At 66.8% G+C, this 227,320-nt stretch carries 213 protein-coding genes, 3 tRNA genes and 1 other RNA gene (2 of these 217 cut by a window edge); 124 read left to right on the top strand and 93 right to left on the bottom strand.

Annotated features, from left to right (window positions below):
- From ABE454_RS07630 to ABE454_RS07565, 14 genes are all read left to right on the top strand, one after another.
- Positions 1 to 1,263, top strand: the 3' portion of a protein-coding gene (locus tag ABE454_RS07630; RefSeq protein WP_346530640.1) for a glycosyltransferase family 4 protein. The gene continues 60 nt to the left of window position 1, outside the view; only the last 1,263 of its 1,323 coding nucleotides appear in the window; the start codon falls outside the window, past its left edge; its stop codon occupies positions 1,261 to 1,263.
- 3 nt (positions 1,264 to 1,266) lie between these two features.
- A complete protein-coding gene (cysD, locus tag ABE454_RS07625) occupies positions 1,267 to 2,187 on the top strand; it encodes a sulfate adenylyltransferase subunit CysD (RefSeq protein WP_346530639.1) in 921 nt (306 codons plus the stop codon).
- On the top strand, positions 2,184 to 4,004 hold the full coding sequence (gene cysC, locus ABE454_RS07620) for an adenylyl-sulfate kinase (protein WP_346530638.1): 1,821 nt from the start codon (positions 2,184 to 2,186) through the stop codon (positions 4,002 to 4,004). The genes cysD and cysC overlap by 4 nt, the downstream gene beginning before the upstream one ends.
- 46 nt (positions 4,005 to 4,050) lie before the next feature.
- On the top strand, positions 4,051 to 4,929 hold the full coding sequence (locus tag ABE454_RS07615) for an ABC transporter permease (RefSeq protein WP_346530637.1): 879 nt from the start codon (positions 4,051 to 4,053) through the stop codon (positions 4,927 to 4,929).
- 33 nt (positions 4,930 to 4,962) lie between these two features.
- Positions 4,963 to 6,126 (top strand): chain-length determining protein, encoded by a 1,164-nt coding sequence (locus tag ABE454_RS07610; RefSeq protein WP_346530636.1) that lies wholly within the window; start codon positions 4,963 to 4,965, stop codon positions 6,124 to 6,126.
- Positions 6,126 to 6,803, top strand: a complete 678-nt coding sequence (locus ABE454_RS07605) for an ABC transporter ATP-binding protein (protein ID WP_346530635.1) — start codon at positions 6,126 to 6,128, stop codon at positions 6,801 to 6,803. The genes ABE454_RS07610 and ABE454_RS07605 overlap by 1 nt, the downstream gene beginning before the upstream one ends.
- Positions 6,800 to 7,654 (top strand): hypothetical protein, encoded by an 855-nt coding sequence (locus ABE454_RS07600; protein ID WP_346530634.1) that lies wholly within the window; start codon positions 6,800 to 6,802, stop codon positions 7,652 to 7,654. The genes ABE454_RS07605 and ABE454_RS07600 overlap by 4 nt, the downstream gene beginning before the upstream one ends.
- Before the next feature lie 79 nt (positions 7,655 to 7,733).
- On the top strand, positions 7,734 to 8,096 hold the full coding sequence (gene copC, locus ABE454_RS07595) for a copper homeostasis periplasmic binding protein CopC (RefSeq protein ID WP_346530633.1): 363 nt from the start codon (positions 7,734 to 7,736) through the stop codon (positions 8,094 to 8,096).
- Between the two features lies 1 nt (position 8,097).
- Entirely contained in the window at positions 8,098 to 9,003 is a 906-nt protein-coding gene (gene copD, locus ABE454_RS07590; protein WP_346530632.1) for a copper homeostasis membrane protein CopD, read from the top strand.
- Between the two features lie 132 nt (positions 9,004 to 9,135).
- A complete protein-coding gene (locus tag ABE454_RS07585; protein WP_346530631.1) occupies positions 9,136 to 9,417 on the top strand; it encodes a hypothetical protein in 282 nt (93 codons plus the stop codon).
- Positions 9,414 to 9,854 carry a Spy/CpxP family protein refolding chaperone gene (locus ABE454_RS07580; RefSeq protein WP_346530630.1) on the top strand — a complete coding sequence of 147 codons (441 nt, stop codon included), beginning with the start codon at positions 9,414 to 9,416 and terminating at the stop codon, positions 9,852 to 9,854. Before ABE454_RS07585 ends, ABE454_RS07580 begins: the two co-directional genes overlap by 4 nt.
- 9 nt (positions 9,855 to 9,863) lie before the next feature.
- Positions 9,864 to 10,427, top strand: coding sequence for an RNA polymerase sigma factor (locus tag ABE454_RS07575; protein ID WP_346530629.1), 564 nt, complete (start codon positions 9,864 to 9,866; stop codon positions 10,425 to 10,427).
- 139 nt (positions 10,428 to 10,566) lie between these two features.
- Positions 10,567 to 12,378, top strand: coding sequence for a copper resistance system multicopper oxidase (locus ABE454_RS07570; protein WP_346530628.1), 1,812 nt, complete (start codon positions 10,567 to 10,569; stop codon positions 12,376 to 12,378).
- Complete coding sequence (locus ABE454_RS07565; RefSeq protein WP_346530626.1) at positions 12,375 to 13,634, top strand: copper resistance protein B; 1,260 nt, start codon at positions 12,375 to 12,377, stop codon at positions 13,632 to 13,634. Before ABE454_RS07570 ends, ABE454_RS07565 begins: the two co-directional genes overlap by 4 nt.
- 15 nt (positions 13,635 to 13,649) lie before the next feature.
- Here the strand turns inward: ABE454_RS07565 and ABE454_RS07560 are convergent, their stop codons facing one another.
- From ABE454_RS07560 to prmC, 6 genes are all read right to left on the bottom strand, one after another.
- Complete coding sequence (locus ABE454_RS07560) at positions 13,650 to 14,054, bottom strand: hypothetical protein (RefSeq protein ID WP_346530625.1); 405 nt, start codon at positions 14,052 to 14,054, stop codon at positions 13,650 to 13,652.
- Positions 14,055 to 14,125: 71 nt separating this feature from the next.
- Positions 14,126 to 14,878, bottom strand: coding sequence for a DUF4893 domain-containing protein (locus ABE454_RS07555; protein WP_346530624.1), 753 nt, complete (start codon positions 14,876 to 14,878; stop codon positions 14,126 to 14,128).
- Positions 14,879 to 14,932: 54 nt separating this feature from the next.
- On the bottom strand, positions 14,933 to 15,676 hold the full coding sequence (locus ABE454_RS07550; protein WP_346530623.1) for a DUF4893 domain-containing protein: 744 nt from the start codon (positions 15,674 to 15,676) through the stop codon (positions 14,933 to 14,935).
- A 101-nt stretch (positions 15,677 to 15,777) separates the two neighbouring features.
- Positions 15,778 to 17,157, bottom strand: coding sequence for a hybrid sensor histidine kinase/response regulator (locus ABE454_RS07545; protein ID WP_346530622.1), 1,380 nt, complete (start codon positions 17,155 to 17,157; stop codon positions 15,778 to 15,780).
- A gap of 79 nt (positions 17,158 to 17,236) precedes the next feature.
- Complete coding sequence (locus ABE454_RS07540; RefSeq protein ID WP_346530620.1) at positions 17,237 to 18,169, bottom strand: DUF4167 domain-containing protein; 933 nt, start codon at positions 18,167 to 18,169, stop codon at positions 17,237 to 17,239.
- Between the two features lie 290 nt (positions 18,170 to 18,459).
- A complete protein-coding gene (prmC, locus tag ABE454_RS07535; protein ID WP_346530618.1) occupies positions 18,460 to 19,368 on the bottom strand; it encodes a peptide chain release factor N(5)-glutamine methyltransferase in 909 nt (302 codons plus the stop codon).
- A 72-nt stretch (positions 19,369 to 19,440) separates the two neighbouring features.
- Between prmC and ABE454_RS07530 the strand changes: the two genes are divergently transcribed.
- A complete protein-coding gene (locus ABE454_RS07530; protein ID WP_346530617.1) occupies positions 19,441 to 20,712 on the top strand; it encodes a YihY/virulence factor BrkB family protein in 1,272 nt (423 codons plus the stop codon).
- Between the two features lie 12 nt (positions 20,713 to 20,724).
- On the opposite strand, the gene recR is transcribed toward ABE454_RS07530, so the two are convergent.
- Both recR and ABE454_RS07520 read right to left on the bottom strand, forming a co-directional pair.
- Complete coding sequence (gene recR, locus ABE454_RS07525) at positions 20,725 to 21,327, bottom strand: recombination mediator RecR (protein ID WP_289648097.1); 603 nt, start codon at positions 21,325 to 21,327, stop codon at positions 20,725 to 20,727.
- Positions 21,327 to 21,656 (bottom strand): YbaB/EbfC family nucleoid-associated protein, encoded by a 330-nt coding sequence (locus tag ABE454_RS07520; RefSeq protein WP_087138856.1) that lies wholly within the window; start codon positions 21,654 to 21,656, stop codon positions 21,327 to 21,329. Before ABE454_RS07520 ends, recR begins: the two co-directional genes overlap by 1 nt.
- 175 nt (positions 21,657 to 21,831) lie before the next feature.
- On the opposite strand from ABE454_RS07520, the gene ABE454_RS07515 reads away from it, so the two are divergent.
- Entirely contained in the window at positions 21,832 to 22,446 is a 615-nt protein-coding gene (locus ABE454_RS07515) for a malonic semialdehyde reductase (protein ID WP_346530615.1), read from the top strand.
- A gap of 52 nt (positions 22,447 to 22,498) precedes the next feature.
- On the opposite strand, the gene ABE454_RS07510 is transcribed toward ABE454_RS07515, so the two are convergent.
- The 4 genes from ABE454_RS07510 to ffs form a co-directional block, all read right to left on the bottom strand.
- Positions 22,499 to 22,888, bottom strand: coding sequence for a hypothetical protein (locus ABE454_RS07510; RefSeq protein WP_346530613.1), 390 nt, complete (start codon positions 22,886 to 22,888; stop codon positions 22,499 to 22,501).
- Positions 22,875 to 24,725, bottom strand: a complete 1,851-nt coding sequence (locus ABE454_RS07505; protein WP_346530612.1) for a DNA polymerase III subunit gamma/tau — start codon at positions 24,723 to 24,725, stop codon at positions 22,875 to 22,877. Before ABE454_RS07505 ends, ABE454_RS07510 begins: the two co-directional genes overlap by 14 nt.
- 57 nt (positions 24,726 to 24,782) lie before the next feature.
- Positions 24,783 to 25,181, bottom strand: coding sequence for a DUF3597 domain-containing protein (locus ABE454_RS07500; RefSeq protein ID WP_346530611.1), 399 nt, complete (start codon positions 25,179 to 25,181; stop codon positions 24,783 to 24,785).
- 357 nt (positions 25,182 to 25,538) lie between these two features.
- An RNA gene (ffs, locus tag ABE454_RS07495) (signal recognition particle sRNA small type) lies at positions 25,539 to 25,634 on the bottom strand.
- A 70-nt stretch (positions 25,635 to 25,704) separates the two neighbouring features.
- On the opposite strand from ffs, the gene nudC reads away from it, so the two are divergent.
- A complete protein-coding gene (nudC, locus tag ABE454_RS07490) occupies positions 25,705 to 26,622 on the top strand; it encodes an NAD(+) diphosphatase (protein ID WP_346530609.1) in 918 nt (305 codons plus the stop codon).
- A 33-nt stretch (positions 26,623 to 26,655) separates the two neighbouring features.
- Here nudC and ABE454_RS07485 read toward each other — a convergent pair whose 3' ends face one another.
- Entirely contained in the window at positions 26,656 to 27,378 is a 723-nt protein-coding gene (locus ABE454_RS07485; RefSeq protein ID WP_346530608.1) for a 3-deoxy-manno-octulosonate cytidylyltransferase, read from the bottom strand.
- A gap of 148 nt (positions 27,379 to 27,526) precedes the next feature.
- On the opposite strand from ABE454_RS07485, the gene ABE454_RS07480 reads away from it, so the two are divergent.
- Positions 27,527 to 28,180 carry a c-type cytochrome gene (locus tag ABE454_RS07480; RefSeq protein WP_346530607.1) on the top strand — a complete coding sequence of 218 codons (654 nt, stop codon included), beginning with the start codon at positions 27,527 to 27,529 and terminating at the stop codon, positions 28,178 to 28,180.
- A gap of 165 nt (positions 28,181 to 28,345) precedes the next feature.
- Here ABE454_RS07480 and ABE454_RS07475 read toward each other — a convergent pair whose 3' ends face one another.
- Positions 28,346 to 29,143, bottom strand: coding sequence for a C40 family peptidase (locus ABE454_RS07475; protein WP_346530605.1), 798 nt, complete (start codon positions 29,141 to 29,143; stop codon positions 28,346 to 28,348).
- Positions 29,144 to 29,223: 80 nt separating this feature from the next.
- The gene (locus ABE454_RS07470) at positions 29,224 to 30,606 is read right to left on the bottom strand and encodes a leucyl aminopeptidase family protein (RefSeq protein WP_346530603.1); all 1,383 of its coding nucleotides are present in this window, start codon (positions 30,604 to 30,606) and stop codon (positions 29,224 to 29,226) included.
- A gap of 90 nt (positions 30,607 to 30,696) precedes the next feature.
- Here ABE454_RS07470 and ABE454_RS07465 point away from each other — a divergent pair, with 90 nt between their 5' ends.
- From ABE454_RS07465 to arfB, 6 genes are all read left to right on the top strand, one after another.
- A complete protein-coding gene (locus ABE454_RS07465; protein WP_346530602.1) occupies positions 30,697 to 31,518 on the top strand; it encodes a tetratricopeptide repeat protein in 822 nt (273 codons plus the stop codon).
- 354 nt (positions 31,519 to 31,872) lie between these two features.
- A complete protein-coding gene (locus ABE454_RS07460; RefSeq protein WP_346530647.1) occupies positions 31,873 to 32,343 on the top strand; it encodes an iron-sulfur cluster assembly scaffold protein in 471 nt (156 codons plus the stop codon).
- Positions 32,344 to 32,423: 80 nt separating this feature from the next.
- Positions 32,424 to 32,672, top strand: coding sequence for a membrane protein insertion efficiency factor YidD (gene yidD / locus ABE454_RS07455; protein ID WP_346530600.1), 249 nt, complete (start codon positions 32,424 to 32,426; stop codon positions 32,670 to 32,672).
- Positions 32,669 to 34,609 carry a threonine--tRNA ligase gene (gene thrS / locus ABE454_RS07450; protein ID WP_346530599.1) on the top strand — a complete coding sequence of 647 codons (1,941 nt, stop codon included), beginning with the start codon at positions 32,669 to 32,671 and terminating at the stop codon, positions 34,607 to 34,609. The genes yidD and thrS overlap by 4 nt, the downstream gene beginning before the upstream one ends.
- A gap of 238 nt (positions 34,610 to 34,847) precedes the next feature.
- Positions 34,848 to 35,306 carry a YaiI/YqxD family protein gene (locus tag ABE454_RS07445; protein ID WP_346530598.1) on the top strand — a complete coding sequence of 153 codons (459 nt, stop codon included), beginning with the start codon at positions 34,848 to 34,850 and terminating at the stop codon, positions 35,304 to 35,306.
- A complete protein-coding gene (gene arfB / locus ABE454_RS07440) occupies positions 35,303 to 35,704 on the top strand; it encodes an alternative ribosome rescue aminoacyl-tRNA hydrolase ArfB (protein ID WP_346530596.1) in 402 nt (133 codons plus the stop codon). Before ABE454_RS07445 ends, arfB begins: the two co-directional genes overlap by 4 nt.
- Positions 35,705 to 35,850: 146 nt before the next feature.
- On the opposite strand, the gene ABE454_RS07435 is transcribed toward arfB, so the two are convergent.
- From ABE454_RS07435 to ABE454_RS07425, 3 genes are read right to left on the bottom strand one after another with little or no spacing between them, the layout of a single operon-like run.
- Positions 35,851 to 36,339, bottom strand: coding sequence for a hypothetical protein (locus ABE454_RS07435; RefSeq protein WP_346530595.1), 489 nt, complete (start codon positions 36,337 to 36,339; stop codon positions 35,851 to 35,853).
- A gap of 20 nt (positions 36,340 to 36,359) precedes the next feature.
- Positions 36,360 to 37,943: a 2-polyprenylphenol 6-hydroxylase gene (ubiB, locus tag ABE454_RS07430; RefSeq protein WP_346530594.1), complete on the bottom strand. Its 1,584-nt coding sequence runs from the start codon at positions 37,941 to 37,943 to the stop codon at positions 36,360 to 36,362.
- Entirely contained in the window at positions 37,931 to 38,716 is a 786-nt protein-coding gene (locus ABE454_RS07425; protein ID WP_346530593.1) for a class I SAM-dependent methyltransferase, read from the bottom strand. The genes ubiB and ABE454_RS07425 overlap by 13 nt, the downstream gene beginning before the upstream one ends.
- Before the next feature lie 124 nt (positions 38,717 to 38,840).
- Between ABE454_RS07425 and ABE454_RS07420 the strand changes: the two genes are divergently transcribed.
- Complete coding sequence (locus ABE454_RS07420; protein ID WP_346530592.1) at positions 38,841 to 39,137, top strand: 4a-hydroxytetrahydrobiopterin dehydratase; 297 nt, start codon at positions 38,841 to 38,843, stop codon at positions 39,135 to 39,137.
- The gene (locus tag ABE454_RS07415) at positions 39,134 to 39,922 is read left to right on the top strand and encodes an SDR family oxidoreductase (protein ID WP_346530591.1); all 789 of its coding nucleotides are present in this window, start codon (positions 39,134 to 39,136) and stop codon (positions 39,920 to 39,922) included. Before ABE454_RS07420 ends, ABE454_RS07415 begins: the two co-directional genes overlap by 4 nt.
- A gap of 198 nt (positions 39,923 to 40,120) precedes the next feature.
- Here ABE454_RS07415 and ABE454_RS07410 read toward each other — a convergent pair whose 3' ends face one another.
- The 5 genes from ABE454_RS07410 to ABE454_RS07390 all read right to left on the bottom strand — a co-directional run bounded on the left by ABE454_RS07410 (position 40,121) and on the right by ABE454_RS07390 (position 45,302).
- Positions 40,121 to 41,464 carry an amidohydrolase family protein gene (locus ABE454_RS07410; protein WP_346530589.1) on the bottom strand — a complete coding sequence of 448 codons (1,344 nt, stop codon included), beginning with the start codon at positions 41,462 to 41,464 and terminating at the stop codon, positions 40,121 to 40,123.
- Positions 41,465 to 41,467: 3 nt separating this feature from the next.
- Positions 41,468 to 42,964, bottom strand: coding sequence for an amidohydrolase (locus tag ABE454_RS07405; RefSeq protein ID WP_346530588.1), 1,497 nt, complete (start codon positions 42,962 to 42,964; stop codon positions 41,468 to 41,470).
- Positions 42,965 to 43,080: 116 nt separating this feature from the next.
- Positions 43,081 to 43,362, bottom strand: coding sequence for a DUF167 domain-containing protein (locus ABE454_RS07400; protein WP_346530587.1), 282 nt, complete (start codon positions 43,360 to 43,362; stop codon positions 43,081 to 43,083).
- 246 nt (positions 43,363 to 43,608) lie between these two features.
- Entirely contained in the window at positions 43,609 to 44,538 is a 930-nt protein-coding gene (locus ABE454_RS07395; protein ID WP_346530585.1) for an electron transfer flavoprotein subunit alpha/FixB family protein, read from the bottom strand.
- Positions 44,538 to 45,302, bottom strand: coding sequence for an electron transfer flavoprotein subunit beta/FixA family protein (locus ABE454_RS07390; RefSeq protein ID WP_346530584.1), 765 nt, complete (start codon positions 45,300 to 45,302; stop codon positions 44,538 to 44,540). The genes ABE454_RS07395 and ABE454_RS07390 overlap by 1 nt, the downstream gene beginning before the upstream one ends.
- A 126-nt stretch (positions 45,303 to 45,428) precedes the next feature.
- Here ABE454_RS07390 and ABE454_RS07385 point away from each other — a divergent pair, with 126 nt between their 5' ends.
- Entirely contained in the window at positions 45,429 to 45,770 is a 342-nt protein-coding gene (locus tag ABE454_RS07385) for a hypothetical protein (protein ID WP_346530583.1), read from the top strand.
- Positions 45,771 to 45,780: 10 nt separating this feature from the next.
- Here ABE454_RS07385 and ABE454_RS07380 read toward each other — a convergent pair whose 3' ends face one another.
- Both ABE454_RS07380 and ABE454_RS07375 read right to left on the bottom strand, forming a co-directional pair.
- The gene (locus ABE454_RS07380) at positions 45,781 to 46,353 is read right to left on the bottom strand and encodes a cob(I)yrinic acid a,c-diamide adenosyltransferase (RefSeq protein WP_346530582.1); all 573 of its coding nucleotides are present in this window, start codon (positions 46,351 to 46,353) and stop codon (positions 45,781 to 45,783) included.
- 35 nt (positions 46,354 to 46,388) lie between these two features.
- Positions 46,389 to 46,592 carry a twin transmembrane helix small protein gene (locus tag ABE454_RS07375; RefSeq protein WP_346530581.1) on the bottom strand — a complete coding sequence of 68 codons (204 nt, stop codon included), beginning with the start codon at positions 46,590 to 46,592 and terminating at the stop codon, positions 46,389 to 46,391.
- Positions 46,593 to 46,739: 147 nt separating this feature from the next.
- On the opposite strand from ABE454_RS07375, the gene ABE454_RS07370 reads away from it, so the two are divergent.
- Both ABE454_RS07370 and ABE454_RS07365 read left to right on the top strand, forming a co-directional pair.
- A complete protein-coding gene (locus tag ABE454_RS07370; RefSeq protein ID WP_346530580.1) occupies positions 46,740 to 49,118 on the top strand; it encodes a TonB-dependent receptor domain-containing protein in 2,379 nt (792 codons plus the stop codon).
- A gap of 112 nt (positions 49,119 to 49,230) precedes the next feature.
- The gene (locus tag ABE454_RS07365; protein WP_346530579.1) at positions 49,231 to 50,355 is read left to right on the top strand and encodes a hypothetical protein; all 1,125 of its coding nucleotides are present in this window, start codon (positions 49,231 to 49,233) and stop codon (positions 50,353 to 50,355) included.
- A gap of 90 nt (positions 50,356 to 50,445) precedes the next feature.
- On the opposite strand, the gene ahcY is transcribed toward ABE454_RS07365, so the two are convergent.
- A complete protein-coding gene (gene ahcY / locus ABE454_RS07360; protein ID WP_346530578.1) occupies positions 50,446 to 51,837 on the bottom strand; it encodes an adenosylhomocysteinase in 1,392 nt (463 codons plus the stop codon).
- A gap of 217 nt (positions 51,838 to 52,054) precedes the next feature.
- Between ahcY and ABE454_RS07355 the strand changes: the two genes are divergently transcribed.
- From ABE454_RS07355 to ABE454_RS07345, 3 genes are all read left to right on the top strand, one after another.
- A complete protein-coding gene (locus ABE454_RS07355; protein WP_346530577.1) occupies positions 52,055 to 53,557 on the top strand; it encodes a globin-coupled sensor protein in 1,503 nt (500 codons plus the stop codon).
- A gap of 72 nt (positions 53,558 to 53,629) precedes the next feature.
- A complete protein-coding gene (bioB, locus tag ABE454_RS07350; protein WP_346530576.1) occupies positions 53,630 to 54,646 on the top strand; it encodes a biotin synthase BioB in 1,017 nt (338 codons plus the stop codon).
- Entirely contained in the window at positions 54,643 to 55,152 is a 510-nt protein-coding gene (locus ABE454_RS07345; RefSeq protein WP_346530574.1) for a GNAT family N-acetyltransferase, read from the top strand. Before bioB ends, ABE454_RS07345 begins: the two co-directional genes overlap by 4 nt.
- 3 nt (positions 55,153 to 55,155) lie before the next feature.
- Here the strand turns inward: ABE454_RS07345 and ABE454_RS07340 are convergent, their stop codons facing one another.
- The 11 genes from ABE454_RS07340 to ABE454_RS07290 all read right to left on the bottom strand — a co-directional run bounded on the left by ABE454_RS07340 (position 55,156) and on the right by ABE454_RS07290 (position 63,277).
- Positions 55,156 to 55,353 carry a hypothetical protein gene (locus ABE454_RS07340; RefSeq protein ID WP_346530573.1) on the bottom strand — a complete coding sequence of 66 codons (198 nt, stop codon included), beginning with the start codon at positions 55,351 to 55,353 and terminating at the stop codon, positions 55,156 to 55,158.
- A gap of 48 nt (positions 55,354 to 55,401) precedes the next feature.
- Entirely contained in the window at positions 55,402 to 56,607 is a 1,206-nt protein-coding gene (locus ABE454_RS07335) for a divergent polysaccharide deacetylase family protein (RefSeq protein ID WP_430825893.1), read from the bottom strand.
- Between the two features lie 127 nt (positions 56,608 to 56,734).
- The gene (locus ABE454_RS07330) at positions 56,735 to 58,156 is read right to left on the bottom strand and encodes a S41 family peptidase (RefSeq protein ID WP_346530570.1); all 1,422 of its coding nucleotides are present in this window, start codon (positions 58,154 to 58,156) and stop codon (positions 56,735 to 56,737) included.
- A 446-nt stretch (positions 58,157 to 58,602) separates the two neighbouring features.
- Entirely contained in the window at positions 58,603 to 59,697 is a 1,095-nt protein-coding gene (locus tag ABE454_RS07325) for a murein hydrolase activator EnvC family protein (RefSeq protein WP_346530567.1), read from the bottom strand.
- Complete coding sequence (rlmH, locus tag ABE454_RS07320; RefSeq protein ID WP_125900384.1) at positions 59,697 to 60,161, bottom strand: 23S rRNA (pseudouridine(1915)-N(3))-methyltransferase RlmH; 465 nt, start codon at positions 60,159 to 60,161, stop codon at positions 59,697 to 59,699. The genes ABE454_RS07325 and rlmH overlap by 1 nt, the downstream gene beginning before the upstream one ends.
- 33 nt (positions 60,162 to 60,194) lie before the next feature.
- Positions 60,195 to 60,629: a ribosome silencing factor gene (rsfS, locus tag ABE454_RS07315; protein WP_346530564.1), complete on the bottom strand. Its 435-nt coding sequence runs from the start codon at positions 60,627 to 60,629 to the stop codon at positions 60,195 to 60,197.
- A gap of 114 nt (positions 60,630 to 60,743) precedes the next feature.
- A complete protein-coding gene (locus tag ABE454_RS07310; RefSeq protein WP_346530561.1) occupies positions 60,744 to 61,430 on the bottom strand; it encodes a nicotinate-nucleotide adenylyltransferase in 687 nt (228 codons plus the stop codon).
- 161 nt (positions 61,431 to 61,591) lie between these two features.
- Positions 61,592 to 62,218, bottom strand: a complete 627-nt coding sequence (locus tag ABE454_RS07305) for a DUF6655 family protein (RefSeq protein ID WP_346530559.1) — start codon at positions 62,216 to 62,218, stop codon at positions 61,592 to 61,594.
- A complete protein-coding gene (locus ABE454_RS07300; protein WP_346530556.1) occupies positions 62,212 to 62,652 on the bottom strand; it encodes a VOC family protein in 441 nt (146 codons plus the stop codon). The genes ABE454_RS07305 and ABE454_RS07300 overlap by 7 nt, the downstream gene beginning before the upstream one ends.
- Before the next feature lie 8 nt (positions 62,653 to 62,660).
- Complete coding sequence (locus ABE454_RS07295; protein ID WP_346530553.1) at positions 62,661 to 62,900, bottom strand: zinc-finger domain-containing protein; 240 nt, start codon at positions 62,898 to 62,900, stop codon at positions 62,661 to 62,663.
- Between the two features lie 56 nt (positions 62,901 to 62,956).
- Positions 62,957 to 63,277 carry a hypothetical protein gene (locus tag ABE454_RS07290; RefSeq protein ID WP_346530550.1) on the bottom strand — a complete coding sequence of 107 codons (321 nt, stop codon included), beginning with the start codon at positions 63,275 to 63,277 and terminating at the stop codon, positions 62,957 to 62,959.
- Positions 63,278 to 63,465: 188 nt separating this feature from the next.
- Between ABE454_RS07290 and ABE454_RS07285 the strand changes: the two genes are divergently transcribed.
- Positions 63,466 to 64,440 (top strand): ABC transporter ATP-binding protein, encoded by a 975-nt coding sequence (locus ABE454_RS07285; protein ID WP_346530548.1) that lies wholly within the window; start codon positions 63,466 to 63,468, stop codon positions 64,438 to 64,440.
- Between the two features lie 227 nt (positions 64,441 to 64,667).
- Here the strand turns inward: ABE454_RS07285 and ABE454_RS07280 are convergent, their stop codons facing one another.
- Entirely contained in the window at positions 64,668 to 65,078 is a 411-nt protein-coding gene (locus tag ABE454_RS07280) for a Tat pathway signal protein (RefSeq protein ID WP_346530545.1), read from the bottom strand.
- A 78-nt stretch (positions 65,079 to 65,156) separates the two neighbouring features.
- Between ABE454_RS07280 and ABE454_RS07275 the strand changes: the two genes are divergently transcribed.
- Positions 65,157 to 65,630: an RNA pyrophosphohydrolase gene (locus ABE454_RS07275; protein WP_346530542.1), complete on the top strand. Its 474-nt coding sequence runs from the start codon at positions 65,157 to 65,159 to the stop codon at positions 65,628 to 65,630.
- A 36-nt stretch (positions 65,631 to 65,666) separates the two neighbouring features.
- Here ABE454_RS07275 and ABE454_RS07270 read toward each other — a convergent pair whose 3' ends face one another.
- Positions 65,667 to 65,852: a hypothetical protein gene (locus ABE454_RS07270; RefSeq protein ID WP_346530539.1), complete on the bottom strand. Its 186-nt coding sequence runs from the start codon at positions 65,850 to 65,852 to the stop codon at positions 65,667 to 65,669.
- Positions 65,853 to 66,938 (bottom strand): 4-hydroxyphenylpyruvate dioxygenase, encoded by a 1,086-nt coding sequence (gene hppD, locus ABE454_RS07265; RefSeq protein WP_346530537.1) that lies wholly within the window; start codon positions 66,936 to 66,938, stop codon positions 65,853 to 65,855.
- Positions 66,939 to 67,160: 222 nt separating this feature from the next.
- Here hppD and ABE454_RS07260 point away from each other — a divergent pair, with 222 nt between their 5' ends.
- Genes ABE454_RS07260 through ABE454_RS07250 form a run of 3 tightly spaced genes read left to right on the top strand, consistent with a single transcriptional unit; the run spans position 67,161 to position 68,941 of the window.
- Positions 67,161 to 67,742: a YqaA family protein gene (locus ABE454_RS07260; RefSeq protein WP_346530534.1), complete on the top strand. Its 582-nt coding sequence runs from the start codon at positions 67,161 to 67,163 to the stop codon at positions 67,740 to 67,742.
- Positions 67,743 to 67,797: 55 nt separating this feature from the next.
- Positions 67,798 to 68,337 carry a disulfide bond formation protein B gene (locus ABE454_RS07255; protein ID WP_346530531.1) on the top strand — a complete coding sequence of 180 codons (540 nt, stop codon included), beginning with the start codon at positions 67,798 to 67,800 and terminating at the stop codon, positions 68,335 to 68,337.
- Positions 68,338 to 68,350: 13 nt separating this feature from the next.
- On the top strand, positions 68,351 to 68,941 hold the full coding sequence (locus ABE454_RS07250) for a demethoxyubiquinone hydroxylase family protein (RefSeq protein ID WP_346530528.1): 591 nt from the start codon (positions 68,351 to 68,353) through the stop codon (positions 68,939 to 68,941).
- Between the two features lie 160 nt (positions 68,942 to 69,101).
- On the opposite strand, the gene ABE454_RS07245 is transcribed toward ABE454_RS07250, so the two are convergent.
- From ABE454_RS07245 to ABE454_RS07225, 5 genes are all read right to left on the bottom strand, one after another.
- Complete coding sequence (locus ABE454_RS07245) at positions 69,102 to 70,070, bottom strand: esterase-like activity of phytase family protein (protein WP_346530525.1); 969 nt, start codon at positions 70,068 to 70,070, stop codon at positions 69,102 to 69,104.
- The gene (gene cobT / locus ABE454_RS07240; protein ID WP_346530523.1) at positions 70,067 to 71,950 is read right to left on the bottom strand and encodes a cobaltochelatase subunit CobT; all 1,884 of its coding nucleotides are present in this window, start codon (positions 71,948 to 71,950) and stop codon (positions 70,067 to 70,069) included. Before cobT ends, ABE454_RS07245 begins: the two co-directional genes overlap by 4 nt.
- 134 nt (positions 71,951 to 72,084) lie before the next feature.
- Positions 72,085 to 72,240 (bottom strand): hypothetical protein, encoded by a 156-nt coding sequence (locus ABE454_RS07235; RefSeq protein WP_346530520.1) that lies wholly within the window; start codon positions 72,238 to 72,240, stop codon positions 72,085 to 72,087.
- A gap of 277 nt (positions 72,241 to 72,517) precedes the next feature.
- The gene (locus ABE454_RS07230; protein ID WP_346530518.1) at positions 72,518 to 73,252 is read right to left on the bottom strand and encodes an NYN domain-containing protein; all 735 of its coding nucleotides are present in this window, start codon (positions 73,250 to 73,252) and stop codon (positions 72,518 to 72,520) included.
- A 391-nt stretch (positions 73,253 to 73,643) separates the two neighbouring features.
- Positions 73,644 to 74,729, bottom strand: a complete 1,086-nt coding sequence (locus ABE454_RS07225; RefSeq protein ID WP_346530516.1) for a hypothetical protein — start codon at positions 74,727 to 74,729, stop codon at positions 73,644 to 73,646.
- 833 nt (positions 74,730 to 75,562) lie between these two features.
- Between ABE454_RS07225 and ABE454_RS07220 the strand changes: the two genes are divergently transcribed.
- The gene (locus tag ABE454_RS07220; RefSeq protein WP_346530514.1) at positions 75,563 to 76,477 is read left to right on the top strand and encodes a hypothetical protein; all 915 of its coding nucleotides are present in this window, start codon (positions 75,563 to 75,565) and stop codon (positions 76,475 to 76,477) included.
- Positions 76,478 to 76,540: 63 nt separating this feature from the next.
- On the opposite strand, the gene ABE454_RS07215 is transcribed toward ABE454_RS07220, so the two are convergent.
- Positions 76,541 to 78,988, bottom strand: coding sequence for an AAA family ATPase (locus tag ABE454_RS07215; protein ID WP_346530512.1), 2,448 nt, complete (start codon positions 78,986 to 78,988; stop codon positions 76,541 to 76,543).
- A 536-nt stretch (positions 78,989 to 79,524) separates the two neighbouring features.
- Here ABE454_RS07215 and ABE454_RS07210 point away from each other — a divergent pair.
- The 3 genes from ABE454_RS07210 (at position 79,525) to ABE454_RS07200 (ending at position 86,402) form a co-directional block, all read left to right on the top strand.
- Positions 79,525 to 82,419: an Eco57I restriction-modification methylase domain-containing protein gene (locus tag ABE454_RS07210; RefSeq protein WP_346530510.1), complete on the top strand. Its 2,895-nt coding sequence runs from the start codon at positions 79,525 to 79,527 to the stop codon at positions 82,417 to 82,419.
- A 312-nt stretch (positions 82,420 to 82,731) separates the two neighbouring features.
- Positions 82,732 to 84,732, top strand: a complete 2,001-nt coding sequence (locus ABE454_RS07205) for an ATP-dependent nuclease (RefSeq protein ID WP_346530507.1) — start codon at positions 82,732 to 82,734, stop codon at positions 84,730 to 84,732.
- Entirely contained in the window at positions 84,729 to 86,402 is a 1,674-nt protein-coding gene (locus tag ABE454_RS07200) for a UvrD-helicase domain-containing protein (RefSeq protein WP_346530505.1), read from the top strand. The genes ABE454_RS07205 and ABE454_RS07200 overlap by 4 nt, the downstream gene beginning before the upstream one ends.
- 145 nt (positions 86,403 to 86,547) lie before the next feature.
- On the opposite strand, the gene ABE454_RS07195 is transcribed toward ABE454_RS07200, so the two are convergent.
- The 3 genes from ABE454_RS07195 to ABE454_RS07185 form a co-directional block, all read right to left on the bottom strand.
- On the bottom strand, positions 86,548 to 86,868 hold the full coding sequence (locus ABE454_RS07195; RefSeq protein ID WP_346530502.1) for a HigA family addiction module antitoxin: 321 nt from the start codon (positions 86,866 to 86,868) through the stop codon (positions 86,548 to 86,550).
- Positions 86,869 to 86,922: 54 nt separating this feature from the next.
- Positions 86,923 to 87,237 (bottom strand): type II toxin-antitoxin system RelE/ParE family toxin, encoded by a 315-nt coding sequence (locus tag ABE454_RS07190; protein ID WP_346530500.1) that lies wholly within the window; start codon positions 87,235 to 87,237, stop codon positions 86,923 to 86,925.
- 85 nt (positions 87,238 to 87,322) lie between these two features.
- Positions 87,323 to 87,553, bottom strand: a complete 231-nt coding sequence (locus ABE454_RS07185; protein WP_346530498.1) for a helix-turn-helix domain-containing protein — start codon at positions 87,551 to 87,553, stop codon at positions 87,323 to 87,325.
- Positions 87,554 to 87,771: 218 nt separating this feature from the next.
- Here ABE454_RS07185 and ABE454_RS07180 point away from each other — a divergent pair, with 218 nt between their 5' ends.
- The 4 genes from ABE454_RS07180 to ABE454_RS07165 all read left to right on the top strand — a co-directional run bounded on the left by ABE454_RS07180 (position 87,772) and on the right by ABE454_RS07165 (position 90,645).
- Positions 87,772 to 88,212: a hypothetical protein gene (locus tag ABE454_RS07180; protein WP_278069931.1), complete on the top strand. Its 441-nt coding sequence runs from the start codon at positions 87,772 to 87,774 to the stop codon at positions 88,210 to 88,212.
- Complete coding sequence (locus ABE454_RS16170) at positions 88,209 to 88,481, top strand: RNA polymerase sigma factor (RefSeq protein WP_376787720.1); 273 nt, start codon at positions 88,209 to 88,211, stop codon at positions 88,479 to 88,481. The genes ABE454_RS07180 and ABE454_RS16170 overlap by 4 nt, the downstream gene beginning before the upstream one ends.
- A 274-nt stretch (positions 88,482 to 88,755) precedes the next feature.
- On the top strand, positions 88,756 to 88,959 hold the full coding sequence (locus ABE454_RS07170) for a hypothetical protein (RefSeq protein WP_346530494.1): 204 nt from the start codon (positions 88,756 to 88,758) through the stop codon (positions 88,957 to 88,959).
- 12 nt (positions 88,960 to 88,971) lie between these two features.
- Positions 88,972 to 90,645, top strand: coding sequence for a recombinase family protein (locus ABE454_RS07165; RefSeq protein ID WP_346530491.1), 1,674 nt, complete (start codon positions 88,972 to 88,974; stop codon positions 90,643 to 90,645).
- Here ABE454_RS07165 and ABE454_RS07160 read toward each other — a convergent pair.
- A tRNA-Arg gene (locus tag ABE454_RS07160) sits at positions 90,616 to 90,692 on the bottom strand. The two genes, ABE454_RS07165 and ABE454_RS07160, sit on opposite strands and share 30 nt — an antisense overlap.
- 193 nt (positions 90,693 to 90,885) lie before the next feature.
- Here ABE454_RS07160 and ABE454_RS07155 point away from each other — a divergent pair.
- From ABE454_RS07155 to ABE454_RS07120, 8 genes are all read left to right on the top strand, one after another.
- Positions 90,886 to 92,613 (top strand): gamma-glutamyltransferase family protein, encoded by a 1,728-nt coding sequence (locus ABE454_RS07155; RefSeq protein ID WP_346530488.1) that lies wholly within the window; start codon positions 90,886 to 90,888, stop codon positions 92,611 to 92,613.
- A 375-nt stretch (positions 92,614 to 92,988) separates the two neighbouring features.
- Positions 92,989 to 93,564, top strand: a complete 576-nt coding sequence (locus tag ABE454_RS07150; protein WP_346530486.1) for a TetR/AcrR family transcriptional regulator — start codon at positions 92,989 to 92,991, stop codon at positions 93,562 to 93,564.
- A complete protein-coding gene (locus ABE454_RS07145; RefSeq protein ID WP_346530484.1) occupies positions 93,561 to 95,261 on the top strand; it encodes an MFS transporter in 1,701 nt (566 codons plus the stop codon). The genes ABE454_RS07150 and ABE454_RS07145 overlap by 4 nt, the downstream gene beginning before the upstream one ends.
- Positions 95,262 to 95,385: 124 nt before the next feature.
- Positions 95,386 to 96,399 carry an HlyD family secretion protein gene (locus tag ABE454_RS07140; protein ID WP_346530482.1) on the top strand — a complete coding sequence of 338 codons (1,014 nt, stop codon included), beginning with the start codon at positions 95,386 to 95,388 and terminating at the stop codon, positions 96,397 to 96,399.
- 91 nt (positions 96,400 to 96,490) lie between these two features.
- A complete protein-coding gene (locus ABE454_RS07135) occupies positions 96,491 to 97,762 on the top strand; it encodes a multidrug effflux MFS transporter (RefSeq protein WP_346530480.1) in 1,272 nt (423 codons plus the stop codon).
- A gap of 59 nt (positions 97,763 to 97,821) precedes the next feature.
- Positions 97,822 to 99,789, top strand: coding sequence for a M1 family metallopeptidase (locus ABE454_RS07130; RefSeq protein ID WP_346530478.1), 1,968 nt, complete (start codon positions 97,822 to 97,824; stop codon positions 99,787 to 99,789).
- Positions 99,790 to 100,024: 235 nt separating this feature from the next.
- Positions 100,025 to 101,692, top strand: coding sequence for an amidohydrolase (locus tag ABE454_RS07125; RefSeq protein ID WP_346530476.1), 1,668 nt, complete (start codon positions 100,025 to 100,027; stop codon positions 101,690 to 101,692).
- A gap of 120 nt (positions 101,693 to 101,812) precedes the next feature.
- Positions 101,813 to 102,784 (top strand): complex I NDUFA9 subunit family protein, encoded by a 972-nt coding sequence (locus ABE454_RS07120; RefSeq protein WP_346530474.1) that lies wholly within the window; start codon positions 101,813 to 101,815, stop codon positions 102,782 to 102,784.
- Between the two features lie 60 nt (positions 102,785 to 102,844).
- Here the strand turns inward: ABE454_RS07120 and ABE454_RS07115 are convergent, their stop codons facing one another.
- Positions 102,845 to 103,651: an undecaprenyl-diphosphate phosphatase gene (locus ABE454_RS07115; RefSeq protein ID WP_346530471.1), complete on the bottom strand. Its 807-nt coding sequence runs from the start codon at positions 103,649 to 103,651 to the stop codon at positions 102,845 to 102,847.
- Between the two features lie 134 nt (positions 103,652 to 103,785).
- Between ABE454_RS07115 and ABE454_RS07110 the strand changes: the two genes are divergently transcribed.
- From ABE454_RS07110 to queG, 3 genes are all read left to right on the top strand, one after another.
- Positions 103,786 to 104,790 (top strand): cation diffusion facilitator family transporter, encoded by a 1,005-nt coding sequence (locus ABE454_RS07110; protein WP_346530468.1) that lies wholly within the window; start codon positions 103,786 to 103,788, stop codon positions 104,788 to 104,790.
- Positions 104,791 to 104,854: 64 nt separating this feature from the next.
- Positions 104,855 to 105,541 carry a glutathione S-transferase family protein gene (locus ABE454_RS07105; protein ID WP_346530466.1) on the top strand — a complete coding sequence of 229 codons (687 nt, stop codon included), beginning with the start codon at positions 104,855 to 104,857 and terminating at the stop codon, positions 105,539 to 105,541.
- Between the two features lie 26 nt (positions 105,542 to 105,567).
- Complete coding sequence (queG, locus tag ABE454_RS07100; RefSeq protein WP_346530463.1) at positions 105,568 to 106,683, top strand: tRNA epoxyqueuosine(34) reductase QueG; 1,116 nt, start codon at positions 105,568 to 105,570, stop codon at positions 106,681 to 106,683.
- Positions 106,684 to 106,874: 191 nt separating this feature from the next.
- On the opposite strand, the gene ABE454_RS07095 is transcribed toward queG, so the two are convergent.
- Entirely contained in the window at positions 106,875 to 107,417 is a 543-nt protein-coding gene (locus tag ABE454_RS07095) for an FKBP-type peptidyl-prolyl cis-trans isomerase (RefSeq protein ID WP_346530462.1), read from the bottom strand.
- On the bottom strand, positions 107,398 to 108,600 hold the full coding sequence (locus ABE454_RS07090) for a threonine ammonia-lyase (RefSeq protein WP_346530460.1): 1,203 nt from the start codon (positions 108,598 to 108,600) through the stop codon (positions 107,398 to 107,400). Before ABE454_RS07090 ends, ABE454_RS07095 begins: the two co-directional genes overlap by 20 nt.
- A 152-nt stretch (positions 108,601 to 108,752) precedes the next feature.
- Here ABE454_RS07090 and ABE454_RS07085 point away from each other — a divergent pair, with 152 nt between their 5' ends.
- Together ABE454_RS07085 and ABE454_RS07080 are read left to right on the top strand one after the other, a co-directional pair.
- Positions 108,753 to 109,283 (top strand): hypothetical protein, encoded by a 531-nt coding sequence (locus ABE454_RS07085; protein ID WP_346530459.1) that lies wholly within the window; start codon positions 108,753 to 108,755, stop codon positions 109,281 to 109,283.
- A 137-nt stretch (positions 109,284 to 109,420) separates the two neighbouring features.
- Positions 109,421 to 109,696, top strand: a complete 276-nt coding sequence (locus ABE454_RS07080; RefSeq protein ID WP_346530457.1) for a hypothetical protein — start codon at positions 109,421 to 109,423, stop codon at positions 109,694 to 109,696.
- Between the two features lie 90 nt (positions 109,697 to 109,786).
- Here ABE454_RS07080 and ABE454_RS07075 read toward each other — a convergent pair whose 3' ends face one another.
- Complete coding sequence (locus ABE454_RS07075) at positions 109,787 to 111,058, bottom strand: dicarboxylate/amino acid:cation symporter (protein ID WP_346530456.1); 1,272 nt, start codon at positions 111,056 to 111,058, stop codon at positions 109,787 to 109,789.
- A gap of 401 nt (positions 111,059 to 111,459) precedes the next feature.
- On the opposite strand from ABE454_RS07075, the gene ABE454_RS07070 reads away from it, so the two are divergent.
- On the top strand, positions 111,460 to 114,258 hold the full coding sequence (locus ABE454_RS07070; RefSeq protein WP_346530454.1) for a M14 family metallopeptidase: 2,799 nt from the start codon (positions 111,460 to 111,462) through the stop codon (positions 114,256 to 114,258).
- Between the two features lie 90 nt (positions 114,259 to 114,348).
- Here ABE454_RS07070 and lepA read toward each other — a convergent pair whose 3' ends face one another.
- The 3 genes from lepA to ABE454_RS07055 are packed head-to-tail and all read right to left on the bottom strand — an operon-like array spanning position 114,349 to position 117,860.
- A complete protein-coding gene (lepA, locus tag ABE454_RS07065; protein ID WP_346530451.1) occupies positions 114,349 to 116,157 on the bottom strand; it encodes a translation elongation factor 4 in 1,809 nt (602 codons plus the stop codon).
- Positions 116,158 to 116,217: 60 nt separating this feature from the next.
- Entirely contained in the window at positions 116,218 to 117,006 is a 789-nt protein-coding gene (locus ABE454_RS07060) for a glutaminyl-peptide cyclotransferase (protein WP_430825891.1), read from the bottom strand.
- A 26-nt stretch (positions 117,007 to 117,032) separates the two neighbouring features.
- Positions 117,033 to 117,860, bottom strand: a complete 828-nt coding sequence (locus ABE454_RS07055) for a TerC family protein (RefSeq protein ID WP_346530447.1) — start codon at positions 117,858 to 117,860, stop codon at positions 117,033 to 117,035.
- Between the two features lie 332 nt (positions 117,861 to 118,192).
- On the opposite strand from ABE454_RS07055, the gene ABE454_RS07050 reads away from it, so the two are divergent.
- The 11 genes from ABE454_RS07050 to ABE454_RS07000 all read left to right on the top strand — a co-directional run bounded on the left by ABE454_RS07050 (position 118,193) and on the right by ABE454_RS07000 (position 127,352).
- Entirely contained in the window at positions 118,193 to 118,747 is a 555-nt protein-coding gene (locus tag ABE454_RS07050; protein WP_346530445.1) for a F0F1 ATP synthase subunit delta, read from the top strand.
- Positions 118,748 to 118,814: 67 nt separating this feature from the next.
- Positions 118,815 to 120,347: a F0F1 ATP synthase subunit alpha gene (gene atpA, locus ABE454_RS07045; RefSeq protein ID WP_346530443.1), complete on the top strand. Its 1,533-nt coding sequence runs from the start codon at positions 118,815 to 118,817 to the stop codon at positions 120,345 to 120,347.
- Between the two features lie 37 nt (positions 120,348 to 120,384).
- Complete coding sequence (locus ABE454_RS07040; RefSeq protein WP_346530440.1) at positions 120,385 to 121,254, top strand: F0F1 ATP synthase subunit gamma; 870 nt, start codon at positions 120,385 to 120,387, stop codon at positions 121,252 to 121,254.
- Between the two features lie 37 nt (positions 121,255 to 121,291).
- The gene (gene atpD / locus ABE454_RS07035; protein WP_346530439.1) at positions 121,292 to 122,800 is read left to right on the top strand and encodes a F0F1 ATP synthase subunit beta; all 1,509 of its coding nucleotides are present in this window, start codon (positions 121,292 to 121,294) and stop codon (positions 122,798 to 122,800) included.
- Between the two features lie 3 nt (positions 122,801 to 122,803).
- Positions 122,804 to 123,073: an ATP synthase F1 subunit epsilon gene (locus ABE454_RS07030; protein WP_346530436.1), complete on the top strand. Its 270-nt coding sequence runs from the start codon at positions 122,804 to 122,806 to the stop codon at positions 123,071 to 123,073.
- A 279-nt stretch (positions 123,074 to 123,352) separates the two neighbouring features.
- Positions 123,353 to 124,438, top strand: coding sequence for an isoaspartyl peptidase/L-asparaginase family protein (locus ABE454_RS07025; protein WP_346530434.1), 1,086 nt, complete (start codon positions 123,353 to 123,355; stop codon positions 124,436 to 124,438).
- Positions 124,435 to 124,908: a methyltransferase family protein gene (locus ABE454_RS07020; RefSeq protein WP_346530432.1), complete on the top strand. Its 474-nt coding sequence runs from the start codon at positions 124,435 to 124,437 to the stop codon at positions 124,906 to 124,908. The genes ABE454_RS07025 and ABE454_RS07020 overlap by 4 nt, the downstream gene beginning before the upstream one ends.
- Positions 124,899 to 125,189 carry a hypothetical protein gene (locus ABE454_RS07015; RefSeq protein WP_346530430.1) on the top strand — a complete coding sequence of 97 codons (291 nt, stop codon included), beginning with the start codon at positions 124,899 to 124,901 and terminating at the stop codon, positions 125,187 to 125,189. Before ABE454_RS07020 ends, ABE454_RS07015 begins: the two co-directional genes overlap by 10 nt.
- A 67-nt stretch (positions 125,190 to 125,256) precedes the next feature.
- A complete protein-coding gene (locus ABE454_RS07010; protein WP_346530429.1) occupies positions 125,257 to 126,264 on the top strand; it encodes a fumarylacetoacetate hydrolase family protein in 1,008 nt (335 codons plus the stop codon).
- A 76-nt stretch (positions 126,265 to 126,340) separates the two neighbouring features.
- A complete protein-coding gene (locus ABE454_RS07005; protein WP_346530427.1) occupies positions 126,341 to 127,195 on the top strand; it encodes a hypothetical protein in 855 nt (284 codons plus the stop codon).
- Between the two features lie 72 nt (positions 127,196 to 127,267).
- Positions 127,268 to 127,352, top strand: a tRNA-Leu gene (locus ABE454_RS07000).
- Between the two features lie 40 nt (positions 127,353 to 127,392).
- On the opposite strand, the gene ABE454_RS06995 is transcribed toward ABE454_RS07000, so the two are convergent.
- A complete protein-coding gene (locus ABE454_RS06995) occupies positions 127,393 to 129,555 on the bottom strand; it encodes a primosomal protein N' (RefSeq protein WP_346530425.1) in 2,163 nt (720 codons plus the stop codon).
- Between the two features lie 186 nt (positions 129,556 to 129,741).
- On the opposite strand from ABE454_RS06995, the gene fsa reads away from it, so the two are divergent.
- Genes fsa through ABE454_RS06980 form a run of 3 tightly spaced genes read left to right on the top strand, consistent with a single transcriptional unit; the run spans position 129,742 to position 132,048 of the window.
- The gene (gene fsa / locus ABE454_RS06990; protein ID WP_346530422.1) at positions 129,742 to 130,395 is read left to right on the top strand and encodes a fructose-6-phosphate aldolase; all 654 of its coding nucleotides are present in this window, start codon (positions 129,742 to 129,744) and stop codon (positions 130,393 to 130,395) included.
- A gap of 25 nt (positions 130,396 to 130,420) precedes the next feature.
- Complete coding sequence (locus tag ABE454_RS06985) at positions 130,421 to 131,122, top strand: DUF484 family protein (protein ID WP_346530421.1); 702 nt, start codon at positions 130,421 to 130,423, stop codon at positions 131,120 to 131,122.
- 11 nt (positions 131,123 to 131,133) lie between these two features.
- Complete coding sequence (locus tag ABE454_RS06980) at positions 131,134 to 132,048, top strand: tyrosine recombinase XerC (protein ID WP_346530420.1); 915 nt, start codon at positions 131,134 to 131,136, stop codon at positions 132,046 to 132,048.
- Between the two features lie 10 nt (positions 132,049 to 132,058).
- On the opposite strand, the gene ABE454_RS06975 is transcribed toward ABE454_RS06980, so the two are convergent.
- On the bottom strand, positions 132,059 to 132,850 hold the full coding sequence (locus ABE454_RS06975) for an SDR family oxidoreductase (protein ID WP_346530419.1): 792 nt from the start codon (positions 132,848 to 132,850) through the stop codon (positions 132,059 to 132,061).
- Positions 132,851 to 132,920: 70 nt separating this feature from the next.
- Between ABE454_RS06975 and ABE454_RS06970 the strand changes: the two genes are divergently transcribed.
- Positions 132,921 to 133,475, top strand: a complete 555-nt coding sequence (locus ABE454_RS06970) for a GNAT family N-acetyltransferase (RefSeq protein ID WP_346530418.1) — start codon at positions 132,921 to 132,923, stop codon at positions 133,473 to 133,475.
- Here ABE454_RS06970 and ABE454_RS06965 read toward each other — a convergent pair.
- The 5 genes from ABE454_RS06965 to ABE454_RS06945 all read right to left on the bottom strand — a co-directional run bounded on the left by ABE454_RS06965 (position 133,472) and on the right by ABE454_RS06945 (position 140,509).
- Positions 133,472 to 134,557 carry a DUF5694 domain-containing protein gene (locus ABE454_RS06965; RefSeq protein ID WP_346530416.1) on the bottom strand — a complete coding sequence of 362 codons (1,086 nt, stop codon included), beginning with the start codon at positions 134,555 to 134,557 and terminating at the stop codon, positions 133,472 to 133,474. The genes ABE454_RS06970 and ABE454_RS06965 overlap by 4 nt on opposite strands.
- Positions 134,558 to 134,706: 149 nt before the next feature.
- Positions 134,707 to 136,119 carry a dihydrolipoyl dehydrogenase gene (lpdA, locus tag ABE454_RS06960; protein WP_346530415.1) on the bottom strand — a complete coding sequence of 471 codons (1,413 nt, stop codon included), beginning with the start codon at positions 136,117 to 136,119 and terminating at the stop codon, positions 134,707 to 134,709.
- 201 nt (positions 136,120 to 136,320) lie between these two features.
- The gene (locus tag ABE454_RS06955; protein WP_346530413.1) at positions 136,321 to 139,158 is read right to left on the bottom strand and encodes a TonB-dependent receptor; all 2,838 of its coding nucleotides are present in this window, start codon (positions 139,156 to 139,158) and stop codon (positions 136,321 to 136,323) included.
- 222 nt (positions 139,159 to 139,380) lie between these two features.
- A tRNA-Gly gene (locus ABE454_RS06950) sits at positions 139,381 to 139,455 on the bottom strand.
- Between the two features lie 271 nt (positions 139,456 to 139,726).
- A complete protein-coding gene (locus tag ABE454_RS06945; RefSeq protein WP_346530412.1) occupies positions 139,727 to 140,509 on the bottom strand; it encodes an SDR family NAD(P)-dependent oxidoreductase in 783 nt (260 codons plus the stop codon).
- 55 nt (positions 140,510 to 140,564) lie between these two features.
- Here ABE454_RS06945 and ABE454_RS06940 point away from each other — a divergent pair, with 55 nt between their 5' ends.
- Positions 140,565 to 140,969, top strand: a complete 405-nt coding sequence (locus tag ABE454_RS06940) for a YkvA family protein (RefSeq protein ID WP_346530411.1) — start codon at positions 140,565 to 140,567, stop codon at positions 140,967 to 140,969.
- 34 nt (positions 140,970 to 141,003) lie between these two features.
- Here ABE454_RS06940 and ABE454_RS06935 read toward each other — a convergent pair whose 3' ends face one another.
- Positions 141,004 to 142,005 carry an NADPH:quinone oxidoreductase family protein gene (locus ABE454_RS06935; RefSeq protein WP_346530410.1) on the bottom strand — a complete coding sequence of 334 codons (1,002 nt, stop codon included), beginning with the start codon at positions 142,003 to 142,005 and terminating at the stop codon, positions 141,004 to 141,006.
- Positions 142,006 to 142,112: 107 nt separating this feature from the next.
- Between ABE454_RS06935 and ABE454_RS06930 the strand changes: the two genes are divergently transcribed.
- Positions 142,113 to 142,988 (top strand): isoaspartyl peptidase/L-asparaginase family protein, encoded by an 876-nt coding sequence (locus ABE454_RS06930; RefSeq protein ID WP_346530408.1) that lies wholly within the window; start codon positions 142,113 to 142,115, stop codon positions 142,986 to 142,988.
- 93 nt (positions 142,989 to 143,081) lie between these two features.
- Complete coding sequence (locus ABE454_RS06925) at positions 143,082 to 144,248, top strand: class V aminotransferase (protein WP_346530407.1); 1,167 nt, start codon at positions 143,082 to 143,084, stop codon at positions 144,246 to 144,248.
- 4 nt (positions 144,249 to 144,252) lie between these two features.
- Here ABE454_RS06925 and ABE454_RS06920 read toward each other — a convergent pair whose 3' ends face one another.
- The 3 genes from ABE454_RS06920 to ABE454_RS06910 are packed head-to-tail and all read right to left on the bottom strand — an operon-like array spanning position 144,253 to position 146,496.
- Positions 144,253 to 145,056 carry a hypothetical protein gene (locus ABE454_RS06920; protein ID WP_346530406.1) on the bottom strand — a complete coding sequence of 268 codons (804 nt, stop codon included), beginning with the start codon at positions 145,054 to 145,056 and terminating at the stop codon, positions 144,253 to 144,255.
- A 49-nt stretch (positions 145,057 to 145,105) separates the two neighbouring features.
- The gene (locus tag ABE454_RS06915; protein ID WP_346530403.1) at positions 145,106 to 145,993 is read right to left on the bottom strand and encodes an alpha/beta hydrolase; all 888 of its coding nucleotides are present in this window, start codon (positions 145,991 to 145,993) and stop codon (positions 145,106 to 145,108) included.
- 5 nt (positions 145,994 to 145,998) lie between these two features.
- Entirely contained in the window at positions 145,999 to 146,496 is a 498-nt protein-coding gene (locus ABE454_RS06910; protein WP_346530402.1) for a Fur family transcriptional regulator, read from the bottom strand.
- 165 nt (positions 146,497 to 146,661) lie between these two features.
- On the opposite strand from ABE454_RS06910, the gene ABE454_RS06905 reads away from it, so the two are divergent.
- From ABE454_RS06905 to ABE454_RS06895, 3 genes are all read left to right on the top strand, one after another.
- The gene (locus ABE454_RS06905; protein WP_346530401.1) at positions 146,662 to 147,453 is read left to right on the top strand and encodes a SapC family protein; all 792 of its coding nucleotides are present in this window, start codon (positions 146,662 to 146,664) and stop codon (positions 147,451 to 147,453) included.
- Positions 147,454 to 147,822: 369 nt separating this feature from the next.
- Positions 147,823 to 149,019, top strand: a complete 1,197-nt coding sequence (locus ABE454_RS06900; protein ID WP_346530400.1) for a tyrosine-type recombinase/integrase — start codon at positions 147,823 to 147,825, stop codon at positions 149,017 to 149,019.
- Between the two features lie 146 nt (positions 149,020 to 149,165).
- Positions 149,166 to 150,071: an FRG domain-containing protein gene (locus ABE454_RS06895; RefSeq protein WP_346530398.1), complete on the top strand. Its 906-nt coding sequence runs from the start codon at positions 149,166 to 149,168 to the stop codon at positions 150,069 to 150,071.
- Between the two features lie 401 nt (positions 150,072 to 150,472).
- Here ABE454_RS06895 and ABE454_RS06890 read toward each other — a convergent pair whose 3' ends face one another.
- The 10 genes from ABE454_RS06890 to ABE454_RS06845 form a co-directional block, all read right to left on the bottom strand.
- A complete protein-coding gene (locus ABE454_RS06890; RefSeq protein WP_346530395.1) occupies positions 150,473 to 152,356 on the bottom strand; it encodes a hypothetical protein in 1,884 nt (627 codons plus the stop codon).
- Positions 152,357 to 152,375: 19 nt separating this feature from the next.
- A complete protein-coding gene (locus ABE454_RS06885; RefSeq protein ID WP_346530392.1) occupies positions 152,376 to 153,206 on the bottom strand; it encodes a hypothetical protein in 831 nt (276 codons plus the stop codon).
- Positions 153,155 to 154,339: an AAA family ATPase gene (locus ABE454_RS06880; RefSeq protein ID WP_346530390.1), complete on the bottom strand. Its 1,185-nt coding sequence runs from the start codon at positions 154,337 to 154,339 to the stop codon at positions 153,155 to 153,157. The genes ABE454_RS06885 and ABE454_RS06880 overlap by 52 nt, the downstream gene beginning before the upstream one ends.
- Entirely contained in the window at positions 154,336 to 154,980 is a 645-nt protein-coding gene (locus ABE454_RS06875; protein WP_346530388.1) for a hypothetical protein, read from the bottom strand. Before ABE454_RS06875 ends, ABE454_RS06880 begins: the two co-directional genes overlap by 4 nt.
- 154 nt (positions 154,981 to 155,134) lie before the next feature.
- Positions 155,135 to 156,976, bottom strand: coding sequence for a hypothetical protein (locus tag ABE454_RS06870; RefSeq protein ID WP_346530386.1), 1,842 nt, complete (start codon positions 156,974 to 156,976; stop codon positions 155,135 to 155,137).
- Positions 156,977 to 156,982: 6 nt separating this feature from the next.
- Positions 156,983 to 157,201 carry a hypothetical protein gene (locus tag ABE454_RS06865; RefSeq protein WP_346530384.1) on the bottom strand — a complete coding sequence of 73 codons (219 nt, stop codon included), beginning with the start codon at positions 157,199 to 157,201 and terminating at the stop codon, positions 156,983 to 156,985.
- A gap of 647 nt (positions 157,202 to 157,848) precedes the next feature.
- Complete coding sequence (locus ABE454_RS06860) at positions 157,849 to 158,766, bottom strand: HEPN domain-containing protein (protein WP_346530381.1); 918 nt, start codon at positions 158,764 to 158,766, stop codon at positions 157,849 to 157,851.
- Between the two features lie 77 nt (positions 158,767 to 158,843).
- Complete coding sequence (locus ABE454_RS06855) at positions 158,844 to 159,116, bottom strand: conjugal transfer protein TraD (protein ID WP_346530378.1); 273 nt, start codon at positions 159,114 to 159,116, stop codon at positions 158,844 to 158,846.
- A 4-nt stretch (positions 159,117 to 159,120) separates the two neighbouring features.
- On the bottom strand, positions 159,121 to 159,429 hold the full coding sequence (locus ABE454_RS06850) for a conjugal transfer protein TraD (RefSeq protein WP_346530375.1): 309 nt from the start codon (positions 159,427 to 159,429) through the stop codon (positions 159,121 to 159,123).
- 99 nt (positions 159,430 to 159,528) lie between these two features.
- Entirely contained in the window at positions 159,529 to 159,969 is a 441-nt protein-coding gene (locus tag ABE454_RS06845) for a MucR family transcriptional regulator (protein WP_430825825.1), read from the bottom strand.
- 202 nt (positions 159,970 to 160,171) lie between these two features.
- On the opposite strand from ABE454_RS06845, the gene traA reads away from it, so the two are divergent.
- From traA to ABE454_RS06830, 3 genes are all read left to right on the top strand, one after another.
- The gene (gene traA / locus ABE454_RS06840) at positions 160,172 to 162,361 is read left to right on the top strand and encodes a Ti-type conjugative transfer relaxase TraA (protein WP_346530373.1); all 2,190 of its coding nucleotides are present in this window, start codon (positions 160,172 to 160,174) and stop codon (positions 162,359 to 162,361) included.
- A 178-nt stretch (positions 162,362 to 162,539) separates the two neighbouring features.
- Positions 162,540 to 164,156: a DUF262 domain-containing protein gene (locus tag ABE454_RS06835; RefSeq protein WP_346530372.1), complete on the top strand. Its 1,617-nt coding sequence runs from the start codon at positions 162,540 to 162,542 to the stop codon at positions 164,154 to 164,156.
- Positions 164,156 to 164,962 carry a PIN-like domain-containing protein gene (locus tag ABE454_RS06830; RefSeq protein WP_346530370.1) on the top strand — a complete coding sequence of 269 codons (807 nt, stop codon included), beginning with the start codon at positions 164,156 to 164,158 and terminating at the stop codon, positions 164,960 to 164,962. The genes ABE454_RS06835 and ABE454_RS06830 overlap by 1 nt, the downstream gene beginning before the upstream one ends.
- 108 nt (positions 164,963 to 165,070) lie before the next feature.
- Here the strand turns inward: ABE454_RS06830 and ABE454_RS06825 are convergent, their stop codons facing one another.
- Positions 165,071 to 165,478, bottom strand: coding sequence for a MaoC family dehydratase (locus tag ABE454_RS06825; RefSeq protein WP_346530368.1), 408 nt, complete (start codon positions 165,476 to 165,478; stop codon positions 165,071 to 165,073).
- Between the two features lie 17 nt (positions 165,479 to 165,495).
- The gene (locus ABE454_RS06820) at positions 165,496 to 166,518 is read right to left on the bottom strand and encodes an NADP-dependent oxidoreductase (protein ID WP_346530365.1); all 1,023 of its coding nucleotides are present in this window, start codon (positions 166,516 to 166,518) and stop codon (positions 165,496 to 165,498) included.
- 347 nt (positions 166,519 to 166,865) lie between these two features.
- Between ABE454_RS06820 and ABE454_RS06815 the strand changes: the two genes are divergently transcribed.
- Positions 166,866 to 167,156, top strand: coding sequence for a hypothetical protein (locus ABE454_RS06815; RefSeq protein ID WP_346530363.1), 291 nt, complete (start codon positions 166,866 to 166,868; stop codon positions 167,154 to 167,156).
- A 70-nt stretch (positions 167,157 to 167,226) separates the two neighbouring features.
- Here the strand turns inward: ABE454_RS06815 and ABE454_RS06810 are convergent, their stop codons facing one another.
- A complete protein-coding gene (locus tag ABE454_RS06810; RefSeq protein ID WP_346530360.1) occupies positions 167,227 to 168,018 on the bottom strand; it encodes a response regulator in 792 nt (263 codons plus the stop codon).
- 197 nt (positions 168,019 to 168,215) lie between these two features.
- Here ABE454_RS06810 and ABE454_RS06805 point away from each other — a divergent pair, with 197 nt between their 5' ends.
- The 9 genes from ABE454_RS06805 (at position 168,216) to ABE454_RS06765 (ending at position 178,101) form a co-directional block, all read left to right on the top strand.
- The gene (locus ABE454_RS06805; RefSeq protein WP_346530358.1) at positions 168,216 to 168,419 is read left to right on the top strand and encodes a NepR family anti-sigma factor; all 204 of its coding nucleotides are present in this window, start codon (positions 168,216 to 168,218) and stop codon (positions 168,417 to 168,419) included.
- Positions 168,416 to 169,024, top strand: coding sequence for a sigma-70 family RNA polymerase sigma factor (locus tag ABE454_RS06800; protein WP_346530355.1), 609 nt, complete (start codon positions 168,416 to 168,418; stop codon positions 169,022 to 169,024). Before ABE454_RS06805 ends, ABE454_RS06800 begins: the two co-directional genes overlap by 4 nt.
- 119 nt (positions 169,025 to 169,143) lie before the next feature.
- Positions 169,144 to 170,823: a sensor histidine kinase gene (locus ABE454_RS06795; protein ID WP_346530352.1), complete on the top strand. Its 1,680-nt coding sequence runs from the start codon at positions 169,144 to 169,146 to the stop codon at positions 170,821 to 170,823.
- A 61-nt stretch (positions 170,824 to 170,884) separates the two neighbouring features.
- Positions 170,885 to 171,022 carry an entericidin A/B family lipoprotein gene (locus ABE454_RS06790; protein WP_346530349.1) on the top strand — a complete coding sequence of 46 codons (138 nt, stop codon included), beginning with the start codon at positions 170,885 to 170,887 and terminating at the stop codon, positions 171,020 to 171,022.
- Positions 171,023 to 171,164: 142 nt separating this feature from the next.
- Entirely contained in the window at positions 171,165 to 172,283 is a 1,119-nt protein-coding gene (gene ald, locus ABE454_RS06785) for an alanine dehydrogenase (RefSeq protein ID WP_346530346.1), read from the top strand.
- A gap of 58 nt (positions 172,284 to 172,341) precedes the next feature.
- On the top strand, positions 172,342 to 173,397 hold the full coding sequence (obgE, locus tag ABE454_RS06780; protein WP_346530344.1) for a GTPase ObgE: 1,056 nt from the start codon (positions 172,342 to 172,344) through the stop codon (positions 173,395 to 173,397).
- A gap of 211 nt (positions 173,398 to 173,608) precedes the next feature.
- Positions 173,609 to 176,509, top strand: coding sequence for a DNA polymerase I (polA, locus tag ABE454_RS06775; RefSeq protein ID WP_346530342.1), 2,901 nt, complete (start codon positions 173,609 to 173,611; stop codon positions 176,507 to 176,509).
- 20 nt (positions 176,510 to 176,529) lie between these two features.
- Complete coding sequence (locus ABE454_RS06770; RefSeq protein WP_346530339.1) at positions 176,530 to 176,838, top strand: GNAT family N-acetyltransferase; 309 nt, start codon at positions 176,530 to 176,532, stop codon at positions 176,836 to 176,838.
- A 39-nt stretch (positions 176,839 to 176,877) separates the two neighbouring features.
- Complete coding sequence (locus ABE454_RS06765; RefSeq protein ID WP_346530338.1) at positions 176,878 to 178,101, top strand: NAD(P)/FAD-dependent oxidoreductase; 1,224 nt, start codon at positions 176,878 to 176,880, stop codon at positions 178,099 to 178,101.
- 13 nt (positions 178,102 to 178,114) lie between these two features.
- Here the strand turns inward: ABE454_RS06765 and ABE454_RS06760 are convergent, their stop codons facing one another.
- Entirely contained in the window at positions 178,115 to 179,860 is a 1,746-nt protein-coding gene (locus ABE454_RS06760; RefSeq protein WP_346530336.1) for a hypothetical protein, read from the bottom strand.
- Between the two features lie 199 nt (positions 179,861 to 180,059).
- Between ABE454_RS06760 and ABE454_RS06755 the strand changes: the two genes are divergently transcribed.
- The 5 genes from ABE454_RS06755 to ABE454_RS06735 all read left to right on the top strand — a co-directional run bounded on the left by ABE454_RS06755 (position 180,060) and on the right by ABE454_RS06735 (position 183,576).
- Positions 180,060 to 180,767, top strand: a complete 708-nt coding sequence (locus ABE454_RS06755) for a response regulator transcription factor (RefSeq protein WP_346530333.1) — start codon at positions 180,060 to 180,062, stop codon at positions 180,765 to 180,767.
- Positions 180,736 to 182,346, top strand: a complete 1,611-nt coding sequence (locus ABE454_RS06750; RefSeq protein ID WP_346530331.1) for an ATP-binding protein — start codon at positions 180,736 to 180,738, stop codon at positions 182,344 to 182,346. The genes ABE454_RS06755 and ABE454_RS06750 overlap by 32 nt, the downstream gene beginning before the upstream one ends.
- Positions 182,343 to 182,810, top strand: a complete 468-nt coding sequence (locus tag ABE454_RS06745) for an HPr kinase/phosphorylase (RefSeq protein WP_346530329.1) — start codon at positions 182,343 to 182,345, stop codon at positions 182,808 to 182,810. Before ABE454_RS06750 ends, ABE454_RS06745 begins: the two co-directional genes overlap by 4 nt.
- Before the next feature lie 77 nt (positions 182,811 to 182,887).
- Positions 182,888 to 183,292, top strand: coding sequence for a PTS sugar transporter subunit IIA (locus ABE454_RS06740; RefSeq protein WP_346530326.1), 405 nt, complete (start codon positions 182,888 to 182,890; stop codon positions 183,290 to 183,292).
- Positions 183,289 to 183,576: an HPr family phosphocarrier protein gene (locus ABE454_RS06735; protein ID WP_346530324.1), complete on the top strand. Its 288-nt coding sequence runs from the start codon at positions 183,289 to 183,291 to the stop codon at positions 183,574 to 183,576. The genes ABE454_RS06740 and ABE454_RS06735 overlap by 4 nt, the downstream gene beginning before the upstream one ends.
- A 6-nt stretch (positions 183,577 to 183,582) precedes the next feature.
- Here the strand turns inward: ABE454_RS06735 and mnhG are convergent, their stop codons facing one another.
- The 6 genes from mnhG to ABE454_RS06705 are packed head-to-tail and all read right to left on the bottom strand — an operon-like array spanning position 183,583 to position 189,619.
- Positions 183,583 to 183,960, bottom strand: a complete 378-nt coding sequence (mnhG, locus tag ABE454_RS06730; protein WP_346530322.1) for a monovalent cation/H(+) antiporter subunit G — start codon at positions 183,958 to 183,960, stop codon at positions 183,583 to 183,585.
- A complete protein-coding gene (locus tag ABE454_RS06725; RefSeq protein ID WP_346530319.1) occupies positions 183,957 to 184,238 on the bottom strand; it encodes a K+/H+ antiporter subunit F in 282 nt (93 codons plus the stop codon). The genes mnhG and ABE454_RS06725 overlap by 4 nt, the downstream gene beginning before the upstream one ends.
- Positions 184,235 to 184,735 carry a Na+/H+ antiporter subunit E gene (locus tag ABE454_RS06720; RefSeq protein ID WP_346530317.1) on the bottom strand — a complete coding sequence of 167 codons (501 nt, stop codon included), beginning with the start codon at positions 184,733 to 184,735 and terminating at the stop codon, positions 184,235 to 184,237. The genes ABE454_RS06725 and ABE454_RS06720 overlap by 4 nt, the downstream gene beginning before the upstream one ends.
- Positions 184,732 to 186,324, bottom strand: a complete 1,593-nt coding sequence (locus tag ABE454_RS06715; protein WP_346530315.1) for a monovalent cation/H+ antiporter subunit D — start codon at positions 186,322 to 186,324, stop codon at positions 184,732 to 184,734. Before ABE454_RS06715 ends, ABE454_RS06720 begins: the two co-directional genes overlap by 4 nt.
- A complete protein-coding gene (locus ABE454_RS06710; RefSeq protein WP_430825812.1) occupies positions 186,321 to 186,665 on the bottom strand; it encodes a Na+/H+ antiporter subunit C in 345 nt (114 codons plus the stop codon). The genes ABE454_RS06715 and ABE454_RS06710 overlap by 4 nt, the downstream gene beginning before the upstream one ends.
- On the bottom strand, positions 186,662 to 189,619 hold the full coding sequence (locus tag ABE454_RS06705; protein WP_346530313.1) for a monovalent cation/H+ antiporter subunit A: 2,958 nt from the start codon (positions 189,617 to 189,619) through the stop codon (positions 186,662 to 186,664). The genes ABE454_RS06710 and ABE454_RS06705 overlap by 4 nt, the downstream gene beginning before the upstream one ends.
- Positions 189,620 to 189,848: 229 nt before the next feature.
- On the opposite strand from ABE454_RS06705, the gene ABE454_RS06700 reads away from it, so the two are divergent.
- On the top strand, positions 189,849 to 192,140 hold the full coding sequence (locus ABE454_RS06700) for a TonB-dependent hemoglobin/transferrin/lactoferrin family receptor (RefSeq protein ID WP_346530310.1): 2,292 nt from the start codon (positions 189,849 to 189,851) through the stop codon (positions 192,138 to 192,140).
- 35 nt (positions 192,141 to 192,175) lie between these two features.
- Positions 192,176 to 193,153 (top strand): DUF6607 family protein, encoded by a 978-nt coding sequence (locus ABE454_RS06695; protein ID WP_346530308.1) that lies wholly within the window; start codon positions 192,176 to 192,178, stop codon positions 193,151 to 193,153.
- A 69-nt stretch (positions 193,154 to 193,222) separates the two neighbouring features.
- Here the strand turns inward: ABE454_RS06695 and ABE454_RS06690 are convergent, their stop codons facing one another.
- The 3 genes from ABE454_RS06690 to ABE454_RS06680 all read right to left on the bottom strand — a co-directional run bounded on the left by ABE454_RS06690 (position 193,223) and on the right by ABE454_RS06680 (position 197,167).
- Positions 193,223 to 194,722: a catalase gene (locus tag ABE454_RS06690; RefSeq protein ID WP_346530305.1), complete on the bottom strand. Its 1,500-nt coding sequence runs from the start codon at positions 194,720 to 194,722 to the stop codon at positions 193,223 to 193,225.
- 472 nt (positions 194,723 to 195,194) lie between these two features.
- On the bottom strand, positions 195,195 to 196,505 hold the full coding sequence (locus ABE454_RS06685) for an ATP-binding protein (protein WP_346530302.1): 1,311 nt from the start codon (positions 196,503 to 196,505) through the stop codon (positions 195,195 to 195,197).
- A gap of 8 nt (positions 196,506 to 196,513) precedes the next feature.
- Positions 196,514 to 197,167, bottom strand: a complete 654-nt coding sequence (locus ABE454_RS06680; protein ID WP_346530299.1) for a response regulator transcription factor — start codon at positions 197,165 to 197,167, stop codon at positions 196,514 to 196,516.
- A gap of 110 nt (positions 197,168 to 197,277) precedes the next feature.
- Between ABE454_RS06680 and ABE454_RS06675 the strand changes: the two genes are divergently transcribed.
- The 17 genes from ABE454_RS06675 to pcaD all read left to right on the top strand — a co-directional run bounded on the left by ABE454_RS06675 (position 197,278) and on the right by pcaD (position 219,476).
- Positions 197,278 to 198,339 (top strand): efflux RND transporter periplasmic adaptor subunit, encoded by a 1,062-nt coding sequence (locus ABE454_RS06675; RefSeq protein ID WP_346530297.1) that lies wholly within the window; start codon positions 197,278 to 197,280, stop codon positions 198,337 to 198,339.
- Between the two features lies 1 nt (position 198,340).
- Positions 198,341 to 201,412, top strand: coding sequence for an efflux RND transporter permease subunit (locus tag ABE454_RS06670; protein ID WP_346530295.1), 3,072 nt, complete (start codon positions 198,341 to 198,343; stop codon positions 201,410 to 201,412).
- Positions 201,409 to 201,708 (top strand): DUF3240 family protein, encoded by a 300-nt coding sequence (locus tag ABE454_RS06665; RefSeq protein WP_346530292.1) that lies wholly within the window; start codon positions 201,409 to 201,411, stop codon positions 201,706 to 201,708. Before ABE454_RS06670 ends, ABE454_RS06665 begins: the two co-directional genes overlap by 4 nt.
- Positions 201,705 to 202,982 carry a TolC family protein gene (locus tag ABE454_RS06660; RefSeq protein ID WP_346530289.1) on the top strand — a complete coding sequence of 426 codons (1,278 nt, stop codon included), beginning with the start codon at positions 201,705 to 201,707 and terminating at the stop codon, positions 202,980 to 202,982. The genes ABE454_RS06665 and ABE454_RS06660 overlap by 4 nt, the downstream gene beginning before the upstream one ends.
- A 267-nt stretch (positions 202,983 to 203,249) precedes the next feature.
- Entirely contained in the window at positions 203,250 to 205,775 is a 2,526-nt protein-coding gene (locus ABE454_RS06655) for a TonB-dependent receptor (protein ID WP_346530287.1), read from the top strand.
- 26 nt (positions 205,776 to 205,801) lie between these two features.
- Positions 205,802 to 208,414 (top strand): M14 family zinc carboxypeptidase, encoded by a 2,613-nt coding sequence (locus ABE454_RS06650; RefSeq protein WP_346530284.1) that lies wholly within the window; start codon positions 205,802 to 205,804, stop codon positions 208,412 to 208,414.
- A gap of 147 nt (positions 208,415 to 208,561) precedes the next feature.
- Complete coding sequence (gene ubiM, locus ABE454_RS06645; RefSeq protein WP_346530282.1) at positions 208,562 to 209,797, top strand: 5-demethoxyubiquinol-8 5-hydroxylase UbiM; 1,236 nt, start codon at positions 208,562 to 208,564, stop codon at positions 209,795 to 209,797.
- A 104-nt stretch (positions 209,798 to 209,901) separates the two neighbouring features.
- Positions 209,902 to 210,960: a YncE family protein gene (locus tag ABE454_RS06640; RefSeq protein ID WP_346530279.1), complete on the top strand. Its 1,059-nt coding sequence runs from the start codon at positions 209,902 to 209,904 to the stop codon at positions 210,958 to 210,960.
- Between the two features lie 102 nt (positions 210,961 to 211,062).
- Positions 211,063 to 211,803, top strand: coding sequence for a LemA family protein (locus ABE454_RS06635; protein ID WP_346530276.1), 741 nt, complete (start codon positions 211,063 to 211,065; stop codon positions 211,801 to 211,803).
- Entirely contained in the window at positions 211,698 to 213,554 is a 1,857-nt protein-coding gene (locus ABE454_RS06630) for an MAG1210 family protein (RefSeq protein ID WP_430825889.1), read from the top strand. The genes ABE454_RS06635 and ABE454_RS06630 overlap by 106 nt, the downstream gene beginning before the upstream one ends.
- Before the next feature lie 114 nt (positions 213,555 to 213,668).
- Positions 213,669 to 214,835 carry a muconate/chloromuconate family cycloisomerase gene (locus ABE454_RS06625; protein WP_346530272.1) on the top strand — a complete coding sequence of 389 codons (1,167 nt, stop codon included), beginning with the start codon at positions 213,669 to 213,671 and terminating at the stop codon, positions 214,833 to 214,835.
- Positions 214,836 to 214,839: 4 nt separating this feature from the next.
- On the top strand, positions 214,840 to 215,130 hold the full coding sequence (catC, locus tag ABE454_RS06620; RefSeq protein ID WP_346530270.1) for a muconolactone Delta-isomerase: 291 nt from the start codon (positions 214,840 to 214,842) through the stop codon (positions 215,128 to 215,130).
- A 36-nt stretch (positions 215,131 to 215,166) separates the two neighbouring features.
- A complete protein-coding gene (locus ABE454_RS06615; protein WP_346530268.1) occupies positions 215,167 to 216,060 on the top strand; it encodes a dioxygenase in 894 nt (297 codons plus the stop codon).
- Positions 216,061 to 216,069: 9 nt separating this feature from the next.
- Complete coding sequence (locus ABE454_RS06610) at positions 216,070 to 216,792, top strand: CoA transferase subunit A (protein ID WP_346530644.1); 723 nt, start codon at positions 216,070 to 216,072, stop codon at positions 216,790 to 216,792.
- Entirely contained in the window at positions 216,789 to 217,439 is a 651-nt protein-coding gene (locus ABE454_RS06605; protein ID WP_312294609.1) for a 3-oxoacid CoA-transferase subunit B, read from the top strand. The genes ABE454_RS06610 and ABE454_RS06605 overlap by 4 nt, the downstream gene beginning before the upstream one ends.
- A 49-nt stretch (positions 217,440 to 217,488) precedes the next feature.
- On the top strand, positions 217,489 to 218,691 hold the full coding sequence (gene pcaF / locus ABE454_RS06600) for a 3-oxoadipyl-CoA thiolase (protein WP_346530265.1): 1,203 nt from the start codon (positions 217,489 to 217,491) through the stop codon (positions 218,689 to 218,691).
- Positions 218,688 to 219,476 (top strand): 3-oxoadipate enol-lactonase, encoded by a 789-nt coding sequence (gene pcaD / locus ABE454_RS06595; RefSeq protein ID WP_346530262.1) that lies wholly within the window; start codon positions 218,688 to 218,690, stop codon positions 219,474 to 219,476. The genes pcaF and pcaD overlap by 4 nt, the downstream gene beginning before the upstream one ends.
- Here pcaD and ABE454_RS06590 read toward each other — a convergent pair.
- Positions 219,457 to 220,413: a LysR family transcriptional regulator gene (locus ABE454_RS06590; RefSeq protein ID WP_346530259.1), complete on the bottom strand. Its 957-nt coding sequence runs from the start codon at positions 220,411 to 220,413 to the stop codon at positions 219,457 to 219,459. The genes pcaD and ABE454_RS06590 overlap by 20 nt on opposite strands.
- A 157-nt stretch (positions 220,414 to 220,570) precedes the next feature.
- Between ABE454_RS06590 and ABE454_RS06585 the strand changes: the two genes are divergently transcribed.
- The 7 genes from ABE454_RS06585 to ABE454_RS06555 all read left to right on the top strand — a co-directional run bounded on the left by ABE454_RS06585 (position 220,571) and on the right by ABE454_RS06555 (position 226,119).
- The gene (locus tag ABE454_RS06585; protein WP_346530257.1) at positions 220,571 to 220,864 is read left to right on the top strand and encodes a phenol hydroxylase subunit; all 294 of its coding nucleotides are present in this window, start codon (positions 220,571 to 220,573) and stop codon (positions 220,862 to 220,864) included.
- A complete protein-coding gene (locus ABE454_RS06580) occupies positions 220,861 to 221,877 on the top strand; it encodes a phenol hydroxylase (RefSeq protein ID WP_346530255.1) in 1,017 nt (338 codons plus the stop codon). The genes ABE454_RS06585 and ABE454_RS06580 overlap by 4 nt, the downstream gene beginning before the upstream one ends.
- Complete coding sequence (locus ABE454_RS06575; protein ID WP_346530253.1) at positions 221,874 to 222,143, top strand: MmoB/DmpM family protein; 270 nt, start codon at positions 221,874 to 221,876, stop codon at positions 222,141 to 222,143. The genes ABE454_RS06580 and ABE454_RS06575 overlap by 4 nt, the downstream gene beginning before the upstream one ends.
- 2 nt (positions 222,144 to 222,145) lie before the next feature.
- Positions 222,146 to 223,675: an aromatic/alkene/methane monooxygenase hydroxylase/oxygenase subunit alpha gene (locus ABE454_RS06570; RefSeq protein ID WP_346530250.1), complete on the top strand. Its 1,530-nt coding sequence runs from the start codon at positions 222,146 to 222,148 to the stop codon at positions 223,673 to 223,675.
- Positions 223,676 to 223,688: 13 nt separating this feature from the next.
- On the top strand, positions 223,689 to 224,036 hold the full coding sequence (locus ABE454_RS06565; RefSeq protein WP_346530248.1) for a phenol hydroxylase subunit P4: 348 nt from the start codon (positions 223,689 to 223,691) through the stop codon (positions 224,034 to 224,036).
- Positions 224,037 to 224,046: 10 nt separating this feature from the next.
- Positions 224,047 to 225,105: an NADH:ubiquinone reductase (Na(+)-transporting) subunit F gene (locus ABE454_RS06560; protein ID WP_346530245.1), complete on the top strand. Its 1,059-nt coding sequence runs from the start codon at positions 224,047 to 224,049 to the stop codon at positions 225,103 to 225,105.
- 114 nt (positions 225,106 to 225,219) lie between these two features.
- The gene (locus tag ABE454_RS06555) at positions 225,220 to 226,119 is read left to right on the top strand and encodes a SphA family protein (protein ID WP_346530244.1); all 900 of its coding nucleotides are present in this window, start codon (positions 225,220 to 225,222) and stop codon (positions 226,117 to 226,119) included.
- Positions 226,120 to 226,202: 83 nt separating this feature from the next.
- Here the strand turns inward: ABE454_RS06555 and gyrB are convergent, their stop codons facing one another.
- Positions 226,203 to 227,320, bottom strand: the 3' end of a protein-coding gene (gene gyrB / locus ABE454_RS06550; protein WP_346530243.1) for a DNA topoisomerase (ATP-hydrolyzing) subunit B. It continues 1,312 nt past the right edge of the window; only the last 1,118 of its 2,430 coding nucleotides appear in the window; the start codon falls outside the window, past its right edge; the stop codon is at positions 226,203 to 226,205.

Here is a 227,320-nt window from a genome sequence, read left to right as displayed (position 1 = left end):
ACCTATGGCCGAAACCTGTTGCTGAACGCTCGTGAAATCGGCCTTGGAACCCAGGCGCTCTATGGGCCGCCGACACCACGGCGCGCCAGCAATGTCGTCAACGAAACGGCCCTGACCGACGCCGAGCGCCCGCCCGAAAAGCTGAACCGGAAAAAGAAGATGCAGCGCTTCCGCGACACCTATGTGTCGCGCTTCGGTCGCGAGGCTCACGCTATTCTGCCGTCTGGCGAAGTAATCTGGCCCAGCCGCGGCGGAGGACGCCCCGCCGTAGACCGCTTCTGGGCGGCGCAGAACCTGTTCCAGACAGCCAACCGCTGTTTCGCCGCCTATGGCAAAGAAACGCCGGTGCGGTTTGACGCCACAACCGAGGCCCCTTCTCCCGATGTAATGCACTGGACGGCGACCCTGCCTCTGTATGCCCAGGGCGTCCCGAACATCTACACCATCCATGACCTGATCCCGCTGCGTCTTCCGCACACGACGATGGACGACAAGGCCGTCTATATGAAGCTGTGCGAGGCCGTCGCCGCACGCGCCGACCATATCGCCGTGGTGTCCGAGACCACGCGTCAGGATGTCATCCGCCTGCTGGGCGTGTCCGAGGACCGCGTCACCAACACCTATCAGGCCGTCGACCTGCCGCCATCACTGACCGGACGCAGCCAGGCCGAGGTGGAACTGGAGCTGGAAGGCGTCTTCAACCTGGGCTGGAAGGGGTATTTCCTGCACTTCGGCGCGATCGAGCCGAAGAAGAACCTGGGCCGCATCGTCGAGGCCTATCTGGCGTCGGGCAGCAGGACGCCGCTGGTGATCATCGGCGGCCGCGCGTGGCTGGATGAAGGCGAGACCGCCCTGCTGAACCAGGTCAAGCGCGACGGCGGCCCCAGCGCCGACCGCATTCGACAGTACGAATATATGCCTTTCTCCATGCTGATCAGCCTGATCAGAGGCGCCAGGGCCACGCTGTTCCCGTCTCTTTATGAAGGCTTCGGCCTGCCAGTGCTGGAATCCATGGCGCTATCGACGGCGGTGCTGACCTCCACCGGGGGCTCCCTGCCGGAAGTGGCCGGGGATGCGGCCGTCGTCGTGGATCCCTATGATGTCCAAGCCATCACGCGCGGCATTCAAGCTCTGGACGCCGATGACGCCATGCGCGCCGACCTGGAAACGCGCGGTCTGGGCCAGGCCGGAAAATTCACCCCCGCCGCCTATCAGACGCGCCTGAGAGACCTGTACGCCAAGGTCGGCCTGGCGACGTCCTGAGCCATGACCGCCGCCCTGACGCCGCAACGCCTGAGCCATCTTGAGCGGCTGGAGGCGGAAAGCATCCACATCCTGCGCGAGGTGGCGGCCGAATGCGCCCGCCCGGTGCTGCTCTACTCCATCGGCAAGGACTCCGCCGCCCTGCTGCATCTGGCGCGTAAGGCCTTCGACCCGGCGCCGCCGCCCTTTCCCCTGCTGCACGTCGACACGACATGGAAATTCCGGGCCATGTACGCTCTGCGCGACCGCATGGCGGCCGAAAGCGGGGCGCGCCTGATCGTCTATCGCAACCCCGAGGCGGAAACCCTGGGGATCAATCCCTTTGAACATGGTTCCGCCGTCCACACGGACATGTGGAAGACGCAAGGGCTGAAGCAGGCGCTGGACCTGCACGGCTTCGATGCCGCCATCGGCGGGGCGCGACGTGACGAAGAGGCCAGCCGCGCCAAGGAGCGGATCTTCTCGTTCCGCGGCCCCGGCCACCGCTGGGATCCTCGTCGCCAGCGCCCCGAGTTGTGGAACCTCTACAACGCCCGCGTTTCGCCGGGTGAAAGCATGCGCGTCTTTCCCCTGTCGAACTGGACCGAGTTCGACATCTGGGACTACATCGCCGCCGAAAACATCCCCGTCGTGGATCTCTATTTCGCCGCCCCGCGCCCCGTGGTCCGGCGCGAAGGCGCGCTGATCGTGGTTGATGACGAGCGGATGCAACTGCTGCCGGGCGAGACGCCGGAAATCCGCACCGTGCGTTTCCGCACCCTGGGCTGCTACCCCCTGTCCGGCGCCATCGAGAGCCAGGCCTCCAGCCTGGAGGCGATCATCGCCGAGATGCGCGCCTCGCGCACCTCCGAGCGTCAGGGCCGGCTGATCGACCGCGACCAGGCCGGATCGATGGAACGCAAAAAGCAGGAGGGTTATTTTTGAGCGCCCCCTCCCCTCAGCGCGACCTGCTGCGCTTCATCACCTGCGGCTCGGTCGATGACGGCAAGTCGACCCTGATCGGCCGCCTGCTGCATGATCTGGGCGCCGTGCCCGAAGACCAGCTGGCAAGCATCCTGAACGCCGACGGCCAGCCCGACTTCTCGCGTCTGGTCGACGGCCTGCTGGCCGAGCGGGAACAGGGCATCACCATTGATGTCGCCTATCGCTACTTCTCGACGGAGACGCGCAGCTTCATCGTCGCCGACACGCCGGGGCATGAACAGTACACGCGCAATATGGCGACCGGAGCCTCGACCGCCGACGCGGCCGTCATCCTCGTGGATGCGCGCAAAGGGGTGCTGACCCAGACGCGGCGGCACGCCCACATCTTGGCCCTGATGGGGGTCCGACGCGTGATCCTGGCGGTGACCAAAATGGACCTGACGGACTGGTCCGCTGAAATCTTCGATCGGATCGCGACAGAGTTCGACGCCTACGCCGGCCAGATCGGCCTTGAGGCGCGCGCCATCCCCCTGTCGGGGGCGACCGGCGAGAATGTCGTCGCACGCAGCGACTGCGACTGGTTTGACGGTCCGACCCTGATAGAGGCGCTGGAGGCGCTGCCTGTCGCCACAACGGACCCGGATCAGGCTTTCCGCCTGCCAGTGCAGGGCGCCGTGCGCCCCGATCAGGACCTGCGCGCCTATACCGGTCTGATCTCCTCAGGAACCGTGCGCCCGGGCGACACCGTCCGGGCCGTACCGTCCGGCGTCGTCTCGCAGGTGGCCCGCATCCTGGCGCCTGCAGGCGACCGCGACGCCGCCATCGCCGGTCAATCGGTCATGCTGACCCTGACCGACGAGATCGACCTGTCACGCGGCGATATACTATGCGCCGCCGCCGATCCCCTCGAGGCCGCCGATCAGTTCGAAGCCACGGTGATCTGGATGGATGAGGCGGCCCTGCTGCCCGGCCGCCAGTACGACCTGAAGCTGGGCGCCCGCACGGTCGCGGCCTCCGTCACCGACATCCGACACAAGGTGAACGTCAACAGCCTGGAGGCGCTGGCCGCGCGGACGCTGGAGCTGAACGACATCGGCGTCTGCCACCTGTCGCTGGGCGCCGACATCGCCTTCGCCCCTTATGAAACAAACCGTCAGTTGGGCGGCTTCATACTGATCGACCGGATGACCCGGGCCACGGTCGGAGCAGGCATGATCCGCTTCGCTCTGCGCCGCGCGCACAACATCCATCGCCAGCCGGTCAGGGTCGACCGGGCGCGGCGCGCCGCGCTCAAGGACCAGGAGCCCGCCGTCCTGTGGTTCACCGGCCTGTCCGGCGCCGGCAAATCGACCATCGCCAATGCGGTCGAGGAACAACTGGCCGCCGAAGGACGCCATACTTATCTGATCGATGGCGACAACCTGCGCCATGGACTGAGCCGCGACCTGGGCTTTACCGACGCCGACCGGGTGGAGAACATCCGCCGCGCCGCAGAAGCCGCCCGGATGATGGCCGACGCCGGCCTGATCGTCCTTGTCTGCCTGATCTCTCCATTCCGCGCCGAGCGGGACATGGCGCGCGCGATGATGGGCGACATTCGCTTCCTGGAAGTCTTTATCGACGCGCCTCTGGCGGTCGCCGAGGCGCGTGACGCCAAGGGTCTTTACGCCAAGGCCCGACGCGGCGAGCTGACGAACTTCACAGGCATCGACAGCCCCTATGAGGCGCCTCTGCACGCTGATGCGCACATTCACACGGAAAAGTTGTCCATCGAGGACGCCGCCCGGTCGGTCCTGCAACGGTTGAGGCAGCCGTAAACGTCGAAGCAGCCTCAACTTTCCCGCAACGCGGGTGAGGAAACAGTTGCGCCGCGACGGGGGTGGGCTATGTTCGCCTCCTATCGGTCCAGAGGCGACCCTCAACGCCGACCCAAGCTCCTTGCAGCATCGCTGCGTCAACACTCGTTCGATGTTCGCAAAAGCCGCCCGCCACCTGAGAATCATCGGCGCATTGACGATGCGCGAAATGGTCACGCGGTTCGGTCGCGAAGGTCTGGGCTTCGCCTGGATGGTCGCCGAGCCTCTGTTTTTCTGTTTCGGCGTGATGATCCTGTGGAGCTTCACCAAGCCCGCCTATGAGCATGGCATCCGCCTCGCCCCGTTCGTGATGACGGGCTATATGTCGCTGATCCTGATCCGGCACCTGATCGCGATCCTGTCTTCAGCTCTGAGATCGAACATCGGGATCCTGTATCATCGCGACGTCAAGCCGATGCATATCTTCACCGCCCGGATACTCCTGGAGATCGGCGGCACGACGATCGCCTTCATCATCGTCTATCTGGTGCTGTTCGCCATCGGCGAAACCAACGCCCCCACCAACTATCTGAACCTGTACGGCGGCTGGCTGCTGCTGTGCTGGGTCGCCGTCGGTTTCGCCCTTGTGCTGACAGGACTGGCCATGCGGTTCGAGGTCTTCGAAAGACTGCTCAGTCTGATCAGCTATCTGATGATCCCGCTTTCAGGCGCATTCGCCATGGTGGCGTGGCTGCCGCCCAAGTATCAGGAAATCATCCTTCTCATCCCCTTCGTTCATGGGGTCGAGATGATACGTTCAGGCGTATTCAGCGAATTCACCCCAACGCATTTCGATCCCCCCTATGCCCTGCTATGTGGCGCCATGCTCAATCTGCTAGGCTTGGCGATGATCGCAGGCGCCCGTGACCGGCTTGCAGACGAATGACAGAGCCCACGTTTTCCAAGGCGAAACCTCTCCATGGCTGAACACAAGATCAGTTACGTCGGCCCTCTGAAAGCTATTGAAGGCCCGCGCAAGAAACCCATCGACATCTGGAAGCGGATACCGCTGGGTTTTCTGCTTGTCGTAGCGCTGCCGACCTTTATTGCGGCGGTCTACTTCCTGGTGATCGCCTCTCCTCGATATGTTTCCGAGGCGCGCTTTGTGGTGCGCTCGCCCAATGTGGGCCAGCCTTCCGCCGTCGGCCTGGCGCTTCAAGGGGTCGGATTTTCAACCGGCATGAACGACGCCTTCGCCGTGCATGAGTATATTTCGTCGCGCGACGGCCTGAAGGATTTGCAGCGGACGTTCGATCTCAACAAGGTCCTGGATCGCCCCGGCGCAGACTTCCTGTCCCGCTATCCCCGCATCGGGGAGTCGCGCAGCGAGGAAGGCCTGTACAAGGCGTTCCAACGCTTCATGGTTGTCGGCTATGACGCGGGGACCGGCATCAGCACGCTGCGTGTGGAAGCCTTCACCGCCAAAGAGGCCCAGGACGTCAACAAGGCCCTGCTGGCCAGCGGCGAAGCGCTGATCAACCGCCTGAACGAGCGCGCTGCAGGCAACGCCGTGCGCGACGCCAAGGCCGCCCTGGAACGCGCCCACACCGAAGTCGCCGAGTCGCAACAGGCGCTGACAGCCCTGCGCAACAATGCTCGCTTCATTGACCCGCGACTGGCCGCCGCCGAAAGCACGGGCGTCATCAACGGTCTGCTGGTGACCATCGCCCAGCTGCGGGCCGAACGCGCCCAGATCGCCGCCGAAGCCCCGTCCAGCCCGCAACTGCCCATACTGGACAATCGTATCGCCGCCTATCAGCGCCAGGTGGAAGAGGCCCGGGTCAAAATGGCGGGCGACGCCACCTCTCTGGCCGCCAAGATCGGTCCGTTCGAGGAACTGACGCTTCGCCGAGAGATCGCCGACAAACAATTGGCCCAGGCGACCGCAGCCCTGCTCTCTGCCGAGCAGGAAGCCCGACGCCAAAAGCTTTATCTGGAGCGCATCGTCGAGCCGAGTCTGGCGGACAAGCCGACCGAGCCGCGTCGTTGGCGCGCCATCCTCACCGTGTTGGCTTCCGCCCTGCTCTTCTACGGCGTTGGCTGGCTGATCTGGGCCGGCGTGCGTGAGCACAGGCAGGACTGATGACGCCCGACGCCGAAACGGATCCCGGCCTTCGCGTCCGCAACGTCTCGAAGACCTATCACGGCAAGAACAAGCCCCTCTTTACGGACTTGAGCTTCGACCTGGGCCGTTCGGGGCGCCTGGCCATTCTCGGCCGCAACGGTCAGGGCAAGTCGACCCTGATCAAGATGCTGGGCGGCGTCATGCCGGCCACCGAAGGATCGATTTCCTGGCGAATGAGTTCGTCCTGGCCCATCGGTTTCGGCGGCGGTTTTCAGGGCAGTCTGTCAGGTCTGGACAATGTTCGCTTCCTGGCCCGCCTTTATGAGAAGGACTACAAGGAGACGCTACGGCGCGTCGATGACTTCGCCGAACTGGGCAAGGCGCTGAGCGAACCGGTCAAACACTACTCCTCGGGCATGAGGGCGCGCCTGGCCTTCGGTCTGTCGCTGGCCATTGAGTTCGACTGCTATCTGATCGACGAATTGGTCGCCGTCGGCGACGCTCGTTTCCAGCGAAAGTGCCAGGAAGGCCTGTTCGAGAAACAGGCCCACCGCGCCTTCCTCATGGCGTCTCACAACGTCCAGCTGATCGCAGAGTACTGCGACCGCGCACTCATTATCGAAAGCGGGCGCGCCAAGATGTTTAACGACATCCAGGAAGCGGTCGAGGTCTATACCTGGCTGCGGGCCGCATGACCTCTATCCTCGAAAACCAAGACTGGATCGTCCTGCCCCAACTGTCCAACAGACAGGAATGGATCAGCGCCCTGAAAGCGGCTGCGACCAAGGCCGGTCGCGTACTGCTAGATGTGGACCAGGATCAGTCTGCAAGCGCCCCTCCCCATGCGCTGCTGCTGACCGCCTCTGCCGACAATGCGCGTAAACATCAGCCCGACGCCAACCGCATCGCTGCCATCCTGGACACGCCAAACATCGATACGCCTGACGGCGTAGAGCAGTCCGAGCGCCACAGAATTGTTCACGTCGCCACGCATGGCTTTGCGCAGATCACGCTTCTGCCGAAAGATCGCATATTCGAAGCAGGCTCAGCAGGCGGCCTCTCCATCCACCCCTTCCCTGACCTGGAAGTCTTGCGGCCGCCTCTGCCTTCTGCGGCGCAAGGCCCGTTGGCCACAGCTTTGCAGATCTACACGCAAGACAAGGCGATCTGGTCTGGCGAGGTTCTGTCCTGGCTCAAACCTCCGGTCCATGTCGCCGGTTCTACAAGCCTGGACCTGACAGGCCGCCCCCGCACCATCGTTCACGGCCCTTATTTCGAAATGCCGGCGGGACGCTGGAAGGCGACATTCACACTGTCCGTCGACCACTACTCGGCTCGCTATCTTTTCCGTATCGACTGGGGCGGACTGGAATCTTACAGCAGCCAGGAATTCCGCCCCCAGCGCCCCGGCATCTATGAAATCGACATGGTCTATGAATGGATGAGTCAGGGCGCCTGCGAATTCCGCCTTCTGGTGATGGAAGGCGTCTTCCACGGTGATATCAGCGTGTCCGACATCAAGGTTTCGCGGATCGAAAACGCATAACCTGCCGTGAACGAGGGCGCCGACAGTCCCTCGCGTAACGATCTCCAAGCGCTTTTTTGCCGCGGATCAGGAGATCACCATGGCTCTATCCATCCCCAAGTCCTTCCTCGCCGCTTCCGCCATCATTATGATGTCGGCGGCGCCGGCGGCGGCGCACGCGCGTCTGGTCAGCGCTACGCCTGCCGAAAAGTCGACGGTCGTCGCGCCGCGCGTCGTGACTCTGACCTTCAGCGACCGGGTCGCGCCTGCCTTTTCCGGTTTTGATGTCGTGAACGCAGCCAGTGCGAAGGCGGCGATCCGCACTCAGGTCAGTCAGGATGGCAGGACCATCACCGGCGTCCTGGCCCGGCCGCTGACTGCGGGCCGTTATGTCATCAACTGGCGCATCGCCTCGACCGACGGCCACCGCATGACCGGCAGCTACGACTTCTTCGTGCGCTGAGATGGTCGAGGTCTGGATCGTCGCCCTGCGCGGCGTGCAGTATGTCGCCGCCGCGATCCTGTTCGGCCTGCCAGCCTTCATGCTCTACAGCGCGCGGGCGGTCGGGCCGCTGAGCCTGCAGTGGCCCCGGCCGGTTCTGGTTGGAGCGGCGGCGGTGGTGATGCTGGCTGCGCCTGTCGCTCTGTTGGCTCAGGCGGTCATGATGGCGGGCTCGGTGAGCGGGGCGATCCGGCCCGAGGCGCTGGCCTTCATGATGACGGACATGGGGCTGGGCAGGGCGCTGGCGGTGCGGATGCTGGCGGCGGCGCTGGCGCTGGGCGTGGTGCTGCGGCTGCAACCGGGCGCACGGCTGTGGCGATGGCTGGCCCTGTGGGGCGCGGTCGTTTCGGCCAGCTTCGCCTGGACCGGCCACGGCGCCGCGACGCAAGGGGCGGGTCATCTGATCCATCTGGCCTCGGACATCGCCCATGCGCTGGCGGCCTCGATCTGGATCGGCGCCCTGACGGCCTTCATCGTCCTGATCGCGAGGCGCCCCTCGGCAAGCCCTGAGCATGAAGCGGCGCTTGCCCGCAGCCTGACCGGCTTCGCAGGGATCGGCGCCGCAACGGTCGGCGTTCTTGTCGTGTCAGGACTGATCAACAGCGTCTGGCTGGTCGGCCTGTCGAAAATCCCTGACCTGTGGGCCAGCCTCTATGGCGTGCTGCTGACGCTCAAGCTGGGGCTGTTCGGCCTGATGCTGGTGCTGGCAGCGGACAACCGCTTCCGTCTGGCGCCGCTGATAGAACGCGATGCACGGCGCGCTCTGCCGCTTCTAAAGCGCAGTCTGTGGTGCGAGTTCGCACTGGGCGTGGCCATTCTGGTTCTGGTCGCCGTCATGGGCGTGCAGCCGCCGCCGAACGCGCTCTAGGAGAGGCAGGTCGTTCCACCGGCTTGCCTGCGTTGTCGGGCCGATTGAGACTGCGGTTGTCGAAACCTACCTTCCCGCAAGGGGAAACCTGTCGGCCCGCGTATAGATCGGCAGAGCCGCGAAAGGTGTGAAATGACCGACGACATCGAACGCATGCTGGCGACGCCCTTTCCTGACGCCGAAGCCGCGCCTCTGGCCGGTCTGGAAGAACAGGTCTGGCGCCGGATCGACGCGCGGATGGAACAGCGCCGCGCCCGTCAGGTGCGGCTGGCCGTCATGGCGGTCGCCCTGTTGGTCGGCGTGACTAACGGCGGCCTGTGGGGGCAGGCGTTCAAGCCGGAGCGATCCGATATCCAGGTCTTCAGCGTGTCCGCCGGCCTGTCGCCCATGACGCGTTTCGAGGTCGGCGGATGAGCGCCGGCTGGAAGTCCATCGCCCTGACTGTCGTGCTGGCGGCCTTGGCCAGCGGCGGCGGCGCCTGGCTGGCGGCGGGCTGGGTGATGAAGCAGCATGAGACGCCCAGCGTCCACGACATCGTGCATCGCAGGTTGAAGCTGACGGCGGAGCAGGACGCCCGGCTGGACGTGATCGAGGCCCGCTTCGCCGTGCGGCGCGAGGCGCTGGAGGCCGAGCTGCGCGGCGCCAACCGCGAACTGGCCGCCGCCATCGCCGCCAGTCAGGGCGACAGCCCCGAGGTTCGCGCCGCCGTCGATCACTTCCACGACGCCATGGGCGCACTGCAGAAGGCGACCATCGCCCATGTGTTCGAGATGCGGGCCGTGCTGACGCCGGATCAGGCGCGCGTCTTCGACCGCGAAATTGCGGGCGCCCTGATGCAAGAGCCGCGGTAAAGGCCGCGGGTGACGGCCGGAGGCGACACTGACGAAGCGCGCGCGGCGCGCGGCGACCGGGCGGCCTTCGGCGCCCTGATGGCGGCCACCGGCGCCGACCTGCATCGTTTCATCCGCCGTTACGTCGGCGATACGGATGAAGCGCGCGATCTGTTGCAGGAGACCTATGTCGCGGCATGGCTGGCCATTCGTCGCTATGACCCGGCGCGGCCGTTCGACGTGTGGCTGCGCGCCATCGCCCTCAACAAATGCCGGGACTGGGGTCGCAAGCGCGCCGTGCGGCGCATCGTGCGCGGCGTCATGGGGCTGGATGCGCCCGAAGCCATGGCCGTGGGCGATGAAGCGCCCGGGGCGGAGGTCCTGCTGGACGATCGCCGCCGCATGGCCGCGCTGGGCCGTGCGCTGGCCGACCTGCCTGACACGCTGAAGGCGCCGCTGCTGCTGGCGACGCTGGAGGGCCGTTCCCACGCCGAGATCGCCCTGCTTCTGGGCGTCACGCCCAAGGCGGTCGAGACCCGTATCGCGCGCGCCCGCCAGACGCTGGACCAGAAACTGGGCCGCACGCGGACATAGAGGCCGACGCCATCCTGAACCTGCGGCGCCCTGACGCAGACCGGTTTTGCGAGGGACAGCGGCTGCGCCTGCGTATTCCGCCCAGAGCTTCTTTTACCCCGCGCCCGTGGCGAGCGCGGCCTGCCCGAGACTGGACGTCATGGCGACAATATCACTGGACCGGCGAGCCCTGTTGCGAGGCGCGGCTCTGGGTGGCGGCATTCTGGGTCTTCAGGGCCTGCTGCCTGCCTGGGCGCAGACCGGATCGCCGGGCCTGCGCGCCGATCTGCCGACCCTGACCGGCCCGAATATCGACCTGAGCGTCGGCGACGCCCGCTTCACCGTCGGCGGCCGCAGCGGCCACGCCTTCATGGTCAACGGCGTGCTGCCTGCGCCCCTGCTGCGGATGCGCGAGGGCCAGAATGTGCGCTTGTCGGTGACCAACCATCTGGAGGAAGACACCTCCATCCACTGGCACGGCCTGCTGCTGCCGTTCCAGATGGACGGCGTGCCGGGCATCAGCTTCCCCGGCATCAAGCCGCACGAAACCTTCGTCTATGAGTTCCCGATCAAGCAGTCGGGCACCTATTGGTATCACAGCCATTCGGGGCTTCAGGAGGCTATGGGCCACTACGGCCCCATCGTCATCGATCCAGCGGGCGCCGACCCGGTCGCCTATGACCGCGAGCATGTTCTGGTCCTGTCGGACTGGAGCTTCCTGCATCCGCACGAAATCCTCGACAAGCTGAAGAAGAGCCCCGGCTACTTCAACATGCAGAAGACGACCGTGGCCGGCCTGCTGGACGGCTCGGACCGCATGAGCCTGTCCGAGCGCCGGATGTGGGGCGCCATGCGGATGGACCCGCGCGACATCCTGGACGTCAACGGCACGACCTACACCTATCTGGTCAACGGCCACGGCCCGGAAGAGAACTGGACCGGCCTGTTCCGGCCGGGCGAGCGGGTGCGCCTGCGCATCATCAACGCCTCGGCCATGTCGATCTTCAACGTCCGCATCCCCGGCCTGCCCATGACCGTGGTTCAGGCTGACGGCGAACATGTCCAGCCGGTCGAGGTCGACGAGTTCCAGATCTCGGTCGCCGAGACCTATGACGTCATCGTCCACCCGTTTGAGGACCGCGCCTACACCATCGTGTCAGAAGCCATCGACCGCTCCGGCATGGGCCGCGCCACCCTGGCCCCCCGTCTGGGCATGAAGGCCGAGGTTCCGCCGCTTCGCCAGGTTCCCAACCTGACCATGAAGGACATGGGCATGGGCGGGGGCATGGGCGGCATGGATCACGGCAGCATGGACCACAGCGCGCACGGCGCCGCCAGCGTCGACCATGCGGCCATGGGCCATGGCGCAACGACAACCGCCGCAGCGCCGATGGATCACAGCGGCATGAGCCACAATATGCGCGATCCGAACAACGCCCCGGCCGATATGGCCGTCGGCGTCGGCGTGGACATGATCTCGCCCAGCCCCTCCAACCGTCTGGCCGACCGGCCGCAGGGGCTGGAAGACGTCGACCACCGCGTGCTGGTCTATGCCGACCTGCGCGCCCTGACGCCGAACAGGGACACCCGCGCGCCCTCCCGCACCATGGAGATCCACCTGACCGGCAATATGGAGCGGTTCATGTGGGGCTTCGACGGCCGCAAATTCTCGGAGGTGGTCGAACCGATCCGTTTCGAGCTGAACGAGCGGGTGCGCGTGACCCTGGTCAACGACACCATGATGGCCCACCCCATCCACCTGCACGGCCACTTCTTCGAACTGGTCAACGGCCACGACGGCCACCAGCCGCTGAAGCACACCGTCAACGTCGCCCCCGGCGGCAAGGTCACCTTCGATCTGACCGCCGACGCGCCCGGCGACTGGGCCTTCCACTGCCACCTTCTGATGCACATGCACGCGGGCATGTTCAACGTCGTCACCGTTCGCCCGCTGGATGGAGCCGCCTCGTGAAGTCCCTGATCCTCAGCCTGTCCGCCGCACCGCTGATGCTGGCCGCAGGCGGCCCCGCCCTGGCCCAGAGTCATGCCGGTCACACGGGACACGCTCCTGCCGCGTCAGCTCAGGCGACGCCTGCGGCCGCCAAGCCCGCGCACGACTGCCTTATGATGCGCGACGGCAAGACTTGCCCCATGCATAGGGCCCTCCCCTCCGGCGCTCAGACGGACCCGCACGCTGGTCATCACATGGCCCCCGCTCAGGCGACCCCGGCTGAGCCGCACGCTGACCACGACATGAGGGGCCATGCCGGACACGGCGCTCCTGCGGCGGATCCCCATGCGGGTCACGCCATGGCTCCGGCGCAGGCGGCGCTGGCCGACCCGCACGCCGGTCACGACATGAGCAGCCATATTGGGCACGGTGCAACTCCGGCCGACCCGCACGCAGGCCATGACATGAGCGCGGCGCGCGGCGGACCGAACATCCCGACCAGCGTGGACGCCATCGGCGGTCGCATGGTCGAGGCCCCGTCCCCCGCCGCCGCGCACGCTGCCCCGGCGCACGCCGCCGATCTGCTGTTCGGCCCGACCGTCATGGCGGCGGCGCGCAAACAGCTGCTGGCCGAGAACGGCGACATCCGCTCGACCGCCGTGCTGATCGACTCGATCGAGGCCGGTTTCGGCGACGGCCCCAACAGCTACAGCTGGAGCGCCCAGGGCTGGACCGGCGGCGACATCCACCGCTTCTGGTGGAAAACCGAGGGCGAAGGCGAGATCAACGGCAAGCTGCACGAGGTCGAGGTTCAGGCCCTCTACAGCCGCGCCATCGCGCCCTTTTGGGACGTTCAGGCCGGGGTGCGCCAGGACTTCCGTCCCGATGGCGAAGACACAACTCATCTGACGGTGGGCGTTCAGGGCGTGGCGCCCTACTGGTTCGAAATGGGCGCCGCCGCCTTCCTGTCGACCGAAGGCGACCTGACGGCCCGCATTGAGGCCGAATACGACCTGCGCATCACCAACCGCTGGATCCTGCAGCCTGCAGTCGAAATCGCCCTGTCGGCCAGCGATATCCCGGAACGGGAGCTCGGCTCAGGCCTGACCTCCATCACGACCGGACTGCGCCTGCGCTATGAAATCCGCAAGGAATTCGCCCCCTACCTCGGCGTCGAATGGACCCGTTCGCTGGGCGACACCGCCGACTACGCCAAAGCGCGCGGACAGGCCCCGGAAGACACCCGCTTCGTCGTCGGCGTCAAAGCGTGGTTCTGACGCAACCTGCCGTCATCAACGCGTGGGCGGCCGCTGACCGGCTTCCAAAATCGGCATTCCGGCTTCGGTGGGGATGTAGATGGTCTGGCGGCCGTCCTTGCCGGCCGTTTCCTGCAGCATGTTGATGTAGGACCAGCGCAGATAGGCTTCGGGGCCGCCCAGGGCCTCGGCCATGATGCGGTTGGCCTCGTTGGCGCCCTTGGCGCGCTCGATCTCGGCGGCGGCGGTCAGCTTGGCCGAGTCAAGCGCGGCCTGGGCCTCCAGCACGCGGATGCGGCGGTTCTGCACCGCCTCCTCATAGGCGGCCCGGCCCGCCATCTGCTTGGAATAGACGTTGTAGGTCGGAAAGCCGATCAGCACGGCCGCCAGAACGACGGCGATGGCGACGATGGATCCGAGGGTGAGGCCGACGCCGCGCATGGGCAGTCTCCGGAAACGGACGAGAACGGCGTACAGGGTGACGGGCGCCACCCTGCCCGGTCAAGCCGCGATCAGCGTGTCAGCTCCAGAATCTCCAGCTTCGATTCCTGCTTGGGGAAGGGAATGACCAGCCGCCAGCGTTGGGGGCCGATGCGCTCAAACACGCCCAGCTGGTCGCGCTCGGTGCGGGCGCCATAGACCGGGAAGCCGCTCTCGTCGCCCCAGGCCTGGGCGCCGACATAGACCAGACGCCGGTCGCTGTCGGGGTAGAGCAGGCCGCGGGTGCGCTGGCTGCCGGTGGTCTTCTGCAGGATCAGATCGCCGCCGGGCGTCAGTTCGACGCGGCAGCGGAAGGCCGGATAGGCGGAATAGGCCAGCCCGCCCGCGCCCTGATCGCGGGCGCCCAGCCTGATGCTGCGGCACCGATAGTCGCCGGGCGGCGGCTGAAGGCGGCCGACCTGTCCGGCGGCGGGGTCCGCCAGGGTGCCGAGCGATTGGACTTCATCGGCGAATCCGCTCGCCTCGGCCTCGGCGCGGGCCTGGGTCCAGGCCTGATCGAGGCGATCCAGAAGGCGGACGTCGGCGGGCGTGGCGACCGCCCGCCAGTCGTCGCCGCCGCCCTGAAGGGGCGCGTCAGACGAAGGCGCGGACGACGCTTCAGGGCCGGGCGCGGCGTTATCCGGCACCGGTGCGGACGGCGCAGTCGACGCGGGCGGAGCCTCGGCGGAGGCGGGCGCCTCGGGCGCGGCGGCGCGGTCGCATCCGGACAGGGCGGCGGCGCCCGCGATCACGGCGGCGCAGAAGAAGACAGAGCCTTGAGGCAAGACAGGGCGTAGGGGCGTGTTCATCCTGACCTAACGGTCAGGCGCCGTCAGGGTTCAGCGCGCCGTCGCCGGAACCAGCTCCAGCAGGTCGAGATTGGATTCCGTCGTCGGCCAGGGCGTGACCAGACGCCAGCGCCGGTCGCCGATCCGCTCCAGCACGCCGACCATGTCGCGCTCGGGCCGCTGACCATAGCTGCGCGCCGACGGCTCGGACGCCAGGGCCATCGAGCCGAGGAAGACCATCTCGCGGTCGTTTTCAGGGAAGAGCAGGCCCGCCGGGCGCTGCGAGCCGGTCTGCTTGACCAGCTTCAGCCCGCCCGCTGTCTGTTCAATGCGGCAGGCGAACCAGCCGTAGACCACATAGCCCAGACCGCCTTCATCGCCCTGAGATCCCAGTTTGATGGTGCGGCAGCGATAGGCGCCGGGCGCAGGCGACACGCCGGGGCGGGCCGCGTCCGGATCGATCAGGGCGCCCAGCCCCGCCAGATCGCCCGAGCCCTGCTGGCGTCGGGCCTGTTCCAACGCCAGGGTCCAGGCGGCGGCGCGCCGTTGATAGCGGTCGCGGTCGGCGGCGGTGATGACGCCGCGCCAGTCGTCCAGCACGGCGCCGACCGGCGCGTCAGGGGCGGCCGGAACCGCCATCGGCGGCGGGGGCGGCGGCGGAGGGGGCGGCGGCGTCGTGGCGCAGGCGGCCAGAGAGGCCGACGCCAAGGCCAGGCCGACAAGGGCGGCGGACTTGGCCTTGAGGAAACAGGGCTGGAAGGCGGGCCGGAAGGATCGGTTCGGCATACGCGGCATATCGGTCTTCTCACGCGACGGGGGTCGACGGCCCCGTTTCCCCTAGGAAGCCGCCATCAGACCGCGCGTCAACCCCGCGTGTCGCTACGATGACCGCCGCGTCAGGCGCGGGCCGCCAATTCCTGCGTCTGCATCGCCGCCGAAGCCACGGGAGCCGCCCGAAGGGCGAGCAGGCGCGACAGCCCCGCCGCCAGATCGGACAGCCGCACCGGCTTGGTCAGATATTCAGCGAACCCCGCCGTGCGGGCGTCGGCCAGTTCGCCCGGCTCGATCACCGCGGACAGGGCCATGACGGGCAGGTCCCGCGCGGCGCCGGCGGCCTGAAGCATGGTCCTGACCTCAAGGCCGCGCCCGCCCTGCAGGTCGAGGTCGAGGATGACGGCGTCCGGCTGAAGGTCGCGCGCCATGTCCACGCCCTGCTGTCCGCCGGCGGCGACATGCACGCTGACCAGACCCAGACTGTGCAGCAGATGACGCATCAGCGCCACGGCTGCGGGATCGTCCGCAATATACAGCAGGACCGCATCGGGCAGGCGCGGCAGAGGCAGGGCTGCGCCAGGCGCCGGTGGCGCCGCCGTCCGCACCGGCGCGGGCAGGCGCAGGGTGAAGACGGCGCCTTCGCCCTCGCGGCTTTCGACCGAAAGATCGCCCTCCATGGCGGCCGCCAGGCGTCGCGCGGCGGCCAGACCGACGCCTGCGCCGTCGGCGGGCGACACGGCGCGGTCACGGCGGGCGAAGGGGTCGAACAGGGTCTGCATCCGCTCGGCGGACAGGCCCGGCCCCATGTCGCGCACGGTAATCCAGACCTCATGCTCGACCCGGCGGCCCTCAATCCGGACGGCGTCGCCGTGACGGCTGTGCCGCACAGCATTGTCGATCAGGGCCGCCAGCACCTGATCCAGCGCATGGGCGTCGGCATGGACGGTCAGGCCCGGCTGGTGCGGCGACGGACACAGGGCCACCCCCGCCGTCGCAGCCTGATCGGCGCGCGACTGGCAGATGCGGCGGGCGATCAGCAGAGGGTCCAGCCGCTCACGCGTCAGGGCGGCGGGGCCGGACGCCCCGGCGAAGGTCGTCATCCCCTCGATCAGGGTCTGCAGACGCGCGGCGCCCTGTCCGATCTGTTCAGCGGCCTGCGCCTGACGATGGCTGAGCGGCTCATGGACCGCATTGATCCGCAGCAGGTCGGCGAAACCCATGACCGTTTCCAGCGGGCCGCGCATCTCGCGGCTGACGGCGCTGAGCAGGGCGGCGTGGGTGCGCCGTCCGGCCGCCTCGACCGCCTGACTGCGCAGCAGGCGGGCCTCAAGATCGGCGAGCGCCCCTTCCAGATCGGCGATGCGGCGCCGGGCGGCCTGTGTCTGGCCGTCATGCAGCCGCTGCATCGCGCGGATGCGGCCGTGGACCCCGATCGTCAGCCTGAGGCCTGCGATCCCGGTCGCCAGCCCCAGGGCGATCGCCAGTAGAACGAATTGCATCATGCGTCCTCCCGTTGATCCGAGAGTGACGCATGAAAGGTTGTATTAAAGTGAACAAACCCGCGAGGGTTGTGTTCGGCGCTTATTCGTCGTCGGCCGCAGCCTCAACCTTGCGACGCGGACGGCGCGTGCGCGGCGTGGCGGGCTCTTCGTCCGATGCGGTCTCTTCGATCGCGGTCGGGCGGGTCAGGAAGCCCGGCAGGGCCGCCGCTTCATCATCGCCAGACTTGTCGACGGCGGCGGCGCGGGGACGACGCGGCGCGCGCGGCGCCTTGACGACTGGGGCGTCGGCCTCAACCGGCTCTGCGGCTTCGACCGTCTCGTGCGGACGGTCCTCGACCGGGGCGGAAGCGGCGTCGGCGGGGTGATCCGCGACAGAGCCGTCGTCGTGAGAGGGCGCATCCTCGTCGGACGGGCCGTCCGTCTCGCCGTTTTCAAAGCGGCGGTTGCGCTCCTCGCGGCGGCGCTCCCAGCGCTCGCGGCGGGATTCGCGGCGGCCGCCCTCGCGACCTTCGCCGTCGCCGTTTTCGCGCGGCTCACGGGGTTCACGGGGTTCACGGGGTTCACGCGGCTCGCGCGGTTCACGGTCGCGGTTGGCTTCGCGCTCGGCGCGTTCGGCCTGACGGCGGGCCTCATCCTCGACGCGGCGCTCTTCGGCCTGCTGGGCGGCGATGATGGCGGCGGCCTGTGCGCCCGACTCGTCTTCAAAGTCGATGTCGAAGCCCTGACCGGCCAGTTCGCGCTGGGCGATCTCGCTGACCGGGCGCTGCGGCTGCAGCGCGCGCAGGACGCGGAAATAATGCTCGGCGTGCTGGGTGTAGTTCTCGGCCAGAACGCGGTCGCCGGCGGCCGCGGCGTCGCGCGCCAGCTGCATATAGCGTTCATAGACGGTCTGGGCGTTGCCCCGGACCTTGATGTTCTCGGGCCCTTGCGAGTCCCACGAACGGTTCGGATTGGTCGCGTTGGCGTTATTGCCGCCGCCGGGCTTACGGTTGCGTCCGCGTTGACGCTTCATGCCCTTGAAATCTCTCATCGGAGCTTACCGTGCTGGTGCGGGCCGCCGTCGAAGAAGACGGGCGGGACCCTGTTCGTCGTTCCGTTCGGTCGGGGCCTATCCCCGGTGCGAGCTGTTCGGAAAAACCGTGTGTCCCCCGTGGTCCGCCGCGTCCGTCTGAGGGGCGCGACCGTCACTGAACCCAAACGCGCTTAAGCGAGCAAACCGGCCCGAAAAGGATGCGTTTGGATGGGAACAACACGGACTTAGCGCGCGCAGAGATGCTTTCCAAGGGTTTTTATCGTCGCGCCCTACTGAACCGGGCCTTCGGCTTCAGGGATGGGGCCGACGCGCGGGTCCGGGCCGTTGGTGACGACGCGGTCGCGGTCCGCCAGATCCTTGACCACCTTGACGTCGGCGAAGCCCGCCGCCTCGAACAGGGCCTTGACCGCCGCGCCCTGATCCCAGCCGATCTCGACGGCGAAGACGCCTTCAGGGCGCAGGATGCGGGCGATCTCGGGCGCCAGGTCGCGATAGGGCTGAAGGCCGTCCGGGCCGCCGTCCAGCGCCAGATGCGGATCATGCTCGCGCACCTCGGGGTCCAAGGCGGCGATGTCCGCCGTCGGGATATAGGGCGGGTTGGACACCACCAGATCGAAGCTGTCGTCGGCGAAGCCCGCCGCCCAGTCGGTGCGCATGAAGGTGCAGCGGTTGTTCAGGTCCAGATTGGCCGCGTTCTCGCGCGCCACGGCGATGGCCTCGGTCGAGATGTCGGTGCCGACGCCGCGCGCGCCGCGCCGCTCGGCCAGCGCCGCCAGCAGGATGGCGCCCGACCCCGTGCCCAGATCCGCCATCTCGAAGGTCGAATGCGCCGGGAAGGCGCGCACGATGACGTCCACCACCGTCTCGGTGTCCGGGCGCGGGCTCAGCACGTCAGGGGTGACGTTCAGCATGATCTTCCAGAAGCCCTTGCGGCCCAGGATGCGCGACACCGGCTCGCGGCGCAGGCGGCGATCGACCATGGCGTCCAGCGCCCGGGCCTGCTCGGTGTTGAGCGCGCGATAGGGATCGGTCAGGATGTCGACGCGCCCCGCGCCGGTCGCCGCCTCCAGCAGCAGGCGGGCGTCGATGGAGGGGCTGTCGATCCCGGCGGCCTTCAGGCGCGCCTGGGCGCCTTTCCAGGCGGTCAGCAGGGTCGGTTGGGTGTTCTGATCAGACATTCCCGGTGATTGGGGTCTGTAAAGCATGATTTCAAGACGGAACGGCCCATCAGCGGAGCCGTTGAGGGGCGAATGGGGATATTGACGCCAAAACAGCGCCGGACCGGCGAACGCCGCCGCACCCGTCGCAAGACGCCTTCGTCCGCCGCGCCGCACGGCGCGCGGCGCGGCGTGTTCAGCTATCTGGCCGCCGCCGCGGGCGGACTGGCGACCGGCGCCACCGCCGCGCACCTGCTCTATACGCAAGGGCACAGGTTCGGCCTCGACCTGCGCCGCAAGGTTCCCGCCCCGGCCGACCCGACGCCCGAGGACTATGACGCCCGCGATCCCGACCGGGGCCGTCTGGCCCGCCGTCCGCTGGAGATTCCGCACAAGGGCTGGGTCGACATCCTGTGGCGCACCGTCATGGGCTATTTCAGCGACCGGGTCGGCTTCGTCGCCGGCGGGGTGACGTTTTTCCTTCTGCTGGCCCTGTTCCCGACGCTCGGCGCCTTCGTCACCATCTATGGCCTGTTCGCCGATCCGGCCGACGCCTGGGGTCAGCTGAGCTTCCTCTATGAGGTGCTGCCGTCGAACGTGGCCCAGTTCCTGGGAACCGAGATGACGCGGCTGGCGGGCAACTCCACCGGCCAGTTGACCTTCACCCTGGTGTGGACCCTGCTGCTGTCGCTGTGGGCGGCCAATGGGGGGATCAAGACGCTCTTTTACGGTCTGAACCTCGCCTATCATGAGGTCGAGCGGCGCAATATCGTCATCTACAACCTGCTCTGCATGGGCTTCACCATCTCCGCGATGGCGGCGGTTCTGCTCAGTTCGGCGCTGGTGGTCGGCGTGCCTGTGGTGCTGGCCGTGTTCGGCCTGCAGGACGAATGGTCGCATCTGGCGCCGCTGCGCTGGCCGCTGCTGTTCTTCGGCTATGTCGGGGCGCTGGCCCTGATCTACCGGCTGGGGCCGAGCCGTGCGCGGGCACGCTGGCGCTGGCTGACGCCGGGGGCCGTGTTCGCGGCCACCGTCAGCCTGCTGGTGTCCTTCCTGTTCAGCTGGTTCCTGACCACCTTCGTGCGCACAGATTCCTATGGGCCGCTGGCGGCGGCCATGGGCTTCCTGCTGTGGACGTGGATGTCGCTGCAGGTGATCCTGATGGGCGCGCGGCTGAACGCCGAGATCGAGCATCAGACCGCGCTGGACACCACCATCGGCGCGCCCCTGCCGATCGGCGAGCGCGGCGCCGTCATGGCCGATTCGGTCGGCGCCCGGCGCGGCAATCCCGCCGCCCTGGCCGTGACCATGAAATACGCCGGAGCGCTGGGCGAACGGGTTATGGGCCGCGGTTCGGGCCGTTAGAAGCCCGGCCGCTCAGGCCGGACGGCGCGCCCGCAAGGCCTGAATGATGGTGCCGTCGTCCAGCCAGTCCAGTTCGCCGCCGACGGGCACGCCGCGCGCCAGCGACGTGACCTGCACCCCCGCCGCCGACAGGCGCTCGGCCAGATAGTGGGCGGTGGTCTGACCGTCGACAGTGGCGGGCAGGGCCAGAACGACCTCTCGCGCCTCGCCGCCTTTCGCGCGGCCGATCAGTTCGGCGATGCGAAGTTGTTCGGGGCCGACGCCGTCCAGCGCCGACAGCAGTCCGCCCAGCACATGATACTTGCCGCGAAAGGCGCCGGAGCGCTCCATGGCCCACAAGGCGCCCGCCTCCTCGACCACGCAGATCAGGGTGTTGTCGCGCGCCTGATCCGAACAGACCGAGCAGGGATCGCGCGTGTCGGGCGAACCGCAGACCGAGCAGTTGACGACCTTGTCCGCCGTCTCGGCCAGAGAAGCCGCCAGCGGGACCAGCAACTGCTCGCGCCGCTTCAACAGGGCCAGCGCGGCGCGCCGGGCCGAGCGCGGGCCCATGCCCGGCAGCTTGGCCAGCAGGCTGATGAGCCGTTCGATTTCCGGCCCGGCGGAAGCGGCCATCAGAAGAGTTTCGGCATTCCGGGGATGTTCATCCCGGCCATCGGCCCGGCCGCGTCGCGCATCAGGGCGTTGTTGATCTCATCCAGCTTGCGCTTGGCGTCGGCGTGGGCCGCGACGATCAGGTCGGCCAGGATCTCGCCCTCGCCGGGGGCCATCAGGCTGTCGTCGATCTTCACCGAGGTGATCTCGCCGGGGCCTTTCAGGGCGATGGAGACAAGACCGCCGCCCGAGGTGCCCTCGGCGGTGGATTCGGCCATTTTCGCCTGGGCGTCCTGCAGCTTCTGCTGCATCGCCTGGGCCTGTTGCATCAGGGCGTTGAGGTCTTTCATATCCCCTAGATAGGGCCAAGCGACGTCCGGCTCCAGACCCCGACGCAGAAAGCCTGCTCCACAGGGCGCCGCAACATTCGCCACAATTCTTGTAGCAGATCCCCTTGACGCCCCCCCCCTCACAAAACTAATTAGACACACTTGAAGTTACCAATCAGTTTCTGGAGAAGCCCTGATGGCTTTCGACACCCTTCCTTCCCGTGACACGCCGGTCTCCGATCCGGTGCTGGCCCAGCTGTTCACCGAGGCGCGCACGCGCAACGGCTGGAGCGACCGGCCCGTGTCCGAGGACCTGATCCGCAAGCTGTATGACCTGACCAAATTCGGCCCGACGGCGGTCAATATGACCCCGGCGCGATTCGTCTTCCTGACCTCGCCGGAAGCCAAGGCGCGTCTGGCCCCGCACATGTCCGAAGGCAATCGCGCCAAGACCCTGGCCGCGCCTGTCAACCTGATCATTGGTCAGGACATCGACTTCCACGATACCCTGCCCCGTCTGTTCCCGCACGCGCCGCAGATCCGCGACGCCTTCATGGACCCGGCCGGCCGCCGCGAAGCCGCCTTCCGCAACGCCTCGCTACAGGGCGGCTATCTGATCATCGCCGCGCGGGCGCTGGGCCTCGACGTAGGGCCGATGTCGGGCTTTGATGCCGCTGGCGTGAAGGCCGAGTTCTTCCCTGACAGCAATGTCGAGCCGAACTTCATCATGAACCTGGGCTACGGCACGGACGAGAACCTGTTCCCCCGCTCGCCCCGCCTCGACTTCGAGGACGCCGCGCAGATTCTGTAATCCAGAAGGTCGTCGTCTCGGACGGCGCGAAAGCGCCGATCCGGGATGACGTTCAGGAGCCCTCGTCGTCTTCGCCGATGATGGTCATTGCGTCGAGGTTCAGATTAAGCCGATCAGCCTCGGCACGAACCTTGGCCATGCCCTTCTCGAAATCGCTAAACGACAATGAGGAGGCTCCACAAGGTAAGGGCAAGACCACGACCGCAGAGCCAGATTTCAGCGCAACCTCGATCAAGCGAGAAGCCTCTGGACGCAACATCGCGCCCGCGCAGTAGGGCGCCGAGGTAATCGTAACTGGGCGACGCCCCGGGATCGTCGGCAAATACACGGTCACAGCGGCTTCGGTATCACCTAGCGTAAGGATTTCCGTCTGGCGTTCCGCTGGAGCGTTTGTCACGCATCCGCCCAGCGTCAGCAGCGCTAAAAGCCTAGTCTTCCGCATACTCGCCGTCGTCGGGGATGGCGGGCATCTCCACGGCCGGGGCCAGGGTGACGATCTCCTTGATCTCGGCGCCGGGGAAGGCCTGCATGATCGACACCACGAAGGGGTCCGCCTCGACCGCCGCGCGGCGGGCGGCGCGGGCCTTCTTCTCGACCTCGATCAGGGTCTCGCCGCCGCCCTGCCCATTGGCGGCGATCAGCCAGGTGCGGCCGGTCCATTCCTTCAAGCGACCGGCCAGACGCCGCGCCAGATCGTGGGGCGAGCCCTCGGCCGGTTCATAGGTGATGGCGCCGGGGCGGAAGCTGACGACGCGGACGTAGCGTTCCACGTCCATCTGCAGGGTGATCTCGCGCTTTTCGCCGATCAGGGCGACCACGGCCTCGAAGCTCTGCGGGTCCGGCAGGGCGGGCGTCGCCATCGGCCGCGCCGCCAGCATGGCCGAGGCGCCGCCGCCTCCGCCGCCTGAGCCGCCGCCGCGTGGGCCGCCCGCGCCGCCGCCGGGGACGCCGCCCGACTGGATCGCCTTCAGCGCCTCTTCCGGGCCGGGCAGGTCGGCGGCGTAGGCCAGACGCACGATGGCCATCTCCACCGCATCGGCCGGATTGGGCGCGCGCCGCACCTCGTCCAGCGCCTTCAGCAGCATCTGCCAGGTCCGCGACAGCGTCCCGGCCGAGATGGCCGCGCCCAGCGCCGCCAGCTTCTGCGCCTGATCGCCGGGCAGGCGGGTGGCGTTCGGCCCCAGCATCTTGGCGACCGAGGCCGCGTGGCAATGCTCCAGCAGGTCGTTGGCCACCTGCACCGGATCGGCACCGTAGCCGTACAGGGTGCGGAAGGTCGTCAGCGCCTCGGCCGTCTTGCCCGCCATCGTCTGCTCGAACAGGGCGATGGTCTGGGTGCGGTCGGCCAGACCCAGCATGTCGCGCACCGTGGCCGTCTCGACCACCGCGCCGCGCTCGGCCTGAACCAGCGCCTGATCCAGCAGCGACAGGCCGTCGCGCACCGACCCTTCGGCCGCGCGCGAAATCAGCGCCAGCGCCTCCTGCTCGATCTTCATGCCTTCGCGCTCGGCGACGCGGCCCAGATGGCCGACCAGAATCTCCGGCTCGACCCGGCGCAGGTCGAAGCGCTGGCAGCGGCTCAGGATTGTCACCGGCACCTTGCGGATTTCGGTGGTGGCGAAGATGAATTTGGCGTGGGGCGGCGGCTCCTCCAGCGTCTTCAGCAGGGCGTTGAACGCCTGCGTCGACAGCATGTGGACCTCGTCCAGCACATAGACCTTGTAGCGGGCTTCGACAGGCGCGTAGCGGACGCTTTCCAGGATGTCGCGGATGTCGTTGACGCCGGTATGCGACGCCGCGTCCATCTCCATCACGTCCATGTGCTGGCCCGCCATGATGGCGGCGTCGTGCCGCCCAGTAGGACTCAGGGCCAGCGACGGCTTGTCGATCGTCTCGGTTTCATTGTTCAGCGCGCGGGCCAGCAAGCGCGCGGTCGTCGTCTTGCCGACGCCCCGCACCCCGGTCAGCATGAAGGCGTGGGCGATCCGTCCGGTGGCGAAGGCGTTGGTCAGGGTCCGGACCATCGCCTCCTGGCCGATCAGGTCCTCGAACGCGCGCGGCCGATATTTGCGGGCCAGGACGGTGTAGGCCTCGCCCTCGGCGGGCGGCGCTTCGAACGCCTTGGGAGCGGGCGCAGGCGCGGGCTCGGCCGCCGGTTCAGGCGGGGCAGGCGGCGGCGGGGCGCCGAACATGTCGTCGGTGTTGGGGTCGCGCTCCTCGACTTCGGGCGCGTCTTCCTCCCACGGAGGACCATCGAGACTGTGATCGGCGTCGCTCATGGTCCTGTCTTAGCGCGAAGGGGCGCCGTCGGGCACCCCCTCGCGCCGCTGAGAGGCTCAGAGATCGGTGGGCAGTTGGCCGCCGTTGTCGCGGATCTTCTGGATCACCTGCTTGTGCAGCCAGATATTCATGCTGGCGCTGTCCGACTTGTCGCCGGTGTAGCCCAGTTCGTCGGCCAGTTCCTTGCGCTCGGCCAGCGAGGATTCCATGCCGACCAGCTTCATCAGGTCGACGATGGAGGTGCGCCAGTTCAGCTTCTGCGCGCGCTGCTCGTTCATGAAGTCGAGGATGCCGGCGACATCGACATCGGCCGCGGGCTGGGGCGCGACGGCCGCTGCGGTGGGGGACGGCGCCGGGGTCGGGGCCGCGGCTTCGGGCGCGGGGGCGGCGGGCGTCGCCGCCGGGGCGTCCTTCTTCCTGAAGACGCCGCCGAGAATCTTGCCGAGAATGCTCATTCGCCTGCTCCTGATGAGGGGATCGAAGCCCTTTCAGCGAATGAGGCGCGGGCCGGTTCCGTGAAGCTTGCGCGACGGGCCTTCCGCGCCGCCGTTCGCCCCTCCCTCGCCGTCATCCTCGGGCTTGACCCGAGGATCGGGCCATTTGTCGCGGGGCATCGGCAAGACAGAACACGCCGTTTAACTCGATCCTCGGGTCAAGCCCGAGGATGACGGCGGAGATGCGGGGGCGGTGGAGATGTAGGGGCCGCCGCGCTCAAGCAGCGAGTGACCGCGTCACGAGCGATAGCGCACTAAAATATCGCATAAAAAAGCGCTCAAGTCGTGAGCACCCGCGGCGCGAACATAGCGCCCAAAATAAAGTAGAGACCGCGACCCGAAGGTGAATTCGTTGTGGCTGCTGCCTTCCGGCCCTGACCAGGTTGGCGAAGCCTTCGCCCGCGATCTCCGAGAGGGGATATGAAGGGGGACGGCGCGGGAATCAAGCCCTCCCCTGCACGCGCTGTCGGGGCTATGAAGCGTCATGCCCTATCGCAACGTCTTTTCCGGCAATCCGCTCGACCGTTCCGGCGACCTTCGCAACGACGCCGCATGGCTGGCCGAGCAGGAGGCCAACCCCGAAGCCCTGGCCATGATCCTGTGGGAGGGCCGTCCGCTGATCGAAACCCATGAGGGGGCCGAGCGGCTGGTCTGGCTGTCGCTGGGTCATGCGCGCGATCTGGCGCGCGACCGCGACGTCTTTCTGGGGCTGTGGAAGGGGGCGCCGGTCTTCGCCGCCGAGTTCGAGGGCTCCATCGACCCGACCAGCGGCCCGGCCGGGGGCCTTGGTCGTTTCGTCGAAATGCGCGAGGCGGCGGTCGTCCTGCCCGAGGCCGACGCCGGGATCGCCGCCACGGCCAAGAGCCTGTTCGACTGGCGGCGCCGTCACGGCTTCTGCGCCGCCTGCGGCAAGGCGTCGGATCAGGCGTCGGGCGGCTGGAAGCGCGTCTGTCCGGCCTGCGGGACCGAGCATTTCCCGCGCGTCGACCCGGTCGTCATCATGCTGCCGGTCTATAAGGGCGGCGCCGAACCCGTCTGCCTGCTGGGCCGTCAGGCGGCGTGGCCCGAAGGCCGGATGTCGGCGCTGGCCGGTTTCATGGAGCCGGGCGAGGCGATCGAAGAGGCCTGCGCCCGCGAGGTGATGGAGGAGGCGGGCCTGACCGTGTCGGACGTGGCCTATCACTCCAGCCAGCCCTGGCCCTTCCCGGCCCAGCTGATGATCGGCCTGATCGCCGAGGTCACGACCGACGAGGCCGCCCCCGACCAGACCGAGCTGGAGGCCGTCGCCTGGCTGACCCGCAGCGAAGCTCGCGCCGTTCTGGACGAGACGCACCCGACCATCCACGCCCCGCCGCCCTACGCCATCGCCCGGCGGCTGCTGGAGACATGGGCGGCGGAATAAACCCTTCTCCCACAAGGGGAAGAAAGAAGGCGCTCAAACCAGCGCCCTCGCGGCCTCCAGGTCGGCCGGGTTGTCCACCGACAGGGGCGCCTCGTCGATCACCGAGGCCCAGATCTGCAGGCCCATCTCAAGAGCGCGCAGCTGCTCCAGCTTTTCGCGTTTTTCCAGCGGCGATTGCGGGGCGGCGCAGAACCGCTCCAGCGCCGCGCGGCGATAGCCGTAGATGCCGACGTGACGCCACACAGGGCCGTCGCCATAAAGGGTCGAGCGGGTGAAATAGAGGGCGCGGCCGCTCGTCTCGCCTTCCGGCAGAGCCAGCACCGCCTTGACCACATCGGGATTGGCCCGGTCGGACACATCGGCCTCGGTCGCGACCAGGGTGGCGATGTCACAGGCTGATTCGCGCGCCAGCAGTCCGGCGCAGGCCCTGGCCAGATCAGGAGAGGCGAAGGGCATGTCGCCCTGGATGTTGATGACCAGTTCATGGGCGCCGTCCGGATCGACCGCACGGGCCGCCGCCAGGATGCGGTCCGACCCGCTGGGCAGGTCAGGATCGGTCAGCACCGCCTCCCCGCCCGCCGCCTGAATCGCCTCGACAATTTCAGCGTCTCCGGCCGCCACGGCGACGCGGAAACCGGACAGGGAAGCCTGCTCCCAGGCGCGCACGATCATCGGCTTTCCGCCGATGTCGGCCAGCGGTTTTCCGGGCAAACGGGTCGCCGCCATGCGAGCGGGTATCATTATCAGAGGTTTCATACTCGCCATCCGCCTTGAAATCGCCCGGAAACGTTCGGGCCGGTTGCGAAGGTCGCGCTAGCGTGTAAGAGACGCCCACGCAAGAATACGCCTGAGCGCCGCTTTGCGGACGGGGGGCTCATCTAGAGACGGGATGCGACGACGCGGTATGAGCGGCGATCTGAAGTGGAACAAGATTATGGGCGCGTGCCTGGGCACCGCCTTTGCGATCCTGGTGGTCCAGCAGGTTTCGGGCTTTGTCTATCAGACCAAGCAACCCGAGAAGATGGGCTACTTCGTCGACGCGCCTGACGAATCGGCCGCCGCGGCTGAAGAAGTCCTGCCGATCGACTGGGGCACCGTTCTGCCGGCCGCTGATCTGGCCGCCGGTGAATCCGCCTTTGCACGCTGCCAGGCCTGCCACACGATCAACTCGGGCGGCGCCGACGGCATCGGTCCGAACCTGTTCGCCGTGGTCGGCGGCCCGGCCATGCACCGCGCGGGCTTCGCCTATTCGGACGCCATGGGCAAACACAAGGCCGAAGCGCCGAACTGGACCTATGACGAGCTGGATCACTTCATCAACGCGCCGGGCCGCTATGTGCCGGGCACCAAGATGTCCTTCGCCGGCATCCGCGATGAAAAGACCCGCATCAACCTGATCGCCTGGCTGCGTTCGCAAGGCTCGGGCGGCTACGCCATCCCGGCGCCGGACCCCGCCCGCCAGCCGGGCGCCGCCGCTCCGGCTGAAGGCGAAGCTGAAGCTCCGGCCGCTGAAGCTCCCGCCGCCGAGGCGCCTGCCGAGGCCGCAGCCGCCGCCTGACGACGGCGACCCGCGAAAAGACAGATGACGGAAAGGCGGCCTTCGGGTCGCCTTTCTTCGTTCTGAAGCCTCGCATCTGGAAGCGCGTCACGACGTGGCGGAGAGGGTGCGGCGAGGGAATCCGGACGCCCTTGCGTCTCGTCGGCCGCCGCCGTCGCGGAAAGGTCAGACGCGGCGGAAAATAGCGGAGGCGAAGCCGTCTGCGGTCAGCCGGGCCTCGACCTCGGCCAGAGTCTCGATGACGACGCCGCCGCGCGCGCCCGTCGAATGGATCACCTGATCGGCGTCGACCATCATGGCCGAATGGCCGGTCCAGTCGCCCTGCGCCTGTGACAGCCACAGAACCAGATCGCCGCGACGGGCCTCATCACGCGACACGGCGCGGCCCAGCCGGGCCTGATCATCGGCGCGGCGCGGGCCGGGCAGGCCGCAGGCCAGAAGCGCCTGCTGCACCAGACCTGAGCAGTCCGTTTCCCGCGAAGAACGGGCGCCCAGCGCGTGCGGACGGCCCAGCAGCCGCTCGGCCACGGCGACAGGATCGCGCTCGAAATCACCGACGGACTGCAGATCCGCTTCGACCAACCCGTCCACATCGGCCAACAAAGCGTTCAGCGGCAGATCGGCGTCCACGGAGGCGACACGGTGCGTCGCCAGCGGCGCGCCGGGCGCCAGAGCCTCAAGCGACACCCAGCCGACCACGCCGTCGCGCCGCGCCCGGCCCCAGGCGCGGTCCTGTCGGCGCTCCAGAACATCGAAGACCTCGCCGAACAACAGCTGGTCGATGCGCAGCCCGTCGTCTGACACGATGTCGGCGACCGGCAGGCGGCAATGGGCGGGATCGGTGCGTCGATAGGCGTCGGCCCGCATCAGACCCTCCAGCGCCTGCTCGGCCAGCACCACGCGATCCCCGTCCCGAAGGATCAGGGGCGCGCCGGGCGGCAGCAGGGCCAGAACATCAGTCAAACGGCGGTCTCTGGACGGCTTCGACAATTCGAACAGCCGACCCTAGGCGCCGATCCCGAAGGGGGCGTTAACAGCCCCCGCTATTTTGCGAATTTGTCGCTGAGATAGCGGAAGCAGGCGCGGATAGCCTGCGCCTCGCCGCCCTCGGGCCAACCGGGGCGGGCGCGCGGGTTCCAGGCGAAGACGTCCATGTGCGCCCAGCTGCCGGTCGTCGGGGCGAACTTCTGCAGGAACAGGGCCGCCGTCACCGATCCGGCCTGGGCCCAGGCGGCGGAATCATTGCGCACATCGGCGATCTCGCTGTCCAGAGAGGCGCGATAACCCGCCCACAAGGGCATCCGCCACAGGGGGTCGCCCACGGCGCGACCGGCGCTCAACACGCCCTCTGCCAGGGCGTCGTCGTCGGTGTAGAGCGGCGGCAGTTCCGGCCCCAGCGCAATGCGAGCCGCCCCGGTCAGGGTGGCGAAATCCAGCGTCAGGTCCGGCTGATGCTCGCCCGCCCGCGTCAGGATGTCGGCCAGAATCAGACGCCCTTCGGCGTCGGTGTTGCCGATCTCTATGGTCAGGCCCTTGCGGCTGTTCAGGATGTCGCCCGGCCGGAAGGCGTCGGCCGACACGGCGTTCTCAACCGCCGCGACCAGCACCACCAGCCGCACCGGCAGACCGGCCTGCATGATCAGCCGACCCAGCGACAGGGCGTGGGCGGCGCCGCCCATGTCCTTCTTCATATTACGCATCCCGGCGGCGCCCTTGAGGTCCAGACCGCCGGTGTCGAACACCACCCCCTTGCCGACCAGAGCCACCAACGGCAGGTCCGCTTGGTCCAGATTCCAGCCGATCTCCAGAACGCGCGGCGCGCGGTGTGGGGCGGCGGCACGGCCGACGGCGTGAACGGCCGGATAGTTCTCCTCCAGCAGGGCGTCGCCGGTGGTGACGGTCAGGCTCGCGCCCGCGCCCTCGGCGATTTCGCGCGCGATGGTTTCCAGTTGCAGCGGCCCCATGTCGGCGGCGGGGGTGTCGACCATCTCGCGCGTCAGGGCGCAGGCGGCGGCGATGTTCAGCGTCGCCGTCAGGTCGAGGCCGTCCGGCGCCACGAGACGCGCGCGGCCGCGTTCCGGCCCGGCCTTGTAGCGGTCGAACAGATAGCCCCCCAGCGCAAAGGCCAGAGCCGCCTGATGCGCCGCCTCGCCCTCGACGCCCTCCAGCCGCCAGTCGCCCGCAGGCAGCCGCGTCGGCAGGCCGCGCGCCGTCATGGGGTCGAAGGCCTCGCCCACTCCGAACAGGGCCAGCTCCGGCGCGCCGTCCTCGCCGGGGACGACCAGCAGCTGGCCCGCCTTTCCGGTGAAGCCGTTGGCCTCGGCCCAGACGGCGATGCGTCCCTCCAGCGCCGCGCCCGCCTTGACGATGCGGACCGGGCGCGCGGCCCCGGCGGCGGCGATCAACAGTTCGGACTGAGGGGACATGGAGGCGACCTTTCCGACGCTTAACGCCGATTAACCAAACCTTGACGCGTCGGCGCGACCATAAGGCCAGAACCGCCACGGACCTCTTCCATGTCGCGCAACGCCGCCCTCGCCGCAACCGTCAGCCTGACGCTTCTGGCCCTCGCCGCCCCGGCCCTGAGCCAGACCGCGCCCGCGCCGCGCCCGTCCGCCGACGCCGCGACGCGCGCCGGCTATGACCGCGCCGACGCCCTCAGCCGCTCGGTCTTCTGGACGCAGGAGCAGCAGATCAATCCGATGGACCCGGTCGCCGGGGTCAAGCTGGCCCAAGCCCTGCGCGAACTGGGCCAGTTCGATCAGGCGGCTGAGACGGCGCAGGGCGTGCTGGTCGTCCAGCCCGCCAATGTCGAGGCCATGCTGGAGGTCGGGCGCGCCCATATCGCGCGCGGTCAGGCCTTCTACGGCATCGCCGCGCTGGAACAGGCGAAGGCGGCCGCGCCGCGCGACTGGCGCCCGCTGTCGCTGCTGGGCGTGGCCTATCAGCAGGTGCGCCGCCCCGATGACGCCCGCGCCGCGTGGAACGAGGCCCTGCACCTGTCGCCTGACAACGCCGACGTCCTGACCAACGCCGCCATCGCCCGCATCGGCGAGGGGGATGCGCCATCCGCCGAAATCCTGTTGCGTCGCGCGGCGGCCCAGCCGGGCGCCAGTCTGCAGGTGCGTCAGAACCTGGCCCTTGCGCTGGGCCTGCAGGGCAAGACCGCCGAGGCCGAGGCCATCCTGCGCCGCGACCTGCCGCCCGAGGCCGCCGACCAGAACCTGCGCTGGCTGGCCGCGCGGATGCAGCCGGGGCAGAGCGCGGCGGCAGTCGCCCCCGCCCTCACTGAGGCGTCGCCGACGGCGCGGACTTGGTCGTCGCTGCAGGGCGGGTAGAGGCTCACCCCGTTCAAATATTACTGCCGTCATCCTCGGGCTTGACCCGAGGATCGGACCATATGCCCGCGCCTCATTGGATAGGTCACGCGCGCCGCTACGCTCGATCCTCGGGTCAAGCCCGAGGATGACGGCGGGATAGGCGGAAGGCGCGACTTTCTCCCTCCCCTTTATGGGGAGGGTGGCTGAGCCCGTATGGGCGAGGTCGGGTGGGGGCGGCGAGGCTATTCAAGCGCAGAGCCCAGATCACCAAGCCCTCTCCACCCGGTCGCTGCGCGACCACCCTCCCCATGAAGGGGAGGGAGAGCCGCGACGTCTCTTCACCTTCCGCCCTTGAACGCCTATCTTCATCCCGTGATCGACGACCTCTACAGCGCGCGCATTCTGTCGCTGGCGGCCAACCTGCCGCACAGCGGGCGCCTGCCTGCGCCCGAAGGCTCGGCCGAGCGGGTCGCCAAGCTGTGCGGGTCGAAGGCGATCATCGACGTGATGCTGGACGCCGACGGCCGCGTCAGCAACTTCGCCCAGACGGTCAAGGCCTGCGCCCTGGGTCAGGCGGCGGCGGGCGTGGTCGGGGAAAACATCCTCGGCGCATCGGTTCAGGAGATCGAGGCCGCGCGCGACGCCATGTCGGCCATGCTGAAATCCGGCGGCGAAGGCCCCGAGGGCCGCTTCGAAGCCCTGCGCGTCCTGAAGCAGGTCGCTGACTACCCGGCCCGCCACGCCTCCACCATGGTGGCGCTGGAGGCGACGCTGGACGCCGTGAAGCAGGCGTTGGCCAAACACCACAGCGATACGCGAACTCGCCTCGCCGGCGCGGCCTGAACGGCGCGTCGGTTGATCCCCCTGCTGTGAAGAGGGATAAGCGCGACGAACCCGAAACAGAGCCCCCGGCGAAGGGACCGATGTCTCTCTACGAACGCAGCGTCCACGCGGCCCATCGGGGCTATAAGCTGACGCTGTCCCCCCTGATCGGCCAGCAGTGCCGGTTCATGCCGACCTGTTCGGATTACGGGCGCGACGCCCTGATCCGGCACGGTCCGGTGCGGGGGGGATGGCTCACCGTGCGGCGCCTCTGTAAATGCCATCCCTTCGGCGGTTCGGGCTATGATCCCGTTCCGCCCGCCAAGTCTGAAAAAGAACGACCGTCATGATCGAACTGAAATTCCCCGACGGCGCCGTGCGTCAGTATCCGGCCGGCTCGACGGGCCGCGATGTGGCCGCCGCCATCTCGCCCTCGCTGGCCAAGAAGGCGGCCCTGGTCGTCTGGAACGGCGAGCAGCGCGACCTGGACCGCGTCATCGACGGGAACGGCGACTTCCGCCTGCTGATGCGCGACGACGCCGAGGCGCTGGAGACCATCCGCCACGACGCCGCCCACGTGCTGGCGCAGGCCGTGCAGGAGCTGTTCCCCGGCACCCAGGTGACGATCGGCCCAGCGATCGAGGACGGCTTCTATTACGACTTCGCCCGCGACGAGCCCTTCTCGACCGACGACTTCCCGAAGATCGAGAAGAAGATGGCCGAGATCATCGACCGGGGCGCGCCGCTGGAGCGTCAGGTCTGGAACCGCGACGAGGCCATCGCCCACTTCGAGACGCTCGGCGAAACCTATAAGGCCGAACTGATCCGCGACCTGCCCGAGACGGAAACGATCACCGTCTACAAGCAGGGCGAATGGGCAGACCTGTGCCGGGGGCCGCACTTCCCGACGACCAAGTTCGTGGGCAAGGCCTTCAAGCTGACCAAGCTGGCGGGCGCCTATTGGCGCGGCGATTCCAGCCGCGCCCAGCTTCAGCGCATCTACGGCACGGCCTGGGCGACCAAGGAGGATCTGGACGCCTATCTGCTGCGCATCGAAGAGGCCGAGAAGCGCGACCACCGCAAGCTGGGCCGCGCCATGGAGCTCTTCCACATGCAGGAAGAGGGCCGAGGCATGGTCTTCTGGCACCCCAAGGGCTGGGTGCTGTGGCGCGTGCTGGAGGCCTATATGCGCCGCCGTCTGGACGCCGCCGGATACGTCGAGGTCAAGACGCCGCAGGTGCTGGACCGGAAGTTCTGGGAGGCCTCGGGCCACTGGGACAAGTACCGCGCCAATATGTTCGTCTGCGAGACGGTCGAGGGCGAGACGCTCAGCCTCAAGCCGATGAACTGCCCCGGTCACGTGCAGATCTTCGATCAGGGCCAGCGGTCCTATCGCGAACTGCCGCTGCGCATGGCCGAGTTCGGCGCCTGCCACCGCTATGAGCCGTCGGGCTCGCTGCACGGCCTGATGCGGGTGCGGGGCTTTACGCAGGACGACGCCCACATCTTCTGCCGCGAGGACCAGATCGTCGAGGAGACGGCCGAGTTCATCAAGCTGGCCTATTCGGTCCACGCCGACCTGGGCATGGAGACCAAATACATCAGCCTCGGCACCCGCCCCGAGCTGCGCGCCGGCACCGAGGAATTCTGGGACAAGGCCGAGGCCCAGATGCTGGAAGCCGCCCGCGCCGCCGGAACCGAGCCGGTCGTCACCGAGGGCGACGGCGCCTTCTACGCGCCCAAGCTGGACTTCATCGTCAAGGACGCCATCGGCCGCGAATGGACCTGCGGCACGATCCAGCTGGACTATGTCCTGCCAGAACGTCTGGATGCGACCTACATCGCCGAAGACGGCCAGAAGCACCGCCCGGTCATGCTGCACCGCGCGATCCTGGGCTCTTTCGAGCGCTTCGTCGGCATCATGATCGAGAACTACGCCGGGGCCTTCCCGCTGTGGCTGGCGCCGACGCAGGCCGTGGTGGCGACCATCACCTCGGACGCCGACGGCTATGCGCAGGAGGTTCTGGCCAGGTTCCGCGCGGCGGGCCTGCGCACCGAGATCGACCTGCGCAACGAGAAGATCAACTACAAGATCCGCGAACACTCGGTCGCCAAGGTGCCCGCCATCGCCGTGGTCGGCCGCAAGGAGGCCGAAGAAGGCAAGGTCGCCATCCGCCGCTTCGGCTCGCAGGCCCAGACCATCGTTACGGTGGATGAGGCCATCGCCATGCTGACCGACGAGGCTCTGGCGCCGGACCTGAAGCGCATCCGCGACGGCGTGGCGTAAGACTGAGCGCGCGTCTCCTCCCCACGGCGTGGGGAGGGGGACCACGAAGTGGTGGAGGGGGCGACGCCGACATTGACCGTCGAGACGCCCCCTCCGTCACGTCGCCTTCGGCGCCGCGCCACCTCCCCATTGCATGGGGAGGAGAAAGTCGCGTCGGGTCGAGAAGGCGGAGCCTTCTGCCCGCGACCCGGCATCAAGCGGCCTTCTCGTCGCGTGCGCGACGGGCCATAAGCCTGTCATGGCCGCCACCCTCTACATCGACGCCGACGCCTGCCCCGTGAAGGAGGAAGTCTACCGCGTGGCGCGACGCTGCGGCCTGAAGGTCTTCGTGGTGTCCAACGCCTGGATCAACACCCCGCGCGAGCCGCTGATCGAACAGGTGGTCGTCGACGCCGGGCCGGATGTCGCCGACGACTGGATCGCCGAGCGCGCCAAACGCGGCGACATCGTCATCACCGCCGATATTCCACTGGCCGACCGGGTGCTGAAATCGGGCGCACAGGCGCTGAAGTCCAACGGCCAGCCGTTCACGTCCGACTCCATCGGCTCGGCCCTGGCCGGGCGGATGATCGGCGAGCACCTGCGCTCCATGGGGGTGCCGACCAGCGGACCGCCGCCCTTCTCCGCCGCCGACCGCTCGCGCTTCCTGCAGGCGCTGGACGCGGCCGTGGTGCGGGCGCGCAGAGAGGCGTCATGAGCCGCATTCCCGAGGACGAGCTGGAGTTCCGCTTCTTCCGCGCCGGCGGGCCGGGCGGCCAGAACGTCAACAAGGTCTCGACCGCCGTTCAGATGCGGTTCGACGTGAAGAACTCGCCCAGCCTGACCGAGCCGGTGAAGACGCGGCTGATGAAGCTGGCGGGCAGCCGCCTGACGCTGGACGGCGTGATCGTCATCAGCGCCGTGCGCTTCCGCACGCAGGAACGCAACAAGGCGGACGCCGTCGAGCGGCTGGAGACAATGGTCGCCGAGGCTTCGATCAGACAGGTCTATCGCGTGCCGACCCGGCCGACGCGGGCGTCAAAGGAACGGCGGCTGCAGGCCAAGTCCAGCCGTTCCGCAATCAAGAGCGGGCGCGGGAAACCGTCGCTGGATTAGGGACTGGCCCAGCCACTCCCCACCGCCGTCATCCTCGGGCTTGACCCGAGGATCCAGCCATCCGCGCGCCCGACCCCGGACAACAGGAGCGCGCCCTTACCCTCGATCCTCGGGTCAAGCCCGAGGATGACGGCGAAAGGACGCCCTCAGTCCTGCGCCGGGCGGAACAGCAGGGCGGCGATCTGGTCCTCGGCGTCGAAGCCGATCACCCAGTCGGTGGCCTGTTTGTCGAACACCACGCGAAAGATGTCGGCGCCGTTCTGCTGGCCGCGATGCTCGACAGTCTTTATCGCGCCGAACTGCTGGATCAGCGGGATCATCTCGCCCGACTTGGCGCGCACCTGTTCAGCCAGCCCAGTCGTGAAGTCCGTATAGTCGATGTTTCCGCTCTGGAAGGCGGCGATGACCACGCGCAGCGCCTCTTCCGAACGGGCGATGTCCGGCGCCGTCGCAGCAGGGCCGGATATGGCGGGCGGACCCGCCTTTTGGCGAGGAGCCGCGTCGCCCTCAAAGCTGTCCGGCAGGGTGGCTGCGGCGCCCGGCTGCGCAGGCGCCTGCGCCAGAACGGGCGTCGCGATCTGAGCAGCCAGCAGGGTCGCGCCCATCAGGGCGGCGGTCAGCGAAAGGGTCTTCATGCGCAGGCTCCGAAGAAACGTCAGGCGACGATCATCGGCCAAAGCGTCAGCACCAAGGCGGCTGTCGACACACATACGGCGACGGTGACGGCGGCGACCACCCAGGGCCGCGTTCCGGCCTTGTCGATCACCAACGTCTGAGACTGCGGCGGGTTCTGCACCAGACGCGACAGGGCCTTCAGCGTCGCCAGCGCCTCCTCCACCGTTTCCTTCACCTGAGCGGTCGGGCCCAGTTCGCGCTTGATCCAGCGCTCTACCACGGGCTTGGCCGCATCCCACAGGTCGTGATCGGGGTTGAGACGCCGCGCCACCCCCTCGACCGAGACCATGGTCTTCTGCAGCAGCACCAGTTCGGGGCGCAGGTGCATGTCGAACAGGGCGGTGATCTCGAACAACTGGCCCAGCAGACGCCCCATCGACACCTGACTGGCCTGACGCCCCACGACCGGCTCGCCCACCGCGCGCAGGGCCTGCGCAAAGGTGTCGACCGAATGATGCGGCGGCACGTAACCGGCCTCGAAGTGAACCCGGCTGATGCGGTCGTAATCGCGGCTGATGAAGCCCCACAGGATCTCGGCCAGATAGCGTCGCTCGGACGGACCCAGCCGCCCGACGATGCCGAAGTCGATGGCCGTCAGCTGGGCCGGAGCATCGGCGAACAGATTGCCCTCGTGCAGGTCGGCGTGGAAGACGCCGTGATCCAGCGCCTGCACCAGAAAGGCCCGCACCACCTTGTCGGCCAGGGCGTCCTTGTCGAGGCCGGGCAGGTCGATCAGGGCCGGGTCCGTCATCGGCACGCCCTGCGCCCATTCCAGCGTCAGCACCCGCTTGCCCACCCCGTCCCAGACGACGGCCGGGGCGGTCATATAGCCATCCTTGGCCATGACCTCGGCCAGTTCTGAGGCGGCGGCCGCCTCCAGCCGCATGTCCAGTTCAAGCTGCAGCGACTGGGCGATGATCTCGACGAAGGCACGCGGCTCAAGCCGACGGGCGGGTTCGACGAAGCGGTCGACCAGCTTGGCCCCCAGACGCATGGCGTCCAGCCCCTGGGCCACGCGGCGCTCGACGCCGGGACGCAGCACCTTGACCGCCACCTTGCGCCCGTCCGCCAGCCAGGCCGGGTGCGCCTGGGCCAGCGACGCCGCGCCCATCGGCTCGGCCAGATCGATGAACAGGCTCTCGGCCGGGCGGCCCAGCGAGCGTTCGATCTCGCGCTTGGCCTCTTCCAGCGGGAAGGGCGGCAGCTTGTCTTTCAGGCGCCCCAGATCCTGCGCGAACTGCAGGCCGAAGATGTCGGCGCGCGTGGCCAGAACCTGTCCCAGTTTGATGGCGACCGGGCCCAGATGCTCGAACGCCTGACCGACGCGCTGTCCCGGTCGCCCGGCGCGGTGCCTGCGGCTGGCGAACATCTGGACGAAGCGGGCGAACGGACGCCCCCACGCAGGCAGCAGGGGGGTGGCTTCGCGCGGGATCAGGGCGTCATGGCGCGCCAGCACCCAGCCCCAGCGCACCATGCGCAAAGCCGCCCCGACCGGATGGCGGACCGGCTGGGCCTGAGGCGTCGGCGGCGGCGCGTTGAAGGTCAACCGGCTCAGATCGCCCACCCGTGGTGGATGGCGGCGATCCCGCCCGACAGATTGGTGACGCTGACGCGGCTGAAGCCCGCCTCCTCGATCATCCGCTTGAAGGTCTGCTGATCGGGGAAACGGCGGATGCTCTCAACCAGATACTGATAGGAATCCCGATCCTTGGCGACCAACTGGCCGATGCGCGGAATGGCGTGGAAGGACCAGGCGTCATAGGCCTTCCTCAGCGCGCCGGTCGTGGGCCGCGAGAACTCCAGACAGATGAAGCGGCCGCCCGGCTTCAGCGCGCGGCGCGCCTCGCGCAGGGCCTGCGGAATGTCGGCCACATTGCGGATGCCGAAGCTGATCGAATAGGCGTCCAGGCAGGCGTCCGGCAGCGGCAGATGCATGGCGTCGCCGACGCCCCAGGCCATCTCGGGCTCGCCGCCCTTGGCCACGCCGTTCAGGATCATCTCGGCGTTGTAGTCCATGACGATGACCGTGGCGTCCTCGCCCCCGCGCCGATCCTGCGCCGCGCGGGCCATCTTGGAATAGCGGCGCGCCATGTCGCCGGTGCCCCCGGCCATGTCCAGCACCACCTCGCCCGGCCGGACGTTCAGCTTGGCCGCCGTCGCGTCCTTCCAGATGCGGTGAACGCCCGCGCTCATCAGATCGTTCATCAGGTCATAGTTGGACGCGACGGAATCGAACACGCCGCGAACCATCTGCACCTTTTCCTTCGCGTCCACATCGCGGAAACCGAAGGAGGAAGTCTTGCCGGAAGCGTTGGGAGAGGGATCGGCCTGGGTCATGGCTGAGGGTTTAACGCCTCCCGCCGTCGCCGTCATCCGGGGAAGCGTCGCATCGGACGTTGCGTCACGGCTTGTCGCGTCACGAGGCGCGCGATACGCCTGATGAAAATCCAAGGAGACGCCCATGACCGCCGCCCTCGATGTGACCGAAGTTCTGGCGAGCCTGCCCGAATGGCGCCGCGCCGACGATCCGCGTCCGGCCATCGCGCGGTCGTTGCGTTTCGCCGATTTCAACGCCGCCTTCGGCTTCATGACCCGCGTCGCCCTGCTGGCGGACAAGGTCGATCACCATCCGGAGTGGTCCAATGTCTACAATCGTGTCGAGGTGCTGCTGACCACCCATGATGCGGGCGGCGTGACCGAGCGGGACGTGGCGATGGCGCGCTTCATCGACGAAGCGGTCAAAGGGCTGGCGGAATGAGCGCCCCCGGCCGCGTCGCGGGCAAGGCGGCCCTGATCACCGGCGCCGCCGGTGGTCTGGGTCAGGCGATGGCGCGGATGCTGGTCCGCGAAGGCGCCAGGGTCGCGCTCAGCGATCTGGATCTGGACCGCGCGCAGGCTCTGGCCAAGGCGATCAACGCCGAGCATCCCGGCATGGCCTTCGCCTATGAGCACGACGTCACGCGTGAGGACGACTGGGTGCGCGTGGTCGCGGCGGCGGTTCAGGACATGGGCGGGCTCAACATACTGGTGAACAACGCCGGCATCGGCGGCGAGCTTCTGTGGGCCGAACAGGACACGCTGGAGAACTGGCGTCGGGTTCAGGCGATCAATCTGGAATCCGTCATGCTGGGCTGCAAGCACGCCATGGCGCCGCTGCGGGCGTCGGGCGCGGGGTCCATCGTCAACATTTCCTCGATCGCGGGGCTGGCGGCGGCGCCGGGCATGGGCGCCTATAACGCCACCAAGGCGGCGGTCTGGCTCTATACCAAGACGGTGGCGCTGGAGGCGGCCAAGGCGGGCTGGAACGTGCGCGCCAACTCGGTGCATCCGGTCTTCATCAAGACGCCGATCCTTGATCCCTTCATCGCCATGGCAGGCGGAGACGAGGCGAACGCCCACGAAAAGCTGGCGCGCGGCATTCCGTTGAAGCGGATCGGCGAGCCGGACGATGTAGCGTACTGCGTGCTGTATCTGGCCTCGGACGAGTCCAAGTTCGTGACCGGCGCTGAGTTCAAGATCGATGGCGGGCTGACGGCGCAGTAGGGGGCAGGGATGGGGGTGGACGTGCGACCTGGCCGGACAAGCGCGCGAGGCGCTGCGGCGTCTCATCCGCCACACTGGAAACCTCCTGCCGCCGCCCCCACCCAACCCTCCCCCATCGAGGGGGAGGGCTTTAAGCACAAACGAAAAAGGGCGCCGCGGTTTCCCGCAGCGCCCTTTCTGTCTTCTGACCTTGAAGCCTTAGCGGCCGTAGGCAGGCGGCATGGCCCCTTCGCCGCCCGTGCGATAGCGGTCGCGCAGCAGCAGGTTGCGGCCCTGCAGCGGCTGCTCCACCCCGTCGATCAGCACGGCCGAGGGCTGGCTGAAGGGCTCCAGCGGATCGCCCGACCAGACCACGACGTCGCCCGCAGCCCCAGCCTTCAGCTCGCCGAACTGGCCGTCGAAGCCGAAGATGCGGGCGGGGTTGACCGTGATCGCCTGAATGGCCGCCGCGAAGGGCAGGCCGTGCGAAACGGCGTTGCCCGCATTGTAGCGGATGTCGCGGGCGCGGTGGGCCGAGCCCTCATTGCCCTTGATGGCGATGACCACGCCGGCCGCATTCAGGGCCGCCGCATTCTGCATCCGCGCCGCCCGCATCTCGAAGTTCGAGGGCAGGTTGGTGATCGGGTGCAGCAGGACCGGGACGTTGGCCGCCGCGATCTCATTGGCCACCAGCCAGCCTTCGGCGGCGCCGTCCAGGATGACCTTGACGCCTTCCTCGCGCGACAGGCGCAGCACCTGCTGGATGTCCGAGGCGCGGTTGACCGTGACGATCAGCGGCATCCGACCCTCAGCCACCGGGATCAGGGCCTCCAGATCGGCGCGCGACAGCGACAGGGCGCGCATGTCGGCGCGGTCATAGGCCGCCTTGTTGCGGGCGAAGGCGCGCACCTCGGCCAGGGTTTCCTTGAACAGGACGAACTCGGCGCCGCGCGCGCCGCCTGCGACTGCTGCGCCCGCCTCGCCGAAGGGGGCGGTCATGGCGACCTTGGACTTCACCAGGATGTCGGTTCCGCCCAGCTTGATGACGGCCGCCTGACCCGCGAACAGGCCCGGCGTCTGATAGCCGCCGTCGCCCGCGCCCGCGAAGTCGGAGTCGTCATGGCTGTGGCCCGCGCGCGACCCGGCGTGACGCGGGGTGACGACGGCGCGGGTGACGCCGCCCAGACGCGCCACCGGCAGGGTGAAGGACCACGGGTCCAGCCCATAGGACAGGTCGAAGGCCGCCGTCAGGGTGTTGGCGCTGTTCGACAGGTCGTTGGAGCCGCGCACCGAGCCGACCTCGGTGCCGCCCAGACCGGAATCCACGGCGACGAAGCCGGGGGTGACGACCTTGCCGCGCGCATCGATGACGCGCATTCCGGCCGGAGCCGCGCCGGTTCCGACCGAGACGACCTTGCCGTTACGGATGACGACGGTGCCGTTCTCGACCACCGAGGTTCCGGTCAGCACCTGGCCGCCGGTGATGGCGACGTCCTGCGCCAGAGCGGGGCCGGTCAGGGCGAAGGCTGCGACAGCGCCCGCGAGGAGAGTTTTGATACGCATGGTTCAGCGGGCTCCCTGAGCGACGCCGGCGGCGGACAGGCCATAGCCGGGCTGGCCCAGTTCGAAGTCGGACACGGGCTGGAAGGCGGGGTTCAGGCGGTCGAACGCCAGTCCGCCGTCGATGAAGACCTGATCGGCGCGGGCGTAGATCGAGAAGGGATCATGGCTCCAGATCACCACATCGGCGCGTTTGCCGTTCTCCAGAGAGCCGGTTTCCTTGTCGATGCCGATGGCTTTGGCCGCGTTCAGCGTGATCCAGCCGATAGCGTGCTCTTCGGAAATGGTCAGGCCCGCCCGGCGACCGGCCGAGACGGCGGCGGCGGCTTCCTGATTCAGGCGCTGGATCAGCATGTCGTCGTCCGAGTGGATGACGGCGCATGAGCCTTCGGCCGCGTCGGTCAGGGCGGCGTTTTCCTCAATGCCGTCCAGAGCTTCCATCTTGAAGCCCCACCAGCCGGTCCACATCGCCGCGCAGACGCCTTCACGCGCCAGCATGGGGGCGATCTTATAGGCCTCGACCGCGTGGTGGAAGGTGGTGACCTTATAGCCGAACTCCTTGGCCACATCGAGCATCACGGCCATTTCGTCGGCGCGATAGCAGTGGTTCTGCACCAGGATCGAACCGTCCAGCACGCCCGCCAGAGTCTCAAGCTGCAGGTTGCGGGTCGGGGGCGTCCCCTGACCGTCCTCACGCCACTTGTCCCACTTGGCCTTGTAGTCGCGCGCGGCGATGAAGCCCGCGCGATAGCCGGCGACATTGCCCATGCCGGTGGCCGGCGACTGATTGCGCGAACCATAGACTCGCGACGGGTTCTCGCCGCAGGCCATCTTCAGGCCGTAGGGGGCGCCCGGGAACTTCATTCCCTGCATCGTCACCGAGGGGACGTTGCGCAGGGTCACGCCGCGGCCGCCGAACAGATTGGCCGAGCCGGGCAGGATCTGGATGGTCGTCACCCCGCCCGCGCGGGCGGTGTTGAAGCCGGGATCCTGCGGCCAGATCGAATGTTCAGACCAGACCTGGGCGGTGTTGGGGTTGGTGGCTTCGTTGCCGTCGCTCATCCCCTGCACGGCCGGCGAGGGATAGACGCCCAGGTGGCTGTGAATATCGATGACGCCCGGCGTGACGAAGCGGCCGCGTGCGTCGACCACCTGGTGCCCGGCCGGAACCGGGGTGTCCGCCCCGCCGACAGCGGCGATGCGGCCATCGGTGACGACGACGACGCCGCCCTCGATCTTCTGGCCCGCGCCGGTCAGCACCGTGGCGCCGACAATGGCCATGTTCTGGCGCGGCAGGCCGCGATAGGTCGACGGATAGGGATCCTGATTGGCCCAGCCGTCCAGACCCGGCGCCATCGTCCGGTCCTTCGAGGACGACGAATCAGACGCGGTCTGCGTCTTGGGCGACGCCTCGCCGGTCGTGGCGCAGGCCGAAAGGCTGAGCGCAGCGAGCGCGCAGGTGAGAACAGCGAGGCTTGGACCCCGCAGGCGACTGAACAACATGGGCGAGCCCCCTCGCGCCCGCCGAACCGCGGGCAGACAATATTGGCTATACAATCGCCAGTTTCCGTCAGGGTAAAGCTCTAAATCCCCGGCTCGCGGCAAAGTCAGCGAAGATATCAGGCGCCGGACAGCCGCGCGTGGACCTCGGCGTTGTCCAGACCATCGACCTCGATCATCTTCAGCCGCGACTGGCCGCCGCGCGCCAGGGTCACATCGCGCTTGGGCACGCCCAGCGCCTTAGCCAGGAAGGCGGTCAGGGCGGCGTTGGCCTCTCCCTCAACCGGCTGGGCGCGAACGCGGACCTTCAGCACCGGGCGGCCGTCGGGGTCGACATCCCAGCCGTCGATGCGATCGGCCGAGGCGCGCGGGGTCAGTTTGATGGCGAGGCGGGCGGTCATGGGGAGCCTGTTTGGCTCATTCGCCAACTTTGGCCAACTCCTCTCCGCTCATCCCGGCGGACGCCGGGACCCAGTAAGAGCTACGCGCTCAACCCTAAAGATTTTCGCAGGCATTCTGCTCTGCGCCTGAAGCCAAAGCACTGGATCCCGGCGTCCGCCGGGATGAGCGGATAGAGAAGGCGCAAAAAGAAAACGCGCCGGACGATCCCTCGCCCGGCGCGCTTCCAACTCAGCGTGTGAAACCGATCAGCCCAGGGCGGCCATCAGTTCCGGCACGGCGGTCTTGTAGTCGGCGACCCAACCGTAGTCGGCGACCTGGAAGATCGGGGCGTCGGCGTCCTTGTTGATGGCGACGATCACCTTGGAGTCCTTCATCCCGGCCAGGTGCTGGATGGCGCCCGAGATGCCGATGGCGATGTACAGGCCCGGCGCCACGACCTTGCCGGTCTGGCCGACCTGATAGTCGTTGGGGGCATAGCCCGCATCGACAGCCGCGCGCGAAGCGCCGACGGCGGCGCCCAGCTTGTCGGCCAGCGGGTCGATGACCGCCGTGAACTCTTCGGCCGAGCCCAGGGCGCGGCCGCCCGAGACGACGATCTTGGCGGCGCCCAGTTCGGGGCGGTCCGACTTGACCATTTCTTCCGAGACGAAGGCTGTCTGGGGCGCTTCACCGGCGGCGACGCTCTCGACCGAGGCCGAGCCGCCTTCAGCGGCGGCGGCGAAGGCCGTCGGGCGCACGGTGATGACCTTCTTGGCGTCGGCCGACTGGACCGTCTCCAGCGCATTGCCCGCATAGATCGGGCGCACGAAGGTGTCGGCCGAGACGACCTCGACGATGTCCGAGATCGGCGCCGTGTCCAGCTTGGCGGCGATGCGCGGGGCGAAGTTCTTACCGTCGGTGTTGGCCGGGGTCAGGATGGCGTCGTAGTTTCCGGCCAGCGGCAGGACCGTGGCCTCGACGGCCTCGGCCAGACCGTGGGCGACGGCGTCGCCTTCGGCCAGCAGAACCTTGCGCACGCCCGAGATCTTGGCGGCGGCGTCAGCCACGCCCTTGGCGTCCTTGCCCAGAACCAGGACGTCGACGTCCGACGACAGGGCCAGAGCCGCAGTCACGGTCTTGTGGGTGGTGTCGCGAACGGCCGAGCCGTCGTGGTCGGCGATGACGAGAACGGCCATTACAGAACCCCTGCGTCTTTGAGCTTGGAAACCAGTTCGGCCGCATCGGCGACCTTGACGCCCGCCGAACGCTTCGGCGGCTCCGTCACCTTCAGCACCTTGAGGCGATCCGCCGTATCGACGCCGTAGTCGGCGACCGACTTCATGGCGATCTCCTTCTTCTTGGCCTTCATGATGTTGGGCAGCGACGCATAGCGCGGCGTGTTCAGGCGCAGGTCGACCGACACCACGGCGGGCAGTTCGGCCGAGACGGTCTGCAGGCCGCCGTCGACTTCACGGGTGACGACAGCCTTGCCGCCTTCGATCGCCAGCTTGCCGGCGAAGGTGGCCTGGGGCCAGTCCAGCAGGGCGGCCAGCATCTGGCCCACGGCGTTGTTGTCGCCGTCGATCGACTGCTTGCCCAGCAGCACCAGGTCGGGCTTCTCTTCGTCCACCACGGCCTTCAGCACCTTGGCGACGGCCAGCGGCTCAAGGTCCGTGTCCGACTGGACCAGAACGCCGCGGTCGGCGCCCATGGCCAGGGCCGTGCGCAGGGTTTCCTGGGCCTGGGTCACGCCGATGGAGACGACGACGATCTCGGTCGCCGTGCCTGCGGCATGGTGTTCTTTGCCTTCCTTCAGGCGCACGGCCTCTTCGACGGCGATTTCGTCGAAGGGGTTCATGCTCATTTTGACGTTGGCCAGGTCGACGCCGGTCTGATCCGCCTTGACGCGCGCCTTGACGTTGGAGTCGATCACCCGTTTCACCGGGACGAGTACCTTCATGAGCCTATCCACTTGGTCATCGGAAAAGTCGGTGCAGGGATTGGACCGATGAGGCCGACCTGTCAACGTAACGCTACGTGAACTGCACCCGTGTCGCGGGCGCTTTTTTCATCTATGAGGATGCGCATGAACCGCTTCCTGACCATCCGCCGCCTCAGCTTCATCTTCTTCGGACTGTTCGCCGTGGTGCTGGCGGGCGTGTTCGCCTTCCAGCGTTTCTGGGTCGATCCCGGCGATCGCTGCACGGCCAAGGGCTATTGGTACGACATGGAGACGCGCATCTGCGCCCAGCCCATCTACATCCCCGACATCACCGGCCGCCCCGAGGGCGTCAGCCGCGCTGACGCCTCGGCCGAAGCCAACCGCGACCTTGTGAAGCTGGAAGATCAGGTCGCCGCCGACAAGCGCGCCCGCGCCGCCGCCACCGAGGCAGAACGCGCCCGGGTCAAGGCGCTGCAGGGGCGCTAGGCCTTCAGGCTCAGCGCGTCGCGCCGGGACGCCACAGGACGTCGCCCGCGCCATTGGCGTTGGCGCGGCGGGCGGCGCAGAACAGCAGGTCCGACAGGCGGTTCAGATAGCGGACCGCATCCGGGTTCACCTGCTCGCCCGATTCCACCAGCCGCACCGCGTCGCGCTCGGCCCGGCGGCAGACGGTGCGCGCCAGATGCAGGTGCGCCGACAAGGGCGAGCCGCCCGACAGGATGAAGCTGTCCAGCGGCTTCAGGCTCTCATTCATCCAGTCGATTTCGTTTTCCAGCCGCTCGACCTGAGAGGCGATGATGCGCAGCGCCTCCCATTTCGGGGCCGGGTCCAGCGGCGTGGCCAGATCGGCGCCGAGGTCGAAAAGCTCGTTCTGGATACGGCCCAGCATGGCGTCGATGCGATCGTTCTGGCCGCTGTTCAGGCGGGCCACGCCGATGACGGCGTTCAGTTCGTCCACCGTGCCGTAGGCCTCGACCCGATGGTCCGTCTTGGACACCGGCGCGCCCGAGGCCAGACGGGTTTTCCCGGCGTCGCCGGTACGGGTGTAGATCTTGTTCAGCGTCACCATGACGCGCCCTCCCCTTTAATGAATCCTGCGGCCGATCAGCCCGCGTGCGTGCGCTTCAGCCACATGCCGACCATCAGCAGCAGCACCGCCACCGCCTGAAGGATGATGCGCAGCCGCATCAGCTTGTTCGAGCGGACGCGCGCCTCCGGCCCTTCGCGGTTCAGGTTGTAGAGGCCGAAGCCCAGGGTCACGGCCACGGCCGCCACGGCGATGAGGATCAGGATGTCGATGATGTCCATGGCCTGTGTCTTAGGCCCGTCGCCCCGGCCGCGCCAGACGTGACCGAACCATGGCGCAATTGCGACCTATTCGCACACCCCCATTGTCCATCCCGGCCAAATGCTGTTGAGAAGCGCTCGCAAAATAACCGCAGGATCATAATCCTTATGCCTTCATCGCATTTTCGTCGCACCCTGCTGCTCGCCGGGGTCAGCCTGACCGCCGCCATGATGGCGGGCGCCGCAGCCTCGGCCGAGACGGCGACCGACCAGCAGACCGATCCCAGCCGCGTCGCCGACGTCGTCGTCACCGCTTCGGGGTTCGAACAGAAGATCGTGGAGGCGCCCGCCAGCATCAGCGTCATCAGCGCCGAGGAACTGCAGCAGCGGCCCTATATGACCCTGATCGACGCCGTGCGTGATCTGGAAGGCGTCGACGTGGGCGAGACCTCGGACAAGACCGGCCAGCGCACCATCAGCATCCGCGGCATGGGCCCCGAATACACGCTGATCCTGATCAACGGACGGCGCCAGAACAACCACGGCGACATCTATCCGAACGCCTTCGGCGGCAACCAATTCAACCACATCCCGCCGCTGGATTCGATCAAGCGGATCGAGGTCATCCGCGGCCCGGCCTCGACCCTGTACGGCGCGGACGCCCTGGGCGGCGTCATCAACATCATCACCCATCCGGTGACGGACGCCTGGCGCGGATCGGCCACGGCGGGCCGCAGCTTCCAGTCGGACGACAGCTTCGGCGACGACATCACCTTCGACTTCGCCGCCAGCGGCCCGCTGATCCGCGACGTGCTGGGCCTGTCGGTGCGCGGCGCCGTCTATGAGCGTCTGGCCTCGACCCCGGAATACGACAGCGTCGTCGACCCGGCGGGCGTGCCCCATGTTCGGGCGCTGGGCTTCGGCGGCGGCGGCAAGACCGTCGACAACACCAACTATTCCGCCGGCCTGACGCTGGACTGGAAGATCAATGAGCAGCAGTCGCTGAGCTTCGACTACGACATCTCGCGCCAGACCTACGACAACCGCCCGACCTATGACGTGGAGACCGGCGCGGTCGGCTATCCGCTGGGCACGGTCGACAGCATCGACACCATCTGGCGCGCCTCGCGCGGCGTGGTGCAGCCCCGCGTCGGCTATACCGACGAGCAGGAGTTCAACCGCAACCAGTTCGCCCTGACCCATAACGGCGACTGGGGCTGGGGCCGCAGCTTCGTCTCGCTGGCCTATGTCGAGACCAGCAATGACGGCCGCACCCTGCCCTTCTCGGTGGCCGAGCGGCTGTTGCTGCAGAGCATGTTCAGCGGCACGGGCGCCTATGCCGGGATGAGCGAACAGGCCCGTCGCGACGCCGCCGCCAAGGCCTTCCTGCCCCGTCCCAAGCGCGATCTGGAAAGCAACCAGTTCACCCTCGACGTCAAGTTCGACATCCCGGTCGAGGATCTGGCCGGACGCCACCACTTCGTCATCGGCGGCCAGGTGATCGACGGCGAACTGAAGGACGGCGTCTTCGGTCTGGAAGCCAGCGCCGAGGGCCGCTCCGCCGTCTCCAAACAGCAGCAGTATTCGATCTTCGCCGAGGACAACTGGACGCCGATCGACCGGCTGACCGTCACGGCGGGCATACGCTATGACGACCACAAGACCTTTGGCGGACACGTCAGCCCGCGCATCTACGCCGTCTATGACGTGGCCCCGGCCTGGGTGATCAAGGGCGGCGTCAGCACCGGCTACAAGACGCCCAAGACCACGGACCTGTATGACGGCATCACCGGCTTCGGCGGTCAGGGCACCAGCCCCTGGACCGGCAACCCGGATCTGAAGCCCGAAACCAGCACCAACTATGAAATCGCGACCTACTGGACGTCGGACGCGGGCCACAGCTTCAACGTCACCTATTTCCAGAACGACTTCAAAGACAAGATCTCGTCGGCGCCCGTCACCGCGACCTGCGCCGAGACGGGCGGAGTGCGCCCCTGCGCCAATCTGGGCGCCTATTGGGAGATTCTGGGCGTCGGCGGCCTGAGCCAGCCGATCAACGTCGACAAGGCCCGCATCAAGGGCTGGGAAGTCGCGGGCCGCTATCAGATCCTGGAGGCCCTATCGCTGCGGGCCAACTACACCCATACCGACAGCGAACAGCTGACCGGCGCCAACAAGGGCCTGCCCCTGACCAATCTGGCCAAGCACATGGCCAACGCCACGCTGGACTGGCGCATCACCGACCGCCTGAACACCCAGCTGACGATGGAGGCCCGCTCGGACCGCTATCGCGGCGTCAACACGGTCACGCGCGAACACCTCTATTACAAGAGCTATGAGGTGCTGCACCTGGGCGCCCAGTACCGGGTGAACGACCACATCACGATCAACGCCCGGATCAACAACCTGCTGGATCAGGACTTCACCAGCTATCAGACCAGCTTCGCCGACAACGGCGACGGCACATGGACCCCGTCGTTCCAGGACGACTACAACAACAAGGACAAGGCCCGCAGCTACTGGATCAGCATCAACGCGCGCTTCTGACCCCTTCCCCCTTCCTCCCCGACTGACCGGGCCGCCTCCTTCGGGATGCGGCCCGTTTTTTTGATTGCCCGGCGAAAGCGGTTGGTCATCTTTGGCTGGCAGGGTGGGCGCCATGACTGATCGCGCCATCCGCAACCTCGAACACCTGCGTCGCTCCGCCTCGACCGCGCGCGTGCTGAACCTGCTTAAGGTCTATGACGAACATCGGGACAACGAGGACTGGGCCGAGCGCCCCATGTTCCGCAATCCGGCGCTGAACCGCGCCCTCATCATCAAGCACCGCCTGCGCCGCAATGAGACGGACGCCTTTCCGGGGCGCCGTCAGGTGGCGACCAAGATCGTGGTGCCGATCGACAGCACCGATCTGAAGACCGGCGGCCGCTTCATCTTCGTCAACCAGATCGGCTTCGAGCGCGCCATGCAGGAGGCGTTCGGCGTCGACGGCGAGCACCCCGACCTGAAGACCCTGCGGCTGATGGACCAGTTGCCGTCGCTGGACCCCTTCCTGCTGCGCGAGCAGCTGCGGCGCGGCGGCGTCGATCCTGCGCCCTGCTATTTCGCGCTCAGCGAGGCCGATCTGGAGCGGATGCTGGCCTTCGTCCAGAGCGAGATCGAGCCGCTGGTCACCCTCAGCGTCGGCGACAGCGTCGTGGCGGCGGGCTCCACCGCGCGCATGGCGGCCAAGATCCTGTCCAACGCGCCCGGCGACCGGCTGGAGGCCCTGCGCCTGACGCTGAAGCTGGAGCCGGAGCAGTATCAGGAGGGCGTCTTCTGCTGGAAGGGCTTCCTCTATTACAAATGGGCGCTGAACAGTCTGATGGCCGACATCGTCCATGTCGCCGACGAAGTGGGATCCATCCGCCCCGCCGGTCCCAGCGATCAGGCGGCCAAGGACTATATCGCCCGCGGGCGCGGCGTCTTGCGCGGCCGCATCATGAAGACATGCGAAGAAGTCAGCCGCACCCTGCGCTATTACGACGACGCCTATGCGGGGCTGACGCGCGAGGGCAATCCGGTGGCCTTCCGCGACTTCCTGCTGGAGGCGCCGGCCATGTTCACCCGACTGGGCGACCAGCTGGGCGCGGTGCAGCACATCGTCAGCTTCTGGCGCTTCCGCTTCAGCCCCAAGGCGCCGCCCGTGGGCGTGGACGAGCTGATCGACATCTTCATGGATTTCGAGACCGGCCTGATGGGCCGCGCCGCGGACGAGTTCGACCCGCGCGACATCGCGGCCTAAGGCGCCCGCCTCTGCCTCTCATGGCGAGGAAAAGAAAACCCCGCGCCGTCGCCGGCGCGGGGTTCTGTGTTTTCGGACCGGAAGGCGGCCTTAGTAGCGGTAGTGTTCCGGCTTGAACGGACCTTCGACCGGCACATTGATGTAGTCGGCCTGATCCTGCTTCAGCGTGGTCAGCTTGGCGCCCAGCTTGGCCAGGTGCAGGAAGGCGACCTTCTCGTCCAGGTGCTTGGGCAGGGTGTAGACCTTGTTGTCGTAGGCCTTGGCGTTGGTCCACAGCTCGATCTGAGCCAGCGTCTGGTTGGTGAAGGACGCCGACATCACGAAGGACGGGTGGCCCGTGGCGTTGCCCAGGTTCACCAGACGGCCTTCCGACAGCAGGATAATCTTCTTGCCGTCCGGGAATTCGATGTGGTGGACCTGATCCTTGATCTTGTCCCACTTGAAGTTCTTCAGGCCCGCGACCTGAATCTCAGAGTCGAAGTGGCCGATGTTGCAGACGATGGCGTTGTTGCGCATGGCGCGCATGTGCTCGACGCGGATGACGTCCTTGTTGCCCGTCGTGGTGACGAAGATGTCGGCCTTGTCGGCGACGTCTTCCAAGGTCTGGACCTCATAGCCTTCCATCGCCGCCTGCAGGGCGCAGATCGGGTCGATCTCGGTGACGATGACCCGGGCGCCGCCGTTGCGAAGCGAAGCCGCCGAGCCCTTGCCCACGTCGCCATAGCCGCAGACCACCGCCACCTTGCCCGACAGCATGACGTCGGTGCCGCGACGGATGGCGTCGACCAGGGATTCACGGCAGCCGTACAGGTTGTCGAACTTCGACTTGGTGACGCTGTCGTTGACGTTGATGGCGGGGAACGGCAGTTCGCCGCGCTCGGCCATCTGATACAGGCGATGGACGCCCGTGGTCGTCTCTTCCGACACGCCGCCGATGGCGTCGCGGATGGCCGAATAGAAGCCCGGCTTTTCCTTCAGATAGCGCTTCATGACCGAGAAGAGAGCTTCCTCTTCCTCGTTCTGCGGGTTGTCGAGGACGCTGGCGTCCTTCTCGGCCTTCGGACCCAGCACGCACAGCAGGGTGGCGTCGCCCCCGTCGTCCAGAATCAGGTTGGGATAACCGCCATCAGCCCATTCGAAAATCTTGTGGGCGTATTCCCAGTATTCGACCAGATTCTCGCCCTTGAAGGCGAAGACCGGCGTGCCCGACGCGGCGATGGCGGCGGCGGCGTGGTCCTGGGTCGAGAAGATGTTGCACGAGGCCCAGCGTACTTCGGCGCCCAGGGCTTCCAGCGTCTGGATCAGCACGGCCGTCTGGATGGTCATGTGCAGGGAGCCGGCGATGCGGGCGCCCTTCAGCGGCTGGGCGGCGCCGTATTCGTCGCGCAGCGCCATCAGGCCCGGCATCTCGGTTTCGGCGATGGCGATTTCCTTGTTGCCGAAGTCGGCCAGGGAGATGTCGCGGACGATGTAGTCGGTCATGCTGAAATGTCTTTCGGCCACTATCGGGGGATCGCCGCCGCTATAGCGCGCCCCGGCCGCCGGAGCAATCAAGACATAAGGATGTCTTTATATGACATCGCCCGCCCCCGCGCCGTTAAGGGAATCTACGCAATCGAAGCGTAACGGGAAGAATACCCACTTTCGTACAAGGGTTATAGGGCTCTCCCCCGCCCTGCGTTCAAACGAGTACTGCGCCATGGCTTCCCACGAAATCGACCGTCGCATGAACTTCATGGGCCTGGGTCGGCCGTCTGCCGGATACAGCGCCATATCCCCCGTGCTGCGACAGGCCCTGCCCCAGGCCCTGTCCGCCTTCTACGACAAGGTGCGCGCCGAGCCGGAGACCCATCGCTTCTTCCAGAACGAGGGTCACATCACCGCCGCCAGCAACGCCCAGCAGCGCCACTGGGACGCCATCATCGACGGCCGGGCGGATGAAAGCTATGCCGCCTCGGTGCGGACCATCGGCCACGTCCACGCCCGCATCGGCCTTGAGCCGCGCTGGTACATCGGCGGCTACAGCGTCATTCTGGCGCACCTGACCCGCGCCGTGGTCGAGCGGCCCCGGAAGCTGTTCGCCAACCGCCGCGCCCACGACCGCGTCACCGCCGAGGCCCTGGCCGAGCTGAACCAGCGGGTCATGCTGGACATGGATCTGGCCATTTCGATCTATCTGGACGCCCTGCAGGAAGAACGCGACCGCGTTCAGGCCGAACAAGCCGCCGCCGAAGCTCGTCAGGCCCAGGTCGTGCGCGCCCTCGGCGACGCCCTGCACAGCCTGGCTGACAACGACCTGTCGGTGACGCTGCCGGACGTCTTCCCCGAGGAATACCGCTCGCTGCAGAACGACTTCCACGCCGCGACGCGCGCCCTGCGCACCGCCGTCCGCGCCGTGGCCGACAGCGTCGAGAGCCTGAGCGCCGGGTCCAGCCAGCTGGCCATCGCCTCCGAAGACCTGGCCACCCGCACCGAGCGTCAGGCCGCCAACCTTGAACGCACCGTCAACGAAGCCGACGCCATCGCCCGTCAGGTCGCCTCGACCGCCGACGGCGCGCGCCAGACCGCCGAGGCTCTGGCCGCCGCCCGCGCCGAGGTCGAAAACACGGCTCAGGTGGTCGGGGACGCCGTCTCGGCCATCCACGCCATCGCCGAATCCTCGACCGGCATCGCCAGCTTCACCAGCCTGATCGACGAGATCGCCTTCCAGACCAACCTGCTGGCCCTGAACGCCGGGGTCGAGGCCGCCCGCGCGGGCGACGCCGGACGCGGCTTCGCCGTGGTGGCCCAGGAAGTGCGCGCCCTGGCCCAGCGCTCGTCCGAGGCCTCGGGCGAGATCCGCGCCCTGATCTCCACCTCCTCGGCCCAGGTGGCGCGCGGCGTCGATCTGGTCGAGCGCACCGGCGCGGCGCTGGAGCGCATCGGCGCCAAGGTCACGGCCGTCGACGGTCTGGCGGGCGGCATCGCCGGCTCGGCTCAGGAACAGTCCGACGGCCTGGCCCGCGTCCGCCGCGCCATGGGCGAGATGGACGAGATCACCCAGCAGAACGCCGCCATGACCGAGGAAGCCACCGCCGCCGCCCGCCAGTTGGCCAATGAGGCTGTCAGCCTGAACCAGCAGGTCGGTCGCTTCCATCTGGACCGCCCCGTCGGCGGCCGACCGGACGACACGTCTGCGAACGGCCCGCGTCTGGTCGCCTAACCCGGTTCGCCTCTTCGCCCTTGGAGCCACGTCGTCAGGTTGTTACAGCAGCGCCTCGCCCTGGAGGACCCAATGGCTGACGACGCTTCGATCCGACCCGCCCGCGATTATTCGATCCCCCGCCACGACTGGACCGTGGAGGAGGTCGAAGCCCTGTTCGCCCGCCCCTTCATGGAGCTGGTGTTCGAGGCGGCGACCGTGCACCGGCGCACCTTCGACCCGAATGAGGTGCAGAAGTCGCAACTGCTGTCGATCAAGACCGGCGGCTGCGCCGAGAACTGCGGCTACTGCTCGCAGTCGGCCAGCTTCAAGACCGGGCTGAAGGCCGAGAAGCTGATGGAGCCGACCGCCGTCATCGCCGAGGCCATAGCGGCCAAGGCGGGCGGGGCGAGCCGCTTCTGCATGGGCGCCGCCTGGCGCGAGCTGAAGGATCGCGACACGCCCAAGCTGGCGGCCATGATCTCGGGCGTGAAGGCGCTGGGGCTGGAAACCTGCGCCACTCTGGGGATGCTGAACGCCGATCAGGCGAAACAGCTGAAGGAGGCGGGCCTCGACTACTACAACCACAACCTCGACACCGGGCCTGAGTATTACGCCGAGGTGGTGACGACCCGCTCCTATCAGGACCGTCTGGAGACGCTGCAGCACGTGCGCGATGCAGGCATGTCGACCTGCTGCGGCGGCATCGTCGGCATGGGCGAGAAGCGCCGCGACCGCGCCGGCCTGCTGCATGCGCTGGCCACCCTGCCCGTCCACCCCGACAGCCTGCCGGTCAACGCCCTGGTCCCCGTCGGCGGCACGCCGCTGGGCGAGCGGGTGCTGAAGGAAGGCGAGATCGATCCGATCGAGTTCGTCCGCACCGTCGCCGTCGCCCGTCTGGTGTGCCCGCAGTCGATGGTCCGCCTGTCGGCCGGTCGCGAAGGCATGACGCCGGAGATGCAGGCCCTGTGCTTCCTGGCGGGCGCCAACTCCATCTTCGTCGGCGGCAAACTGCTGACCACGCCGAACCCGGAAGAGGACGACGACGCCAAACTGTTCGCCCTGCTGGATCTCAAGCCCATGCCCGCCAAGGGCTGCGACGCCCATTGATCCGGGTCCGCCCGACGCGCGAGGCGGACATCGGCCGTCTCGACGCCATAGAGCGGTCGTCATCGACGCTGTTCCGCACCATCCCCGATCTGGCCTGGCTGGCCGACGACCGCACCGCCGGGCCAGAAGCCCATGCGCTCGCTGTCGCACAGGGCCTGTCATGGGTCGCCGTCGACGAAGAGGATCAGCCGGTCGGCTTCCTGATCGCCGCCGTCGAGGACGACGCGGATCTGCACATTCTTGAACTGGCGGTCGGCGCCGACCATCAAGGGTGCGGCGCCGGGCGGGCGCTGATGCAGACGGCCCGTCGCGAGGCCGAGGCCCGCGCCCTGAAGGCCCTGACCCTGACGACGTTCAGAAGCGTCGCGTGGAACGCCCCCTTCTACGCCCGCCTCGGCTATGAGGCGCTGAATGCGGAAGCCATGCCCGCCTATCTGCTTGAGGCGCTGGCTGCGCAAGCAGAACATGGCCTGACCGACCGCGTCGCCATGCGACTTAGTCTCTGACGCCTATTTGGTCGTCCAGGGTCGCGAAGCCCCGCTCTTGATGCGAGCCGCCTGTTCGCGCTGGAAACGTCCGCCGCGCGGCGGCTTGGGCCGAGCGTCGATCGCCGCCTTCTTGAGCCGCAAAGCCCTCTGAACGGGCGTCTCGCCGGGAACGGCGTCCGCAGGTTCGGCGGCGGGGGCGTGATTGTCGTCAGTGCTCATGCGATGCTTCTAGCACGCTGCGGCGATATCCCCGCACGCTATGAAAGCTTAGCGCCCCGGTCGCCGGGTCATCGCCGAGGCGGGGGCCAGTTGCAGGCCGCGCGCCTCCAGACCGGCAGTCCAGCGGGCGGCGGCTTCGACGGTGACGGGATACGAGAAGCCGGTCCCCAGCGCCGCGCCATTGGTCTTGGCGGCGGCCTCAAGCGCGTTGAACTGGCGCAGGATGGCGGCGGGGGTCTGTTCCTCATCGATGACGCGGTCGGCGCTGGCGCGGGCGAAGGCGCCGGGGCGGCGGCGCATCGAACCGTCGTCGAGGAAGGCCAGGCCGCGCTGGCGCAGATTGGTCATCAGGGCCGTCACGCCCTCGTCTGAGGTCGCGAAACGGTCGCCCAGATAGTTGGTCACGCCGAAATAGCCGGTGGCGCGCGCCAGCAGCCAGTCCAGCTTGACCGCCACATCGTCGGCGCCGCCGCTCGACAGCAGGGTGTAGGGGCCGGGGTCGTTGTCCGGATAGCCGGTCGGCTCCATCGGCAGTTCAATCATCACCTCATGGCCGTGGGCGCGGGCCATGTCGATCCACGTCTGCAGGCCTTCGGCGTAGGGCACGAAGGACAGGGTCACCTCGGCCGGCAGACGCTCGATCGCCGCACGGGTCGTGGCGCTGTTCAGACCCAGACCGCCGACCACCAGGGCCACCATCGGCTTGCCGTTCGAGCGGAAGGGCCGGGCGTAGGCCTGAGCCGGAACGCGGCCGTCGGCGGCGATGCGCGGCAGGGGGCCGTTCGGGCCGGGTTGGAACAGGCCCGCGATCGGCGCCTTGGGCAGGGGGTTGGACGGGGCGCGCACCGGGGCGCTGAAGCCCTGCCCCGAGGCCACGCTGGCGCCGTCGGGCAAGGTGATGAGGGCCTCGCCCGCCATGCCTGCGCCCTCCTCGCCCATCAGGGCCGGGTCGATGGGGCCGAGGTCCTGATAGATGTCCAGACCGCTGAAGCCGAAAGCCTCGGCCCCGGTCGGGGCCGTGTCCGCGGCGGCGGCGCGCTCCAGCACGGCGCTGGCTGTCGGCGCGCCCGCGCGCGGGTCGCCCAGCACGGCGACGAACAGGGCGGCGGCGGCGATGACGAAGGCCCCGGCCGCGCCCGCCGCGACGGGGGGCTTCTTCAGGGCGTTCAGGACCGGCTCCATGGCGAGGCGCGACCGGGGCTCCGGCGGCGCGCCTGCGGCGGCGGCGAGGGCGGACTGGCGCTTGGCGAACATGGTCAGGGCGGCGGCTCTGGCTTGCAGGCGCCGCACAGGCGCGGCGCCCCTCAGCCTCAGTTAACCCCTGCGCCGGTTAAGAAAGCCTAACGGTGCGTTCACCATGTTTGCGGGCCGCGCCGCTGAATCAGTTCTTCTTCGGCTCGTCCGGCTTGATCGTGACGGTCGGCGTGTCGCTCTTGTCCGACTTGTCCGCCTTGTCGTCCGCCGCTTCGGCCTTTTCCTGACCCGGCTCGGTGATGACGATGCCCTCGGGCGCAGCAGCCAGCTTGGTCAGGTCGCCGCCGGCGCGCAGCACGTCCAGCGCCCGCTCCAGCTGATAGTCCTTGTCCTTGGCGTAGTCGGCGCCCGGCGCTTCACGCGGGGTGTGCGGTCCCTTGCGCTCGGCGCCGATGGAGGAGTCCAGCGCCGTCGAATAGGCCGCCTCGGAATAGATGAAGCTTGAGCGCGAGACGATGCGCGCCTCGGCCTCGGACCGGGCGACCTCCAGGTCCGGCTCGATGCCGATCTTCTGGATCGAGCGGCCCGACGGCGTGTAGTAGCGCGCCGTGGTGATCGACAGGGCGCCGTCGCGACCGCCGCGCAGCGGGATCACCGTCTGCACCGACCCCTTGCCGAAGCTGGTCAGGCCGACGACCGTCGCCCGCTCCTGATCCTTCAGGGCGCCCGCCACGATCTCGGACGCCGAGGCCGAGCCGTAGTTGATCAGCACCACCACCGGCAGGCCGCCGGTCAGGTCGCCCGGCTTGGCGGCGTAGCGTTCGATGTCCTCGGGCTTGCGGCCGCGCTGGCTGACGATCTCGCCGCGCTCCAGGAAGGCGTCGGACACGTCGATGGCCGCCGTCAGCAGGCCGCCGCCGTTGTTGCGCAGGTCCAGCACATAACCCTTCAGGCCCGGCTTCTCGCGCTTCAGCCGCTCGATCGTCTCGGTCAGTTCGCGGCCGGTGTTCTCGTTGAAGGTCGAGATACGTAAGTAGCCGAAGTCGCCTTCCAGACGGCCGGTGACGGATTCGATCTTGATGACCTCGCGGGTCAGCACGACCTCGCGGGGCTCCTCGCCGTCGCGCAGGAAGGTGATGGTGACGCTGGTGCCCGTGGCGCCGCGCAGCTTGTCCGACACCTCGGACACGGTCAGACCGGCCGCGTTCTGGCCGTTAACGGCGCTGATGACGTCGCCCGCCTGAACCCCCGCGCGCCCCGCCGGGCTTTCGTCCATCGGCGAGATGACCTTCACCAGCCCGCCTTCGGAGGTGATGGTCAGGCCGACGCCGGAATATTCGCCCGAGGTCCGCTCGCGCAGGTCGTCAAACCCCTTGGCCGGCAGATAGTTGGAGTGCGGGTCCAGCGCCGTCATCATGCCCTGCAGAGCGGCCTCGATCAGCTTCTTGTTGTCGACGGGAACCACATAGGCCTGCTCGACGATGCCCAGCACGTCGCCGAACATTTCGAGCATGCGGAAGGTCTCGTTACGCGGGGTCTGGCTGGCCACAGCCGCCGCCGATCCGCCCAGCGCCAGGGCGGCGGCGCCCACGAGAAGCAGTTTACGCATTCGGTCTCTTTCCATCGGATCCGCTTTCGGCTCCGGTCGTCCAGGGCGGCGCGGGCACCCCAAACGGCGCGCGCGACAGTTGGGCCGATACAAACAGCGTCCGCGCCGATTTGAAAGGGATTTCGCGCGGTTGGGACGAAAGCGTCGGGTCGGCCTCCCCCGTCATTCTCCCTTCGCGCCTCCCGCCGTCATTCTCGAGCTTGCCACGGGAATCCGGCCAATACGACCGAGGCCGCTTCGACCCTCACGACAATTCAGGCGTCGAGAGACGGGATTCTCGGGTCAAGCCCGAGAATGACGGCGGCTGGGACGCCCCGCGCGTCATCCCGGAAGCGGCGCAGCCGCTATCCGGGACCGCAGCAAACTCTGGCGGCGGCGTCCTGAGCGGTCCCGGCTCAAGGCCGGGATGACGGGATGAAATAAGGGCCGGATGACGGGCGAAGCGTCTAGCGCAACCAGGGCGCCGGATCGATGGGCCGTTCCTGACGGCGCAGTTCGAAATAGGCCTCGCCGTCCTCGCCGGTGCGGCCAAGGGTCTGGCCGTCGGCCACGCGCTGCCCCGTCTCGACCTCCAGGCGGTCGAGACCCGCGATCACCGCGCGCCAGCCGGGGCCAAGGTCGAGGATCACCACCTCGCCCCACTCCTTCAGCGGCCCGGCATAGGCGACGCGGCCCGCGGCGGGGGCGCCGACCGCCTCATGACTGGAGCGCCAGCTCCAACCCGCCGAGCGGCCGCCGAAACGCTGGGACGGCGTGCCCGCGATGGGCGGCGTCAGGCGGCTGCGGCCCGCAGGCAGACGGGCGGCGGGGGCCTCCTCGGGCGCTTCAGCGATCTGCGGCGTCTGGCCGCCCAGTTCGCGGATACGGGCCTCCAGCGCCTTGGTCGCCCGCTCGGCCCGCGCCGCCTCGGCCCGCAGGACGGAGCGCAAGGCGGTCTTGCGCGCCGTCAGCCCCTCGATCTCGGCGCGGCGGTCGTTCTGGGCGCTTTCGACGGTGAACAGCCGCTCACTGGACAGGGCGGCCAGACGACGGATGCGGGCGATCTCGGCCTGACGCTCGACCAGAGTCTTCGCCCGCTCCTGCAGATCCGGCGTGATGGCGCGGATCAGGATGGAGGCGCGCACCGTATCCACAGCCTGATCGGCCGGGATCAGCAGGGGCGGCGGCGGCTTGCGGCTCATCATCTGCAGGGCGGACAGCAGCCGTCCCTGCGCCGCGCGCTCGCGCGACAGTGCGGCCAGCAGGGCGGCCTCGCGGTCGGCCAGTTCCTTCAGACGGGCGCGCTGGGCTTCCAGTTGCACATCGTCTTCGGCCTCGGCGCGGCGCAGTTCACGTAGCTGGCGGTCAAGATCGACGATCTCCTCGGCGGCGGCGGCGGCCTCGGCCCTCAGGCGGCGCGCGCGGGCCGTCTCGTCGCGATACTCGGCCTGAAGCCGGGTCAGCTCGGCGTTCGACGGGGCCGCGCGCTGGCTGGCCGCAGGCCCGGCAAGGGCCAGCAGCAGGCAGGAGGAGCTCAGAAGAAGAAGGGGTCCGCGCCGCATCAGTCGCGATGATAGGGCGAACCGGCCAGAATGGTCACGGCCCGATACAGCTGTTCGGCCAGCATGGCGCGCGCCAGGGCGTGAGGCCAGGTCTGTGGTCCAAACGCCAGCGTCGAACGGGCGGCGCGGCGCACGCTCTCGTCCAGACCGTCGGCGCCGCCGATGACGAAGACCAGCCGCCGCTCGCCCTGATCGCGCAGGGCCGCCACATGATCGGCGAAGGCGCGCGACGAATAGGTCCGCCCCCGCTCGTCGCAGGCGATCAGATGCGCCCCCTCGGCGGCGGCCAGCAGCAGTTCGGCCTCCGGCGCCTTGCCAGGCTTCTTCGGCTCAAGATCGATGAGTTCGAGGGGGCCGAGGCCCAGCGGCCGTCCCGACAGGGTGGCGCGCCGGGCGTAGTCGTCGGCCAGGGCCGCCTCTGGACCGCGGCCCGGCTTGCCGATGGCCGCGATCGCCAGCTTCATGAGGTCAGCCCGCCGTCAGACAAGAGGGATCAGTCAGCCGCGGACGGGGCCGCCGCGGTGGGCGCTGTCGACGGCCCAGATCTTCTCGATGTTGTAGAAGGTGCGCACTTCCGGGCGGAACAGGTGGACGATGACGTCGCCCGCATCCAGCAGCACCCAGTCGCAGTGCGGCAGACCCTCGACCTTCACCTTGCCCAGCCCCTGCTCCTTGAACAGGCGCAGCAGGTGGTCGGCGATGGCGCCGACGTGGCGGTGCGAGCGGCCCGAAGCCACGATCATGGCGTCGGACATCGGGCTCTTGCCGCGCAGGTCGATCAGGACGATGTCCTGCGCCTTGTCTTCATCAAGTTTAGCGAGGATGGCCTGCTCCAGCGCGGTCGCGCCGACCGGCAGGGGCTGGCGCTCGTCGCTACTGGGGCCGTCCTCGGCCTGACCATCTTCGGAATGGACGGAATCCATCAGGTCCATTTCGTGCGCCGCGTTCGAAACGGCGTCTTGCGCATCGTGCGCGGTCGAGGGGGTCAGCGGAGGGCTCCAAGGCGATTTACTAAAACTCCAGTCTAGCACGCCCGGCGCAAAACGTCACCCGGCAGGCGACGACTCTTCGCCCCGTGTCGCGCGGGACGCCCGGATGGCGGTCGATGAGCGGTGATTCAGCGGCGCCGACAGATAGGTCCACGCCGGCGCTTCAAGACTGGGCAGCAGTCCGGCCTGAGCCATAGGCACGCGATAGCGGGCGAAGCGCGCGGCGGCCGGGGCCGTGCGGCTGTCCAGCAGGCTGCCTGGCCGGGCGATCACCGCCACCGGCATCAGCCGCATGATGTCGGTCCAGCCGCGCCAGCGGTGAAAGCCCGCCAGATTGTCCGACCCCATCAGCCAGACGAACTGCACGCCCGGATGGCGCGCGACGATGGCGCGCAGGGTGTCGACGGTCCAGCGCGTGCCCGCCCGCGTCTCGAAGTCGGAAACGATCATGGCCGGGCCGACGCCGGCGGCCACGGCGCGCGCCGAGGCCATACGCTCGGACAGGGGCGCCATGTCACGACTGGATTTCAGCGGGTTCTGCGGCGAGACCAGCCAGACCACCCGGTCCAGCCCCAGCCGCTGCATGGCGGTGGCGGCCACATGGGCGTGTCCGTCATGGGCCGGATTGAAAGAGCCGCCGAACAGGCCGACCTTCATCCTCGGTGCCAGATCCAGGCCGTCGCGCAGGGCGCCTCGGCGAAGACCGGAGCCTTTCGGCGCGGGACCGGCGTGGAAGAAGGGCAAGGGCGTCTCTTGCGGCGGCGGCGAACAGATGAGCGCGGCCAACGCCTTATGCTCACCTGCGCCCTAACACGGTCAGACGCGGCTGTCTCGCTCCGCGAACGGACTGAGCGCTGACGCAAAGACCTGAGTTCATCGAGACCGCGCCCGAAGCGGCGCGCCGCCTAGAATTCCTTCCAGCTGGACCCCGGATCGCGCGTGCCCGGCTGGGCCAGCTGCTGGCCCCAGGTCAGCATCATGAAGGCCTTGTGGCTGCGGATCTTGTACTGGCCGATCATCGGCGTGACGGCGCCCAGCGGCATCCCGGTGCGCGCGTCGTAGAGGAAGCCCGAAAACTCGGCCACGCCCATGCGGTCGCGGTTCGAATAGACCGACAGTTCCGGCAGGGAGACGACGTTCAGGCTTTCATTGATCGGCACCCGCATGTCGGGAATGCCTACCACCCGGCGCAGCTGGTCCAGCGACAGGGCCCCGGCGCGCACCTCGAAGATGGCGTCGGCCTCGCCGCGCTCGCGCACGATGGCGTAACCCGCTTCGGACAGGGCCGCGCGGATGGCGCTGAGGGCGTAGCGGGCGTTTTCAGCCTGAAAATAGGTCTCGTCGACGAAGACCCGCGCGCCCTGCGGAATCGGCAGGGTCAGCCCTTCGACCGCCCGATCGGCGGCGCGGTTGACCAGCAGCATGTCGGTGGCCGTCCGCGCCGGGTTCGTCTCTGTGACCATGGCGCAGCCGCCCAGAACCGTCAGCACGGCCAGCGGCGCGATCAGACGCGCGGCGCGGTCGCCTACCATGCGCCCACGTTCGGCATGGAGGCCCACGGCTCGGCCGGCGCCAGGCGCTCGCCCGCCTGCAGCAGCTCGATCGAGATGCCGTCCGGCGAGCGAACGAAGGCCATGTGGCCGTCACGCGGCGGGCGGTTGATGACGACGCCGCCGTCCATCAGCCGCTGGCAGACGGCGTAGATGTCGTCGACCTGAAACGCCAGATGGCCGAAGTTGCGGCCGCCGTCATAATCCTGATCGTCCCAGTTGAAGGTCAGCTCGACCTCGGGCGATTTCTCGGCCTCGGCGCGGGCCTTGTCGGCGGGCGCGGCCAGATAGATCAGGGTGAAGCGTCCGGCCTCGTAATCCGCGCGCCGCGTCTCCTCCAGACCCAGCAGGTCGCAGTAGAAACGCATCGAGGCGTCCAGATCCTTCACCCGGACCATGGCGTGCAGATAGCGCATGGTCAGGCTCAGTGCGCCTCGGGCGGGCGGGCCGCCGGGTCGAGGTATTCGCTCTCCGGGTGCGGATGGTCCGACAGCACGAAGCGGCGGTCGCAATAGCCGCACTCGATGAAGTCGTCCTCGCCCATGTCCATATAGACAAGCGGGTGGCCCAGGGCGCCGCCGCCGCCGTCACAGGCGACGCGCTTGGTCGAGACCACGACTTCTTCGGGCGGAGGAATGACGGCTTCGAGATGGCGGGGAGGCATGATCCGGTCCGGTCTGGAAAGGCTTTCGCCGTTCCTAGGCGGACCGGACCGTCAGGTCAAACGTCAGAGGAAACGGTCTTGCGGCCCATCACCTTGTCGAACAGGGCCTTGCGCTTCTTGAACAGGGTCAGGCCCAGGCAGCCCGCCCCGACCCACAGGCCGATCTCGCCGATCACGGCGGCGACCGCGGCGATGACCGCCGCCTGCGTCATGGGCAGATAGTCCAGCTTGCCCGCCAGCAGGGCCAGGGTGAAGCTGGCGTATCCGACAGCGCAGAACCCCATGGCGATGAAGCCGATCAGGCGTGTGCGGGTCATGGGTTTGCGGGCCTGAGGCTTGCGGGTCTGAGACTTGCGGGGGGCGATTGCGGTGGTCATGGCGCTTCCTCGTCCAAGAAGATTGTCTTTATGACAAGCACGCTAGACATCGCATTCAGACACGTCAAGCACCATTTACATATCGTCTCGCGACCTTGTCCCCTTCATGAACAGCGACGCCTTGGCGAACGGCGTCGCGGCCCCTACCTATGCCGTCCGCACGTCCCTGCCCGAGTTGAAGTCCCGTCATGACCCACGCCCCCGCCCTGCCCGTCAACGCCATCGAGGTCAGGGGGCTGAAGAAGACCTACAAGGGCTCGCGCAAGTCACCGCCGAAGACGGCCCTGCGCGGCGTCGACCTGACCGTGCCGCGCGGCTCGATGTTCGGCCTGCTGGGGCCCAACGGCGCGGGCAAGTCTACCCTGATCAACATCATCGCCGGAGTAGTGAACAAGTCCGAAGGAACCGTCCGCATCTGGGACCGCGACATCGACCATGAGGCGCGCGACGCCCGCTCTGCACTGGGCGTGGTGCCGCAGGAAATCGTCGCCGACGTCTTCTTCACCCCGCGCGAGGCGCTGGAGGTGCAGGCCGGTTTCTATGGCGTGCCCGCCAACGAGCGCCGCTCTGACGAGCTGCTGGCGGCGCTGGGCCTGTCGGACAAGGCCAACGCCTATGTCCGCGCCCTTTCCGGCGGGATGAAGCGGCGCCTGATGGTGGCCAAAGCCCTGGTCCACAATCCGCCGGTTCTGATCCTGGACGAGCCGACGGCGGGCGTGGACGTCGAGCTGCGCCGCCAACTGTGGGAATACGTCCGCAAGATCAATGAGGAAGGTGTGACGGTGATCCTGACCACCCACTACCTCGAAGAGGCGCAGGAGCTGTGCGACACTATCGCCATCATCAACCGCGGCGAAGTCGTCGCCTGCGAGCCGACTGAGCAGCTTCTGAAGCGGCTGGATACCCGCAACGTTGTGGTGACGCCCGAGACGACGCCCGAAACCCTGCCCGCCCTGAACGGTTTCGCGGTCGCCCCGCGCGCCAACGGCGCCTTCGTCGTCACCTACCGGACGGGCGAATCCAGCGTCGAACAGGTGCTGGCCGCCGTCCGCGCCGCGGGCGTGACCATCAAGGACATCGCCACCGAAGACCCCGATCTGGAGGATGTCTTCCTCGCCATGACCTACGGCGACACGAGCCGCCCCGACCCGACGCAGGATTGAGGGAGGAGGCGACGCGACGCCCCTTCGCTTCGCACCTCACCCCCTTCCCCACGCCGTCATCCTCGGGCTTGATCCGAGGATCCAGCGCAGGGCGCGCTCGACCTGGCTTATGTCGCGTGGGCGGATGACTGGATCCTCGGGTCAAGCCCGAGGATGACGGCAAATGTGGCGGATAAGGCTTGTGCAAAAGCTCACAGCGCGTGACGCGGCCATGAGCGGTCGCCGCCTCACGCCACCATCACCGTTCCCAGCAACAGCTTCGCCCCCGGCTTGCCCAGAATGGCGTCCGTCGCGTGCTGCAACGCCACCACCAGCCATTCCACATTGGGCGGCGCGTCCGGCAGCAGCCGCTCCGCAGCAATCCGGACGATCTCATTATAGGCCGCGCTGAGACGCGGCTGTGACAGGCGCGCCCGCTCCATCAGGGCGCCGTCGGCGATGTCGAGGCCCGTCTCGACCGTCATCACACCGCGCCGTCCGTCGCGACGCAGCACGGTGGCCGTCGCGGTCGGCAGGGACAGATAGCCGCCCTTTCCGCCGCCGCTCTTCTCGGGCGAAGCATGCGCGCCGCCCGCCAGCGCCATGCCGCCCAGCGCCACACCGCTCAGAGTCAGGCCGATCAGATAACGTCTGTCCATGAAACGACCCTAGCGGCGCGCGCCTTTCCCGGACGTTGACGCCTAGCCCGCATCGACACGGCGGCGTATGCGAAGGACATGAGCATCGACCTGTCCCTCTATCGCCCCAACGTCGGCGTTGTCCTGTTCAACCCGGCCGGCCAGGTCTGGTTCGGCCGCCGCGCCGACACGCCCGAGCCGTGGAACTGGCAGTTCCCGCAAGGCGGCGTCGACGACGGCGAAGACCTGGAAGCCGCCGCCCGCCGCGAACTGCACGAGGAGACGGGCGTGCGCTCCATCGCCCTGCTGGGCCGCACGACGGAATGGATTCCCTATGACTTCCCCGAAGGCCTGCCGAGTCCGAAAAGCTGGAAGGGTCTGAAAGGCCAGCGCCAGCAGTGGTTCGCCTTCCGCCTGACCGGCGCCGAGGACGAGATCGACCTGAACGCCCACGGCGAGCCCGAATTCGACGCCTGGCGCTGGGGACGGCTGGAGGAGGCCCCCAGCCTGATCGTGCCGTTCAAGCGGCCGGTCTATGAGCAGGTGGTGCGGGCCTTCTCCCCCTTGGCCTGATACGCCGTCCTCGACCTGAGGATTGTCAGCAGCAGGCTATGATCTGTGGTGCAGGCGTCGCCACAGGCGGTGGGCCAGGATGGGGGCGAAGCCGCAGACGAGGGCGGCGATCAGGACCATCCAGAACCCGCCCCCCAGCCAGTATTCGCCTGCCAAAGCCCCGGCCCCGGCCGCCAGAAGCGGGCCGAGCCAGGGCAGCCAGTGTGGTGGCCGAAATCGCATTCAGGCGTCGACCTTGATGACGCCGCGACGGATCTGGTCCAGCTCGATCGAATCGAACAGGGCCTGGAAGTTGCCGTTGCCGAAGCCTTCATTGCCCTTGCGCTGGATGATCTCGAAGAAGATCGGGCCGAAGGTGTCCTGGGTGAAGATCTGCAGCAGCAGGCCTTCCTCGTCCGAACCGTCGATCAGGATGCGGTTCTTGCGCATCCGCTCCACGTCCTCGCCGTGGCCCGGCAGGCGTTTGTCGATCAGTTCGAAATAGGTCTCGATGGTGTCCTGGAAGTCGACGCCGCGTTCGCGCATGGCCTCGACCGTCTCGAAGATGTTCTCGGTCGTCAGGGCGATGTGCTGGATGCCTTCGCCGTTGTAGCGGCGGATGAATTCCTCGATCTGGGAGTTCTCGTCCTGGCTTTCGTTCAGCGGAATGCGGATGGCGCGGTCGGGCGCGATCATGGCCTGGGAGAACAGGCCCGTCGCCTTGCCCTTGATGTCGAAATACTTCTGCTCCTCGAAGTTGAACACCGAGTTGTAGAAGCCCGACCAGGTGCGCATCTCGCCGCGGCGCACGTTGTGGGTCAGGTGGTCCAGGATCTCCAGACCGACGCTGTTCTTGCGCTCGGCCTCTTCCCAGCCCTCGATCTCGTCCCAGGCGTCATAGAGGGAGCCGTTCTCGCCATAACGGTCGATGACGTAGAGCAGGCTTCCGCCAATGCCCTGCAGCACATAGGGGTAGTCGCCGCCCAGGGCGCCGCCGTCCATGCCTTCGGCCTTGCGGGCGCCGCGCTCCAGCGCGCCCTCATAGGCGGCCTTGGCGTCGGCGACGCGGAAGGCCATGCCGTTGGCCGAGGGGCCGTGATCCTTGGCGAAATCCCCCGCCTGACCCGCCGGCGTGCGGTGGACCAGCATGGTGATGTCGCCCTGCTTCAGGCGCACCACGCCGTTGGCCGGGTTCACATGGGTCGGGGTGAAGCCCATCATTTCCAGACGCGAGATCATCGCCTCCGGTTCGGGGCCGGTGAATTCGACGAACTCGAAGCCGTCGACGCCGAGGGGGTTTTCCTGGTCGAGTTTGGCGGCATCCTGCATGGTGCGTCTCCTCTCTCTTATGGTTTGGCGCGGCACGGGCCGTCCTGGCGCGGCCGCTGATTGGGGCGGAACCTACTGGCGGTGCGGTATCGGGCGCAAGGCGGGCGTGCGCTGAAACGGCACACGTTCCGGTGTCGCAGGCCCGGTTCGCCTCTCGCCCCCGTGCGTCCGGCCTGCTATCGGCGGAGAATGAGAGGCGGGGGCCTCGATCAGGACGCCTGAATGCTTCGCAAGCTCTATGACTGGGTCTTCTCCCTGGCCCGCCACCGTCACGCGACCCGGTCGCTGGCGGTCGTTTCCTTCGCCGAGAGCTCCTTCTTCCCGATCCCACCCGACGTCATGCTGGCGCCCATGGTGCTGGCCAAGCCGGAGCGCGCCTATTTCTACGCCCTGGTCTGCACCGTGGCCTCGGTGCTGGGCGGCCTGCTGGGCTATGCGATCGGTTACTTCCTTGAGCCGCTGGGCCTGCAGATGCTGGCCTGGCTGGGCAAGGCGGACACCTTTGAAACCTCCAAGGCCCTGTTCCAGCAGCACGGCGCCTGGGTGATCCTGATCAAGGGGCTGACGCCCATCCCCTTCAAGCTGATCACCATTTCTTCGGGCATCTTCCAGTTCAATCTGGCCCTGTTCACCGCCTTGTGCGTCATCACGCGCGGCGCCCGTTTCTTCCTGGTGGCCTTTGTGCTGAAGCGCTGGGGGCCGCCGATGCTGGCCATCGTCGAGAAGCGGCTGGCCCTGTTCACGGTACTGTTCCTGATTGTGCTGGTGGGCGCCTTCTTTATGGTCAAGCTGATCGGTCACTGATCGACGCCGGTTCGCGCCCGGTTTATGAGAGGCGCCTGGTTCCTGTGAGACGCAGATGAGCGCGATCTACAAATTGCTGACCCGCTGGTGGACGGCTTTCGCCCTGGGGGCGTCGCTGGCCATGCTGGGCGCGGCCCATGCGTTCGAAAGCTTCGGCGGACTGCCGCCGTGCAACCTGTGCCTCAAGCAGCGCGAGGTCTATTGGGCCGCCGTCGCCATCGCCGCGGCCGCTACCTTCTGGGCCCTGTTCAGCCGCGCCAGCCGGGGTACGCCGCGCATCGCCGCCTTCCTGCTGGCCGCCGTCTTCACGACCGGAGCGGTCGCGGCGGGCTATCATGCCGGGGGCGAACTGCACTGGTGGGATCTGCCCGCCACCTGTCTGGCGGCGCCGACGACCAGCATCGACCTGTCGGCGCTGACGGCCCTGCTGGACGGAACGGGCGAGACTGAAGGCTTCGCCTCGTGCGGCGACATTCCGTGGAGCTTCGCGGGCCTGTCGATGGCGGGCTGGAACTTTGTGATCTCTGCGGCGCTCGCTATCTTCAGCCTGCTGGCGGCGAAACGTCCCAAGGACGCCCGCGCGCCGAGAAGCTAGGATCAAAGGCGTCATGACCGAAGCAGCCGAAGCCGTCTCCGAAGCCCGCCGCATTCCCCTGCCTCGCCCCGGCGTGGGGCAGGACAAGGCGCGCATGGCCGAAATGCTGCGCGTCGACCACGCGGGCGAGTTCGCCGCCGTCCACATCTACCGCGCCCAGCGCGCCGTGCTGGAAGGTCGCAAGGGCAAGGACGCCATCGCCGCTGACCTGACCGAGATGGAGGGGCATGAGGCCGTCCACCTGGCCCGGTTCGAGGCCCTGCTGAACGAGAACCGGGTGCGTCCCACGGCGATGATCCCGCTGTGGAAGCTGGCGGCGACGGCGCTGGGCGCGGGCACGGCCCTGATCTCGGAAAAAGCCGCCCATGCCTGCACCGAGGCGGTCGAGAGCGTCATCGAGAAACACTACGCCGACCAGATCGAGGAAATCCGTGACCGCGACCCCGAACTGGCCGCCGAACTGACCCGGTTCCGCGAAGAGGAACTGGCCCACCACGACCACGCCATCGAGCACGGCAGCCGCGAGGCCCCCGCCTACCGCCTGCTCAGCAGCGTCATCAAGGTCGGCTGCAAGGCCGCGATCAAGATCAGCGAACGCATTTGATACTACGCCTCTCCCTCCCCTTTATGGGGAGGGTGGCTGAGCCTGAAAGGCGAGGCCGGGTGGGGGCGGCTTAGCAAGTCAAACGCCGAGCTCGTATCACCTCGCCCTCCCCACCCGGTCGCTGCGCGACCACCCTCCCCGGGACGGGGAGGGAGAAGGATCACTGGATGTCAAACGCCAGCATCAACGTCTTCTGCATCGGATTGGCGTTGTCGTCGGACAGGATGTAAAGGCGCACGCTGTCGCCTTTCGCCTCGGCGGCGATCCCCTCGAAATTATCCGTCAGGCCCGGCAGTTTCAGTTCCACCAGCACCGGCCCCAGCGTCCCCTCTGCATCCATCCGGCGCACCCGTGCGCGCAGGTCGAAGGGCGGGCGCCACGACCGCTGCACGGCGAACCAGCCGTCGCCGCCCGGATCGCGATCCAGCCCGGTCAGTCGCCAGCTGTCGGCGGGCGCCGTCGGTTCGACCACCGTGCGGCAGCCCTTGGTTGAACAGTCCCACACGCCGCCCCCTTCGCCGCCCACGCGCCAGCCGCCCGGCGCAGGCGCCAGCGCCTCCATGCCCTCGTTCAGCGGGAAATCCGTTGTTGGATGCGGGCGCGTCTGCGGCCGGACGCTCAGGGCGTTCAGCGGGCCATAGCTCCAGATGCGATGCTCGCGCTCAAAGCTGACCAGCACCTCTGCGTCGCCGATCAGGGCCAGCCCCTCGGCGTCGCCCATACGCTTGTCGGCGATCGGTTCGCCGTCAGTCAGCGTCAGCCGCCGCACCCTCAGATCATGCAGTCCTGTCAGCTTGTCGTCGGCATCCAGTTCAAGCTGTCCGCGCACCAGATCGCCATAATCCGACACCGCGACGAAGCCGCCGTGGCCCGTCAGCTTGAGATCGGAAAGCCCGTGCAGGGCGGACATCGGGGCTGCGATCAACTGCACGCCGCCAGCATAACGCACGCCCTTGGCCAGTCGTGCGCCGCCCGGCAGTCCCAGCCCGACCTGCCGGGTCGAACCGCCCGCAGGCGTCCAGCCGTCGGCGGTCGCCTCCGGCGTCCAGGGATGAGACGACACCGCCGCCCCGGCGCAGGCGGCCAGGGCGAGGGAGATCAGAGCGGCGACATAGAGGCGGCGATTCACGCCGCGCGCTTGTGCGGAGCCCGTCCGCCCTTGCTGCTGACGGACTTCGGTTCGGCCTCGAACAGTTCGGCCAGCTTTTCGGTCATGGCGCCCGCCAGTTGTTCGACGTCGACGATGGTCAGGGCGCGGCGATACCAGCGGGTCACGTCATGGCCGATGCCGATGGCCAGCAGTTCGACCGGGCTGCGCGTCTCAATCTTCTCGATCACCTGCCGCAGGTGCTTGTCCAGATAGAGGGCCGCGTTGGCCGACTGGGTGGAATCATCGACCGGCGAGCCGTCCGAGATGACCATCATGATCTGCCGCGCTTCGGGCCGGGCCAGCAGGCGGTCGTGCGCCCATTCCAGCGCCTCGCCGTCGATGTTTTCCTTCAGCAGGCCCTCGCGCATCATCAGGCCCAGGTTCTTCTTGGCCCGGCGCCACGGCGCGTCGGCGCCCTTGTAGATGATGTGGCGCAGGTCGTTCAGGCGGCCGGGGTTGGCGGGCTTGCCGGCGCTGATCCAGGCCTCGCGCGACTGCCCGCCCTTCCAGGCGCGGGTGGTGAAGCCCAGAATCTCGACCTTGACCCCGCACCGCTCCAGCGTCCGCGCCAGAATGTCGGCGCAGACCGCCGCCACCATGATCGGCCGCCCGCGCATCGAGCCCGAGTTGTCGATCAGCAGGGTCACGACCGTGTCGCGGAAGGGGCTTTCGCTCTCCATCTTGAACGACAGGGGGCTGGTCGGGTCGGTGATGACGCGGGTCAGGCGCGCCGTATCCAGCATCCCTTCCTCAAGGTCGAACATCCACGAGCGGTTCTGTTGAGCCAGCAGTCGCCGTTGCAGCTTGTTGGCCAGCCGCGAGACGACGCTGCCCAGCGTCGACAGCTGGGCGTCCAGCAGGGCGCGCAGCCGGTCCAGCTCCATCGGGTCGCACAGCTCGGCCGCGTCGATGACCTCGTCATAGGCGGTGGTGAAGGCGCGGTAGAACTCAACCACCCGGCCGTCATCCTGGGTCTGCTGATGGTTGGGGCGGTCGCCTTCGCTCAGTTCAGGGGCGTCTTCGCTGCCTTCGCCGTCGGTCTCGCCCGGCGTGCCGTCGGGACGGGCGTCGCGGTCCTGATCGGCGGACTGATCGTCAGCCGAGCCGTCGAGGGAATCGCCGCCTTCGCCGCCGTCCTGCTCTTCCTGTTCTTCGGGCTCGGCCTGATCCTGATCGGGCTTGTCGGCGTCGTCCTCGCCCTCTTCTTCGGGAGAATCGCCGCCATCAGCGTCGCCGGGATCGAGATCCAGCGCGCGCAGCAGATCCTTCAACCGCGCGCCGAAGGCCGCCTGATCGTCGCCTGACACCGCCAACGCATCCAGCGCCTCGCCCGCCCTGGCCTCAAGGTCCGCGCGAACGCGGTCCAGCATGGTCTTGGCGCCGTCCGGAGCAGGCTCGCCCGTCATCCGCTCGCGCAGCAGCAGGGCCGCGGCCTCGGCCACCGGCACCTGCGCCGCCTCGGCGCGCAGGGCGCCCAGCTTCTCCAGCCGGGTGATGAGGGCGGATTCGAGATTGCGCCGCACGCCCGCCAGCTCGCGCGCGCCGACAGCCTCGACGCGGGCCTGTTCGACGGCGTCAAACACCTCTGCGGCGTTCAGGTCGGTCGGGCGCAGCCGCGCATCCAGCGCCGGATCATGATTGGCCAGACGCAGCGCCAGCCGGTCGGCCTGACCGCGCAGAGTGGCGCTTTCCGGCGCCGCCGGATCGCGCGGCGGATGCGGCAGGGACAGCACCCCGTTCGTCAGGCGCGGCCCGTCCGAACCAAAGCGCACCTCCAGCTCGGCCTGCTCGGCCAGCGCCCGCGCGGCGTGCGACAGGGCGCGTTTGAATGTCTCTACGGGTGTCTCTGCAGCGGCCATGCGCCACACATAGACCATGCTGCGCGGGGGGAAAGAGGGCGAAGCGCCCTAGGTTCGCGAATCCACACGGGCGCCGGCTAATCTGACGTCACGCCTCCATACGAAAACGGGCATGCCGCTCCAGGGAGGCCGCTCTAGAAGACCGGCCGCCCTCCAGGCGCGCGCGGGACGGGCAGTTCACCCCAGCGAGAGCCCTGCATTTCGCGCATCATGTCGCTCGACATCCGTTCACGCTGACTGCTGTTGACGACCACCTGACGGCAGACCTTCTGCTGGATGGTGCTGCCCATGGCGCGCTCCCAGCCACATACGGTCCGCGTGGGAGCATTCGTCAGGCTCGGGGGTCGGGCTGAAATGGTGCGGGACGGCGAACTGGAAGAAACAGGCGGACGGGCCTGACGGGGATTGTCCGCTTCTCCGTTCTGGGCCGGAGCGCCGCCCAGCGCCAACATGGCAAACGTCAGAACTAACATTTCCAAAGGCTCCCTTGCTCAAAGGAAAGGACAAGCAACATGAACCCTGGACGCCAGACTTACAACAACGTTCGCTGAATCGGCCCCGCCGCTTTCAACCTTTCAGCCGCACCCGCATGGCGCCGCCGGGACCAACCTCGACATCGAAACGGCCTGTAGCACGCACCAGTTCGGACAGTTTGGCATGCCCATAGGTGCGCTGGTCGAAATCGGGATAGGTGTTGCGCAGACGGTTGGCCAGGCCGCCGATATTCACCCAGCCGTCTCCATCTTCATCCATGTCAGTGATCGCCCGCGCGATCAGCGGAGCCGCCTCCACCGCCTTGCGTTCCGCCGAGGGCGGCGCATCGTCGCCCGCCTCGACCGCAGCGCGCCCGCTCAGGTTCTCTGTATAGATGAAACGGCTGCAGGCCTGACGGAAACTCTCTGGCGTCTTGCGCTCCCCGAACCCGTAAACTGGCGCCCCCTGCTCACGGATACGCGCCGCCAACCGGGTGAAATCACTGTCCGACGAAACCAGACAGAAGCCGTCGAACCGGCCTGAATGCAGCAGGTCCATCGCATCGATGACCAGGGCGATATCGCCTGAATTCTTGCCCTTGGTGTTCTGGAAATTCTGCTGCCACTGGATCGCCCACCGCGGCAGGACATCGATCCACCCCCGCAGCGCCGGACTGGCCGCATCGCCATAGATGCGCCGCGCCGAAGCCTCGCCCAGTGTCGCGATTTCAGTGAACAGGGCCTCGGCGATCCGCGCCGAGGCGTTCTCGCCGTCGATCAGCACGGCCAGACGAGGCGCGCGGGCGACCGGGAGCGGTTCAATGGACATAGAGGCAGACCTTCAAGACAACGCTTCAGCAGGATCAGCGACCTGCCGTTCAATCCTGATGCCTCAGAATTACAACGGCTCCAGCCAGCCAGAGGCTTGCCTGTTTCCGCCCCGGGTTCAACCGTTCCCCGAGACGGCGGTTACAAAGCGCCAATCCGGTCAAACCAGATGGCTAAATGTTTGAAGCTTCAAGTGCAGCCGACATGCGGCTTACCAACTAGACAGCAGTGCACGACAGCATATGCCGCCACAACTCAAACGCTGATCATTTCAGAGGAAGAGAATGGCGCGCCGCCGTGGATGATTCTGAGAACTATTCGGCCTTGGTCGACTTGGCCTCGGGAGGACTGCGCGCAAACCAGAACAACTTCACCGGCTGCCATCCCTATATTCAAAGTGAATCGTAGAAGTCCGCCCGCTTGAACACCTTGACGTCTGTCTCAGGTTGGACGCGACCAGCATCCCATGCCACGCTCCCTTGCTGCAGCCGACGCTTAAAAGCACTGAAGTCGCAGGGTTCGACCTTCGCCCCATCTGATGACACCGCGGCCGCGGGTTTGGGAGGGAGCCAGATAATAAGCGTATCCCCCGCAGCGAATACAAGACATGCCGTTCGGGATCGATCGTCCGTCGATCTCGCCGCCGGAAAGACGACAGGTACGCCCCCACCGAGATTCGCTGTTCGCAAAGCGTAGCCGACCAGGGCGCGATCACCCACCGAGCCGACAAGGAGCAGCCCCACCAATAGCGCGACGGGCGCGGCAGCCTTCCAACGGAATACGATCATCAGAAAATACAGGGTGATGAGTATTCCACCTGCGGCTGCGGCGATCAAATCTGTCGACATTGCCCGCCCCCAAATACCGTGGAGGAAGTTCGTAACCGGTTGAGTGAGGGCAATGACCCACATGAACAACATCAGGCTAGCGCTGAAGGCGACCAAAGCGCTTCGCATGAAGTGAGAACGCCGACGCCCTTTAGCTTCCGAGATCGGTGCCTCGCGCCACGCCCATGCAAGGCTGACCAGGCCACCGATCGCGACCACCGCACCAAGGCCGATCATCTCCCACCGGTCAGGAATGAGGCTAGCAAGCACTACCCATAGGCAACCTGCCAGGCTGGCCGCGTGAGCCATGACGAACTGGATGCACGAAGGTTGAAAACCCTCACGCGCGTCGCCGACAAAGGCGTGCCCATCGCGCGTATCGAACATCGGGCGCACCAAGATCGGCACACCGACGAGGAGCACAAATACCATGACCAGAGAGATCATGAGCAGGAGCACGAGAGGCAGATAATCGACGATCTGGCCGAATGACGTTGGTCCGGGCTGACCAAAAGCACCTAGATATCGGCCGACAGAGAGCGCGCCGAACACGAATGCGACCGGCGCGATCGCCGCGAGCAGTTTTACGAAGGCTTCGCTGACCTTCGACGTGAACTCGATGGCCGATGAGACTGGCAGTCCTTTCTCCACCTTTTCACTTGCTGACCGAGGGCAGACACAGGAAACGATAGTGGGGCTTGGTCGAATGAAACGACGAGGGGGGCGAACGATAGACATCCCGCCAGCTACAAGCTTCACCGTAAATATTCGGTGCTGATTGGAGGCTAGTGAGACATCGACACGGTCCAAGCGCGGTGGCCTGGTGAGTTGAGTCCCGAAATCGGCTGCAAACACTCGTGGCCGGATACGTTGCTTACAGTGCGCAGTAAGCATTTCCCGCGTGATCAGTTGCATGCCGAAGAGTCCCGTTCCACCGCGTCGAGGACGCAGGGCGTGATTTCGGCACCAGCAATCGGCCGGGCGCGCACTATGGCGTACAAACGGCGGTTGAGCGCTGCGGTGGAAAAACGATGAGAACTACTGCGCGATGGTGGCCTGGCCTGGCTAAGCCTTCTCCACACATCAGTTCATCTGAAACGAAGCCTTCAGGGCTCTCAAACGTCTCTCCATCCCCGCCGCCTTGAGCGGTCGCTGATGGAGCCACTATTTCTGACTTTGCCTTCGATATCGTCCCTTTCCCAACGAAGAGTGGGATGCGTTTGAAGTCGCCCACGCTCACGGACATCGACTTTCAGCGTTCCGGAATCTGACGCTGATCTTGCCTTGACGAAAAGTGATCGCCTCGGGTGCCACGCACTTGCGAGCCGAGAAGCAAGCGCTATTCTGACAGCTGGCTGATCCGGCCATGCCGTCCACAATGGCGAAGCTCACGGGCGGGAAATACAGAACCATCCCGCTTAAACCTTTCAGGTGCGCGGGCTTAGTGGACACGCCGCTCTCAGCACCGCCGGAATGGTTTAGAAATGCGTATTCAATTCAGCGACACCTCGCGGCCGAAACAGGCCGCCAAGAACCTCGCGCGCCTCCCAGGCGCACCCGCCCTTTCAACCGTCCAGGCCGTCGTCGCACGGTCTCTCGGATACCGGGACTGGCATGACCTCGACCAGAACCCGGGTACCGACTCCGCTGTCTCCTCGACAGGCCCGGACGCGCCGAGGATCATTTCGAATCTAGCCGCGTTGATCGGACTTCCCGACGCAGATGTCCAGTATGCTGTCTCGAAGGCCCGGCTCTTCGGCTCGACACCTTGGACCCTCGACGAGCAGCTCGACATCCGTGCGGGGCTCTGGCGCAGCCGCTTGTTCGGACCACCCGGACGCGGCAAGCCTGGAACCGTCGTGCGGGACATGGCCTATAACGCCCGCACCCCCGCCTACCTGCTTGTTCCCGGAAAGCCGACGACCATACTGTCAGACACCCAGCGGCTCACGCGAGCCGATTTTGAGGTCACGACGCCCCGCACGCCGGCGGCTGATTTCGTCCCGTCGCGGCTCTGGCTTCCCTATGGTGCCTGGACACTGAACGACGGGTCGGAGGTCCTCTTCTCCCGCGACTATTACCCGCTCTGGCGGATCGATGGTGAGCGGGTCGAACGCATCGACCCATGGCTCTGGATCGACGGCAAGGTGGATGAGATGCACTTCGCGCCGCCGCGAAGCAGCGTCTGGGCTTCCGGCCCGGCGCGCGACGCTGCGCTCGAGAAGCTGGCCCGGCACCGGATCGCCGACGTGCCGCGTCTCGCGGACATCATGGCCCATCTGATCGATCCAGACATCGACACCTTCGGACCCGCCGTCGCCAGGCTGCGGGTTCGATCCTATCCCGACGCCGTCACGCCGGTCTTCGCCCGTATCAACGAGATGCTGCGTTACGACTGACGAAAGGCAGCTCGCCCCATCCGAAGCCGACCGTTCCCGCCCGATCGAGCGGGGACGGTCCGGTTAGGCTGTCTCAGTGGGCGCGTCAGGCTCCGGGACCGCCTCCTCCTCCACGCGAGGGCCGTTCGCGGCCTGGGCCTGCGCCTCGGCGGCCAGCCGTTCCACCTCGAACGACACCCGAAGACCGGACAGCCGGTCACGGAAGTCTTCATAGGGCTCGATCCGCGCCAGGAAATCATCCTCCAGACGGAAGTCCCTTCGAATGGCCGTCAGGCCTCGCCGAATCGCCTCGGCCTCGATCGAGGTATCGAGCAGGCGGGCGATGTCCTCGAGCAGTTCGAACCCCTCTTCCCGCGTCGCCGAGTCCGGATGATCCCTGACGAACGTCCGCTGCTGCCGGTCGATCAGCGACGACAGCTTCTCGACGCTCGCCGCGTGCTCCGCGCCGCGCCGCGCTCTGTTGAGGGCCGCGAACAACTTGCGCATGCGGCCGAGATAGGTGGTCACGGCCTCGGCAAGCTCACCCTCTTGGGGCTCCACGCAGCGCTCGACAATCATGCGGGCGAAGGCCAGCTTCTCGATGTGGCCGCCCTTCGCCCGTGCGACGGCGTTGACCGCATCCCACTGGGTGCCCCCGCCGCGCGCCGCGGTGATCTCCTCGGCGGTGATCGTCGGTCCCTCGCCGGTCCGGAACCGCGTCACCTCCTCGACGCAGTCGTTGACGGCGGCAGTCACGAGGGCAAGCGGGATCACATCCTCGATCTCCCGCACCGCGCCGGTATCGCATTCCAGCTTGAGGTCGCCCAGCTGGAGCACCTGCTCCTTGGGCAGGAGGCCCTTAAAGCGCTTGTCCTTGCGCATAAGCTCGGCGGCCGTGTCGCCGGACGTGTCTGAATCAAGGAGCGCGACCACCGGCGGCTTCTCGGTGTCCCGCCCCCTCACGATGTAAACCATGTAGGGCACTTGGCTGGCCGAGCCGCAGGGCACGACGACCAGCCGGTTCAGGTCGAGGGTCTCGCGGTCCGGCACCCCGCCCAAATTCCGCAGAGCCGTCGCGGCGCCCGCGAGCAGGACCTGGTCGGTCACGCCCTCGACCAGGAGGTTGACGGACCCGATAAAGGCCGTCTCGCCAACGAAGGCGCCGAACGCCGAGCGGAGGGGCTCGTAGTGGTTGCGGGAGACCGAGCTGATCACCCGGGTACCGTCCTGATTCTTCCCCTTCTCCAACACCCGAATCCGCTCGCCGTGGTTCTTGTCGAGCAGGAATGGCGAGTGAGTCACATAGACGACCTGGACGGCCGGCCGGTCGGGTTGCGGCACGACCAGATCAGCGAATATCCGCATCAGGTCCTGCTGGGCTTCCGCCGACAGATAGGTGTCGGGCTCGTCCATCAGCATGATGGTCTCGCGGTTGGCGACCGGTCGGTGCGCCTGGCTCTGGATCAGATAGGAGAGGAAGTATCGCAGTCCGTTGGAGCGCTCCCCGAAGGTGTATTCGGTCCCGGTGCGATCCCGGATCGTGAAGACCAGTTCATGCTCGCGCGGGGTCACACGCAGGGAGAAGTCGCGGTCCTGCACCCACCACTTCTTGAAGTTCAGGTGCTTCTCAAGCTGGGCGTTGATCCGTTCCGTGATCCCGTTGGCGAACCCCTCGTCCCCATCCGCGATGGCCTCGGCCAAGTCTCCGAAGCGGGTGGGTTCGACGCGCGACAGATCGACCAGCAGGCTTCGGGCCAGCTTGAGAGCCCGCGCCTCATCATTGTTCGACTTCGCCTTTCCGGGCCTCACGAACGGGTCGAAAGCCTGCAGGATCGGGGCGGCGTGGCTCTGGATCACCGACGCGTCGCCGGTCCAGAAGGGCCGGACCGCCAGGGCACCCGCCATCAGGTGCGCGCGTTCGCGACGGGTCGTCGCCGGTGCCTCTGCCCCGTCCCCATGCTGGAGCCAAGACAGCGGCACGGAGTCCGGCAAGGCGATGTTCGAGTGGATGCGGTAGGGACGGGGCAGCCAAGCCCTCGTGAACGCCTCCGCCTCTTCGAGGCTGAGAGCCTTGCTCGACCAGAGCCCCCCCTCGCGCGGAAGCCACAAGGTCAGGTTCTTCGGGCCTTCCCGGAACATCATGAACCGGTCGAGCCCCTCCGGTTCGGCGCCGACGGCCTCGGCCACTCCCGCAGCCTCCTCGGGCGTCAGGTCGGTCCAAGCGACGCCCAGATGCGGCCAAGCCACCTTGTCACGCTCAACCCCGAAGAAGTCGCAGTAGCGGCACAGATCCCGTTGGGAGAAATCCTCGCCCGTGACGGCCTTCTCGATCGCCGAGAGCAGTTGGCTCTTACCGGACTCGTTCGCGCCTACGATCGTGGTGACCCGTCCGTCGATCGTCACCTCGACGTAGGGGTACCATTTCCCCTCGTGCATCTCCCAGTCGCCCTTCGGCGCGCCGCCGCTCGCCTTGCGAACGTGGTCCACGTTGAAGGATTTGTAGAAGCGGGCGTAGACGGTGCTGAGTTTCATGGTGCGATCTCCGATCGACCGATGACTGTGCGCCGATTCCCGGACCGGTGGATCAGTGTTTGCGCAACTACTTTTCTACCTTAGCGATCTCCGACATTCACATCGGAGATCGCCCGCATGACCCTAGCCCGCCGTGAATCCATAGGTTGGCAAGTCATACAGGCTCACCACCAATTGGAAGGATGCCGTCAGAGAATATCGGCTATTCGGGAACGAGCCGATTTCCGTTCTGCGAACCGAGCAGGCATCGTTAGCAATGAGATATCGTAAGATATCGAACGTCCTCGTAGGCGTCGCCTCGACGGATGACGTCGAAAACTACTGTGCGAGCGTCTTGCTGGTGGGGTGACATCTCGAGGGCGTCAGAGGCGGCCAGGCGGACCCGTGCAGAATAAGACATTCCAAACTTTTGTCGCGAGCTGACCGACCACATCGAAGGCAATGTTGACCGTTCCCATGGCCGTGCGCCTCCAAGTTGGGACCGGGCAACATCGCTACCGTCCGTGTGGGCATTAACGCCAAGTAAGAGGAGCGCCTTGCTTGGCGAGAACCGCGAAGCTAGACTCGCCAGTCGGGGGAGAATTATGGCAGCACCACAGGCGATTTCGAAGCTTGTTAGACGTTTCAACGAGCAACGTGATGTATACCTCTCCGGATCGTACAACGAGACGCAGGTTCGTCGTGACTTTATAGACCCATTCTTCAAGGCGCTTGGATGGGACATCGATAATGAGAGCGACTACGCCGAAGCGTACCGTGACGTGATTCATGAGGACATGGTTCTCGTCGGCGTGTCGAAGAAGGCTCCAGACTATTCTTTTCGAATTGGCGGGACTCGGAAATTCTTTGTTGAAGCAAAGAAGCCGTCAGTATCGATAAGCTCTGACCCTAAATCAGCCTTTCAGCTAAGGCGCTACGGCTGGAGCGCAAAACTACCTATTAGCATTCTAACCGATTTTGAAGAGTTTGCAGTTTACGACTGCACCTACGCGCCTGAAGAAAAGCATAATGCCGCCATTGGTAGGCTATATTATTATAAATACAGCGATTACGAAGAAAAATGGGACGAGATTTCAGCTCTGTTCTCTAAAGAGGCAGTGATGAAGGGGTCGTTCGACCGGTTCGTAAACTCCAAGAAGAAGGGCACAGCTACTGTCGATGATGCTTTTCTGGCGGAGATCGAGGAATGGCGGGAGGTCCTTGCCAGAAACATTCTGGCCAACAACGAGATCAGCGAACGTGATCTTAACCTGGCCGTTCAGCTTACGATCGATCGAATTATCTTTCTTCGCATTTGCGAGGACCGCGGGATCGAACCGCCAGAAAGATTGCTGAGGGTCTGCAGGTCGAAGGGCGCGTACCAGCAGCTCTCCAAGCTCTTCAAGGACGCGGACGATCGGTACAACTCCGGCCTATTCCACTTTAATCCAAAGGAGGTTCATGCGACGGCGGTTGACACCGTGACCCTTAAGTTGGTGGTCGACGATGAACCGCTTCACCGCATTCTCCGGAGCCTTTATCTCCCAAACCCCTACGAATTCTCGGTCATCCCAGCTGACATTCTTGGTCAGGTGTACGAGCGATTTCTGGGAAAGGTCATCCAGGTCGACGGGAAGACCGCAGTCATTGAGGATAAGCCAGAGGTAAAGAAGGCTGGCGGAGTCTTTTATACCCCCAGTTATATCGTCGAGTTCATCGCAAAAGAGACGATCGACACCCTGCTGCAGGGCAAGACCCCAAAGCAAGTCGAGAAAATTAGAATCCTCGACCCAGCATGCGGCTCGGGTTCGTTTCTAATCGTCGCTTATCAGCATCTGCTCGACTGGCACCTTTCTTACTATATGGCGAACGGTGGCGCCTCGAAGTTTAAGAAAGAACTTCATCAAACCGACAAAGGGTCGTGGAGACTGACAACACAAATCCGCAAGTCCATCCTACTAAACAATGTCTTCGGCGTCGATATCGATCCGCAAGCCGTAGAAGTGACTAAGCTGGCCCTGTTGCTCAAGGTTCTGGAAGGCGAGAGCGGTGAGGCTATCGGCAAAAACCTGTCACTGTTTCATGAGCGCGCGCTACCCGACCTCGGCAGCAATATTAAATGCGGCAACAGTCTCGTAGACTCCGACTTCTATGACCAAGGCGAATTGACCGACCTCGACGATGACGATCATTTCCGAATCAACGCCTTCGACTGGGTGGAGGAGTTTCCGCTCATATTTAAAGCGGGCGGCTTCGATGCTGTGATCGGAAATCCGCCATACGGGGCGACTTTGTATCCCTTAGAAAAAAACTATCTCAAGTCAAAGTTTCGGCACCAATCCTATCAGTTAGATAGCTACTTACTGTTCATTGAGCTGTCGATCAAAAGGCTTCTGAAAAAGGGGGCGCTTTGGGGGATGATCATCCCTAACCCGTGGCTAAGCAATCTGAGACAAGGAAAGCTTCGAAGGCTTGTGATGGGATCGACGCAGGTGCGAAAGATCGTCCACTTCCAGTATTCGGTGTTCAAGAAGGTAGTGGTCGATACCGAAGTTGTTTTGTTCCAAAACGGTTTCGCCAAAAAGATGACCCCTGAAGTGTGCATCGTGCCCGGTGAGCCTACGGCGGCCTTGCTCGAAGACGCAAGGATTATAATCGGTAGTCAAGATGAGTGGCTTCAATCATCGGATAGGCCGATCAACATCTTCCTTTCGCCCGAGGAACGGGCGCTAAGAAAGAAGCTCTTCTCTCAGCCGCTCGCGATCTCTGATCTTCTCAAGGTCAATGTTGGCGTAAAGCCCTATCAGGTCGGGAAGGGCAAGCCAGCACAGACCAAGCAGGTCGTGACCGATCGCGTATATGACGCGACTTCGCGGTTGACCAGTGAGTACCGCCAGTACCTTCGAGGGAAGGATATCGGACGCTTCGAAATCAAACCCTTAGAGAAGCGGTTTCTCCGGTATGGTCCATGGTTGGCTGAGCCTCGCCCAGCGGCCAACTTCGACTCGGCTGCAAAAATCCTTGTCAGACAGACAGGTGATGCGATCATTGCTGCGCTGGACGTTGATAAACACCTCTGCCTGAACAACCTACATGTGCTCGAGCCGCGTGACCCGACGCTCGATCTTCCCGCCATCGTGGCGCTCCTCAACTCCAAACTTCTGACCTGGTGCCTGCGGGCCATGAACCCGGAGGCAGGCGAGGCCTTGGCCGAGGTAAAGAAGGAGTTTGTGGAAATGCTACCGGTTCCTTCTCGGGAGTGCTTCGGCCGCCTTTCCAAACTTTCTGACTCTATGATGGCTCTGAAAATAACTGCGCCCTCAGTGATGAGAGATCGCCAAATCCGAGTAGTCGCCAAGCAGATCGATGCTGCAGTTAATGAGGCGTTCGAGCTCACTGCTGAGGAAGCTGCTCTTATCGATGGCGTCGAGGCGTTAGTCGGCGTCGATTGACGTCGTTTGGCTTACAAGATGATTGTGGATATGATTTATATTCGAGCGCAGGCCTCAAAGCGCCCCTAACTAAAATCAGCCGAGATTAAATAAAGGCCATTAGGCTAATTTAGGAACGTAAAGGCTGCATCTGAACCTTTGCGGCGGTGAGAAGATTCCACTTTGAAGTCCGTCACACGCGAGCAAATTGTTCAGCGCCATGCGATGATAACTAGCATCCGAAGCTTTATAGAATAATTATAACATTAACTCCAACACGAATCGCTGATGCGGTCGTCAGCGGGTGATCCAGACCGGTCCAGGGGGGCAAACATGCGTCTTGAGACAATCGCCGTTCGAAACTTCCGGCTGCTCCGTCGACTGACTATCGACTTGGCTCAGGACAGAACGACCACCATTTTGGTTGGCCCGAACAACAGCGGAAAAACATCCGTCATGGATGCGCTTCGAGTTTTCGGCACCTCAGGTTCGAAGGCACCAGAGGTGTCATTCCACGACCTTTCACAGCTACGCCATAAAGACTTTCGTCGCATCGAGACACTGATTGCCACCGCTGTCGATGGAACGGCTAAGGCAGAGATTGTTCGCCGACTGGCTCCTCGAATGCGGATCGATCTGATTTTCTCATATACAGACGACCCTTCCGACTTGGTCGCGGCTACAGACTTGCTGATGGACCTGAATGCCGGGGCAAATCGCATTCGGATCAGGATCGATTACAGCCTCAAAAACGCGAAGCAGTTGGTGGATGAGTTCGAGGCCCGCCCGGTTCTGGAGCAGACGCTATGCGACTTCCTGAAAGACCGCTTCGCTCGACACTACGAGCGCACCTACGCAAAAGTCTCCGAAGACGGGACTGAAGTGGTACCGCTGGAAGATGGAGCACCTCTGAAGCGCCTGCTGAAGATCGACCTAGTTCCCGCCCAACGCCACGTCGATGACGACGAAACGAGCCGTTCGGCGAAGCTCTCCAAGCTCCTCCATGATCATTACACCCGCTTCTACAAAGTCGATGACGCCGAGGGCTACCAAGCTATCGAAAACGCGCTCACCGACAGCGCCTCTGATCTTACGGAGAAATACGGGACGGCGTTCGGTCGTCTGACGACGCGACTTCAAAGTTTCGGATATCCCCAAGGCCAGTCCGCACCCGACCTCCGCGTGCGAGCACAACTGAGCGCTGAGACGATCTATCGAGATAACGCGAGAATCTTCTACGCCAGTCAGCATACGGGGCGAGAAGGCGTCATCGAGGAGTTTGAGCTACCTGAGAAGTACAACGGTCTCGGCTATAAAAATCTTATCTACATCGTGCTCCAGTTAGAGTCGTTCAGGGCCGCACTCGAAGCATCACCCGACGAGAGGCCTCGGGTCCACATAATCGCGATTGAGGAGCCCGAAGCGCACCTGCACCCTCAAATGCAGACAGTTTTCATCAGTGAGATTTCTAGGGCTTTAGAAGCCGATGGCGGAACGACGCCGCAAGTTCTTCTGTCCACCCATTCGTCCCACATGATCGCCCATTCGGAGTTTGGGCCGGTGCGATATTTTCGGCGCGCGGGCCGTGAGGTTATAATCAAAGACCTGTCCAAACTTCCGATGCCTGCCGGCGATCCCAATGCGCTCAGTTTCTTGCGGCGCTACATTCGGCTGACGCACTGCGATCTCTTCTTCGCAGACAAAGCCATTTTCATCGAGGGTCAGGTCGAGCGGCTTCTCATGCCGATGATGATCGAAGCCTGCGCCCAGCTAGAGGGCTGCGAGACGTTCACGAGCCAATATATCAGCGTGTCGGAAATCGGCGGAGCTTATGCACATAAGTTCAAACCGCTGATCGATTTCCTCGGTATTCCCACGCTCATCGTGACCGACCTCGACTCTGTGAATGCGGCGTCTGAAAAGTGTCCGGTTGCAACCGGTGTTGGGACCAGCAATGTCGCGCTTCGTGAGTGGCTTCCCGGAAAAGCTGATCTGGCAGAGCTACGCGCCTGCGATGCCGAGGCCAAAACGCAACGGGCGATCCAAGTGGCATACCAAGTCGATGAGGGTGGCCAATGTGGTCGGTCTTTCGAGGAAGCTTTTATTTACGCCAACATCGCCTGGCTGACTGCTAATCATGCCAATTTGGAAGCGACAGGTGGCTCTATCGGAAGGTCCGTGGCACGGGGGCTGCCCGCTGATGGATGGAGCTTGAGCGGAAAGCTGGGCAAGGTTGATTTCGCCTTGGATCTGTTGGCGAACCCCGGCTGGAACACTCCCAAGTATATTCAGGACGGTTTGGTTTGGCTTGCCGGAAAGCGGGCCAACACATGACCGAGGCTGACGAACGAATCTTGGCCTGCCTGAAAGAGCGCCGGAGCTTCTTGATCGATGCAGGAGCGGGTTCCGGTAAAACTTCTTCATTGATCCGGGCCTTGGATTATATCCGGGGGCCTAACCGGAAATCTTGCGTGCAGGAGGGGCAGCGGGTTGCCTGCATCACCTTCACCAATGTCGCCAAGAACGAGATCATCGAACGGACGGATCACGACGACCTGTTCAAGGTCACCACAATCCACGACTTCCTCTGGGATGCGATCAAGGCCTTTCAAAAGGAGTTGAAGCCTGCGCTTTTGACCTTCAACGCGGAGCTTCCGGGTAACAGCCGCCGAAAGAAGGATCATGCCGAGCTTGAGGCAGCGCTGAATGACGCGTCCGGCGTGAGCTATTCAGACAGAGGGGGAAATTTTCTAGAAGGTCGCATCTACCACGATGACCTGTTGGGCGTAGCGCACGTCATGTTCCGCTCCCATCCGATGCTCGCCCGTTTGGTCGCGGCGCGTTACCCATTCATCTTCGTCGATGAGTATCAGGACACTGACCCTGCTGTGATCGAGATTCTTATCGATCATCTCCATCAAGCGGACCCTCAGCCCGTCATAGGATTCTTTGGCGACAAGGTTCAGAGCATTTATCCGGGCGGTGTTGGCGAACTTGCAGTCGATCAGCAAGCCCGGCTCGAAATTATCCAAAAGCAAGAAAATTATCGCTGCTCGAAAGCCGTGATTGATGTGCTGAACAAGGTGCGGACTGACATCAAACAAGAGGCAGCCGGGGATAACCGGGACGGACGTGCTGTCTATGTGAATCTTGCCGGTTTGGACCCTACAGCTGACATCACAGACGCTGCCCTGGCAAAAGCGCGGAGCGCTTTTGGTATCGACCTGTCTGGGAAGGAGCTGAAAGTTCTGTTCCTCACCCACCGCTTGATTGCCCGAAAGGCCGGTTACGAGGGACTTTGGTCTGCCTACAACGCGCGCAGCAGCTTCGCCAAAGACGACTTCCAGTCTGGCGATGATCCCATTGCCAAGTTTTTGAGCGAGACAGTTGCAGCCGCCGTGGAGCAATGGCGAGTCGGGAAGACAGGCGCGACCATAGGCATTCTCAAGCGATCGGGGACCACACTCGCCGCCGCCGACGAAAAGGCCAAAGCAAAAGCAGCATTGGACGCTTTGGTCCATCTGGCAGAGACAGGCACAATTGGTGATGTGCTGCGCCATATTCAGGCATCGGGCCTGTTGGTCATCCTCGATGATCTCACCGATGCCTTGGCAGGAGCCTTGCCCGACGCTGAGCCTGGTAGCTCTGAGGAGCGACATCAAACCTTCATGGCAACGCTTCTGGCGTTGCCATTCCGAGAAGTCAGCACCTACCGGGCGGTCTCTGAGAGCCATCTGCCATACACCACGAAGCATGGGGTGAAGGGCGAAGAATTCGACAATGTCCTTGTCGTCCTCGACGACGCTGGCGCTAACTGGAACCAGTACTCTTTCGGAAATCTCTTGGCCGATCAGGAGGGAAACGCAAACAGGCTCACTCGAACGCGAAACCTCTTTTATGTGTGCTGTTCCCGCGCCAAGGACATTCTAATTGTGGCTCATGTGGGCGACGCCAACCGTGCCAGAATGGAAGAGCTTTTCGGCGAAGAAAGCTTGGCTCTCTAGCTTCATCCAGACTCGCCGACAAATCCCTCGGGCAGGCGAATTCCAGCCTGTTAAGCTGGCGAAATCGTTCGCACATGCTGAATGTCCGATCGTGGCGACGACCTAATGTCCGCGTCTGTCGCAAGGCAGAGGGGAGCCCGGCACCTTAGGCTCGCGCATGCAACTGCTCGATCCGCTCTAGTTCGCCCCGTCCCTCGATCGCGGCCTTTGACAGGTCGTGCGTGGTCTGGAGGTTGATCCAGTACTGGGGCGACGTGCCGAACACCTTGGCCAGACGCAGAGCCGTGTCGGCCGTGACCGACTGCTTCTCACGCACCAGACGCTCGATACGGGCTCGGTCCTTCAGGCCCATGGCCTTGGCAAGGGCGCCGGCGCTGAGACCGTAGGCGGGCAGATAGTCTTCCCGCAGGTGTTCGCCAGGGTGCGGCGCGGGCGCCGCGAAGTTGGCGAAGTCATGCATCTCCATCGGCGAACTTCTCTCTTCCTGGTCCGATCCCGGACCGCTCCACCAAGCCCCCGCTCAGTGGTAATCTACGAACTCAACATCCTCCGGGCCCTGATCGGTCCATCGGAAGCAGATGCGGAACTGGTCGTTCACACTGATCGACCACTGCCCCGCCCGGTCTTCGTGCAGGCGGTGCAGGCGGTTCCCCGGGGGATGTTTGAGATCATCGAGCCGCGTCGCCGCATCCAACTGGAAGAGGCTCCGCCGCACCCGCTTGAAGAGGTCGGCCGGAAAACCTTTGGGGCAGTTGCCCTCAAAGACCTCCCTGGCTTGTTTACCCTTCCAGCTGAGGATCACGGCGGCAGTCTTCCAGATAGCATGTAGCGCCATGTGCTACGCGAGTCAATAAAACGTAGCGCGATTCGCTACAAGGTGAGCGATTGACAGGCAGATTGGGAGGTGGGTTCCGAGAGAGTCAGCTCTTCAGTCGGACACCCGGTCCGCCCGTGGCATCGGCTGACACGAAGATAGCGCCGTCCGCTTCGAGGGCGGACTGAAGGCGCTCGAGTGTATTGGTCTGCATCCCACCCCGGCCAGCCTCAAAGCGGTGAATGGTTGATTCAGCCACGTTGGACCGTTCAGCCAGTGCTCGAACGCTGATGCCAAGGCCTGCGCGAGCCATGCGGATTTGGGCGGGATTGATCATTTTTAGCGAAAACCTCCGACTAGTTGCAGAATTCTGTTGACTCAGTCGGCGAATTCCGCTGAACTCTAACCGAAATACTCCGAAACTCCACCGTTCAGCATGATCTGAGCGACCGGGCGGCTGCGCGGGAGGTCACGCATGCCTGACCACCAGGATACCCAAAGACGTGCGATTTCTCCTCGCGGGGAAGCGACACAGGGCTCAGCGAGCGCGGTGTCATGAGGACCCGCCGGCGCGACCCCAACCCCCACCTTGCACGGGCGTTCGCCCATAACGCGCGCGCCTTCCACGCGATGGCCTGGACCGACGATGACCGCGTCGGCGTCCGATCGGCCTACCACTCGGCCATCGCCATCGAACTCGGCCTCAAAGCCTACCTGCTCCATCGCGGGCTCTCCGACGACTGGAATCGCACCCACCTGCGTCACGACCTGACCAAGGCGCTTCGGTGCGTCCGGATGCTGGGGTTTCGAGGCATCCCAGACGGCATCGCCGAACTCGCTGCTGTGCTCGGCCCTCTCTACGTCTCCGGCGCCTTGCGCTCAGGTATGTGCGATCCGGAACTACCGCTACCGTCCGACGCGATCGATCAGGCCATCTGCGACCTCCTCTGCGCAGTGGAGGCCGCCATCGGGGTGGAATGTGAGGCGACCCCATGAGGCGCTGGCCCTCGCCGCTCCGACGGCGTCCTCGTCGATCAGCCGAAGAACACCAACGCCGGGTTCTCGTCCGGGCGATCCGCCGACTGCCACGCGAATCTCGCGACGCTTTCGTTCTCCATCGCTTCGCCGGAATGTCCCTAGATCAGATCGCCGAGCATCTGGGTATCGACCAGCAGGCGGTCGAAGCGCGTCTGGCGCAGGCGCTCGTTCGCTTGGGCCGAGCCGTCGATGAGGCGGGCGGTTGCGAGCCTTCTGAACGGCAATGAGGGTCTAGGGCAGGATAGGCTTTGCGCCGGCATTGTCTGACAGGCTTGGCTGTATTGACCCTCATTTTGGGGTGGGGAGCAGCGCCGTCCGCCCGCTTCAACCCCGCTTCGCGCCCTGCGGGCTGCGGCGGGCGCCGCAGGCGTTGACCCGGTCGGCCGCTGCCGCTGGGGGCCTGGCATGGATCGAGGGATCGATCCGCTTTGCGAGAAAGCGGCCTCCGGAGATTTGCGAGGGAGAGGTTACGAATATGCGCGCGCTTATGGAGCGGACAGCTTGCTGGCTATGTATGTCCAGCCGTCATCAGAGCCCGTGGCGTGCCGGCGCCGGACTCCGCCCGCCCGGCGAGTTGGCGTACAGTCGGCCGTCCGCGTCACCGACACCTGGCCCGATGATCTCCCGATCACCCCGGCCGAGCTTCTGGCGGTGGAGGCGTGGCTTGGCGAGGTGCTCGACGAGATTCTGGGTCCGCGCCTCTGAGAGGAGCAGGGCATGAGCCGCAAATTTATTGCCACGACAGCAGGCCTCCAGAGCCGCGCCGCCCTCTATCTTCGGGTCTCGACCGGACGACAGGCCGTCAACGATTTGTCGATCCCCGATCAGCGCCGTCAGCTTGAAGCCTACTGCGAGAGCAAGGGATGGGAGACGACGGCGGAGTATGTCGAGCCGGGCAACACCGCCACCGACGATCGGCGGCCATCCTTCCAGTCCATGATCGAGGCCGCGCTGATCAAGCCGCCCGCCTTCGACATCATCGTGGTGCACAGCTTCTCGCGGTTCTTCCGCGATCAGTTCCAGTTCGAGTTCTACGTCCGGAAGCTGGCGAAGAACGGCGTGCGTCTGGTCTCCATCACCCAAGAGCTGGGCGATGATCCCATGAGCGTGATGATGCGCCAGATCATGACGCTCTTCGACGAGTATCAATCCCGCGAGAACGCCAAACACACCCTCAGGGCCATGAAGGAAAACGCCCGTCAGGGTTTCTGGAACGGCGCCCGGCCGCCCATCGGTTACCGCATCGTCGCGGCGGAGCAGCGTGGGGCCAAGATCAAGAAGGCGCTGGAGATCGATCCGCTCCAGGCTGAGATGGTGCGGACAATCTATCGCTGGGCGCTGACCGGCGACGGCTCGCAGGGACCGATGGGGCTGAAGACCATCGCCACGCGGCTCAACGATCAGAACATCCGCACGCGGGACGGGGGGCGCTGGGGCATCAGCGCCGTTCATCAGATCCTGACCCGCTCGACCTATATGGGCGAGCACCGGTTCAACACCCGCGACCACAAGACCCGAACGCCAAAGCCAGAATCCGAGCATGCCGTGATGGCGGTGCCGCCTATCGTATCGAAGGCGGATCATGAAGCTGTCCGTGCGCGCCTGGCGTCGCGGAACCCCAAGTGGACGCCGCCGCGCGTTTCGACCGGCCCGAACCTGCTGACGGGCATCTGCTTCTGCGGGTTCTGCGGCGGCGCGATGACCTTGAGGACAGGGAAGGGCCAGGCGGGCGGCCAGTATCGCTACTACGCCTGTTCGACCAAGGCGCGGATGGGTGAGACGGGATGCACTGGGTTGGCCGTCCCCATGCACAAGCTGGATGACGCGATTATCGACCACCTCGAGACACGGCTGCTCGATTCAGAGCGTCTCGCGGGGCTGATGGAGCAGCTTCTGGATCGCCGCGAGGAATGGGCCGACCAGAGGCGCGGCCACATCGCGGAGATGCGCAAGCGCGCGACAGAGGCCGAGGCCAAGCTCAATCGGCTCTATGAAGCCATCGAGAACGGCCTGCTCGCGCCGGACGACACATCGCTGAAGGATCGCGTGGCTGAACTTTCCGGCATCCGCGACCAGGCCAGAGCGGACGCCGAGCGGATCAGCGCTTCAGTGGAGCGGCTGGCGCCGACAATCACTCCAGATGTCTTGAGCCGGTTCGCCACCGCCGCGCGACGTAAGTTACAGGACCGCACAAGCGGCTATCGTCGGGATCACCTGCGGGCTCTGACCCAACGGGTGGAGGTCATCAGCAAGACCGAGGCGCGCATCATCGGCTCGCGAACCGAGCTTCTGCGGGCCTTGGCGTCTAACGATGGTGAGAGTTACGCCGCCGCTGGCGGAGTTCTCGGTTTTAAACCGAAGTGGCGCACCCGAAGAGATTCGAACTCCTGACCCCCAGATTCGTAGTCTGGTGCTCTATCCAGCTGAGCTACGGGTGCGCACCGCCTTGCGGGCAGGGCCGGGTATCTAGCGGGTCGCTTTCGGACTGGCAAGCGGCTTTTCTCAGAAAATCTTGAGAAAATGCAGGGTTGGCCTGAAGGGGCTGCGGGCCTAGGCATAAAGGCCCCTGCAACGTGCCGGAGAGATTGCGTGCGCGCCTTGTCATTTTCCCCTGTCCGCCCTGCGCGCAGAATGTCCATGCTCGTCGCTGGAGCCGCCGCTGCGGCCCTGCTGCTGAGCGGATGCGCGACCTCCGCCATTGATGCGGGGGCGGGTGATGCGGCCGTCAACCGGGCCGGGGCGGCGCAGAACCTCGCGCGCGGGCCGTTCGTGTCGGCGGCCAATCCTCTGGCGGTCGATGCGGGGATGAAGGTGCTGGCGCGCGGCGGGTCGGCCGTGGATGCGGCCGTGGCCGTGCAGGCGGTGCTGGGGCTGGCCGAGCCGCAATCGTCGGGTCTGGGCGGCGGCGCCTTCATGATGTTCTATGACGCCGACAGCGGCGCCATCACCGTCTATGACGGGCGCGAGACGGCTCCTGCCGCCGCCACGTCCGAACTGTTTTATGAGAACGGCAAGCCGCTGGCCTTTGTCGATGCGGTGTTGAGCGGGCGCTCGACCGGGGCGCCGGGCGTGGTGCCCATGCTGGCCCTGGCCCAGAAGCAGCACGGCGCACTGGCCTGGTCCGAGCTGTTCGGCGACGCGGAAAAACTGGCGCAGGACGGCTTTGTCGTCAGCGAGCGTCTGGCGGGCATGATCAACGGCGACGCGCCTCAGTCCAAGACGCGCTGGGCGACCGAGTATTTCACCAAGGCCGACGGCACGCGCTATCAGGCGGGCGAGACGTTGCGAAACCCGGCCTATGCCGAGACGGTGCGCCGCATCGCCCGTGAAGGCGCGGCGGCCCTGCAACAGGGCCCGCTGGCCGAGGCCATCGTCGCCGCCGTGCATGAAGGTCCGCGCCCCGGCGCCCTGACCACCGCCGATGTCGCCGGTTACCGCCCCGTCGTGCGCGAGGCGGTGTGCGGTCCCTATAAGATCTACACCATCTGCGTGCCGCCGCCGCCGTCCAGCGGGGCGTCGATCCTGGAACTTCTGGCCATGGCCGAGCAGACGCCGGACATTGAAAAGGGCTCCGCCAGCCCCGAGGCCTGGGCCGCCTTCGGCCAGCTTCAGCGGCTGATGTATGCGGACCGTGATCGCTATTTCGGCGATCCTGATTTTGTCAGCGTGCCGGTCGCGGGCCTGCTGGACCCGGCCTATGTCGCAGAGCGCGCGGCGCTGGCGCCGGGTCTTCGCGGCGCGGCGCCCTATGGCGTGCCTGCGGGGGCGCCGAACGTCGGCGCGGACGCCACGCGCGAACCGGCGGGGACGTCGCACCTGGTCATCGTCGACGCCAAGGGCAACGCCGTCAGCATGACCACCACGGTCGAGAGCCTGTTCGGCTCGGGCCGGATGGCGGGCGGCTTCTTCCTGAACAATCAGCTGACCGATTTCTCGATGGTTCCGACGGCGTCGGACGGCACGCCTGCGGCCAACGCCGTGGCGGCGGGCAAGCGGCCGCGCTCGTCCATGTCGCCCGCCCTGATCCTGGATCGCGAAGGGCGGCTGGTGGGCCTGCTGGGCTCGCCGGGCGGGTCGTCCATCCTGGCCTATAACGCCAAGGCCCTGATCGGCGCCCTGGCCTGGGGCCTGCCGCTGCAACAGGCCTTTGACCTGCCGAACCTGGTGGCCAAGGGCGACGGCTTCGGCGCCGACACCGAGGGCTTCCCGGCGCCGGTGCGCGAAGGCATGGCGGCGCGCGGCGTCGTGCTTCAGCCGAACACGACCGAAACCTCAGGCCTGCATGGCGGTCTGTGGCGCAACGGCCGCTGGGACGGCGCGGCCGACAGCCGTCGCGAAGGCGTGGCCCGCACGCACTGAAGGATGGCGCGCTGACGATGATCTGGAGCAGGCCAGTTGCTGGCCTGCTCCAGACCCGACGCCATGACCCGCCAGCGCCCGGTCTTCCGTACAGAACGGGTTCATTTGCCGCTCCCATCCGCCGTTGAGCGAGCAGGAATAGCAGCCGGACAGCATGACGCAGACGCCGGTCACAGCCAGAAGCTTCCAGATACGATCAGTCGTCATCTTTCCTCGGTCGCCTCTCATTAAAGCGTCGCGCCGTCATCATCCCGCGTGACGACCCGTGCGTACCGGACACGTCCGGTGCAGCTTGCGCGCGACTTGTGCATTTCAGGAAAACACCTCTTGAACAAGCGGACACAAGTGTCCACTTAGCGCGCCATGAACCGTCCCTTGCGACAAGACGCCGCGGAACGCCGTGAAAGGCTGCTGAAGGCGGCCGAGGAAGCCTTTGCGCGCGAGGGGCTGGATGCGCCGCTGCATTTGATCGCTGAACAGGCCGGGGTCGGGCGGGCGACGCTGTATCGGAATTTCGCGGACCGGTCTGAGCTCGCGCTGGCGGTCTTCGTCCAGCAGATCGAGGATCTGGGGCGCCGCACGCGCACGCGGCTGGACGACCCGGACGCCTTCATCTGGTTTCTGGAGCAGGTGACGCGGCTGATGCTGGACAATGCGGGCCTGTCCAGCGCCATCCGCGACCTGAAGGACGAGGCGCTTGCCCCCATCCGGCGCGGCATGAAGCAGGCAGGCGCCGAGGCGCTGGCCGCATCGCAGGCGGCCGGGCGGGTGCGCGGCGACCTGACGACCGAGGACATCCGCGTCATCACCCTGATGCTGGGGGCGCCGTCGCGCACCGTGGCGCCGCAGGACCGCGAGGCGCTGAGCCGCCGCTCGCTGGAGTTGGTGCTGGACGCCATTCGGCCGCGCCCAGCAGATCACAAGGGCGATCAGACGGGCGAGGCCGCATGAGCCGCCGTCACTGGGACCTGCCGTGGGAGGATTACCTCGCCACGCTGAAGCCGCATGAACGCCCGGTCCTGCCCGGCTCGCCCGCGACGCCGGACCATACGACGCCGTGGCGTCTGGCCTATGGGGTGGTCGGCATTCTGGTGGCCCTGACCGGCCAGTTGGGCAATGCGGCGGTGACGGCCAGCGTGCCGCAACTGGCAGGCGCCCTTGGCGTGACCACGACCGAGGCGGCATGGCTGCCCGTGGTCTTCATCATGACCAACGCCTGCATGAACCTGCTGCTGGTCAAGTTCAGGATGCAATACGGCCTGCGCCTGTTCGCCGAGATCATCATGATGGTCTTTCTGGCGACGACGGCGGCCCACCTGTTTCTGGAGGATTTCGGCTCGACCCTGGTGGTGCGGGGTGTGGCGGGCATGGCCGCGGCGGGGATGTCGACGCTGGGCATCCTCTACATCATTCAGGCCTTTCCCGCGCAGCACAGGCTGAAGGGGATCATCATCGCCGTCGGCCTGTCCAGCCTGGCCATTCCGCTGGCGCGGCTGGGGGTCATGCATCTGCTGGATCTGGACCAGTGGCGGGCCTTCTACATGTTCGAGCTGGGGCTGGTGCTGCTCGCCCTGCCCGCCGTCTTCGCCCTGCGCATGCCGCCGTCCCAGCGGGTGCGAGCTTTCGAGAAGCTGGACTTCCTGACCTTCGCCCTGTTCGCGCCAGGGGTGGCCCTGCTGACGGCGGTGCTGGGGCTGGGGCGTATCGTCTGGTGGACCGAGGCGGCGTGGATCGGCTGGGCGCTGGTCGGGGCGATCGTGCTGCTGACCGCCGCCGTGCTGATCGAGTACAACCGCGCCAATCCCCTGATTGATCTGAAATGGCTGGCCGGGCGCGATCTGGTGCGGCTGATGCTGGCCATCCTGCTGGTGCGGATCGTGCTGTCCGAGCAGACCACCGGGGCCGTCGGCTTCCTGCAGCAGATGGGTCTGGTGCCGCAGCAGATGCAGGGCCTGTTCCTGATCATGCTGATCGCCACGGCGGCGGGCACGCTGGTCAGCGCGATGACCCTGAACCCGATGAAGCTGTGGCGGCCCATCTCCATCGCCCTGGTGATGATTGCGGTCGGCGCCTTCATGGACAGCCATGCGACGGTGCTGACGCGCCCGACCCAGCTCTATTTCAGTCAGGCGCTGCTGGCCTTCGCCGCCGCCTTCTTTATCGGGCCGACGATGATCCTGGGCTTCGGCAAGGTGCTGCAGGGCGGGGGCAAGAACATGGTCAGCTTCATCGTCCTGTTCTCCATCGGACAGAACGTGGGCGGCCTGCTGGGCTCGGCGATGGTCGGCACGGTGCAGACCCTGCGTGAGAAGTTCCACTCCAACCAGCTGGCCGAGAGCATCGGCATGGGCGACCCGGAAACGGTGCTGCGCCTGCAACAGCTGGGCGGCGCCTACGCCCATGTCATCGGCGATGCAGCCCAGCGCCAGACCGAAGCCCTGCGTCTGTTGCAGCAGCAGATCAGCCAGCAGGCGCAGGTGCTGGCCTATAACGACGTCTTCCTACTGATCTCGGGGGCCGCCGCCATCGGCGCCGCCTGGGTCGCCTTCAACCATTTCGGTCCCGGTCTGGAGGCGCGCCGCGCCGCCCGGCGCGAGGCCCGCAAAGCCGCCGGGGCCGCTGCATCCGCAGCCGCCGCCATCGATTGAACCGGACATCCGAATGACCGACGCCGCTCCTCCTCCTGCGCCCTCAACCCCGCCGCCCCCGGCACAGCCACCCGCCGCACCGGCGGCGCCCGCAACGCCGCCGCCGTCGAAAGGCCGCCGGGTGATGTGGACCGTAGTGCTGATCGCCATCGCCCTGGTCGGGGTGGGGCTGGTGCTGCACGCCTGGCGCCTGCCGCCCTTTTCCGGCGGGCCCCAGACGACGGACAACGCCTATGTGCGCGGTCAGGTGACCATCATCAGCCCGCAGGTCAGCGGCTATGTGACCTCGGTCGAGGTGCAGGACTTCCAGACGGTGAAGCAGGGTCAGCTGCTGGCCACCATCGACGACCGCATCTATCGCCAGCGGCTGGAGCAGGCGCAGGCCTCGCTGCATTCCGCCGAGGCGGCGCTGGCCAACTCGGCCCAGAGCCAGGCCTCGGCGCGCGGATCGGTGGCCCAGACGCAGGCCGCCATCGCCGCCGCCCAGTCGGCCGTGACCAAGGCCCGCGCCGATGCGACCCGCGTGCGCACCCTGTTCGACGGCGGCTGGGTCGCACAGGCTCAGGTCGACGTGGCCCAGAACGCCCTGCGTTCCGCCGAGGCGCAGCTGGCCGAAGCCCGCGCCGCCGAGGGCGTGGCCCAGACCGGCGTCACCTCGGCCGTGGTCAGCAAGGGCTCGCTGGAGGCCGCCGTCGAGAACGCCCGCGCTCAGGTGCGGCTGGCGCAGATCGATCTGGACAACACCCGCATCGAGGCCCCGCGCGACGGCCGTCTGGGCGAGATCTCCATGCGTCAGGGCCAGCAGGTCGCGGTCGGCACGCAGATGACGGCGCTGGTCCCCGATGTGGTCTGGGTCACGGCCAATATGAAGGAAAACCAGATGCGCGACGTGCGCGTGGGCCAGCCGGTCAAGATCACCGTCGACGCCCTGGGCGGGCGCGTCCTGACCGGCAAGGTCGAGCGGATCTCGCCAGCCACCGGCTCCGAGTTCAGCGTCATCCGGCCTGACAACGCCACCGGCAACTTCACCAAGGTGGCCCAGCGCATCCCCGTCCGCATCGCCGTCGATCCGGGTCAGGAGGGCATTGAGCGCCTGTCGCCCGGCATGTCGGTGACGGCGCGGATTCACGTGCGCTGAGCGCTGTCGCTCTTTGATATTAATGTTGCAGCGCGACAAACCTTTTCTGAACAGGCTTGCGTCAGGCTGACGCAGGCCGCATCTGGGCGAAATGACCATCGCCCCTTCATCCGCGACCGAGGCCCGGCCTCCGCTTCCTGCGAAGGGGCCGGGATTCGCTGAATTCGTCTGCCTGATCGCCGTCATGATGGCGCTGAACGCCCTGGCGATCGACGCCATGCTGCCCGCCCTGCCCTACATCGGCGAAGACCTGGGCGTGACGAATGAGAACAGCCGACAGTGGGTGATCACCGCCTATCTGCTGGGCTTCGGCGGGGCGCAGCTGTTCTATGGCCCGCTGTCGGACCGTTACGGCCGTCGGCCGGTGCTGTTCGCGGGCATCGGCCTTTATGTGGTCTTCAGCATCGCGGCCGCCTTCGCCCACACCTTCGACATGCTGATCCTGTCGCGGATCGGCATGGGGATCGGGGCGGCGGCGACGCGGGTGCTGGCTGTGTCGATCGTGCGCGACCGCTATTCCGGGCGGACCATGGCGCGGGTCATGTCGCTGAGCTTCCTGGTCTTCCTGGGCGTGCCCATACTGGCGCCCGCCGTAGGGCAGATGGTCATGCTGGTCGCGCCCTGGCCGTGGATTTTCGGCGTCTTCGCCCTGTCGGGCGGCGCCTTTCTGATCTGGGCGGGTCTGCGCCTGCCGGAAACCCTGCACGCCGAAGACCGGATGCCGATCAATCTGGGTCGCATCGCGGGCGCCTTCCGCTTCGCCCTGACCCACCGCACGGGCATGGGCTACACCCTGGCGATGACCGTCATCACCGGGGCGCTGTTCGGCTTCATCAACTCCTCGCAGCAGATTTTCTTCGACGTGTTCAAGGCGCCGGGCCTGTTCCCCGTGGTCTTCGCCCTGGTGGCGGGCGGCATCGCCGTGGCCTCGATCCTGAACGCCCGACTGGTCGAGAAGCTGGGCTCGCGCCTGATCGCCCATACGGCCCTGATGGGCTTCATCGGTTTCAGCGCCCTGCACGCCGTCATCGCCTGGACCGGCCACGACAGCCTGTGGATGTTCGCCGCGCTTCAGGCCTGCAAGATGTTCTGCTTCGGCTTCATCGCCGGTAATTTCGGCTCGATGGCGATGGAGCCGATGGGCCATATCGCAGGCACGGCCTCTTCGGCCCAGGGCTTCATATCCTCGATCGGCGGCGCCCTGCTGGGCTTCGCCATCGGCCAGCAGTTCGACGGCTCGACCGTGCCGCTGACGGTCGGCTTCCTCATTCTGGGCGTCGCCGCCCTGCTGTTGGTGCTGGCGGCTGAAAAGGGACGGCTGTTCAAGGCGCACCACCTGCCGCCGCCCGCAACTGCGGGTTGAAGGGTTGATCTTTTCGGCCTGAGAGCGCCTGTTCACCCGTAGAAAATACGGAGCGTTTCATGACCCTGAAGCCGGTCGGGCGGGTTTCCGCCCTCGCCCTCATCACCGCCCTCGCCGCCTCTGTGGGCGCCTGCGCCACGACAATGGACAGCATCCCGATGTCCCCCCTGGTCCCGGCCGCGCAGATCGCCCCTGCCGCCGCCTATGTGAACGACCCCCACTCCTACGCCCGTCCGGCGGAGGCGCGGGTGACGCATCTGGACGTCGACCTGACCGCCGACTTTACGGCCAAGACCCTGTCCGGCCGGGCGACGCTGGACGTGACCGGCCGCCACGGCGCGACCGAGGTGGTGCTGGACACCAAGATGCTGGACATCAAGGGCGTGACCGACGCGCGCGGCCGTCCGCTGAAATGGAGCCTCGGCGCCGCCGATCCGATCAGGGGCCAGCCGCTCAGCGTGCGCATCCCCGCCTTCCGCGGCGGTGAAACGCAGAAGATCGTCGTCGCCTATTCCACCCGCCCCGACGCCTCGGCCCTGCAGTGGCTGAGCCCGCAACAGACGGCGGGCGGTCAGAAGCCCTATCTGTTCAGCCAGGGGCAGGCGATCCTGACCCGCACCTGGATCCCGACGCAGGACAGCCCGGGCATCCGCCAGACCTACAGCGCCCGCATCGCGGCGCCGTCCGATCTGACCGTCGTCATGTCCGCCGAACATCTGACCCCGCAGGGCGAGGCGGCGGGCGCCGGGATGAAGGCGTGGCGCTTCAAGCTGGACCAGCCGATCCCGCCCTATCTGATCGCCATCGGCGTGGGCGATCTGGCCTTCGCCCCCTTCGACGGCCGCACCGGCGTCTGGACCGAGCCGGGCCAGCTGAAGGCCGCCCAGTGGGAGCTGGAGCCGACCGCCCGCATGGTCGACGCGGCCGAGGCGCTGTACGGCCCCTATCGCTGGGGCCGCTATGATCTGCTGGTCCTGCCGCCCAGCTTCCCCTTCGGCGGGATGGAGAATCCGCGCCTGACCTTCGCCACCCCGACCATTGTGGCGGGCGACCGGTCGCTGGTGTCGCTGGTGGCGCACGAACTGGCGCACTCCTGGTCCGGCAATCTGGTGACCAACGCCACCTGGGCCGACATCTGGCTGAACGAAGGCACGACCACCTATTTCGAGAACCGCATCATGGAGGCGCTCTACGGCCGCGAGCGCGCCCTGCAGGAACAGGCCCTGGCCTGGAACGATCTGGTCGCCGAGATCGCCGCCACCGACCCGGCCGACACCCGCCTGCATCTGGACCTGACGGGTCGCGACCCGGACGACGGCCTGTCGGGCATCCCCTATGACAAGGGCGCCGCCTTCCTGCGCACCATCGAACGCATCGTCGGGCGCGAGACGTTCGACGTCTGGCTGCGCGGCTATTTCGACCGCCACGCCTTCCAGCCGATGACCGATGTGGGCTTCCTGGCCGACATCCGCGAGCATCTGGTCAAGGGCGACGCACGGCTGGAAGCCGAGCTTCAGCTGGAGAACTGGATCTATCAACCCGGCCTGCCGTCCAATGCACAGGCGCCGATCTCGCACGCCTTTGAGGCGGTGGATGCGGCGGCCAGCGCCTTCTATGTCGCCAAGGGCCCGGCCTCGGCCGTGCCGTGGAAGGACTGGAACACCCAGCAGCGCCTGCGCTTCCTGTCGTGGCGGCCCGAGGGTCTGAAGCCCGGCGCCGACTGGCTGACCGCCGCCCAGATGGCGGACCTTGAGCAGACGCTGAAACTGGACAGCGAGGGCAACGCCGAACTGACCTTCGCCTGGCTGCAGGCGGCGCTGGCCAACCGTTATGAGCCCGCCATCGCCACGGCCGAACGCTTCCTGACCACGCAGGGGCGACGCAAATTCGTCCTGCCTCTGTTCCAGACCCTGTGGGCCGAAGGCGACTGGGGCCGCCCCATCGCCACGCGCATCTACGCCAAGGCGCGTCCGCTTTACCACCCGGTGACGAGCAACTCGGTCGATCAGGTGGTGGGGCGGCCGTAAGCGCCCCTCCGCTTTCGTCATCCTCCGACAAGCCGCGTAGCGGCGCAGATCGGGAGACCCAGCGGCGCCGAAGGCGATCTTCGAGGCAAGCGGCGCGCGTGGATTTTTCGCGCTCACGCGCGCCGCTGGGTCCCCCGGTCGTCGCTTCGCTCCGCCGGAGGATGACGGAGGCAACACTGGATCGCTTGACGCCAAGCTCAGCTGCGGCTCCCCTGCGCCCCGACTGGAGGCGCTGATGATCCGAATCCTGAAAACGACCCTGCCGCTGGCGGCCGCGCTGATGCTGGCGGCTGCGCCTGCGGCCTATGCCCAGAACCTGTTGATCCGGGGCGGGACCATCCACACCGGCGACGAGGCGGCGCCGACCGCCGAGGTCGTCGTCGTGCGCGACGGGCGCATCGCCTATGTCGGAGCAGCGAACCGCGCCCCTTCGGCCCAGGGGCTGGAGGTCGTGGATCTGAAGGGGGCCACGCTGTTCCCCGGCTTCACTGACGGCCACGCCCACCTGAACGGCATCGGCTGGCGCGAGATGACGCTGAATCTGGAAGGCGCCGCCTCCATCATCGAGGCGATGGCGCGGCTGACCGCCTGGGCCGAGGCGCACCCCGAGGGCGTCATCGCCGGGCGCGGCTGGATCGAGACCCACTGGCCCGAGAAACGCTTCCTGACCGCCGCCGATCTGGACGCCGCCGCGCCGGGGCGGGTGGTGCTGCTGGGCCGCGCCGACGGTCACGCCGTGGTCGCCTCCAGCGCCGCCCTGGCCGCCGCCGGGGTCGATGCGACGACACCCGCGCCTTCGGGCGGAGAAATCCTGAAGGACGCCGCCGGGCGACCGACCGGCCTGCTGGTCGACGCGGCCCAGTCTCTGGTCAGCGGCCTGAAGCCGGAGGCTGACGAAGCGGCGACGCGCGAAGCCTATCGCGCGGGCTTCAACGTCTATGCCCGCTATGGCTGGACCGGCGTCCACTTCATGAGCGCGCCGTGGGAGGACGTGCCGCTGATGGAGCAGATGGCGCGCGACGGCGAGGCGCCCCTGCGGGTTTACAACAGCATCGACATGAAGGACGCGCGCGCCCTGATGGCAGGCGGCCCGCGCGATGCAGGCGATGGCCGCATCATCACCCGCGCGATCAAATTCTATGCCGACGGCGCCCTGGGCTCGCGCGGCGCCAAGCTGTTCGAGCCCTATGCCGACCGGCCGGATACGTCGGGCCTGATGCTGACCTCGCGACAGGACGTCATGCCGCTGTATCAGGAGGCGCTGCGGACCGGCATCCAGATCGCCACCCACGCCATCGGCGACCAGAGCAACCACGACGTCGCCGTCTGGTATGAAGAGGCGCTGCGGTCCGTGCCCAAGGCCGAGTGGAAACTGGCCGATCCGCGCTGGCGCATCGAACACGCCCAGCTGATCCGGCCGCGCGACTATCACTATTTCGACGAGCTGCCGATCATCGCCTCCATGCAGCCCAGCCACGCCATAGGCGACCTGCATTTCGCCGCCGACCGTCTGGGCGACGCGCGGCTGGACGGCGCCTATGCCTGGCATACGCTGGTGGATCGCGGCGTGATCGTGGTCGGCGGCTCGGACGCGCCGGTCGAGCGCGGCGATCCGTTGATCGAGTTCTACGCCGCCGTCGCGCGCCGCGATCTGAACGGCTTCCAAGGCCCCGATTGGCGTCCGAACGAGGCGGTCGACCGGGCGACGGCGCTGAAGATGTTCACCCTGTGGCCCGCCTACGCCAGCTTCCGCGAGAATGAGCTGGGCACGATCGAGGTCGGCAAGCGCGGCGACTTCACCGCCTTCAACATCGACCTGATGACCGTCCCCGCCGCCGACATCCCCAAGGGCCGGGCCGTGCTGACGGTTGTGGACGGACGGATCGTCCATCGAGCCGATTGATCCGGCGGAATCCCGTCCCTTCTCGTTGCGAGGCGGGGCCGCTTCGGTTAAGCCCCGCCCATAGGATTTTCGCCTCCGGCCTCCCGTTGCGGCCGGGGCCTGGCGTTTGGAGCGTCTGAGATGGCTGATTTCGCCCCCGGTCTGGTCACCGTGTTCGGTGGCTCGGGCTTCATCGGAACCCAGGTCGTGCGCGCCCTGGCCCGTCGCGGCTGGCGCGTGCGCGTCGCCGCGCGCAACGCCAAGAGCGCGCCCGTGCTGCACATGGCCGGCGACGTCGGCCAGGTTCAGGTCCTGCGCTGCAACATCACCGACAAGGCCGCCGTGGCCGAGGCGGTGCGCGGCGCCGACGCCGTCGTCAATCTGGTCGGCATCCTGTTCGAGACGGGCGGCCGCAAGTTCCGCACCCTGCACGTCGAGGGCGCCGCCAATGTCGCCGAGGCGGCTGCGGCCGCGGGCGTCAAACGCCTGACCCACATCTCGGCCATCGGCGCCGACGCCAACGGCGCGGCCGACTACGCCCGCACCAAGGGCGAGGCCGAGGCCGCCGTGCGCGCCGCCTTCCCCGGCGCAGTGATCGTTCGCCCGTCGATCGTGTTCGGTTCGGGCGACCAGTTCCTGAACCGCTTCGCCGCCATGGCCAGCTGGTCGCCGGTCCTGCCGCTGATCGGCGGCGGCCAGACGAAGTTCCAGCCCGTCTATGTCGCCGACGCCGCCGAGGCCGTCGCCCGCGCCACCGTGGCTCCCGACGCCGAGGGCCAGACCTATGAACTGGGCGGCCCGTCGGTCTGGACCTTTGAGGACATCCTGAAGTTCATCCTGCGCGAGACGAACCGCCGCAACATCCTGCTGCCGCTGCCCTTCCCGATCGCGCGCCTGATCGGTTCGCTGGCCCAGATTCCGGCCGTGATCGGCCTGCGCCCCATGCTGACCCGCGATCAGGTCGTGCTGCTGGAGAGCGACAATGTCGTGTCGCCGGGCGCCAAGGGGCTGGCCGATCTGGGCGTCGAGCCTTCGGGGCTGGAAGCCATCGCGCCGAACTATCTGTGGCGCTATCGCGACGGCGGCCAGTACGCCGAAAACCCCGCCGCCTGATAGCGGAAGCCTTCATGAAAAACCCCTCGGGACCGGCGTCCCGAGGGGTTTTTTCTGGCCTTACAGACCGCCTGTCAGCGCCAGTCCGATGATGCCGACCACGCCCACCGCGATCCGCCACCAGGCAAAGGGGCCGAAGCCCCGCCGCGACACGAAGTCGAGCAGGAACCGCACCACCGCCAGCGCCGAGATGAAGGCCGCCACAAAGCCGATGGCGATCAGCCCCATGTCGTCGAAGCTCAACACATCGCGGCTCTTGAACAGATCATAGGCGACCGCCGCCCCCATGGTCGGCAGGGCCAGGAAGAAGCTGAACTCGGCCGCCGAACGCTTGTCCGTGCCCAGCAGCAGGCCGCCCGCGATGGTGGCGCCCGAGCGCGACACGCCGGGGATCATGGCCAGACACTGGAACAGGCCGATCAGGAAATAGACGCGGAACGGATAGAGCTCGGGGTCCAGATAGGCGGGCCGCTTGTTCATCCGGTCCAGCCACAACAGCAGCACCCCGCCGACGATCAGGGCGACGCAGATCACCAGCGGCGTCTCGAACAGCACCGTCTTGATGAAGCCATAGGCCAGAAAGCCGATCACCACGGCAGGCATGAAGGCGATCAACAGACCGATCAGGAAACGCCGCGCCTCGGCGTCGACCGGCCAGCGCGTCGCCAGATGCCACAGCCGCTTGAAATAGACGCTGATGATGGCCAGCAGGGCGCCCAGCTGGATGACGATCTCGAACGTCTTGCCCGTGCTTTCAAAGCCGAGGAAATGCCCCAGCAACAGCATATGCCCCGTGGACGACACCGGAATGAACTCGGTCAATCCTTCGACCAGACCCAGAAGGATCGCCATCAGCCAGTCCGCCATGAATGCTCCGTCTCGGTCTTTCTGGTCTTGGGGGGCAGGACCGCCTGCGCGGCGGACCGTTTCATTCCTCTTAGCGCCCTGCGGCGGTCGCCGCCATTGGCGCGGCGGCCGTTTTGAGCGACAAGTGTGAGGAAATGACGACCTCCCCCCTCGACGCCGCCCACCAGACAACACGCCGGATCACCACTCTGTCGGTGGCCGCGGCGGTCCTGCTGATCGTCATGAAGGCCTTTGCGCTGGGGGCGTCAGGCTCTGTCTCCATCCTGGCCAGTCTGGCGGATTCGACGCTGGATCTGGTCGCGTCGCTGGCGACCTTCTTCGCCGTGCGCTGGGCCGCCGCGCCCCCGGACGACGACCACCGCTATGGTCACGGCAAGGCCGAGGGGCTGGCCTCCCTCGTGCAGGCGGGCATGGTGCTGGCGTCCGGCGTCTTCATCGGCTGGGAGGCGATCCAGCGCATCTTCGATCCGCGCCCCGTCACTTCGGGCGGATGGGCCGTCGGGGTGATGGTGCTGGCCATCATCGTCACCGCCGCCCTGGTGTGGATGCAGACGCAGGCGGTCAAGAAGACCGGCTCTCTGGCCGTGGCGGGGGACCGCGCCCACTACGCCGCCGATCTGGCGGCCAATGTGGTGGTGCTGATCGGCATCATCTCGGGCTCATTCCTCAAGGCGCCGGGACTGGATGCGGCGGCCGGTCTGGTGGTGGCGGTCTGGCTGGCCTGGGGGGCGGTGAATCTGCTGAAGGACGCCTCGAACCATTTGCTGGACCGCGCCGCGCCCGAGTCCGACCGCGCCGCCATCGTCGCCGCCGTGACTGAAGACGCCCGCATCGCCAACGTCCATCAGCTGCGCACCCGCATGGCCGGTCAGGCCCTGATGATCCAGATGCATATCGACCTGGACCCGGACCTCAGCCTGAAGGCCGCCCACGACATCATACTGGCGGCGGAAAAGCGGGTGCTGGCGGCCTATCCCCACGCCGACATCCTGATCCACCCCGACCCGCGCGGCGCAGCTGAGCCGCACGGCGGCGCCTTTGTCGCGCAGCGCCCGGCATCGTCGGACGCCGCCCCGGATACGGCGCCGGACGCTGCATCGAGCGACGGCCCATCCAAGCCTTCCGGCCCCTGGTCCTGACCCCCTGCGACAATCGCGCGCGGTAAAGAGGGTGTTAACGCGCACAGGGGCATGAAGGCGGACAATGACCACGCCCGCCGTCCTTTATCATTTCGCCTTCCACCCCGCCTCGCGCGCGGCGCGACTGGCGTTGGGCGAGGCCAAGGTCAGCTATGGCGAGGAGCCCGTCCGCCCGTGGGAGGACGACTGCCCCCTGTTCGAGCTGAACCCCTCGGGCATGCCGCCGGTGCTGACGGCGACGGAAAAGGGGCGCAGCCTGACGTTGTGCGAACTGGACGCCATCCTCGGCTGGCTGGAGGACCGGACCAAGGGCGACTTCCTGCTGCCCGCCGACGCAGGCGAACGGGCCGAGGCGCGCCGTCTGGCGACATGGTTCAGCCGCCGCTTCACCGATGAGGTCGACGCCGTCCTGCTGCATGAGCGGATGGAGAAGCCCCTGCTGCGGCTCGGCTCGCCCGACGCCCGGATGCTGCGCGAGGGGCGTGAGGCGATGAAGGCCCATCTGGCCGTGCTGGAGCCGATGGCGGCCGGGCGCGAATGGCTGGCGGGGCGCCGTCTCAGTCAGGCCGACCTGATCGCGGCGGGGCACCTGTCGGTGCTGGACTATTTCGGCGAGATTCCGTGGGCGTCGTGGCCGGCGCTGAAACTGTGGTATTCCAAGCTGAAGTCGCGCCCCTGTTTCCGGCCTCTGCTGGGCGACCGCTTCCCCGGCGTGCATCCGGCGCCGTGGTACGCCGACCTCGACTTCTGAGGCTTCACAGGGCTAAAGCGCCCCTCATGGCGGCCGATCCCCGCATCTTCATCCGACAGCGCGCCGCCGAACTGGGCTTCGGCGTGTGCCGTTTCGCCTCGGCCAGCGATCCGTGGAGCGCGGGTGAGAAGCTGGCCCACTTCGTCGATGCGGGCCGTCACGGCGACATGGACTGGATGGAGACGACGCTGGAGCGCCGCGCCCACCCCACCGCCATGTGGGACGGCGCCAGAACGGCCATCGTTCTGGGCATGAACTACGGCCCCGACGAAGACCCCCGGCCCGAACTGGAGATAGCATCGGCGGCCTATATCTCCGTCTATGCGCGCGGCGACGACTATCATGAAGTCATCAAGGGACGGCTGAAGATTCTGGCCGGTCAGATCGCCGCCCGGCTGAAGCAGGAGGTGAAGGTCTTCGTCGACACCGCCCCCCTGATGGAGAAGCCGCTGGCCCAGCGGGCAGGGCTGGGCTGGCAGGGCAAGCACACCAATCTGCTGAGCCGCACCCACGGCAACTGGCTGTTTCTGGGCGTGATCCTGACCGCCGCCGAGATCGAGCCGGACGAGACCGAGGTCGAACACTGCGGCCGCTGCACCGCCTGTCTGGACGCCTGCCCGACGCAGGCCTTTCCCGCGCCGTTCCAGATCGACGCCCGGCGGTGCCTCTCCTATCTGACCATCGAATACGCCGACGCCTGGCCGCGCGAGTTCCGCACGGCGACGGGCAACCGCATCTACGGCTGCGACGACTGTCTGGCCGCCTGCCCGTGGAACAAGTTCGCGCAGGAGGCGTCGGAGGCGCGGCTGCAGGCGCGCGATGCGCTGAAGTCGCCGCCGCTGGCGGACCTTCTGGCGCTGGACGACCCCGCCTTCCGCGCCCTGTTCACCAAGAGCCCGATCAAACGCATCGGCCGCGACCGGTTCATCCGCAACGTGCTGTATGCGACGGGGAACTCGGGCGAGACGACGTTAGTCGGGGCGGTCGAAGGGCTGCTGGATGATCCGGCGCCTGTGGTGCGCGGCGCGGCCGTGTGGGCGCTGTCACGCCTGTCGCCAGAACGGTTCGAGGCCGAACGCGATGGGCGGCTGACGCAGGAAACGGACGAAGACGTCAAACAGGAGTGGTCCTTCTCCCCTTGAGGGAGAAGGTGGCAGGCGGAGCCTGACGGATGAGGAGTGATGGCGCCGTGGTTTGACGGCTCGATCCCGACGTCGCCGCTCTTGTTCCTAATGCCGCGCCGACACCCCTCATCCGAGCACCTCCGGCGCCCACCTTCTCCCACAAGGGGAGAAGGGTTTGGATGCGCTAACGCCTTCGGCTGCTTGAGCGGTCAGCCCGTGGCCTGGCCCACGCCGCGGCCGCCGCCGGGCACGGGCGCCACGTCCAGCAGCTTCAGCCGGAACACCAGCACCGCATTGCCGGGGATCATCGGCGGGCCGCCCATCTCGCCATAGCCCAGTTCCGGCGGCAGGAAGAGAATCCACTCGTCGCCCGGCTTCATCATCTGCAGGGCCTCGGTCCAGCCGGGCACCACGCCCTCGGGCGAGAAGATCGCCGGGGCGCCGCGCTTGAACGAGCTGTCGAACACCGTGCCGTCGGTCAGCGTGCCTTCATAATCGACCTTGACCAGATCATTGCGGTCAGGCTGGACGCCGCCCGCCGGGCCCGAGGCCACGACCTTGTATTGCAGGCCCGACGGCAGGGTCTGCACGCCCTCCTCCGTCGCGTTCTGCTTCATGAAGGCGGCGGATTCGGCGGCGTTCTTCGCCAGATCCTCAGGCGCGGCGGACGGGCGGCCGCAGGCGGCCAGGGCCAGAAGGGCGGCCACGGCCATCGCCGCGCCGAAGGGGCGATCAGCCCATGCGAAGTTCATAACCCTGGTCCTTCAAGGCGGCGCCGATTTCCTCGGCATGACGGGAGTCGCGGGTCTCGACCATGATGTCGAACTCGGCCCCCTTGGCGGGCACGTCCAGCGCCAGCCGGTTATGCACCACGTCGATGATGTTGCCGCCCAGACCGCCGATGACGGCGGCCATCGCCGACAGCATTCCGGGGCGGTCATCGCCCAGAATGCGATAGACGATCAACCGCTTTTCGCGGACCATTTCACGGTTCAGCACCACCGCCAGCATCCGGGCGTCGATGTTGCCGCCAGTCAGTTCGACGCCGATCTTCATGCCCTTGAAGCGTTCCGGGTTGGCCAGGATGGCGGCCAGTCCGCCTGCGCCCGCGCCCTCGGCCACCGTCTTCTCCAGCGTCGCCAGCAGGGCCACGCCCTTTTCGAAATCCGCCTCTTCGCAGACGAAGACCTCGTCGATCAGGCCGTCGGCCAGAGCAAAGGGAATCTCGCCCACGGCCTTGATGGCGATGCCCTCGGCGATGGTCTGGCCGCTGCATTTGGGCGGCTCGCCCCGACGGCGCGCGGTGAAAGACGGATAGCGGGCGGCCTCAACGCCGAAGATCTTGATGTCCGGCTTCATCGCCTTGGCGGCGATGGCGCTGCCGGCGATCAGACCGCCGCCGCCGATCGGGATGATCAGGGCGTCCAGATCCGGCGCCTCTTCCAGAAACTCAAGGCCGCAGACGCCCTGTCCGGCGACAATGCCTTCATCGTCGAAGGCCGAGACGAAGACATAGCCATGCTCGACCTGAAGGCGCCTGGCCTCCTCGGTCGAGCCGGAAAAGTCGAGGCCGTGGATGACGACATTGGCGCCGTGGGCGCGGGTGCCGTCCACCTTCACGAAGGGGGTGCCCTCGGGCATGACGATGGTGACCGGCACGCCCAGACGGCCGCCGTGATAGGCCAGCGCCTGCGCATGGTTTCCCGCCGAGGCGGCGACGACGCCGCGTTTCTTTTCCTCCGGCGTCAACTGCATCAGCCGGTTCAGGGCGCCGCGCTCCTTGAAGCTGCCGGTGAAGTGCAGATTGTCGAACTTGATCCAGATTTCCGCGCCGGTCAGTTGCGACAGACGGCGGGAATAGCGGACAGGCGTGCGGTCGACCTGACCAGCGATGCGTTTTTGCGCCGCGCGGATGTCGTCGATGGTGACGGTCATGAAGTCCCTGATTTTGCTGGCGACCGGCCTCTGTCGTCCGATCTTTGGCGCCTGTTGTGGAACAGGCCGGGGCGGCGGGCAACCTTGACTCGGCATGGCGCACAAGGTCATGCCCGGTCGTCGCCTGAACCGTAATCCGGGAGCCGCCCCACATGACCCCTTCTTCGCGATCGCTGGTCCGTTCCAGCGCCCTTGTCGCCGCTGTGATCGGCGGCCTGACCCTGACCGCCTGCGCCACCACGCCGATGGGCGGAAGCGCGATCGGCCCGGCTGTGTTCGACGCCGATGACTTCGCCTGGTCGACCCGGACCGGACAGGCCGCCGTCGAGGGCCGCGTCGCCTTTGTTCAGGACGGCCGCGCCTATGAATGCGCAGGCAATGTCGGCCTGATCCCCGACACCCGTTATACCCGCGCCCGCATCGACCGCCTGTACGGCGCCGCCGACCGGGCCGCCGTCCCCGCCGCCGTGGTGCGCGCCCGCTCGGCCGGGGAACAGGGCGCCGACTACCGTTCATACGAAAGGGCGCAGGCCTGTGCGGACAACGGCTTCCGCTTCTCCGACCTGCCGGACGGCGGCTGGTTCCTGATCGCCCCGGTCAAGGCGGATGACAGCGTCATGGTGCTGATGCGCCGGGTCCAGACCCGCGGCGGGCGCACGGTCAATGTGACGCTGGGCGGCTGATTTCACACCGAAAAAGCCAAGCTTTCAAAGGCGGCCCCGATCCCGAGGTCGCCTTTTTGCTACCAGCGTTCGCCATGCTTTGGCCCTATCAGACCGCTTTTTGAGCTGATCCGTACGGGAACAGTCGGGAGCGTCTCTTGTCCCAGCACAACATCATCGGCTCCGAAGCCTTCAGCAACCGCACCCATGTCATGGTGCAGGGCATGCGAACCGGCGCCTTTCGCCGTCGTCGCGCCCGCTCGACCCTGACCTATATGATCGTCGCCGTTCTGGCCCTGGTCGTGGGCGGCGTGGTCGCCACCCTGGCCCTGGCGCCCCTGCTGGCGGACAGGAATGCGGCCAAGCCCGCCATCATCGCGGTTCCCGTGCCGCAGGCCGTGACGCCTGCGCCCGCGGCGCCTGCCGCCCCCTGACCGCGACCGGCTTCATCTCCAACCGCAATTGAAAACGGCGGCCCCTGCAAAGGCGCCGCCGTTTCCATGTCTTCAGGAGGGTGCGGCCGCTCAGGCGACCGCAGGGCGTCCGGCTTCGTCGCCGGGCTCGATGTCCTGAATATCGTCCAGTTCGCCTTCCCACTTGGCGACCACGGCGGCAGCGACGGAGTTGCCGACGACGTTGGTGGCCGAACGGCCCATGTCGAGCAGGTGGTCGACGCCCAGAACGATGGCGATCCACGCCTCGGGCAGGCCGAAATAGGTCAGGGTCGCCATGATGACCACCAGTGAGGCGCGCGGGATGCCCGCAATGCCCTTTGACGTGACCATCAGCAGCAGCAGCATGAAGATCTGTTGCGACACCGTCAGATGCACGCCGTGGGCCTGCATGATGAACATGGTGCCGAAGGTGCAGTAGAGCATCGATCCGTCCAGGTTGAACGAATAGCCCAGCGGCAGGACGAAGCTGACGATCCGGCGGCGCACGCCGACCTTGGGCAGGGCCTCAAGGATACGCGGATAGGCCGCTTCCGAGCTGGCGGTCGAGAAGGCCAGCAGGGTCGGGGTGCGGATGGCCTGGAACAGCGGGATGACGCGCTTGCCCAGCACCACGGCGCCCGCCAGGAACAGCAGCAGCCACAGCACGCCCATCGAGCCATAGAAGCCGAAGACGAACTTGGCGTAGGTGCCCAGCATCTCAAGCCCTTGGGTGGCGATGGTCGAGGCCAGGGCGGCGAAGATGGCGAACGGCGCCAGCTTCATCACGAACTCGGTCACCTTCAGCATGATGGAGGCGGCCTGTTCGACGACGTGCATCACGGCCGGAGCCTTGTCGTCCAGGGCGGCGACCGCCGTGCCGACGAAGACCGAGAAGACGACGATCTGCAGGATCTCGTTCTTGGCCATGGCGTCGAAGATCGACGTGGGCACCAGGTGGGTGACGAAGCCGTGCAGCGAGAAGGCGTCCGTCGAGGCGGCAGGCGCCGAACCGATCACCGCCTCGGGCAGGTGCATGTTCGCGCCGGGCTGCAGCAGCTGGACCATCACCAGACCCAGCAGCAGGGAGACGATCGAGGCGCAGATGAACCAGCTCATCGTCTTGACGCCGATCCGTCCGACCGAGGCCGCGTCTTCCATGTGGGCGATGCCCGCAACCAGGGTGGTGAACACCAGCGGCGCGATGATCATCTTGATCAGGCGCAGAAAGACGTCCGTCACAAGATTGAGGTTCGCGGCCGCAGCCGTAGCCTGGTCAGCGGTCAGGAAATGATTGAGGCCCCAGCCCGCGAGGACCCCTAAAATCATCGCTCCCACGATGAAATAAGCGAACAAGCGTTTCATACAAAAGTCGTCCAGCTTTGCAGGCCGACTCGCGCCGGACCGCAGTTACAAACCGATGGAGGATCCCCACCCGCCCAGAAGGTAAGGGGCAGCGAATAACCGAAAATCCGTCGCCCTCCAATGAACTCCTCGTGGTTCAGAGGGCGGCGAGCGCTTTGGCCGCCGAATTTTCGGCGAAAAATGCAGGCTTTTCCCCCATCCACGCCGTGCGGATGGGCCCTAAAGGGCCCAATTCCCCACCGGGACCGATATCACCCGGCTTGCCTGCAAAAGTGAAGAAAAATTACTCAAAAAAAGCGCGACGAACCCGCGCAAGGCAAATTGCGTCCCTGCTTCGAAACGTTCAAGGTTGCGCCCAGGCCTCGCAGAAGGCCCTTTGAGTGAACGCATCAGGAGTCTGCATGTCCCGCCCCTTCCTCCGTCCGGCGTCCCGATGGGCTGTCGGGCTGGCCGCCCTCGCCCTGTCCTCGACCAGCGCCCTGGCGCTTGAGGCGGCGACCGCCACGCTCCCGGCAGCCGCTTCCGCTGTTACAATCGCCGCCCCGAGCCGCGCCCTGACCACGCCGATGCAGGCCTTCGGTCACGAGGTCGGCGCCGACTATCATCTGGTCACCTACACCCAGTTCGAGCGCTATCTGCACACGCTGGCCGGCGAATCCGACCGGATGAAGCTGATCGAGATCGGCAAGTCGTCCGAGGGGCGCAACCACTACACCGCCATCGTCTCCTCGCCCGCCAACCTGGCCAATCTGGACCGCTATCAGGAGATCGCGCGCCGTCTGGCCAAGGCCGAAGGCGTCAGCGAGGCCGAGGCCCGCGCCCTGGCGGCTGAGGGCAAGGCGGTCATCTGGATCGACGGCGGCCTGCACTCGACCGAGACGGTCCCGCCTCAGGCGCTGATCGCGGCCCTGTATGAATGGCTGACGGCCCAGGACGAGGAAGCCCTGCGGGTTCTGGACGACGTCATCATCCTGTTCACGCCGATGAACCCGGACGGCTGGGAACTGGTGTCCAACTGGTACATGCGCAACGCCGATCCGCTGAAACGCGAGTACGACAGCATCCCGGTGCTGTATCAGAAGTACGTCGGCCACGATAACAACCGCGACTATTTCCTGTCGGCGATGACCGAGACGACGAACACCAACCGGATGTTCTTCCGCGAGTGGTTCCCGCAGATCATCTACAACCACCACCAGACGGCGCCGGCGGGGACCGTGGTCTTCATGCCGCCGTTCCGCGACCCCTTCAATTACAACTACGACCCGCTGGTCATGAGCACCCTGTCCGAGGTCGGCGCCGCCATGCACAGCCGCCTGATCGAAGAGGGCAAGCCCGGCTCGACCATGCGCAGCGGAGCCAACTATTCGACGTGGAACAACGGGATGGAACGCTCCGTCACCTATTTCCACAACGCCGTTGGCCTGCTGACCGAGATCACCGGCCACCCGACGCCCAGCCAGATCAGCCTGATCCCGCAGAACCAGCTGGCCCGTAACGACCTGCCGATGCCGATCGCGCCGCAGACCTGGCATTTCGCCCAGTCGATCGAATACTCCCAGTCGATCAACCGCGCCGTGCTGAACTACGCCGCGCGCAACAAGGACCGGACGCTGTTCAACATCTGGCGCATGGGCCAGAACGCCATCGACAAGGGCAATACCGACACCTGGCGCATCACGCCATCAACGGTAGACGCCCTGAATGCAGCGGCCACGACCCCGGCCGACGCCCGACGCGGCGTCGATCCGGCCCTGTATGAGCGCATCATGCGCGACCCGGCCCGGCGCGACCCGCGCGGCTACGTCATCCCGGCTGATCAGGCCGACCTGCCCACCGCCGTCGCCTTCCTGAACAGCCTGATCAAGACCGGCGTCGACGTCGAGCGCGCCACCCGCGCCTTCACCGTGAACGGCAAGACCTATCCCGCGGGCTCCTATGTGGTGAAGACGGCCCAGGCCTATCGCCCGCACGTGCTGGATATGTTCGAGCCGCAGGATCACCCGCACGACCTGCAGTATCCGGGCGGCCCGCCCGCCCTGCCCTATGACGCCACCGGCTACACCCTGGCCATGCAGATGGGCGTCAAGTTCGACCGCATCCTCGACGGCTTCGAGGCGCCGACCGAGCGCGTCGCCGACGTCATGGCCCCCCCGCCCGGCAAGATCGAGGGCAATGGCCGCGCAGGCTGGCTGATCGATCATGCGCCGGTCAACGGCTACATCCTGACCAACCGCCTGCTGGCGGCGGGCGTGCCGGTCTATTGGCAGGAAGGCGAGACCCGCGCGGGCCGCGCCGCCCTGGCGCCCGGCGCCCTGTGGATCCCGGCCGACGACAAGGCCCGCCCCATCGTCGAGGCGGCCGTGCGCGATCTGGGCCTGAACGCCCACGCCGTCGCCCGCGCGCCCGGCGGCGAGCGGATCACGCTGAAGCCGGTCCGCATCGGGCTGGTTGATCGTTACGGCGGCTCGATGGCGTCAGGCTGGACCAAATGGATGCTCGAACAGTTCGAATATCCGTTCGAGGTCGTCTATCCTCAGCGCCTCGACGCGGGCGATCTGAACAAGGACTTCGACGTCCTGCTGTTCGCCTCGGACATGATCCCGGCCGACCTGTCCGCCGCCGCCCAGCGCCCTCAACCGGCGCCGGACAGCATCCCCGCCGAATATCGCGGCTGGCTGGGCCACATCACCGCCGAGAAGACCGTGCCCCAGCTGGACGCCTTTGCGCGGGCGGGCGGCAGCGTCGTCACCATCGGCTCGGCCCACCGACTGGCCGCCGCCATGGGCGCGCCCGTTCAGGACGTGCTGACGGGCGCGGACGGCAAGCCTCTGGCCTCGACCGACTTCTTCATCCCCGGCGCGGTGATGAAGACCGAGGTCGACAACAGCCGCCCGCTGACCTTCGGCGCCCCGCGTCAGCTGGATGTCTTCTTCAACCGCAATGCGGGCTTCCGCCATGCGGGCGAGGGCGCGTCCCTGGTGCGCTATCCGCAGCAGGTCTCGGTCTCCAGCGGCTGGGCCATCGGCTCGGACAAGCTGTCGGGCGCCGACGCCGTGCTGGACCTTGAACACGGCCAGGGCCGCGTCATCGTCCTGGGCCCCGACGTGGTCAACCGCGCCCAGGCCCGCGCCTCCAGCCGCCTGCTGTTCAACGCCCTGTTCTACGGCCCCGCAGCAAAGGGCGGCGCAGGCCGATAGAGCCCGGCTGAAGACATAAAAAGGGCCGCCCGACAGTCTGTCAGGCGGCCCTTGTCTTATGAGCCTTCGAGAAGCGGCGACGAAGACCGATCAATCCTCGTCCATCTTCAGAGCGGCGATGAAGGCTTCCTGCGGAATCTCCACCTTGCCGAACTGGCGCATGCGCTTCTTGCCCGCCTTCTGCTTCTCCAGCAGCTTCTTCTTGCGGGTGGCGTCGCCGCCGTAGCACTTGCTGGTCACGTCCTTGCGCAGGGCGCGCACCGTCTCGCGGGCGATGATCTTGCCGCCGATGGCCGCCTGGATCGGGATGACGAACATGTGGGGCGGGATCAGTTCCTTCATCTTCTCGACCATGCCGCGGCCGCGCGTCTCGGCGCGGGCGCGGTGGACCAGCATGCTGAGGGCGTCCACCGGCTCGGCGTTGACCAGGATCGACATCTTCACCAGGTCGCCGACCTTGTAGTCGGTGATCTCATAGTCGAACGAGGCATAGCCCTTCGAGATCGACTTCAGCCGGTCGTAGAAGTCGAACACCACCTCGTTCAGCGGCAGCTCATAGACGACCAGCGCCCGGCTGCCGACGTAGGACAGCTCGATCTGGCTGCCGCGACGGTCCTGGCACAGCTTGATCACGCCGCCGAGGTATTCGTCAGGCGTCAGGATGGTGGCCTTGATCCACGGCTCGCTGATCGTTTCGATCTGCATGACGTCCGGCAGGTCGGCCGGGTTGTGCAGGTCGATCTCGGTCCCGTCGCGCAGGCCGATCTTGTAGACGACCGAGGGGGCCGTCGCGATCAGGTCGAGGTTGAACTCGCGGCTCAGACGCTCCTGGATGATCTCCAGGTGCAGCAGACCCAGGAAGCCGCAGCGGAAGCCGAAGCCGAGGGCGGCAGAGGATTCCATCTCATAGGTGAAGCTGGCGTCGTTCAGGCGCAGCTTGCCGATGGCGGCGCGCAGGTCTTCAAAGTCGGCGGCATCGACCGGGAACAGGCCGCAGAACACCACCGACTGGACTTCCTTAAAGCCCTTCAGCGGTTCGGCCGTGGGCTTCTTCTCGTCGGTAATGGTGTCGCCGACGGCGGCGTGGGCTACTTCCTTGATCTGGGCGGTGATGAAGCCGACCTCGCCGGGGCCAAGCTGCTCGACCGGGGTGTTCTTGGGCAGGAAGACGCCGACGCGATCGACCAGATGGGTTGAGCCGGTCTGCATCATCTTGACGCGCATCCCGGCCTTCAGCACGCCGTCAAACACGCGCACCAGCAGCACCACGCCCAGATAGGGGTCGTACCAGGCGTCGACCAGCATGGCCTTCAGCGGGGCGTTGATGTCGCCCTTGGGCGCGGGCAGGCGGGCGACGATGGCCTCAAGCACGTCCTCGATGCCGATGCCCGACTTGGCCGAGCACATGACGGCCTCCGAGGCGTCAATGCCGATGACGTCCTCGATCTGGGCCCGCACCCGGTCCGGCTCGGCGGCAGGCAGGTCGATCTTGTTCAGGACCGGGACGATCTCATGGTTGTTGTCGATCGCCTGATAGACGTTGGCCAGCGTCTGGGCCTCAACGCCCTGCGAGGCGTCCACCACCAGGATCGAGCCTTCGCAGGCGGCCAGCGAACGCGACACCTCATAGGCGAAGTCGACGTGGCCAGGCGTGTCCATCAGGTTCAGGACGTAGGTCTCACCGTCCTTGGCCTTATAGTTCAGGCGCACGGTCTGCGCCTTGATGGTGATGCCGCGCTCTTTCTCGATGTCCATGTTGTCGAGCACCTGCTCGGACATTTCGCGCGCGGTCAGGCCGCCCGTGAACTGGATCAGGCGGTCCGACAGGGTCGACTTGCCGTGGTCGATATGGGCGACCACCGAGAAATTGCGGATGCGTTCAATAGGAGGCGTCGTCATGCGGCGCGCGTAGCACGGCCCGAGCGATTGCGCCACGGGAGGCGTGAAACCGTAGCGCGACTACCTCGGCCCGGTCAGCCGGATCTCGAACAGGCTGGGCCAGTTCTTGCCAGTGACGAACAGGCGGCGGTTCTGCGCGTCCCAGGCGATGCCGTTCAGCACGTCGTCGACCGGATCCTTCACCTGATCCCGGGGCAGCAGGCCGCTGAGGTCGATGACGCCGACCACGTGGCCGGACGCAGGGTCGATGCGGACGATATAGTCGGTCTGCCAGACGTTGGCCCAGACCTCGCCGTCGATCCATTCCAACTCGTTCAGCTGGCGTACCGGGCGGCCGTTCAGGGTGACGGAGACGCGGCCTGTTTCGGCTTGAGTATCGGGGTCGAGGAAACGCAGGGCCGCCGAGCCGTCCGACAGGATCAGGCGCGTCCCATCGTGCGTCAGCCCCCAGCCCTCGCCTTCATAGGTGAAGCGGGAGACGGGCTTCAGGTCGTCCGCGCTCCAGATGAAGCCGACGCCGTTGACCCAGGACAGGGAGAAGACGCGGCCGTCCTTCTCGGTCAGGCCTTCGCCGAAATATTCGGGATCGAGAGCGCGCTTCTGCAGCACGGCGCCGTCTTCCAGCCGCACGCGGCGCACGCTGGAGGGATTGCGGCCGGTGCTCTCGATCAGCACGTCGTCGCGGATGACCAGACCCTGGGTGAAGGCGGTCGGGTCGTGGGGGAAGGTCCGCACCACTTCATAGCCATAGACTGGCACGCGGGCGGGCGCAGCTTGGGCGGGGGAAGAAGAGGGGGCCGGTCCCGGCGCCTGCGCCGCCGCTGACGCAGGCAGCGCCAACAGCAGCATCGCCAGGACCGGCCCGATATGCACGATCAGACGCCCGGCTCGGCGGTTTCCGCCTTGTTAACGGCGGCTCTGGCGGCTTCTTCCGCCTTGTCTTTTCTGATCTTGGCGTTGCGCGACCACATGTTCAGACCCTCGACCAGGGCCGAGAAGGCCATGGCGGCGTAGATATAACCCTTGGGCACATGAACGCCGAAACCGTCCGCGATCAAGACCGCGCCGATCATCAGCAGGAAGCCCAGGGCCAGCATGACCACCGTCGGGTTCTTGTCGATGAAGTTGGCCAGCGGATCGGCGGCCAGCAGCATGACGGTCACGGCGATGATCACGGCCGTCATCATGATGGGGATGTGGTCGGTCATGCCCACGGCGGTCAGGATGGAGTCGACCGAGAACACCAGGTCCAGCAGGATGATCTGGAAAATGGCCGCGCCGACATTGTTGATGACGACGTCCTTCTTGTCCTTCTCCAGCATGTCGTTCGACGGGGTGACGTCGACGGCGTGGTGGATCTCCTTGGTGGCCTTCCACAGCAGGAACAGGCCGCCCGCGATCAGGATCAGGTCGCGCCAGGAGAAGGAGGTGTCGAAGTTCTCGCCATGAAAGCCCAGGTTGAACACGGGCGTGGTCAGGCCGACGATCCAGCCGATCGTGGCCAGAAGGCCCAGGCGCATGATGAGGGCCAGGCCGATGCCGATACGGCGCGTGCGCTGACGGTGTTCCGGGGGCAGCTTGTTCGACAGGATCGAGATGAAGATCAGGTTGTCGATCCCCAGCACCACCTCCATGACCACAAGGGTCACAAGGGCCGCCCAGGCGGCAGGATCGGTCAACAGCGGGGTTATGCTCTCAAGCATCGGGGTTCCTGATGGAGGTTAAGACTTTTTCGGTAACGGGAGCGTGAGCACGCATCAAGCGGTCGGCGGCGTCGTCATCGTCGCAGGCTGTTGTCTCGGCTCCCGCTTGACCGGTGCGTCTTCGACCAAAGAGAGCGCGGGTGCGGCGTTATCGTTCCGCGCCCATTGGTTGCGGGTTGCGGCCTTGCATGGTATCAGCCGCGCGGCTTTAGCGAAGGGCGTATCCAAAGATGCGTCCCCAGCGTGCTTTCTTAAAGCATATCAGGCCCTTGGCTGGCGCAGGCGACTGCGGCCGGTCTTGCGACAATCGCTTCAGACGCGGACCAATATAAGTGGCGGACGATTTCAGGACGACGGAAGTCGGCGAACGGTATGCACAGGCGCTGTTCGACCTCGCGGACGAGACGGGGGCGCTGGACGCCGTGCGCGCCGATCTGGGCGCGCTGAAGGCGGCCTGGCTGGACAGTGCGGACCTGCGCCGTCTGGCCACATCGCCTGTCGTGGCGTCGGTGGATCAGGCCAAGGGTCTGGGCGCCATCGCCGACAAGGCCAAGTTCAATGTGACGACGCGCAACTTCCTGGGCCTGCTGGGCCAGAACGGCCGCGCGTCGGACCTGCCGGGCGTGATCGCCGCTTTTGAGGCGCTGTACGCCAAGAAGACGGGCGTCGTGGCCGCAGAGGTGGTCTCGGCCGTGGCGCTGAGCGCCGCCCAGACCAAGAAGATCCAGGCCGAGCTGCGCGCCGCCCTGGGCCGCGACCCCGAGCTGACCGCCCGCGTCGATCCGTCGATCCTGGGCGGCCTCAAGGTCAAGGTGGGCTCGAAGCTGTTCGACGCCTCGCTGAAGACCAAGCTCGACCAGATGACCTTTGCGCTGAAGCGCGCCTAAGCCCCGAATTCCAGATCAAGCCGGGCCAGCGGGCCCGCACCGAAGACGAAAGCCGAAAGAGCCAATCATGGATATCCGCGCCGCCGAAATCTCGGCCATCCTCAAGTCGCAGATCGCCAACTTCGGCGTGGAAGCCGACGTCTCGGACGTCGGCCAGGTGCTGTCGGTCGGCGACGGCATCGCGCGCATTCACGGTCTGGACAACGTTCAGGCCGGTGAAATGGTCGAGTTCACCAAGGCCGGCGTGAAGGGCATGGCCCTGAACCTGGAACGCGACAACGTCGGCGCCGTGATCTTCGGCGCGGACGCCGCCATCGCCGAGGGCGACGACGTGCGCCGCCTGGGCGAGATCGTGGACGTGCCGGTCGGCAAGGGCCTGCTGGGCCGCGTCGTCAACCCGCTGGGCGAGCCGATCGACGGCAAGGGCCCGATCCAGTTCACCGAGCGTCGCCGCGTCGACGTGAAGGCCCCCGGCATCATCCCGCGCAAGTCGGTTCACGAGCCGATGCAGACGGGCATGAAGGCCATCGACACCCTGATCCCGGTCGGCCGCGGCCAGCGCGAACTGATCATTGGCGACCGTCAGGTCGGCAAGACAGCCGTCGCCATCGACACCATCCTGAACCAGAAGACGGTCAACAAGTCGGACGACGAGTCCGCCAAGCTGTACTGCATCTACGTCGCCATCGGTCAGAAGCGCTCGACCGTGGCCCAGATCGTCAAGACCCTCGAAGAGTCGGGCGCGCTGGAATACACCATCGTCGTGGCCGCCACGGCGTCGGAACCGGCCCCGCTGCAGTTCCTGGCTCCGTTCGCCGGCACCGCCATGGGCGAGTATTTCCGCGACAACGGCATGCACGGCCTGATCATCTATGACGACCTGTCCAAGCAGGCCGTGGCCTACCGCCAGATGTCGCTGCTGCTGCGCCGTCCGCCGGGCCGTGAAGCCTATCCGGGCGACGTCTTCTACCTGCACAGCCGCCTGCTGGAGCGTTCGGCCAAGCTGAACGAGGACTACGGCTCGGGCTCGCTGACCGCCCTGCCGATCATTGAAACCCAGGCCAACGACGTGTCGGCCTACATCCCGACCAACGTGATCTCGATCACCGACGGCCAGATCTTCCTGGAATCGGACCTGTTCTATCAGGGCATCCGTCCGGCCGTGAACGTCGGCATCTCTGTGTCGCGCGTCGGCTCCTCGGCTCAGATCAAGGCCATGAAGCAGGTCGCCGGTTCGATTAAGGGCGAACTGGCCCAGTATCGTGAAATGGCCGCCTTCGCGAAGTTCGGCTCGGACCTGGACATCTCGACCCAGAAGCTGCTGGCGCGCGGCGCCCGCCTGACCGAGCTGCTGAAGCAGCCGCAGTATTCGCCGCTGGCCGTCGAAGAGCAGGTCGTCTCCATCTACGCCGGCACGCGCGGCTATCTGGACGGCATCGCCGTCTCGGACGTCGGCCGCTTCGAGAGCGAACTGCTGGCCCGCGTCCACGCCAACCACGCCTCGCTGCTGGAAGGCATCCGCACCAAGAAGGCCCTGACGCCCGAGCTGGAAGCCGAGCTGAAGGACATCCTGGCGGCCTTCGCCAAGACCTTCGCCTGATCGTTCGGCCCTGTAGTCAAAGGAAGAGCAGAGCCGGATGGCTAGCCTCAAGGAAATGCGCGATCGGATCGGAAGCGTCAAAGCGACGCAGAAGATCACGAAAGCCATGCAGATGGTCGCGGCGGCCAAGCTGAAGCGCGCCCAGGAGCAGGCGGAGAACGCCCGTCCCTATGCGACGCGGATGGCCTCGGTCATCGCCAACCTGGCGGCCGGCCTCGGCGACGACGGCCCGCGCCTGATGACCGGAACCGGCGCCGACCAGAAGCATCTGGTCGTCGTCGCCACGGCCGATAAGGGCCTGGCGGGCGGGTTCTCGACCAACGTCATCCGCGCTGCGCGCGACCACATCAACAGCCTGATTGCCAACGGCAAGACGGTCGAGATCGTGGCCGTCGGCCGCAAGTCGCGCGACCAGCTGAGCCGCCTGTTCGGCGACAAGGTCGTCAAGACCTTCGAACTGAGCGAGCACAAGACGGTGGGTCTGCATTCGGCCCAGCCGATCGCCGAACTGCTGGCCGAAAAGTTCGAGGCGGGCGAGGCCGACAAGGTCACCCTCTTCTACAGCCAGTTCAAGTCGGTGATCTCCCAGGTCCCGTCGCTGCGTCAGCTGGCCCCGGCCGAAGTCGACGCGGACGCCTCGGCCGACGCTGGCGCGCTCTATGAGTATGAGCCGTCGGAAGAGGACATCCTCGAGACCCTGCTGCCGCGCAACCTGACGACGCAGATCTTGGCCGCCCTTCTGGAAAACCAGGCCGGCTTCTTCGGCGCCCAGATGGCTGCGATGGACAACGCCACGCGCAATGCGGGCGATCTCATCAGCGCCCTGACGCTGCAGTACAACCGTTCCCGCCAGGCTCAGATCACCACCGAGCTGATCGAGATCATCGCCGGCGCTGAAGCGCTCTGATCCCGACACAGCTGACATTCGACACGGACAAGCACCGATGACCGACACCACCGCCCCGAAGAAACCCGCCGCCAAAAAGCCGGCCGCTCCCAAGAAGGCCGCCGCCGCCGTTACGGCCCAGGGCAAGATCGCCCAGGTCATCGGCGCAGTCGTCGACGTTGAGTTCGACGGCCACCTGCCGGGCATCCTGAACGCTCTGGAAACCCAGAACGTCGACCAGAAGACGGGCGAGCCCTTCACCCTGGTTCTGGAAGTCGCCCAGCACCTGGGTGAGAACATGGTCCGCACCATCGCCATGGACACGACCGAAGGTCTGACGCGCGGCCAGGCCGTCGTCGACACTGGCAAGTCGATCATGGCGCCGGTCGGTCCGGGCACGCTGGGCCGCATCATGAACGTCGTCGGCCAGCCGATCGACGAAGCCGGTCCGATCAAGACCACCGAGTTCCGCCCGATCCACCGCGAGGCGCCTTCGTTCGAAGAGCAGTCGACCTCGTCGGAAATCCTGGTCACGGGCATCAAGGTCATCGACCTGATCTGCCCCTACACCAAGGGCGGCAAGACCGGCCTGTTCGGCGGCGCCGGCGTCGGCAAGACCGTGACCATGCAGGAACTGATCAACAACATCGCCAAGGCTTACGGCGGTTATTCGGTTCTGGCCGGCGTGGGCGAACGCACCCGCGAAGGCAACGACCTGTATCACGAGATGATCGAGTCGAACGTGAACATCGCCGGCGGCGGCGAAGGCTCCAAATGCGCCCTGGTCTACGGCCAGATGAACGAGCCCCCCGGCGCCCGCGCCCGCGTCGCCCTGACCGGCCTGGCCCAGGCCGAATACTTCCGCGATGAAGAGGGCAAGGACGTCCTGCTGTTCATCGACAACATCTTCCGCTTCACGCAGGCCGGTTCGGAAATGTCGGCTCTGCTGGGCCGCATCCCCTCGGCCGTGGGCTATCAGCCGACGCTGGCCACCGAGATGGGCAACCTGCAGGAGCGCATCACCTCGACCAAGAAGGGCTCGATCACCTCGATCCAGGCCATCTACGTCCCGGCTGACGACCTGACCGACCCGGCGCCCGCCGCCTCGTTCGCCCACCTGGATGCGACCACGGTTCTGAACCGCGACATCGCCGCCCAAGCCATCTTCCCGGCCGTGGACCCGCTGGACTCCACCTCGCGGATCATGGACCCGCTGGTCATCGGCGAAGAGCACTACACGGTCGCTCGCCGCGTGCAGGAAACCCTGCAGCAGTACAAGGCGCTGAAGGACATCATCGCCATCCTGGGCATGGACGAGCTGTCGGAAGACGACAAGCTGGTCGTGTCGCGCGCCCGCAAGATCAGCCGCTTCCTGTCGCAGCCCTTCTTCGTGGCCGAGCAGTTCACCGGTTCGCCGGGCAAGTTCGTCGAACTGGCCGACACCATCCGCTCGTTCAAGGCGATCTGCGACGGTGAATACGACCACCTGCCGGAAGCCGCCTTCTACATGGTCGGCGCCATCGAAGAGGCTGTCGAGAAGGCCGCCAAGATGGCTGCGGAAGCCTAAGTCATGGCCGGTAAGCTGAACTTCTCCCTCGTCGCCCCGGAACGCGAAGTCTTCGCCGGCTCGGTCGATCAGGTCGATGCGCCGGGCGTCGAGGGCGACTTCGGCGTCCTGCCGGGCCACGCGCCCTTCATGACCACCCTGCGCGAAGGCGTGGTGACGGTCTATGACGGCGCCCAGCGCCGCCGCTTCGAGGTCAAGGGCGGCTTCGCCGACGTCAACGGCGAAGGCCTGACCATCCTGGCCGAAGAGGCTTCGGAGCTGGCTTCGGCCTGAGGCTTCTGAACAGCGCCGGATTTCGGTTCGGCTCTGCACAAGCGACATAAGGCGCCGTGAGCTTTCAGCTTCGGCGCCTTTTTGCTGGCCAGCGTCCGCAAGGCGACGCCTCTGGACGGCTTGACCTCCGGGCTGAACAGCGGGACTAGGTTCGCCAGTTCCTCCGTTGAGGCGGCTGTGGCGTGAAAGGCAGGTGCGGTGACACTCTTCGCCGACCGCACGCCGCCAGCGCTCTGGGCGCCCGTCTGGCGGAGAAAAACAACAACCGGGGAGCCTGAAATGAAATCCATCGCCTTCGCCGCCGCTGCGGCTGTCGCCCTGCTGGCCTCTTCGGCCGTCGCTCAGGACGCGCCGCAATGGTCGCTGGCCATTCACGGCGGCGCGGGCGTGATCGAGCGCGCCCAGCTGAGCCCCGAGCGCGACGCCGCCTATCGCGCGGGCCTGCAGGCGGCGCTGGACGCCGGGTCGGCCGTGCTGGCGCGCGGCGGCTCGTCGCTGGACGCGGTTCAGGCCGCCATCGAGGTGATGGAGGAGAACCCCCTGTTCAACGCGGGCAAGGGCGCCGTCTTCACCTCGGCCGGGAAGAATGAACTGGACGCCGCCGTCATGGACGGCACGGACCTGAACGCCGGGGCCGTCGCGGGCCTGACCCGCACGCGCCACCCGATCGCCGCCGCCCGCGCGGTGATGGAGAAGTCGCCCCACGTCATGCTGATCGGCGAAGGCGCCGAAACCTTCGCCCGCTCGGCCGGTCTGGAAGAAGTCGGCCCCGGCTTCTTCTTCACCGAAAGCCGCTGGCAGGCCCTGCTGAAGGCGCTGCGCGATGCGGGCGAGCCCCTGCCGCCGCGCCCCGAAGGCGCGCCCGCCGAACCGGCCCGCCTGGGCCCAGCCGCGCCGCTGGCCTTCAACCTGCATGAAGCCCCGCTGGACGAGCGCAAGTTCGGCACCGTCGGCGCCGTGGCCGTCGACAGCCAGGGTCGTCTGGCCGCAGGCACCTCGACCGGCGGCACCACGGCCAAGCGCTGGGGCCGGGTCGGCGACGTGCCGATCATCGGCGCAGGCACCTATGCCTCCAACGCCGACGGCTGCGCCGTCTCGGCCACCGGCACGGGCGAATACTTCATCCGCGCCACCGTCGCGCGCGACATCTGCCGCCGCACCGCCGAGGGCGCCAGCGTGCAACAGGCCGCCGACGCCGAAATCGCCGAGGTCGGGTCCATCGGCGGCGACGGCGGCGTCATCGTCATGGGCAAGGACGGCGTCCACGCCTTCTCGATGAACACCTCGGGCATGTATCGCGGGGCGGTGTCCTCGACCTCGCCCGCCCGCGTCGCCATCTATGGCGACGAAGAAGGCGCGCGTTGAGCGCCAGGGGCGACCATGCGGGGGTCATCGCGCCCCCGCCCCTGATCTATCTGGCCTTTCTGCTGGCCGGGTTCGGGATCGGCCGCCTGATCGACGAGCCGTCGCTGGGGCTGGCGACGGACTGGCGGCGCGGTCTGGCCTTTGTGCTGGTGATCGGCGGTCTGGCGCTGGACGGGATCGCCGCCGGAACCTTCCGCCGTCTGGGCACCCCGCCAGAGCCATGGAAGCCGACGACGGCGCTGGCCACCGGCGGCCTCTATCGCTTCAGCCGCAACCCGATCTATCTGGGCTTCGCCCTGACCTATGTCGGGTTCGCCGTCGCCATGGACAGCCCGGTCGCCCTGGCCCTGATCCTGCCCTGTCTGATCGTCATCGACCGCTTCGTCATCGCCCGCGAAGAACGCTATCTGACGGCCCGCTTCGGCGCCGACTATGCGGCCTATAAAGGAAGGGTCCGCCGATGGCTGTGAGCCCCGAATCGCCCCCGCCCCACGCCGATGAACTGTCGGAAATGGCCATCGAGGAACTGGACGCCGCCTGCGGGCTGCGCTGGGTCGAGATGAAGGCCATCACTCCGTGGGGCGACACCTATGAGGGCATGGCCCCGTCCGGCCGCACGGTCGAGATCGAGCGCCGCTACCTGTGGTCGCACGAGCCCGCCGGGGCCGTCATCGTCGAGGTCGAAGTCCGCGATCCAGCACTCCAGACCGGCGCCGAGGCCCGTGCTGTCATCACCCCGCCCGACCGTTGATCGAACAACGCTCGCGTCGATCATCTGCCCGCTTCCCAATCGCCTCAGCCAAGACTAGCTTCGTCCCATGAAACTCGCCTCGCTCAAGCACGGCCGTGACGGCCGCCTCGTTGTCGTCTCCAACGACCTGAACTGGTTCACGGACGCCTTCCTGATCGCGCCGACGCTGCAGGCGGCGCTGGATGACTGGGAGCGCTGCGAACCGCTGTTGCGCGCCCTTGCCCAAAGCCTTGAACATGAAGCGGTGCCGCGCGGCCGCTTCCGCGAGCATGAGGCCGCCGCCCCCCTGCCCCGCGCCTATCAGTGGGCCGACGGCTCGGCCTATGTGAACCACGTCGAACTGGTGCGTAAGGCGCGCGGCGCCGAGATGCCCCAGAGCTTCTGGACTGACCCGCTGATGTATCAGGGCGGCTCCGACGGTTTCCTGTCGCCGCGCGACGCCATCCCGCTGAAGGACGAGGCCTGGGGCTGCGACCTGGAGGCCGAGATCGTGGTCGTCACCGGCGACGTGCCGCTGGGCGCGACGCGCGAAGAGGCCCTGGCGGCGATCCGCCTGGTCGGCCTGGTCAACGACGTCTCGCTTCGCGGCCTGATCCCCGGCGAACTGTCCAAGGGCTTCGGCTTCGTCCAGTCCAAGCCCGCCAGCGCCCTGTCGCCGGTCTTCATCACGCCGGATGCCCTCGGCGACCGCTGGCAAGACGGAAAGCTGCACGGCGCCCTTCTGGTTCAGATCAACGGCCAGGACTTCGGCCGCGCCGATGCGGGCGTCGACATGACCTTCGACTTCGGCACGCTGATCGCCCATCTGGCCAAGACCCGCGCCCTGGGCGCCGGGACGATCATCGGCTCGGGCACGGTGTCGAACAAGGACGCCGACGGCGGCCCCGGCAAGCCGGTGTCCGAAGGCGGTCTTGGCTACAGCTGCATCGCCGAAATCCGCACGGTCGAGACCATCCAGAGCGGCGCGGCCAAGACCCCCTTCCTCAAGCACGGCGACACCGTCCGCATCGAAATGCTGGACGAAAAAAACCACAGCCTGTTCGGCGCCATCGAACAGACGGTGGCGGACGCCTGAGCAAACGCCGGTCTGTTGTCGCTTGCGGCGAGACGCAGACCGGCTAACTATTCCGGTTATGGCGCGAGGAAGGTCGATGAAAAGCAGATTGTTTCAGGGCCTGGCGGCTGCTGTCTTCAGTCTGATGGCGGCCTCATCAGCGCTTGCTCAGGACTCGGATGACTGGGATCTGCTGATTCAGCCCGAGAACCAGCTGACCGTGGCCTATACTCAGTTCGACAGTGGTCTTCTGTTGGCCGCCCGATGCCAACGGGGGGTCTATCAGGTCATGATCGGCGGCCTGCCGGCGGCGCCACAGAGCAAGGACCTCCATAAAGCCAACCGCACGCTCGTCATCGGCATCGGTGATGAGGAGGAAGCGGAGCAGCGCTTCCTGTTGGGCGATAATCCCAGCATCGCCTTTTCGGAACTGCCCGCGCCCCTGGCGCGCCAGATGCGAGAGGGCGGACCGATGACGATCGTGGCGCCCGGAGGCGGCGAAGGCGGTCGAAACCTGCGCTATCGGGTGGAGCTGCCTGCATCCAACGCCGCAATAGATCAGTCTCTGGCGGCCTGCGACCGACCTCTTGTCGATCCGCGTGACCAGCAACTGGACGAGCTAAAGGATGACGGCCTCCCAACCAACCTGACCTGGAAACGGCTGCCCCAACCTGAGTACCCCGAAGGGCGGACCTATACGGCGGGATTTGCGGTCATCACCTGCCTCAGTCAGGCCAACGGCCGGGTTGACGATTGTGTGGTCGAGACTGAATTTCCGGTCGACGGCGGCTTCGGCGCCGCCGCCATTCGCGGAACACGCAAGGGGCAACTGGAAAATCGCGGCGGCGGCGATGGGCCTATTCCGACCCGTCTGATCGTCTATCGCGTCAACTACAGCATGTCCGATCCCGAGTTCTCGACAGGCAGCCGCATCCGTCGCGGCGACGAATGACGCATCACGGTGCGATCTTCGATTGACGGAGGCTTCGCCGCCGCTAGATTGCGCCGCCTTGATCCAGACCGTGCCGGTGTGGTGGAATTGGTAGACGCGCCGGACTCAAAATCCGGTTCCGCAAGGAGTGTCGGTTCGAGTCCGACCACCGGCACCATATGTCGATTTCAGCGCAGGCAGCTCACAGCGCCGCGGCTCTACAGAAAATTATACGGATCCACGTCCACCGTCAGCCGAACCGAGGCCGGAACCTTCACCCGCGCCAGCCAGGCGCGCAGGAAAGCCTGAAGGTTCACGTCCCGGTCGGCCCGGACCAGCAGCCGCTTGCGCCGACGCCCCCGCACCAGAGCCAGCGGCGCGTCGGCGGGGCCGTAGACCTCCAGTCGTTCGGCGTTGGGGATGGCCTCAGCCAGATCGCGGGCGACCTTCTCGACCGCCATGGCGTTCTCGCTGGACAGGATCAGCGCCGCCAGACGGCCGTGAGGCGGCAGGGAGGCGGCCTCGCGCTCGGCCATCTCGGCCTCGACGAAGGCGTCGCGGTCGCCCGCCGCCAGCGCCTGAAGCACCGGATGCTCAGGCGTCCAGGTCTGCAGCAGGGCGCGACCCGGCTTGTCCGCCCGCCCCGCCCGGCCCGTTGCCTGAGCCAGAAGCTGATAGGTCCGCTCGGCCGCGCGCAGGTCGCCGCCGCGAAGCCCTAGGTCCGCATCGACCACCCCGACCAGCGTCAGACGCGGGAAGTTGTGGCCTTTCGCCGCAGCTTGGGTGGCGACCAGGATGTCGATCTCGCCGTCGGCCATGGATTGGATCAGGGCGCGGGCCGACTTGCCGTCCGGCACGGTGTCCGAGCTGAAGACGGCGGTGCGCGCCTGCGGGAAGAGCTGGCGCACCTCCTCCTCGACCCGTTCGACGCCCGGGCCCACGGGGACCAGCGAATCTTCGGCCCCGCACGAGGGACAGGCCTTGGGCTTGGGCATGGAGAAGCCGGTCAGATGGCAGACCAGCCGGCCGGTATAGCGATGCTCGACCAGCCATGAATCCGTATCCGGCGCCGTCAGCCGATGCCCGCACGACCGGCACAGCACCACCGGCGCATAGCCGCGCCGGTTGAGGAACAACAGGCTCTGTTCGCCCCGCGCCAGCGTCTCGCCGATGGCTTCGCGCAGAGGCTGGGACAGCCAGGTCTGCGGATCGGGCGGACATTCGCGCAGGTCGATCAGGCCGATCTCGGGCAGCACCGCCGCCCCGTGCCGCGCTGCCAGCTTCAGCCAGCGATACCGCCCCTGATGGGCGTTCCACAGGGTCTCCAGCGACGGGGTGGCCGAGGCCAGGACCACCGCCGCCCCCTCGATCCGCGCCCGCGCCACGGCCAGGTCGCGGCCGTGATAGACCAGCCCCTCCTCCTGTTTGAACGAGCCGTCGTGCTCCTCGTCCACCACGATCAGGCGCAGGTTGGCGTAGGGCAGGAACAGGGCCGAGCGCGCGCCGACCACGATGTTGCAGCGCCCGGCGACCACCGCCTCCCACGCCTGTCGCCGGCGCGGCGGGGCGACGCCGGAATGCCATTCAGCCGGGGCGACGCCGAAGCGGGCGGTGATGCGCTCGATCACCGCCTGGGTCAGGGCGATCTCAGGCAGCAGGATCAGCACCTGCGCCGTCGGATCGGCGCGCAGCGCCCGCGCCGCCGCCTCCAGATAGGCCTCCGTCTTGCCCGAGCCCGTCACCCCGTCCAGCAGGAAGGGCGCGAAGCCGCCCGCCGCGGTCGCCTCGGCGATGGCCGCAGCCGAGGCCGCCTGATCGGGGTTCAGGGTCGCGGGCGCATGGTCGGGATCGGGCGGATCGAAGGCGGCGACGGCCTCGACCTCAAACGCCTCCAGCACTCCTTCATCGACCAGTCCCTTGACCACGCCGGACGAGACGCTCGCCGCGCGGGCCAGATCGGGGCCGGGCATGGACCGCGTCCCCAGCGCCTCCAGCACCGCCGTGCGCGCCGCCGTGGGGCGGGCGGGACTGCGCCCCTCGACGCGCCGCACCCGGCGCTCGGGCCGGGGTCGGGGCGCGCGCAGGCCCTTCAGCGCCGTCGCCGCCATCTCGCCGGGCGGGCTGAGGGTCCAGCGCGCCGCCCATTCGATGAAGTCCAGCGTCCGTTCCGGCAGGCGCGGATCATCCAGCACCTGCTCGACCGCCTTCAGCTTGCGATTGGAGCCGGTCGTCTCGAACACCTCGGCCACCACGCCCCGGATCAGGCGCGGTCCCAGCGGCACGGCGACCTGATCGCCGCGCACGACCGACAGCGCCTCGGGGACTTCGTAGTCGAAGGCTTCCGGCACGGGCAGGGGAATGAGGACAGAGGCGACCTTCACCACGCTCTTTCCTCCCCACTGTGTGGGGAGGGGGACCGCGAAGCGGTGGAGGGGGTGGCGCAAACGTCCGTCGTCGAGACGCCCCCTCCGTCACGGCCGCTGCGCGTCCGCGCCACCTCCCCACAAAGTGGGGAGGAGAAGAATCGGAGTCGCCCTTCGCCTTGGTCAGGGTTAGAACTCTTCCCCATGAAACTCTTTCTCGACACCGCCGACGTCGCCGTCATCAAGGACCTGCTGCCCACCGGGATGGTGGACGGCGTCACCACCAATCCTAGCCTGATCGCAAAGTCGGGTCGCAACATCGCCGAGGTCATCGCCGAAATCTGCGCCCTGGTCGAGGGGCCGATCTCGGCCGAGGCCGTGGCCACCGACTTCGAGACCATGGTCAAGGAGGGCGACAAGCTGGCCTCCATCGCTCCCAACGTCGTGGTCAAGCTGCCGCTGACGTGGGACGGCCTGCGCGCCACCCGCGCCTTCGCCGACAAGGGGATCAAGACCAACGTCACCCTGTGCTTCTCGGCGGCCCAGGCCATGCTGGCGGCCAAGGCGGGGGCGACCTTCATCTCGCCCTTCATCGGCCGTCTGGACGATGTCGGCGCCGACGGCGTGGGCCTGCTGGAAGACATCCGCACCCTTTACGACATCCACGACTTCAGCACGGAAATTCTGGCCGCCTCGGTGCGCAATGCGGACCATGTGACCGCCGCTGCACTGGCCGGCGCCGACGCCTCGACCATCCCGGCTGACGTTTTCAAGGCCCTGGTCAAGCACCCGTTAACCGACAAGGGGTTGGATGCGTTTCTGGCGGACTGGGGCAAGACCGGTCAGTCCATCCTGTAGTTTCTGACCCGATGAGAGGTCCCGCTTGAGCACTTCCCTGGACCTCTCCACCGACCCGTTGGCGGGCCTGCACTGGCCGCAGGTGCGCGCCTGGCTGGGCGATCACGCTGAACACCTGCTGGACGACCGCGCCCTGCTGGAAGAGCTGGGGCTGACCGCCACCGGCCGTAACGTCGTCGACTTCGGCCGCGCCGCCCTGGCGCGGCTGGAGGCCGTCGCCCAGCGCGAGGCGGGCGCCCGCAAGCTGATCGAAGAGATCGCCCGCGCCAACTTCGCCGCCCAGACCCAGACCCACGTCGCCGCCCTCGACCTGATGGAGGCGACTACCCACGCCGAACTGGCCCGCCAACTGGACGCCGTATCTCAAGGCCGCTTCGGTCTGGCGGGCGCCGCCGTGGCGATCGAAAAGCCGGGCGCCGTGCCCTTCGGCTGGAAGGCGCTGGAGCCGGGTCGCATCGACGCCCTGCTGGGCGAGGACGGCCTGCACTGGCTCGGCCCCAACTTCACCGGGCTTGGCCTGTTCGGCCCGGCTGAGGGCGATGTCCGCTCAGTCGCCCTGGTGCGGATGAGCGTTCAGGCGCCCGGCGCCGACGCCCCGCGCACCGCCCTGTGCGCTTTCGGTTCGAGCGAGGACGACGGCTTCACCCCTGCCATGGGCTGCGAACTTGTGGCCTTCGTCGCGCGGGTGGTCGAACGCATGGCCGGGCGATGGCCGCTGGACGCCTAAGCGCCCCCTCCATGACCTCGCAGCAGGCTCTGGCCGCATGGCTGGAGCATCTGGCGCATGAGCGGCGCCTGTCGCCGCGCACGCTGGAGGCCTATGGCCACATCGGGCGGCTGTATCTGGCCTTTCTGGAGCGCCATCGCGGGGGGCCGCAGAGCGCGGCGGACCTCGAGTCCGTCACGGCCGCCGAGGCGCGCGCCCATCTGGCCGAGCGCCGCAGCGGGGATCGCCCGCTGAACGCCCGCTCGCTCAGCCAGACCCTGGCCGCCATCCGGGGCTTTCACGCCTTCCTCGCCCGGCGCCTCGGCGTCGAGACGCCGCAGCTGGCCCTTGTGCGCGGCCCCAAGGTCAAACCCTCCCTGCCCCGCCCGGTCAGCGAGGATCAGGCCAGGGGGATGCTGCACGAACCCGAGGCCGATCCCGACATGGAGCCGTGGGAGGCCGCGCGCGACCGCGCCGTCCTGACCCTGCTCTACGGCTGCGGCCTGCGGATTTCGGAGGCCCTGTCGCTGAAGCGGTCCGACGCCCCCCTGCCCGACAGTCTTCGCATCACCGGCAAGGGCGACAAGACGCGCATGGTCCCGGTCCTGCCCCAGGTGCGCGAGGCGACCGACGCCTATCTGGCGCTTCAGCCCTTCGTCATCGACGCCGATCAGGCCCTGTTCCGCGCGCGGCGCGGCGGCCCCTTAAGCGCCCGTCACGTACAGGCGACGGTGCAGCGGCTGCGTGGGCGCCTCGGCCTGCCCGCCTCGGCCACGCCCCATGCGCTGAGACACAGCTTCGCCACCCATCTGCTGGGGGCGGGCGCCGACCTGCGCTCGATTCAGGAACTGCTGGGACACGCCAGCCTGTCGACGACGCAGAAATATACTCAGGTCGACGCCGCCCGCCTGCTGGCCGCCTATTCGCAGGCCCACCCACGCAGCTGAAGCCAGCGCATCAGACCGCCCTGACCGCCCCGCCGTCGATACGGATCAGCGAGCCGGTGACATAGCCCGCCAACGGACTGGCCAGAAAGGCGGCGACGGCGCCGAACTCTTCCGTCGTCCCGATGCGTCCGGCCGGGATGGTCTTGACCGATTCCGCACGCGCCTCGGCCGGTTCGACGCCGGTGGCGGCGGCGCGGGCGGCGTCCAGCCGCTCGATGCGCGGCGTGTCGATCCGCCCCGGCAGCAGGGTGTTGACTGTCACCCCATTTGCCGCGACCTCGCCCGCCAGCGTCTTGGCCCAGGCCGCCACCGAGGCGCGCAGGGTGTTGGACACGCCCAGCACCCCGATCGGCTCGATCACGCTGGTCGAGGCGACATTCAGCACCCGGCCCCAGCCCATCGACCGCATCCCCGGCATCACCCGATCCGTCAGGCGGAAGACCGACAGCACCATCGCCTCAAACTGCTCGCGCCACAGCGCCGGGTCCAGCCCCGCCACGCCCGAGGGCGGCGGTCCGCCGGTGTTGTTCAGCAGGATCTGGATCGGCCCGCCCAGTCCTTCCTCGGCGGCATCCACCGCCTTCAGCAGGGCCTCGTGATCGGCCAGATCGGCCGGAGCGATGATCGCCCGACCCGGCCCCATGGCGTTCAGTTCATCGGCCACGGCCTGCAGCTTGGCCGCATCGCGCGACAGCAGGGCCACATGCGCGCCCTCGGCCACTAAGGCCGTCGCCACCGCCCGCCCCAGACCGCTGGAGCCGCCGCAGATCAGGGCGCGCTTGCCGGTGAGTTGAAGGTCCATGGCGATTTCCCGTTGCGATAGGCGATAGACTTCACATGTACGAAGCCCGCCTCCCCAGACAAGGGCTCCTATGTCGCTTCCGTCCCTACCCATCGAAACCCGACGCCTATCGCTTCGCCCCTTCCGTGCGGACGATTTCGAGGCCTATCGCGACTACCACGTTCGCCCCGAGGTCTATCGTTTTCTCTACGCCGCGCCGGCCGGCGCCGAGGAGGCGCGCGCCGCCTTCACCGCCGCAACCCTTCCCACATTCGCCAAGGACGGCGATGTGATGCGGTTGGCGGTCTCGCGCCGAACGGACAACGCCCTGTTGGGCGAGGTCTTGCTCAAACTCGCCAGTATGAGCGCGCTCCAGGCCGAAGTCGGCTACATCTTCAATCCCGACTTCAACGGGCAGGGTTATGCAACCGAGGCCGTCGGCGCCTTGGTCGACGCCGGTTTCGCCACGCTTGGCATGCACCGCATATTCGCTCGACTAGACGCCGATAATCGCGGCTCCATAGGCGTGGTCGAGCGCCTGCGTTTCCGACGTGAGGCGCACTTGATCCAGAATGATCGATTCAACGACGTCTGGGGTGACGAGTTCATCTACGCCGTGCTGGCTGCGGAGTGGGCCCGCCGCTAACGCAGAACCTCGTCCGAGCTAACCAGCCGCACGTCGTGCATCTGGTTCAGATAGGCCTCGTAATAGCCCTTGTGCGAGACGCCCACGATGGTCAGCATCCGCGTGCCCGGATAGCGCCCCAGCACATCGCGCATATTGGCGACCATGCGCAGGTTGCGAGTCTCCCAATAGCCGAGATAGCGGCGCCCGAACGCCTGCGGCGACGGCTCGACGTGGGCGGCGCCGAAATCGCCGCGATAGGCCAGCATCTGCGCTTCCGGCCTGTTATAAGCCCGGTAGATGTTCAGCATGCCGTCCGCCTTGTCCAGATCGGCCTCCAGCCGCTGATCCATGGCTCTGATCGCCTGGACATGGGGGTTGTCCCAGGCCGCCATGATGGCCTTGCCTTGGGCCTCTTCCTCATCGGGCGGGGTCGGGAAATCCGCCGTGTGATCATCCACGGGCCACAGACGCTCGTGTCCCAGCCGCGCCGCCAGGACGGCGGCGATCAGATCGACCTCGTTCTTTCTCGTCACGCGGCGATTCAGCGTCGCCGCCATGTCGTCCGTCAGGGTGTCGCCCGACGCCCGTTCGTCTGCGGGCAGACGCAGCCATTGGACCAGGGCGGAGCCCGGCTCTCCCGCAGCGAGGAACAGGGCCGCCAGACGCCGCCGTTCGGCCGCCGACGGCGTCTCGGGCCAGGCCGCCAGCAGGCGCTCCACCTCGGCGTTGGCCGCCGGCACGTCCAGCCCCAGCGCCCGCCCTTCGTCGGCCGGATCATAGCAGTAATCCTCGACCGTCTCGGCGTAGCGCGACGGATAGCGCCGCATGGAGTCGCACTGCAGGCCCGACAGATTCTCGATGGCGATGGCGGTCGGCGCCCACGCTTCCAGCCGCGTCAGCAGGGGCTCCAACCGCTCGGACCGGAAACTGTCCGGCAGGGCGGACAGGTGCGGCGAGCCGAGCACCAGCACCTCATTGAGCGCGCCCGCCGGAGGGCCCTTCAACTGGTCGGGATGAAACGTGGGACGATACTCCTGCGCCACAGCCGCCGAACCGATCGCCGCACAGGCCGCCGCCGCCAGCCAAAACCCCAAACGCATCGCCTCGCCCTCGCTCTTGGAAACCGCCGCGAAGCTGAGGGCCAAGCCGCGTCCGGACAAGTTAAGTTTCCGCAATCCGCCCCAACGAAAACGGCGCGCCCCTTGCGGAGCGCGCCGTGCCGATTTCGATCTGAAAGACGGTGAGGCTCTTACGCCTGCATCGTCCAGCCTTCGACGCCCATGGCGGCCTGACGGAAGGCTTCCGAGCGGGTCGGGTGCGGGTGGCAGGTGCGGGCCACGTCTTCCGAGGCGCCGCCGAAGGCCATGGTCATGCAGGCCTCGCCGATCAGCTCGCCCGCCTGCGGGCCATAGATGTGGACGCCCAGAACCTTGTCGGTCGCGGCGTCGGCCAGAACCTTCACGAAGCCCTCGGTCTCGTGGTTGATCTTGGCGCGGCTGTTGGCGGCGAAGGGGAACTTGCCCTTCTTGTAGTTGACGCCCGCGGCCTTCAGCGCCTCTTCGGTCTTGCCGACCCAGGCCACTTCCGGGCCGGTGTAGATGACCGACGGCACCAGGTCGTAGTCGACGTGGCCCGGCTTGCCTGCGATCAGCTCGATCACGGCCACGGCGTCTTCCTCGGCCTTGTGGGCCAGCATCGGGCCGTGGGTCACGTCGCCGATGACCCAGACGCCCGGCGCCGAGGTCTTGAAGTGGTCGTTGGCGATGAAGCCGCGCTGATCCGGCGTGACGCCGACCGTCTCCAGCCCCAGACCTTCGGTGTAGGGACGACGGCCGATGGCGACCAGAACCACGTCGCCCTTCAGGGTCTCGGCCTCGCCGCCCTTGGCCGGTTCGAGAGTCAGTTCAACGCCGTCCTTGGACGTCTTGGCGCCGGTGACCTTCGTGCCCATGCGGAAGGTCATGCCCTGCTTGGTCAGGCCGCGCTGGAAGGCGGTGGCGACTTCGCCGTCCATGCCCGCGCCGACCTTGTCGAGGAATTCGACGACCGTGACCTGGGCGCCCAGACGACGCCAGACCGAGCCGAGCTCAAGGCCGATGACGCCCGCGCCGATGACGATCAGATGCTTGGGAACCTTGGGCAGAAACAGGGCGCCGGTGCTGTCGATCACCTTGCCGTCCTCGAAGGCGACACCCGGCAGCGGGGTCGGCTCGGAGCCGGTGGCGATGACGATGTTCCTGGTTTCGAGCGTGGTCTTGGCGCCGCCCTCGGCTTCGACTTCGACCTTGCCGGCGCCCGCGATGCGGCCAAAGCCCTTCACCACGTCGACCTTGTTCTTCTTCATCAGGAATTCGATGCCCTTGGTCAGGGCCTCGACGCTGTCGTCCTTGGCCTTGTGCATCTGGCCCAGGTTCAGCTTGGGCTTCACCTCGATGCCGATACCGGCGAATTCGTTGTTGGCGGCCTCATACAGTTCCGAGGCGTGCAGCAGGGCCTTGGACGGCATGCAGCCGACGTTCAGGCAGGTGCCGCCCAGCGTCGCGCGCTTTTCCACCAGGGCGGCTTTCAGCCCCAGCTGTCCGGCGCGGATGGCGGCGTTGTAGCCGCCCGGCCCGCCCCCGATGATCACCACGTCATAGGTCTGGGAAGCGGCGTCGGCCATGAGGTCCTCTGAGGGTTCGGGCGCCGGGCAGGCGCTGAAAAAGAAGCGGCGCGGACACTAGCGCCAGCCCCGGCGGGGTCAACCGCCACAGTCCATATAGGCCCTGATCCCGGCGGGGGCCATGCCGGCGAAAGCAAAAGGCCGGGCGTCGCCGCCCGGCCTTCCGTTTTCAGCCGATCAGTTCAGCTGCTCAGGAACCGATCAGTATTTGAAGCGAACGCCCATGAAGACGTTGTAGCCGAACTTCTCATACTCATAGGTCCGCTCGCGCGAGCCATAGTAGCGGACGCCCGCCGTGTCGGTCAGGTTCTTGGCCTCGCCGAACACCTCGACCCCGTTGCCGAAGTCGTAGGAGGCGGTGAAGTCCAGCTGGCCGCGCCCCTCGACCCACAGGTCCATGCCGGGGTTCTTGGCGTCGATCGCCTCCAGATAGTCGCCGCGATGGGTGTAGGACACCCGCGCGCTGAGGCCGCTGCGCTCATAGAAGAGGGCGAGGTTATAGGTCGCATCCGACTGGCCCGGCAGGGTGAAGCGGTCGCGCCCGCCATAGGTCCCGCTGGTTTTGATCTCGGCGTCCGTCAGGGTGTAGTTGGCGAAGACGCCGAAACCGGACGCCCATCCCGGCAGGAAGCCGAAGGTCTGCTGCCAGTTGAACTCAATGCCCATCAGATGGCCGTCCGGCGCGTTCAGGGCCTCGGTGATGGACGCCACGCCCGACGGCGACGGGGCATAGGGCGCCCCCTCCGTGATCAGGGTGAAGCGGTAGTTCGACAGATCCTTGTAGAAGGCGTTGGCCGACACCACGCCCAGCGGACGCAGATAATACTCCAGCCCCGCGTCGATGTTGTTCGACAGGGTCGGCTTCAGGTCGGGATTGCCGCGCGACACCGTGGTGCGGCCGCTGTCGGTGGTGTCCAGAACACGCGGAACGATGTCCTTGTAGTCCGGCCGCGAGATCGCCCGCGTCAGGGCGAAGCGGCCGACCAGTTGGTCGCTGAAGCTGTGGCGCAGCGTCAGATTGGGGAAGAAATCGGTCTGGTCGCGCTGGACCGTGACCTTCACCGGATCGCCCTTGTTCGGAACATTGAGCGCCGAACCCTCGAAATCCGTCTTCTCGACACGCAGGCCGACCAGGACATTGGTCGCGCCGACGTCGAAACGCGCCTGACCATAGGCCGCCAGCACGTCTTCATTGGCGGTGTAGTCGGCCGTGATCGACTGCGGGACGCGGCGCACCCCGGCGGCCGGATCCGGATTGGTCGACGTCGCGCGGATACGCTCGAAATAATCCGCGACCTGACCGTGATCCAGCTTGAAGCCCAGCCGGTAGTCATAGTTCTGGGACTCGCTGCCCGACAGCAGCGGCCCCATCGCCCCGGGGCTGACGGCGGCGTTGCGATCACGGAAGCGTTCTTCATCCGCCTCCACGTCGCGGGTGCTGTATTTGGCGCCGAACTTCAGCGTCACTTCGCGACCGGCGATGATGGTCGGCAGCTCATAGTTCGTCCTGAACGCCACATCCTCCTGCGTGGTCGAGTTCGAGCGGAAGGTGTTCTCGCGGAAGTCGTAATTGGCGGCGTTCAGATAATAGCCGCTCGGATCAGCAAAGGCCGAATATGTCGGCTGATAGTGGTCGCTGGTGTCATAGCTCAGCGTCTGCTTGCCGGACCGGAAGACCAGTTCATCGCGGTGCGGATAGGTCTGCTCGCTCCTGGCCCACGACAGGGTCGCATCCCACACGGCGCCGTTGCCGAAGGTGCGTTCCATCCCCGTGTTCAGCGTCGTGATCTGGTTGTTCTGGGTGCGGTGACGCAGGGCCTTATAGATGCGCGCATCTTTGAAGGTCGCCGAATGATCGGTCGCGCCCGCCTGAACCTCGCCGTCCGAATAGCCGAACCGCAGGGTGTCGCGATATTCGTCGTCCTCGAACTCGGCGTGTGAGCCCCGCAGCCAGGCGCGCACGGCGTCGTTGGGGCGCCATTCCAGAGCGCCGGTCAGGGCCTGACGCGTGCGCTTGGTCTCATAGTCCTTGAACAGCGTCTCTTCGATCAGATAGCGCCCGGTATCTTCGTCAAAGACCCAGGCGTTCTCGACGTTGTCGGGGCGACGGTTGGTTTCCGAATAGCTGAGCGACAGCAGGGCGCCGAAGGTCTGGTCCGGGCCGAAGACGTTGGAGATGGTCGCGCCCGCCCGCGTGTCCGAGCCGCCGTAGTCGTTATAGCTGCCGCCCGCATAGCCGCTGACCGCCAGACGGCGCTTGTCGAAGGGCGAGCGGGTCTTGATCTCGACCGCGCCGGCGATGGAGTCCGCATCCTGGGTCGGGGTCAGGGTCTTGGACACCTCGACCGTCGAGACGATGTCGCTGGGCAGGGTGTCCAGATCGACGGCGCGGGTCGTCGGGCTGACCGCAGGAATAGCCACGCCGTCCACGGAAATGGCGGTGAAGGACGACGGCGCGCCGCGCACGTTGATATAGCGGCCCTCGCCCTGATCGCGCTGGATAGCGATGCCCTGCACCCGCTGCAGCGATTCCGCCACGTTCGGGTCGGGATAGCGGCCGATGGCGTCGGCCGACAGGATGTTGACGGTGCCGTCCGCATTCTTCTGCTGGTTCAGCGAGCGGGCCACGCCATCGGTGATGACGCCGTTGACGACGACATCGGCCACGGCGACCGCGTCGCCCGATCCCATCATGACAGTAACCGAAGTCAGGCGCCCCGGCGCGGCGGCGACCGTCTGCGTCGCGGTCGGCAGGCCGATGTAGCGGGCCTCAAGCGTCACCTGACCCGAGACGCCGCCCAGGTTGAACTCGCCCTGGCTGTTGCTGACGGCGCGGCGGCCGCTGGCGCGGTCGATGATCTCGACGCCCGGCAGAGGCGAGCCGTCGGCGCTGACGACGCGGCCGACCAGACCGTCGCCCGCCACGGCGGCTACGGCGGCGGGAGCCGCGTCCACATCAGCCGCCACATCAGCCGCCTGGGCGGCCACGGCGAAAATAAGCGGCAGGCTGGCCGCGCTGAGAAGAAGTCCGAGCTTCATGTGCTTGTCCCCGACGCCCGGCGCCGCATCTGGCGCTCCGGTTCTGGCGGGGATGGCTAATGTGCAGCGGCGACGCGGTAGCGACGGTTTGACGAAAAGGAATCTGCGCGCGGAACACGGAACCGCGACAGTTGATCCCAGCCCGGATCATTCGTCTGCGATGGTGGGCGCAAAAGGAAACGGGGCCCGACCTTGCGGCCGGACCCCGTTTTCCCTTTCGACTGGAGCGGGCGAGGCGATTCGAACGCCCGACCCTCACCTTGGCAAGGTGATGCTCTACCCCTGAGCTACGCCCGCACTCCGTTGGGAGCGATGTGCTGCTCCCCGTCGAGGAAGGGGCGTATAGCGGACACGCTTCGGATCGCGCAAGCCCCTTTTTCGATTTTCGACCAATCCGCTGATCTTTTTCGAATAGTCCTGAAACTCCACACGAAAACGGCCCCCGAAACGCCCGCAAGGACGCCTCGGAGGCCGCTTCAAAAACAGAGCCGCCAGTTCCTTATGCGCCCAGCCCGCTCAAGCAGCGAGCCGCCGCGCGGCGAGCGTTAGCGGCCTTCCCCTCCTCGCCTTAGCGAGGCGCCAGGCGGATCGCTCCGTCCAGACGGATGCACTCGCCGTTGATGTAGACGTTCTCGGCCAGATGCAGGGCCAGTGCGGCGTAGTCCGCAGGCGTGCCGAGGCGGCTGGGGAAGGGGATGGCGGCGGCCAGACTGTCCTGAACCTTCTGGTCCATGCCGGCCATCATCGGCGTCCACATGATGCCGGGCAGGATGGTGTTCACCCGCACGCCTTCCTGCGCCAGGTCGCGCGCGACCGGCAGGGTCATGGCGTAGACGCCGCCCTTGGACGCCGAATAGGCCGCCTGGCCGATCTGGCCGTCCTGAGCCGCCACCGAGGCGGTGTTGACGATCAGGCCGCGCTCGCCGTCTTCCATCGGCTCCAGCGTCACCATGCCCGCCGCCGACTGCGACAGGACGCGGAAGGTGCCGAACAGGTTGATCGAGACGGTGCGCTCGAACTGGGCCATGTCGTGGGCGCGGATCTCGCCGGTGTCGCGCTTGCGGCTGACGGTCTTCTGGCCTGTGGCGATCCCGGCGCAGTTGACGGTCAGACGCTCCTGCCCGTGGGCGGCGCGGGCCTTGGCGAAGCCGGCGGCGACGCTCTCGTCCGAGGTCACGTCGACCTTGCAGAAGACGCCGCCGATTTCCTTGGCGATGACCTCGCCCTTTTCCTCGTTCAGGTCGAACAGGGCGACCTTGACGCCCTTGGCCGCCAGGGCGCGCGCCGTGCCTTCGCCGAGGCCCGAAGCCCCGCCCGTCACCACCGCCGCGATCGAAGCGTCGAGTTTCATGGAAGTCGTCCCTATATTCGATTGAACCGAGTGCTCACGCGAGGATTTAGCGGTCATGACCGCAAAGACCAATGGAATGTCGCCCGAAGACGCCATCAATCCTGAGAAGGCGCTGCTTCCCTCTGTCCAGAAGGTGAATGAGGTCCGCGTGCGCAAGGGCTTCTGGCCCAAGATGCGCCGCACCGCCGCCCGCATCCCCTTCGCCGATCAGGCCGTCGCGGCCTGGTATGCGGCCCAGGATCCCAAGACGCCGCTGGCGGCCAAAGGGCTGATCCTGGGCGCGCTGGCCTATTTCGTCATGCCGTTCGACGCCATTCCCGACGTCTTTGTCGGCATCGGCTTCACCGACGACGCAGCGGTCCTCGCCGCCGTGCTGGCCACTCTCGGCGCCCACCTCAAGCCCCGCCACCATGAACTGGCCGCGCAGGCGTTGAAGCGGCTGCGAGAGGAAGAGGAATAGGTCCTTCTCCCACAAGGGGAGAAGGACACTGCGATCAATCCTCGACCTTCACGACGATCTTACCGATGGCGGTGCGGTCGCTGAGGGCCTGGATGGCTTCGTGTGCGCGTTCCAGCGGGAAGGTGCGGCTGACGCGGGGCTTGATCTTGCCCTCGGTGTAGAGCTGCATCAGTTCGGCCATGTTGGCGGCGTGGCCTTGCGGGTCGCGCGCCACGGCGGCGCCCCAGAAGACGCCGACCACCGACACCGACTTCAACAGTGTCAGGTTCAGCGGCAGGGATGGAATCCCAGCCGGGAAGCCCACCACCAGATAGCGGCCGTTCCAGTCCATCGCGCGCAGGGCCGGTTCGGCGTAGTCGCCGCCGACGCCGTCGAACACCACATCGGCGCCGTCGCGGCCGGTCGACAGTTTGAACTCGCCCGACAGCTCTTTCTGGGCCGCCTTGTCCATCGGGCCGGAGGGGTAGATCAGGCCGTTGTCGGCGCCCAGCTCCAGCGCGAACTCGACCTTGTCGTTGGTCGAGGCGGCGGCGACCACGCGCGCGCCCATCGCCTTGCCCAGTTCGACGGCGGCGGCGCCGACGCCGCCCGCCGCGCCCAGCACCAGCAGGGTCTCGCCCGGCTGAAGCTGCGCCCGGTCCTTCAGGGCGTAGTAGCTGGTGCCGTAGGTCATGATGAAGGCGGCGGCGGTCTCATAATCCATGCCGTCGGGAATGGGGATCAGGGTCTCGGCCCTGACCTTCAGCCGCTCGACCATGCCGCCCCAGCCGGGCACGGCAACGACGCGATCGCCCCGGAACACGCCCTTTACGCCCTCGCCGACGGCGTCGACCACGCCTGCGACCTCGGCGCCCGGCGCAAACGGGCGCTCGGGCCTGAACTGGTATTTGTCGGCGATGATCAGGGCGTCCGGATAGTTGACGCCCACCGCCTTGACCTCGATCACCACCTCGCCCGGTCCGGGCGTGGGGTCCATGATCTCCTCGACGACAAGCGATTCCGGGCCGCCGGGGGCCTTGGACAGGACTGCGCGCATAGGAACTCTTTTCAGCTATCCCCCATCGGCCTTGGCGCCGACACGATCACGACGCTAATCAGCGCACGGCCGGATGCAAAGAGGCCAAACGAGGCAAGGAGACGATCATGGCGAAAACCGCCCTTATCCTTCATGGCGGCGCGGGCGCCCGGCGCGAGCGCAACTATGACGCCGAGGTGGTGCACATGCGCGAGGTCGTCGAAGCCATGAAGGCGCGGCTGGACGCCGGGGCCTCGGCGCTGGATGTGGCGGTCGAGGCGGTGGTCATGCTGGAGGATTCAGGCCTCTATGTCGCCGGGCGCGGCGCCTCGCCCAATCTGGCGGGCGACTATGAGCTGGACGCCAGCATCATGGACAGCGTGACAGGCAAGGCCGGAGCCGTCGCGGCCCTGCAGGGCTTCCGCAACCCGGTCGTCGCCGCCCGCGCGGTGATGGACCGCACCCCCCACGTCATGCTGGCCGGGAACGGCGCCGCCCGCTTCGCCGACGAACAGGGTCTGGCGCGGATCGAAGACCCAGAGGCCTGGTACACCCGCGCCGGCACGGGCGAGGACAACCATCCGCCCGGCGGCCTGAGCCACGGCACCGTCGGCTGCTGCGTGCTGGATAGCCAGGGCCGTCTGGCCGCCGCCACCTCGACGGCGGGCGTGTTCGGCAAGATGCCGGGCCGTGTCGGCGACACCCCCATCCCCGCCGCCGGAACCTGGGCCGACGAGCACGCCGCCGTCTCCTGCACCGGACAGGGCGAGTATTTCATCCGCGTCGCCGCCGCCGCGCGGACGGCCTTCGGCGTCGCCGCCGGTCAGTCGCTGGCCGAGGCGTCGCAGGCTGTCATCGACCGCATCGGCGCCCTGGGCGGAGACGGCGGCCTGATCGCTCTGGATCGCGAAGGGAACATCGCCCAGCCCTACAACAGTCAGGGCATGAAGCGCGCCTGGCTGGCGACCGACGGCAGGGTCGGCGTCGAGGTGTTCGGGCGGTAGGGGTTTGCTCGCTGAAGCGAGAGAGCAGGAATGGGAGATAGCTACGTCAAACTGCCCGGTGACGCCGCCCGCCATGCGGGTTAGCGTGCCGTCATGAACTACAAGCCCCTGTTCTCGCGCGCGCTGGGCCTCGACCCGGAACGCCTGCATTTCGCCGCTCACAGCCATCACCTGTGGCCCGACGCCAGCTTCGACGGTCAGGTTCAGGCCTGGGCCGAGGCCAACCGTTTCGCCGACCGCAAATGGGATCTGGTCTTCGGCGACGTCGTGCCCGAGGCGCAGGGCCACGTCGCCCGCGAACTGAACCTGCCCTCGCCCGACAGCCTGATCTTCGCGCCCAATACGCATGAAATCCTGCTGCGCATCGTCTCGGCCATCGACACGGCGGGGCCGGTGCGCATCCTGGCCACCGACGGAGAGTTCCACTCCTTCCGCCGCCAGTCGGAGCGTTGGGAAGAAGCCGGCCAGGTTGTCGTCACCCGCATCCCGCTGGCCCCGTTCGACACCTTCGCCGATCGCTTCGTCGCGGCGGCCAGGGCAGGCGGCCACGATCTGATCTTCGTCAGTCAGGTCTTCTTCCGCACCGGCGGCCTGTTCGAGCGCATCGCCGAACTGGCGGAACTGGCCGATCCGGCCGGGCCCTGGGTGGTGGTCGACGGCTATCACGGCTTCATGGCGACGCCGACCGATCTGTCAGCCGTGGCGGACAGGATCTTCTATCTGGCGGGCGGCTATAAATACGCCATGGCGGGCGAAGGCGCCTGCTTCCTGCACGCCCCGCCCGGCTTCGGCCCGCGCCCGGTCGTGACCGGCTGGTTCGCCGAGTTCGGCCATCTGGAAGGCCCGCCCGGCGGCGTTCAATACCGCACCGACGGCGGCCGGTTCTGGGGCGCCACCTTCGACGCCAGCGCCCTTTACCGCTTCAACGCCGTGCGCCGGATGCTGGACCAGCACGACCTGACCACGGCGATGATCGCCGATCACGCGCGCGGTCTTCAGGCCCGTTTCCAGACGGCGATCCGATCAAACGAGGCCGGGGCGCTGGCGCAGGCCGAGATCCTGAACCCGGTCGAGGGGACGGCGCCGCGCGCGCGTTTTCTGGCGCTGCGCCACGCTGACGCCCCGCGCTGGAAGGCGGCGCTTCAGGACATGAACGTCATCGCCGACGTGCGCGACGACGTGATCCGCTTCGGCTTCAGCCTGTATCAGAGCGAGGACGACGTGGAGAAGCTGATCCACGCCTGCGCCCGGCTGGACTGAGGCTTCAGAAGAACAGGCTGTCGGCGTCGCGTCGCGCCTGAGGCGGGTCCGTGCGCCGGGGCGATGAAGGGCGCGCGCCCGGCGCTCGTGCAGGCGCAGGCGTTGTCTTCGCCTGTTTCTCCGCAGGCGTCGGATCCCCCGGCAGGGAGGGCGGCGGCGTGGTGCGCTCGGGCAGCGCGGGCGCCTTCGCCGGTTCCGCCGAGGCCTTTGGCTGTTCCGGCCTCTGCGACTCTGCCTTTTCCGGCGGGCCGAGACGGGGATAGGGCGCGCCGCCCTGTCCGGCCGCCGGACGGCGCGACGACGGCGCTTTCACGTCCGGCGTATCGGGAGCCGCCTGCGGCCCGGCCAGCAGCAGACGCGCCTGCGCCCGCGCGCGGGGGTGGTCGCAGCGGCACAGCATCAGCCCCCCCGGTCCCCGCCAGATCAACAAGGGGCGACGCGGCGGCTCGGCCCAGCGCCCGGCCAGACGTTCGATCTCGCGGACCAGTTCAGCATCATCGGACGGCACAGGCCGTAATTCGCGCCCCTGCGCCTCCAGTTCGGGCGCGACGCCCGCCAGCCACTTTGCGCCCGCCCCTGCCGGGTCATGCACATAGACCGGCTCAAGTCCGAAGGCCGTCGGTCCCGCCGCCGCCTGCAGCCGCGCCTCAAGATCTTCCGACGGCGCAAGACGCTGGGGCTCATGCCGCGCCACGGCCAGCCACCAGGCAGCCAGCGCCACGCCCAGCATCAACAGGCCCAGAACGGCGCCGATCAGCGTCCCCAGCAGGATGCGCGGCAGATGAGGGGAAACGGCGTTCGACGTCATCGTCCGTCAGGACTAGCACCGAACCGCCGCGCGGCAAGCCCCGGCGCGCTCAGACCGCCAGATCGAACAGGGCGTCGCGCGTGATCTCGGCGTGGGTCATGGGGAACAGATGCCCGCCGCCCGCGACCGTCTCCACCTGCACGCGGGATCGGCGCGATGAGGGCGCGACCGCACACAGACTGCCCGTCTCGCCCTTCAGGATGCGCACCGCGCCCGGATAGCGGGCCAGCGCCCGCCACGGATCATGCGCCTGTGCGGCATAGTTAGAGGCCTCCCACGCCGGGGCGCAGGTCAGCTCCAGCCCTCTGTCCGTCTCGGTCAGCCCGTCGGCCAGATAGTCGGCCAGCATCATGTCGGACCAGCCCTTGAAGGCGCCGCGTCCGCGATAGGCGGCCAGCGCCTGCTCGCGGCTGTCGAACACCGCACGGCGCTTCAGCGTCTGCGAAACAATAGGCAAGCCGCGCAAGGCGAGCTCCGACAACGGCAGCCTCAACGCCATCACCATGGAGCGCGGCCAGATGACCGGGTCCATCAGCAGCAGGCGCGACACCCGGTCCGGCCGTTCTGCGGCGGCCAGCAGGCCGCTGGTCCCGCCGATGGAATGACCGGCCAGGGCGACGGGCGGACCGTTGATCGCCTGCAACAGGGCGATCAGGTCGTCGCGATGATCTTTCCAGCTGCGATGACCATGCGGCGTGGCGGGCAGGCGTGTCGCGCCGTGGCCGCGCAGGTCCGGCGCCCAGATGCGCAGGGCGCTGGACAGGGGCTGCAGCAGGGTGCGGTAGGTGCGGGCGTTGAAGCCGTTGGCGTGGACGAAGACCAGATCGACCGGGCGCTCCGGATCGCCGAAGTCGAGGACCGCCATCTCGCCCGCGCCCCAGCGGTTGTCGATGGGGACGCTGATCCGGCGCGGCGCCGACAGGGCCAGGGCGTCCATCGGCTTCAGGCCGCCACGCGACAGGCCGGACAGCGGCCATGCCCTTCTATGGTGGTGCGTTCAATGGCGTAACCCGCCCCGGCGGCGGCGCGGGCGAAAGCGTCGCCGCCCTGAACCGCCACCTCTTCAGCGGCGCCGCAGCAGTCGCAGATCAGAAAGGCCGCCGCATGGCCCTGATCCTCGCCCAGCGCATCGGCGGTGCAGGCGACATAGGCGCTGATGGAGGCGATTCGGTGCGCCAGTCCCCGGCGCTCCAAAAAGTCCAGCGCGCGATAGACCGTCGGGGGCTTGGCCGCCTGTCCATCCACCCCATAGCGGGCGATCAGATCATAGGCCTTCACCGGCTCGCCCGCGGCCAGCAGCAGTTCAAGCACGCGGCGACGCGGGGCGGTCATGCGCTCGCCGTCGGCGGCGCAGCGCGCCTCGACCGCCGTCAGGGCGCGTTCCACCTCGGCGGCGTCCGGCCCTCCGTGGACGTGTTCATGATCGCAAGCGAGACCCATGAACTACAGCTAGGTGTTCGGGATGAAGGCTGCAACCACATCCGTCGTCGCACCCGCCCGTCTGCGGGCGAGGCCTGTGCGTCATTGATCGAACACCGGCGTTTGCGGCAGCTCCGACCATGGGCTAGAAGAACCGACCTTTCTGTTCAGAAGATCCGACCATTCATGACCGACGCGACCCAAGCGAACAGCCCCCTGTCGGGCAACGTCCTGTTCTATTCCCAGCCCGAGCCCCTGTCGGCCGAGGCCCACGGCAAGCTGGGCGTGACCCCGGCGGACAAGCCCTACGCCTTTGTGGCCCAGACCAATGTCGTGCCGCTGACGGTGACCGAGTTCGCCCCGGCCGCCCTGACCTATCCGATCATCTTCGTCGGCGAAGCCAAGCAGCCGGTCGCGGCCATGGGCCTGAACGCCGGTGAGAACCTGTTCATCGAGGACGGCGACTTCCGCCCCGACGCCTATATCCCGGCCTATGTGCGCCGCTATCCGTTCGTCTTCGCCAATGACGACGAGCAAAAGCGTCTGGTCCTGTGCATCGACCGCGCCGCCCCCTTCGTGGTCGAAGGCGGCGAGACGCCCCTGTTCGAAAACGGCCAGCCCAGCGGTTACGTCAACTTCGGCATGGAGTTCTGCAACAACTTCGAACAGGAGCGCGTGCGCACCGAGTCCTTCCTGGCCCTGCTGAAGGAACTGGACCTGTTTGAAGTGCGCGAGGCCAACTACACCCCGCGCAACGCCGACGGCTCGGCCGGAACGCCGCAGAAGATCGCCGAATACTTCGCCATCTCGGAAGACAAGCTGAAGGCCCTGCCGGCCGAGAAGCTGGTCGAACTGCGCGACAACGGCGCCCTGGGCCAGATCTACGCCCATCTGGTGTCGCTGCTGGGCTGGGACCGCCTGATCGCCGTGGCCCTGACCCGCGCCGCCAAGCAGCAACCGTCTGCCGCCAACGCCTGATCTTTTTCAGGGGCCTGACGCGCGTTCGCGCTGCTTGAGGCCCTCAAAATACCAACGGCAAACGCCCCGTCAGGACACTGGCGGGGCGTTTTTCTTATCCTTTTCCCCTTGCGGGAGAAGGTGGCCCGCCAGGCCAGATGAGGGGTCTCTCCGAAGTTTGACGCCGGCTGACAGTCAGGGGCGCAAAACCCCTCATCCGTCCGGCTTCGCCGTCCACCTTCTCCCACAAGGGGAGAGGGGGTGATGTTACGGGTTTGTTTCTCTTCAGATTTGTCCACGCTCAATGCCTGCTCAGAGCCTATCCAGCCTATGGAGAGTCAAGGACTTAGGCCCTGAGGCGACACAGACCCTGCACAGGGAGCCGCCCGGATGGCCTTTTTGATCGACCCCCAGGAATTGAAGCCTGGGCTCATTCTCTTCCGCCGTGCCGATGTTCAGCACCGCAACTGGTATTGCCGCATCAGGGTGCCCGGCTCGGACCGATACAAGACGGTCTCGCTTCGCACCGCCGACGTGACGACGGCCAGGGAGGCGGCCTTCGACGCCGACGCGGATCTGCGCTTTCGCGTGAAGCACGATGTCCCGGTATTCAACCGGACCTTTGCTCAGATCGCGAAGATGTACGCCGACCATCAGAAGGCCCGCTCTGAGGCCGGCGAGATCACCCACCATCGCTGGAAGGTCGTGGAATCCATCATTCGCGCCCAGATCAATCGCTACGTAGGCGCCAAGCAGATCGCCCACGTCTCGCACGACGACTTCCTGGGCTATCCCCTCTGGCGCCGCCAGAATGGGCAGGGGCGCGGCGGACGACCGGTGTCGGACGCCACCATCCGCTATGAGATATCCATCTTCCGGTCTGTCATCGCCTTCGCAGCGGGCAAGCGGTTCGTGCCGGAGAGCCATGTCTACAAGGGCAAGCTGCCGCTGGCGAAAGTGCGCAGAGATGCGTTCACGCCCGAGGAGTACCGCAAGCTCCACACCTTCGCGCGCAGCTGGATCAAGCGCGCCAGAACCAGGAAGTCCGAATGGCACCGTCAGCTCGCCTACAACTTCATTCTGATCATGTGCAACACGGGCATGCGTCCGGCCGAGGCCAAGAACCTCCGCTGGAGGGATGTGGCGATCCGGACCGATACCGACGGGCGGCGGATGGTCGTTCTTCACGTGCGGGGAAAGGACAAGTCGCGCCAGCTGGTCGCGGCCGGAAATGTCGCCGACTACCTGGAGCGAGTTCGCTCCCTGACAACCGATGAGACGGCGCCCGAGGGGGCCGTCTTCGTCAATGGCAAGGGTGATCCCGCAGCCACCCTCTATGCCGATCAGATCGAAGCGCTTCTTAGAGAAGCAGGCCTGCTTCTCAGCGCATCAGGATCGACGCGCTCGACCTATTGCTTTCGCCACACCTACGCGACCTTCCGCCTGACCGAAGGCGTCGACGTCTATTTCTTGTCCAAGCAGATGGGTACGTCAGTGAAGATGATCGAGGACCATTATGGCCACATCAACCCGGTGAGGAACGCCGCGCGCATATTGCAAGGTCTGCCGGGTTGGGAGGCCGTTTAGCGTCAACAGCGGACATCGCCTCGAAACCGAAAATCGAACATTCCACTCACAAAGAGCAGCAAACTCTTTCGGCGAACTTCATTTGCCTCTTGATCGCCCGGTGACGGAAACGCAACAATCGAAGCTGTGCGCTGGAGGGGTAGCCTTTGAAGAACTTAAAGATATTGCCGGCCACAACCTCGGCAGGTGAGGAGCACGGATCGAGTCTAACGGCCTTCATCTCTTCGATGACCGCCTATGCTGATGCACAGCCTTTATTCAAATGCTATCGAGGCCAGCGCGATGCCCGCTGGCCCAATATTCCGGGTCTGTTCCGTTCAGATCTGACCAGTCTGGCCGACAGTGAAAAGCGAGCAGTCCGAGACCTTGTTTCTGTCCATCCTGGCGAATTCGCCACCGACGAGACGATGTTTGACCGTCTGGTGCGGATGCAGCATTTCGGCTTGCCTACCCGTTTGATGGACGTGTCGCAGAACCCCCTAGTGGCCTTATATTTTGCTACCGATCCGGGCCCCGCTGGTGAAGAAAGCGACGGGGCGGTGACAGCCTTCGCCGTTCCCGAGGAGCGCGAAAAATATTTCGACAGCGACGCCATAAGTTGCCTTGCCAATTTGGCAAACATGACCGCGCGGGAAAAGGTAGAGATAGTCAGAATACGGCAGAATCGAGCAGCCGGAACCAAACTAAGCGCGGAAATCGCGCGGATAAATGACGAGCCTGTCTATCAACGCCTTCACCAGTTCATCCGCGCCGAGAAGCCACATTTCCTGCCGATCATCAACTCAATCGACCTTTTCAAACCGTATTATGTCCACCCGAAAATGAGCAATCGTCGGATACTATCTCAGGCAGGCGGCTTCATTATTTATGGTCTGACGCCCACGAAAAAGATCAATTTCGCTCATCCGATCACCGAGACAAAGTTCGTCATACCCAAGGACGCCAAGGGCCCATTGCGTAAGGCGCTCGAGTTGCTCGGCATATCGGACAGCACGCTCTTTCCAGAGCTGGATCGTGCGGCCAATCGAATTAAAGCGCGCTATTCGACCTAGTGGTGATCGGTTGGGCAGCGTGCCCCAAAGAGCGCGACGCTCCGGAACTGGAAACTCAGAGCCGAGCCGGCCAGGAGTCAGCCTCAGCTCTGCGACGGCCGTCAATCGTCAGCAGCGGACATTGAGCTCGACGCGCGAAGCAGACGTTTGCCCAGCTCACTCACTGACGTCCGCTTCCGTCCCACTGCTTGCCTCGGGTATCCGTCAGCACAAGCGTGGCCGCTGTTGCCCCTCAGGTCGAGGTGACACACCGTCTCTGCACGGGTGACCCGATCATAGCGCCGGCTCCGCGCTTCACATTCCAAGACGAGATTCGCTGAAGTGCGGAATGCCAAAGCAGTCTGGCGGCGCCCGCGCCCGTCCCCCCCGTCATGGAATGCGATGTCCGACGGCACGATCGTCTAGGCCACCATAATGGGCGTTTTCACACTCGAAGGCGCCGGCCGACCACCGGGTATCCGCCATACGATGATCGCGCGGGGCGCACTGTCCGCCGGGCCCTGCACCTGCTCAACCCAGCAGTTGTCCTCCACCGTAAGGGACCAGGCCTTCTGCGAACACAGGTCAAGGACGACCAGAAAACCCAGTTTCGGCCCCGTTAGCAGATAGCTGGCGGCTTGGCCCAGATACTTGCGGATGCCTTCTCGGGACGCGTCGATCAGCTCGCGCTTAATCTCAATCACGCACCGCCAGTCGGGGCGCGTGATGGATACATCGGCTCGGCCCGTCCCTATGTCTGGCGTTTCGCGATGGATCTGGTGTTGGGGAATTCCGTCGGCGCTAAGGCACAGTGAATGCCATAGGCTTTTTTGGAGCTCGCGCTCCAGGGGAGCTTCATCCCTCAGTGCGAAGAGAAAGTCGAAAAATCCGTCGGCGGCCGACGGGGTGACGTCGAGGCAGTGGGCGAGGAAGCGGATCATGTTTTTGATCAGAACGCGGATATCCAACCGAACGGTGCCGGTGTAGTCGGGATGACCTCGCAACGCGTCGGTCAGCTGGATATAGACCTGTTCAAGCTTCCCGACGAGCGGGTTCCCGTGTGCGAGGTTATCCAGTCTGGCCAGCGCCTGCAGCGGGTCAGGTGAACCGTCGGGCGCTTCCCCCATCCCGCCGCTCGGCTTTCCCGGCCCAACCCCGCCGGCTTGGGCCATAGTCTCGAGTAGTGCCTGAGCATGCTTGCGCTCTTCGGGCGGCGTGCCGGGATCGTCCGCCCACGCGCGGACGTGAGCCCTGAGACCCTCGCGCGCGACCAGGCTGCCAGCCGTTCGATCGATCACTGCGGCACGGAGGCCATCCGACGCGAGGTCACCGGCCAAACTCTCGCGAAGCCTGCCGAGCTGCCGGAGCACTGGCACCGCGTTGAGCCAACTCGCCTCCTCCAGCCTGAGGGGCAAGCCCTCTAGTGCGCTAACAAGGCCATACCACGCGGTCTCGCTGGCGAAGGAAGGGCGCAACCAGCCGCGCAGCGCCGAGCGATCCATCTCCACCAAACGCGATCCAGCTATGGCCCGAGTCAACGCGATGTCGGACTCCACTTCCCTCGAATTGCGCCCCCAACAGTAACCCGCGACAGCCGAGACGGCATGATCCAGCGCGGCAGCTTCGTCCATGTCAGGTCCCGCCGCAGAAGCTCGACTGAAGGCTTCCGAAGCCGCCTCCAGGCCCGACAACAAAGCGGCGAGGTCAGTTTGTCCGAGCGCATCGTCAAGGGCGATCAGCGCCAGTTCATAGAGAGCCTGATCGGAGGCCTCGGCACTGAGCGTCAGTCGTTCCAGAACGACGGTCAGGTCAGGCGACTGCGACCACAGCCACGCCAGTCCCGCAAGCCGCGCCGCACGGGCGACGAACAAGGGATTTTCATCGGGCCGAACGTCATCCAAGGCCGCGATGACGGACGGTCTGGAGGCACCGGCCTCCTGAGCAAGCAGAAAGGCGCCCGCGAGCGCCTCGGACGCTCGGTCCGCATCTAGATCTGACCCTCGCTCGGAGATGCGTTCTAGCAACACCTTCTGGGCGGTGCGGGCGTCTCCGGCGGCCAGCTTCGCCGTCGCCACATGCTGGCTAGCAGCGGCCAGTACAAGCGGATGACGGTTACGCCTCAGAATGTCCAGGATGATAAGAAAGAGGTCGGGGGTGACCGCTCCAGAGCTAAGGATGGCCCACACAAGTCTGTCAGCATGAAGGTCCGTGGCGAGGTGAAGCTGACCGCTCAATGCCTCCGAGCCTCCGAGGTCGGCGAGCGACGGCGCCGGAACAGCCGAGAGCCGTTCGGCTACATCCATCATGACTCTATCACCGGCTGCATCAGAACATGGTCCCGGAACCCGTCGGGAGGATGACGTTGCCCTTGTGGAAGGCTGGCTGCAGCAGGTTGCCCCGGGCGGACGCCACGAACAACTGCAGGTTCGGCGTCTCTTCAGCGATCTGGTTAATCTCCGAGATCATCGCCAGCAGGTCCAGCTCACTCAATTCCTCGCTGCCGGGCGAGTCTATGAACAAAAGACCAGGGTGGTGGCCGAAGCCGCTGTCATGCGCCATTCTCATCATGGCAATGACAAGCGCGATCCTAAGGCGAAGCCTCTGCCCAGGGGTTTGCTTGCTGTAGTAGCTCGATACGCCCGAGATGCGGACCTGAATCCCGTTCCCGCGAACCGTGACGCTCTCTAGTCCCTTGAATCCGAACCGCTGGGCGATAAGCACCATCTCGTCACCGAGCTTGGATATGACGTCGATGCTGGCCGCTTTCATCCGGGTCTCGGCGATTTGCTCGGCGGCCTTAAGGATCACTAGGCGCTCGGCCGACTGCTCCGGCACTTCCTTACGGGCGAGGGCTTTCAACTGGTCGAGCGCGCCCGCCACACGCAGCGCCTCGTCCTCCAGTTCACGACGTCGGCGGATCGCCGCGGCTTGGGATTCCGCCTCACGCACCTTGTCCGCGACCGCCGTCCGCGACTTCACGACGCTCGTCAGCTCCTTCCGGGCCGCGTCAAGCTTGGACTGGGTCGTCTTCTCGGCGACCATGAGTTTCTCGACCCGTTCCCGCGCCGCCTCCAGCGCCTCCTCGAGCGCTTCGCCATCATCGTTCAGCGTCGAGCGATCACAGACCGCACATCGGCCCTCGGCCTCTTCGGCCAAACTGCGCGCCTCCTCGAAGGCGCTCGAGCATCGAGGACAGCAGACCGGATCGAGACCGGCGAAAACCTTCCGCGAGGCGGCTCCCTCCTTGAGGCGCCGTTGAGTGGCCTTGGCTTCATAGCGCTGGGTGCGCAGGCTGAACCTGCGATCTCTAGCTCCGAGACCCTCACCTGCAGGTCGCTGGACTCCCGCAAGAGGGTGGCGTTCTGAGCACTCAGCTCATCCAACTCACTAGCGCTGATCGCGGCTCCGGCCTCCTTCTTCAGGAGTTCCTTCAACCGTCGCGTCTCGCCCTCGAGATGCTTGATCTCGACGCCATAGCGCGCTTGGGCAGCGCGAGCGACGGAGATGCCTTCAGCCTGCGCCTGTTCAAGCGTGACGGCGTTCCTCAGCGCCATGTGGGTCGCTGCGTAGGGCATGCCCATGAACAGCTGCAGCATCCGCCACCAGAGGGCGCCGGTGGTGACGTCGCCCAAGATGGCAGGGTGGGAGCCTTCGATGAACATCGAGGCTACATAAGCCGTCCATGCATGCATGAATTGGCTAGCTTCCTCACCCGTATGGCTCACATTCGGGATGGGCTGCAGCGCGAAGCGCTCCATCATGAGGTTGCCCATCACCTGTTCAAAATGGTCCTCGCCCTTGAAGGCCTGGAGGGTTCGAGCCGGTCCGGGAGCCTGTAACACCAGCTTGCCCTGGGGGACGCCGTCGAGGTCGGTGAAGCTGACGCAATAGCGCTCGCCTCCGATGGTGAAGTCCAACTCGACCTCGTCGATCCAAGCCCGCACCTCCGGCTTCAGCGACCTCGGTCGCCCCCGCAAAGCCCAGACCATGACGTCGAGCAGAGTGCTCTTGCCAATCTGGTTGGCATCGGGGCTGAGAATTCCGAACAGACCTGGCCCGAGATCCGACCATGCGAACTGATAGGGACCATCCTCGTATTTGGTCGCGCGCTTGACCCCGCTAAACGCAAGGCGCCGGATCGCAAGGGTATCCGCCCGACGCGTGGGCCGCTCCTCCCCGACGCCGATCTCGGACAGCACAAGGTCCACCGCGGCCGGCGAGACCTTGGCTTTATCGGCGACGGCGTCACGAAGCGGCGCGAGCGGAGCTTCAGGGAGTGTTCCCCTCATCGGGCGGCTTCCAGTATTTCGAGTCTCTTGCGAACCTGCTCGGCGATAGACTTGATTGTCTCGCCGTTCGGGGCGTTGGCGTATTCGGGGTTTTGGTACTGCATGCGCGCCAGGTCCTCTCCCCTGCGGCCTTCGCAGAGTCGGCCGACCAGACCGGCGCGATCCGCATACCAGGTCGCCTCCGCCATCTCCTTTGCCATTCGGCCCGCCAACTCGGCTCCCTTCGCCAGAAGGAAATAGGTGCGACGGCGGTTGGCGGGGTGACGACGCGTCACGGCGAGGCCGTAGCTGATGAGCGGCGCCAGACCAGTATCGATCGGCTCGTAGGCACCCCAGAGATATTTTGCCATGGCGTCACGACGCAGCTCGGGCTCTTCACTGTTGAGAATGGCCTTAGCCTTACGCAGCCATCCGGCGTCTTCGCTGGCCTCGTATTCGTCTAGCAGGGCGTGAGCCAGATGGTCCGGATTGCGCATCCAGAAGTCCATCTTTTGCAGGCGTTTCTGGGACCAGATGACCCGAACCGCATCGGGTTCCGGCGGCGGATCGCCGGCTGCTTCACCCGCATAGGCGAGGATGAAGAGTAGCCGAAGCGCGTCGCGAAACTGCCGCGTTGGCTCATCAAGATATGTGGCGTTCAAAACGGCAACGTCCCCCGCACCCGTATCGACGCTACCGCCACCAAAACTAGACGGCAACCTCTGCGTGAGATCATGAACCGCCTGTCACAAGCATTTACACCTGTCGTTTTACACAGGCGGGTCTCGGTTATCGCCACAGCGGATCCGCGCTGTGTCAGCTGGTCTCGCGCACGAAGTCGTCCTCGTCTTCAACCACCACCTCTTCACCCTGTCGGTTGGGTCGGAACTGTCGACCCATGCTGCGGCGCGCGCTCTGGATGGAGTCGTAGAAGTCGTCAGCCGCGAGGCTGAGGCTCTCGGGCGCGAGAGCATGACGCACGGCGTCGGGATCCCACTCTTTGTTGAGCTGCTTCGCCAGGGCGAAGACGACCGCACGTCCGACGCGCAGCACCATGCTCTTCTCGGCCTGCCGGACCGCAGCCTCACGCATGCTGTCGAGATCGGCGACCGTAGCATAGGAGGCTTCTAGCGCATCACGCATCTCGCCAATCGATGGATAGAGCATATTGAGGAACAACTGGCCGTTCTCGTAGTAGCGGCCAGCTCTTCCTCGCAACTGTTTCTCGTCGATCTCCTCGGGCGATCTCAGAAGGACGATTTCGGGCGCGCGTTCGCGGTCCTTCCAGAGATCCGCCGCCTTCGAGCCCTGGGGTGCCAGATTCAGATCGACATGTCTGGTTTTGGGCTTTGAGCCGCCGCCGGCTCCGGCCTCTCCGTCTCGCGTAGGCTGAACGCCGACCCCGCTCGCCGGATCGATCAGACGGATCCCGGCAGGGGTAGGCCTTGGCGAAACTCGCCGGACCCTGAGCTCGTCGAGCAGCTTCTGCAGCTCGTCACGGATGTCGTCGTTGGACGTGCTCTCCGGCGCGAATGATCGAATGACATCGATCAGCCACTGGGGGCGATGCTGGGCAACGAGGTCGCCGAAATGCGCGGCCTGGACCGCATCCTGCTCCCCGGCCTGATACCGGAGGAACTGGCGGTAGGCCTCCGGTAGCACGGCCGCGTCGTCCGGCAGTTCGATGTGGACGGAGATGTGCTTGGATCCGAAGGGGATGCCGAACAGCGGCGCGTTGATGGACCAGGCCCGCCCGGTTTTCACATCATAGAGTTCATCGCGATAAACGACGCCGGCGAGGCTTAGGGCGGACTGGATCGCGCCGCTGATTGAGCGGTTGTGGCTCGGCGATTTCTCGTAGGGCGGATCATAGAAATAGTGGATCTTGATACCGTCGGGTGCCTCGACCGTCTCTGTCCGTTCGAAGGCGCCGGCGGCGGCGCGGCGCGGAAGGGGCTCGAAAGCCCGGGTTCCGTCACCGAGTTTGTGCGTCCCCGGCAGGAGGGTCACACGGACACCGTCAGGGAGGCGGTAGAACCGATGATAGAGGTAGGTCGCTAGCCACTGCGCATCGACAATTGGATCGCCGTTGTACGGTGCGCGGGCTGTCTCCTGGTCCGCCTCGTTCCCCAGCAACCGAACTTCCGTCCAGTCGTAAGTCAGGTCGTATCCTTCTTCGGTCGCCAGTTCGGTCACGTCGATGACCTCGACAAGGTCGCCGTTCTCCAGTGATCGCCGAAGACGACCGTAGCGTCCGTCGCGCTCGCAGAGGATCACCTCATTGACCGTACCAGACTTGCAGGAGCGGTAGACCATTCCCAATCGGTTGGACGGTAGGGAGGCCACCTTCGCCCCCATCCCGAAATTGGCGTCCAGGCCTTTCTGCTTGCGGATGGACGAGGCGAGGTCGCACATCCGATAGAGCTCGGCGGCGTCCATTCCGGGGCCGGTGTTCCAGATCGCGAGCTTGGGCGTGTCGTTGAACGTCACGGTGCGGAAGACGACCTGACGACTGCCACCGGGAGCGAGCGACGCCGCCTCCATTGCGTTCTTCGCCAACTCGCGCACCATCATCGTGCGTGGGCATCGTTCGATGGTGGTTGAGACGAGAAAGTCGATGTCGTCGATCTGGATCGGGGTGACGCTGGACGGGGTCATGGCTGCCTACAGCTTGAAGCCGGACTTGCGGGTCCGCGGCGCCTCGAACCGAGCCTCGACCTCCGCGACGGCGTCACGCAACGCCCGAATGATCTTCTTCACCTCTCCGTCCTCGTATTCGTAGACCTGCCGGTTCGACAGGTTGCCGATACGGGCGATCGCATCGAGCGCCTTGGTCGTGCGTCCTTCAGCCAATTCGCGGAATTTTTCGCGTTTTAGTGTCACTTACGGGCGTCCTTGTTATGGTATTCGTCAATATTTTCGCCGAATAAAAATCACATATCGCCGTCATTTGCAATCGTGTCGAGCCAGCAGGCATTCTGAGGACTTCGGCCACCAGACCTGACGCTCGCTTCCCGGTTGTTCCCCGATGCGCAGTCCTGGTCCGTTCGAGATCACCGAACCCGCGCGGGAGGCGCTGACCCACTGGTCGGATATGCTCAGGTCTCGGTCGGACGACTGGCTGTTCCCGAGCCGGATCAGCGCCGGCGCCCACATCAACATTCGATAGTACACCGGGCTCGTCGATGGTTGGGTTCAGATGATCGACCTGAATCCTGGTGCCTAGGACACCCATAGCCTGAGGCGGGTACCAAGGTCGCACTGATCTACAAGAAAGTCGGCAATCTACGTGCCTGCTAGCTGCTCCTTGGACATGGGAAGCTGGAGAGCACGGCTCGCTATCCGCGGCATCGAGGTGGATGACGCTCTGGAGATCTCCGAGCAGTTCGATTTGTGAGTGCGATGGGGTGCAGTTTGGCCCGAAAGCTAATCCGCACTTCGGCAGCCAAGGGTCGGAAGCGGTCTTCGACAGTGAGCCACGTTTAAGGTCAGCTACCGAGCTTCTAGCCCATGTCCGGTTCTGGCGCGTTTCAGCCTTTACTGGCGGCGTTCAACTCATTCAACCGATCGCGGCAAATCGTCTCCACCACGTCCTCAAGCACTTTCAGTCGCTCCAGCATCCAGGCGAGTTCCTCAGTCGTCACCCGATAATGCTCGGAGTACCGCGCCTTCACATAAGCCGCGCGCAGGAGCTCAAAGCACCGCTTCTGGAACTTCGTCTCCGTCGGCCAGACCTCCGCCAACCGCGCATCGATCGGCTCGGCTGCATTTCGCAGCCGGACCAGATTGTGGGACTTCGGCGTGTACAGCGTCGCGACGAGCAAGACGGCGTTGTAGAAGTTCTCCGCAGCCTGATGGAGATGGAAGGCCGCTAGGCTGTTCCATTCGTTCTCAATGTCTAGGCGAGCGTGCGTGATGAAGCGGCTCGCTGACGTCATATACTCGGCGTAGTATTTCTCGGCCTCTTTCACCGCCGCATCGCTTGGAAGAGGTTGCGGATCAACAAATGGATGGTCCGGCGCCTCAAACAGCACCACGCCCTCGCGCACGATGTCCGCGAAGAAGTAGCGGCCCTGGGCCAGTTGGTCGTTCACGTCCTTGAGCGAATGAATGATCAGGTCGGCGGGGGTGCGCAGATTGGCGCCCGAGGCGAGGTCCCGCCGCAGGCGCTTCTCGGCACCCTCCCAGAACTCCAACACATCGGTCAGCTTCTCATCGCTGACCACGACAAGCAGATCGAAGTCGGAGAAGTAGCGCCCGACCGGGTCTTCGACCCAGTCGCCCCGGGCGTATGATCCGTAGAGGATGACCTTGAGGATCTGGCCGTCCTTCACGCCTTCGGCGCGACGGTTGGCGATGGCCTTGCGGAACTCGTCCTTGATGACGCCGAGTACGTGCTCCAGCTCGCGGCGTTTGCCGAGCGGCAGATGGTCGAGACTCGTCTTCATTCGGCGAGTCTTGCCGTTACCGCCGCGCTTCGCAAGGCGAAGCTCCTCTCGGCCAGCTCTGTGGTATTCGCGACGGATCACCATGGGGCGGGAGCATCGCCACTGGGGGACTCCTTGTCACGCCTGAAGGCGCGCCGCCCCCGGTGCGCAAGAACCGCTACGACCTCGGTGCGTCGGTCGTTGTGCAGCAGGGCGGCGATGGTGATCAGGCCGCCGAGGATGGCGTTGCGGTCGTCGCCCGTCAGTTCGACCAGGCCCGCCTTCTGCACCAGGCCGCCCAGTTCGATCAGGTGACGGGTGCGGGCGCGCCGTGCGTCCTGACGTTCCTGATGTTCGGCTCGCCGCTGCATGGCTTCAGCCCGGCGTGTCAGCGCTGGAAACCGGGCCAGCCTTTGAGCCGTGACGCGAAGCGCCTGTCGCAGCGGCGCGCGTCCGTTCGCCCCGAAAGAAGGCCTCGCCCCGCTGGCGCCACTGGGCCCGAATCTGTTCGTTCTTCTCAGTCGCTGCGGCGCTCAGTGCGCCCATGAGGACGTCGGCGCCCATGGCGTCCGCGCCGCTGGCGATGACGAGTTCGCCAAGCTGGCTGACCCGGCGCGCCTTCAGCGCCGCCGCGCGTTCCGCCAGCGCTGCGAGTTCGGCGTCGATGTCTCTGGGCTTTCGCATGATGACGGCTCTCTCTTCCTTCGAAGAGCCGCCATCATGCTTGCGTCCCGCCTTACGCGCGCCCCCGTAAGTCTGCGGTAGTGCGCGGGCGTGAGCGGCTTACTTGGCCGCCGGCTTGCGTCCGCGTTTGGCAGGCTTGCGACCGCTCTGGCCGAGGCCCATCGACTTGGCCAGTTCCGACCGCGCGGCGGCGTAGTTCGGCGCCACCATCGGATAATCCGTCGGCAAGCCCCACTTGGCGCGATAGTCCTCCGGGGTGAGGCCGTACTTGTTGAACAGATGGCGCTTCATCGACCTGAAGGGCTTGCCGTCTTCCAGGCAGATGATGTGGTCCGGCGTGATGCTCTTGCGGATCGGCACCGCAGGCGTCTGAGGTTCGGGTTCGGGCACCGCACTCTGCGTCGTGCCGGCCAGCGCGCCATGCACGCCCGCGATCAGGCGCGGCAGGGCGTCGGTCGCGATGGCGTTGTTCGAAACGAAGGCCGAAACGATGTCGGCGGTCATGCCGATCAGGTCGGTCTCGGCGGTCAGCTCATCCATGCATTCAGGTCCTGGCGGTGGGGGAGTAATACGGCTCAGCCTTGCACGTCCCCTCCTGCCCGGAAACCGGACGCCATGAAGGATCGCGGCTTTCCACCTCCGTAGACTTGCGGGACGCCAGTCCCCGTCACGACGGACATGCTGTCCGGAGTGCGCGCTTATACGTCGTTCCGACGTGCGCTTTGCTCAAGGCGCTGCGGTCGTGGCCATCTACCACTTCTCCGCCAAGATCATCTCCCGCTCGACCGGGCGCAGCGCCGTGGCGGCGGCAGCCTATCGCTCGGCCTCGCGTCTGTTCGACGAGCGCACCGAGCAGCCCTTCGACTACAGCCGCAAGTCCGGCGTGCTGCACTCGGAAATCCTGCTACCGGACGGGGCGCCCGAGCGCTGGTCCGACCGACAGGCGCTCTGGAACGAGGTCGAATGGGGCGAGAAGCGTAAAGACGCCCAACTCTCCCGGGAGATCGAGTTCGCCCTGCCCAGAGAGATGAAGCCTGACGACGCCATCGAGCTGGCGCGCGCCTTCGTCGAGCGGGAGTTCGTGCGGCGGGGCATGGTCGCCGATCTGAACGTCCACTGCGATGTCGGCGAGGACGGCCTACCCAGGCCCCATGCGCATGTGATGCTGGCGCTGCGGGAAGTCGGCCGCGACGGCTTCGGCGCCAAGGCGCGGGACTGGAACAGCACCGCCCTACTGGAGCATTGGCGCGAAGCCTGGGGCGAGCATGTGAACGTCCGCCTGGCTGAACTCGACCTCGACATCCGCATCGATCACCGCAGCCTCAAGGACCAGGGCATCGACCTTGAGCCCCAGCTCAAGATCGGCCCGGCCGCCGCGCGATCTGAAGCGCGCGGCCGGGCCTCGGAACGGGCCGACCAGCACCGCGACATCGCGCGCCGCAACGGCGACCGGTTGCTTCGCAATCCGGCCGCTGCCCTCGAAGCTCTGACCCACACACAGGAGACCTTCACCCGTCATGATCTGGCGCGGTTCGTCTTTCGCCATACCGACGGCAGGGATCAGTTTGAGCGGCTCTACGTCAAAGTCCTCGTGCCACCGGAGCTGGTGCATCTGGGAGCCGACGAACGTGGACGGGAGCGCTTCACCAGCCGCGACCTGATCCGCGCACAGGAGGCCATGCTTCGGGCGTCTGACCGGCTGGAGAGCCAGCCTCATCACGCCATCACCGAACGCACTGGCCGCGCGGCCAGAGCGGAAATGGCCGCCGTGGCGCAACTTGGCGACGAGCAGGTGCTGGCGGTGGCGCATGTGCTGTCGGCCGGATGTCTGGCGGCGATCGTCGGCTACGCGGGGACCGGCAAGAGCACTGCGCTGGGCGTCGCGCGCGCGGCGTGGGAGGCAGAAGGTTATCGTGTGGTAGGCGCCGCGCTCAGCGGCATCGCGGCGGAGAATCTGGAGAAGGGCTCGGGCATTCCGTCACGGACGCTGGCGAGCCTGGAATACGCTTGGGCGCGTGGCCGGGACCACCTGACGCGCAACGACGTGCTGGTCATCGATGAGGCGGGCATGGTCGGGACGCGGCAGATGTGCCGCATCCTCGAAGCGGTTGAACGCGGCGGCGCCAAGGTCGTGATGGTCGGTGATCCGGAACAACTTCAGGCCATTGAGGCCGGGGCGCCGTTCCGGCAGTTGGTCGAGCGACACGGCGCCATGGAGATCACCGAGGTGCGCCGCCAACGCGAGGGCTGGCAGCGGGCGGCGACGCGGGAGCTGGCGACGGGACGAACCCAGGCCGCCATTGAGCGATACGACGCCGCAGGCGCCGTCTACGGGCACGATACGCGCGACGAGGCGCGACGGGCGTTAGTGAAGGACTGGATGTTGGATCGGGGGTGCGATCCGGCGGCGTCCCAGATGATGCTGGCCTACACGCGAGCGGACGTGGCGGAGCTGAATCGGCAGGCGCGGGAGACGCTGCGAGCTGCCGGGCAGTTGGGACCGGATCAGCCGGTGGAGACTACGAACGGAGAGCGGGCCTTCGCAGTTGGGGACCGGGTGATGTTCCTACGGAACGAGCGGTCCCTCGGAGTGAAAAACGGGACGCTAGGGACCCTGGCTGCGCTTGGTCCGTCAGCAATAGAGGTGCGACTGGATGACGGCCGAAACCTGCGGTTCGACCGCAAGGAATATACGGACCTGGCGCACGGCTACGCCGCGACGATTCACAAGATGCAGGGGGCGACGGTCGATAGGGCTTACGTTCTGGCTAGTAGGCACATGGATCGACACGCGGCTTATGTGGCGATGAGCCGGCATCGCGACGCAACGAAATTGCGGTATGGGCGCGAAGAGTTTGCAACGAGCGCAATCCTTGCGGCGGCAATGCAATCCACCCGCCATCACTTCCGCCGCGATCGAACTCGCTCGTGACCCAAGCTGCTCTCTTCCTATCCGCCCTGAGCATCAGCGCCGCTCCGAACTGCTGGCGATGTGGGGATGAAGCAGGGCGCGCTACCCTTTTGGTATCCGAATCCGATAAGTACGATTGACACCCTGCGAGACAAAGCTTCAGCCTCCCCGGGCTGCCTTCAGATAATTCGGATGCCTTATGACCAGCCCCTTAAATGCCTCTGCTAGCAGTGCCGGCGCGCTCATATCGAACTCCAGATTTACTGTTCCGTCGTTCCAGCGAGAATATGCGTGGGGCAAGGAGGAAGTAGGAGAATTCTGGCGTGATCTGAGTGGTAGCCTCGACGCTGACTCTTACTTCCTTGGATTGGTGATCCTTACCGAGGAAAACGGAACAAGGTATGTCGTTGATGGGCAGCAACGACTTATAACGCTTAGCTTGTTGGCTACCGCGCTTTACCACGAGGCTCTCATTAGAGACAGAAGGGCGCTTGCTGACAGAATTCAATCTGACTTTCTTCGGTCTATTGATTACGAAACTGATAGCACTGACCCACGCATACTTTTAACTGATCCGTCTGATAATAAAACATTCCAGACCCTTCTTGATACTGGCGATGTTTCATCCATTTCTGCAATTCCAGGCTCTGTATCTGAAAAGATGCTAGAGTCATATGCCTTTGTAAAATCGTCCCTACAATCAGACCTTTCGACAGATCCATTTAAGCGGCTTGGAAAGTGGACTGAGTTTATCACCAACCGCCTATACTTTGCGGTGTTCATACATCCGGATCCAGCAACTGCGTATCAGGTTTTTGAGGTAATCAACACTAGAGGAAAAGACCTTACAACTGCAGATTTGCTCAAAAATTACATTCTCAGTCAAACGGCACCACAAAAAAGAGATGACCGGTATGATCAATGGAAGGAGGTCTCGAGACCGTTCCCCCCTGAAGGTACAAATAATTTTGTGCAGTATATTCGCCACGTGGTGACCGTTGAGGGAGGGCACATCCTACCTAAGGACTTGTTTGGATTTCTTGCCCAGAGAGACAAGTCTCGCGGCAGAACACCTCCGGCCCCAGACCGGTTGATGGCGCTTCTCGAAGATCGCCTTCCTCTCTATCTGCAAATGATAGACCAGACTGCTGCTGGACCTGCTGACCAAGACGCTCTGGGCGTTTTTTCGGCCCTCAACAGCCTGGGCGTCATTGCCGTACGACCGATACTTCTTGCGATGTCGGACGTGCCTCATTCTGTAGACGGCATGCGGTTCATTTTGCAGCTAGTTGTACGCCGCATGGTGGTTGGGAACCTAGGAACCGGTAACGTTGAGCGGCGGTTTGGCGAGGCCGCTAAGAAGGTGGCCGATTCAGGAAATTGGTCATCGATAATCGATGATTTCAGCGACCTTAACCCATCGAAAGATGAATTCGTAAATCAGCTAAAGAAGAGATCATTCAATAAGGCTGTCCTCGCATTCCTGCGTAGATCTATTATTCAGGACAGTATCACGCCAGACCACTCTGGAACGCTTCATTTTATATGGGAGCGGCAGGCGGGCGACTGGAAGACCATGAGCGAGGAAGATGGATCCTTCTGGCAATCCACCATTGGAAATACATTCCTAGCCGACCTTGAGCGACGCCCTCGCGAGGTTACCGACTGGAATTCGTTCAAAGCTCTGATCATGCCTCATAGTGTGCAAGGAGAGTGGAAAGCCCGGCTCTCTCAGGTCGGAAGCTGGGACACTGATGCCGTGGCCAATATCGGTGTCGAGCTAGCGGAAGCTGGCGGAAACCTGTGGTATCGATAATGATGGCGGCTGAGCTAACGCCTCATGAGACAGCACTTATTAATGTGCTCGACCGAAAGACAAACATCGATGCCCTTAGGGCATTGATGTTTTCCCTACGCCCGGAGCCATCAACGGTTAGCTTGGCCAGTACGGCCATTGCCTTCGACGCAAACGTCTTCCTGCGCCTTTCAACGCACAAGCGAAGCGTCGATGTAATCGACTATATTCGATCATCGCATTCAGCTCCGATCATACTCCCAGGCCAAGCCATTCAGGAATTCTGGAACAACCAATTTGTGGCCGTAGATTCTATGGCCTCAGCTATAAGAAAAAATTTTGAAAAGCTGAAAGGTGATATAGAGAAAATTGACACCGCATTCGCAGAGTTTTCTGCGAAATTTCAAGCTCAAATCGAAGATTTTTCTAGTGAATACGGTCATGTTTTTGACGCCGCCACGATAAGCCGCACGAACGCATTCTTAGAAGTATTGGCTGATAAAGCCTCTGTACCATTCGTTCGGAGAAGTGTTCTCCATGAAATTGCAAGACATCGCAAACTAACGAAGACTCCACCGGGTTTTAAGGACGACGGAGATGGCGACTTTTTCATATGGGCGGATCTTTTAACTGGGATCCAAACAGCCATGGAGAATGGCGCAGACGTTCAGCGTGTCGTTCTCGTATCTCACGACAGAAAAATTGACTGGTCGCGCGAAGGGACACCGCACCCAATTTTGGCTGCCGAAGTCCAGGCTATTGCTGGTGTGCCATTCGAGATTTGGTCCATAGATGACCTTATCAAACAGGTCGTCCTAGCCATTTAGATATCGATCTGGCTTCACACCTTCTGCACAGAAACCAGAGGGGTGTAAAATCTTAGGGCTTATTGTAGTTTAGCAAGCCACCTTCTCCCACAAGGGGAGAAGGAAGCGTCAGCGGCGGGCGATCAGGGCGCGGGTCAGGCAGGAGAAGACCAGCCGCCCCGCCTCGTCCAGCAGGTCCTGCTGGGCGATGACCACGCCCTTTTCATCGCCGACCGGGTCCTTGCCCATGACGGTCAGCCGTCCGCGCAGCAGTTCGCCCGCCGGAGGGCTGCGCAGGAAACGCAGGCCATCGACGGCCAGCGTCTTCGATCCGGCCCAGCCCGCCGAGCGGTCCGCCGCCAGACGGCTCCACAGCGCATAGACCATGGCGTCAGGCGCGCCATAGGCCGTGTCCCACCCCGGCAGGAAGCGTTCGGCGAACAGCTCCAGCGCCGCCGCATCGACGGCGCAGGCGCCCAGGGGAATGACCTGACCGATCTCGAGATCCTCGAAATGGACGTGAAGCGGCTCGGTCATGCGTGGTCTTCCCTCCGTCAGGCGGCGGGTTCTTCCGACACCCGGACCATCAGCTTGCCGTCATGGTCGCCGGTGAACAAGCGATTCAGCGAGCCGACCGCGCCTTCCAGTCCGTCATCGACATGGACCTTCCACTGGATCTTTCCGTCAGCCAGCCACGGCCCCATCTCGGCGACCATTTCCTTGGCGCGGTGGGCGTAGTCGAGGACGAGGAAGCCCTGCACGTCCAGACGGTGGGTGATCAGGCGCGAGAAGTTCGGCGAGGGCGGCATCCGCGTGGCGTTATAGGCCGAGATCAGGCCGCAGACGGCCATGCGGCCGTGCACCTTCAGCCGGTTCCAGACGGCGATCATGATGTCGCCGCCGACGTTCTCGAAGTTGAGGTCGATCCCGTCCGGCGCCAGACGGTCCAGCGCATCGCCGACGTCCTCATTCTTATAATCGACGGCGCCGTCGAAGCCGAGGTCTTCGGTCAGCCAGCGGCATTTCTCGGCGCCGCCGGCGATGCCGATGACGCGGCAGCCACGCTGCTTGGCCACCTGACCGGCGATGGAGCCGACCGCCCCCGCCGCCGCCGAGATCACCAGCGTCTCGCCCGCCTTGGCCTTCAGCACGTCGGTGACGCCGAAATAGGCCGTCATGCCGGTCATCCCCAGCACCGACAGATTGGCCGTCAGAGGCAGGCCCGGCGCGCGGTGCACCGGCCGCAGCCCCGCCTCCGGCACGACGGCGTAGTCGGCCCAGGCGCCCGACAGCGGCGTGACCAGATCACCTTCCTTGAACCGTTCGCCGCGCGACTGTTCGACCACGCCCAAGGTCAGGCCGCGCATGACGTCGCCCAGCCCCACCGGCGGCAGATAGCCTTCGGAATCATTCATCCAGGTGCGGTTGGTCGGGTCGATCGACAGATAGACGGTGCGGACCAGAACCTCGCCGTCCTTCAGGTCCGGCACGAGGCTTTCGACCAGTTCCAGATCGCCGTCCTGAATCAGGCCGCGCGGGCGCTGGCGCAGGATCCACTGTCTGTTGCGCAGGCTCATCTTTGCATCTCCCACAGAGCGTTTTCTTTCAGAACCCATAGTGGCGCCCCAGGCGGTGAAGTCGAGAGCGGGGCGGCGGATGGCGGATCACAAAAAAGAAGGCGGACCCCATCCGGGATCCGCCAAGGTGTCGCATCATCGAGAATGAGGCGAGGACAAAGACCAGCGCGCCGGTCCGGGAATAGCCCTCGACCCGGTTGTAACGACGCGGGGCGACGCCAGTTCCCTGATGCGCGCGGCGAAGCGCATGCGGGCCTCCGCGCGTGCTTTTGCCGGAACGGCGCGGTCTGTCGCCACGTTGAGTTTCAGGGCCGCACATCCGGCCCGACCCTGAAGGAGGCGAGCCCGTGACCCACCAAGACCCGCATTCCCGTTCCGCCGACGCCGTGCATGAGCACCGCCCCGTCGAGGCGCAATATGTCCGTCAGGGACGCAGCGGACGGCGGCTGCTGATCGTTCTGATCGTCTCGGTCGCGGCGGCGGCCCTGCTGTTGCTGGGATGGTGGGCGCTGAACAACAACAGCCTGCAGGACACGGTCGAAGACTCCAGCGCCCGGCCGACGCCCGTCGAAGTCGTCCCTGCCGATCCATCCATGCCCGCAGAACCGGACGCCGCGCCGCCTCCGGCCCGGCCGTGAACGCCCCTCGCCAATGAAAAAGGGCTCCGCCGCGGCGGAGCCCTGAAGATATCGGCCGTATCCGGCGCCGTCAGGCGGCCTGTCGGTTGCGCGACGGATGGAAGAACAGGGCCTGGCTGATCGCCGCCTTCACCGTTTCCGGCTGGAACGGCTTGGTGATCAGGAAGGTCGGCTCGGGCCGTTCGCCGGTCAGCAGACGCTCGGGGAAGGCGGTGATGAAGATCACCGGCACGTCGAACTGCTTGAGGATGTCCTTGACCGCATCAATGCCCGAAGACCCATCGGCCAGCTGGATGTCGGCCAGCACCAGACCGGGCTTGCGACGGGCGACCGCTTCGATGGCCTCATCGTGGGTGGTGGCGGTGCCGGTGACGCTGTGGCCCAGCTCCTTCACTAGGCTTTCGATGTCGGCCGAGATGATGGCCTCATCCTCGATGATCAGGACGTCGGTGGCCAGTTCGGCGTCAATGTCCGACTGGGCCTCGGCGATCAGGCGTTCGACCGTGCGCGGGTCCACGGCCAGAATCTGCGCCGCCTCGGACGGAGTGAAACCTTCCAGCGCCGTCAGCAGGAAGGCCTGACGCGAGCGCGGAGAAATCCGCATCAGGCGCTGGGCGGCGTCATCGCCGTCGGCAGCGGTCGCGCCTTCAAGCTGGGCGCCGGTCGACGACCAGATGGCGTGGAAGACATGATAAAGGGCCACGCGCGGCGTCATGTCGGTGGGCAGTTGACGCTCGCCCGCCGCCAGAGCTTCAAGCGCCACGCGCACATAGTTGTCGCCCGTCGTCTGATCACCGGTCAGCGCCCGGGCGTAGCGACGGACATAAGGCAGATGCGGCGCAAGTCTGGCCAAAAGGCTCATATTGTTTCTTTCCCCGACAGTCTCAGCGCCGCACCTTAAGCAGCGCCACAAGAGGCAACAACGTATCAAATGCGCCACGGTTCCGGTCGCAAAGCCAGCTTGAGCATAAAAAGGCCAGACGCTAGGAACCCTATCGGAGAGGCGGCGTTTCCGCTTCAACAGGCGTATCAACAGGCTTGGCGGCAGCCGGACATTCCATGATCAATACCAAGGACACCCCCGCTCACCCCGACGGGTCGCCGTCGCGAGACCCGGGGCTGGAAGAGGTCCACCTGCGTCAGCAGGCCATCGGCGTAAAACTGCGCCACATGTTCGATGAAGTCGTCAATGAGCCGGTGCCGGACGAATTTCTGGAAATCCTGCGACGCGCCGACGAAGCGTCGACCAAGGAGGGCCAGTGACCAGCCCCTCGCCCGCTCCCCGGCCGCCGTCAGCGAATGACGGCGCCTTCAAGGCCGAACTGGTCACGCTGATCCCGCATCTGCGCGCCTTCGCCCGCACCCTGACCGGCGACCCGACCTCGGCCGACGACCTGGCGCAGGAAGCCATGATGAAGGCGTGGGACGCCCGCGCCAGCTATCAGATGGGCACGAACATGAAGGCCTGGACCTTCATGATCCTGCGCAACCAGTTCTATTCGGAAAAGCGCCGCTCGTGGCGCCAGACCCAGCTGGATCAGGAAGCCGCCGAACGCACCCTGATCGCGGTCGACGATCCCGAGGCGCCTGTCGCCCTGGACGAACTGCGTCAGGCCCTGCGCACCCTGCCCGAGGAACAGAGGGAAGCCCTGATCCTGGTCGGCGCCGGCGGCTTCGCCTACGAAGAAGCTGCTGAAATCTGCCAGTGCGCCGTCGGCACGGTGAAGAGCCGTGTCTCGCGCGCCCGCAAGGCGCTTCAGGCCACGCTGGAACGCGGCGGCTATGAACGCGACGGCAAGTCCGCAGGCGACGCCATGCGCTCCATCCTGGCCGACGCCGACAGGCTGAGCGGCGCCGGACGAGGGTAAGCGTGCTGCGGGGCGGCCGGTTTCTGCGCCGATCCTGGAGTCGCTTCTGGAGTCGGTTTTCGGGTCGCAGGACCGGGCGCCCCAACCTGCAGGGCATCCGGTTCCGGCTGGGCGTCGGCATGGCCGTCGCCCTGCTGCCGATCCTGCTGCTGGCCGCGATCCAGACCGAGGCCGGATTCCGGCGGCAGGCCGCCAGCCAGCGCACCGACCTGCAGCTTGCGGCCGACCGCAGCGCCGTCGACGCCAAGACCAGCATCGACACCGCCCTGGTGCTGCTGCAGGCCCTGGCCCCGGAAAGCGCCAGCTATTACTGCGAGCCGCGCCTGACGCCTCTGGTCGAGCAGATGGAGAACATCGCCGGCCTGTCGCGCTTCGACGTCAACGGCGAGGCGATCTGCGCCTCGAGCACGGTCCGCCCGCCGAGCGCCGACAAGATCAGGCAAAGGACGTGGTTCCAGCGCCTGAAGCGCGGCGAGAAGATCGCCATGCAGTGGACCGCTTCAGACCCCAGCGCCCTGATCGTCGCCGTCCGCTCGGAACGGCCCATGGGCGCCTTCGAGGGCGTGGTCGCGGCGGTCCTGCCCGCCGCCGCCCTGCAGCCGAACATCAATGATCCGGCCCTGCCCCCCGGTTCGCAGGCCGCCCTGGTCGATTCCACCGGCCGAATCCTGATCGCGACCGACCCCGACGCCTTTGTCCTGAGCGACCCTGACGCGGTGAACGCCTGGGTCGACAAGGCCGCCAGAGGCGACAGCGACCTGTTCGAGAGACGCGACGCCGATGGAACCCTGCGCGTCTACGCCGGGGCGCCGCTGTCGGGACGCGACGTCTTCATCCTGCTGTCGGCGCCCGCGCCGGGGCTGCTGTCATGGGCGCGGCTGAATCCGTTCGGCACCCTGTTGCTGCCGCTGGGCGCCTGGCTGGCGACCTTTGCGGCGGTCATGCTGCTGTCGGAACGGATGCTGGTTCGCTGGCTGGTCTATCTGGAGCGGGTGGCCGCCATCTATGCGCGCGGGCGTTTTTCGGTCCGCCCGGTGCAGGCCGAACACGCCCCGACCGAAATCCGCGTGCTGGCGCGGACGCTGGGCTCGCTGGGCGACACGATCACCCGCCGCGACACCGCCCTGCTGGAGGCGCTCGATGAAAAGGACGCGCTGATGCGCGAGATCCATCACCGGGTGAAGAACAACCTGCAGATCATCTCGTCCCTGCTGTCGATGCAGCAGCGGGCGGTCAGCGATCCGGCCGCCCACGCGGCGCTGGGCGACACCCGCCAGAGGATCGCCGCGCTCGCCCTGATCTATCGCATTCTCTACCAGAGCGAGCCGGTGCGCGAGGCCGACTCCGAGACCTTCCTGCGCGAACTGGTGGGACAACTTGTCGCCGGCGCCTCCATGCGCGGGCCGCTGGTCACCACCTCGATCGAGGCGGACCCGCTGGTCATCGATCCGGACAAGCTGGCGCCCCTGGCCCTGTGGGTGGTCGAGGCGGTGTCCAACGCCCAGAAGCACGCCTTCGACGATCGCGGCGGCGATCTTCAGGTCCGCTTCCGCGTCCACGGCGACACCAGCGTGCTGGAGGTTCAGGACGACGGGCCCGGCTTTACCGACACGGCGGCGCCCGGCGTGGGACGCACCCTGATGATCGCCTTCGCCAAACAGCTGCGCGGCGAGGCCGAAATCGTGGCGGCTCCCGATGGCGGCTCGATCGCCCGTCTGACCTTCGCCACCCCCGAGGCCAGCGGCGCCGCCAAGGTGCGCGAAGTCGCCGCCTTCAAGGTCAGTGGAACCCGACCTTGAGCATAGCGTTCAGAAGTCCGGTGGGCCGTCCCCCCAAAGGCCCATGTCTCAGGAGAATTCCATGCGCAAACTCATCATCCTGGCCGTTGCTGCGGCCGCCCTGTCCACCGCCGCCTGCAACACCATCCAGGGTGTGGGCAAGGACACCCAGGCCGCCGGCCAGGCTGTCGAAGGCGCCGCCAAGGACGCCAAGAACTAAGTTCCGCATAACGACCTTTTCAGGTCAGGTGGAACCCCGCGCGACGGCGACGTCCGCGGGGTTTTATTTTTCTCTGGCGCAGTCCGGGCGGCTTGTTTAGCGTCCGCCCGCCCCACGTCGGGACCAGGACACTGAAAGAAAAATGCGCGTCGGCTCCCCCCGAGAAACCAAGACCAATGAACACCGCGTCGGCCTGACGCCGGCCGCCGCCGGCGAATACGTCGCCCACGGCCACACCGTCCTGATCGAGACGGGCGCCGGTCTGGGCGCGGGCTTCACCGACGCCGACTACATCAAGGCGGGCGCGCGCATCGCCCCCGACGCCGCCGCCGTCTTCGCCGACAGCGACATGATCGTGAAGGTCAAGGAGCTTCAGCCCGCCGAGTTCGCCCTGCTGAAGCCCGAACACATCCTGTTCACCTATCTGCACCTGGCGCCCGATCCCGAACAGACCAAGGCCCTGCTGGCCTCGGGCTGCGCCGCCATCGCCTATGAGACGGTCACAGACCGCAACGGCGGCCTGCCGCTGCTGGCGCCCATGTCCGAGGTGGCGGGGCGCATCGGCGTCTTCTCGGCGGCCGAGACCCTGCTGAAGCACAAGGGCGGCATGGGGCTGCTGTTCTGCGGCGTGCCGGGCGTGGCGCCCGCGCGGGTGCTGGTGCTGGGCGGCGGCGTCGTCGGGCTGAACGCCGCGCGCATGGCCGTGGGGCTGGGCGCCGAGGTGGTGGTGCTGGAGCGCTCGATTCCCCGGATGCGCCACATCGACGAAGTGACCGGCGGGCGCGTCATCACCCGCTATTCCTCGCTGCACGCCATCGAGGAGGAACTACCCAAGGCCGATGTGGTGATTGGCGCCGTCCTGACGCCGGGCGCCGAGGCCCCGACCCTGGTGCGCCGCGACCAGCTGTCGTCAATGAAGAAGGACAGCGTTCTGATCGACGTCGCCATCGATCAGGGCGGCTGTTTCGAGACTTCGCGCCCGACCACCCACGACGATCCGACCTATGTCGTCGACGGCGTCATCCACTATTGCGTCGGCAATATGCCGGGCGCCGTGCCGCGCACCAGTTCCGAGGCCCTGAACAACGTCACCCTGCCCTATGGTCTGGCCCTGGCGGACCGGGGACTGGACGCCCTGCGCGCCGATCCGCATCTGGCTCACGGCCTGAACGTGCTGAAAGGCGAGATCACCCATCCGGCCGTCGGCAAGGCGCTGGACATGGCGTGGAGCGACCCCTTCGGCGTCTGGTCGAACGACTGAACCCAAGGCTGAAATCGCCTGCCTGTAATTCGCCGCGCTTCTGGGCCATAAGGCGCCCATGAAGTTCCTCGATCAGGCCAAGATCTATATTCGCTCCGGCAACGGCGGCGCGGGCTCCGTCTCGTTCCGCCGGGAGAAGTTCATTCCCAACGGCGGGCCCGACGGCGGCGACGGCGGCAAGGGCGGCGACGTCTGGGTCGAGGCGGCCGACGGGCTGAACACCCTGATCGACTTCCGCTATCAGCAGCATTTCAAGGCCCAGACCGGCAACCACGGCCAGGGCCGCCAGATGCACGGCGCCAAGGGCGAGGACGTGGTCCTGCGCGTCCCCGTCGGCACCCAGGTGCTGGACGAGGACAAGGAGACGGTGCTCGTCGATCTGGACGAACCGGGCATGAAGGTGAAGCTGCTGTCCGGCGGCAACGGCGGCTGGGGCAACACCCGCTTCAAGGGGCCGGTCAATCAGGCGCCGCGCCACGCCAACCCCGGTCAGGACGGTCAGGAGCGCTGGATCTGGCTGCGGCTGAAGCTGATCGCCGACATTGGTCTGGCGGGCCTGCCGAACGCCGGAAAGTCGACCTTCCTGTCGGCCGTCTCGGCGGCGCGGCCCAAGGTGGCGGACTATCCGTTCACCACCCTGACGCCGAACCTTGGCATGGTGGACCTGAGCCCGTCGGAACGCTTCGTCATCGCCGACATCCCAGGCCTGATCGAAGGCGCCAGCGAGGGGGCCGGTCTGGGCACCCGCTTCCTGGGCCACGTCGAGCGTTCGGCCAGCCTGATCCACCTGATCGACGGCACGCAGGACGATGTGGTCGAGGCCTACCGCATCATCCGCGGCGAGCTGGAGGCCTATGGCGAGGGTCTGGGCGACAAGACCGAGATTCTGGCCCTGAACAAGATCGACGCCCTGACGCCTGAAATCCGAGAGGAAAAGGCGGCGGCGCTGGAAGCCGTGGCGGGCCGTCGCCCCATGCTGGTGTCCGGCGTCTCGGGCGAAGGCGTGACCGACCTGCTGCGCGCCGCCTGGGCCGAGGTCAAACTGACCCGCGGCGAGGTCAGCGACGAGGGCGAGGACGTCATCCCCGAAACCCCGGGCGGCTGGCAGCCGTAAGACGCAGCGCCTCTCCTCCCCATTCCATGGGGAGGGGGACCACGAAGTGGTGGAGGGGGCGACGCGGACCTCGACCGTCGAGACGCCCATGCCGACCGTCGAGACACCCCCTCCGTCTCGTCGACTGCGCCGCCGATCCACCTCCCCATAGAATGGGGAGGAAAGCGGAACCCCGGATGACGCCGGCCTTTCCGCCCCCTATGTTCGCGGCATGACCGACGCGCCCGCCGAATCCGCCACGCCCGCCCCGTCCCCTTCGCAGGATGCAGCACCCCTGCGACTGTGGATGATCGACGCCTCGGCCTACATCTTCCGCGCCTATCACGCCCTGCCGCCGCTGACGCGCAAGTCGGACGGCCTGCCCGTGGGCGCGGTGCAGGGCTACTGCAACATGTTGTGGAAGCTGCTGAAGGACATGAAGGGCGAGGACGGCCCGACGCACCTGGTCGCTGTCTTCGACCATTCGGAGAAGACCTTCCGCAACGATCTCTATGATCAATACAAGGCCCACCGGCCCCCGGCGCCCGAGGATCTGGTGCCGCAGTTCCCGCTGGTGCGCGAGGCGACCAAGGCCTTCGGCGTCCACTGCGTCGAGATGGCCGGTTATGAAGCCGACGACCTGATCGCCACCTATGCCTGTCAGGCGCGCGACGCGGGCGGCGAGGCGGTGATCGTCAGCTCCGACAAGGACCTGATGCAGCTGATCGGCGACGGCGTGGTCATGTACGACCCGATGAAGGACCGCCGCCTTGAAGAAGAGGCCGTGTTCGAGAAATTCGGCGTCACGCCCGACAAGGTGGTCGAGGTTCAGGCCCTGATCGGCGACAGCGTCGACAACGTCCCCGGCGCCCCCGGCATCGGCCCCAAGACGGCGGCCCAGTTGATCCACGAATACGGCGATCTGGACACCCTGCTGGCCCGCGCCAGCGAGATCAAACAGCCCAAGCGCCGCGAGACCCTGATCAACTTCGCCGATCAGATCCGCTTGTCGCGCGAGCTGGTGAAGCTGACCTGCGACGCGCCGATCCCCGAACCGATCGCCGACTTCATCATCCGAGACCCGGACCCGGCGACCCTGTCGGACTTCCTTGAGACGATGGAGTTCCGCTCGCTGGCCCGCCGCGTCGGGGACGGCAAGGCGCCGCAGAAGGAGGGCTCGGCCTTCGCCCGCCAGCCGACGGCCCCGGTCGCCGCCCCGCGCTATGGCCAGACTGAAGCCGCCGTCCCGGCCGAAACCCACGCCATCGACCGCGACCGCTATGAGTGCGTGCAGACGCTGGAAGACCTGGACCGCTGGATCGCGCGCGCCAGGGCGGCGGGCGTGATCGGCTTCGACACCGAGACCGACGCCCTGTCCTCGACCCACGCGGGGCTGTGCGGCCTGTCGCTGGCGGTCGGGCCGAACGAGGCCTGCTACATTCCCCTGACGCATGAGCATGAGCCGACCGGCGACGGCGGGCTGGACTTCGGCGACGGCGGCGACGCCCGCCCGCCGCTGGTGCAGATCGACAAGGCGACGGCTCTGGAACGGCTGAAGCCGCTGCTGGAAGACCCCTCGGTCCTGAAGGTCGGCCAGAACATCAAATACGACCTGACCGTCATGGCGCGGCGCGGCGTGCGCGTCGCCCCGATCGACGACACCATGCTGATTTCCTATGTGCTGGAAGGCGGGATGCACGGCCACGGCATGGACGAACTGTCGCGCCTGCACCTCGGGCACGAGCCGATGACCTTTAAGAGCGTGGCGGGCACGGGCAAGAGCCAGAAAAGCTTCAAACATGTCGAGATGAAATCGGCCGTCTGCTACGCCGCCGAGGACGCGGATGTGACCCTGCGCCTGCATCGCCTTCTGAAACCGCGTCTGGCGGCCGAGGGGCTGTCCACCGTCTATGAGACGCTGGAGCGCGGGATGCCCGCCGTTCTGGCCGACATGGAGCAGGCGGGCGTTCGCGTCGATCCCGACCGGCTGCGCTCCCTGTCCTCGACCTTCGGCCAGCGCATGGCCGAACTGGAGGAGGAAGCGCACAAGCTGGCCGGGCGCCCGTTCAACGTCGGCAGCCCGCGCCAGATCGGCGAGATCCTGTTCGGCGAGATGAACCTGCCCGGCGGCAAGAAGACCGCCAGCGGCCAGTGGGGCACCGACGCCAGCGTGCTGGAGGATCTGGCCCACAGCCATCCCCTGCCCCGCACCATTCTGGACTGGCGCCAGCTGTCCAAGCTGAAGGGCACCTATACCGACGCCCTGGTCGCGGCGATGGATCCGCAGACGAACCGCGTCCACACCTCCTATCAGCTGGCGGCGGCGACGACGGGGCGTCTTGCCTCAAGCGACCCCAACCTGCAGAACATCCCGATCCGCACCGAGACCGGCCGCCAGATCCGTCAGGCCTTCATCGCCTCGCCGGGCCATGTGCTGATCAGCGCCGACTACAGCCAGATCGAACTGCGCCTTTTGGCCCACATCGGCGACATTCCCGAGCTGAAGCGCGCCTTCAAGAGCGGCCTCGACATTCACGCCGCCACGGCGTCCGAAATGTTCGGCGTCCCGGTCGAAGGCATGCCCAGCGAGACGCGCCGCCGGGCCAAGGCCATCAACTTCGGCATCATCTACGGCATCAGCGCCTTCGGACTGGCCGCCCAGCTGGGCATCGAACAGGGCGAGGCCGGCGCCTACATCAAGACCTATTTCGAGCGCTTCCCCGGCATCCGCGACTATATGGACAGGACCAAGGCGCTGGTGAAGGAGCAGGGCTTCGTCACCACCGTCTTCGGGCGGCGCATCCACATCCCGGCCATCCACTCCAAGTCCGGCGCCGAGCGCCAGTTCGGCGAGCGCGCGGCCATCAACGCCCCGATCCAGGGCGCCGCCGCCGACATCATCCGCCGCGCCATGATCCGTATGCCGGGCGCTTTGGCCGAAGCGGGCCTTCAGACCCGGATGCTGCTGCAGGTCCACGACGAACTGGTGTTCGAGGCCCCCGAGGCCGAGGCCGACCGCGCCGTCGCCCTGATCCGCCGCGTGATGGAGACGGCTGCTGAACCGGCCGTGGCCCTGAGCGTTCCGCTGGACGTCGAAGCCAAGGCCGCCGCCAACTGGGACGACGCGCACTAACGCCAATCAAGGACGAAGACATGAGCCTGGACCCCGAAATCCGCGACAACGAAGAGGCCAAGCGATACGAGCTGGATGTCGACGGCGAGACCGCCGTGGTCATCTACAACCCCGTCGCGGGCGGGCGGCTGATCACCGAGACCATCGTGCCGGTCCCGCTGGAAGGGCGCGGCATCGCCAGCCGCATGGCCAAGCACGTCCTGGCCGATCTGAAGGCGAAAGACCTGCTGATCCTGCCGACCTGCCCCTTCTTCTCCGGCTATCTGAAGAAGCACCCGGAATACGCCGATCAGGTGCATCCGACCTATCGGGCCATGCTGGGCCTGTAAGCCATCGCTTCGCGCCCCGCCGCCTGCTAGGGCGGGGCCATGAAGTCTTCAGACATCGACGTCCTGATCGTCGGCGCCGGCGCGGCCGGCATGATGTGCGCCATCGAGGCGGGCAAGCGCGGCCGCCGCGTGCGCGTGATCGACCACGCCCGCGCGCCCGGCGAGAAGATCCGCATCTCGGGCGGCGGACGCTGCAACTTCACCAATCTGGGGACCAGCGGCGCCAATTTTCTGGGCGAAAATCCGCGTTTCGCCCTGTCGGCCCTGCGCCGCTTCACCCAGCACGACTTCATCAAGATGGTCGATCGCCACGGCGTCGCCTGGCACGAGAAAACGCTGGGCCAGCTGTTCTGCGACGACAGCGCCAAACAGATCATCCGCATGCTGACAGACGAGATGAAGGCGGCGGGCGTCACCCTGTCGCTGGGCGTCGGCGTCAAGGCGGTGGAGCGCGCGGGCGAGCGGTTTCAGGTCGATCTGGACGACGGATCGCGGGTGACGGCGGCGTCTCTGGTCGTGGCGAGCGGCGGCAAATCCATTCCCAAGATGGGGGCCACCGGCTGGGGCTATGAGGTGGCGCGGCGCTTCGGCCTGCGCGTCACCGACACCCGGCCTGCGCTGGTTCCCCTGACGTTCGAGCCCGGCCTGCTGGAGCAGCTGAAGCCGCTGGCGGGCGTGTCGGTCGACGCCGTGGTGCGCCACAAGGCGCCCAAGGATGCGGGCGCGGGGCGCCCGGCCAAAGAAACCATTTTCCGCGAAGGCCTGCTGTTCACCCATCGCGGCCTGTCGGGGCCGTCGATCCTGCAGATCAGCTCCTACTGGCGCGAAGGCGAGGCGATCACCGTTGATCTGGCCCCCGACCGTGACGCCGCCGCCGAAATTCTGGCCGCCAAGACCGAGAACGGCAAGCAGGCGGTCCACACGGCCGTCGGCCACGTCGTGCCGCGCCGTCTGGCCGAGGCCCTGTGCGCGCGCGAAAACCTGTCGGGCAAGCTGGCCGAGGTCGGCGACAAAAAGCTGCGCGCCCTGGCCGAGGCGGTCAACGCCTGGACGGTCAAGCCGGTCGGCTCGGAAGGCTATCGCACGGCAGAGGTGACGCTGGGCGGGGTCGACACCGCCGCCCTTGATCAACAGACGATGGAGGCCAAGGCGGTCCCCGGCCTGTTCTTCATCGGCGAGGTCGCGGACGTGACCGGCTGGCTGGGCGGCTACAACTTCCAGTGGGCCTGGTCGTCGGGCTGGGCGGCGGGCCAGCACTGCTGACGGCAGGCGTCCTTCAGGCCGCCAGACCGGCCGCCAGCATCAGGGGTTTCAGCGTCTGCACCGCCTGCGGCTCGGCGCTGAGGGCGGCGCGGACGTCCGGGCCGCGCATCAGCCGCACCGCCTCGTCGCGGGCGCGCGCCGCCGCCGGGCCGGTCGGTCCGGTTTCCCCCGCCGCCAGACGCAACAGGGCCGCCAGCTTCTGCGGAACGGGCGCCGAAGAGCGGGCGATCTGCATCGTCATCCGCGCATCCGCCTCGATCGCCCCGCCGACCTGACCCAGGGCGTCGACGATGGCCTGCGTCTCCTTTTGGGGCAGGCCCGCATGACTGACCGCGCGTTGCAGTTCGGCCAGCGCCATCAGCCTCTGGCCCGGCGCGGGCGCGTTCGTCGCCGTGCGACCCCGCATTTCGCTCTCGAACCGCAGCGAGCCGACGCAAGCGTTCAGCCACCGCGCCGCCGCCCGTTTGTTGGCCGCGCCGGTGACGTTTTCGCACAACCATGTCAGCCGCTCCGCCTCGGCCAGCACCGTGGCGCAGTCGGCGACGCAGGCGGCGACGAAATCGGCCGCGACCAGACTGCGCGAGCGCTCGGTGAAGGCGGTCTGCACCTCTTCCAGCGTCAGCAGCCGCCCTGCCGTGGCCGTCAACGCCATGGCCAGAAGGCGCAGGGTCTCGATCTCTGCGGCCGCATCGCCGGGCCGCAGTCGCCGCCGCCCCATCAGTTCGCGCTGCACCACGCGGGCCAGCGCCGACGCCAGCAGAGGAAACTCGCCCGCCGCCAACCGCGCGCCCAGACGCGCAGGCGGGCCGTCGATCGGCGGCGCCAGCAGGGCCAGACGCGGATCATGGGCGATCAGGGCGCCGACCTCGACCGGGGCGGCCATGCGCACCGCCGCCGCCAGACTGACGCCCGGCTCCAGCCCCGGTCCCAGCAGCCGGGCCAGGCCCGCCCCCGACCCCAGAAGCTCGCACAGGATCTGCTCGACCGGCACGAAGACCAGCGCCCGCGGCGGCCCCGCAGGCGGCGCCTGATCGCACAGGTCCATCAGCCGCTCCAGCCGCGCCCGCGCCCCGCTTGCGCCGCGCAGGGACGCCGCCACCGCCCCGCCCATCCGAAAGGCCCGCTCGGTCGAACCGGTCAGGCGCGCCGCCACATCGGCGACCGGCTGTGTCCGCAGATCGGCGAACGCGCCGCTGCGCCCGGCCTTCAACAGCCGCTCCACCGCCTGTTCGGTCAGGCGCTGATAATGGCGCATCAGATCGTGCACCGACTGGCCGGGCATGGAGCGGGCCTCGGGTGCGGCCACCTTCTGTATGGCGTGCTGCAGCTCCACGCCCGACGCCTCCAGCCGCTCGGCCAGATCGGGGCGGTGCAGCAGTTCGAAGACCGTCGTCTCATGCCGGTTCAGCCAATCCTCCAGCACCCGCCCGATCGTCTCGCGCGCATGGGGGGCATAGAGGTCCTGCACGCTGCGACAGGCCGGGCCGCGCGGCGGCGCCGGTTCGCTGCGGCGTCGTTTCAGCATCGGGGCTCCGCGCGTCAGGATGACCGCGCTGGCGAACTCCATGGTTTCAGGGTCCAGCGTCTCGCGCGTGACGCGCACCGCCACGGCCTGACGCTCGCGCATCAGATCATCGGCGGCGTCCAGCGCCCGGCGCCGGTCCTCGGTCGCATGGGACAGGGTCCAGTCGTCCGGCGCCGCGCGGCGAACATGAATCTCATAGTGAACGGGACCGGCCATGGCGCCTTGCGTCGACAACAGGGCGGCATCCTGACGTTGCAGGCTTTAAGGCAAGGTTTCGTCTTTTCTGTGTGCGGCTTGAAAGCGCCGTCGGGTCAGACCATTTTGCATTGGCCGTAATGTCACCGTGAAAGCATAGAACGGTTACGCTTGCCGTGCGTTATCGGACAAAGGCGGCCGATCAGACGATCGCCCCGCCCGCACTAAGGAGAAGCCCTTGGCTAACATCACCCTTGTCGACGACGACGAGAACATCGTGGCCTCCGTCTCACTGGCGCTGGAAAGCCACGGCCACACGGTGACCGCCTATCACGACGGCGCCTCGGGCCTGGAAGCGCTGGAGGCGACGCCGCCTGATCTGGCCATACTGGACGTCAAGATGCCCCGCATGGACGGCATGGAAGTGCTGCGCCGCCTGCGCCAGACCTCCAGCATTCCGGTCATCATGCTGACGTCCAAGGACGAGGAGATCGACGAGATCCTCGGCTTCAACCTCGGCGCCGACGACTATATCCACAAGCCCTTCAGCCAGCGCCTGCTGATCGAGCGGGTGAAGGCCCTGCTGCGCCGTGCAGGCGTCGAAGGTCTGGACCCCGTCGATCCCGCCGCCGCCGAGGCCGGAAAAGCCATCAAGCGCGGCAAGCTGTCGATGGACCCGGCGCGCCACGAATCGACCTGGGACGGCAAGCCGGTGAAGCTGACCGTCACCGAGTTCCTGCTGCTGCAGGCTCTGGCCCAGCGCCCCGGTTTCGTGAAGAGCCGCGACAACCTGATGGACGCCGCCTATGACGATCAGGTCTATGTCGACGATCGCACCATCGACAGCCATGTGAAACGGATGCGAAAGAAGTTCCGCATGGTCGATCCTGAATTCGACGCTATCGAGACCCTGTATGGCGTCGGATACCGCTACCGCGAGAGCTGAAACCGAAGACGTCCGGGCGCGGCGCCGATTCCGCTTCGGCGGATCGCGCCTGGGCGGCTTCATCCTGGCCCTCAATCTGCTCAGCCTGCTGATTCTGTTCGGCGGCGCCCTGCTGCTGAACGAGTGGAAGCGCGGCCTGATCGAGGCGCGTCAGGAATCCCTCAGCGTTCAGGCTGAACTTCTGGCCAACGTTCTGGGCGAACTGGGCATCACCCAGGGCGACCCCTATCCCATGCTGGATGACCGCGCCGCCGCCCTGTGGCTGCGCGACAACTTCATTCCCGCCGGTCAGCGCGCCCGCCTGTTCGACATGGACGGGATCGAGGTGTCCGACTCCTATCGGGTCAGCGACACCATTCCGGGCGCCCCCCTGCCCCCTGCTCATCCCGCCGGAACCGCGCTGGCGCCGACCGAGCCGTCCCCGCGTGAGACGGCGCGGCTGGACCGCGCCGACGCCGAACTGTCGGCCGAGGTCGAGCGTGCTCTGCAAGGCGCGCCGCAGGCCGGTCTGCGCCGCAGCGAGGAAGGCGAGCGCGTCGTCTCCGTCTCCCTGCCCGTGCGCCATGTGCAGCAGGTTCTGGGCGTGCTGACGCTGGAGGCGGGCGACGTCAACGCCACCCTGGCGGCGCAGAGACGGGCGCTGACGCCCTTCGCCCTGGTCGCGCTGGCAGTCAATCTTCTGGCGTCGCTGGTGCTTCACCTGTTCGTGGCGCGACCTGTCATGCGACTGTCGGCGGCGGCGGATCAGGTGCGCCTGCAGCGCGCGCGCGCCATCTCCCTGCCCGACCTCGAGGGCCGTCGCGACGAGATCGGCGATCTGGCTCGCGCGCTGGAATCCATGACCGACACCCTGTCGACGCGGATGGACGCCATCGAGCGGTTCGCCGCCGACGTCAGCCACGAAATCAAGAACCCCCTGACCTCGATCCGCTCGGCGCTGGAGACCCTGCCTCTGGTCAAGACCGAGGAGCAGCGCGAGCGCCTGACGAATCTGCTGCAACAGGACGTGCGGCGTCTGGACCGGCTGATCACCGACATATCCAACGCCTCGCGGCTGGACGCCGAACTGTCGCGCGACCGGCCCCGCGCCATCGACCTGAAGGAACTGCTGGGCGACATCATCGGCGTCTATGAGGCGGGCCAGAAGCCGGGCGAGGTTCCGGTCCAGTTCCTCGCCGACGCCGACAACGCCCGTGTCGTCGGGCGCGACATTCCGCTGGGTCAGGTATTCCGCAATCTGATCGACAACGCCCGGTCCTTCAGCCCGCCCGACGGCGCGGTGCGCGTCAGTCTTGAACGCGACGAGAGCCAGCCGGACCTGCCCCTGCTGATCCGCGTCGACGACGACGGGCCCGGCATTCCGTCGGAAAATCTGGAGACGGTGTTCGAGCGCTTCTACACCTCGCGGCCCAAGGGGGCGGCCTTCGGCGCCAACTCCGGTCTGGGCCTGTCGATCGTCCGCCAGATCATCGACGCCCACGGCGGCCGCGTCCACGCCGAGAACCGCATGGATCCCGACGGCGCGATCACCGGCGCCCGGTTCGAGGTGCGGCTGCCCGCGTCCGGCCGCCGCGCATGACCCCTGCGCGCCAGCCTGTCCACGCCGCCGCCGCGGCCGTGCAGCTGAACGGCGGCTGGCGCGGGGTGCTGATTCAGGGGCCGTCGGGCGTCGGCAAGAGCGATCTGGCCCTGCGTCTGATGCATCAGGGCTGGCGGCTGATCGGCGATGACCGGGTCGAGGTCTTCGCCTGCGACGGCGACCTTTACGCCGCCCCGGCCGCCGCCATCGCCGGGCGGATGGAGGCGCGCGGTCTGGGCGTCATCGACCACGCCTTCCTGCCCATGACGCGGATCGTCCTGTCGCTGCACCTGACCCATGAGGAGATCGAACGGATGCCCGATCGCGCCCATGACAGGATTGAGGGCGTTGTCGTCCCCCGCCTGCGTCTGGACCCGCGCCCGGCGTCTGCGCCCCTGATCCTGGCGGCGGCGATGCAACGGGTCATGACGCCGGTTCGCGGGCGCGACGACAGCGCCCTTTGATCCGCGCCGCGATTGGCCTATGAAACAAGGCTTGGCGCCCGCTCAGGCGGGCTGGGGATGTCTTTGGTGAAGCCTATATGATCGGGCTGGTGATCGTCACCCACGGGGGCCTGGCCTCCGAATTCCTGTCGGCGATGGAGCATGTGGTGGGGCCGCAGCGCGGCGTCGCCGCCATATGCATAGGCCCTGACGACGACATGGAGCGGCGCCGCCGCGACATCGTCGACGCCGCCGCCGCTGTCGATGAAGGCGAAGGCGTCATCCTGCTGACCGACATGTTCGGCGGCACGCCCTCCAATCTGGCCATCTCCGTGATGGAGCAGACCGGCGCCGAGGTCATCGCCGGGTTGAACCTGCCCATGCTGATCAAGCTGGCCAGCGTGCGCGGCCGCGAAAGCCTTGAGGCCTGCGTGGCCCATGCGCAGGACGCAGGCCGCAAATACATCTCGGTCGCGTCGTGGGTGCTGGCGGGCGAGAAATGAGCGACGCCGACCTTTCCGCCCAGGCGGTGCTGAATATCTGCAACCAGCGCGGCCTGCACGCGCGCGCCTCGGCCAAGTTCGTGAAGCTGGCCTCGGAGTTCGAATCCGAGATTCAGGTGACGCGCGACGGGGTGACCGTGGACGCCCGCTCGATCATGGGCCTGCTGATGCTGGGCGCCGGGATCGGCTGTGATGTGCAGGTCGCCGCCGAAGGGCCGGACGCCGCCGAGGCCGTGGCCGCCCTGAGCGATCTGGTCGCCCGCCGCTTCGACGAGGACCAGTAGCCGCTTTCAGACCGCTTCTTCGGGATTGTCGCAGGCGTCTTCGGGCGGAACCTGATTGCCGTCCCCCGCGCGATCCGTGCGGTCGCGGAACAGGGCGGCGCGCGCCAGGATGATCAGCGTCACCGGCGTGGTGACGGTGAAGAAGACCCCGATCAGCAGTTCGCGCGGCATGAAGCGCTGCTCGAGCGCGGTGAAGAAGACGAACGACCCGGCCAGCAGCAGGGCCATGCCCAGGGTGGCGCCCAGCGTCGGCGCATGGACCCGCTCATAGAAGGTGCGCAGCCGGATCAGGCCCAGCGCCCCGATCAGCGTCACCGCCGCCCCCGCCAGCGACAGCAGGGTCGTCAGCGCCAGCACCCAGGCCGGAAGCTCTGTCGCCGTCATTCGATCACCTCGCCGCGCATCAGGAATTTGGCCATGGCGACGGTCGAGGCGAAGCCCAGCATGCCGATGATCAGGGCCGCGTAGAAATAGAGGTCGCTGCCGGTGCGCACGCCGAAGGCGATGATCTGCAGCATTCCCGCCTGATACAGGGTGTCCATGCCCAGGATGCGGTCCTGCGCCCGCGGCCCGGTGATGATGCGCCAGACGGCGATGCCCATGGCCCCGGCCAGCATCAGCTGGGTCAGCACCATCCCCCAATAGAAGACGGCGGCCATCATTCGAAGATCTCCATCAGGCGGCGTTCATACCGGCCCTTGATCACGCCCGCCCAGTCGTCCTCGGATTTAAGGTCGAGGATGTGCAGCAGAAGACTGCCGCTGGCCTCTTCATACTCGACCCAGATGGTGCCGGGCGTGCTGGTGATGATGATGGCCAGAATGCCCAGCGCGTATCGGTTGCGCAGGGCCAGCGGAATGTGGACGAAGCCCGGGACGCGCGCCGGCCCGCCCGACCGGTCGCCGCGCAGGACCAGACGCGCCACCTCCCAGTTCGAGCGCACGACATCGCCCGCCACGACCGCCATCAGGCTCAGGATGACCAGCGGACGACGCACCCGCACCGGCTCGACATCCAGCGCCCGCATCACCTGCGGCGCCGCCACGGCCGCCAGCAGGGCCAGCGCCAGCGACGGCGGGGCGACCGAGGCGCTCATCAACAGGGAGGCCGCGAACAGGGCCAGCGACAGTATGGGGTGCGGCAGGACGGCCCGGATCATGCGCCGCCTCCCAGCACCGCGCGGACATAGGCGTCCGGCCGTCCCAGCCAGTCGGCCGTATGGGCAGCGTAGGCGAAGGCCGATTCGCCGAACACCGCCAGCAGGACGCAGGCGCTCAACAGGCCGGTGATGGCGATCATCTCGGTCGCGCCGATAACCACCGGCGCCTCTTCCTCGTCGCGCGACCACAGGGCCGCCATGCCCAGCCGCGTCAGCCCGATCAGGGCCCCCAGGCTCGACAGCGACAGGGCGATGATGACCAGGATCGCCGCCACGCCGCCCGCCTTGGCCAGAGCCTCGATCATCGCCAGCTTGCCGATGAAGGCCGACAGCGGCGGCAGGCCCGCCAGCATCAGGGTGCACAGCAGGAACAACCCGCCCAGCGCCGCCACGGCCGCCGGAATAACCAGACCCGGCTCATTGCGTTCTTCATCGTCGAAGGGGTCGCTGAACTCATCTTCGAACACGGCGCGGCCGGAACGGGCGCCGGGGTCCTGTCCCCGGTGCAGCACCTCGCCCAGCATGAACAGGGCGCCGCACGCCAGCGTCGAGCCGACCAGATAGAAGACCGCCCCGCCCAGCGCATCCAGATCGCCCGTCCCCGCCACGGCCAGCACCGTCCCGGACGACACCATGACGGCGTAGGAGGCCGCGCACGCCAGATCACGCGCCGCGATCATGCCCGCCACGCCGAAGCCCATGGTGGCCAGCCCTCCGGCCAGCAGCCAGACCTCGCCGAACCCGGCCGATCCGGCCGCGCCCCCCCCGAACAGCAGCAGGCTGAGGCGGATGACGACATAGGCGCCGACCTTGGACAGGATGGCGAACACCGCCGCCGCCGGGGCGCTGGCCGCCGAATAGGTGGTGGTCAGCCAGAAGCCCAGCGGCCACATGGCGCATTTGGTCAGGAAGGCCACGCCCAGCACGGCCGCACCGACGTGGAACAGGCCGCGATCCTGTGCCGCGATGCCGGGAATCTTCTGGGCCAGATCGGCCATGTTCAGCGTGCCCGTCACCCCATAGATCAGGCTGACCCCGATCAGGAACAGCATGGAGGCCGTCAGGTTGACGGCGATATAGGCCAGCCCCGCCCGGATGCGCGCCTCGCCCGAACCATGCAGCGCCAGACCATAGGAGGCCGCCAGCATGATCTCAAAAAAGACGAACAGATTGAACAGGTCGCCCGTCAGAAAGGCCCCGTTCACCCCCATGACCAGCAACAGGAACAGGGCGTGGAAACGCGGCCCCGCCCGGTCCCATCGCGCCAGGGCGAAGATCAGCGAACAGGCGCCCAGCACGCTGGTCAGCGCCACCATCAGGGTCGATAGACGGTCAGCCACCAGCACGATGCCGAACGGCGCAGGCCATTCGCCCAGCCGATAGACGCGCGCCGTGTCCCCGCCCCCGACGGCGCCGGTGGCGCTTTCGTGCAGCAGGGCCAGGGCCATGACCAGAATGGCCGCCATGGCGAACAGGCTGAGCCCGCCCTTCAGCAGGCGGCGCCGCTCGTCGAACAGCAGCATGGCGGCGGCGATCACCATCGGCAGGACGATGGGGCCGATGATCAGGTGTTCCTGCCAGTGGGTCATTCCGCCGGCTCCTGTCCGTCGACGTGGTCGCTGCCGGTCTCCCCGCGCGAGGCGAGCAGGACCACCAGGAAGAGGGCCGTCAGCGCAAAGCTGATGACGATGGCCGTCAGCACCAGGGCTTGGGGCGTGGGGTCGGCATAGAGGGCCGGGTCCTCGGCGCCCTTGACCGTCACGGGCGCGGCGGCCGTGCGCAGCCGCCCCATGGAGAAGATGAACAGGTTCACCGCATAGGACACCAGCGACAGGCCGATGATGACCTGGAAGGTGCGCGGCCGCAGCAGCAGCCACACGCCCGATGCGGTCAGCACCCCGATGGCGAGGGCCAGGACGAGCTGCATCATGACGGCTCTCCTGCGGCTGTTTCAGGCAGGGCTTCGACCGCGGCGGCTTCGGCGGCCGCCTCCTCGACCCGCGCGCGGCGCAGCGACTGGTGCGCCAGGGCGACCAGGATCAGCACCGTGGCGCCGACCACCAGAATGACCACGCCCAGATCGAACAGAACCGCGCTGGCCAACGGCACGCGTCCCAGCAGCGGCAGGTCGACATACTGGAAGCCCATGGTCAGGAAGGGTCGCCCCATCACCCAGGCGGCCGCCCCGCTGGCGGCGGCCAGCAGCAGGCCCGCGCCGATCCACAGGATGGGCCGGATCGTCAGCCGCTCTTCCACCCAGGCCGCGCCCGAGGCCATGTATTGCAGGATGAAGGCGATCGACAGCGCCACCCCTGCGGCGAACCCCCCGCCCGGCTGGTCATGCCCGCGCAGGAACAGGTGCACCGCCAACAGAATGATGAAGGGGAACATCAGCCGCATGACCACGGCCGGAATCATCATCGTGTCCTTCAGGGTGTCGCCCTCGGACCGGCCTTCGCGCAGGCGATCGGACTCGTCCTGAACCTGTTTCTGCATCGGCCGGGACAGGCTGTCCGAACCCGGACGGAATCGGCGCAGCAGGGCCAGAACGGTCAGGCCCACCACGCCCAGCACGGTGATCTCGCCAAAGGTGTCGAAGGCGCGGAAGTCGACCAGGATGACATTGACGATGTTGCGCCCGCCCGCCTCTTCATAAGCGCGCTCGACGAAGAAGCGCGAGATGCCCTCGACCGGCGGACGGACCATGACGGTCCAGGCCACGATCGCCACCCCGGCGCCCGCCGCCACGGCGATCAGCCAGTCCAGACGGCGACGCCAGCGGGCGCGGCGCTGCTCGCCCGGGGGGACGTTGATCTCCTCCAGCCGCTTGGGCAGCCAGCGCAGGCCCAGCAGCAGCAGCACCGTCGTCACCACCTCGACCACCAGCTGCGTCAGCGCCAGATCCGGCGCCGACAGCCACACGAAGGTCAGGCAGCTGGCCAGCCCCGCTCCGCCCATCAGGACCACAGCGGCCAGGCGGTGATATTTGGCCTGCCAGGCGGCCGCCACAGCGCAGCCGCCCCCGACCAGCCACAGACCGGCGAAGGCCAGATTGTGCGGCTGGGGCGTGCGGAACTCGGGCCAGACGATGACGAAGCCCGCCGTCGCCGCCGCCCCTCCGGCCAGCAGGGCCGTCAGCACGATCAGACGCAGCTGCGGCTGCAGCCGCCGCGTGCCCAGACGCGTCTCGACCGTTTCCGACAGCCGCGACAGCAGGGTCATCGACCGCTCGAACAGATAGCCGCCGTTCAGCCGCTTCATCCCCCACGGCCCGCCGCGCGGATTGGCGTTCAGCGCCTTGCCGAAGACGACATAGAGGGCGATGCCGCTGGCCATGGCCACGACGCTAAGCAGCAGGGGCAGGTTGAAGCCGTGCCACAGCGACAGGCTGTAATAGGGCAGGTCGAAGCCCAGCATGGACACCGCCGCGCTGCGCAGGAACGGCCCGACAGTCAGGGCGGGCACGACGCCGACCAGCAGACACAGCGCCGCCAGCACCTCGACCGGGCGGCGCATCCAGCCCGGCGGCTCATGCGGGACGCGGTCCAGCTTGGTCGGCGGCGGGCCGAAGAAGGTGTTGTGGATGAAGCGCAGCGAATAGAGAACGCTGAACGCGCTGGCCAGGGTCGCCAGCACCGGCAGGGCCTGATTGAGGCTCTTGTGCTGGGCGCTGGCCAGGGCCTCGGCCAGGAACATCTCCTTGGACAGAAAGCCGTTCAGCAAGGGCACGCCCGCCATCGCCATGGCCGCGACCATCGCCAGTGTCGCGGTGATAGGCATGTAGCGGATCAGGCCGCTGAGCTTGCGCATATCGCGCGACCCGGCCTCGTGGTCGATGATGCCCGCCGCCATGAACAGGGAGGCCTTGAAGGTGGCGTGGTTGATGGTGTGGAAGATGGCGGCGATGGCCCCCAGGTCCGACCCCAGCCCCAGCAGCAGGCAGATCAGGCCCAGATGGCTGATGGTCGAATAGGCCAGCAGACCCTTCAGGTCGTGCTGGAAGATGGCGCACCAGGCGCCCAGCAACAGGGTCGTCAGCCCGGCCCCGCCGACGATGAAATACCACATCTCCGTCTCGCCGAAGACGGGCCAGAACCGCATCAGCAGGAAGACGCCCGCCTTCACCATGGTGGCCGAGTGCAGATAGGCGCTGACCGGCGTCGGCGCCGCCATGGCGCGCGGCAGCCAGATGTGGAACGGAAACTGTGCGCTCTTGGTCAGCGCCGCCAGCAGGATCAGGCCCAGCGCGACGGGGTAAAGCGGATCGGCCAGAATGACGTCGCGCGCCGCCACCACGTCATCCAGATCATAGCTGCCGGCGATGCGCCCGATCAGGATCGCGCCGACCAGCAGGCCGACCCCGCCGGTCGCCGTGATCGTCAGGGCCATGCGGGCGCCGTCGCGCGCCGCCGCATTCTGGTGCCAGTAGCCGATCAGCAGGAAGGAGAAGAGGCTGGTCATCTCCCAGAAAACGACCATCTGGATCAGGTTGCCCGACAGCACCACCCCCTGCATCGCGCCCATGAAGGCCAGCAGGAAGGAGAAGAAACGCGGCACCGGATCCTTCGGCGACATGTAATAGCGGGCATACAGCACCACCAGCGCGCCGATCCCCAGGATCAGGGCGCTGAACAGCCACGACAGACCGTCCAGGCGGATGATCAGATTGACGCCCAGCGACGGCAGCCAGTCGATCTGCTGCTTCAGAACCTCTCCGTCCTGGAACCGGGGCCACAGGATCGCCAGACAGATCACGCTGATCAGGGCGATGATCCACGACAGGATGGCCGCCGCCGTGCGCGCGTGGCGCGGCAGGCCCGCGGCGATCATGGCCCCGATGAAGGGCAGAACAAGGATGACGATCAGGAGAAGGCTGGCTGGCACGGGCGGTTCGATCTTCTCCGGGGTTGTGTTGGACTGGCTTCAGCAGGAGCGCCTCTGCGCCTCACCGTTCTGCCAGAGTTTTTCTTAAGGGAAATGACGCACTTCCGTCAAAGCGACCTGTTGGCGCATTTGTGACCGGCACAGTCGCCGTTGGAAAGCTTTGAGTTAAGATTGATTCTGCGACTTACTCGCACTACACACCCGGACAGTTTCAAACGGGGCCCGTAAAATGCGCTCGCTTCTCATGCTTTCCGCCGGTTTTTCCGCTCTGCTCATCGCGCTGCCTGCGCCGGGCGTCGCGCATGCGGACGAAGGCTCCCCGGACCTCAACGAGCCGGTGCGCGTGGCCCCGGTCACTGTCGTCGGCACCCGCACCGAGCGCCGCGTCGACGAGGTGCCCGCCAGCATCAGCGTCATCACCGCCAAGGATATCGAGACCAACCTCGTCACCGACATCAAGGACCTGATCCGGTTCGAGCCGGGCGTCAGCGTCCCGACCAGCCCCGCCCGCTTCTCGGCCGCCCTGTCCGGCGCCGGGCGCGACGGCAATTCGGGCTTCACCATCCGCGGCATGGGCGGCAACCGGGTGCTGATCGTTCAGGACGGGGTGCGGGTGCCCGACGGCTTCACCTTCGGCGCCCAGGCGGTGGGACGCGGCGGCTATAATGATCTGGATCTGGTCAAATCGGTCGAGATCCTGCGCGGCCCGGCCTCGGCCCTGTATGGTTCGGACGGGGTGGCGGGCGCCGTCAGCTTCACCTCGAAAGACCCGGCGGACTTCATCGAGGCGGGCCGCAACTTCGGCGCCCGCGCCCGCGTCGGCTACAACTCGGCCGATGACGGCTGGACCGAGGGTCTGGCCCTGGCCGGTCGCAGCGGCGCCCTGTCGGGCCTGCTGGCCTACACCCGCCGCGACGCCAATGAGACGGAAAACATGGCCGAAACGGGCGGCATGGGCGCGGCCCGCAACAAGCCGAACCCGCAGGACTTCGCCTCCAACGCCGTGCTGGCCAAGCTGGTGTGGGACGCTGCGCCCAACCACACCGTGCGCCTGACCTACGACCACTTCGATCAGGACATGAGCGGCGACGCCCTGAGCACGCGCGGGACCAGCACCATGACGATGGGCGGCCGCACCACCATCACCACCGTCAATCAGGTCCTGGCCGAGGACGAGACCCAGCGCGACCGCGTCAGCCTGGACTGGCGCTTCAACGACTTCCTGAATCTGGACAACGGCTCGATCACCGGCTTCTGGCAGGAGGCGACCACCCGCCAGTTCACCTTTGAAGACCGCGACATCACCACCATCGTCGGCGCCGCCCCGCCGGTCACCGCCTCGGGCGACCGCACGCGCGACGTGACCTTCGACAACGCCGTCTGGGGCCTGGCCGCGCAAGGGTCGAAGTCGTTCGGCGGCGACGGCATGCGCCACCGCGTCACCTTCGGCGCCGACTGGTCGCGCACGACCCAGGAAGGCGTCCGCGACGGCACCGTCCCCCCGGCGGGCGAAACCTTCCCGACACGGCCCTTCCCCAAGACCACCTTCGATCTGGCAGGCCTGTTCATCCAGGACGAGATCGACCTGATGGGCGGCCGCCTCAGCATCATCCCGGCCCTGCGCTACGACTGGTATGAGCTGACGCCCAAGAAGGACGCCCTGTTCCCCGCCGCCGCCGAAAAGCAGAGCGACGGCCATCTGTCGCCCAAGATCGGCGCCATCTACTGGGCCGACGACCACTTCGGCGTCTTCGCCAACTACGCCCAGGGCTTCAAGGCGCCCTCGCCGATGCAGGTGAACAACTTCTTCGCCAACCCGCTGTACGGCTATGAGTCCATCCCCAACCCGGACCTGAAGCCCGAAACCAGCGAGAGCATCGAGGGCGGCTTCCGCTTCCGGAATCTGGACCTGTTCGGCGGAAACCTGTCGCTTCAGGCCACCGCCTTCCGCACCGAATACGACGACTTCATCGATCAGGTGGTGGTGCGCGGAACCGGCGTGCCGGGCGTCGATCCGCTGATCTATCAATACGTCAACCGGACCACGGTGAAGATCTGGGGTCTGGAGGCGCGCGGCGACATCCACTGGGATAACGGCTTCTCGACCATCGTGGCCGCCTCCTTCGCCGACGGCGATCAGGAGACGGACGGCAAGCGCGGCGCCCTGACCAGCGTCGATCCGATCAAGCTGGTCGGCGGGCTGAACTACGCCGCGCCGTCGGGCGTCTGGGGCGGCAGCGCCACCGTCACATGGTCGGACCGCAAGTCGAACCATGAGTGCGGCGGCGGCCTGTGCTGGCCGGGCGAGCGCTTCACCCTGCTGGACGTCACCGCCTTCTGGAACGTGACCGAGCGGGCCACGGTGCGCGCGGGCGTCTTCAACGTCTTCGACGAGAAATACGCCTGGTGGAGCGATGTGCGCGGCCTGAGCCGTCCCGCCGTCGGCGCCAGCCCCGGAACCCTGGACGCCTTCACCCAGCCGGGCCGCAACGTCGGCGTCTCCCTGAGCGTGCGCCTGTGACCCCCAAGACCCTGCCTATCGCCAAGGAGCCTTCCATGCGCGCCATCCTGATCGCCGCCGCCCTGTTGACCGGGGCGGCGCCCGCCGCCGTCGCCACGGCGGCCTCCGCCCAGACGGCGCAGGCCGCTGCGCCCGCCCGCAGCCCGCAGTTCGAGCGCGACCGCCAGTCCATCCTGGCCCAGGCGGGCGAGTTCCGCGTCCACTTCGACATGCGCGAGAACGTCAGCTTCGTCGCGAACTACGACCCGCTGGAAGAGCAGCTGTCCAGCGGCACCGAAATCGTCCGCGTCGTCTATGACCACGGCGACCGCATCAGCCTGCAGCACATCCTGGTCATGGAGCACGGCGGCAAGAGCATCGTCGTCAAACACTGGCGCCAGGACTGGACCTATCAGCCGCAGAGCGTCCTGACCTATGTCGGCGACAACACCTGGCGCACCTCGCCCGTGCCCGCCGCCGAGCGTGAAGGCGCCTGGTCCCAGACCGTGTGGCAGACGGACGATTCCCCGCGCTATGGCGGCGTCGGCCGCTGGAGCTACGACAACGGCCTGCGCGCCTGGACCTCCAACCCGACGTGGCGGCCGCTGGCCCGTCGCGATGCGACGCGCAACCCGATCTATGACCGCTATCTGGGCACCAACCGCCACATCCTGAAGCATGACGGCTGGGTCCATATTCAGGACAATCTGAAGCTGTCGGGCCGGGACGGCGGCGAGCCGGTCGCCGTGGTGCAGGAAGACGTCATCAACAGCTATGACGCCTCCACCGCCTTCTCGCCCAAGGCGGGCGACGACTACTGGGCGTCGACCAAGACCTACTGGGCCGCCGTGCGCGACGCCTGGGACGCCGTGATCGCCCGCGACGGCGGCGTCCATGTCGAGGAAGAGGCCGAAACCGGCGCCATCACCGCCCCGCCCCTGATGACGCTGGCCGACAAGATCCACGCCGGCGAACTGACCACTGAGGCGGCCGTCGCCCAGGCCCGCGCCCTGATCGAGGCGAACGCCCGCTGATGCAGCAACGCCCCCGCTCCGGCCACGGAACGGGGGCGTTTTTTCAGTTCAGGACGTAACCCTCAGACCTCAGTGCTCGCCCATGCCCTCGGCCGGCTTGGGCGCAGAGCCTGAACGGACCTCGGCTTCGATGCGGGCGCCGACATCCGGGTCGATGCTCTTCCAGTAGTCGAAGGCCCGCTCCAGCACCGGCGAGCGCACCCCGTCCATCAGACTGCCCGCCACCTGATCGACCAGTCTGGCGCGCTGGTCGTCGTTGAACACCTCACGCACCAGTATGCCCGGCTGAGTGAAGTCGTCGTCCTCGGCGTGCAGGGTATAGGCGCTGCGGACCATTTCGCCGTCCGCCTCCCAGCCGTCGGCCACCGGCCCCGTCTCATCCGACCAGGTGCGGCCGCCGCTGTTGGGCACATAGACCGGCTGGGCGCCTGAGTGGTGATAGGCCATCTGCCCGTCGAACATATAGGTATTCACCGGAACTTTGGGCTGGTTCACCGGCAGCTGGTGGAAGTTGGTGCCGATGCGGTTCCGCTGGGCGTCGTTATAGGCGAAGGCCCGCCCCAGCAGCATCTTGTCCGGCGACAGGCCGATGCCGGGCACGGTGTTGCCGGGCGAAAAGGCCGCCTGTTCGATCTGGGCGAAGAAGTTCTCGGGGTTGCGGTTCAGCGTCATCACCCCGACCGGGATCAGCGGATAGTCCCTGTGCGACCAGGTCTTGGTCAGGTCGAACGGATTGATGCGATAGGTCGCCGCCTCGGCATAGGGCATGACCTGGACCGACATGTCCCAGACCGGATGCTCGCCACGCTTGATGGCGTCGAACAGGTCGCGGCGGTGGAAGTCGGCGTCGGCGCCCGACTGGGCCGAGGCCTCGTCGTTCGAGAAGAAGGCCATGCCCTGACGGGTATGGAAGTGGTATTTGACCCAGAACTTCTCGCCCGCGGCGTTGACCCACATATAGGTGTGCGACCCATAGCCGTTCATCTGACGCCAGGTGCGCGGCAGGCCCCGTTCGCCCATCAGATAGGTCACCTGATGCGCCGTCTCGGGGTTGTTGGTCCAGAAGTCCCACTGCATGTGATTGTCGCGCAGGCCTGAATCCGGCAGTCGCTTCTGGCTGCGGATGAAGTGCGGGAACTTCATCGGATCGCGCACGAAGAAGACCGGGGTGTTGTTGCCCACCAGGTCGTAGTTGCCTTCGTCCGTATAGAATTTCAGCGAGAAGCCGCGCACGTCGCGCCAGGTGTCCGGGCTGCCCTGCTCGCCCGCCACGGTCGAGAAGCGGGCCAGCATTTCGGTCTTCGCGCCCGGCTGGAACAGGGAGGCCTTGGTATAGGCCGAGACGTCGTGCGTCGTCTCGAACACGCCGAAGGCGCCGGAGCCCTTGGCGTGGGGCTGGCGCTCGGGAACCTTCTCGCGGTTGAAGTGCGCCATCTGCTCCAGAAAATGCACATCGTGCAGCACGATCGGCCCGTCCGGCCCGATCGTCAGCGAGTTACGATCGCTGACCGCCGGAGCGCCTGCGCCAGTCGTAGAGTTGGGGGTGGAGCCTGAATTCTGCGGGTTCATCGCCTGCCTCCTGTATCGCCCGGCGCCTGGGTTACGGTCGGGCCTGCACCATGAAATGGCCGGGCGACGCGAAAACGCAACCTGAGCAATCCGCCGAACCGTTCAAACTACCGTCAGGAGAAAAGGCGGCGAGGCCCGGTGCGACCTTCAGGCCCGACCTTCAGGCTTGGGCGGCGCTGTCGCCCATCGCTGTCGTCAGCATCGCCTGCGGAACCGGCGTCCGGCCCCGAGCCTGAGCCTCAGCCGGCTCAGGAAAAATGCTGATCAAGGCAGCCGCCGCCAGGGCCGTGGCCCCGATGATCAAAGGCGCAATGGCGCGTGGCGCAATCCCGAACTTCATCCTGTCGCCCCCTGTCTGCGATCAAGCCGAGTCTAGGCGGGGTTCGCAAAGGTCAGCGCACGCTTTGACTACGATCCCGCCAAGATCAGGCGACACGGATTCGGCAAACCATCGCTATGCGGAGCGATCCGCTCACGGCGCCGGAAACACGATCCGCGCCTTCAGGCCGCCTTCGGGCGCATCCCCCAGTTCAAGACGCGCCTCATAGAGGTGCAGCAGGTCGCGGACGGCCGCCAGACCCAGCCCTGCGCCGGGCCGGGACGGGTCCAGCCTCATGCCGACGTTGAAGACGGCGCTGCGCTGATGCTCGGGAATGCCCGGCCCATCGTCGCGGACCTCCAGCCCGTTTTCCGTTCCAGCCACGATCACGGCGCCCGTCGCCCATTTGCAGGCGTTATCGACCAGGTTGGAGACGATCTCGGCCAGATCGCCGCTGTCGCAGGGCAGAACGCAGTCGGGCGGCGTCTCTGAGCGGATAACCAGCCCCTTGTCCGCATGCAGCCGCCGCAGGGCGACGAGGATTTCTTCGACCAGAGGCGCGGCGCGGGTGACGGCGCTGCTGTCGCGCGTCCCGGCGGCGGCGGCGCGCGCCAGATGATAGTCCATGTGCCGCCGCATGGCCTCGCACTGTTCCAGCAGGAATTCGGCCGACCCCGCATCCCCGGACAGGCGCAGCTGTTCGGCCTCGCCCGCGATCAGGGCCAGCGGCGTGCGCAGATGGTGGGCCAGGGCGCCGGACTCGGTTCGGGCGCGCGCCACCACCTGGGCCTGACCGTCCAGCACGGCGTTCAGCCGCTGGACCAGAGGCGTGAACTCGGTCGGCGCATCCAGCGACAGTCGCGTGATCCGCCCGCGCCTCAACCGTTCGACCTCATCGCCCAGACGCAGCACCGGCAGCAGGCCGAACCACACCAGCACCGTCGCCCCGATCAGCAGCAGCACGGCGGTCACGACGATGGAGGCGACCAGATCGCGGTGAAAGGCGACAATCTGCTCCTGCAACAGTTCATGGCTGGACGCGATGGTGACAAGGGCGGGCGCCTCCGGCCCCAGCGGCGTCCAGACGCTGCGTTGCAGCAGGATGTCGTCGCCCCGCCGCGCATCGCCCCACAGCGGACTTTCCCGGTCGGCCCGCAGGGGCCGCCCCTCCAGCGAGGGCGACATCAGCGGCGCCCAACCGGCCGGCTCGATCTGCCAGTAGAGGCCCGACCCCGGCACATTGAACAGAGGGTCGGACAGGGGCTGGTGGTCCTGCGCCGCCTTCAGTCCGTCGCGCCGGATCAGGATGACCAGTTCGTCGTGGTGGTGATCCAGTTCGCTGCGGAACCGCTCGGTCGTGTGGACGCGATACAGGTTGGCCATGAACAGCCCGGCCATCACCATGGCCAGAATCACGGCGACCGCCGCTGCAAGGATCAAACGCAGACGCAGGCTGCGGATCATGCGCCGCCTCACGCGATCAGCCTGTAGCCGAAGCCCCGGACGGTCTCGATCTGATCGCGACCGATCTTGCGTCGCAGGCGGCCGACCAGAACCTCGACCGTATTGGCGTCCCGGTCGGCGTCCAGCCGATAGAGGCCGTCCATGATGGCCTGCCGCGACAGGGTCCGCCCCGGATTATAGAGCAGCAGCTGCAACAGGCGGAACTCATTGCCGGTCAGGGCCAGCGGCTCGCCGTCACGCCAGGCCTGACCATCGGCCGGGTCCAGCGCCAGCGCGCCCACGCTCAACCGCGTGGCGCTGTGTCCCGACGCGCGGCGCGCCAGCGCATGAAGACGGGCGATCAGCTCTTCGATGCGGACCGGCTTGACGATGAAGTCGTCGGCGCCCGCGTTCAGTCCATCGACCTTTTCACGCCAGCTGCCGCGCGCCGTCAGGATCAGCACCGGCGTCGCCACGCCTGAGCGGCGGATGCTGCGCACGAACTCCAGTCCCGACATCCCCGGCAGGCCGATGTCCACCACCAGAACCTGAAAGCCGTCGGCGACAAAGCCCAGGGCGTCCTCGGCCTGAGGCACCCATTCGCAGATGACGCCATGCCGGGCGAGGTTGGCGACCGTCCGCTCGGCCAGCCTGACTTCGTCCTCAATGAGAAGAATTCGCATAAGGCGCCCATTGGCAGCATTTTGACAGCTTAGGCCAATAGTTATCGCTCCGGTTCATTACCGGGGGCGTGAAAATGATACATCGGGCGACCTGCGCGTCGGCGCTTGCCTTGGTCTGGCTGCTGGGCGCCTGCAGCGGCGACAAGGCTCAGGCTCCTGAAGACCCGGCCCCGGCCGCCGCTGAGGCCAGGGGCGTCCTTCCCCTCAGCGCCGAACAGATCACCGGTCTGGGCATAGGGTTCGAGACGGCGCAGGCCGCGACCGAGGCCCCCCTCGGCTCCATCCCGGCCACGGTGGCGCCGCCGCCGAACGCCCGCGTCGCCGTCGCCGCCATCATGCCCGGCGTCGTCACCCGCACCCTGGTGGTCGAGGGCGATCAGGTGCGCGCCGGACAGGCGCTGGCCGTCATCGCCGCACGTGAACTCTTCACCCTGGGCGCCGCGCGCGAACAGGCCTCCGCCCGCGTGGAGATGGCGCGCGCCAACAACCGTCGTCTGCAACAGCTGGCCGCCGAGGGCGTCATCGCCGGCGCCCGCGCCGACGAGGCCCGCGCCGCACTGCGCGAGGCCGAGGCCGAACTGGCCGAACAGCGCCGCGTGCTGCAACTGGTCAACGGCTCGCCCGCACAGGGGACCTATACGCTGAAGGCGCCGATCGCAGGCCGCGTCGCCACGGCTTCGATCGAGACGGGCAGTCCCGTCGACGGCGCCACGGCCGCCTATGTCATCGACGCCGCCAACCAGTATGAGCTGACCGCCCAACTGCCCGAGCGCATGGTCGGCCAGGTGCGGCCGGGCATGGCCGTGGTGCTGCCCGACGGCGTGCGCGGCCAGATCACCAGCGTCGGCGCGGCGCTGGATCCACAAACCCGTTCGGCCCTGCTACGGGCCAAAATCCCGGCGGCCGAGGGCGTGCTGTCCGGCCGCGCGACCTCCGTCGTGGTCATGGGACCGACCGAGGGGACCGCCGTGACCGTGCCGACCCCGGCCATGGTCATGCTGGACGGCCAGCCGTCCGTCTTCGTGCGAACGGCTCAGGGCGTCGTCATACGCAAGGTGGATACGGCGACCGGCGCCGACGGCCTGACCGTCATCCGCACGGGCGTCGCGGCGGGCGAGGCCGTCGCCGTGCGCGGCGTCAGCGAGCTGAAATCCATCGCGGGACAGAACTGAAATGCTGCGCGCGCTCGTCGCCTGGTCGCTGTCCTATCGGCTGCTGATCCTGGCCCTGACGGCGGTGCTGGCCGCCGCGGGGGCCTGGGCCTATTCGCGCCTGCCGGTGGACGCCTATCCCGACATCTCCCAGACCCAGGTCAAGATCATCCTGAAGGCGCCGGGCATGACGCCCGAAGAGGTCGAGACCCGCGTCATCGCCCCCATCGAGATGGAGATGCTGGGCCTGCCGAACCAGTCGGTCCTGCGCTCCATGGCCAAATACGCCATCGCCGACATCACCATCGACTTCCACGACGGGACCGACATCTACTGGGCGCGTCAACAGGTGGGCGAGCGGCTGGCGGGCGTGATGGCCGAACTGCCGCCGGGGGTCGAGGGCGGCATGGCGCCGATCGCCACCCCCCTGTCCGACATGCTCATGTTCACCATCGAGGGGCCGCTGTCCCTGTCGGAAAAGCGCGAGCTGCTGGACTGGACCATCCGCCCGGCCCTGCGCACCGTGCCGGGCGTGGCCGATGTGAACGCCCTGGGCGGTCATGTGCGGACCTTTGAGGTGCGGCCCGATCCGGTGGCGCTGGCCGCCGCCCGCCTGAGCGTCGACGACCTGCGCGAGGCGATCGAGCGCGGCAACCGCAACGACGGCGCCGGACGGCTGGCCATGGGCGAAGAGACGCTGATCGTGCGCGCGGTCGGCGCCGTGCGCGACGCCGCCGATCTGGAGCAGGTCGTGGTCACAGCGCGCGAGGGGCGCATCGTGCGTCTGGCCGATGTGGCCAGCGTCGGCGTCGGCTCGATCACCCGCTACGGCGGCGTCACCGCCCACGGCGACGGCGAGGCGGTTCAGGGTCTGGTCATCGCCCTGCGCGGGGCCGACGCCCGTCAGGTGGTCGAGGGCGCCCGCGAACGCCTGACCGAGCTTGAGGCCAGCCTGCCCAAGGGCACGCGACTGGATATCTTCTATGACCGTTCCGACCTGATCAATCGCGCCGTCAGCACGGTGCAGAAGGCCCTGCTGGAGGCCACCGTTCTGGTGGTCATCCTGCTGATCCTGTTTCTGGGCGACTGGCGTGCGGCGGCCATTGTGGCGGCGACCCTGCCGATGGCGGCCCTGTCCACCTTCCTGTTCATGGGCTCGGCCGGGCTGTCGGCCAATCTGATGAGTCTGGGCGGGCTGGCCATCGCCATCGGCATATTGGTCGACGGCGCCGTCGTGGTGGTCGAGAACATCGTCGAGCGCCTGAACCACGCCAAATCGAACGACACGCCGCGCCTGAACATCGTCTTCCGCGCCACGGCCGAGGTGATCGTGCCGGTGTCGGCGGGCATCGCCATCATCGCCCTGGTCTTCCTGCCGCTGCTGTCGCTGGAAGGGCTGGAGGGCAAGCTGTTCGCCCCCGTCGCCCTGACCATCACCTTCGCCCTGGCCGGATCGCTGCTGCTGGCGCTGACGCTGGTGCCCGTGCTGGCCTCCATGGGGCTGAAGGGCGGCGCCCACGGCGAGCCGTGGATCATGCGTCGGCTGAACCCGCTCTACGCCCGCCTGCTGAACGGCGCCTTTGCGCGCAAGAAGCTGGTCTATGGCGTCGCCGGGCTGGGGCTGGCGCTGGCGGCGCTGGCCTATACAGCGGTGGGCAAGGCCTTCATGCCGACGATGGACGAAGGCGCCGTGGTCATTCAGGCGGCCAAGCTGCCGACCATCGGCCTTGACCGCTCCCTCGCCCTGACCAACCGCATCGAGGCCGAACTGATGCGTCAGGTGCCCGAGGTCAGCGGCGTCATCTCGCGCACCGGCACCGATGAACTGGGTCTGGACCCGATGGGTCTGAACGAGTCCGACCTGTTCGTCACCCTGAAGCCCGCCAAGGAATGGCGCGGCGACCGCGAGTTCGTCGTCGAGGAAATGCGCCGTGCGCTGGAGGCCATGCCCGGTCTGGACGTCACCTTCACCCAGCCGATCGAGATGCGCGTCGCCGAGATGCTGACCGGGGCGCGCGGCGATCTGGTGGTCAAGATCTTCGGCCCCGATCTGGCCGTGCTGTCGGATCTGGCGGGCAAGGTCCAGAGCGCCCTGCACGACACCCCCGGCGCCGCCGAGGTGACCACCGTGGCCAATGACACGGTCGATTATCTGCAGTTGGACATCGACCGCGCCGCCGCCGGACGCGCCGGAATGCCGGTCGAGACGCTGCAGGACACCCTGCGCGCCCAGCTGGAGGGCCTGTCCGCAGGCGTGGTGGCCGAGGGACAGAAGCGCATCCCCGTCGTCATCCGCGGCGACGAGACCATCCGTCAGGACGCCGGGCGCTTCTCGGACATGCAGCTGATGACCCCGACCGGACAGTTGGCCCGCGTCAGCGATCTGGCCCACATCAACCGCACCGAAGGCCCGATCCGCATCGACCACGAAGACGGCTCGCGCTACGCCCTTGTGCAGGCCTTCGTCTCGGGCCGGGATCTGGTCGGCTATGTCGACGACGCCCGCGCCCGCGTGGCCGAAAAGGTCGAGGTTCCGGCCGGCTACCGTCTGGTCTGGGGCGGTCAGTTCGAGAACCAGCAGCGCGCCTCGGCCCGGCTGATGATGGTGATCCCGGCGGCCCTGCTGCTGATCTTCTTCGTCCTTTACGCCACGCTGAAGTCGCTGCGCGCCTCGGCGCTGATCCTGGCCAACATCCCGTTCGCGGCGGTGGGGGGGATGATCTCCCTGTGGGCGACGGGGCAGTATCTGTCGGTCCCGGCCTCGGTCGGCTTCATCGCCCTGCTGGGCATCGCCGTGCTGAACGGTCTGGTGCTGGTGGTCTATTTCCGCCAGCTGCGCGAGGAGGGAACGCCGCTGGCCGAGGCCGTGCGCATCGGCGCGGCGCGGCGCTTCCGTCCCGTCATCATGACCGCCAGCATCGCCGCCTGCGGTCTGGTGCCCCTGCTGTTCGCCACCGGGCCGGGGTCCGAGATCCAGAAGCCGCTGGCCATCGTCGTCATCGGCGGCCTGATCACCTCGACCCTGCTGACGCTGGTGCTGCTGCCCATTCTTTACGAGCGGTTCGGCGAAAGCCGTGAGGAGGCGCAGGCATGAGCCGCATCGTCCTGACCTGTTTCTGCGCGCCCGGAGACGCCGATCTGGTGGGCCAGTTGCTGCGCGACGGCGCCGCCGCTCCCGTCCATATGCGGCGCGAAGAGGTTCTGGGCCGCGACTTCGGCGACGCCCGCAACGGCGAGCGCGTGTCCGGCAGCCTCAGCCGCATGGCCCTTGAGGTCGAGATGGACGAGGCCGCCCTCGACGCCCTGATCGAGGCCCTGAGCGGCCTCAGAAGACGCCAGCCGCTGCGCTGGCGCGTCACCCCCGTTCTGGCCGGAGGCCGTCTGGCATGAGTCTCGCCGTTCTGATCGCCGCCCAAGTCGCCGCCATGAGCGCCCCCATGAGCACAACAGCGCCGCTGCCGACCGCCCCTGCGCCGGTTGAAGCGGCCGTCGCCTCGCCCGCATCCGACCTGCCGCCCGAGGCCATGGCCCGGCAGGCGCTGGCCGACCATCCCGGCGTCGCCGCCTCTCGCGCCCGCGTCGGCATGGCCCGCGCCGAGGCCGAGGCCCTGCGTCGCGGCCCCCATGAAATCACGCTGGAGGGCGCCGCCGGTCGTCGCGACATCCACGGGGAGGGCGGCTTCAACGAGTTCGAGACCGGCCTGTCGCGCAGCTTCCGCCTGCCGGGCAAGGCGGCGCTGGACCGTCAGGCGGGCGATCTGGGGCTGGAGGCGGCGGGCGACCGGCTGGCGCTGGCGCGCCGCGACGCGGCCCTGTCGCTGGCCGCCCTGTGGTATGACTGGCTGCGCGCCGCCGAGGTGCAGCGCAACGCCGCCGAACTGGTCCAGACCCAGACCGCCGTGGCCCAGGCCACCCGCCGCCGCGTCGAACTGCGCGACGCCGCCGAACTTGAGCTGGAACAGGCAGGCGTCGCCCTCGCTATGGCCGAGGCGCAGATGCAGGACGCACAGGCCGAGCACGACCGCGCCCGCCTGCTGCTGGCCGGGCGCTTTCCCGAAATGCCGCTGCCGGACGAGGCCCCGCGCCTGTCCGATCCGGCGATGAATTCCGACGACATCCGCATGCTTCAGACCCTCATCATCGACCGCAGTCTGGAGACCGCCGCCGCCGCGCGTGAGGCCGAGCGTGAAGCGGTTCTGGCCCGGCGCGCCCGCGCCGACCGATACGCCGACCCCAGCGTGGGCCTGCGTCTGTTCAGCGAGCGCGGCGGCGACGAACAGGGGGCGGGCGTGACCGTCTCCATCCCGCTGGGCGGCGGCCATCGCCGCGCCCTGGCCGATCAGGCGACCGCCTCGGCCTCGGCCGCCCTGTCCGAGCGCCTGCTGACCGAGCGCGAGGTCATCGCCGCCGCCAACGCCGACGTCGCCGAACTGCGCGCCCGCCTCGCCAGCTGGCGCGCCGGGCATGAGGCCGTCAGCCGCGCCGAACGCAGCGCCGCCCTGTCGGCGCGGGGTCAGGCCCTGGGCGCCATCGACCTGACCGACCGCCTCTATGCCGAGCGTCAGGCCAATGAGGCCCGCCGTCTGGAGATCGACGCCCGCGCCGCCGCCCGCGCCCTCACCGCCGCCCTTTCCATCCGCGCCGGGCTTCTGTGGCCCCAGTGATGCCCGCCCTCTGATCCGTTTGCGGAGGATGTCGACGGTCTTTGAACAAGCGTCACTGTTTCTGACCCTAAGTGGAGAAATTCTACATTAGAGACGCCGCCGCACCGTGCCTTATTGCGCGCCCATTTGTGACTTTTATTGCGGTGCAGCATCATCATGTTACGGCCCTCCCTGACCGTTCTCGCCTTTCTTTCCGCGGCCGGGGCGTGCGGCGCCGCCCAGGCTCAGGGGCAGGTTCAGGACTCTGAAAATCTAACGGCCCACTCCGTGTCCGACGTCGTCGTCACCGGGTCCAACATCCGCAAGGCCAATACCGAAGGCTTCAACCCGGTTCAGGTGATCGGGCGCGAGGAACTGGAAAGCTCGGGCAAGTCGACGACGGCGGACCTGCTGCGCTCGATCTCGGCCAACACCGGCAACGGCTCGAACGAGACGCAGAACAGCGGCTGGTCGTCCGGCGCGGCGGGCATCGGCCTGCGCGGCCTGTCCCAGAAGAACACCCTGGTGCTGCTGAACGGACGGCGCGTGGCCAACTACGGCTTCCCCGGCGGCGGTCTGTCGGACACCTTCGTCAACCTGAACGCCCTGCCGATGGTGGCGACCCAGCGGCTGGAAGTGCTGAAGGACGGCGCCTCGGCCGTCTATGGCTCGGACGCGGTGGCGGGCGTCACCAACATCATCACCCGCCAGAACTTCCAGGGTCTGGAGTTCGGCGCCAGCTATGGCGTCGCCGGTCAGGGCGGACTGGAGACCTCGACCGCCAAACTGGTCGCCGGCCACGGCGATCTGGAGACGGACGGCTACAACATCCTGCTGTCGCTGGAGGCTTATACCCGCAACCGTCTGGATCAGGACCAGCGCGACCTGACCAAGAGCGGCGTCTACACCGACCTGCCCGGCGGCCGCTGGAACGGCTGGTCGGCCAAGGGGGCGCGCTTCCTGGTTGACGGCAAGTCCGTGCCCTTCCTCAACGCCCAGGGCCAGTGCCCCGAGGGCATGGTGCTGACCGCCAGCGCCCCGATCGACGGCCTGTCCGGCGACACCTGCGCCATCAATCTGGCGCCGCACACGACGCTGATCCCCTCGACCGACCGCTATCAGGCCTATCTGTTCGGCACGAAGCGTCTGACGCCGCAGATCGAGGCCTTCGGCGAGGTGCTCTATTCCTACGTCGAGGGCGCATCCCTGTTCGGCTCCAGCCCCTTCTTCACGCTGGAGGGCGGGCGGTTCGCGCTGAACGCCCAGACCGGGCTGGCCGAGCCGGTGTCCAACCTGCTGCCCGCCAATAATCCTTATAATCCCTACGGCGTCGCCACGCCGATCGAATACACCTTCTTCGATCTGGGCCGGACGCTGAAGACCAATGAGTCCAAGTCCTATCGCGCGCTGGGCGGCGTGCGCGGCCGCCATGACCGCTTCGACTGGGAGGCCGCCGTCTTCGCCTCGGGCAGCGATGAGCGCGAGACGGTGTCGGGCGGTTTCGCCCATCGCTGGAACCTGGCCGACGCCCTGGCTGACGGCACGCTGAACCTGCACGATCCGGGCGCCACGCCGCAGGCCGTGCTGGACGGCATCCGCCTGTCGACCCTGCGTCCGGCGGAGTCGCGCCTCTATGGGGCCGACTTCAAGATCTCGGGCGAGCTGTTCAACCTGCCCGCCGGTCAGATCGGCTATGCCGCCGGGGTCGAATTCCGCCACGAAAGCCTCGTCTCGACCAATCCGTGGCAGATCGACGCCGGGCTGCAGATCCGCCCCGCCATCGCCGCCGTCGACGGCAAGCGCGACGTCTGGGCCGCCTATGCCGAGTTCAACATTCCGGTCCTGAGCAACCTCGACGTTCAGGTCGCCGCGCGAGCCGATGAATACAGCGACTTCGGCAGCGCCTTCTCGCCCAAGGCGGGCGTGCGGTGGAAGCCGCTGGACTGGCTGGCGCTGCGGGCCTCGGCCTCACGCGGGTTCCGGGCGCCGTCGCTGTCGGAGAACTCGGCCTCGACCATGATCTCCTACGGCTCGGTCATCGACCCCTATGATCCTGACCTGCCCAACTCGCGTCAGAGCCCGACCTTCTTCACCGTCGGCAACACCAATCTGGAACCGGAAAAGACCCGATCCTACAATCTGGGCTTCGTCTTCACCCCGACGCGCGACACGGCGCTGAGCATCGACTGGTATCAGATCAAGCTCGACAATCTGATCGGCACGGGAAACACCACCGCCATCGTCCAGACGAACGACCCCGCCGACGTCATCCGCGACGCGCGCGGCAAGCTGCAGGCCGTCTACAACCGCTACCGCAACCTGACGGCGCTGGAGACGTCGGGCTTCGACGTGGACTTCAGCCAGCGCTGGCGCACCGAGGGATGGGGGACGTTCACCGCCTCCAGCGCCTATACGCACCTGCTGGAGTACAAGCGGCCGAACGCAGCGGGCGGGCCGTTGCTGGACTATGCTGGATCGAACCGCGGCTCGACCCTGCCGGCGCACAAGGCGACGACGCGGCTGGCGTGGAACCGCGATGTCTTCGACGCCAATCTGGCCTGGTATTACACCTCGGGCTACGATCAGGTCCCCGAAGTCGCCGGGCAGAAACGCGTCGACGCCTATCACCAGTTCGATCTCTATGCGGCGTGGTCCGGGCTGGAGCGCGTGACCCTCTACGCCAAGATCGAGAACCTGCTGGACGAGGCGCCGCCGCATGACGCCTCCTTCCCCGGCGTGCGCGCCCCCTATGACTTCGGCCAGTACGATCTGCGCGGGCGCTATTTCCGCGTCGGCTTCGATGTCCGCTTCTGATCCCTTTCGTATCGAGACCTGACACCATGAGCGTTCAACACGCCCGTTCACCCCTGCGCCGTCTGCTGACCGGCGGCGCGGCGGCGGCGATCCTGCTGGGCGGCGTCGCCCTGACGGCGCCCGCCCCGGCCCTGGCCCAGAGCGGCTATTTCTTCCCACAGGCGGCGGCGGGAGATTTCGACCCCGCCATTCCGACGCCCGAAGCCTTCCTCGGCTATCCGATCGGCACGCACTACACGCGCCACGACCGCATCGTGGACTATCTGCGCGAACTGGCCCGCCTGTCGGACCGGGTCACGGTCGAGGAGATCGGCCGCAGCTATGAAGAGCGGCCCCTGCTGTCCGTGGTCATCACCTCGGGCGCCAATCAGGGCCGGATCGACCAGATCCAGCGCGCCCATATCGCGGCGGGCGATCCCGGCGGCCCGGCCGCCACGGCCGACGCCCCGGTGGTCGTCGGCCTGTTCTACAGCGTCCACGGCAATGAGACGTCCAGCGGCGAGGCGGCCCTGCTGACCGCCTACTACCTCGCGGCCGGGCGCTCGCCCGAGGTGCTGGACTGGCTGGACAAGGCCGTGGTCGTCATCGACCCGTCCCAGAACCCCGACGGCCGCGACCGCGCCGCCAACTGGCACAACGCCTGGAAGAACCAGCCCGCCGTCTCGGACCCGCAGGACAAGGAGCACGTCGAGGCCTGGCCCGCCGGGCGCATCAACCACTATTTCACCGACCTGAACCGCGACTGGCTGGCGGTGACGCAGAAGGAGACGCGCGCCAAGCTGGAGGCCTTCCACCGCTGGCGCCCCAACATCCAGATCGACTTCCACGAAATGGGCGCGGGCAGCACCTATTATTTCGAGCCCTCGCCCGCCAGCATGGAAAGCCCCCTGCTGCCGCGCGCCAGCTATGAGTGGAACGTGACGCTGGCCAAGTATCACGCCCAGGCGCTGGATAGCCTCGGCTCGCTCTATTACACGCGCGAGACGTTCGACAACTTCTCGCCGGTCTATGGCTCGACCTATCCCGACTTCCACGGCGGGGTCGGGGTGACGGTCGAACAGGCCAGTTCGCGCGGTCTGGTGCAGGACACGGCCAACGGCCCCCTGACCTTCCCCTTCACCATCCGCAACCAGACCAACGTCGGACTGGCCACCATCCGCGGCGCCGTCGCCGAGCGCGCCGGGCTGCAGGCCTTCCAGCGCGACTTCTTCCGTTCGGCCGTCGAGCAGGGGCGGCGCCATTCCAGCCAGGCCTTCGTCTTCGGCGACGCGGCCGATCCGGGCCTGACGCGCCAGACGCTGGACCTGCTGCTGGCTCACCACATCCAGGTCCATCCGCTGACCGAGCGGGTGACGCAGAACGGCCGCGTGTATGAGCCGGGCAGCGCCTATGTCGTGCCCTCGGCCCAGCCGCAGTTCCGGCTGGTGCACTCCATCTTCGACCGGACGCCGCCGACAAAGGGCAGCGTCTACGGCAGCACCTCCTATTCGGTCGCCCTGGCCTATGGGCTGAAGAGCGACGGCCTGCGCCGCGTCCCCGCCCACGGGTCCGCCGTGACCGAAGCCCCCGCCGCAAGCGGCGGCGTCAGCGGACCTGAAGGCGCTTATGCCTATGTCGTCGACTGGCGCGATCTGAACGCACCGCGCGTTCTGGCCGCCCTGCTGCGTCAGGACGTGCGCGTCCGCGCCGCGTTCGAGCCGCTGACCGCAAGGACGGCGGCGGGCGACAGCGCCTTCGGGCGCGGCTCCCTCGTCGTCACTGCGGCGGGCCAGCCGCTGGACGCCGCCGCCCTGCGCGCCGCCGTCGACACCGCCGCGCGTGAGGCAGGCGTGGTCGCCCACGCCGTCTCGACCGGCGCGAGCGTCGCCGGCGTCGATCTGGGCAGCGACAATGTGAAAGTGGTGCGCGCGCCGCGCATCGCCCTGATCATGGGCGAGGGCGTCAACGCGACCGAGATCGGCGCGACCTGGTTCGCCCTCAGCGAGCGGCTGAACTATCCAGCGACGCGGCTGGACCCGTCGCAACTGGGCCGCGTCCCGCTGGGCGATTATGACAGCATCGTCCTGTCGGGCGGGCGCTATGACCAACTGGGCCAGCCGACGGTCGAGGCGCTGAAGGCCTGGGTGCGGGCGGGCGGCTCGCTGGTCGTGTTCGGCAGCGCCGCACGCTGGGCGGCCGACAACGGCCTCGCCCCCAAGGCCGCGTCTGAAGAGGATAAGAAGAAGACCGAGGTCGAACGCCGCGACTATGCCGATCGCGGCGCCGTTCAGGGGGAACAACGCACGGCGGGCAACGCCCTTTCGGCCGACGCCGACATCAGCCACCCGCTGGCCTTCGGCCTGTCGCGCCGCGACCTGTTCGTGAACAAGGAGACGGACGTCGTCCTGACGCCCGTGGCCGATCCCTTCGCCAACGTCGTGCGGATCGACGAGCGGCCCCAGGTCAACGGCTATCTGCCCGAGGCCCTGCGCGCCCGTTCGGCCGGTTCGGTCTGGGCGCAGGTGAACCCGGTCGGGGCGGGCAATGTCGTCCTGTTCGCCGATGACCCGGCGCACCGCAAATACTGGCTGGGGACCGAGCGGCTGCTGATCAACGCCCTGTTCCTGTCCAACCATCTGGGCGGTTCCGGCCGCCGCTGAGGCGAAGCGGCGCAGGCCTCAAACCTGCGACTGGCTATCATTCGCTTGTCCAGCGTCCTAATATGCCCGCTTCCGGTTCGAGCCGGAGGCGGGCGTATCCTCCAGCGCCCGTCGACCGCGCCGGTAGCGGTCAGGAGACGCTGAACCATGACCGACGCCCCCCTGCACCACGACATCGTCATCGCGGGCGCAGGCCCGGTCGGTCTGGCCTTCGCCCGGTCGCTGAAGGGGTCCGGCCTCAGCATATTGATCGTCGATCCCCAGCCCGAAGAGGCGCTGGCGGCCCCCGCCTTCGACGGGCGCGAGATCGCCCTGACCCACCGTTCGATGGCGATCCTGACCGAGTTGGGCGTGCGCGACCGGCTGGATCCGGCCGACATCTCCGACCTGCGGCAGGCGCAGGTGACGAACGGAACCGCCCCCCACGCCCTTCAGTTCGAGCCGCAGGATCGCAGCGGCGGGCGTCTGGGCGTGCTGGTCCCCAACCACCGCATCCGTGAAGCCCTTTATCGCCTGACCGTCGATCAGCCCGGCGTCGACATCCGCGCCGGACGGCGCATCGTTCAGGCCCGCATCCGCCCCGGAACACAGCGACAGCCCGGCGGCGCCGCGCTTCGTCTGGATGACGGAACCGCCCTGACGGCGGGCCTGCTGGTCGCAGCGGATTCCCGCTTCTCCACCGTGCGGACGCAGCTGGGCGTCGGCGCGGACCTTCACCCGCTGGGCCGCTCGATGATCGTCTGCCGGGTCCGCCACGACCGCGACCACGACCACGTGGCCGCCGAATGTTTCGACCACGGTCAGACCCTGGCCTTCCTGCCCCTGAACCCGGACGCGGACGGGTTTCGTTCGTCCATCGTGCTGACCCTGCCGACCGCCGCCGCCGAAGATCTGGCCCAGGCGTCCGACGCCGTCTTCGAGGCCGAACTGAACCGGCGCGCCCGGGGCCGCCTCGGGGCGATCCGGGTCATCAGCCCGCGCCACCTCTATCCCCTGACCGTGACCTGGAGCCGCCGTTTCGCGGGCGAGGGGTTCGCCCTGATCGGCGACGCCGCCGTCGGCATGAATCCTGTGACGGCCCACGGCTTCAACCTGGGCCTGAAAGGTCAGGACCGGCTGGCCCGTCAGGTGCTGAAAGCCCATGCGCGCGGCCGCCCGATCGGCGACGCCAGTCATCTGGCCGCCTTTGAGGCCGGGCACAGGCGCGACGCCCTGCCCCTCTATGCCGAAACCAACGCCATCGCCCGCCTGTTTTCAGACGAGCGCCTGCCCGCCCGGGCGCTGCGCAAGGCGGTGCTGAAGACGGCGCAGAAGCTGCCCCCCTTCCGCCACGCCGTCAGCGCCATGCTGACCGACGGCGGCGCGCGGCCGGTGCGGTTCTGAGGCGAAAAACGCAAGACTGCGTTTGCAATTGATACTCCTTCTCAATAAATTGGACAGGATCATCCGGTCGCGTTCCGCGCCCCTCCCCTGCCCAAGGTCGCCGCATGTCCACCCCGAACCGGCCCGCTTCCGCCCTCGCCGACCGGCGCCCGCCCCTGCCGCCCGAACCGTCGGTCAACGGCGCCGTCCTCGACCACGGCGTGCTCTATCGGGAGCTGTCGCACGGCGTCTATGAGGTGCGGTGCAACCCACGCGACGGCGCCGTCTATGTCGCCTCCGCCCTGGCCATCAGCGGGGTGAAAGGCGGGGTGATCTACCGGCTGGATCCCGAGACGCTGGAGCCGGTCGGCGCCATCCACACCGACCGGGGCAATTTCGGCCTGATGCTGAATGCGGCGGGCGACCGCCTGTATTCGACCAATCCGCGCGACCAGAGCCTGACCGGCTTCAATCTGGACGACGACACGGTCATCGGCCGCCTGGACTTTCAGGACGTCGGCGCCGACGGCCAGCGCTTCGGCCCGCGCGAAGTCATCTACGACGCCGAACGCGACCTGCTCTATGTCGGCGGCATCGGCGATCCGGCCGTCATCTGGGCCGTCGACGCCCGGACCCTGCAACTGAGCCACACCATCCGCAACGTCGGCAAATGGGTGACCGGCCTGATGCTGCACCCGCGCACCGGCGACCTTTACGCCCTGAACGGCGACAGCGAGGTGCTGATCATCGACCCGGCCTCGGGCGAGGTGCGCCAGCGCTTCCGTCCGGCCGGAGACGCCCAGGCCCTGTGGCTGAACCTGGCGCTGGATGTCGAGCGGAACCGCCTCTACATCACCGACCATTCGCGGCTGAAGACAGTGCTGATCCTTGATCCCGACACCGGCCGGAATCTGGGCGAACTGCCCGAGGCGGGCGAGTCCATGGGCATACTGCTGCACCCCGAACGGCGCGAACTCTACATCTCGCACCGCGAGCGCGGCGTGATCTCGACCTGGGACGCCGACACCCACGCCCTGAAACGCACGGTGCGGGCAGGCCCCTATCCCAACAGCCTGTGTCTGGGCGCCGACGGCCGGACGCTCTACGCCACGGTGAAGACCCCCTTCACCGCCGACTACGCCGCCAGCAAGGTCGAGAGCGTCCTGCGCATTCCGCTGGACTGAATCCGACGCGGGCGCGGCCGGATCGCGCCCCACAACCGCTGCGGCGCATTGACAAAATCCGCCGCAGGCCAGACATGACGGCGTCATTCCAAGGGGGCCTTCATGGGCAATGAACTCGACGAAGTCACCGGCTCGGTCAATCAGACGGGCCGGGACATCAACGTCATCGAAAAGCAGATTCCGGTGACGGTCGGCGTCGGCTCCACGATCTTCGAGATCGCCCTGTGGGTCGCCATTCCCGCCGTCGCCCTGGCCGCCACGGCCATGGGTCTGGTCCCCGCGCCCAAGGGGCTGGCGGCTGCGGCCGTGGGCGCCCTGCCCGGTCTGATCTTCCTGTTCATGAAGATCAACGCCCTGGCCTATCTGCGCAAGCTGCAGCAGAAGATTCAGGCCGACGCCTCACAGATCGACAACTATCTGGAACAGCGGGTCATCATCCTGAACAACGTCGTCGGCCTGTTGAACACGGCGGTCGATCTGGACAAGGACGTGATGAAGAGCGTCGCCGCCCTGCGCAGCGGCGCCAACGCCACGGACGCCCAGCGCAACGCCGCCTCGGCCCAGATGGACAGCGTCCTGTCGCGCATCAACGTCGCCTTCGAGGCCTATCCCGACCTGAAGGCCCACGCCGCCATCGCCGACGCCATGCAGCAGAACAGCTATCTGCAAAAGGAAATCACCGCCGCGCGCGCCCTGTACAATGACACGGTGGCGATCTGGAACCAGGACATCTTCGCCTGGCCGACCAAGCAGATCGTGGCCGCGCGCAACCGCTACACCACCCGCATCCCCTTCACGGCCAGCGCCGAGACCAAGGCCGCCGCGCGGGAGACCTTCTTCTGACCGAAGACGTCCACGAACCGCTCGACCACTATCAGGCCAGCCTGAAGGACGCCCACCAGAAGCACACGGCCGACTTCTTCGAAGACCTGGTTCGCACCTCGCGCGTGGATGAGGCGGCCAACGCCAAGACGGTTCAGGAAATCCGCGACCTTGAACAGCAGGGCAAGGCCTCGGGCGCCAGCACCCGCTGGTGGAAGCTGCTGCGCGTTGTGGTCTTCATCGGCGTGGCGGCGACCCTGTTCATGGCCTATCGCCAGCATCCGGCCTGGCTGGCCGGCGCGGGCGCCCTGCTGGTCGCCGTCTTCGCCAAGCTGAACCCCATCATCAAGGCCGGGAACAACCGCACCCAGGCCCTGGCCGAGGCGCGCGCCGAAAAAGAGGCCCTGGCCTGGGGTCAGATGGCCGGGCTGAACAGCCTGTTCGACTGGGACATCTTCTCGCGACTGGTCAGCAAGACCTTTCCCCGCGTCGAACTGGACCCTTATTTCACCCACGCCCGGCTGAACAGCCTGCGCCAGTCCTACGGCTGGAACGACGCCTTCAACAACAGCCGCTCGGTGATGTTCGCCCACACCGGCGTCGTCAGCGGCAACCCCTTCATCCTGGCCCAGACCCTGAACCACTGGATCGGGTCCAAGACCTACAACGGCAGCCTGACGATCCACTGGACCGAACAGGTGCGCGATTCCAACGGCCGCTGGAGCACGGTGTCGCGCTCACAGACCCTGCGGGCGTCGGTCAACAAGCCCTTCCCCGACTATGACACCGAGTCGATCCTGATCTACGGCAACCACGCGGCGCCGGACCTCAGCTTCAGCCGCCAGCCCTCATCCCTGTCTGGGCTGGATGATGGCGTCATCAACAAATGGCGCAAGAACCAGGCGATCAAGAAGCTGGAAGCCAAGGCCCGCAAACTGGCTTCCGGCTCAGGCTTCACGCCCATGGCCAACCGCGAGTTCGACGCCCTCTTCGCGGCGGGCGACCGCGATCACGAAGTCCAGTTCCGCATGCTGTTCACCCCCCTGGCCCAGCAGGAGATGGTGAAGATCCTGAAAGACAAGGCCGTCGGCTTCGGCGACAATTTCGTCTTCACCAAGCTGCAGAAAATCAACGCCGTCGAGCCGAAACACCTGACCGGCATGGACATCAGCGCCGCGCCCGAGAGCTTCCGCTTCTACGACCTGACGGCGGCGCGGGCGCACTTCAACGCCTATCACAATGACCTGTTCAAGGCCTTCTACTTCAGCTTCGCCCCCATCCTCGCCATCCCGCTTTACCAGCAGCACCGCCCGGCCGAGGACATCTATGCGGGCGTCATCCAGGGCTCGTGTTTCTGGGAGCATGAAGCCATCGCCAACTACATGGGCGAGGGACGCTTCAGCCACCCCGACAGCATCACCCGCAACGTCCTGAAGACCGCCAGCCACGGCGACGAGGACGGCGCCCAGAAGGTCCAGGTCACGGCCCACGGCTTCCGGGGCGTCAACCGGGTCGACCACATCTCCGTGCGCGGCGATGACGGCTACACCCACCAGGTGCCCGTGCACTGGGTCGAATATATCGCGGTCGACCGCACCTCAGATATCCTGGTGTGCGAAGACGCTCCGCCCGCCCCATCAGAACCCGCCACGAATGAAGCCGCGTCTGAACAGACAGCAGCGCCGCGCTGGCGCAGTCACTTCGCCCGACACGGCCTGTCCCCCGAAAACGCCATCGCCCGCCGCTCGATCTTCGCGGCTCTGCTGAACTGAAGGTGGAAGCGCTCTTGATGCCTTTTCGGCATTAACGCCGAACAAAACGGCATTTTAGATCATGAGATGCGGCGCCTAAGGTCTGTTTCAACGAAAACAGGCGGAGGCGACAGGGTGCAGGGATCAGCGATTGAACGGGTGGAGGCGATCGTCCTCGACGTGCCGACGATCCGGCCGCACGTCCTGTCGGTCGCCACCATGCAGTCGCAGACCGTGGTCCTGGTGCGGCTCTATTGCGCCGACGGCGTCGAAGGCGTCGGCGAAGGCACCACAATCGGCGGCCTGAACTACGGCGGGGAAAGCCCCGAAGGCGTCAAGCTGGCGATCGACACCTATTTCGCCCCCCTGCTGATCGGCGCTGACACCACCCGCCCGGCCATGATTATGGAGCGCCTGCGCCGCTCGATCATCGACAACCGCTTCGCCAAGAACGCCGTCGAGACGGCCCTGCTGGACATTCAGGGCAAGCGTCTGGGCGTGCCGGTCAGCGAGCTTCTGGGCGGGCGCGTTCACGACCGCCTGCCGGTGCTGTGGACGCTAGCCAGCGGCGACACCGCCCGCGACATCGCCGAGGCCGAGGTCATGCTGGCGTCGGGCCGCCACACCGCCTTCAAACTGAAAATCGGCAAGCGTCCGGTGCAGGAAGATATCGCCCACGTCGCGGCGATCAAGCTGGCGCTGGGCGACCGGGCCAGCATCCGCGTCGACGTCAATCAGGCCTGGAGCGAAGCCGCCGCCAAGCGCGCCCTGCCGCTGCTGGCCGAGGCGGGCGTCGACCTGATCGAACAGCCGATCCGCGCCCATGCGACGGCGGGTCTGGCGCGGCTGACGGCCATGGGTCTGGTCCCCGTCATGGCCGACGAAGCCCTGCAGGGTCCCGAAAGCGGCTATGCCCTGGCGTGCAGCCAGTCGGCCGATGTCTTCGCTCTGAAGATCGCCCAGGCGGGCGGGCTGACCGCGTGCAAACGACTGGCGGACGTGGCCCGATCGGCGGGCGTGGCCCTTTACGGCGGCACCATGCTGGAGGGGCCGGTCGGCACCATCGCCTCGGCCCAGCTGTTCTCCACCCTGCCGGAGATCGAGTTCGGCACCGAACTGTTCGGCCCCCTGCTGCTGACCGAGGAACTGCTGGCCGAGCCGCTGCACTATGCCGACGGCTGCCTGACCGTGCCGAACGGGCCGGGTCTGGGTCTTAAGCTGAACGAGGACGCCATTGCGGCGCTCCGGCGCGACCGGAGCACGCGCGCCCCGGCCGCTGCGCCCAAACTGGTAGCGGGGTAAGCCGATGCTGTTTCATGTGACCATGGATGTGCGCATCCCGCACGACGCCGACCCGGCCAAAATCGACAAGCTGAAGGCCGAGGAGAAGGCCCGCGCCCAGGACCTGCAGCGTCAGGGAATCTGGCGTCACCTGTGGCGCGTGGCGGGGCGTTACAGCAACGTCAGCGTCTTCGACGTCGCCGACGCCCAGACCCTGCACGACCTTCTCAGCACCCTGCCGCTGTTTCCCTACATGGACGTCCAGGTCACCGCCCTGTGTCGCCATCCGTCATCGATCCACGAGGACGATCGTTAAAGAGCCCATCAGGGCCGAACATACTGGAGGAAGACCATGACCGAAGATTTCGTCGCCACGCCCGAGATTCAACAGCTTCTGGACCGCGCCAGCGGCATGACCGTCGAGGGCGGCGATCCCCGTCTGAAGGCCATCATGCGCGACGTCGTCGAGGCCCTGATGCGCACCATCGTCAAGCACGACATCAGCGAGAACGAGTTCTGGGGCGCGATCAAATTCTTCCAGGACGGCGCCCAGGAGTTCGGCCTGATCGTGCCGGGTTCGGGTCTTGAGCACTTCATGGACCTGTTCCTCGACGCCAAGGACGCCGAGGCGGGCCGCACCGGCGGCACCCCGCGCACCATCGAAGGCCCCCTGTATGTCGAAGGCGCGCCGCTGGTCGAAGGCGACAGCGTCAACCTGACCGACGACGCCGATGACACCGACACCCTGTATATGACCGGCAACATCACCGGCCCCGACGGCGAGGCGCCCGCCGACGCCATCCTTCACGTCTGGCACGCCAATTCGAAGGGCTTCTATTCCCACTTCGACCCGACCGGCGAACAGACGCCGTTCAACAACCGCCGCCGCATCAAGATCGGCGCGGACGGCCGCTACTATTTCAGCTCCAAGATCCCCAGCGGCTATTCGGTGCCGCCGGACGGCCCGACCGACCGGATGCTGAAGGCCGTCGGTCGCCACGGCAACCGCCCGGCCCACGTCCACTTCTTCGTCGAAGCGCCCGGCTATCGTTCGCTGACGACCCAGATCAACTTCGGCGACGATCCGTTCGCGGCCGACGACTTCGCCTTCGCCACCCGCGACGGCCTGCTGCCGGTGCCGCAGCGTCAGGGCGACAGCGCCTATGTCGCCTTCGACTTCACCCTGCAGCGCGCCGCTGAAAAGACCGACGAAAGCCTGTCCGGCCGCGCCCGCGCGGCGGCCTGATCGAAAGACCTGCGGTTCGTGTCCAAGATTTTCGCTTCTCCCCGCGCCGCGCTCGAGGGCCTGTTGTTCGACGGCATGACCATCATGTCCGGCGGCTTCGGGCTCTCGGGCAACCCCGAGAGCCTGATCCCCGAGATCCGGGCTTCCGGGGTCGGCGGGCTGACCGTCATCTCCAACAATGCGGGCGCCGACGGCTTCGGCCTGTGGATGCTGCTGGAGAGCCGTCAGGTGAAGAAGATGATCTCCAGCTATGTCGGCGAGAACAAGCTGTTCGAGCAGCAGTATCTGTCCGGCGAGCTGGAGCTGGAACTGAACCCGCAGGGCACTCTGGCCGAACGCATCCGGGCGGGGGGCGCAGGCATCCCCGCCTTCTATACCAAGACCGGCGTCGGCACCGTTGTCGCCGAGGGCAAGCCCGTCGAGACCTTCGAGGGCGAAGACTATGTGCGCGAAACCTGGCTGCGCGCCGACCTGTCGATCATCAAGGCCTGGCGGGCAGATCCGGCCGGGAACCTGATGTTCCGCAAGACGGCGCGCAACTTCAATCCGAACATGGCGACGGCCGGAAAGACCACCGTGGTCGAGGTCGAGGAGATCGTCCCCGAAGGCGCCCTCGATCCCGACGCCATCCACACGCCGGGCATCTATGTCGACCGCATCGTCCTGAGCACCATCAACGAAAAGCGCATCGAGAAGCTGACGACCCGTCCGCGCGAGGAGGCCTCGGCATGAGCTGGACCCGCGACGAGATGGCCGCCCGCGCCGGACAGGAACTGCGCGACGGCTACTATGTGAATCTGGGCATCGGCATACCGACGCTGGTCGCCAACCATGTGCCCGAAGGCGTCCGCGTCACGCTGCAAAGCGAGAACGGCCTGCTGGGCATCGGGCCCTTTCCCTATGAGGGCGAGGCGGACCCCGACCTGATCAACGCCGGAAAGCAGACGGTGACGGTGCTGCCGACCTCCAGCTTCTTCTCGTCGGCGGACAGCTTCGCCATGATCCGGGGCGGTCATATCGACATGGCCGTGCTGGGGGCGATGGAGGTCGCCGCCAACGGCGATCTGGCCAACTGGACCATCCCCGGCAAGATGGTGAAGGGCATGGGCGGCGCCATGGATCTGGTCGCCGGGGTCAAGCGCATCGTCGTCGTGATGGACCACGTCGCCAAGGACGGCTCGCCCAAGATTCTGGAGCAATGCGCCCTGCCCCTGACCGGCCGCAAGGTCGTGGACCTGATCATCACCGATCTGGGCGTCATCGCCGTCGACCGCAAACAGGGCGGCCTGACGCTGATCGAGACCGCGCCCGGCGTCACGGTCGAGGAGATCACGGCCAAGACCGGCGCCCCGCTGGCCATCGCGGCGGCGGCGGCATGACCGCCCTCATGCAGGGAGCCGCCGCGCGGCGAGCGATAGGGCAAGCCATATGACCGAAGCCTTCATCTGCGACGCCGTCCGCACGCCTGTCGGGCGGCTGAACGGCGGGCTGTCGGCGGTGCGCGCCGACGATCTGGCGGCGATCCCGCTGCGGGCGCTGGCCGAACGCAACCCTGCGCTGGACTGGAGCGCCGTCGAGGACGTCATCCTGGGCTGCGCCAACCAGTCGGGCGAGGACAACCGCAACGTCGCGCGCATGGCCGTGCTGCTGGCGGGCCTGCCCGAGACCGTGCCGGGATCGACGATCAACCGCCTGTGCGGATCGGGCCTCAACGCTGTGGGGCTGGCCGCGCAGGCCATCCGCGCGGGCGAGGCCGAGTTGATGGTCGCGGGCGGCGCCGAGAGCATGACCCGCGCCCCCTATGTGATGGGCAAGGCCGCGACCGCCTTCGACCGCGCCCAGACGATCGAAGACACGACGATGGGCTGGCGCTTCATCAACCCGGCCCTGCGCGCCGCCTATGGCGTCGATACGATGCCGCAGACGGCCGAGAACGTCGCCGAACAGTGGGCGATCACCCGCGAGGCGCAGGACGCCTTCGCCCTCGATAGCCAGACCAAGGCCGCCAACGCCCTGGCCTCTGGCCGTTTCGACGCCGAGATCACGCCCGTTTCCGTGCCCCAGCGGCGCGGCGACCCCGTCGTCTTCGCCGTGGACGAGCATCCGCGCGCCACGTCGCTCGACGCGCTTGCAAAGCTGAAGCCGGTCGTGCGGCCGAACGGCACGGTGACGGCGGGCAACGCCTCGGGCCTCAATGACGGAGCGGCGGCGATGATCGTCGCCTCCGAGGCCGCCGCCCGCGTCCACGGCCTGACGCCGCGCGCCCGCGTCGTCGCCATGGCGGCCTCGGGCGTGGCGCCGCGCATCATGGGCGTCGGCCCGGTCGAGACGGCGCGCAAACTGTTCGCCCGCACCGGCCTGAGCATGGCCGACATGGACGTCATCGAGCTGAACGAGGCCTTCGCCGCGCAGGCCTTGGCCGTGCTGCAGGAGCTTGAGGTCGATCCGCGCGATCCACGCCTGAACCCCAACGGCGGCGCCATCGCCCTGGGCCATCCGCTCGGGATGTCGGGGGCCCGCATCGTCATGACAGCGGTGGAGCAGCTTCATCGCACCGGCGGCCGCTACGCCCTGTGCACCATGTGCATCGGCGTCGGTCAGGGCATCGGCATGATCGTGGAGCGGGTATGAGCGAGCAATACGTCACCCTCGGCGACGGCTGCTGTCTGGCTTATCGGTTTGACGGCCCTGAAGACGCGCCCGTGCTGCTGCTGTCCAACTCTCTGGGCACGCGGATGGAGATGTGGGACGCCCAGATGGCCGCCTTCTCGGCCCGCTTCCGGGTGCTGCGGTATGACAGCCGGGGGCATGGCGCCTCGGACGCGCCGGCGGGCGCCTATGGTCTCGACCGGCTGGGCCGCGACGTGGTGGAGTTGCTGGACGCGCTGGCGCTTGAGCGCGTCGCCTTCTGCGGCCTGTCGCTGGGCGGCATGGTCGGCCAGTGGCTGGGCGTGCGCGCGCCCGAACGGCTGGAGCGGCTGGTGCTGGCCAATACCTCGGCCTTCATGGGGCCGCCCTCGGCCTGGGATGCGCGGATCGCCAGCGCCCTGTCGCAGGGGATGGCGCCGCTGGCGGCGGCCTCGGTCGCGCGCTGGTTCACGCCGGACTTCGCCGCCCGCGCGCCCGATCCGGTCGCCGTCATCGAGGCCGGGCTTCTGGCCACCTCGCCGCAGGGTTACGCCGGGTGCTGCGCCGCCATCCGCGACATGGACTTAAGACGGCTGGGCAGACTGATAACGACGCCGACGCTGGTCATCTCGGGCGCCGCCGATCCGGCCACCCCGCCCGACCACGCCGCCGCCCTGGTGAAGGCCATCCCCGAGGCCCAGCTGAAGGTGCTGGACGGCGCCCATCTGTCGAACGTCGAACAGCCCGACCTCTTCGCCGGGGCCGTGCTCAGCTTCCTCTCGGCCTGATCTGGCTGCGGGTGCGTTCGCGCACCAGGGCGCAGAAGCCGCCCAGCACCGAAGACCGGTTGTCGCGCAGATAGGCCAGGCTCAGCTGCGTCTCCCTTTCCTCGCCCAGCAGGGGGCGATAGGCGACGCCGTGCAGCTGGGCCTCCGACGTCGATTCCGGCACGAGCGACACCCCCGCCCCCACCGACACCAGCGAGAGGGCGGTCTGGATCTCCAGCGTCTCCTGCGCGATCTCGGGGGTGAAGCCCTCGGCCCGGCACAGGTCCAGCACATGGTCGGCGAAGCTGGGCCGAGGCTGGCGCGGGTAAAGAATGAAGGGCCGCACCGCCAGATCGGCCAGGGCGATGTGGCTCTGTTCGGCCAGCACGTCGGTGTCCGGCAGAGCCACGATCAGCGGCTCGCGCTGGACCACCTCGCTGACGATGTCGGGATCCTGAATGCCGGGGCGGGCGAAGGCCACGTCGATGGAGCGGTCGCGCAGCGCCACCCTGAGTTCGGCGGTGTTCATGGCGTGCAGCACCAGTTCGACCTCGGGATACTGTTCGCGATAGGCGTTGAACACGCCCGGCAGGATGGAAAAGGTCGCCGAGCCGACGAAGCCCACCTGGATCACCCCGACCAGCCCCTCGGCCGCGCGGCGCGCCACGCGCACGGCGTCGGCCACCCGCGCCTGAATGTCGCGGGCGCGCGGCAGCAGGGCCTCGCCCGCCGGGGTCAGCTGGATGACGCTGCGGCTGCGGTCGAACAGCAGGGCGCCGATGGCGTTCTCAAGGCTGGCGATCTGACGGCTGAGCGCGGGCTGGGCGATATACAGCCGCTCGGCCGCCCGGCCGAAGTGCAGTTCTTCGGCCACGGCAAGAAAATAGCGCAAACGCCGCACATCGACGCCCGAAAGGACGGCGCGCGGCAGGGGTTCGGCCTTCGGCGAGCGTTTCATTCCAACATCAGAGCCTGACGCCCGCCCGCAAGGCAATACCGGAAAGGCATCAGACCCTGCCCTTTTTGTATTGGCCCATTATCAGACCCTCGGACAGTCTTCGTTTCAGGGATCAAGCAACGAGCCGCGCCAAAGCGGCCCAACCCAGGAAACGACCATGACAGCGGCGCCCAGCCCGATCACGCGACCCAGCCTGTTTTCGGGCGGTCGCCCCAAGCTCCAGACCGTCGTCCGCAACCTGACGGACAGCGGCATCGTGGAGTTCGACTTCATCTACGGCGACCCGGACCTGAGCGTCGAACTGGTCCTGCCGCGCGCCGCCTTCAAGGAGTTCTGCCTTGAGAACGGCTGTCTGGTGACCGCCGCCGATCCCGCCGCCAGCCACGCCGTGCTGCGCCTCGTCAAGGACGGCCCCGCCGTCGCCCCTGAGCCTGTTGGAGCGTCACAATGAATATCGACCTCAAAGCTGAGGCGATCACGCCGCGGCGTCACACCTTCTCGCACATCGCGCGGCGTTTCGGCGTCGACAAGCCCGCCTCGCGTTATGAAGAGGCGACCTATGACGTGCAGCCGATGGTCAACTTCCACTATCGGCCGACCTATTCGCCGCAGTTCGAACTGTACGATCCGCGCCGCACGCGCATCGTGATGAACGACTGGTACGTCTTCCGCGACCCGCGCCAGTTCTACTACGCCTCCTACAACATCAGCCGCGCGGCCATGCAGCAGTCGTTCGACGACGCCGTAAACTTCGTCGAGAAGCGCGACCTGATCGCCAGCGTCGCCCCCGAAGGACGCGACCTGTTCGCCGCCTGGCTGCTGCCGCTGCGCCATGTGGAATGGGCAGCGAACATGAACTGCCAGCTGATCGCCGACTGGGGCTATGGGACGCAGATCACCTCGGCGGCGGCCTTCTGCGGCGCCGACCGTCTGGGCATCGCCCAGGTCATTTCGCGTATCGGCCTGCTGCTGGGCCAGGGCACGGAAAGCGCCCTGAAAGAGGCCAAGACCCAGTGGCTGGAGGCCGACGTCTGGCAGCCGATGCGCCGCCTGGCCGAGGATCAGCTGGTCGTCCATGACTGGTTCGAGCTCTATGTCGCCCAGTTGATCGTGCTGGACGGCTATATCTATCCGCTGGCGACGGGCGCCTTCGACCGTGCAGGCGCGGCCCATAACGGCGCCGCCTTCTCGATGATGACCAGCTTCCTGGGCGACTGGTACGCCGACAACAGCCGCTGGACCGACGCCGTCATCAAGGCCGCCGCCGCAGAGTCCGAGGCCAATCGCATCGTTCTGGGCGAGTGGTTCGAGCGCTGGTCCGTCCGCGCCGAAGAGGCCGTCCGCCCCATCGCCGCCATGGTGCTGGGCGCCGAAGGCGACGCTGCCGTCGATGCGGTCGGCGCACGCCTGCGCGAACGGATGGTCGGCCTGAACGCCCTGGAAGCGCGGGAGATGGCGGCATGACCAAACCCGTCTCCATCACCCTGCAGAACACTCAGGACGGTTTCGCCATCGTCGAGGCCATCCTGGCCGACAATCCCGAAGCCAAGAGCAACCCCTTCCCGGCCATGACCAAGATCGACTGTCCCGGCCGCCTGGAGATCCGCGCCGACAGCGTCTCCGAGCGTCTGGGCCGCGACTGGGATCCGCAGGAAATCCATCTCAGCGTCATCTCCCTGTCCGGTTCGGTGGACGAGGACGACGGCGTTTTCGCCATTTTCTGGAGGTAGGCATGACACCCCCCCGCAAACTGAGCCTGAAGCAGAAATACGGCGCCTATACGCGCGGTCTGGACTGGGACCCCACCTATCAGAAGGCCGACGACATCTTCCCCTTCGCCAAATACGAGGGGATCAAGATCCACGACTGGGACGCCTGGGAAGACCCCTTCAAGCTGACCATGGACGCCTATTGGAAGTTCCAGGCGGAGAAGGAGCGCAAGCTCTACGCCGTCATCGACTCCATGGCCCAGAACAACGGCCAGCTGGGCATCACCGACGCCCGCTATCTGAATGCGGTCAAGCTGTTCATCCAGGGCGTGACGCCGCTGGAGTATCAGGCGCACCGCCACTTCGCCCACCTGGCGCGGCACCTGCCGGGCGCGGGCCTGCGCGTGGCGGCGCAGATGCAGTCGATCGACGAACTGCGTCACTGCCAGACGCAGATCCACACCATCAGCCACTACAACAAGTATTTCGACGGCATCCACGACTTCACCCACATGCATGACCGCCTGTGGTATCTGTCGGTGCCCAAGTCCTTCTTCGACGACGCGACCAGCGCCGGGCCGTTCGAGTTCATGACGGCGATCAGCTTCGCCTTCGAATACGTCCTGACCAATCTGCTGTTCGTGCCCTTCATGTCGGGCGCGGCCTACAACGGCGACATGGCGACGGTGACGTTCGGCTTCTCGGCCCAGTCGGACGAGAGCCGCCACATGACCCTGGGCCTCGAAGCCGTCCGCTTCCTGCTGGAGCAGGACGAGGCCAATGTGCCGATCGTCCAGGGCTGGATCGATAAGTGGTTCTGGCGCGGATACCGCCTGCTGTCGCTGGTCGGCATGATGATGGACTACATGCTGCCCAAGAAGGTCATGTCCTGGGGCGAGGCGTGGGAGACCTACTATGAGCAGGCGGGCGGCGCCCTGTTCGCCGACCTGGCCCGCTATGGCATCCGCGAGCCGAAATACGCCGACGTCGCCAAGGCCGAAAAGGGCCACATGACGCACCAGGCGTGGGGCGTCTTCTACAACTACACCCACGCCGCCGGCATGCACACCTGGGACATCGACGAGGCCCACATGGCCTGGCTGCGCGAGAAGTATCCCGACACCTTCGCCCAGCACTATGAGCCGCGCTATCGCAAGTGGCGCGAACAGGCCGAGGAAGGCAAACGCTTCTACAACGACGGCCTGCCCCAGCTGTGTCAGGTCTGCCAGATCCCGATGGCCTTCACCGAGGTCGGCGATCCGAACACCATCAGCTTCCGCGTCTCCGAACACGGCGGCGACAAGTTCCACACCTGTTCGGACGGCTGCAAGGACATCTTCGACCATGAGCCGGAGAAGTACGCCCAGGCCTGGCTGCCGGTGCACCAGATCTTCCAGGGCAACTGCGGCGGGGCGACCCTGCCCGAGGTGCTGGACTGGTATCACATCAATCAGGGCGCCGATAACATGGACTACGCCGGGTCCCCCGAAGAAGAGCAGTGGAACCGCTGGATGGAGGGGCGCCGCCCCGCCTTCCCGGTCGCCGCGGAATAAGGAGGACAGCCCCATGGCCACCGCAAGCCTGCAGCCCGGTTACACCGGCCCCGTCCGCGACCGCGTCGAGAACTTCCACGGCGCCCAGCTGGTCTATGTCCACTGGGAGGAGCATCTGAACTTCTGCTCTGCGATCACCCTGCCCCTGCCGCCGCAGACGCCCTTCGCCGCCCTGACCGGCGAGATCCTGCCGTCTCTCTATGCGGTGGATCCGGAATGGGCCGATGTCGACCTGTCCAGGGCCCGCTGGATGCTGGACGGCGCCGACTGGACGCCCGATCCGGCCCTGTCGCTGGCCGATCAGGGCGTCGGCCACAAGTCGCTGATCCGCTTCTGGACCGGCCCGTCCGCCACGGCCTGAGGATACGCCGATGCCGACCCTGACCATCGAACCGATCGGCGAGACCGTTGAGGTCGCGCCCGGTCAGACCCTGCTGGACGCCTGCCTTCGGGCCGGCGTCTGGCTGCCCCACGCCTGCGGCCACGGCCTGTGCGGCACCTGCAAGGTCGAGGTGCTGGAGGGCGAAGTCGATCACGGCGGCGCCTCCCCCTTCGCCCTGATGGATTTCGAGCGCGACGACGGCAAGACCCTGGCCTGCAGCGCCATGCTGTTGGCCGACACCGTCATCGAAGCCGACGTCGATGAGGACGAAGACGCCCGACGCATCACCGTCGACGACTATGTCGGACAGGTCGAACACCGCGAGATGATCACTCCGGACATCATGGCCCTGTGGCTGCGTCTGGACGGCGCCGGGCTGGACTTTCAGGCGGGGCAATACGTCAACCTGCGCCTGCCGGGCATCGAGGGCGCCCGCGCCTTCTCCATCGCCAGCAGTCCGGCCGAGCCGAACCTGATCGAACTGCACATCCGCCGCGTGCCCGGCGGCGCCGGCACCGCCTGGCTGCACGACGAACTGAAGACGGGCGACCGGCTGGAGTTCACCGGGCCGATGGGGCGCTTCTACGTCCGTCGCTCGGCCGAGAAGCCGCTGATCTTTCTGGCGGGCGGATCGGGCCTGTCCAGTCCCAAGGGCATGATCCTGGACCTGCTGGAACAGGGCTATTCCGAGCCGATCACCCTGCTGCACGGCGGGCGGCGCCCGTGCGACCTGCATTTCGGCGACCTGTTCCGTCGGCTGGAGAGCGAACACGACAACTTCCGCTATGTCCCCGCCGTCTCCCAGCCCGAGGCCGACGACGTCTGGGACGGCGAGACCGGCTATGTCCACGAAGCGGCCGAACGCCTGTTCGACGGCCGGTTCAGCGGCTGTCAGGCTTATCTGTGCGGCCCGCCGCCGATGATCGAGGCGGGCGTCATCGCCCTGATGAAGGGCCGCCTGTTCGAGCGGGACATCTTCATGGAGCGGTTCCTGACGGCCGGCGACGCCGAGGCGACGGCGCGCTCGCCCCTGTTCCGCAAGATCTGACGCCGAAACGCCGCGTCTGAGGGGCGCGGCGCAATCCAGACCGGTCAGGTTTCCGACCGGCGCACCCGCGCCGGACGGCGGCCTGCACCCAAAAACCAAGGGAGGGAAACGACAATGAAGACACTGAAAATCACGACCGCCTTGATGGCCGCCGCTCTGGCCATCGGCCTCGCAGGCGCCGCCCATGCGGGCGAAACGCGCGGCACGGCCTATGCCGACGGCGCGGAATCCATCGGCGTGGCGCAACTGCCGCCGCCGGGGACCTATCTGCTGACCTACACCAACTACTACACCGCCGACCGCCTGAACGACGGCGCCGGCGACAACCTTGTCCCGGACTTCTCGCTCAACGCCTTCGCCAATATCGCCCGCGTGGTCCACGTCAGCGACAAGACCTTTCTGGGCGCCACGGTCGCCGTCCACGCCCTGATCCCGGTCGTCAATCTGGACGTGAAGGCGGGCGGCCAGAGCCAGAGCAATTTCGGACTGGGCGACATCATCGTCAGCCCGCTGGTGCTGGGCTGGAAGAAGGGCGACTGGAACATGGTCGCCACGGTCGACACCTTCATTCCCACCGGCGACTACAAGGCGGGCGATCTGGCCAACATCGGCCGCAACTACTGGACCTTCGAGCCGGTCTTCGCCGCCACCTACGCCCAGCCCGGCGGCGGGTGGGAAGCGTCCGCTAAGGTGATGTACGACTTCAACACCACCAACGACGACACAGACTACAAATCGGGCCAAAGCCTGCACACCGACGCGGCGGTGGCCTACACCACCGGCAAGCTGACGCTGGGCCTGACCGGCTACTATTATCGCCAGACCAAAGACGACAAGATCGGCGGAGTCCGCGTCGGCCCCGACGGCGTCCGCGGCGAAGCCTTCGCCCTTGGCCCCCTTGTCCGCTACGTCGTCGGCAACGTCCCGATCACCGCCCAGTGGCAGCACGAGTTCCACGCCGAAAACCGCCCCCAGGGCGACAAGTTCTGGGTCAAGGCCGCCTTCCGCTTCTGATCAGCAGCAGCCCGTCCAGCAAAAAGGCCGTCTCTCAGTCGAGAGACGGCCTTACAGGTTTCCGCCTGCGTCGTCGGCCTGACCTAGGCGTCGACGGCGGCGTCCAGGGCGTTGTCCTGGATGAACTCGCGGCGCGGTTCGACCACGTCGCCCATCAGCTTGGCGAACAGGTCGTCGGCGTCGTCGCCGTGCTCGACCTTGACCTGCAGCAGGGTGCGGGCGTTGGCGTCCAGCGTCGTCTCCCACAGCTGTTCCGGGTTCATCTCGCCCAGACCCTTGTAGCGCTGGATGGCGATGCCCTTCTTGCCTGCGTCCAGCACGGCCGCCAGCAGGTCCAGCGGGCCGCGGATGGTCGTGGTCTTGTCCTTGCGGCGATAGACGGCCGGGGCCGAGAACAGGCCGTCGAAGGCGGCGGCGCGCTCGGCCAGACGACGGGCGTCCAGCGACCGGCCCAGCACCTCGTCCAGCACGATCGTCTCGCTGACGGCGCGGCGCACGCGGTTGAAGGCCACCCCGCCCTGTGCGGCCAGTTCGCCGCTCCACGGACCGTCGCCCTCTTCGGCGTAGAGGTTCAGGCGCTCGGCCGCGCGCGCGGCGCGGTCGGCCAGTTCGCCGGTGTTCTCATCGAACAGGCCCGCCAGCGCGCCCTGTTCGATGGCGAAGGCCGGGGCGCGGGCGGCCAGACGGTCGACCAGAGCCTTGAACGCCTTGGCCTCGCGGACCAGTTCCTGCAGGTCCATGCTGGCGCGCACCTCGCCCGAGGCCAGTTCCAGCGTCGCCTCGGCGCTCCCTTCCTCGATCAGATAGGCGTCCATCTCCGCCTGATCCTTGATGTAGCGGTGCTGCTTGCCCTTGGAGACCTTATAGAGCGGCGGCTGGGCGATGTAGACGTGGCCGCGCTCGATCAGCTCCGGCATCTGACGATAGAAGAAGGTCAGCAGCAGGGTGCGGATGTGGGCGCCGTCGACGTCGGCGTCGGCCATCAGAATGATCTTGTGATAGCGCAGCTTGTCGGCGTCGAAGTCGTCGCGGCCGATGCCGGTGCCCAGCGCCAGGATCAGGGTGCCGATGGTGTCGGACGACAGCATCCGGTCAAAGCGCGCGCGCTCGACGTTCAGGATCTTGCCGCGCAGGGGCAGGACGGCCTGGTTCTCGCGGTTGCGCGCCTGCTTGGCCGAGCCGCCGGCGGAATCGCCCTCGA

The sequence above is a fragment of the Brevundimonas diminuta genome (genome assembly GCF_039673845.1).
Lineage (GTDB): Bacteria > Pseudomonadota > Alphaproteobacteria > Caulobacterales > Caulobacteraceae > Brevundimonas > Brevundimonas diminuta_E.
The sequence above is the reverse complement of the archived record's forward strand: the minus strand, read 5'-3'. Positions and strand labels throughout refer to the sequence as shown.

Coding starts and splice junctions, on each gene's coding strand:
- cysD (WP_346530639.1), top strand. CDS start 1,267: ATGACCGCCGCCCTGACGCCGCAACGCCTGAGCCATCTTGAGCGGCTG.
- ABE454_RS07610 (WP_346530636.1), top strand. CDS start 4,963: ATGGCTGAACACAAGATCAGTTACGTCGGCCCTCTGAAAGCTATTGAA.
- ABE454_RS07605 (WP_346530635.1), top strand. CDS start 6,126: ATGACGCCCGACGCCGAAACGGATCCCGGCCTTCGCGTCCGCAACGTC.
- ABE454_RS07600 (WP_346530634.1), top strand. CDS start 6,800: ATGACCTCTATCCTCGAAAACCAAGACTGGATCGTCCTGCCCCAACTG.
- copC (WP_346530633.1), top strand. CDS start 7,734: ATGGCTCTATCCATCCCCAAGTCCTTCCTCGCCGCTTCCGCCATCATT.
- copD (WP_346530632.1), top strand. CDS start 8,098: ATGGTCGAGGTCTGGATCGTCGCCCTGCGCGGCGTGCAGTATGTCGCC.
- ABE454_RS07585 (WP_346530631.1), top strand. CDS start 9,136: ATGACCGACGACATCGAACGCATGCTGGCGACGCCCTTTCCTGACGCC.
- ABE454_RS07580 (WP_346530630.1), top strand. CDS start 9,414: ATGAGCGCCGGCTGGAAGTCCATCGCCCTGACTGTCGTGCTGGCGGCC.
- ABE454_RS07570 (WP_346530628.1), top strand. CDS start 10,567: ATGGCGACAATATCACTGGACCGGCGAGCCCTGTTGCGAGGCGCGGCT.
- ABE454_RS07560 (WP_346530625.1), bottom strand. CDS start 14,054: ATGCGCGGCGTCGGCCTCACCCTCGGATCCATCGTCGCCATCGCCGTC.
- ABE454_RS07550 (WP_346530623.1), bottom strand. CDS start 15,676: ATGCCGCGTATGCCGAACCGATCCTTCCGGCCCGCCTTCCAGCCCTGT.
- ABE454_RS07545 (WP_346530622.1), bottom strand. CDS start 17,157: ATGATGCAATTCGTTCTACTGGCGATCGCCCTGGGGCTGGCGACCGGG.
- ABE454_RS07540 (WP_346530620.1), bottom strand. CDS start 18,169: ATGAAGCGTCAACGCGGACGCAACCGTAAGCCCGGCGGCGGCAATAAC.
- prmC (WP_346530618.1), bottom strand. CDS start 19,368: ATGTCTGATCAGAACACCCAACCGACCCTGCTGACCGCCTGGAAAGGC.
- ABE454_RS07530 (WP_346530617.1), top strand. CDS start 19,441: ATGGGGATATTGACGCCAAAACAGCGCCGGACCGGCGAACGCCGCCGC.
- recR (WP_289648097.1), bottom strand. CDS start 21,327: ATGGCCGCTTCCGCCGGGCCGGAAATCGAACGGCTCATCAGCCTGCTG.
- ABE454_RS07520 (WP_087138856.1), bottom strand. CDS start 21,656: ATGAAAGACCTCAACGCCCTGATGCAACAGGCCCAGGCGATGCAGCAG.
- ABE454_RS07515 (WP_346530615.1), top strand. CDS start 21,832: ATGGCTTTCGACACCCTTCCTTCCCGTGACACGCCGGTCTCCGATCCG.
- ABE454_RS07510 (WP_346530613.1), bottom strand. CDS start 22,888: ATGCGGAAGACTAGGCTTTTAGCGCTGCTGACGCTGGGCGGATGCGTG.
- ABE454_RS07505 (WP_346530612.1), bottom strand. CDS start 24,725: ATGAGCGACGCCGATCACAGTCTCGATGGTCCTCCGTGGGAGGAAGAC.
- ABE454_RS07500 (WP_346530611.1), bottom strand. CDS start 25,181: ATGAGCATTCTCGGCAAGATTCTCGGCGGCGTCTTCAGGAAGAAGGAC.
- nudC (WP_346530609.1), top strand. CDS start 25,705: ATGCCCTATCGCAACGTCTTTTCCGGCAATCCGCTCGACCGTTCCGGC.
- ABE454_RS07485 (WP_346530608.1), bottom strand. CDS start 27,378: ATGAAACCTCTGATAATGATACCCGCTCGCATGGCGGCGACCCGTTTG.
- ABE454_RS07480 (WP_346530607.1), top strand. CDS start 27,527: ATGAGCGGCGATCTGAAGTGGAACAAGATTATGGGCGCGTGCCTGGGC.
- ABE454_RS07470 (WP_346530603.1), bottom strand. CDS start 30,606: ATGTCCCCTCAGTCCGAACTGTTGATCGCCGCCGCCGGGGCCGCGCGC.
- ABE454_RS07465 (WP_346530602.1), top strand. CDS start 30,697: ATGTCGCGCAACGCCGCCCTCGCCGCAACCGTCAGCCTGACGCTTCTG.
- yidD (WP_346530600.1), top strand. CDS start 32,424: ATGTCTCTCTACGAACGCAGCGTCCACGCGGCCCATCGGGGCTATAAG.
- thrS (WP_346530599.1), top strand. CDS start 32,669: ATGATCGAACTGAAATTCCCCGACGGCGCCGTGCGTCAGTATCCGGCC.
- ABE454_RS07445 (WP_346530598.1), top strand. CDS start 34,848: ATGGCCGCCACCCTCTACATCGACGCCGACGCCTGCCCCGTGAAGGAG.
- arfB (WP_346530596.1), top strand. CDS start 35,303: ATGAGCCGCATTCCCGAGGACGAGCTGGAGTTCCGCTTCTTCCGCGCC.
- ABE454_RS07435 (WP_346530595.1), bottom strand. CDS start 36,339: ATGAAGACCCTTTCGCTGACCGCCGCCCTGATGGGCGCGACCCTGCTG.
- ABE454_RS07425 (WP_346530593.1), bottom strand. CDS start 38,716: ATGACCCAGGCCGATCCCTCTCCCAACGCTTCCGGCAAGACTTCCTCC.
- ABE454_RS07420 (WP_346530592.1), top strand. CDS start 38,841: ATGACCGCCGCCCTCGATGTGACCGAAGTTCTGGCGAGCCTGCCCGAA.
- ABE454_RS07415 (WP_346530591.1), top strand. CDS start 39,134: ATGAGCGCCCCCGGCCGCGTCGCGGGCAAGGCGGCCCTGATCACCGGC.
- ABE454_RS07410 (WP_346530589.1), bottom strand. CDS start 41,464: ATGCGTATCAAAACTCTCCTCGCGGGCGCTGTCGCAGCCTTCGCCCTG.
- ABE454_RS07405 (WP_346530588.1), bottom strand. CDS start 42,964: ATGTTGTTCAGTCGCCTGCGGGGTCCAAGCCTCGCTGTTCTCACCTGC.
- ABE454_RS07400 (WP_346530587.1), bottom strand. CDS start 43,362: ATGACCGCCCGCCTCGCCATCAAACTGACCCCGCGCGCCTCGGCCGAT.
- ABE454_RS07395 (WP_346530585.1), bottom strand. CDS start 44,538: ATGGCCGTTCTCGTCATCGCCGACCACGACGGCTCGGCCGTTCGCGAC.
- ABE454_RS07390 (WP_346530584.1), bottom strand. CDS start 45,302: ATGAAGGTACTCGTCCCGGTGAAACGGGTGATCGACTCCAACGTCAAG.
- ABE454_RS07385 (WP_346530583.1), top strand. CDS start 45,429: ATGAACCGCTTCCTGACCATCCGCCGCCTCAGCTTCATCTTCTTCGGA.
- ABE454_RS07380 (WP_346530582.1), bottom strand. CDS start 46,353: ATGGTGACGCTGAACAAGATCTACACCCGTACCGGCGACGCCGGGAAA.
- ABE454_RS07375 (WP_346530581.1), bottom strand. CDS start 46,592: ATGGACATCATCGACATCCTGATCCTCATCGCCGTGGCGGCCGTGGCC.
- ABE454_RS07370 (WP_346530580.1), top strand. CDS start 46,740: ATGCCTTCATCGCATTTTCGTCGCACCCTGCTGCTCGCCGGGGTCAGC.
- ABE454_RS07365 (WP_346530579.1), top strand. CDS start 49,231: ATGACTGATCGCGCCATCCGCAACCTCGAACACCTGCGTCGCTCCGCC.
- ahcY (WP_346530578.1), bottom strand. CDS start 51,837: ATGACCGACTACATCGTCCGCGACATCTCCCTGGCCGACTTCGGCAAC.
- ABE454_RS07355 (WP_346530577.1), top strand. CDS start 52,055: ATGGCTTCCCACGAAATCGACCGTCGCATGAACTTCATGGGCCTGGGT.
- bioB (WP_346530576.1), top strand. CDS start 53,630: ATGGCTGACGACGCTTCGATCCGACCCGCCCGCGATTATTCGATCCCC.
- ABE454_RS07340 (WP_346530573.1), bottom strand. CDS start 55,353: ATGAGCACTGACGACAATCACGCCCCCGCCGCCGAACCTGCGGACGCC.
- ABE454_RS07335 (WP_430825893.1), bottom strand. CDS start 56,607: ATGTTCGCCAAGCGCCAGTCCGCCCTCGCCGCCGCCGCAGGCGCGCCG.
- ABE454_RS07330 (WP_346530570.1), bottom strand. CDS start 58,156: ATGCGTAAACTGCTTCTCGTGGGCGCCGCCGCCCTGGCGCTGGGCGGA.
- ABE454_RS07325 (WP_346530567.1), bottom strand. CDS start 59,697: ATGCGGCGCGGACCCCTTCTTCTTCTGAGCTCCTCCTGCCTGCTGCTG.
- rlmH (WP_125900384.1), bottom strand. CDS start 60,161: ATGAAGCTGGCGATCGCGGCCATCGGCAAGCCGGGCCGCGGTCCAGAG.
- rsfS (WP_346530564.1), bottom strand. CDS start 60,629: ATGGACCTGATGGATTCCGTCCATTCCGAAGATGGTCAGGCCGAGGAC.
- ABE454_RS07305 (WP_346530559.1), bottom strand. CDS start 62,218: ATGGTAGGCGACCGCGCCGCGCGTCTGATCGCGCCGCTGGCCGTGCTG.
- ABE454_RS07300 (WP_346530556.1), bottom strand. CDS start 62,652: ATGCGCTATCTGCACGCCATGGTCCGGGTGAAGGATCTGGACGCCTCG.
- ABE454_RS07295 (WP_346530553.1), bottom strand. CDS start 62,900: ATGCCTCCCCGCCATCTCGAAGCCGTCATTCCTCCGCCCGAAGAAGTC.
- ABE454_RS07290 (WP_346530550.1), bottom strand. CDS start 63,277: ATGACCACCGCAATCGCCCCCCGCAAGTCTCAGACCCGCAAGCCTCAG.
- ABE454_RS07285 (WP_346530548.1), top strand. CDS start 63,466: ATGACCCACGCCCCCGCCCTGCCCGTCAACGCCATCGAGGTCAGGGGG.
- ABE454_RS07280 (WP_346530545.1), bottom strand. CDS start 65,078: ATGGACAGACGTTATCTGATCGGCCTGACTCTGAGCGGTGTGGCGCTG.
- ABE454_RS07275 (WP_346530542.1), top strand. CDS start 65,157: ATGAGCATCGACCTGTCCCTCTATCGCCCCAACGTCGGCGTTGTCCTG.
- ABE454_RS07270 (WP_346530539.1), bottom strand. CDS start 65,852: ATGCGATTTCGGCCACCACACTGGCTGCCCTGGCTCGGCCCGCTTCTG.
- hppD (WP_346530537.1), bottom strand. CDS start 66,938: ATGCAGGATGCCGCCAAACTCGACCAGGAAAACCCCCTCGGCGTCGAC.
- ABE454_RS07260 (WP_346530534.1), top strand. CDS start 67,161: ATGCTTCGCAAGCTCTATGACTGGGTCTTCTCCCTGGCCCGCCACCGT.
- ABE454_RS07255 (WP_346530531.1), top strand. CDS start 67,798: ATGAGCGCGATCTACAAATTGCTGACCCGCTGGTGGACGGCTTTCGCC.
- ABE454_RS07250 (WP_346530528.1), top strand. CDS start 68,351: ATGACCGAAGCAGCCGAAGCCGTCTCCGAAGCCCGCCGCATTCCCCTG.
- cobT (WP_346530523.1), bottom strand. CDS start 71,950: ATGGCCGCTGCAGAGACACCCGTAGAGACATTCAAACGCGCCCTGTCG.
- ABE454_RS07235 (WP_346530520.1), bottom strand. CDS start 72,240: ATGGGCAGCACCATCCAGCAGAAGGTCTGCCGTCAGGTGGTCGTCAAC.
- ABE454_RS07230 (WP_346530518.1), bottom strand. CDS start 73,252: ATGTCCATTGAACCGCTCCCGGTCGCCCGCGCGCCTCGTCTGGCCGTG.
- ABE454_RS07220 (WP_346530514.1), top strand. CDS start 75,563: ATGCGTATTCAATTCAGCGACACCTCGCGGCCGAAACAGGCCGCCAAG.
- ABE454_RS07215 (WP_346530512.1), bottom strand. CDS start 78,988: ATGAAACTCAGCACCGTCTACGCCCGCTTCTACAAATCCTTCAACGTG.
- ABE454_RS07205 (WP_346530507.1), top strand. CDS start 82,732: ATGCGTCTTGAGACAATCGCCGTTCGAAACTTCCGGCTGCTCCGTCGA.
- ABE454_RS07200 (WP_346530505.1), top strand. CDS start 84,729: ATGACCGAGGCTGACGAACGAATCTTGGCCTGCCTGAAAGAGCGCCGG.
- ABE454_RS07195 (WP_346530502.1), bottom strand. CDS start 86,868: ATGGAGATGCATGACTTCGCCAACTTCGCGGCGCCCGCGCCGCACCCT.
- ABE454_RS07190 (WP_346530500.1), bottom strand. CDS start 87,237: ATGGCGCTACATGCTATCTGGAAGACTGCCGCCGTGATCCTCAGCTGG.
- ABE454_RS07185 (WP_346530498.1), bottom strand. CDS start 87,553: ATGATCAATCCCGCCCAAATCCGCATGGCTCGCGCAGGCCTTGGCATC.
- ABE454_RS07180 (WP_278069931.1), top strand. CDS start 87,772: ATGAGGACCCGCCGGCGCGACCCCAACCCCCACCTTGCACGGGCGTTC.
- ABE454_RS16170 (WP_376787720.1), top strand. CDS start 88,209: ATGAGGCGCTGGCCCTCGCCGCTCCGACGGCGTCCTCGTCGATCAGCC.
- ABE454_RS07165 (WP_346530491.1), top strand. CDS start 88,972: ATGAGCCGCAAATTTATTGCCACGACAGCAGGCCTCCAGAGCCGCGCC.
- ABE454_RS07155 (WP_346530488.1), top strand. CDS start 90,886: ATGTCCATGCTCGTCGCTGGAGCCGCCGCTGCGGCCCTGCTGCTGAGC.
- ABE454_RS07145 (WP_346530484.1), top strand. CDS start 93,561: ATGAGCCGCCGTCACTGGGACCTGCCGTGGGAGGATTACCTCGCCACG.
- ABE454_RS07140 (WP_346530482.1), top strand. CDS start 95,386: ATGTGGACCGTAGTGCTGATCGCCATCGCCCTGGTCGGGGTGGGGCTG.
- ABE454_RS07135 (WP_346530480.1), top strand. CDS start 96,491: ATGACCATCGCCCCTTCATCCGCGACCGAGGCCCGGCCTCCGCTTCCT.
- ABE454_RS07130 (WP_346530478.1), top strand. CDS start 97,822: ATGACCCTGAAGCCGGTCGGGCGGGTTTCCGCCCTCGCCCTCATCACC.
- ABE454_RS07125 (WP_346530476.1), top strand. CDS start 100,025: ATGATCCGAATCCTGAAAACGACCCTGCCGCTGGCGGCCGCGCTGATG.
- ABE454_RS07120 (WP_346530474.1), top strand. CDS start 101,813: ATGGCTGATTTCGCCCCCGGTCTGGTCACCGTGTTCGGTGGCTCGGGC.
- ABE454_RS07115 (WP_346530471.1), bottom strand. CDS start 103,651: ATGGCGGACTGGCTGATGGCGATCCTTCTGGGTCTGGTCGAAGGATTG.
- ABE454_RS07110 (WP_346530468.1), top strand. CDS start 103,786: ATGACGACCTCCCCCCTCGACGCCGCCCACCAGACAACACGCCGGATC.
- ABE454_RS07105 (WP_346530466.1), top strand. CDS start 104,855: ATGACCACGCCCGCCGTCCTTTATCATTTCGCCTTCCACCCCGCCTCG.
- queG (WP_346530463.1), top strand. CDS start 105,568: ATGGCGGCCGATCCCCGCATCTTCATCCGACAGCGCGCCGCCGAACTG.
- ABE454_RS07095 (WP_346530462.1), bottom strand. CDS start 107,417: ATGAACTTCGCATGGGCTGATCGCCCCTTCGGCGCGGCGATGGCCGTG.
- ABE454_RS07090 (WP_346530460.1), bottom strand. CDS start 108,600: ATGACCGTCACCATCGACGACATCCGCGCGGCGCAAAAACGCATCGCT.
- ABE454_RS07085 (WP_346530459.1), top strand. CDS start 108,753: ATGACCCCTTCTTCGCGATCGCTGGTCCGTTCCAGCGCCCTTGTCGCC.
- ABE454_RS07075 (WP_346530456.1), bottom strand. CDS start 111,058: ATGAAACGCTTGTTCGCTTATTTCATCGTGGGAGCGATGATTTTAGGG.
- ABE454_RS07070 (WP_346530454.1), top strand. CDS start 111,460: ATGTCCCGCCCCTTCCTCCGTCCGGCGTCCCGATGGGCTGTCGGGCTG.
- lepA (WP_346530451.1), bottom strand. CDS start 116,157: ATGACGACGCCTCCTATTGAACGCATCCGCAATTTCTCGGTGGTCGCC.
- ABE454_RS07060 (WP_430825891.1), bottom strand. CDS start 117,006: ATGCTGCTGTTGGCGCTGCCTGCGTCAGCGGCGGCGCAGGCGCCGGGA.
- ABE454_RS07055 (WP_346530447.1), bottom strand. CDS start 117,860: ATGCTTGAGAGCATAACCCCGCTGTTGACCGATCCTGCCGCCTGGGCG.
- atpA (WP_346530443.1), top strand. CDS start 118,815: ATGGATATCCGCGCCGCCGAAATCTCGGCCATCCTCAAGTCGCAGATC.
- ABE454_RS07040 (WP_346530440.1), top strand. CDS start 120,385: ATGGCTAGCCTCAAGGAAATGCGCGATCGGATCGGAAGCGTCAAAGCG.
- atpD (WP_346530439.1), top strand. CDS start 121,292: ATGACCGACACCACCGCCCCGAAGAAACCCGCCGCCAAAAAGCCGGCC.
- ABE454_RS07030 (WP_346530436.1), top strand. CDS start 122,804: ATGGCCGGTAAGCTGAACTTCTCCCTCGTCGCCCCGGAACGCGAAGTC.
- ABE454_RS07025 (WP_346530434.1), top strand. CDS start 123,353: ATGAAATCCATCGCCTTCGCCGCCGCTGCGGCTGTCGCCCTGCTGGCC.
- ABE454_RS07015 (WP_346530430.1), top strand. CDS start 124,899: ATGGCTGTGAGCCCCGAATCGCCCCCGCCCCACGCCGATGAACTGTCG.
- ABE454_RS07010 (WP_346530429.1), top strand. CDS start 125,257: ATGAAACTCGCCTCGCTCAAGCACGGCCGTGACGGCCGCCTCGTTGTC.
- ABE454_RS07005 (WP_346530427.1), top strand. CDS start 126,341: ATGAAAAGCAGATTGTTTCAGGGCCTGGCGGCTGCTGTCTTCAGTCTG.
- fsa (WP_346530422.1), top strand. CDS start 129,742: ATGAAACTCTTTCTCGACACCGCCGACGTCGCCGTCATCAAGGACCTG.
- ABE454_RS06980 (WP_346530420.1), top strand. CDS start 131,134: ATGACCTCGCAGCAGGCTCTGGCCGCATGGCTGGAGCATCTGGCGCAT.
- ABE454_RS06975 (WP_346530419.1), bottom strand. CDS start 132,850: ATGGACCTTCAACTCACCGGCAAGCGCGCCCTGATCTGCGGCGGCTCC.
- ABE454_RS06970 (WP_346530418.1), top strand. CDS start 132,921: ATGTCGCTTCCGTCCCTACCCATCGAAACCCGACGCCTATCGCTTCGC.
- ABE454_RS06965 (WP_346530416.1), bottom strand. CDS start 134,557: ATGCGTTTGGGGTTTTGGCTGGCGGCGGCGGCCTGTGCGGCGATCGGT.
- lpdA (WP_346530415.1), bottom strand. CDS start 136,119: ATGGCCGACGCCGCTTCCCAGACCTATGACGTGGTGATCATCGGGGGC.
- ABE454_RS06955 (WP_346530413.1), bottom strand. CDS start 139,158: ATGAAGCTCGGACTTCTTCTCAGCGCGGCCAGCCTGCCGCTTATTTTC.
- ABE454_RS06945 (WP_346530412.1), bottom strand. CDS start 140,509: ATGAAACTCGACGCTTCGATCGCGGCGGTGGTGACGGGCGGGGCTTCG.
- ABE454_RS06940 (WP_346530411.1), top strand. CDS start 140,565: ATGACCGCAAAGACCAATGGAATGTCGCCCGAAGACGCCATCAATCCT.
- ABE454_RS06935 (WP_346530410.1), bottom strand. CDS start 142,005: ATGCGCGCAGTCCTGTCCAAGGCCCCCGGCGGCCCGGAATCGCTTGTC.
- ABE454_RS06930 (WP_346530408.1), top strand. CDS start 142,113: ATGGCGAAAACCGCCCTTATCCTTCATGGCGGCGCGGGCGCCCGGCGC.
- ABE454_RS06925 (WP_346530407.1), top strand. CDS start 143,082: ATGAACTACAAGCCCCTGTTCTCGCGCGCGCTGGGCCTCGACCCGGAA.
- ABE454_RS06920 (WP_346530406.1), bottom strand. CDS start 145,056: ATGACGTCGAACGCCGTTTCCCCTCATCTGCCGCGCATCCTGCTGGGG.
- ABE454_RS06915 (WP_346530403.1), bottom strand. CDS start 145,993: ATGGACGCCCTGGCCCTGTCGGCGCCGCGCCGGATCAGCGTCCCCATC.
- ABE454_RS06910 (WP_346530402.1), bottom strand. CDS start 146,496: ATGGGTCTCGCTTGCGATCATGAACACGTCCACGGAGGGCCGGACGCC.
- ABE454_RS06905 (WP_346530401.1), top strand. CDS start 146,662: ATGACCGACGCGACCCAAGCGAACAGCCCCCTGTCGGGCAACGTCCTG.
- ABE454_RS06900 (WP_346530400.1), top strand. CDS start 147,823: ATGGCCTTTTTGATCGACCCCCAGGAATTGAAGCCTGGGCTCATTCTC.
- ABE454_RS06890 (WP_346530395.1), bottom strand. CDS start 152,356: ATGATGGATGTAGCCGAACGGCTCTCGGCTGTTCCGGCGCCGTCGCTC.
- ABE454_RS06880 (WP_346530390.1), bottom strand. CDS start 154,339: ATGAGGGGAACACTCCCTGAAGCTCCGCTCGCGCCGCTTCGTGACGCC.
- ABE454_RS06870 (WP_346530386.1), bottom strand. CDS start 156,976: ATGACCCCGTCCAGCGTCACCCCGATCCAGATCGACGACATCGACTTT.
- ABE454_RS06860 (WP_346530381.1), bottom strand. CDS start 158,766: ATGAAGACGAGTCTCGACCATCTGCCGCTCGGCAAACGCCGCGAGCTG.
- ABE454_RS06855 (WP_346530378.1), bottom strand. CDS start 159,116: ATGCAGCGGCGAGCCGAACATCAGGAACGTCAGGACGCACGGCGCGCC.
- ABE454_RS06850 (WP_346530375.1), bottom strand. CDS start 159,429: ATGCGAAAGCCCAGAGACATCGACGCCGAACTCGCAGCGCTGGCGGAA.
- ABE454_RS06845 (WP_430825825.1), bottom strand. CDS start 159,969: ATGGATGAGCTGACCGCCGAGACCGACCTGATCGGCATGACCGCCGAC.
- ABE454_RS06835 (WP_346530372.1), top strand. CDS start 162,540: ATGACCAGCCCCTTAAATGCCTCTGCTAGCAGTGCCGGCGCGCTCATA.
- ABE454_RS06830 (WP_346530370.1), top strand. CDS start 164,156: ATGATGGCGGCTGAGCTAACGCCTCATGAGACAGCACTTATTAATGTG.
- ABE454_RS06825 (WP_346530368.1), bottom strand. CDS start 165,478: ATGACCGAGCCGCTTCACGTCCATTTCGAGGATCTCGAGATCGGTCAG.
- ABE454_RS06820 (WP_346530365.1), bottom strand. CDS start 166,518: ATGAGCCTGCGCAACAGACAGTGGATCCTGCGCCAGCGCCCGCGCGGC.
- ABE454_RS06810 (WP_346530360.1), bottom strand. CDS start 168,018: ATGAGCCTTTTGGCCAGACTTGCGCCGCATCTGCCTTATGTCCGTCGC.
- ABE454_RS06805 (WP_346530358.1), top strand. CDS start 168,216: ATGATCAATACCAAGGACACCCCCGCTCACCCCGACGGGTCGCCGTCG.
- ABE454_RS06795 (WP_346530352.1), top strand. CDS start 169,144: ATGGCCGTCGCCCTGCTGCCGATCCTGCTGCTGGCCGCGATCCAGACC.
- ABE454_RS06790 (WP_346530349.1), top strand. CDS start 170,885: ATGCGCAAACTCATCATCCTGGCCGTTGCTGCGGCCGCCCTGTCCACC.
- ald (WP_346530346.1), top strand. CDS start 171,165: ATGCGCGTCGGCTCCCCCCGAGAAACCAAGACCAATGAACACCGCGTC.
- obgE (WP_346530344.1), top strand. CDS start 172,342: ATGAAGTTCCTCGATCAGGCCAAGATCTATATTCGCTCCGGCAACGGC.
- polA (WP_346530342.1), top strand. CDS start 173,609: ATGACCGACGCGCCCGCCGAATCCGCCACGCCCGCCCCGTCCCCTTCG.
- ABE454_RS06770 (WP_346530339.1), top strand. CDS start 176,530: ATGAGCCTGGACCCCGAAATCCGCGACAACGAAGAGGCCAAGCGATAC.
- ABE454_RS06765 (WP_346530338.1), top strand. CDS start 176,878: ATGAAGTCTTCAGACATCGACGTCCTGATCGTCGGCGCCGGCGCGGCC.
- ABE454_RS06750 (WP_346530331.1), top strand. CDS start 180,736: ATGGCGTCGGATACCGCTACCGCGAGAGCTGAAACCGAAGACGTCCGG.
- ABE454_RS06745 (WP_346530329.1), top strand. CDS start 182,343: ATGACCCCTGCGCGCCAGCCTGTCCACGCCGCCGCCGCGGCCGTGCAG.
- ABE454_RS06740 (WP_346530326.1), top strand. CDS start 182,888: ATGATCGGGCTGGTGATCGTCACCCACGGGGGCCTGGCCTCCGAATTC.
- ABE454_RS06735 (WP_346530324.1), top strand. CDS start 183,289: ATGAGCGACGCCGACCTTTCCGCCCAGGCGGTGCTGAATATCTGCAAC.
- mnhG (WP_346530322.1), bottom strand. CDS start 183,960: ATGACGGCGACAGAGCTTCCGGCCTGGGTGCTGGCGCTGACGACCCTG.
- ABE454_RS06725 (WP_346530319.1), bottom strand. CDS start 184,238: ATGATGGCCGCCGTCTTCTATTGGGGGATGGTGCTGACCCAGCTGATG.
- ABE454_RS06720 (WP_346530317.1), bottom strand. CDS start 184,735: ATGATCCGGGCCGTCCTGCCGCACCCCATACTGTCGCTGGCCCTGTTC.
- ABE454_RS06715 (WP_346530315.1), bottom strand. CDS start 186,324: ATGACCCACTGGCAGGAACACCTGATCATCGGCCCCATCGTCCTGCCG.
- ABE454_RS06710 (WP_430825812.1), bottom strand. CDS start 186,665: ATGATGCAGCTCGTCCTGGCCCTCGCCATCGGGGTGCTGACCGCATCG.
- ABE454_RS06700 (WP_346530310.1), top strand. CDS start 189,849: ATGCGCTCGCTTCTCATGCTTTCCGCCGGTTTTTCCGCTCTGCTCATC.
- ABE454_RS06695 (WP_346530308.1), top strand. CDS start 192,176: ATGCGCGCCATCCTGATCGCCGCCGCCCTGTTGACCGGGGCGGCGCCC.
- ABE454_RS06690 (WP_346530305.1), bottom strand. CDS start 194,722: ATGAACCCGCAGAATTCAGGCTCCACCCCCAACTCTACGACTGGCGCA.
- ABE454_RS06685 (WP_346530302.1), bottom strand. CDS start 196,505: ATGATCCGCAGCCTGCGTCTGCGTTTGATCCTTGCAGCGGCGGTCGCC.
- ABE454_RS06680 (WP_346530299.1), bottom strand. CDS start 197,167: ATGCGAATTCTTCTCATTGAGGACGAAGTCAGGCTGGCCGAGCGGACG.
- ABE454_RS06670 (WP_346530295.1), top strand. CDS start 198,341: ATGCTGCGCGCGCTCGTCGCCTGGTCGCTGTCCTATCGGCTGCTGATC.
- ABE454_RS06665 (WP_346530292.1), top strand. CDS start 201,409: ATGAGCCGCATCGTCCTGACCTGTTTCTGCGCGCCCGGAGACGCCGAT.
- ABE454_RS06660 (WP_346530289.1), top strand. CDS start 201,705: ATGAGTCTCGCCGTTCTGATCGCCGCCCAAGTCGCCGCCATGAGCGCC.
- ABE454_RS06650 (WP_346530284.1), top strand. CDS start 205,802: ATGAGCGTTCAACACGCCCGTTCACCCCTGCGCCGTCTGCTGACCGGC.
- ubiM (WP_346530282.1), top strand. CDS start 208,562: ATGACCGACGCCCCCCTGCACCACGACATCGTCATCGCGGGCGCAGGC.
- ABE454_RS06640 (WP_346530279.1), top strand. CDS start 209,902: ATGTCCACCCCGAACCGGCCCGCTTCCGCCCTCGCCGACCGGCGCCCG.
- ABE454_RS06635 (WP_346530276.1), top strand. CDS start 211,063: ATGGGCAATGAACTCGACGAAGTCACCGGCTCGGTCAATCAGACGGGC.
- catC (WP_346530270.1), top strand. CDS start 214,840: ATGCTGTTTCATGTGACCATGGATGTGCGCATCCCGCACGACGCCGAC.
- ABE454_RS06615 (WP_346530268.1), top strand. CDS start 215,167: ATGACCGAAGATTTCGTCGCCACGCCCGAGATTCAACAGCTTCTGGAC.
- ABE454_RS06605 (WP_312294609.1), top strand. CDS start 216,789: ATGAGCTGGACCCGCGACGAGATGGCCGCCCGCGCCGGACAGGAACTG.
- pcaF (WP_346530265.1), top strand. CDS start 217,489: ATGACCGAAGCCTTCATCTGCGACGCCGTCCGCACGCCTGTCGGGCGG.
- pcaD (WP_346530262.1), top strand. CDS start 218,688: ATGAGCGAGCAATACGTCACCCTCGGCGACGGCTGCTGTCTGGCTTAT.
- ABE454_RS06590 (WP_346530259.1), bottom strand. CDS start 220,413: ATGAAACGCTCGCCGAAGGCCGAACCCCTGCCGCGCGCCGTCCTTTCG.
- ABE454_RS06585 (WP_346530257.1), top strand. CDS start 220,571: ATGACAGCGGCGCCCAGCCCGATCACGCGACCCAGCCTGTTTTCGGGC.
- ABE454_RS06580 (WP_346530255.1), top strand. CDS start 220,861: ATGAATATCGACCTCAAAGCTGAGGCGATCACGCCGCGGCGTCACACC.
- ABE454_RS06575 (WP_346530253.1), top strand. CDS start 221,874: ATGACCAAACCCGTCTCCATCACCCTGCAGAACACTCAGGACGGTTTC.
- ABE454_RS06570 (WP_346530250.1), top strand. CDS start 222,146: ATGACACCCCCCCGCAAACTGAGCCTGAAGCAGAAATACGGCGCCTAT.
- ABE454_RS06565 (WP_346530248.1), top strand. CDS start 223,689: ATGGCCACCGCAAGCCTGCAGCCCGGTTACACCGGCCCCGTCCGCGAC.
- ABE454_RS06560 (WP_346530245.1), top strand. CDS start 224,047: ATGCCGACCCTGACCATCGAACCGATCGGCGAGACCGTTGAGGTCGCG.
- ABE454_RS06555 (WP_346530244.1), top strand. CDS start 225,220: ATGAAGACACTGAAAATCACGACCGCCTTGATGGCCGCCGCTCTGGCC.